This is a genomic window from Saccharopolyspora hordei (assembly GCF_013410345.1).
GTDB classification, from domain to species: Bacteria; Actinomycetota; Actinomycetes; order Mycobacteriales; family Pseudonocardiaceae; genus Saccharopolyspora; species Saccharopolyspora hordei.
The window spans coordinates 5,002,672-5,233,357 of the sequence record NZ_JACCFJ010000001.1; the positions used below are offsets into that span (position 1 = coordinate 5,002,672).

The window sequence follows — 230,686 nt, forward strand, 5'->3', positions numbered from 1 at the left end:
GCGGCTGCTCGCCGAGCTGCGCCTGGCCTTCCACCGGATGTCGAGGCCGCGCGAGCTGCACGAGCCCTACCTGGCGCCGCACCGGGAGATCGCGGACCTGATCAGCGGCGGCCGGCTGGAGGAGGCGGCCGACCGCCTGGAGGGCTACTTCGACGCCGCCGAGGCGCAGCTGGTCGCCGCCTACCGCAGCTACACTCCGGAGTGATCCCGGCGGGGCGGCGTGAGGGTCTACCATCCCCGCGCGTGAAGCTCCCGCTGCAGGCCGTCGTCGACGGTCACCACCGCCTCCGAGACGCCGTCTCCACCCTGACCGACGACCAGGTCGCCGCCCCGTCGCTGCTCCCCGGCTGGACCCGCGGGCACGTGCTGGCGCACCTGGCGGACAACGCGCGCGCGTTCGCCCGGGTCAGCGCGCTCGCGCTGCGGGGCGAACTCGTCGACGCCCACGAAGGCGGCCAGGAGGAGCGCGACGCGATCATCGAAGGGCTCGCCGGGGACAGCGCCGAGCAGCACCGGGCGCGGCTCGCCCGGCACAGCGCGGCGCTGGAAGCGGTCTGGTCGCAGGCGACCGACGCGGACTGGGACCGGCCGGTGCGGTTCCGCAACGGCGACCTCGCCGGGGTCGTCCGGATGCGCTGGCGCGAGGTGTGGATCCACCTGGTGGACCTGGACGTCGGCGTCGGACCGGAGCACTGGAGCCCGGAGTTCTCCGCGCACGCCATCGACTTCCTGCTCCCCCGCCTGCCCGACGGGTTCGCGCTGCGGCAGACCGACGGCGACCGCACGTGGGCGGGCGGACCGGTCGAGATCCGCGGCCGCGCGCACGACCTCGCCGCCTGGCTCGCGGGCCGGCCCCCGCAGCGCACCCCGGAGGGCCCGCTGCCCGAGCTGGGCCCGTGGCCGCCGCACCCGGCCCCGATCCCCGCGCAGCGGTCGGCGGGCTGAGGTCACAGCACCGCGAGCAGGTCCTGGTAGGTCCGCTCGACCGCGTCCGCCTCGCTGGTCAGGACGGTCGCGGTCGGCCGGCGCCGCACGACGTCGACGAGCGCGTCGTAGACGGCCGCGAGGTGGGCGTCGCCGCCCTGCTCCGCGACGTGCCGCCTGATCTGCCGCACCCACGGCAGGTCGTCGTCGCGGCGCGCGAAGCGCTCCAGGCAGCGGTCCCGGGTGTCCATCAGCACCACCTCGCGGAACTCGGCGCCGCTGTCGCGCGCCACCGCCTCGAACCGCTCGATCTCGCGCAACCGCCCCAGGAACTGCGGCAGGACGACGTCGCGCCCGGCGCGCAGGTGGGTGCCGGCCATGCTCACCGCGAGCGGCCGCACGATCGCGCCGGTCTCGGCGAACCGGTCGCGCCAGCCGCCGACCAACGGCCGCAGCTGGTCGATGTCGAGGTCGAGCACGCCGGGGTGGTCGTCGGCGTAGCGTCGCGCGAGCGTGGACTTCCCGATGCCGGGCGGACCGTTGAGGTGGAGGAGCCGGGCCATCCTGCGCAGTCTAGGGACGACGCACCGTTCCCCTGCGCGACCGGATCAGCCCAGTCCCGCGAACAGGTCGTCCTCCCAGCCGTTCGGGCCGCTCCCGGGTCCCCGCTCGCCGCGCACCAGCAGGTAGTGCTCCACGGCGAACTCCGGGCGCTGCACCACGGTCGCGAAGAACCCGCCGTCGTCGAGGTCGACCTGGCTGCGGTACCGGCGCAGCGCGGCGATCTTGGCGGCGTGGAAGTCGCGGCCGTCGAGCACCGCGGTGAGCTCCTCGTCCGGCACCGTGTACGGCTCGAAGCCCTCCACCCCGGCCTCCTCGACCCGCTTGAGGATCGACCGCGGCAGCACCGTCCAGTACACCTTCGGGACCTGCCACGCCGCACCGAGTTCCGGGGCGTGGTCCGGGTCGGCGGCCGGGTCGAGCGCGGACATGACCGCGCGGTGCGCGGCGATGTGGTCGGGGTGCCCGTAGCCGCCGTGCTCGTCGTAGGTGATCACCACGTGCGGCCGTTCGGCACGCAGGACCTCCACCATCGCGCGGGTCACCTCGGCCGGGTCGGCCGCGGCGAACGCACCCGGGGCGCCGTTGCCGTCCGCACCGGCCATCCCGCTGTCCCGGAACCGGCCCGGGCCGCCCAGCCAGCGGTGCCGGACCTCGCCCAGTTCGGCCAGGGCCGCGCGGATCTCGCCGCGCCGGTGCTCACCCAGCGCGTCCGGGTCGCCGCGCAGGTGCGCGAGGTCGTCGGCGACGACCTCGCCGAGCTCCCCGCTGGTGCAGGTCACCAGCGTCACCGAGGCGCCTTCCGCGCAGTAGCGGGCGATCGTGGCGCCGGTGGCGGTGGCTTCGTCATCGGGATGGGCGTGCACCAGCAGGAGACGACGGTCGCTCATGCCGCTGAGCCTAGCCGCGCCGGTCCGGTGGGATGTTCGGGCGATGTTCGTCCGCTGGTCACCCGGCTCCGGGCGCCGGTGCGCGACGATCACCGGCAGGACTCCCGAGACCAGAGGAGGGACCGTGCCGACAGTTCCCCGCCGAGGTGTGCTCGGCATGGCCGGGGCCGCCGCGGTCGCCGGTGCGCTCGGCACCCGCTCTGCCGTGGCCGCACCGGCCGGCGACGCGGTGATCGGGCCGGCGCAGGGCCACCAGGTGCACGTGATGAGCTTCAACATCCGCTTCGACAGCGGCGCGGCACCGCCGGACCCGGACTCCTGGCGCACCCGCCGCCCGGTCCTCGCCGAGCTCCTCGACATCGAGCGGCCGACCGTGCTGGGCGTGCAGGAGGCGTTGTTCTCCCAGGTGAAAGCCCTGCTGCAGGACCTCCCGCGGTCCTACGACTGGGTCGGGCTGGGCCGCGAGGGCGGCGGCCGCGGCGAGTTCATGGCGGTCTTCTACGACGCCCACCGGCTGGAACCGCTGGACTACGACCACTTCTGGCTCTCGGACACCCCGGCGCTGATCGGGTCGACGTCCTGGGGCAACGAGGTGGTCCGGATGGTCACCTGGGTGCGCTTCCGCGATCGGCGCAGCCGCCGCGAGTTCACCCACGTCAACACGCACTTCGACCACCAGTCGGAGCCGTCGCGCCGGCGCAGCGCGCAGCTGGTGCGCGAGCGGATCGCCGGGTTCGACGCGGGGCTGCCGGTGGTGCTCACCGGGGACTTCAACACCCCGGCGGGCAGCTCGGAGCCCTACCGGATCCTCACCGGCGGCGGGCTGGCCGACGCCTGGCGGACCGCGGACCGGCGGCTCACCCCGGCGTGGGGCACCTTCGCCGACTACCAGGAGCCGGTCGAGGGCGGGGAGCGCATCGACTGGGTCCTGCACAACGACCGGGTCGCGGTGCGCGCCGCGGCGATCAACGACTTCCGCCGGAACGGCCGCTTCCCGTCCGACCACCTCCCGGTCCAGGTCCTGGTCGACCTGGTCTGACCCGCCTACGGCGCCGGGACGAGCACGACCCAGACCTGGCCGGGGGCGAACGGGATCGGTTCCCCGGCCGGGTCCAGGTAGCGGGTGCCGAGTTCCGGCGCCGGGCGGTCCCAGCGTCCTTCGAAGGACTGGCCGTCGCGCAGCACCACCGCCCGGCCGGTCCCGACCGTCTCGGCGAACGGCGAGACGTTGCCCGCCACGTCCTGGAACCGCGAGCTGGTCACCGGGACCTCCTGCAGCACGACGGTGCTCGCCGCGAGGCGTCCGCTGTCGGTCGCCGCGTACGGGCGCCCGTCCATCGACACCAGCCACCGCTGCTGCTCGGGCGACCAGGTGAACCCCACCTCGGCCGCCCGGTAGGCCACCTGCTCACCGCTGGTGGGAACGCCTCCACCCGGAGCGGGCCCGAAGGTCAGCGCGGCGTTCGGCGACCACCCCTCCCCGGCGGGCAACCGGGACGGGCGCACGTAGAGGTTGTGCGGGGCCTTGCCCGGACCGCGGTAGAACGCGCCGGGCACCGAGGCCTGCGAGGCGCCGACCACCGGAGCCCGGTCGATCTCCGGCAGCAGTTCCGGCGCCGCACCGGAGAACGCCAGCGCGGGACGGCCGAACTGCGGCAGCAGGCGCAGGTCGGTCTGCCGGGCGCTGCGCACCGGTCCCACCACGGGCGGCTGCCTGGTGCCGAACACCGCGATGAGACGGGTGATCCCGGCTTCCACGGGTTCCACGAACACGACGTCGGCGGTGCCGATCCCGGTCGGCGGGCGAGCCGCGGGGGCGTTGTCCACCTTGACCGCGAGCACCGGGGGACCGGCCGGCGGTGGCGCGGGCGGCGGTTCAGGCGGCGGGGGCGGTGGCGGTGCCGCGACCGGCAGCGTCCGGGTCCCGCTCGGTTGCAGGGCCAGTCCGCCGAGCAGCACCGCCGCGACGGCGGTCAACGTGCCGAGAACGCGCACCCACCACATCGCTCCTCCCCCAGCGGAGCAGCCCCCGCTGCCGGTAGCTTTCCCCCGCCGCACGGGCCGCGACAAGGGGCCGACTGGCGCAGTCCGGCGGGGCGGAAGCCGGAACCGGCACTGGTGCCGCCGCGCGGGAGCGGTCGGGATCGATCACGTCCGCCGTGCTGCGTCTCCCCGAGGTCCACATCACTCCACTGTGGACTCGGCGTGCTCCCGGAAGGCGCGGAGTCACGAAGGGGATGGCCGGTGCCCGTCCTGCGGGGCGAGAGCCTCACCGCCGCCTGACCTCAGACGACCCGCGCCCGCGCCGCCAGGAGTTCCGCGCGCTGAGCGTCTCGGACCGGGACACGGGGCGCCTGCGGCGGGCCTCGGTGTCCGCGCCACCGACCTCGCACGCGGACGACCCGGCACCCCGGCACCGTCCGCTGCGGATCACAGCACCGGGGTCCGTGCGCACTCGGAGGTGCGGATCCCGTTGCGCCGCAACATTCCTCAACCGCTCCGTGACCGCGTGAACACCCGCCGCACCCGCCGGGGGAACGCGCTATGACCTGCCCTACAACAAATTGGAATCGAGGATGCAACTTTTTACGATCGGGGTGCGAGACGGGCGAGAGGGCAGACTCGGCGCTGAGCATCGCGATGTGACCGGCCCGCAACGCCTTCGCCATCGCACGGGACCCGACCGTCATCGACGGACTGGTGGGCGGCCCCCTGCAACGCCGCGCCACCAGCTGAACTCCGGCTGCCACCTGCATCGCTGCGGCACGCCGGAGAACTGGACGAGAACAGCAGAACAGGAGGTCGGCGATGTTGTCCCCGAAGTCGACCGAAACGGTCCGCGCCACCCTGCCTGCCGTGAGCGCCACCATCGGTGAGATCGCCGGGGTGTTCTACGACAGGATGTTCACCGCTCACCCCGAGCTGCTGCGCGACCTGTTCAACCGCGGCAACCAGGCCAACGGGGAGCAGCGGCAGGCACTGGCCGGATCCATCGTCGCGTTCGCCAGGTCACTGGTGGAGCACCCCGCGTTCCCACCGGAGACGATGCTCAACCGGATCGCGCACAAGCACGCCTCGCTCGGTGTGACCAAGGACCAGTACGAGATCGTCCACACCCACTTGTTCGCCGCGATCGCCGAGGTGCTGGGCGATGCGGCCACCGAGGAGGTCGTCGCGGCCTGGGACGAGGTCTACTGGCTGATGGCCGACGCGCTGACCACCATCGAGACCCGTCTCTACGCCGAGGCCAACGCTCCGGACGGCGATGCCTGGCGCGACCACCGCGTCGTGGGCCGCTACCCGGAAGCGACGGACACCATCACGCTGCTGCTCGAACCAGCCGACGGCGCGCCACTGCCGTCGTTCCGGCCCGGCCAGTACGTGTCGGTCCAGGTCGAGCTGCCCGACGGCGCCCACCAGATCCGCCAGTACAGCATCTCCGGCACCTCGGCCAACGCCCTCGCGATCACCGTCAAGCGGATCGACGGTGAGGTGTCCAGCCACCTGCACGAGCACTGCACCGAAGGAGACGTCCTGCGGGGCAGCGCTCCCTTCGGCGATGTCGTCCTCGACGAGGGCACGAACCCGGTGCTGCTGGTCTCGGCCGGCATCGGCTGCACGCCGATGATCAGCATGCTCCGCCACCTGGCGACCACGGCCTCGCCGCGCCAGGTCATCGCCGTGCACGCCGACCGCAGCGAGCACACCCACGCCTTCCGGGCTGACCTGGACCAGCTCGCTGCGAAGCTGCCCGACGCCACCGTGCACGTCTGGTACGAGGAGCCGCAGGAGCCCTGGCCCGCCGAGCGGACGGGCCTGGTCGACCTCTCGGCGCTGGACATCCCGGAGGACGCCACTGCCTACGTGTGCGGACCCTTGCCCTTCATGCGCGCCGTCCGCGCACAGCTGCTGGAGCTGGGTGTCCCCGCTTCGGACATCCACTACGAGGTCTTCGGCCCCGACCTCTGGCTGGCTCAGGAACCGACGTCCGTTCCGGCCTGATCCGCTCCCGCCCCCGGAGGGCCACGGGGTCCCTCCGGGGGCGGCCGTTTCTCGGTGGTCCGACTCGTGGACCGGCACTCGGCCGGCACTTCCTCGTCTCCCCCTCCCGCGGAGCACACCGGGTGTGGGCGGGACTCCCGAGCGCCAGCGCCGGGAACGAAGTCCTCATCACGGTGCGACCGACTGCGGCGACGGTCCGGCCGGGCAGTCCGAAGGCGTTGCGGGTCGGTGCGGCGAGGGCGGACGGGCCCGCCACGCCCCGCGGCTCGAGCCGAGGGGCCACCGATGTGACCGGGAGCTCCCCCTCGGGACCGGGGTCACGAGCGGACCGGACGGCGGTTGCCGTCGCGCTGCCCCAGTGCTGGTCGTCCGCGGCGCCGTGCCCGTGCTCCGGCGGCGCACCCGTCCGTCACGCCTGCACCAAGCACGTGGCCAGGAGCACGACTCCGAGCGAGCCGACGAGAGCCGCCGTGGAGGCCGCCTTGGCCGCCCTCGGCGCCTTCGCGCGATGCAGGGTGCCGTGCATCGACGCGGCCACCATGACCAGGACGAACAGGACGAGCTTCGCCACCAGGACGCGGCCGTACCCCGGCTCCAGCAGCGACTGCCAGGTCACGCCGGCCTGCCACGCCAGCAGCACTCCGGTGGTGCTCTGGAGCGGGACGAAGACGGTCGTGGTGATCCGGGCGAACCGCCTCCCGACGGCTGTCACCACAGCGGCGCGCTGGTGGAGGGCCAGCGACGTGGGCACCACCGGCAGTGCGACGAGGCTGATGGTGATCTGCCCGCCCACCCAGAGCGCCGCACCCAGGACGTGCAGGAAGCGGACGACGACCCAGACGTCGATCACGGCCGCACTCCCACGTAACCGTGCGCGCCGTTCTCGGCGTGGCGGAGGTCGTGATCGACGAACGGGTAGCGACCTGGTTCGGGGAAGGTCAGTTCGACGAAACCGCCTTGCGCTGGTGCGAGGTCCAACGCCTGCGAACCGCCGCTCGCGCCGGGACGCAGCAGCCATGCGCCTTCCGCGTAGACGGTGTCGAACTGACCACCGACGACGTGGAAGCTCACCGGGTCCGACGGACCCGCGTTGATGACCCAGAACCGAACGCGTCGGCCGACCTCGGCGGTCAGCGGCGCGTGGTCGTACTGCCACGGCATCCCGTTGAAGGACCACCCGTCCGGACTGCCTCGCCGGATCTTGTCCAGCAGTTCGTCGTCGTCCGGCGCACCGTCGAAGTGCTGCCCGCTGACGAGCACGTACTCGCGGTCCACCGGCGCCAGGTCGGGAGGGTCGATGATGACGGCCCCGTACATCCCGTTGGCCAGGTGCAGCGACATCGGCGCGGTGGAGCAGTGGTAGAGCCACGCCCCGGAGCGTTCGGCGGTGAAGGCGTACACCAGCCGCTCACCGGGCTCGATCGTGCGCATCGGGCCGTCCGGCGCGAGCGAACCGGCGTGGAAGTCGATGCTGTGCCCCGTGGTCGCGTCGTTGACCAGGGTGATCTCGAACCGGTCCCCGACCTTCCCGCGCAGCGTGGGCCCGGGCACCGTGCCTCCGAAGGTCCACCGTCGCTCCCGTTCGCCCGGCGCGACTTCCAGCAGCTGCTCGGTGACGTGCAGTTCGACCCGGTGCACGGTCGTCGCGTCTGCCGGAGGCAGTGTCGCGTCCCTCGGTCGCCAGTCAGCGCTCGGCACAGGAGCGCGCTCGACGTCGTGCACAGCGGGCTCGCCGCTGCCAGCGGTGCGGACTTCCATGGTCATGCCTGCGGCGCGGTGCCCGGCGACCGTGCACCACCCCGCCAGGGGCTCGCGGACCACCCCGACGTCGAGCAGTTGCGTTTCGCCGGTCGCCAGCCGCTCGGTCGCCGCCTCGTCGGCCAACCGCAGGTCGTGTGCCATGGCGTCCCGGTTCGTCACCCGGAGCACGAGGTGGGTGCCCTCCGCGACGGTGACCACGGCGGGCTCGATCCGCATGTTGGCCAACGTGACGTCCACGGTCTGAGCCGGGCCGGCCGCCTCGGGCTGCTCGCCCCCGCTCACCGCGAAGAACACCGCCACCAGCGTCACCGCGAGTCCCGCTGCGATCCCGGGCACAGCGCCCGTTCCCCGACCGGCGGTTGGCGACGCGCCGCGGTAGGCGACCGGAGCCGCGACCGACAGCGCCACCAGGACGAACGAGCCGACACTGACGATCTCCAGTCCCCACGCGGCTACCGAGACCGGCCTGGGCAGGTCGAACGCGAGCAAGGGGATCGCCGCGTTGGTGGCGACGAGCCGCAACGGCCATCCGCGTTGCAGCACCGCAGCGATGCGGCGGCTCTCGACCGGACCACGACCGAGGGCCACCGGGAGCAGCTGGGTCAGCGCGCCCACCAGGACCTGGGCCGCGAAACCGACCGCCAACAACGGCAACAGCCGGTCGATCACGAGCGACAGGCTGTCCGGCGAGCGCAGCAGCCACCCGGTTTCCACCACCAGCGCGACGAGCAGCCACACCACGGCGCAGACCAGGAACCACGGTGCCGGTCGACGGACGGCTCGGCGGAGCCCACCCGTGCGCAGTGGAACCAGCAGCGCGACGACACCGGCCCCGTAGCAGAGCAGTCCGGTGATCACCAACCACGTGGTGGCCAGGAGGGCACCCACGCTCACCACGACCAGTGCCGTGACGAGCAGCCACCAGGTGCGGCGCGCCCAGACCTCCACGTCCTGTCGCACTCGCACGCCCAGCGCAGTCGGCAGCAGCACGAGCAACGTCCCGAGCACCGACAGGCCGACCCAGCCGAGCAGGTTCAGGTGCACGTGCGCCGCCCACAACCGCGGGTACCACCCCATGCCACCCGCGGTCATGCTCCCGCCGAGCGTCCCCCCGGCGGCCAGCGACATCGACGCGGCGACGTAGTAGGCGGTGAGGTGCCCGAACCGCGTGGCCAGGGCCCGGCGCCTGAGCCGTCGCACGTGGACGCCGTGGATGATCGCGACGAGGGACACCCCGCCGGCTCCGGTCCCGGAGACCCAGTGCCAGTCAGCGACGACTCCCACGAGCACCAGCACGACGGAGAGGTTGAGCACGGACAGCCCGACCTTCACCCGGCGCTCCGGTGGGTCGGGTGCGCGGCACCACGTCGTCACGAAGTGCTCCGACCAGATCACGACGGCGTTCGTGACGGCACCGAGCAGCAGCACGTGCAACGCCAGCCACCACGGCACACCCAGCTCGTCGTGCAGGAGGACCAACAGCGCCGCGATGCCGAGCCATCCCAGCACGAACACGTTCCCCCAGACCAGCAGCGGGCCGCGGAACCGCTTCCCGGACCGGTTCAACTCCTCCACGCCGATCACTCGGCTCATGTCCCTCCTCAGTCCTGAGTCCGTTGCGCGGGCTGGTCCGGACACGCTGACCGGTGCGACCCGGGACACGATGGCCCGACGAGGACGCGGTCCACCAGGACTCGAGGTCCTCATCCGCAGGGACCGAAGCAACCGGAGTCGGTGCCGAACGGGCCTGCCCCCACGAGGGCACACGGCACACCTCGCAGAGGACTTCCGTCACCGATCACGAGTACTGCGGGCTCTTCAGCGGTGGTGTCGCTGGAGAAAAGACTGGGCTGGACCCGAACACTGGAAGAGGAGAGACCGTGACGGCGACAGCCCCAACGCCGATCGCCCCCAGCCCAGTTCCGAAGCGCCAGCACCGCAGCGGGAAGAGCAGCCTGCTGCGGCCACTGCGCACGACCGACCACAAGCAGCTTGGCATCATGTACCTGGTCGCGACCTTCGCCTTCTTCCTGCTGGGCGGGGCCATGGCGATGCTCATGCGCGGTGAGCTGGCGCGACCCGGCTTGCAGTTCCTGTCCAACGAGCAGTACAACCAGCTGTTCACCATGCACGGCACGGTGATGCTGCTGCTGTACGCGACGCCGAGCGTGTACGGCTTCGCCAACTACGTGCTGCCCCTCCAGATCGGGGCGCCAGACGTCGCCTTCCCCCGCTTGAACGCCCTCTCGTTCTGGCTGTTCCTCTTCGGCGGCCTGATCACGGTGTCCGGGTTCGTCACCCCCGGTGGTGCTCCGGACTTCGGCTGGTTCGCCTACGTGCCGTTGTCGGACGCGGTCCACTCGCCGGGTGTCGGTGCCGACCTGTGGATCGTCGGCGTGGCCGTCGGGGGCCTGGGCACGATCTTGGCGGCAGTCAACATGATCACCACAGTGGTGTGCCTGCGGGCCCCCGGGATGACGATGTGGCGGATGCCGATCTTCACCTGGAACATCCTGATCACCAGCATCATGGTGTTGATGGTCTTCCCGGTTCTGACCGCGGCAGGCCTCGGCCTGCTCGCCGACCGGCACCTCGGGGCGCACGTCTTCGACCCCGCCAACGGAGGGGTGGTGCTGTGGCAACACCTCTTCTGGTTCTTCGGTCACCCCGAGGTCTACATCCTGGCACTGCCCTTCTTCGGGATCGTCTCCGAGATCATCCCGGTGTTCTCGCGGAAGCCCCTCTTCGGGTACAAGGGCTTGGTGTGGGCGACCATGGGGATCGCGACGCTGTCGGTCACGGTGTGGGCGCACCACATGTACGCCACCGGCGCCGTTCTCCTGCCCTTCTTCTCCTTCGCGACGTTCTTGGTCGCAGTGCCGACCGGTGTGAAGTTCTTCAACTGGATCGGCACCATGTGGAAGGGGAAGCTGACCTTCGAGTCGCCGATGCTGTTCTCGGTGGGCTTCATGGTCACCTTCCTCTTCGGTGGGCTCAGCGGCGTGCTGCTGGCGGCACCGCCGCTGGACTTCCACGTCTCGGACACCTACTTCGTGGTCGCGCACTTCCACTACGTGCTCTACGGCACGATCGTGTTCGCCACCTTCGCCGGGATCTACTTCTGGTTCCCCAAGATCACCGGACGGATGCTGGACGAACGCCTGGCCAAGCTGCACTTCTGGCTGACGTTCATCGGCTTCCACGGCACCTTCCTGGTGCAGCACTGGCTGGGCAACGAGGGCATGCCGCGCCGCTATGCCGACTACCTGGCCTCCGACGGCTTCACCACGCTCAACGAGATCTCCACGGCCAGCGCCTACTTGCTCGGCGCCTCGACGCTGCCGTTCATCTGGAACGTGTTCAAGAGCTACCGGTTCGGGGACGTGGTCACTGAGGACGATGCGTGGGGATTCGGCAACTCGCTGGAGTGGGCGACCTCCTGCCCGCCGCCACGGCACAACTTCCTCGAACTGCCTCGGATCCGCTCCGAGCGCCCGGCCTTCGACCTGCACTACCCGCACATGAGCGAACGGAGTCGACTGGAATCCCACGTCAGCCTGACCGGCAAGGCGCTGCACCGGGGATCCCTCGAGCGGAGCCGGTGACGGGCGCGGCTCGGCAGACGTGTTCGGCGTCGCCGCGCAGCCGAGCGCTCGTCGGTGGTGGCGCTGGTGGCTGAGCGGGGGTCCTCCTCGTGGCGGGCCCGCGCTGCTGGAGCGATCACCGGGATCTGCGCGTGCGCGGCAGGAGGGGCGGCCGGTGTTCCCGTGCCCTGCCGAGGGACCGCCGGCCGCCACGTCGCCGACCGTCGTCGCTTGCCACGAGTGACTCTGGTCCGCTCCGAGCATGACCTTGGTCCCAGTGAAACCCGGTCGTGCACGCTCCTAGCCTGGGCCCGTGAACACCGAGGCGTACCGAGACCCGCGCGTCATCACGGTCTTCCTCGTCGATGATCACGAGGTGGTGCTGCGCGGTGTGGCTGAGATGCTCGGCGACGAGCCCGACCTGGAGGTCGTCGGACAGGCCTGCTCGGCGTCCGAGGCGTTGGTGCGCATCCCGGCCGTGCGACCGGACGTGGCCGTGCTGGACGTCCGGCTGCCCGACACCAGCGGTGTGGAGCTGTGCCGGAAGTTGCGGTCCACGCTCCCCGAGCTCAAGTGCCTGATGCTGACTTCCTACGCCGACGAGCAGGCCATGGTGGAAGCGATCCTGGCCGGGGCTGCCGGTCACGTGCTCAAGGACATCAAGGGCGCGAACCTCCTCTCGGCGATCCGCACGGTCGGTTCAGGGGGTTCGCTGCTGGACAGCCGGGCCACCGCGGCGGTGCTCGCGCGGTTGCGCGCCGGAGCAGATCGGCAGGGGCCGCTCGCTGAGCTCACCGAGCAGGAACGCGTCTTGCTCAGCCACCTCGGAGAGGGGCTGAGCAACCGGGAGATCGCCGCGCGGATGTTCCTGTCCGAGAAGACGGTGAAGAACTACGTGTCCCGCCTGCTGGGCAAGCTGGGCAAGAACCGCACCCAAGCCGCGGTGATGGCTGCCCGGCTGCAGAGCCAGTTGCACCGCACCGTCGGATGAGCGACCTCGGCTACCACCCGGTGCGTCCACCACGACCACACCGCTCCGAAGCCCGGCGCGGTGCCACGGTACGAGCGAGTCCGGCCGCCCCGGGAGGCGGTCTGCGGCCACCGTCCGCTGCCGACGAGCCCTCGCGGTCGTCCGCGCGTGGCCGGCACCTCGGTGACCGGGGACAGCGGCGGTGCCCACCGTCCGAGTGCGCATGTCACGATGGCGTTCAGGCCGACCAGGGGGAGCCCATCGGGAGGTGCACCGCGGGTGAGGCGGTGGTGAGGGAGTTGCACGTGGGAGGCGAGGAACGGCGCGAGCCGGCGGGGTCGGTCCGGGACCGCTCGGACGAGCTGGTGGAGGCGATGCTCGCCGTGTCGGCCGGGCTGGAGCTGGATGCGACGCTGCGGCGCATCGTGCACGCTGCGGTCAACCTGGTCGACGCCCGCTACGGCGCGCTCGGCGTGCTCGGTCAGGACGCCAGGCTCGGCCGGTTCGTGTACGAAGGCGTGGACGAGACCACCCGAGAACGCATCGGCTCGCCGCCCAGTGGCCTGGGGGTGCTGGGTGCGGTGATCGACGAGGGCAAGCCGCTGCGCATCGACGACGTGACGGCTCATCCGGAGTCGGTGGGCTTTCCGCCGAACCACCCCCACATGCGCACCTTCCTCGGCGTTCCGATCCGGGCGCGCGGCGAGGTGTTCGGAAGGCTCTACCTGGGGGACAAGCGCGGCGGCGGGGGTTTCACCGAGGACGACGAGGCCGTGGTGCAGGCGTTGGCCAGCGCCGCGAGCGTCGCGGTGGAGAACGCCCGGTTGTTCGAGGAGGTCCGTCGGAGGGAACAGCTGCTGGAGGCCAGTGGTGAGGTGACCGCGAAGCTCCTCGCAGGCAGTGATCCGGCTGACGCCTTGGACCTGATCGCCGCACGCGCCCTGGAGCTGACCGACGCGGACTGCGCTGTGATCGCGGTGCCGGAGGATCCCGAGGAGGACCCCTCTGAGGTCACCGAGCTGATCGTGACCGCGTGTGCCGGCCTGGACGCTCGGGCCATGACCGGGCGCAGGATCCCCATCGCGGGTTCCACGGTCGGCCAGGTCTTCCGGGAGCGGATCCCCCGCAACGTCCGCAGCCTGCGCATCGATCCAGGCCGCGACGTCGTGGAGTTCGGCCCGGCGCTCGCAGTGCCGTTGCGCGCGGAGGGGAAGATCTCCGGCGTGCTGGTGGCGATGCGCACGTCCGGGGCGCTCGCCTTCGAGGAGCACCAGCTCCTGGTCGTCTCCTTGTTCGCCGACCAGGCCGCGTTGGCCCTGCAGCAGGCCGAAGGACAGCTCGCGCGGCGGGAACTCGACGTCCTGGCCGACCGCGACCGCATCGCCCGCGAGCTCCATGACCACGTCATCCAGCGGTTGTACGCGACCGGCCTGGCCATGCAGAGCACCCGCCGTCGTACGAAGTCGCCCGACCTCGCCGACCGGTTGGACGAACACATCAACCAAGTGCACGAGGTGATCCAGGACGTGCGCGAGGCGATCTTCGACCTGCACACCGGCACACCGTCCACGGTCCGGCTCCGCCCGAAGCTGCAGGCCATCATCAACGAGCTGACGGCCAGCACGGCGATCCGCACGACGGTGAGCATGTCCGGGCCGCTCGACGTGCCGGTGGCGCTCGCCGAGCACGCCGAGGCGGTGGTCCGCGAAGCGGTCAGCAATGCGGTGCGCCACGCCCAGGCGAGCGAGTTGTCGATCACGGTCACGTTGGACCACGACCTGGTCATCGACGTCACAGACGACGGCGTCGGCATCCCGAGCGCAGTCGAGCGCAGTGGTCTGAGGAACATGGCCGAGCGCGCCGCCGACGCCGCGGGGCGGTGCACGGTGGAAGGGGTCGCGAGTGGCGGGACCCGGGTGCTGTGGTCGGCCCCCGTGTCCTGAAGATCCCCCCGAGGGCCGCTCCCCGGCCGCCCGCTCCGGTCGCTCTCGGGGGACCGGAGCGGCCCGGTCACGGTGACGTGCGGCCGCGCTGCCAGGAGTCCAGGGCGATCAGCGTCTTGGTGCTGGTCACGCGGTGGCTGCGGCGGATCTCGTCGATGGTGCGCTGCAGGTGCGCCATGTCCCGCACCCGCACCCAGACCAGCGCGTCCGGGTCCCCGGCGATGGTGAACACCGCCTGCGCCTCCGGCATCCGCGTGGTGGTCTGCACGATCTCGTCCACCCCGCTGGTGCCCAGGAAGCGCAGCTCGATGAACGCCTCCACCGACGCGCCGAGCTTGGCGTGGTCGAGCTGGACGGTGTAGCCCAGGATCACGCCCAGCTCCTGCAACCGGTCGATCCGCCGCTTGACCGCAGCCGTGGACAGGGTCACCCGCGAGGCGATGTCCGACAGCGTGCGGCGGGCGTCCTCGCGCAGCAGCGCCAGGATCTCGTGGTCGGTCGCATCGAGCGTCGCTTCGGCCATGCGCAGGCATCGTACGCAAAATCCGGCGGCACGGAAGGGCTGGAGCGACCGAAGTTTGCGTGCTCGCGCTCGTGGCGGGGCCCGGTGTTGCGTGCCGCGCGTCCGGTGGGATGGAGTGGCGGCGATCACGAAGCGCACGGCAACGAAGGAGTTCGAGATGGCCGGCTTCACGCTGGACGACCGCTACCTCCGGGACGCGGGCACGGTCTACGTGACCGGAGTGCAGGCGCTGGTGCGGATGCTGTTCGACCGCGTCCGGCTGGACCGTCGCGCGGGCGCGCGCACCTCGGTGTTCGTCTCCGGCTACGAGGGCTCCCCGCTGGCCGGGTTCGACCTGGAGCTGGCCCGGCGCGCGAAGCTCCTGGCCGAGCACGACGTGGTCCACCAGCCCGGCCTGAACGAGGAGCTGGCCGCGACCTCCGTGCTGGGCAGCCAGCTCGCCGACCGCCTCGGCACCCAGCGCCCGGACGGCGTGCTCGGCGTCTGGTACGGCAAGGCGCCCGGCCTGGACCGCGCCGGTGACGCCCTGCGGCACGCCAACATGGCCGGGACGCACCCCCGCGGCGGCGCGGTCGCGCTGGTCGGCGACGACCCGAACGCCAAGTCCTCCACCGTCCCCGCCGCCTCCGAGGCCGCCCTGGCCGACCTGCACATCCCGACGTTCTTCCCCGCGGACTCGCAGGACCTGCTCGACTTCGGGCGGCACGCGGTCGAGCTGTCGCGCGCCAGCGGCCTGTGGTCGGCGCTGAAGGTGGTCGCCAACGTCGCGGACGCGGCCGGGACCGCGACCGTCACCCCGGACTGGGCCCCGCCGGAGATGCGCGCGGAGGCCTACTCGCACCGGCCCAGCGCCCGGCTGCTCGGCGCGGAGCTCGCCGGGCTGGAGAACAGCCTGTACAACGTGCGGATCCCGCTGGCGCTGGAGTACCTGCGGGCCAGCGGCGTCAACCAGGTCGTCCGGTCCGGCCGCGCGGACCGGATCGGCATCGTCACCGCGGGCAAGTCCTACCTGGACCTCCGGCAGGCGCTGCGCGTCCTCGGCCTGGAGGAGGCCGACCTCGAGCGCTACGGCATCCGGCTGCTCAAGCTCGGCGCGATCCACCCGCTGGAGCCCGGCATCGTCCGGGAGTTCGCCGCGGGGCTGACCGAGATCGTGGTGGTCGAGGAGAAGCGGGCGTTCCTGGAACCGGCGATCAAGGAGGTCCTCTACGGCCTCCCGGACGCCCCGCAGGTGCACGGCAAGAAGACCCCCGACGGCCGCACGCTGTTCACCGAGCTCGGCGAGCTGGACCCGGACCGGATCGCCCGCGGCCTGGCCGACCGGCTCACCGCGCACGGCGAGGTCCCGCAGGTCGAGGCCTGGCGCCGGCGGCGCCGGCGCGAGCGGATCTCCGTGCCGCTGCTGGCCCGCACCCCGTACTTCTGCTCGGGGTGCCCGCACAACTCCTCAACCAAGGTGCCGGACGGGACCGTGGTGGGCGCGGGCATCGGCTGCCACACGATGGCGCTGTTCATGGACCCCGAGCAGGTCGGCGACGTCGTCGGCATCACGCAGATGGGCGGCGAGGGCGCGCAGTGGATCGGCATGGCGCCGTTCGTCAGCACCGAGCACTTCGTGCAGAACATCGGGGACGGCACCTTCACCCACTCCGGCAGCCTGGCCATCCGCGCCGCGGTCGCGGCGGGCGTCAACGTCACCTACAAGCTGCTGCACAACTCGGCGGTGGCGATGACCGGCGGCCAGGACGCGGTCGGGGCGCTGCCGGTCGGCAAGATCGCCGAGATGCTGCTGCTGGAAGGGGTGTCGAAGGTCGTCGTCACCAGCGACGCGCCGGAGCGGTTGCGCGGCCGGCTGCCCCGCGGCGTGACCGTCCGGCACCGCGACGAACTCCTGGACGCGCAAGCCGAACTGGCCGCCGTCCCGGGCGTCACGGTGCTCATCCACGACCAGGAGTGCGCGGCGGAGAAGCGCCGCAAGCGCCGTCGCGGCAAGCAGCCGACCCCGGCGACGAAGGTGATGATCAACGAGCGGGTGTGCGAGGGCTGCGGCGACTGCGGCGCGAAGTCCAACTGCCTGTCGGTGCAGCCGGTGGCCACCGAGTTCGGTCGCAAGACCCGCATCCACCAGTCGTCCTGCAACGTCGACTACTCCTGCCTGGCCGGGGACTGCCCGTCGTTCCTGACCGTGGTGCCCAGCGGTCGCCGCCCGCACCGCCAGGTGAGCCCGCTGCCGGCGTCCGCGCTGCCCGAACCGGAGCGCGGCGACGGCGACTTCACCGTCCGCATCACCGGCATCGGCGGCACCGGCGTGGTCACGGTGACGCAGGTGCTGGCCACCGCCGCGGTGATCGACGGCCGCCAGGTGCGCACCCTGGACCAGATCGGGCTGGCGCAGAAGGGCGGCGCGGTGGTCTCCGACCTCAAGATCACCTCGGAGCCGGTGGCGCAGGCGCCGAAGCTGGCCGCCGGTGAGTGCGACGTCTACCTGGGCTGCGACCTGCTGGTGGCCGCCGACCCGACGCACCTGGCCGCGGCCGACCCGGAGCGGACCACCGCGGTGGTGTCCACCACCGAGGTGCCGACCGGCCGGATGGTGGTGGACACCGAGGTCGCGTTCCCGGCCCAGGAGGGCATCCGCTCCGCGCTCGACGAGGCCACCGCGCGCGCCGTCTACCTGGACGCCCGCGGGCTGGCGGAGCAGCTGTTCGACGACGACCAGTTCGCCAACGTCCTCCAGCTCGGCGCCGCCTACCAGGCCGGTGCGCTGCAGCTGTCGGCCGAGGCCATCGAGCAGGCGATCGAGCTCAACGGCGCCGCGGTGGAGGCCAACGTCCAGGCGTTCCGCCGCGGGCGCCAGGCCGTCGCCGACCCGGAGGCGCTGCGCGCCGAGATCACCCCGGCCCCGGCCGAGCCGCCGGCGCCGAGCCCGGCCGCGCAGCGGGTGCGGGCCCTAGTCGCCGCCGAGGAGGGCTCGGAGCTGGCGCGGCTGCTGGACGTCCGCATCCCGGACCTCGTGGACTACCAGGACGAGGCCTACGCCCGCAGCTACGCGGAGTTCGTCGAGCGGGTCCGGCGCCGGAGCTCGGCGGAGGTGGCCGAGGCGGTCGCCCGCAACCTGCACAAGCTGATGGCCTACAAGGACGAGTACGAGGTGGCCCGGCTGTCGCTGGACGAACGCCTGCAGGCCGAGCTGGAGGCCCAGTTCGGCGAGGGCTCCCGGTTCGCGTTCCAGCTGCACCCGCCGGTGCTGCGCGCGCTGGGCATGAAGCGCAAGATCAGCCTGGGTCCGTGGTTCCGCCACGTCTTCCGGCTGCTGCGCGCGATGCGCAAGCTGCGCGGCACCCGCCTGGACCCCTTCGGCCGCGCCCGGGTGCGCCGAGTGGAGCGCGAGCTGGTGCAGCAGTACCGCGAGGTCGTCGAGCAGGCGCTGGAGAGCGACCACCCGGCGCTGCGGGAGCTGGCCGAGCTTCCGGACATGGTCCGCGGCTACGAGGACGTCAAGCTGGCCACCGTCGAGGCCTACCGCGCGAAGCAGCAGGAGCTGCTCGCCTCCCGGGACGCCGCACCGGTCGGCGCGGCCTGAGCCCTGGGGGTGTGCGGCCCCGGCGTGCCCGCCCGGGACGCCGGGGCCGCGCCGTGCGACCGGGATCGGTCAGCTCGGTCGCCGCACCTCGAGCACCTCGACCGCGGCTTCCCCGTCCGGCGTCGGGTAGTGGACGGTCTCGCCCGGTTTGCCGCGCGACAGCGCCATCCCCAGCGGGCTGTCGGAGGTGACCGTGATGTCCTCCTCGCCGGCCCGGGTCTGCTCGGGGATCGCCACGAGCTTGTAGGTCTGCTCCGACCCGTCGGCCTCCCGCACCACGACCTCGGTGCCCGGCGCCAGGCCCTGCACGTCGATGCCCGCCATCAGGTCCTCGAGCGCGGCGATGCGGTCGTCGATCGCGGCGACCTCGTCCCCGCCCTGCAGCTCCTGCGAGGCGTCGGCGCTGTCACCCGGCCCCGAGCTCTGCACCATCTCGTCGACCAGCCGCTTCCGCCGCGCGCGCAGCGAGCGGATCTCCTCCGCCAAGCGCGCCCGGGTGTCCGGGTCCGCACCAGCCATCGCCGCTCCTCCCCCGTGGAGCCGTTCCCGCAGCTGATGCTCGGCTCCGGGACCCGCGGGCACAACTCGACCTTGTCACTGCGCGGCGCCGCCGGTGATCTCGGCCAGCGCCGCGGTGATGTTCTGCTCGGCGGCCCCCTTCTCGACGCCCAGGCCGGAGAGCAGCCCGGTCCCGGCCTCGTGCTCCAGCAGCGCCAGCAGGACGTGCTCGGTGCCGATGTGGTTGTGCCCGAGCCGCAGCGCTTCCCGGAAGGTCAGCTCCAGCACCTTCTTGGCGTCGGCGTCGAACGGGATCAGGTGCGGCACCTCGTCGACGGCGGCGGGCAGCGCCGCCACGGCCGCCTCCCGCACGGCGTCCAGCGAGACGCCCTGCGCGGTGATGGCCTTGGCGCCCAGCCCGTCGGCCTCCCGGAGCAGCCCGAGGACCAGGTGCTCCGTCCCGATCTCGGCGTTCCCCGCCTTCCGGGCCTCCTCCTGGGAGACCACGACGACGTTGCGGGCGCGGGTCGTGAACCTGCTGAAGCCCTGGCTCGGGTCCAGGTCGGGCGTCTTGGGCACGAAGCGCTTCTGCGCCGCCTGCTTGGTCACGCCCATGCTCTTGCCGATCTCGGTCCAGGACGCCCCGGACCGCCGGGCCTGGTCGACGAAGTGGCCGATCAGGTGGTCGGCGACCTCCCCCAGGTGTTCCCCGGCGACGACGGCGCTGGACAACTGCTCCAGCTCGTCGTCGTGCACCTTCTTGATCGCCGCGATCAACTCGTCCAACGACACGTGGTCGGAGATCCTCACCTCGTTCATGGCGTCAACCATAGGTTGACGACGCTTGAGCGTCAACGGCGGGTTGACGGATGTCTGTGGTCGAACTCCGCCGGCTCGACGGAGCACGTGCCTCCTGACCGTGAAGGCGGACGCGAGCACCCCGGTTCGACGCCGTCCAGGCGCGGACCGCTCGCAGCTCGAAACCGCAGGTCAGGACGCTGAGGCGAACAGGTAAGACCATGCGGGGCCCATGCGAGCGATCACAGATCGGACCCGCTCGCGACGATCTGTGAAACCCCAGGTCAGTGCCCTCAGAAAACGCCTGCCCTGTCACCGGCCACCAGCCCCGGTCCCCATTGAGGCCCGATGAGCAGTTCGCTGTAGTCGCGGTAGCGCCTGCCCTGTCACCGGCCACCAGCGCCGGCCCCCATTGAGGCCCGACGGCTCGTCCGGATACGGCGTGCCGCGCTCGATGAACTGTCACCGGCCACCAGCGCCGGTCCCCATCGAGGCTCGTCGCGTCGGAGCGCCTTGAGTGCGGAGTCGAGCTGTCACCGGCCACCAGTGCCGGCTCCCTACGCCTCCCGCCCGGTGCCGAGCCTGCGGCGGAGCTCGCGGGCGAAGGCCAGCGCCGCCGGGTCGAGCCGGTCGGCGCGGGCCGCGGACCGCAGCCACTCGGCCAGTGGCGCGGCCAGGGCCGGTGAGAGCGCGGCGATCCAGCGGGCGGTGCCGGCGCGGGCTTCCGCGACGTGCTCGGTCGCGCCCTCGCCGACGTGCGCGATGACCTCCGGGCGCGTGGCCAGCAGTCCGCCCACGCGCCAGTCGCCGCCCGTCGTCACCGCCGCGAGCCGCGCCAGCTCGTCGGCCGCCGCCTCCACCTCGTACCGCTCCTCGACCACGCGCCCATCATCCCGGAGCCGCCCGGCCGCGGAACCGCACCACCCGGCTCCGCGTCCCGCCCCGCCCGGTCGCCGCGCTGACGATGCGGCGCGCCATGCCGCCGAAGACCAGCCCGTGGAAGGGCGCCACCGCCCACCAGTACAGGTGGCCGAGCAGGCCGCGCGGGATGAACACCGCGCACTGCCGGTAGCGCGTGCCCTGACCGGCGGGCGCCACCGACAGCTCCAGCCACGCCCGCCCCGGCACCTTCATCTCCGCCCGCAGCCGGAGGAACCGGCCCTCCTCCAGGTCCTCCACGCGCCACCAGTCCAGCGCGTCGCCGGTGCGCAGGCGCTCCGGGTCCCGCCGCCCGCGGCGCAAGCCCACACCGCCGAGCAACCGGTCGATCCAGCCGCGCACCGCCCACAGCAGCGGGAACGAGTACCAGCCGTTGCGCCCGCCGATGCGCTCCACCACGCGCCAGACCGCGGCCGGCGACGCGGTGGTGAGGCGTTCGCGCTCGTCGCGGTAGACGGTGCCGCCGGACCAGCCGGGGTCGGACGGCAGCGGGTCCCACGGGGCGTCGACCGGGGAGGCGTCGGACCACCGCGTCTCCACCTCGCCGTGCTGGATCTTGCCCAGTGCCAGCGCCACCGCGTCGGCGAACCGGGTCAGCCCGCCCTCCGGGCGCGGCAGGTGGTCGTCGATGTCGTGCTCGGCGCAGACGGCCTCGTGGATCAAGGACTCGATGAGCGGCGCCCCGATGCTGCGCGGCACCGGGGTCACGATGCCGATCCACAGCGAGCTGAGCTTCGGCGACAGCACCCGGACCGGCATCATCAGCCGGCGCTTCAGCCCGGCCACCGCCGCGTAGGTGCGCATCATGTCCGCGTAGGTCAGCACGTCCGGGCCGCCGATGTCGAAGGACCGGTTGACCTCGGGCGGCAGGTCCGCCGCGGCGACCAGGTAGTGCAGCACGTCCCGGACCGCGATCGGCTGGACCCGGTTGGTGACCCAGCGGGGCGTGACCATCACCGGCAGGTGCTCGGTGAGGTAGCGCAGCATCTCGAAGCTGGCCGAGCCGGAGCCGATGATGACCGCCGCCTGCAGCACCGCGGTGGGCACCCCGCTACGCAGCAGCTGCTCCCCGACCTCGGCCCGCGACCGCAGGTGCTCGGACAGCTGCCCTGGCGGGTGCACGCCGCCGAGGTAGACGATCCGCGACACCCCGGCCTGCTGCGCGGCCCGCCCGGCGATGTCCGCGGCCCGCCGGTCGAGGTCGCCGAAACCCTTCTGCTGCAGGGAGTGCACCAGGAAGTACAGGACGTCCGCGCCCTCGCACGCCGCGCGCACCGCCTCCTCGTCCAGCAGGTCGCCGCGCACCACCTCCACCTGGTCGCGCCACGGGACGTCGCGCAGCTTCTCCGGCGTCCGCACCAGGCACCGCACCCGGTGGCCGCCGGCGAGCAGGCGCGGCACGAGCCTCCCGCCCACGTAGCCGGTGGCCCCGGTGACCAGGCACAACGATCCGCCGCTTCCCATCCGCTCTCGGGTACCCGCGCCCCGCGCGGCCATGCCGGGCGGGCTCGCGCGAACCGGTGACCTCGCTCGGGCGTTGTTAACCTGGCTGGATCCGGTGGGAAGCGAGGTCGAGGCCCATGCGCACCGCGATCTGCCTGTTCACCCGGAACCTGCGGGTGCACGACAACCCGGTCCTGCGGCACGCGGCACGCGCGGACCGCGTCGTCCCGGTGTTCGTGTTCGACGAGGGCGTGATCCGCAGCGACTACATGCGTCCGAACAGGACGGCCTTCCTGCTGGACTGCCTCCGCGACCTCAAGCACGCGCTCAGCGAGCTCGGCGCCGGGCTGGTGGTGCGCACCGGCAACCCCGCGGCCGAGGTGACGCGACTGGCCGACGAGGTCGACGCGAGCGAGGTCCACATCGCCGCCGACGTCACCGGCTTCGCGCACGCCCGCGAGGACTCCCTGCGCAAGGCCCTGGACGCGCGCGACCGCACGCTCGTCGTGCACGACGCGGTGGTGACTGCGCACGCCCCGGGCCACCTCGTGCCGACCGGCAACGACCACTTCGCCGTGTTCAGCCCGTACTTCCGCCGCTGGGCGGAGACGCCGCTGCGGCGCACCGTGGACGTGCCGGAGTCGCTGCGCATGCCCAAGGTGCGGGTGGGCAAGCTGCCGTCCCGCTCGGAGCTGTGCCCCGGCGAGACCTCACCGGACATCGCCAAGGGCGGGGAGTCGAGGGCCCGGGAGCTCGTCGACGAGTGGTTCGACGACGGCATCGCCGGTTACGACTCGGGGAACGACGACCTCGCCGCCGACGCGACGTCCCGCCTGTCCCCGTACCTGCACTTCGGCTGCCTGTCCCCGGTGGAGCTCGTCGAGCGCGCCGGGAACAGCGAGCCCGAGCGCGCGTTCGTCCGGCAGCTCGCCTGGCGGGACTTCCACCACCAGGTGCTGGCCGCCCGTCCCCGGGCCGCCCAGCACGACTACCGCCCGCGGGGCGATCGGTGGCGCGAGGACGAGGAGTCGTTCCGGGCGTGGTGCGAGGGCCGCACCGGCATCCCCATCGTCGACGCCGGCATGCGCCAGCTCGCCCGGGAGGGCTGGATGCACAACCGCACCCGGATGATCACGTCGAGCTTCCTGACCAAGACCCTGGGCATCGACTGGCGCCTCGGCGCCCGGTACTTCCTCGACCTGCTCGTGGACGGCGACATCGCCAACAACAACATGAACTGGCAGTGGACGGCGGGGACCGGCACCGACACCCGCCCCTACCGGGTGCTCAACCCGATCCGCCAGGCCGAGCGGTACGACCCGAACGGCGACTACGTCCGCCGCTACGTGCCGGAGCTCAAGGAGCTCCCGGCGAAGGCGCTGCACGACCCGCGCCGCATCGACCCCGAGGACCTCGAGCGGCTCGGCTACCCGGCCCCGCTCGTCGACGTCGACGCGGCCAACGCGCGGTTCCGCGCGGCCAAGGTCGGCACGTCGCGGGTCAGTTGAGCGCCACGATCGCGCCGTTGAGCGCCGTGGCGTACAGCGACCAGGCCAGGTAGGGCAGCAGCAGCGCGCCCGCCAGCCGGTCGCGCCGCCAGAACAGCACCGTGGTCACCACGACCACGACGTCGAGCAGCACGATCTCGAACAGCGCCGTGGTGCGCTGGCCGAGCGCGAAGAACAGCGGCGTCCACGCGGCGTTGAGCACCAGGTTGGCCGCGAACCAGGCCATCGCCTGGCCGCGCGCCCGTCCCGGACCGGCGCACCAGGCACGCCACCCCGCCGCCGCCATCAGGACGTAGAGGACGGTCCACACCGGACCGAACAGCCACGGCGGCGGCGCCCACGACGGGCGCTGCAGCATCGTGAACTGCTCGGCGGACGTGGTGGCGGACAGCGACCCGACCACCGCGACCAGCGCCACCGCGGCCACGACGACCACCGCGGCGACGACGGCTTCCCGCACCGTGCACCTCATCTGGGCGAACACGTCGCACCTCCTCTGCTCGGGCGGTCGGGGACGTGGGCCGTGGTCGCCTCCCCCCCATCGGCCGTGCCCGTAGGTGTACCAGCGGTGGTGGCCGGTCGCAGTGGCTCGACCAGCGTGGCGGGAGGATCGGGCTAGCGCTTGAAGTCGACCTCCTCCAGGCGCGTCTGCAGGGACCGCCCGCTCTCCCACGGGTTGGCCCCGGGCACCAGGTCCGGCACCGGGATGTCCGCCCGCTTCTGGCGCTTGCGCTCCGCGGAGGTGCCGAGCTCGCGGTCCCGGGCGTCGACCAGGGCCTGGTCGGTCTGCCCGTCCGCGGTGAAGGCCATCATCAGCTGCGGGATCCCGTACGGGAAGTCGTCGCGGTCGTACTGCCAGGTGTGGAAGGTCTTGCCGTAGGTCTTCACCAGGTCGGTGAAGTAGGCGTGCTCGGCCAGCTCGGGCACGCCCGGCGCGACCAGCACCCCGGACTTGACCTCGTAGTGGTGGCTGTGCCAGAGGCGCTTCTCGTCGTCGGGCAGCTCGCGGAAGCGTTCCTCGGTGACGATGTACTCGATCCCGATCAGCCGCGCGTCCGGCGCGTTCCGGTCGAAGATCACGCACTGGTGCAGGTCGGGGCGCAGGTGGATGCAGAAGTGCGTCGCCTCCACCTGGCGGCCCATGTCGTCGGCGTACATGTGGAAGCCGTTGAGGTAGGTGTTCATGGCGTCCAGCGGGTACTTCGGCTGCAGCGCACCGGCCGCCAGGTCGAGCGCCCGGTGCTTGACCGGGTGCCCCGTGCCGACCTTCGCGGCGGTCACCGCCTTGCGACTGGACATGGCGCTCACCGCGGCCGTGGCCCCGGCGACCAGACCGGCGCCGAAGACCCGAGCCAGCTCACCAGTGCGCCGCGGGCGTCGCTTGCCGTGCAGGAACATGACCAACGGCATACCCACCCACCTGGCGAACCAATCACCACCGCAGGGGTCGTGAGTGCAGGAACCGGCTGCAGGCGGCTTGAGCACTCACGACCCCCACGCACGCGCTGCCGCGTCAACAGCGACCGGCGCTGGTGGCCGGTGACAGGGAGTCCCCAGCGAGGAGTGGCACGGCCTGGTGCGGCCTCAACGGTGACCGGCGCTGATGGCCGGTGACAGGGCAGGCGATTGTTGAGGTCGTTGACCTGCAGTTCCAAAGATCGTCGCGAGCGGGTGCTCCTGGTGATCGCTCACGCGGGTCCGATCCGATCTTACGTGTTCGTGACCGGGTCGCCGACCTGCTACTTTCGCGGTGCGAGCGGGTCGTGCCTGGAAGGCGTGGAACCGGGGTGCTCGCACCCGCCCGCAGGACGAAGGACATGCGCCGTCGAGGCAGCGCTCCCGTGATCACGCGACCGTGGCACGCAACACCGTCGCGCTCGTCGAGCTCGGTGCCGTGCGGGTCGTGAGTGCGGAAACCGGCTGGAGGCGGTTCGAGCACTCACGACCCCCACGCACGCACGGGCTCGTCCGCCCGCAGAGATGACGAGGGTGGACCGCGCCCGCGAGTGGCACGACTTTGCCCGAGTGCGCGGACGCCCTCCGGGTGCGCCAGCGGGCACGGGACAGGCGACCCACGTTCGTCGAAGGCCTGTGACCGCCGAGCCGAAGGGTGCGGGCGACCGATCCGCACCGCGTGTGAACCCACGGCACCGCCCCGGCGGTGTGCGGTGATTGCGGGACTGCAGGTCAGAGACGTGGGCGCAGTAGGGTTCGAACCTACGACCCCTTGCTTGTAAGGCAAGTGCTCTTCCGCTGAGCTATGCGCCCTCAGGTGGTGGCCGGACCGGGACCGGTCGGCTGATCACCGCCGACACCTTACCCCCAGGTCGGGGCGTTGCGGGCACCCGGTCGGCCACCCTCGGGCCGTCAGGCCTTGAGCTCGGCCAGGGCCTTCTTCCAGACGTTCTGGTCGCGGGCCTCGCCCGGCTGGTTCACCTCGGCGAAGCGGACCTTGCCCTCGGTGTCGATCAGGAAGGTGCCGCGGTTGGCCATGCCGGCGGTCTCGTTGAACACGCCGTAGGCCTTGGCGACCTCGCCGTGCGGCCAGAAGTCCGACAGCAGCGGGAAGGTGTAGCCCTCCTTGTCCGCCCACGCCTTGAGCGCGAACGGGGAGTCGACCGACACGCCGAGCACCTGGACGTCGTCGTTCTGGAACTCGCTCAGGTCGTCACGCACCTGGCAGAGCTCGCCCTGGCAGATCCCGCTGAACGCGAACGGGTAGAACACCAGCAGCACGTTCTTCTTGCCGCGGAAGTCGGCCAGCGAGACCTTCTCCTTGTTGTAGTCCGGCAGCGTGAAGTCCGGGGCCTGCGCACCGACCTCGACCGTCATGGACGAACCCTCCTGTTCGACGTGTCCTGGTTCCTCGCCGAACCTACACCGCACAGACGAACGTGGGCACCGATGCCGTGACCGGTGCCCACGTGCTGGACGTCCTCGGCCGTCAGCGCTTGGCCTTCGTGGAGCGGTAGGCCAGGCGGGTGCCCTTCCACCCGTCGCTGACGGTGACGGTGGCCGTCTGGGCGAGGTTCGCCGTCGTGGCCGCTTCCGTGATGTCGGCCGGGTCGACCGCACCCTCCCGGCCGGTCTTCGGGGTCAGCACCCAGATGACCCCTTCGTCGGACAGAGGCGTCATGACGTCGAGAAGCGTGTCCGTCAGATCGCCGTCGTCTTCGCGCCACCACAGCAGCACGACATCGACCACTTCGTCGGCATCTTCGTCGAGCAGGTCGCTCCCGCAACGCTCCTCGATCGCGGCCCGGACATCGTCGTCGACATCCTCGTCCCAGCCGATTTCCTGAACAACCATATCGGGCTCGATGTCGAGCCTCTCGGCGACGTCGGCTTCGCCTTTACCGGCGTCTCCCGCGGCGACCACGGTTTGCTCACTCCTCCAATGCACCGGTGCGGCACTCACGGCGCCGCACACCTTCCAGACATGGCCGATAGCGAACACTGCCAACCGCCACCGGCGCAACTGTTCTCTGCACGACACGCCGCAGCAACGGTCAGGGCCATGACTGTAGACCGGGAAACCCCCTACCAACAGCCTGGTCGGCGGCGCGACCGCCGTCGGTGTACACATCCGTTGCGGACATGAGGGACGATGAGAGTGTTCGACATCACTGCCTGAACACCCTGCCACAGCCACGACGCAGTCGAGGAGTTCCCTTGTCCCCGCTCAACAACGACGCCGGTGCAGTCCCCACCCAGCGGGTGCGGGTCATCCGGGACGGACTCGCCTCCCACCTGCCGGACATCGATCCGGAGGAGACCGAGGAGTGGCTGCAGTCCTTCGACGCGGTGCTGTCCGCCAACGGGCAGCAGCGGGCGCGCTACCTGATGCTCCGCCTGCTCCAGCGCGCTCGCGAGAGCGGAGTCGGAGTCCCGTCGCTGACCAGCACCGACTACGTCAACACCATCCCCACCGAGCAGGAGCCGTGGTTCCCCGGCGACGAGGAGACCGAGCGCCGCTACCGCGCCTGGATGCGCTGGAACGCGGCGATGATGGTGCACCGGGCGCAACGACCGGGCATCGGCGTCGGCGGCCACATCTCCTCGTTCGCGTCCTCGGCCAGCCTCTACGAGGTCGGGTTCAACTGGTTCTTCCGGGGCAAGGACCACCCGGGCGGCGGCGACCACCTCTACATCCAGGGCCACGCCTCCCCCGGCATCTACGCCCGCGCGTTCCTGGAGGGCAGGCTGACCGCCGACCAGCTCGACGGGTTCCGCCAGGAGTACTCCCACGCGGGCCCCGGCGGCGGGCTGCCGTCCTACCCGCACCCGCGGCTGATGCCGGACTTCTGGGAGTTCCCCACCGTGTCCATGGGGCTCGGCCCGATGAACGCCATCTTCCAGGCCCGGTTCAACCGCTACCTGCACGACCGCGGCATCAAGGACACCAGCCAGCAGCGGGTGTGGGCGTTCCTCGGCGACGGCGAGATGAACGAGCCGGAGTCCCGCGGGCTGCTGCACGTGGCCGCCAACGAAGGACTGGACAACCTCACCTTCGTGGTCAACTGCAACCTGCAGCAGCTGGACGGGCCGGTGCGCGGCAACGGCAAGATCATCCAGGAGCTGGAGGCGTTCTTCCGCGGCGCCGGCTGGAACGTCATCAAGGTGATCTGGGGCCGGGAGTGGGACGCGCTGCTGCACGCCGACCGCGACGGCGCCCTGGTCAACCTGATGAACACCACCCCGGACGGCGACTACCAGACCTACAAGGCCAACGACGGGGCCTTCGTCCGGGAGCACTTCTTCGGCCGCGACCCGCGCACCAAGGAGATGGTCAAGCACCTCTCCGACGACGAGATCTGGGGACTGCGCCGCGGCGGGCACGACTACCGCAAGGTCTACGCGGCCTACAAGGCGGCGACCGAGCACCACGGCCAGCCCACCGTGATCCTGGCCAAGACGATCAAGGGCTACGGCCTCGGCCCGCACTTCGAGGGGCGCAACGCGACCCACCAGATGAAGAAGCTGACCCTGGAGGACCTGAAGCTGTTCCGGGACAGCCTGCGCATCCCGATCCCGGACGACCAGCTCGACCCCTACCTGCCGCCGTACTACCACCCCGGCCCGGACGCGCCGGAGATCCAGTACCTGCAGGAGCGGCGGCGGCAGCTCGGCGGGCACCTGCCGGAGCGGCGGGTGAAGCCCAAGCCGCTGGTGCTGCCCGGCGACAAGGTCTACGAGGTGGTCAAGCGCGGCTCGGGCAAGCAGGAGGTCGCCACCACGATGGCGTGCGTCCGGCTGCTCAAGGACCTCGCCAAGGACAAGGAGGTCGGCCCGCGGCTCGTGCCGATCATCCCGGACGAGGCGCGGACCTTCGGCATGGACTCGATGTTCCCGTCGCAGAAGATCTACAACCCGCTGGGCCAGCTCTACACGCCGGTGGACTACCAGCTGATGCTGGCCTACCGGGAGAGCGAGCAGGGGCAGATCCTGCACGAGGGCATCAACGAGGCCGGGTCGACCGCGTCGTTCACCGCGGCGGGCACCAGCTACGCCACGCACGGCGAGCCGATGATCCCGATCTACATCTTCTACTCGATGTTCGGGTTCCAGCGCACCGGCGACAGCTTGTGGGCCGCGGCCGACCAGATGGCCCGCGGGTTCGTGCTCGGCGCGACCGCCGGGCGCACCACGCTGACCGGTGAGGGCCTCCAGCACGCCGACGGGCACTCGCAGCTCATCGCCGCGACCAACCCGGCGGTGGTCGCCTACGACCCGGCGTGGGCGTTCGAGATCGCGCACATCGTGCAGGACGGCCTGCGGCGGATGTACGGCGAGGACGCCGAGGACGTCTTCTACTACCTCACCCTCTACAACGAGCCCTACCAGCAGCCGGCCGAGCCGGCGGACCTCGACGTCGACGCGCTGCTGCGCGGCCTGTACCGCTACCAGGCGGCGCCGGGTGGCTCGGGGCCGAGGGCGCAGGTCCTGGCCTCGGGCGTGATCATGCCGCTGGCGCTGCAGGCGCAGCAGATGCTCGCCGAGGAGTGGGGCGTGCAGGCCGACGTGTGGTCGGCGACCTCCTGGTCGCAGCTGCGGCGCGAGGCGGAGGCCGCCGACCGGCACAACCTGCTGCACCCGGAGGAGGAGCCGCGCGTGCCGCACGTGACGCGGGCGCTGTCGCAGGCCGAGGGACCGGTCGTCGCGGTCAGCGACTGGATGCGCGCGGTGCCGGACCTGATCCGGCCGTGGGTGCCGGGCGACATGGTGAGCCTCGGCACCGACGGGTTCGGCTTCTCCGACACCCGCCCGGCGGCGCGGCGGGTGTTCCTGGTCGACGCCGAGTCCACGGTGGTCGCCACGCTGGCCGCGCTGGCGCGTGCCGGGAAGGTGGACCGGTCGAAGGTGGTCGAGGCGACCCGTCGCTACCGCCTGGACGACGTGCAGGCCGCGGGGCCGCAGACCTCGGACCCCGGCGACGCCTGACCGGACGCGAGGGGGTGCCTCCCGGCGGGAGGCACCCCCTCGCTGCGTCCAGGGCGAAGGCGGTCACGGCGCGTCGGAGGGCGTCCCGGTTCCTCCAGCGGAGGTCCTGGTGTGTCCCGACGCGCCGTCTCGGCGCGGTGCGGCGCGATCTCGGTGCGGTGCGAGGCAGTCACGGCGCGCCCAGACGGGGTCTCGAGCGGCGTCCCGCGGTGCTCCTGCGCCCGGTGCGGCGACGTCGGTACGCGACCCCCACCGGAGTTGCGTGCACCGTGGCGCTCGGCACGGTCGGCGGGTGCCGGTGCGCGGATGATCCATACTGGCCGGGTGCTGGTGGCGTGCATCGAGGGCGACGGGATCGGCCCGGAACTGGTGAGCAGCGCGCGGGAGGTCCTCACCGCGGCCGCGGCCGCCGACGGCATCACCATCGAGTTCGCCGCCGAGCCCGGCGGCGCGCGGACCTTCACCGAGACCGGCGCACCGCTGGCCGAGGGCGCCCTGGAGCGCTTCCGGACCACCTACGACGCCGTGCTCAAGGGACCGGTCGGGCTGCCCGAGGTGCGGCACCCGGACGGCACCGAGGCGGGCGTGCTCGGCGGTGTGCTGCGCACCGGCCTGGACACCTACGCCAACGTGCGGCCGGTCCGCTCGCTGCCCGGCGTGCGGGAGACCGGCTCCCCGGTCGACTACGTCATCGTCCGCGAGAACACCGAGGGCCTGTACCTCTCGCGCGGCAGCGGGGTGCGCAACGCCCACGCGGCCAGCGACCAGCTGCTGATGACCCGCGTCGGCGTCGAGCGGATCGTCCGGTACGCCTTCGAGCTGGCCCGCGGGCGCACGGGCGCGCCGAAGGACGGCGTGCGGCGGGTGACCTGCGTGGACAAGAGCAACGTGCTGCGCAGCTTCGCGTTCTTCCGCGCGATCTTCGACGAGGTCGCCGCGGAGTACCCGGACGTCGAGGCCGACCACCGCTACACCGACGCCGCCGCGCACGACCTGGTCGCCGACCCGGGCCACTTCGACGTGCTGGTCACCGAGAACTTCGTCGGCGACATGCTCAGCGACCTGGGCGCGGCGACGGTCGGCGGGCTGGGCACGTGCCCGTCGGGCAACATCGGCGACACCGCGGCGTACTTCGAGCCCGTGCACGGCAGCGCCCCGTCGCTGGCCGGGACCGGTCGGGCCAACCCGACCTCGCAGATCCGCAGCGCGGTGATGCTGCTGGAGCACGTCGGGGCCACCGCCACGGCGCGGCGGATCGACGCGGCGGTGGCGGCCGCCTACGCCGACGGTGCCGTGCGGCTCCGGGCGGACGGCACGCCCGAGTGCGGCACCGACGGCGTGACCCGCGCGGTCATCGACCGCCTCTGAGCGACGACCGCCGCTCGGCTCAGCAGGACAGCGGCTCCGCGTCGGCGACGCGGAACTGGCCGCGGGCGTCGAGCAGCAGGGCCACCAGGGACCGGGCCTCCTGGCGCATCGGCACCACCCGCGACCCGTCCGGGCCCGGGAGGCTCCGCACGCCGTGCAGGTCGAGCTCGTCGCGGACCTCGCGGAACTGCTCGGCGGTCAGCCGGTAGGCGCACGGCGGGTCCTGGTCGACCTGGTCCGCGGTGGGCGGCTCGTTGTCGGCGCCGCCGAAGTAGACCGGGCCCTCGTCACGCAGGCCCGCCAGCCGGGCGCGGGTGGTCTCGGCCAGGATCTCGTCGCGGCGCTCGGACAGCATCCGCAGCGTGGCGCGGACGCCGGCGAGGTGGGAGTCGACGCGGCGGCGGTTGTTCACCGCCGGGTCGTCCCGCTCCTCCTCGGTGAGCGGGTCGATGCGGGTCTCCACCAGCAGGCCGAGGGCGTGCTTGACGCCGACGGTGTTGCGCAGGATCCGCTCCTGGCCGTCACCGGCGACCTGCTTGATCGGCTCGCCGGTCTCCGGGTCGGTCCAGATGCCGTAGGTGCCGGTGGAGAACCCGGCGTCCTCGACCGCCGGCCGGACGTACTCCTCGGACAGCCGCTGCGACTCGCCGTGCACGCCCTCCGCGGTGTTGAGGTTCCGCGGCCACAGGGCGAGGAGGTCCTTGACGTAGTAGGGCGGTTTCGCGCCGTACTCGTGCAGGTCGTGCACGAGCACCGGTCGCTCGTCCCGGATCACCCGCGCGACCGCCCGCGCTTCCGGCGACTGCAGCGCGACGTGGTCGCGGTTGATGTCGAGGCCCTGGGCGTTCTCGCGGGTGTCGGCGACGTTGCCGTCCGGGTTGGCGTTGGGCACGAACAGCACGCTCGTGGTGCGCAGGAACGACCGCACCTCCGGGTCCTCGGACAGGCCGAGGTCGCGGATGCTGGTCAGGCACGCCTCGCGACCGGAGGGCTCGTCGCCGTGCTGGGAGCAGGTGAACAGCACGGTCGTGGGTGCCGACCGGGCACCGACGCGGACCAGCTGCACCGGGCGGTGCTGGGTGGTCTCGCCGATCCGCTCGACGGTGACGTCCTCGCTGGCCGCGTCGACGGCCCGCAGGAACTCGGCTTCCTCCTCGGGTGTCGTCCACCGCTTGCCGTCGGTCTGCTCGAACCCGGTCGTCGGCCCGGTGGTCGGCTCCTGCGCGGACGCCACCGGCGTCCCCAGCAGGGCGCAGGCCGCGACCGGAACCACCGCGCTTCGCGCGAGACGCCCCATGTCGACCCCTTTCGGCGTGTGCGATCACCGACATCCACCACCGCCGAACGCTGGGCGTCAAGTCCGGGCGACGGCCTCCGGGTGAGCGCCCTGCACCCGTGCGGTGCGGTTCCAGCTCCACCAACCGTGGACCACCAGGGCCGCGAAGACCACGTAGATCGCCGCGCTGAAGTACAGCCCGGAGGCGATCTGCAGCGGCACGCCGACCGCGTCCACGGCCAGCCACACCAGCCAGAACTCGACCAGACCGCGGCCCTGCGCCCAGAACGCGACCAGAGTGCCGACGAAGATCCAGGCGTCCGGCCACGGCGCCCAGGAGGCGTCCAACGCGGACAGCACCAGCGCGAACGCGGCCGTGCCGAGGGCCAGCACACCGAGCAGCGCGAGCCGTTCCGGGCCGCTGGCCCTGCGCACCACGACGCCGTAGACGGGGTCGGTGCGGCGGCGCCAGGCCCACCAGCCGTAGAGCGAGATGAGCAGGATCATCACCTGCCGGACGGCCAGTCCGCCGAGGTGCGCCGAGGCGTAGACGGCGAACAGCAGCACCGTCGCGGAGACCTGCACCGGCCAGGTCGCCAGCGTCCGGCGCTGGGCGAGGAAGACCACGGCCAGGGCGCACAGCTGCCCGACCAGCTCCGCCCACGAGATCTGCTGGCCCAGCACGGTGATCCCGTTGCCGAGCAACCATTCCGCGACAGTCCGCACGCCCGCTCCTCCCACCGGCGACGTGCGCGCCGGGGTGAGCGGGCAGCCCGCGGCGACGGCTGCCGACAGCGACAGCCCTGCCCCGGCCACCCGTGCGCTGCCTCTCATCCGGACTGTCACCGTCGGTTCCGGAATTCCACCGGATCGGCCGACACCTCGCTGGGCGAAGCGCCGGTTCGCGGACTGTCACCGCCGGTTCGGACTTGCACCGAGCCCCGGAGCGCACGACTCGTTCGATCTGCGAAACATCCTGCGCCGGGTGATCTGTTCCCGGGGCGGTTCGTGCGTCGGATCACACCGCGGGCGGGGAGACGCGGCGCCGCCGTCGACGCGCGCCTGTGAGCAACGCCCCCGGACGGCCGATCGAACACGCGTGCCCACGCCGGTAGACTCGATCAGCAGCTCGTCGAGGAGGGGGACGCCGGATGAACGACACCGATCGCGCCATCCTCGCCTTCGAACTCGAGCACTGGCAGTACCAGGGCAACAAGGAACGCGTCATCCAGGAGCGCTTCGGGTTCTCCCCGAACCGCTACTACCAGCGGCTGAACCGGCTGCTGGACGAGCCCGAGGCCCTCAAGGCCCAGCCGGCCCTGGTCAAGCGCCTGCTGGACCGTCGCGACCAGCGCGCCCGGCGCCGCGCCGCCCGCGACTCCTGACGCGCCCCGCGGGTCACCGCTGGGTGGCCTGCGCGTACTGCTCCGGGGTCAGCTGACGGCCCTGCTGGATGCGGACCAGCTCGGCCAGCAGCGGCGCCGCCTGGTCCGGCGGCAGCGCCTGGAACGCCGCCTTGATCGCCTCCGGGTCCGCCGCACCGGCCTGCGTCGGCACCGCGGGCGCCTGCCCTCGCGCCACCACGGTGTTCACCAGGTCCACGAGCATCGCGACGATGGTGCGGGGCCCGACCTCGGTGTGCCAGCCCTGGATCTCGCCGTTCGGCCCGCGCGGACCGAGCAGCTCGTGCTCCAAGCGCCGCAGGATCGCGTCCTGTTCCGGGGTCATCTGGTCCTCCTGGTCCTTGTTCCCGAGGTCGGCGCGGAACCGGTCCATGTCGACGTGACCGGGGTCGATCTTGCCTCTGACGCTGGTCTCCTTGTGGCCGCGCGCGGCGTCCACCGGACGGCCCAGGTGCTCGAGCACCGCGCGGGTCGCCGTCACCGCCGCCCGGTACTGCTCGGGGCTCGGCCCCTGGTCCTCGCCCTGGTAGTCCCACTCGAAGCCGACGTAGAGGGTGTTGCCGTCGCCCGCCGGGTTGGGGCCGGACGCCTTCGCCTCGCCCGCGTGGTTGGCGCGGCCGGCGGCGATCATGTGCACCACCCCGTCGAAGCCGATCACCGCGTGGCACAGCGGCCCCTCGAGGTCGGGGCGACCGTCGATGCACAGCTGGACGCTGGGCGCCGGGTCCTCGTAGGACGCCGGGGTCGCGGTGTGGTGCTCCAGCACGCCGACCGGTGCCGGCAGCGGCCCCGAGGTGGCGCTGCGCTCCTGCCACCCGTCGGTCTCGACCACCGTCAGTCCCGCCGCGCGCAGCGTGTCCGCCAACCAGACGAGGGGCAACGCCAACCTGATCACTCTCCCGGCTTGATCCGTTACCCCATGGTGTCCCGCTCGGGTGCGGGCGACCACGGCCAAGTGCGTGAAAATCGCCGAGACCCGTCCAACGGGTGAGCCGCGGTCATCGACCGATCCAGCGATCCGCGGTGCCTGACCAGCGGCGATCAGCCCGCGCGCGCCCGCCTGCGGCCGGCCGTCCCCGGTCAGCGGCGGTCGCGGTGTGAGCGCTCCCCCACGCGCCGACCGGTGCCCGTCGGAGCTGATCAGCGACGTGCGATTCTGGAACCATGAGCACCGAACGCGCAGGTGAGCGGGACACCGGTACGCAGCGGCAGATCTCCGCGGCGACCCTCCGCCGCCTGGAACGCGCTTCGGGCGGGCTGGCCGGGGCCAGCGTCAGCGCGATGGAGCAGCGGCTGCCGTGGTTCCGCCGGTTGCCCGCGGACCAGCGCGCCAGCGTGCTGCTGGTGACCCAGACCGGCGTGTCCAACTTCGTGGCCTGGCTGCAGGACCCCACCGAGGCGATCCGGTTGACCGCCGAGGCGTTCCGCGCCGCCCCGCGCGACCTGTCCCGCTGGGTCAGCCTGCGGCAGACCCTGGAGCTGGTGCGGGTCGCCATCGACGTGTTCGAGCAGCGGCTGCCGGAGCTGGCCGACGAGCAGAACGAGCGCACCCTGCTGACCGAGTCGATCCTGCGCTACACCCGCGAGATCGCCTTCGCCGCGGCGACCTCCTACGCGGCCGCCGCGGAGGCGCGCGGCGCGTGGGACGCGCGGCTGGAGGCGCTGGTGGTCGACGGCATCGTGCGGGGCGACGCCGAGGAGTCGCTGCTGTCCCGCGCCGCGGCGCTGGGCTGGGAGCCCTCGTCGGAGGCCACCGTGCTGGTCGGCGGCGCGCCGTCCGACGACCCGCCGACCATCGTGTACCAGGTGCGCAGCCGCGCGGCGCGGGTCGGCTGCCCGGTGCTGCTCAGCGTGCAGGGCTCGCGGTTGGTGGTGGTCTTCGGCAGCACCGGCGACGAGCGCTCCGACCACGAGGCGGCGGTGCGGCTGACCGAGGCGTTCGACGACGGCCCGGTGGTGGTCGGGCCGACCGCGCCGAGCCTGGCCGAGGCGCACCGGTCGGCCGCGGACGCGATGTCGGCGCTGCGCGCCGTCGTCGCCTGGCCCACCGCGCCCCGCCCGGTCCCCTCCGGCGACCTGCTGCCCGAGCGCGCGCTGGCCGGCGACCCGGAGGCGGAGCGGCAGCTGGTCGAGAAGATCGTGCTGCCGCTGGTGGACGCCGGCGGGTCGCTGATGGACACCGTCGACACCTACCTCGAGGTCGGCGGGGTGCTGGAGAACTGCGCGCGCCAGCTCTACGTGCACCCCAACACCGTCCGGTACCGGCTGCGGCGGGTGGCGGAGCTCACAGGCCGCACGCCCTCCAACGCACGCGACGCGCACGTGCTGCGGGTGGGTCTGGCGGTCGGCAGGCTCGCCAAGGCGCGCGGCCTCTGGTGAGCACAGGCGCCACGCGCGTCACCAGGACCTACCGGGTTTCACCGGCGCGTCACGAACCGGACACCCTCGACAACGAAATCCCCCTCGACGGCCTCCGGCGCGGGAACTGCTTGTAGACACCCCACAACTTTGCGCGCCGGACTTCGTCTGTCTCGACATCACTCCAACGGCGCTGCGACGTGTTCAGTAGCAGGTGTGATCGCGCTTCTAGCCCCCGGACAGGGGTCGCAGACCCCTGGGATGTTCCAACCGTGGCTCGAGCTGGACGGTGTCGCCGAGCGGCTCGGCGCCTGGTCCGAGCTGACCGGCCTGGACCTGGTGCGCCTCGGCACGACCGCCGACGCCGAGGAGATCAAGGACACCGCGGTCACCCAGCCGCTCGTGGTGGCGCTGTCGCTGATCGCCGCCGAGGAGCTGCGCCGCCGCGTGACCGTGCCCGAGGGCACGCCGGTCGCCGGGCACTCCGTCGGTGAGCTGGCCGCCGCCGCGGTCGCTGGGGCGCTGAGCGCCGACGACGCGGTGGCGCTGGCCGCCGTCCGCGGCCGGGAGATGGCCGCGGCGTGCGCGCTGGAGCCCACCGGCATGTCCGCCGTGCTCGGCGGGGACGCCGACACCGTCGTCGCGCACCTGGAGCAGCTCGGCCTGGACCCGGCCAACCGCAACGGCGCCGGTCAGATCGTCGCGGCCGGACGGCGGCCCGCGCTCGAGCAGCTCGCCGACGAACCGCCGGAAGGCACCCGCGTCCGGCCGCTGCCGGTCGCCGGCGCCTTCCACACCCGCTTCATGGCGCCCGCGCAGGACGCGCTGGCCAAGCACGCCGAGCAGGTCGTCGCCACCGACGCGACCCTGCCGTTGCTGTCCAACGCCGACGGCGCGGTGGTGACCGACGCGGCCGAGATCGTGCGCCGCCTCGTCGACCAGGTGACCCGCCCGGTCCGCTGGGACAGCTGCATGGCCACCCTCGCCGACCGCGGTGTCGAGGCGGTCGTGGAGTTCCCGCCCGCGGGCACCCTCAGCGGCCTGGTGCGCCGCGAACTCAAGGGCGTCAAGACCGTCGCTCTGAAGACCCCCGCCGACCTGGACAAGGTGGCCGACCTGCTCGGGAGCGACGAGTGAGCAAGCCCCGCATCGCCCAGAACGCCAGCCCGGCAGGGACCCGCCTGCTCGGCTTCGGCAGCACCCAGGGCAACCGGATCGTCACCAACCACGACCTGGCCAAGGTCGTCGACACCAACGACGAGTGGATCCGGCAGCGCGTCGGCATCATCCACCGCCGGCTCGGCGACGACGACCAGACCGTGGTGAGCATGGCGGTCGAGGCCGGCGCGAAGGCGGTCGCCGACGCGGGCCTGTCGCCGTCGGACATCGACCAGGTCATCGTGGCGACCTGCACCATGCCGGGCGGCATCCCGAACGCCGCGGCCCAGGTCTCCGACCAGATCGGCATCAAGGCCAAGGGCGCCTTCGACCTCAACGCCGCCTGCGCCGGCTTCGTCTACGCGCTGTCCACCGCCTCGGACGCGGTGCGCGCCGGGTCGGCCCGCCACGTGCTGGTGATCGGCTCCGAGCGGTTCCAGGAGTGGCTGGACTGGGAGGACCGGGCGAACTGCATCATCTTCGCCGACGGTGCGGGCGCCGCGGTGGTCGGTCCGGCCGAGCAGCCCGAGATCGGTCCCGGCGTGCTGGGCAGCGCGGGCGACCTGGTCGACACCATCTACCTGCGCGAGGGCAAGTACATCTACCAGGAGGGCCAGTCGGTCTTCCGGTGGGCGACGACCCAGATCGCCCCGGTGGCGGCGCGGGCGGTCGAGGCCGCCGGGCTCCAGCTGTCCGATGTGGACGTCCTGGTCCCGCACCAGGCGAACCTGCGGATCGTGGAGGCCATCGCCAAGAAGCTGCAGTCGCAGGGTGCGCGTGACGACCTCGTGGTCGCCCGTGACATCGTCTACTCCGGCAACACGTCGTCGGCGTCCATCCCGCTGGCCATCGACCACATGCGCAGCGCCGGGGAGATCCCCAGCGGTGCCGTGATGCTGCTCGTGGGCTTCGGGGCCGGGCTGTCGTACTCGGCCCAGGTCGCCGTGTGCCCCTGACCCCAGCTGCCGCGGGCCACGCGCCCGGGGCTGGCAACGCAAGTACCAGGAAGGAAACACCGTGTCCAACGAGGAAATCACCAAGGGTCTGGCCGCCATCGTCGAGGAGGTCGCCGGTGTCGACGCCGCGGACGTGACCGTCGACAAGTCCTTCGTCGACGACCTCGACATCGACTCGCTGTCCATGGTCGAGATCGCCGTGCAGGCCGAGGACAAGTTCGGCGTCAAGATCCCGGACGACGAGCTCGCCAACCTCAAGACCGTCGGTGATGCGGTGGACTACATCACCAAGAACGCATGACGACCGAGGTCGTCATCACCGGGCTGGGCGCGACGACACCGCTCGGCGGGGACGTCGCGTCCACGTGGGACGGTGTGCTGAACGGCGCGACCGGCATCAAGCTCCTCGAGGAGGAGTGGCTCGACCGCTACGAGCTGCCGGCCAAGATCGGCGCGCCGCTGGCGGTCGAGCCCGCTGAGGTGCTGCCCCGCGTGCAGCTGCGGCGGATGGACCGCTGCGAGGCGATCGCCGTCATCGCCGCCCGCGAGGCGTGGGCGGACGCCGGCTTCGAGCTGCCCACCGACGAGTCCGAGCCGGTCGACCCGGACCGCCTCGGGGTGTCGCTGGGCACCGGCATCGGCGGCCCGCTCACCCTGCTCCAGCAGGACGACCTGCTGGAGACCCAGGGGCTGCGGAAGGTCTCGCCGCTGACCGTCCCGATGCTGATGCCCAACGGCCCGGCCGCGATGGTCAGCCTGGACCTGCGGGCCCGCGCCGGGGTGCACTCCCCCGCGTCGGCCTGCGCCTCGGGCGCCGAGGGCCTGGCCAAGGGCTTCGACCTGATCCAGCAGGGGCACGCGGACGTGGTGGTGGCCGGTGGCGCGGAGGCCTGCATCCACCCGATCACCGTCGCCGGGTTCGCCCAGGCCCGGACCCTGAGCACCCGCAACGACGACCCGGACCGGGCGTCGCGCCCGTTCGACGTCGACCGCGACGGGTTCGTCCTGGGGGAAGGCGCCGGCGTGATGGTGCTGGAGAGCGCGGAGCACGCCAAGGCGCGCGGCGCGCGGATCTACGGCCGGCTGGCGGGCGTGGGCATCACCTCCGACGCCTACCACATCACCGGCAGCCCGCCGGACGGTCGCGGCCAGATCGCGGCGATGCGCAAGGCGATGCGCAGCGGCGGCCTGGAGCCGTCGGACATCGGGCACATCAACGCGCACGCGACGTCGACCGTGGTCGGCGACGTCGGGGAGGCCAACTCGGTGCGCAACGCCGTCGGTGAGGGTGCGGTGGTGACCGCGCCCAAGGGCTCGCTCGGCCACCTGGTCGGCGGGGCCGGCGCGGTGGAGAGCATCCTGACGGTCCTCTCGCTGCGCCACGGCGTCATCCCGGCGACGCGCAACCTCGAGAACCTCGACCCGAAGGTCGAGGTCGACGTGGTCGCCGACAAGCCGCGGCACGTGGAGCAGACCGCCGCGCTGAACAACGCCTTCGGCTTCGGCGGGCACAACGTGGCCCTCGCCTTCACCACGGCGTGATCACAGGCGTCGGGGGAGCGGGCTGAGCACGGCTCAGCCCGCTCCCCCGTTCTCGTCCGAGCCCCCGCCGGGGAGGGTCACTCCCGGCACTCCTGGACCAGGGCGCTGTTGGGCAGCTTGCTGGTGTCCAGGCGCAGCGAGCGCCCCGACTCGTCGAGGACCATCGGGTACACCAGGTTCCACTCCAGGCACGTCGACGGCACGTTCGCCGGGGCGTGCTCGACCTCCTGGAAGCTCTTGAAGGTGAGCAGCACCGCGAGCGACCCGTCCGGCCCGGTGTCGATCCGGTGCACGGTCATGTCGAGGTCCTCGGTCGAGCCGTAGTCGCGCATCCACTTGTCCTTGGGCAGCTCGGCCCACTTGCTCGGGACCACAGTGGACTTCCAGAGGTCGTAGTTGCGCGTGTTGATCGACCGGAAGTGGTTGTCCAGCACGACCATGACCGCGCGCTGGTCGGGGTGCTGGGCCGCACCCGCCGTGTACTTCACGCCCCCGGGGCTCTCGACCGCCACCGCGGGTTCAGCGGTCTCCGGCGGGACCTCCGGGACGTTCCCGCGCACCGGCTCGCGGTAGACCTGGTCGGCGAGCACCACACCACCACCGGCACCGGCCAGCAGCACGACGATCGAGACCGGCAGACCCCACTTCACCCAGGAACGCACGGCCCCAAGCTTCGCACACCGCCACTCCGGGCACGGCCGTTTCGCTCGAGTCCGCGTCAGCCGACGCGGTGCAGCCAGGTCACCGGGGCGCCGTCGCCGGCGCGGCGGAAGGGTTCGAGCGCGTCGTCCCACGCCGCGCCCAGCAGCTGGTCCACCCGGTGCGCGAACGCCTCCGGCCCCTTGGCGTTGGCCGCCAGGGTGCGCAGCTGGTCCTCGCTGACCACGATGTCGCCGTTGGCGCTGGTGCAGGCGCGCCACAGGCCCAGGCCGGGGGCGTGGCAGAAGCGCTGCCCGTCCACCCCGGGGCTGGGGTCCTCGGTGACTTCGAAGCGCAGCATCGGCCACGCGCGCAGCGCGCTGACCAGACGTGCTCCGGTGCCCGGCTCGCCCGTCCAGTTGCACTCCGCGCGGAGTTGACCGGGGGCTGCCGGTTGCGCCGTCCAGCGAAGTTCCGTCCGCGTGCCGAGTGCGCCAGAGATCGCCCACTCGACGTGCGGGCAGACCGCAGACGGCGACGAGTGGACGTAGACCACACCAGCGGTGTGGCCACGGTCGCTGCCACGGGTGCTCACTGCTGACCTCCGCTGTTCGACGAGGGACGTCTTCCCCTACGACCTCGCGAACCCGACGATCAACAGATGCGGCGTCATTCTGCATCGGCCTCGTACCGTGCGCCACCAGAACGCTGCATCTCGCCACGCACGCCGCGGCGCCCCGGGTTGCGGACCTCCGATCGGCGCACACTGCTCCGATCAGGCGAAACCGCAGATCCCCGGCTGTTGAGCGGGGTTCTCGCGTCCCTCGCTAGCACCAACGAGGCAAGATCGAACGAGTGGTGGATACCACTCGATCGGAGGAATAGCGGATCGCCGCGACAACCCTCTCGCGCTCCGGCTAACGTCAGGGCCCGGACCGGGGGTGGACCGGGCTGCGGGAAAGGGGAGGTGCCATGCGACTCGTGCGGCTCGACGCGGAGCCGACCAAGGTCGGCGCCGACATCCGCGCGGCCATCTCCGCGTGGGGCGCCGGCGACTCGGTGCTGGGCGGGGTCGCCGTGTTCAGCTGCCGCCCTCCGGGCGCTCCCCGGCCGCTGGACGCGGTGGTCGTGATGCCCCGCGGGGTGGTCGTCGTGCTCGGCGTGGACCTGCCGGAACCGGCGCTGAAGGTGGACGCACCGGTGCACACGCCGTGGACGGTGGACGGTTGGCCGCTGGTGCGCGCCGAGGGCGCGGTCAACCCCGCGCTGGAGGCGCTCGAGTCGGCCGCGGCGCTGGCGCGCAGCCTGCAGTCCCGCGACCTGGAGCCGATGCCGGTGGCCGCCGTCGTGGTCGTCGGCCCCTACGCCGGGCAGGTCACCCAGCCCACGACGGACCTGCACCGCGGCGTCCGGGTCGTCGCGCCGAACACCACCTCGATCCTCTCCGCCGCCCGCGAGCTGGCCACCTACGAGCGCGCCTGCCCGGTGGAGCCCGCGCAGCAGCTGCTGCGGGTGCTCGACGAGTCCTGCGAGTTCAGCGCCGCCGACCTGGTCGAAGAGGGCTTCCCGGAGTCGGGGGTCACCGACCTGGCCTCCGCGGACACGATGCTCATCCCCAAGTTCAGCGAGTCGCTGACCACGAAGTTCACCGAGTCCGCGGTCGGGCGCCGGCTCACCCGTCCCGCCGTGCTCCTCGCGGCCGCGGCGGTGCTGGTCGTGCTGCTCGGTGCGCTGGTCGCGTGGCTGGTGTTCGGCGGCACGGCCGCCGCCCCTCCCCCACCGTCGGCGCCGGTCCAGCGCGTCGACGGCCTGGAGTTCGCGCAGCGGACGACCGGTCGCGAGCAGACCTGCGCCCCGCACGCCTTCGGCGACGTCCAGCGCTGGTTCGAGCAGCACCCCTGCCGGGGCCTGACCCGCGCGGTGTTCGACACCCGGGTGTCCGGCCAGCCGGCCGCGGTGGCGGTCGCGATCGTCGAGCTCCCGGACGAGCAGGCCGCGCGCGAGCTCCGCGAGCTGGCCGAGCGGGCCGGGACCGGCGGGGTGACCGACCTGGTCGCCGAGGGCGGGGGCCGGCCGGACGGCTTCGCCGACGCCGCCCAGGTGGTGCAGCAGAGCGGCGCGGAGGTGCGGATCGTGCAGACGGTGTGGCGGGACCGGGGCTCCTCCCCCGACGACGTGGAGCTCCGCGCGCTGGCCGAGCGCGGTCTGCGCCTCACCCCGCGGCCCTGAGCGCACCGGCTACCGGCGGTCCGGTTCGGCGTCCGGCGCGGCCCTGCGGGGTCCCGGCTGCTCGGGGACGAAGGGGGCGGACGAGGTGCGCCGCGGCCCCTTGACGAGGTACGGCCGGACCACGCGGTCCAGGGCGAACGCCGGCGCGAACAGCGGCACCACGGCGGCGAGCGTCGCCGCGGTGACCCCGGCGCGCACCACGTCGCGCGGCAGCAGCACCGCTCGGCGCTCCGGGAACCGGCCGCTGACCAGGGCGGCCAGCCACAGCACGAGCACGAAGCACACCATCGTCGCCACGGCCAGCAGCACCGCCGGCTGGTAGCCGAGGCGTTCCGCGCCGAGCATCACCGCGATCCAGCCCAGCAGCGCGGGCGCTTGGCCGCGCTCGGTGGTCGCCGCCCACAGCAGGCCGCCGAGCACCGCGAGACCAGCGCCCCCGCTCTGCCACGCCTGCGCCAACCGCTCGTCCCACCCACCGGTGGCCACACCGAGCCGCGCGGCGACGTCGCTGAGCACGTCCAGCGCGCTCGGGCTGTCCGGGTGGGCGGCGAACTGGCCGAGGATCCAGACCAGCGCCCAGGCCGACACCGCGAAGGCCAGCACCTGCTGCCCGCGCGGGCGGTCCAGCGCCACCCGGTACAGCCGCGCCAGCTCCTGTCGTCGCTCTCGCACGTCCACCCCTCTGGTCTGCGTCGACGCGCCCGATGATCGGTCAGCGGCGGCGGCCGGAGCCGGGATTGGTCGCATCAGGGGCGTGCCGCCCGCGTGATCAACTCCAGAACGTGGCCGGGCCGGACGCGCAGACCCCCGGGCGGGTGCAGGCGGGTGGGACCGGGCGCACCTCGGAGCCGTCGACCAGCCACTGTCCGCCACCGCTGGTCGACACCAGGAACCGCCCCAGCGGGTCCGCGGACAGCTCCACCGTGCTCGGGGTCAGCTCCGGGGCCGGGAACGGCACGCCGCCGCCGAGCTTGCGGCCGGTGTCCGCGGCGAAGGTGGCCACCCGCGCCTGCCCGGCAGCGCAGGCCGGCGGTTCCAGCACCGCGAGATCGGGCCCGTTCCAGGTGATCGCCACCGGTCCGCAGCCGTCGGAGACCGCTTCGACGCGCCCGTCCCACGAGGTCGCGTCGGGCGCGAGCACCAGCACCGACGCCTGGTGGCGGCCCGGCTCGGCAGCCAGCAGCGCCAGCCGGCCGTCGTCGGACAGCGCGAGGTCGTCCACCCGCGTCCCGGTGGGCAGCGCGATGTGCTGCGGCTGCCCGTCGCGCAGCACCACCACCGCACCGCCGTCCAGGTAGGCGATCCGCCCGCCACCGGCGGCCAGCAGCCGGGCGTCGCCGACCGGGACCGGCAGCACCCGCTGGGCGCCGTCGGCGGACACCTCGACCAGCCGCTTGCCCTCCGTGGTGGCGGCCACCACCAGCACCCGGCTGCGGTCGGTGGCCAGCGTCTCCGGGTCCGCGCCGGGGACGTCGGAGAGCACGCCGTTCTGCCGCCCGGACAGGACGTCGAAGGAGGCGATCACCCCGGGCTGCGGGGTGGCCAGGTAGCTGTTCGGCTGCGCACTGACCGGGGTGGGCTGCTGCTGGCCCGGGAGCACCACGAACGCCACGACGAGCGCCACCGCCGCCGCGGCCACCGCGCCCAGCGCCGCGAGCAGCGGGCGCTTCGGCGACCGGCGCCGCCGCGCGGCGGCGAGCAGCCGGGGCAGCGCGTCGGGGCTGGGCTCGACGTCGTCCACCGCGCGGTGCAGCAGCGCGCGCACCACCTCGACGTCCCGCGTGCTGTTGACGTCCTTCACACCCGTTCCCCCAGCAGCTCGGACAGCCGCGACACTCCCCGCGAGCAGTACGACTTCACCGCTCCCTGGCTGCATCCCATCACCTCGGCGGTGCGGGACTCACTGAGGTCGGCGTAGTAGCGCAGCACGACGGCCTCCCGCTGCCGGCGCGGCAGCTTGGCCAGCGCCGCGGCCAGCACGGCGCGGTCGACGCCGCGCCCGGTGTCGTCGGGCTGGCTGTCCTCGGTGGCCAGCTTCGGCTGGTACTTCTTGGCGACGAGCCGCCTCCGCAGCACCGACCGGGCCCGGTTGAGCACCGCCTGCCGCAGGAACGCCAGCGCCTTGCCCGGGTCGCGCAGCCGGGTGCGGGAGTCGAAGACCCGCACGTAGGCGTCCTGCACGATGTCCTCGGCGGCAGCCCGGTCGTCCACGAGCAGGACGGCGATGCGCAGCAGTTGCTTGTAGTGCTCCTGGTAGAGGTCGGTGAGCTTGCTCGTCAGTTCATCCATTGCCGCCAGCCCGTCGCCCGGCCGGGCGGCCACGGGCAGTGCGATCGACACCGTCACATCCCTGCACGACGCGCGAGACCCCCTCCGTGGTTGCGACCGGATTCCGCTCGTTGTCGATCGATGCCACCCAGCCGACGGGGGAGTCTACCGACGCCACCGCTGAAGATCATCTCGTTGCGCGGGCACGCCGGCAGCAGCACCCGGACAGATCATGCTGGTTGCGCCGCGCCGCACTACGGTCTACACCAGCTGGTCCAACGCTTCCGCCACCGTCCCGGGAGGGCCCGATGGAGTTCGGCGTCGCCACGTTCATCACCGACGAAGGGATCGGCCCGGCCGACCTCGGCCGCGCGCTGGAGGAGCGGGGCTTCGACGCGCTCTTCGTCGCCGAGCACACGCACATCCCGACCAGCCGGGAGACGCCCTACCCGGGCGGTGGCGACCTGCCGCGCGTCTACTACCGCACGCTGGACCCGTTCGTCGCGCTGACCGCCGCCGCGGCGGTCACCGAGCGCCTGCTGCTGGCCACTGGGATCTGCCTCGTGGTGGAGCGGGACCCGATCACCACCGCCAAGGAGGTGGCCACCCTGGACCTCGTCTCGGGCGGCCGGTTCCTGTTCGGGGTCGGCGCCGGGTGGAACCGCGAGGAGATGCGCAACCACGGCACCGACCCGCGCACGCGCGGCGCGCTGATGGACGAGCGCATCCGGGCGATGCGCGAGATCTGGACCGCGGAGGCCGCCGAGTTCCACGGCGACCACGTCGACTTCGACCCGATCTACTCCTGGCCCAAGCCGGTGCAGCGGCCCCATCCGCCGATCTACGTCGGCGGGGAGAGCGAGCGGGCGATGGCGCGGGTCGCCGAGTACGGGGGCGGCTGGCTGCCGCGCGGCGGCGAGGAAGGCCTCGCCGAGAAGGTGGCGCAGGTCCGCGACCGCGCCGGGTGGCGGGTGCCGGTGTCGGTGTACGCCGCCCCGAAGGACCCGGCGGTGGTCGAGTCCTACGCCGCGGCCGGGGTCGACCGCACCCTGTTCCTGCTGCCCACGCGTGGTCGTGACGAGACCCTGCGCACGCTCGACGAGCTCGCGGGGGTGGCCGCTCGACTCCGCTGAGTGCGCAGGTCACCAGGCGTGTCTTACATCCTGGTCACATCCGTGCCATGCCCTGGACATCTCGCCGTTGCGCACAGATCCTCGTGTCTGCTGCGCACCTGATGTCTCGCGCAGCGGCCGCAACCGCAGGAATGGAGTCCGAGGACGGTGGCAACCAACACGGCGCCGAGCGGTGGGACAGCTCGGAAACGCAAGATGACACCCAAGGAGATCGCCATCTGGGTGCTGGTGGCGGTCGTCGGCGCGGTCGCCTGGGGCGTCATCGCGCTGAGCCGGGGCGAGGAGATCTCCGCGGCCTGGCTGGTCTTCGCGGCCCTTGCCTCCTACGCGATCGGGTACCGCTTCTACGCGCGGTTCATCACCTACAAGGTGCTCAAGGCCGATGACACCCGCGCCACCCCGGCCGAGCGGCTGAACGACGGCACCGACTTCCAGCCCACCGACCGCCGGGTGCTGTTCGGGCACCACTTCGCGGCGATCGCCGGGGCGGGTCCGCTGGTCGGTCCGGTGCTGGCCGCGCAGATGGGCTACCTCCCGGGCACCATCTGGATCATCGTCGGCGTCATCTTCGCCGGTGCGGTGCAGGACATGGTGGTGCTGTTCTTCTCCACCCGCCGCAACGGCCGCAGCCTCGGGCAGATGGCCCGCGAGGAGATCGGACCGGTGGGCGGCATCGCGGCGCTCATCGCCGTGCTGGCCATCATGATCATCCTGCTGGCGGTGCTGGCGCTGGTCGTGGTCGGCGCGCTGAAGGGCTCGCCGTGGGGCACCTTCTCCATCGGCATGACCATCCCGATCGCCCTGTTCATGGGCTTCTACCTGCGCTACCTGCGTCCCGGCAAGATCGTCGAGACCTCGGTGATCGGCGTCGCGCTGCTGCTGCTGAGCATCGTCGCGGGCAGCTGGGTGGCCGACTCGTCGCTGGCCGGGTTCTTCACCCTCTCCGGCAACGAGCTGACCTTCGCGCTGGTCGTCTACGGCTTCATCGCCTCGGTGCTGCCGGTGTGGATGCTGCTGGCGCCGCGCGACTACCTGAGCACCTTCATGAAGGTCGGCGTCGTGGTGATGCTGGCGGTGTCGATCCTCATCGCGCTGCCGGCGATGCAGACCGAGGCGATCACCGAGTTCGCGCTCAACGGCCAGGGCCCGGTGTTCTCCGGGTCGCTGTTCCCGTTCGTGTTCATCACGATCGCCTGCGGGGCGCTCTCCGGCTTCCACGCGCTGGTGTCCTCGGGCACCACGCCGAAGATGCTGGAGAAGGAGTCGCAGGTCCGGGTCATCGGCTACGGCGGCATGCTCACCGAGTCGTTCGTGGCGATCATGGCGCTGGCCGCGGCGTGCATCATCGACCCCGGCCTGTACTTCGCGATGAACATGCCGGCGACCGCGCTGGGCGACACGCTGGAGTCGGCGTCGCAGGCGGTGGCCGGGCTGGGCTTCCAGATCACCCCCGACCAGCTGGCCGCGGCCGCCGCGGCGGTGGACGAGGAGACGCTGGTCGGCCGCAGCGGCGGCGCCCCCACCCTCGCGGTCGGGTTGTCCGACGTGTTTTCGCAGGTCATCGGCGGGGACGCGATGCGGGCGTTCTGGTACCACTTCGCGGTCATGTTCGAGGCGCTGTTCATCCTGACCACGGTGGACGCCGGTACCCGGGTCGGCCGGTTCATGCTGCAGGACACCGTGGGCAACGTCTGGAAGCGCTTCGGTGACGTCACCTGGAAGCCGGGCAACTGGATCGCCAGCGCGGTGATCGTCGGCGCGTGGGGCTACTTCCTGTGGGCCGGCGTCAACGACCCGCTGGGCGGCATCAACCAGCTGTTCCCGCTGTTCGGCATCGCCAACCAGCTGCTGGCGGCGGTGGCGCTGGCGGTGGCCACCACGCTGATCATCAAGTCCGGGCGGGCGAAGTACGCCTGGGTCACCCTGGTCCCGCTGGCCTGGGACGCGGCGGTGACGCTGACCGCGAGCTGGCAGAAGGTGTTCTCGGCGGACCCGCAGATCGGCTTCTTCGCGCAGCGCGCGGCCTACCAGGCGGCCCTGGACGCCGGGGAGACCAGCAAGGGCACCGCGCACACCGTGGAGGAGATGCAGAAGGTCGTGGTCAACTCCACCGTCGACGGCGTGCTGAGCGTGCTGTTCGCGGTGCTGATCGTGATCGTGCTCATCGACGCGGTCCGGGTGTGGGTCAAGGCGCTGCGCGCCACCGAGCCGCTGCCCACCACCGAGGCCCCGTACGTCGAGTCGCAGCTGTGGGCCCCGTCCGGGCTGATCATGACGGCCGAGGAGCGGCGCATCCACGAGGAGCGCCAGGAGCTCGAGACGGCGAAGGCCGGAGCGAGCACGTGACGACGGCGGTGCTGTCCAAGCTGCGCGAGTCGGTCCGCGCGGCCTGGCAGGTCGTGCGCGGGGTGGTCGGGGAGAACGCCTACGAGCGCTACCTGGAGCACCACCGCCGCCACCACCCCGGCGAGGAGCCGATGGGCGAGCGGGAGTTCTGGCGCCGGCACGTCGACCGCCAGGACGCCACCCCCGGCTCCCGCTGCTGCTGACCGAACCAGGAGGGCGTCTCCCGCCGAAGCCGGTGGGAGGCGCCCTCCGTTGCTACCGGAGGTCTTCGGTGGCCAGGCGCAGCGCGAAGCCGCCCCTCCGCCCGGCCGGCGCAGCGGGGAAAACCCGTTTCGTGCCGGTCGGTGCGGCGGGCAAGATCGGGGGCATGGAGTTCAGCGGGTTCGACGCGCGCGGGTACCGGACCGTCGACGTGCGCACCGGGTACGCGGAGTGGGTCGGCAAGTACGAGGACACCGTCGAGGACGTCATGGACCTCGCGCTGCTGGAGCGGCTGGTGGTGCCCGAGTGGACGTCCGTCGTGCGCGCCGCCGACCTCGGGTGCGGCACCGGGCGGACCGGGCAGTGGTTGCGCGACCAGGGCGTGCTCGCGATCGACGGGGTCGACGTGACCCCGGAGATGCTGGCGCGGGCCCGCGAGCGCGGGGTGCACGCCCGGCTCGTCGAGGGCGACGTCACCGCCACCGGGCTGGACGCCGAGGCCTACGACCTGGTGATCTCCTCGTTGGTCGACGAGCACCTCGCCGACCTCGGACCGTTCTACCGGGAGGCGTGGCGCATCGCCGCGCCGCAGGCGACGTTCGTGCTCGTCGCGTTCCACCCGCACTTCATCATGACCTCCGGCATGCCCACCCACTTCACCAACGACGCCGGGGAGTCCGTGGCGATCACCACGAACGTGCACCTGATCAGCGACCACGTCGCCGCCGCGCTGGCGGCCGGGTGGCGGCTGGCCGAGCTGCAGGAAGGGCTGATCGACGACGCCTGGCTCGCGGTGAAGCCGAAGTGGGCGCGGTACCGAGACCACCCGATCTCCGCCGCCTACGTCTGGCGCAAGGGCGCCTGACCGGGAATGCGGGCTCAGCCGGGCGTGTTGGCCGAGGCATGAGCGCTCCACTCGGCAGGATCGGCATCTGGCGCCTCGCTCCGCAGCTGGACGCGGAGTTCGCGGCGGAGGCCGAGCGGTTGGGCTACGGCACGATCTGGGTGGGCGGATCCCCGCCCGCGGACCCGGAGATCGTGGAACGACTGCTCGACGCCACTCGCGGGATCACCGTCGCGACGGGGATCGTGAACATCTGGAACTCCCCCGCCCAGGCCGTCGCCGAGTCGTTCCACCGCGTCGACGCCAAGCACCCGGGCCGCTTCGTGCTGGGCGTCGGCGCCGGTCACCGGGAGGCGAACACCGACTACCGCAAGCCCTACCAGGCGCTGGTGGACCACCTCGACGTGCTGGACGCCGCCGAGGTCCCGCAGTCGCAGCGGGTGCTCGCCGCCCTCGGCCCGAAGGTGCTGCGTCTCGCGCGCGACCGCGCGGCCGGCGCCCACCCGTACCTGACCACGCCGGACCACACCCGCGCGGCCCGGGAGGTCCTCGGCGACGCGCTGCTGGCACCGGAGCAGAAGGTCGTGGTGGACACCGATGTGGAGCGCGCCCGCGCGACCGGCCGCGCGATGGTCACCCGGTACCTGAACCTGGTCAACTACGTCCGCAACCTGCAGCGCCACGGCTTCTCGCCCGACGAGCTCACCCCGCCGGGCAGCGACCGCGTGGTCGACGCCCTGGCCCTGCACGGCACCGCGGAGCAGATCGCCGAGGGCGTCGACGCCCACCTCCGCGCGGACGCCGACCACGTGTCCGTCCAGGTCCTCGGCGACGACCCGCTCGCCGGCTACCGCGCCCTCGCCGAGGCGCTCGAGCTCCGCTGAGCGGCGCCTGCGCACGAGGGCGTGTCGCAGGGCCGACCGGAGCCAGGAGACCGCCACGGCGCCCGCCGACCGGACGCCCCGCCTCCGACCGGTGTGCCGCGCCCCGCCACGGGGGTGGATCCGGCAGGATGGATGCGTGGCTCGTCGCCGGAGTCACGCGTCAGCTGGGGGTCGGTGCGGTTGCCGCTGCTGTTCTTCGTCGTGGTCTTCGGGCTCAGCGTGCCGTTCTGGCTGCTCGGTGCGGTCACCGACGTCCCGTTGCCCGCGGGCCTGCCGATCAGCGCGCTGCAGGTCGTCGTCCCGCTCGTGGCGGCCGCGCTGCTGGTCCGGGCGACCGGCGGCAGCGTGGTCCGCTTCGTGCGCGGGACGTTCGACGCGGCGGAGGTCCGCCCGCTGTGGTACCTGCCCGCGCTGCTGCTGATGCCCGCGATCACGGTGGTGTCGCTCGGGTTGGCGGGACAGCCGCTCCCCCGGCCGTCGATCTCCTCGGTCGTGGTCTACGCAGCGCTCTACGTCGTCGCCGCCCACGCCGAGGAAACCGGCTGGACCGCCTACGCGACCGGCCCGCTCCAACGGCGGTGGGGCGCGTTGGGCGCGGGTGTGGTCATCGGCGTGGTGTGGGCGGCGTGGCACGTGGTGCCCTACTCCCAGCTCCACGGGCCGCTGTGGGTGCTCGGGCAGTGCGTGTTCACCGTCGCCGCGCGCGTCCTCATCGTCTGGCTGCACAACGGCAGCGGGCGCAGCACGTCGGTCGCCGTGCTGTTCCACGCGGCGATCAACGTCTGCTACTCGGTGTCGGCGGACGGCGGCGTGTACGACCCGGTCGTCGTCGGCGCGGTCACGCTCGGCGCAGCCGTCCTCGTCGTGGCGCTGTGGGAACCGACGACCTTCGCCGCACCCCGGGTCCGCCATCGGCGACCTCGGCCGCGTGGCTCCGGGTGGTCGCGAGCGAGGTCAACACCCCGACGCTGACCACGCGAGCGCCCGTGGGAACTGTCGCGGCACCGACGCAGTTCTCACCGTTTCGACCAGTGGGCGCATTCCGCTCCGTCACAATTCCGCACGGCGATGACGGAATGGGGCGGGCCTGCCGAAAAGTGCGGGAACGGTGTCGGACGACGAGACCGGGACTCCTCCACCGGCTGTTCCACCAGGAGTTCTGTGGGGCAGGTGGGACTTGAACCCACGACCTGACGGATTATGAGTCCGCTGCTCTGACCTGCTGAGCTACTGCCCCCGTGGCGTCGGCAACAGTGGCGATCGTAGCGAGGTGCCGGGGAGTTGCGGCCTTCGGGTGGACCCGCCGAGCGGCGTAGTGGCCGACTGGTCGGAGCGGTTGAACCGCTGCCCGCAGATCGTGCGCCGACCGGCCCAATCAACCGTTCTCGGGCACGAAAGAGGGCGGCGCACCGCGGTGCGCCGCCCGTCGGTCGCCTCCTTCAGCCGATGAAGCTGAAGACGTCGAACGCGCCGGTGATCTGGCCGATGATGACCATGGTCGCCATCAGCGCGGCGATGCCGGCCACCGTCAGCACCGACAGCATGACCAGGTAGACGAGAGCCTTGATCGGCTTCGGCAGCTTGGTCACAGCCGAGAAGTCGGGCAGCGAGAGGTGCGAGTTCTTGCCGATCCCTGGTGCGGACATCTGACTTCCCCCGTCCTGTAGTCAGTCCCTCGGGCGAACCACCACTGCTCAAGAGACGAAGCGCAACGAGTCCCCGTTGCGCGGAAACGCATCACGAGTTCGTTTCGGTCAGCGATCAGGCGGATCAACCAGCGTGGTCGGTGGCCAACCGGGCCACGCGGCCCGCACCCATCATCTGCGTCGGTGCCGTTGACCGCGAGCTGGGCAAGGACGTGATCGCGCACTGATCCGGGATCGTTATCCACCCCGATCCCGAGTCGCCCGGACAGGTGATGTGGAGCCACCCTCGACCTCGACCCCCGAGGGCTCCCGCCCGAGTGCCGCGATCACGAAAACCGCCGCAGCGCACCGCTTCTCGAACTCGCGCGCCGTTGGTCACCCTGATCGCGGTACCGAAGTACCCACCACCGATCTTAGCGAACGCCGGTGCGACGCGGAGCGCGGCACGTGTCGCCGTGATCACCTGCCGACGTCCGCACCGGAGGGTCCACTGTGCTCGGAGCTCGGCGACGCCGGCTCCGCCAGGTGGTCGCGCAGGGGCCGCCTGAGCCCCTTCGGCGGGTGCCGGTCCGGCCAGAGCGCTCCGTCGAACGCCGCCCCGTCCAGCAACACGCACGTGCTGCGGACCGCGCTGTCGATCGAGCGCCCTGCGCCGAGGCCGCCCGCGCGGCGCAGGGCCTCCACCGCCTGCCGGACCGGGTCGGCGAGCTCCTCGTGCCCGCGACGCAGCCCGGGGCGAGCCCGGCACTGGCCGTGCTGGGCGCCTGCTCCTCGCCGTGCGGCACCGGAGCCGCACCCGACGACCCGAGCGCACCTCCCGCTCGCCCGCGTTGCGAACGCTGCCGAGATCTTGTCAGGAGGGGGACCGCCGCTGACCTCCTGCTGTACGTTGGGGGTGATCTCGGGGCCTGCGCGGAGGAGGGGACGGCACCGTGACGGAATCGCCGCGACCGCTGGAACGGCTGGTCAACTCCGACGCCGGGAGCGACCACGTGCCCCTGGAGATCAACACCGACGAGGTCTCCATCGCCCGCATCTACGACTTCGCGCTCGGCGGCAAGGACAACTTCGCGGTGGACCGGGCCGCGGCCGAGGCGATGATGGCGGTGGTGCCGGAGACCATGCTGCTGGCCAAGGCGAACCGGCACTTCCTGCGGCAGGCCGTGCGCTACCTGGTGGGCGAAGCGGGCATCCGGCAGCTCCTCGACATCGGGTCCGGCCTGCCCACCGCCGGCAACGTGCACGAGATCGCGCAGGAGATCGCCCCCGAGACGCGCGTCGTCTACGTGGACAACGACCCGATCGTGCTCGCCCACGGCCGCGCCCTGCTGGCGACCAACGACCGGACCGCCTTCCTGCACGCCGACCTGCGCGACCCGGACGCGATCTTCTCGCACCCGGACACCGTGCGGCTGATCGACCAGTCGCAGCCCTTCGCCGTGCTGCTGGGCGGCGTCCTGATGCACCTGGAGGACGAGGAGGACCCCTGGGCCGTGGCGGCCGGCATCCGCGACCGGCTGCCCTCGGGCGGATACCTGCTGGTGTCCAACACCTGCGACGACGGTGAGCCGCGCGCCCAGGCCCTGAACCAGGTGTTCGCCGAGAAGGGCATGGGCAGCCGGTGCTTCCGCACCTGGGACGAGCAGGTCCGCTTCTTCGACGGCCTCGAGCTGGTCGAGCCCGGGCTGGTGCCGCACAACCAGTGGCGGGCGGGGCCGGACATGCCGGAGCCGGACAACCCGGTGCACTCCATGCACATCGGCGGCGTCGGCCGCAAGCCCTGAACCGTCGCCCAAGCGGGCGATCTTCGCGAAACCGGCCCTGCTGTGTGATCCGCGTGACACGATGTGCTCAGTCGATCACAACCGCACAGCACAGGAGTCGGATGGAGAGGAAGAGGAAGGTCGCGGCCGGGACGATCCTCGCTGCGGCAGCCGCGATCGTCGGGTTCCTGGCCGACGGACTGGACGTCCTGGACCGCTTCACCGGCGGCGCTGATCAGACGACCAGTCCCGCCGCACCGTCCCCCGAGCCCACGCCGTCCGAGGACCCCGCGCTGATCGCGCAGCCCTCGGCCTCCACCGCTCCTCCCGCGCGGCTCGAGTTCGGCGAACCGGAGCGAGTCCCGTGGAGCGTCAGCGACACGTCGTGCGGCCAGAGCCACGAGATCGACTGGGACGCCCCCGGCACCTCCCCCGCCGCGGACCCCGGCGAGACCGACTTCTCGTACGGCACGAGCGACTGCTCTCCCCCGTCGTTCCACGCGACGCACGGCGGCCTCGTCCCACCGGGGACCGCCCTGGACGCGCTGGCCTGCCGCAGCGCGGCGATGGCCGGGGCGCTGCCCATCTGGGTCGAGAACGGCGACGTCGAGGAGCTCGGCCTCGTCCCGGGAGCGGCGATCTGCATCGTGACCGACCGGGACCGCGTGGTGCGGGCGCAGATCGACGAGGTGATCGCGCTCGACACCATCGGCTCCCCGTCGTTCCGCGGCACGGCCACGGTCTGGGTCCCGAAGTGATGCTGCGACGTCGAGCGGCCGCAGCCTGCTTCCTCGTCGCCGCCGCAGTCGTCAGCGGGTGCTCCGGTCGCCCCGAGGACTCCACCCCGGTGCAGCTGCGCGCGCCGGCCGCCGCCTACCACCCGCCGGAGCTCGTGCCGTGGGGCGTCAACGCGATCAGCTGCGCAGCGCACGAGATCGACTGGGACAACACCGGCAGGCACCCGCGTACCGCGCCGGGCCTGCCGGACCTCGCCTACCACGGGAACCGCTGCGCGTCTGGCTGGTTCAGCAGCTCCGAGGGGAGCGCCGTGGCGATCGTGGAACCCGGCGCGTTCCTCACCCCGACCGAGTGCCACCACGCGGCGACGCACCCCGAGACACCGGGCGTGCTGCACGAGGAGGTCGGTGCGGACCTCGTCGAGGTCCTCAAGCCGGGCACCGCGCTGTGCGTCGTCACCGACCTGGGCCGGGTCGTCCGCGCCCGCGTCGACGACGTCGACCCGCCTGACCACGCGCCGACCTTCCGCGGCGAGGCCACCGTCTGGACGCCGAGACCCGTGGACTGACCCCCTTGGCAGGGTGAGCCGGACCACGTAGCCTCCTCTCACCCGAAAAACATGAAACTGGTTCGCGTTCATCGAGGGGGCCGGACATGCGTGTTGCCCGGAGGCAGGTGCTGGCGGCGGCGGCCGCGGCGCCGGTGGTCGCGTCGACGCTCGGCGGCACCAGCGCCGCGGCCGAGGCCCGGCACGCCGGGACGTTCCTGGTCGGTCGGGGGATCGCCGACGTCACCGGACCGGCCGCCGAGAACGGCATGATGGGCTACTCGATGCCCCAGCAGCAGACCGCGGGCATCCACCTGCGCACCCTCGCGCGCGCCTTCGTCGTGGCCGACGGCGAGAAGCGCGTCGTCTTCGTCACCGCCGAGCTGGGCGCGCTGTTCCAGTCGGTGCACCAGGGTGTGCTGCGCAAGCTCCGGGAGGTCTGCGGCGACCTCTACACCGAGCAGAACGTGCTGCTCAACGTCACGCACACGCACGCCGCGTGCGGCGGCGACTCGCACTACGCCGCCTACGACCTGTCGATCCTCGGGTTCCAGGAGCAGACCTACAACGCCGTCGTCGACGGCATCACCGAGGCGATCACGCGGGCGCACGACGACCTCGCACCCGGCACCGTGCGCCTGGGGCGGGCGGTGCTGACCGACGCCAGCGTCAACCGCTCGCGCAGCGCGTTCGACCGCAACCCGGAAGCCGACAAGGCGCACTTCCCGCTGGCCATCGACCCGGCGGTGACCGTGCTGCGCTTCGAGCGGGACGGCCGGGACATCGGCGCGATCACCTGGTTCGCCACCCACGGGACCTCGATGACCAACACGAACCGGCTGATCAGCTCGGACAACAAGGGCTACGCCGCGTTCGCCTGGGAGCAGCTCGACCCGGACTTCGTCGCCTGCTTCGCGCAGACCAACTCCGGCGACATGTCGCCGAACCTCGACCTCTCCCCCGGCTCGGGCCCCACCGACGACGAGTTCGAGAACACCCGGATCATCGGCGAGCGCCAGTTCCGCGCCGCCCAGCGCGCCTTCGACGCCGCCGACGAGCAGGTCACCGGCGCGGTGGACCACCGGATGTGCTACGTGGACATGTCGAAGGTCACTGTGGACGGACGCTTCACGCCGGACGGCCGGCAGCACACCACCTGCACCGCGGCGATCGGCGTGTCGATGCTGGCCGGCAGCCGCGAGGACGGCCCGGGCCTGCCGCTCCCGGAAGGCGTCCGCAACCCGTTCCTGGACTGGCTCGGCGGCGCGGACGCACCGGTCCCCGCCTGGCTGGCCGACGCGCAGGCGCCCAAGGTGGTGGCGGTGCCCTTCGGGGCGATGGAGCCGCACCCGTGGTGCCCGGAGGTGCTGCCGCTGCAGCTGGTCCGCATCGGCCAGCTGTACCTGGCGGCCGGGCCCGCCGAGTTCACCATCGTGGCCGGGCTGCGGATCCGCCGCGCGGTCGCCGAGGAGCTGGGCGTGCCGCTGGAGAACGTGCTGGTGCAGGGCTACGCCAACGCCTACAGCCAGTACGTGACCACGCCGGAGGAGTACGACGCCCAGCAGTACGAGGGCGCCTCGACGCTGTTCGGCCGGTACACGCTGCCCGCCTACCAGCAGGAGTTCACCCGGCTGGCCGCCGCGATGCGGTCCGGCCGCGAGGTGCCGCCCGGGCCGACCCCGCGCGACCTGCGCGGCGAGCTGGTCAACTTCCAGCCGGGCGTCGTCTTCGACGCCGCGCCGCCGGGGCGCGACTTCGGCGACGTGCTCACCGAACCGGCCCGTCGCTACCGCCGCGGGGAGCAGGCCGCGGCGGTGTTCGTGACCGGGCACCCGAAGAACGACCTGCGCCGCGGCGGCACCTTCGCCGAGGTGCAGCGCGAGGTGGACGGCCGGTGGCAGCGGGTGGCCGACGACCGGCACTGGTCGACGAAGTACCACTGGGCCCGCAGCGGCCTGGCGACCTCCACCGCCACCATCACCTGGGACATCCCGCCGAACGCCCCCGCGGGCCGCTACCGCATCGTCCACCACGGTGACTGGAAGGACGGCCGGACCGGTGAGGTCAGCGCCTTCACCGGCACCAGCCGCACCTTCGTGGTCACCTGAGGTCTAGAGCCAGTGGGTGCCGGTGCGCTCGATCCGCCGGTGGATCTCCGCGGGCCAGTCGACCTGGCCCACCGTCGCGTAGTCGACGTGCAGGACGTTCGTCACGTCCCGGTCCCCGGTGAGCAAGCCTCGCCGGCGGTCGGCCTCCAGGACCACGTCCATGCCGTCCGGACCGGCGAAGAAGGACACCTCGAGCTCCCGGATCCGCGGGTACCGCGGTGATCCGCTGAACTCGATCTCCTGGTGGAACCCCAGCTGCTGCCGGGTGCCGCGGAAGCGGCCGTACTCGACGTCGGCGTGGTGCAGCCGGAACCCGAGCTGCTCCACCGCGTTCAGCAGCACGTGCTGCGCGGGCAGCGCGCCGATCCCGATCGGGTCGGTGTCGGTCGCGTCGAACGCGCCCTTGATCTCCAGCTGGGTGCGCAGCGCGACGAGCATGCCCGGCAGCGGGCGGTCCTCGTAGTGCGTGATGGGCGTCTCCAGCGGCGCCTGGACCTGGAACGGCAGCTCGACGACCTGCCCGGGCTGCAGCACCACACCGCGCTGGACAGTCACCCGCCCGAAGGCGCTCATCGTCTCCCGCGTCCGCCTCCGGCGGTCGTGGTGGTGGCCCCGGTAGCCGTCGCCGTCCGGGCCGTGGCCGGGGATCTCGTGCTTGACCCGCGCGACGAACTCGACGAAGACGTCGTCCAGGGGCTGCTGCACCTCCCCGCCGCGCAACCGCACGGTCCCGTGCACGGTCCCGCCGGGCTGCACCCCGGGCGTGTGCAGCACGGTGTCCACCTCTGCGCCACCGGCACCGACGGCGGCCAGCAACTTCTTGAACATGCCGCCCAGTCTTCCGCCCCGGTCCGCTCGGTGCGGCCGCATCGGCGGAATCCGCCCGATACGTCGCGATCGGTGCCGGGCGGCGACGGTCGGCCCCGCTGAACCGGCCGGTGAGGATGCCCATCCCCTGCGGCTCTCGACCACCGCCTCCGGCGTGGTGCCCGCAGCGCGGGCCGGGACGTGTGCGAACCGTCCAGAGTGGAGCGCGGACCGGGCCGGGAGAGATCGCGCTGCCGCGGAACCCGTGCGGGGCCAGCTCGATCGCCATCGACCCGGTGAGGTTCGCCAGCGCCGCCTTGGCCGCGCTGTGGTGGCGATGGCCGGGTCCGCAGCCTTGGCGTCGGTGGAACGGATGTCCACGATCGCGCCGTCGCCGCGGGAGACCGGCGACGGGACCGCCGCCCGGGACGCGCGCACCGAGACTCGCGGGCTGTCACCTCGAGAGCGGGGCTGACGTGCGGGAGCCCCAGGCCGTGTGGCCTGGGGCTCCCGCTGTGTGCTCCTCCGACTGGACTCGAACCAGTAACCCTTCGGTTAACAGCCGAATGCTCTGCCAATTGAGCTACGGAGGAATGTTCTCTTGTGCCGTCAGCTCTCTCGCTGACGGCACCTACTCTAGCGCATCCCCCGGGGGGCTCTCACAGGGGGTCCCCCCTTGTGATCGACGGAGCGTCTCCGCTGTTCAGACGCGGTGTGCGACGACGAAGAGGCGACGGAACGGGAACCAGGTCACACCGTCGGGGCGCTGTGGGTAGGCCTCGGCGAGGCGGGGTGCCAGCTCGGCGCGGAACTCCGCCCACTCCGCGTCGTCCAGCGCCGCGCGCACCGGGCGCAGCGCGGTGCCCGTCACCCACTCCAGGACCGGGTCCGGACCGCGCAGGGCGTGGACGTAGGTGGTCTCCCAGGCGTCGACCGCGACACCGAGGTCGGCGAGGACGTCGGCGTAGCCGACCGGGTCGAGCACCGGGTCGGTGCGCAGGACGATCCCGTGGTCGCGCCAGCGCGGTTCGGCGAGCAGCCGCCGGACCGCCACGTGCGACGGCGAGTCGAAGTTGCCGGGGACCTGGAAGGCGAACCAGGCGCCCGCCGGCAGCTCGGGCAGCCAGCGCCGCAGCAGGTCCACGTGCTCGGGCACCCACTGCAGCACCGCGTTGCACAGCACCACGTCGGTGTCCGGCAACGGTGTCCAGTCGCGGACGTCCTCCACGCGCGCGGGAACCCCGCGGGCCCGCGCCGCCTCGACCATCTCCGGGGACGAGTCGGTCGCCTCGACCTCGGCCTCTGGCCAGCGGTCGGTGAGCAGCGACGTGAGGTTGCCCGCACCGCAGCCGAGGTCGACCACCCGCCGCGCGCGCTCGGCGCCGACCCGGGCCAGCAGGTCGTGCGCCGGGCGGTCCCGGTAGTCGCTGAAGGCCAGGTACGCCTGCGGGTCCCACATGCCACGCCTCCTCACAGTACGCTCGTACTGTATTTCGGGCGGCGGGAGAAGTCGAGCTCTCAGCGTTCCTTCGCCTGGCGCAGCTGCTCGACGACGGTCGCGGCGAACTCCGCGACCGCCTGCTCGTCGGCGCCCCGGTCCGGCCGCACCTGGAGCACGATCCCGTCCCGGCCGGGCACCTTGCGCTGCACGAACCACGCTCCCCCACCGGGCAGGTCGCGGTGGTGCCGGGAGCGGATCGACCCGTTCACGCGCTCGTGCACGACGTCGGGCAGGCGCCGCGGCTCGGTCAGCGGCAGCCGGCGGCCCGGTCGGTCGCGCAGCAGCACCGCGCCGCCCGCCTCCCCGGACTCCTCCGCCTCGACCACCACGAGCACGCCGTCCCGCCAGGTGACCTTGCTCAGCAGGTGCCAACCGACGCGGCGCCCCTCGGGCAGCCACAGGCCGAGGTGCGTGGCGACCAGCGGTCCCTCCGAGGACCGCGCCACCGCCAGGACGTTCTCCTCCGCGGCGAGCTCACCGGCGAAGTCGGCGGGCAGCTCGGCCGTCCCGCTCAACCGGGCCACCAACTGTCGCAGCCAGCCGATCACATCGACCCCATGAGCTGCTCGAGCAGGGCCTTGCGGTAGCCCTCCAGCGCGATCATGTCGCCGAACAGCGCGTTGTACTCCTCGGCGTCCTCCAGCGGCGACATCCGCTGCACCTTCGACTTGATGTCCGCGATCTGCCTGCTCACCAGGCGCTCCTGCAACCGGACCACCAGGCCGGAGATGTAGCGCGGGCCCTCCTCGGTCCGCGACTCCAGCTGCTCCACCGCCAGCTCGGTGAGCAGCCCCCGGGTGACCTGGTTCTCGCAGTGCTGCGACACCGCGTCCACCAGTGCCGCCCCGCTCAGGCCCGAGGCCGAACCGCCCGCGGCCAGCAGCGCGCGGTGCAGCTCGGCGTAGACGGGTTCGGTGAAGGCCTCCTCGGGCAGCGCGTCGTACATCGGCCCGGCCAGCGCGGGTTCCTGCAGCGCCGCCTTGAGCAGCTCGCGCTCCACCCACCGCGGGTCGTGCCGCGGCGGGCGCTTGGGCAGGTCGACGTCCATGCCGAGCGGCTGCTGGGCCGTGTTCCGCTGCGGACGGCGCTTGGTGCGCGTCGGGGCGCCCGAGCTCTGCCGCACCCGGCGCACGACCTGGTTCTCGTCGTTCCAGCCCGCCCACCAGGCGAGCTTGGCCGCGTAGCCGTCCCGGCTCGCCGGGTCCTTGATCTGCGCGACCAGCGGCACGGTCCGCTTCAGCGCCGCGACCCGGCCGTCCACCGAGTCCAGGTCGTACTCGGTCAGCAGGCTGCGGATGGCGAACTCGAACAGCGGCCGGCGCCGGGCCACCAGGTCCCGCACCGCCGCGTCACCCTTGGCCTGGCGCAGCTCGCACGGGTCCATGCCGTCCGGGGTGATCGCCACGTAGGTCTGCCCGGCGAACTGCTGCTCGCCCTCGAAGGCCTTCAGCGCGGCCTTCTTGCCCGCCTCGTCGCCGTCGAAGGTGAAGATGACCTCGCCGCGGAACGCGTCGTCGTCCATCATCAGCCGGCGCAGCACCGAGATGTGGTCGTCGCCGAACGCCGTGCCGCAGGAGGCCACCGCCGTCGGCACCCCGGCCAGGTGCATCGCCATCACGTCGGTGTAGCCCTCGACCACCACCGCCTGGCGGCGCTTGGCGATCTCCCGCTTGGCCAGGTCGATGCCGAACAGCACCTGCGCCTTGTTGAAGATCGGCGTGGCGGAGGTGTTGACGTACTTGGCCTGGATCGGGTCGTCGTCGAACAGCCGGCGCGCGCCGAAGCCGACCACGTCGCCGCCGAGGTCCTTCAGCGGCCACAGCAGGCGCCGGTGGAACCGGTCGATCGGGCCGCGGCGACCCTCCTTGGTCAGCCCGCACTTGACCAGCTCGTCGACCTCGAAGCCCTTGCTCAGCAGCAGCTTCGTCAGCTTGTCCCAGCCCGAGGGCGCGAAGCCGCAGCCGAAGCGCTGGGCCGCCGCCTCGTCGAAACCGCGCTCCGCCAGGTACTCGCGGGCCTTCAGCGCCTCCGGCGAGCGCAGCTGCTCGGCGTAGAACTCGGCGGCGATGCGGTGCGCCTCGACCATCCGCGCCCGCGTGCCGCGGTCGCGCTTGGGTCCCGGGGTGCCGCCCTCGTACTGCAGCTGGATGCCGACCCGGTCGGCCAGCCGCTCGACCGCCTCGACGAAGCCGAGGTGCTCGATCTTCATCAGGAAGGCGATGACGTCGCCGCCCTCACCGCAGCCGAAGCAGTGGAAGGTGCCGTGGCTGGGGCGCACGTTGAACGACGGCGTCTTCTCGTCGTGGAACGGGCACAGGCCCTTCTGCGCGCCGCCCCCGGCGCTGCGCAGTGCGACGTAATCGCCGACGACCTCGTCGATCCGGTTGCGCTCGCGCACCTCGGCGATGTCGCTCTCCCGGATCCTGCCTGCCACGTCGCCCAGTCTAGGGGCAACGTGATCGTCGCCGACCGGGTGGCTCGCGGGCCGGACCCGCCGCGCTCGATCTCGCCCGGACGGGGTGCCGCGTGCGGCAGAATCAGCGGCGTGACCGCCACCAGCGCCGCCCTCGCCGCCGAGTTCGACCAGCACCGCAGCCGACTGATCGGCCTCGGCTACCGGCTCACCGGCCGGATCGCGGACGCCGAGGACGCCGTCCAGGACGCCTGGCTGCGGCTGGCCTCCACCGACCGCGAAGACATCCGCGACCTCGGGGCGTGGCTGACCACCGTGGTCAGCCGGTTGTGCCTGGACCGGATGCGCTCGGCGGCGGTGCAGCGCGAGCAGTACGTCGGCCCGTGGCTGCCGGAACCGCTGGTGACCTCGCTCGACGACGACCCCGGCGACATCGTCGCCGACCAGGACGACCTGCGGATGGCCGCGCTGCGCGTGCTGCACGAGCTGCCGCCCGACCAGCGGCTGGCGTTCGTGCTGCACGACGGCTTCGGCGTGCCGTTCGCCGAGATCGCCGACGTGCTCGGGTGCAGCGTCGCCGCGGCCCGGCAGCACGCCTCGCGGGCGCGGCGCGCGATGGCCGAGGCCGACCCGCCGCCGCAGGTGCCGCTGCCCGAGCAGCAGCGGATCGTGGAGGAGTTCCTCGCCGCGGTGGCGTCGAAGGACGTCGACGCGGTCGCCCGCGCGCTGCACCCGACGGCCGCGGTGATCGCCGACAGCGGCGGCAAGGCGCGCACCGCCCGGCGTCCGGTCGTCGGGGTCGACAAGGTGGCCCGGCTCCTGGTCGGTCTCGTGCGGAAGTACGACGAGCTGCTGGGCGGCATCCGCCTGGTGCGGGTCAACGGCGACCTGGGCGTCCTGCTCCCCGGCTCGCCCGAACTCGCGCCGCGCGTGTTCACCCTGGCCGTCCGCGACGGCCGGCTGGCGACCGTCTTCGAGGTGGCCAACCCGGACAAGCTCACCCGCGTGCCCTGGTGAGCCCCGCGGGTCAGCTCGGGTCGGTGATCCGGGCGAGGAAGTAGAGGGCCCCGGTGGCCTGGTGGCGGACCAGGAAGAGGAACGGGCGGTCCACCTGGACGCGGATCGGGTCCGGTTCGCGGACGATCGCCGTCAACCGCATCATCGCCGCGGTCGCCGCCGCGCCCTCCAGCCCCTTCTCGTCCACCTCCAGCACCGACTGGTGCAGCACCGCGTCGACCCGCAGCGGGCGGTCGGTCAACGGCGAGAAGTCCGCGGCCGGGGTGAACAGCTCGCGCACCCCGAGCGCACCCAGCGGACTGGTCAGCTCGGCGTCGCCGGTGGCGGTGAACTTCGGCAGGAACAGCTCCACGCGCTGCTGCTCCACCGCGCCCAGCAGCCGACCCAGGCGGGCCGCGTCGAGGTCAGGTTCCGCCTGGTCCAGGCCGTGGTCGGGCAGCAGCACCACGGCGTCGACCCCGCCGGCGGCGGGCAGGGTGACCACGGTCCAGCCGTCCACCGCGGCGTGGCCGAGGCGGCGGGTGACGTGCATCGTCGGCACGTCGCGCGACCCGGCGGGGGTGTGGAAGGGGCGGGCGGTGGTGGCCTTCTGGTCGAACGCCTCGCGCCAGGAGACCTTCAGGTACAGGGCGTTGACCAGCGCGGCGACCGTGTCCTCGCGCACCGCACCGGCGGGCAGCAGTTCCGGGATGAGCTCCCGGGTGGTCTCCGCGACGTCGGAGTTGATCAGCTGCCGGGCCTTCTCCGGGTCGGTGCGGAACGGCGCGTTGCGCAGCTCGCTGCCCGGCCAGTCGCGCAGCGCGCGCAGGTAGGACTCCTCGACGTGCAGCTCCTCGTGCGCCCACAGCGTGTTGGCCACCGCCAGCACCGGCGGTTCGGCCGACCCGCTCGCGGACAGCTCGGCCGCGCCACCGAGCACGTCGAGCAGCGCGGACGGCTCGTCGCGCAGCGCCGCGACCAGCTCGTCGCGGGTCCGGCCGCCGGTGGCGGCGGCAGCCAGGCCGAGGGCGCTGGCCACCGAGTACGGCGACCAGCAGAACTGCTGGTCCGGCTGGGGGGCGAGCTGCCGGTGCAGGGACAGGCTGAAGTCGAGGTGTTCGCTCACGGCCGCTGGGCTCCGTTCCGCGTCGGCTGGCTCCGGGATGGTCCCGAGTCTGCCAGCCGACCGGCCCCGGTGGCCGCCTCCAGCACGCGGATGGCGGTATCCGCCACCCGCGCGCCGCACGGGTCACCGTCGAGGGCGACCCGTGCGGCTGGTCCGCGTTCCGGTGAACCGGGCCGGTCGGGGGACGACGGCCCGAGTCAGCGGATCGACTCCTCGATGTCGGACAGGCCCATCAGGCGCAGCTCCTGGGCGATGTAGCTGGCCGCGCGCTGCGCCGCGGGGTCCTGCCAGTTCAGGTCGTTGACCCAGTCGGCCAGGTCGTCGGTGTTGACGTAGGGCTCGCCGCTGACCACGAGCTTCTGGATGTAGTGCCGGTTGCGCATCGGGGTCTCTCCTCGCGACCCGGCGGGTTCCGGGGGGCCGGGTCACTGCCGTGTTTCGGGGGACGGGTGTGCCCGGCGGTCAGGCCCGCCGGGCAACACACTGCGTAAGCATCGCGGAGAATCCCAGATCAACTCGCCCCTTTCGGATGAACGTCACACGATTTCGGCCACGTTCCGTACATGCTTTCGGTGCCACCGCACCGCCTGCGCATCGGTCAGGGACGCCACCTGGTCCAGCACCACGCGCAACCGCGCGGCGTCGTCCTCGGCCCGCGACCACGCAGCCGCCATCGCCGGGTCCAGCGACTCCGGGGCGCGCGCGGCCAGCGCCTCCACCAGCTCCGCCAGCACCGCGCGCTGCCGCTCCTGCATCCGCAACCGCTGCGGATCGCTCATCACGTACCGGAGCGCGACCGCCTTGAGCACCGCGACCTCGGCCACCACGGGTTCGGGGACCACCAGGTCGGCGCGGTACCGGGTGAGCGGCCCCGGCCCGAAGCGCTCCACCGTGCCGGTCACCGCGGCGGCCACGAACCGCCCCACCAGCTCGCTGGTGAGCCGCTTGAGCGCCACCTGGGCGGTGTAGGTGCCGTCGTGGTCCAGCACCGCCGCCACCACCGGCCACCGCACCAGCTCCGTCGCGGCGTGCTCCAGCAGCCCCTGCACATCGCCCGTCCCGCCGTCGAGGAAGTGCTCGGCGGCCATCCGCACGATCTCCGCGCGCTCGTCGCCGCTGGTCAGCGAGCGCAGCGAGATCCGGCCGGACAGCACCCCGTCCTCGACGTCGTGCACCGAGTACGCCACGTCGTCGGCCCAGTCCATGACCTGGGCCTCCAGGCAGCGGTGCTGCGGCGGCGCGCCCTGCCGGAACCAGTCGAAGACCGCCCGGTCGTCCGGGTACACCCCGAACTTGTCCACGCCCGGCCGCTTCGGCCACGGGTACTTCGTCGCGGCGTCCAGGCACGCCCGGGTGAGGTTCAGCCCGCGGCCGACGTCACCGGGGTCGGCCAGCTTCGGTTCCAGCCGGGTGAGGATCCGGAGGGTCTGCGCGTTGCCCTCGAAGCCACCGCAGGCCCCGGCCAGGTCGTTGAGCGCGCGCTCGCCGTTGTGCCCGAAGGGCGGGTGGCCGATGTCGTGCGCGAGCCCCGCCGTGTCGACGAGGTCCGGGTCGGCGCCCAGCGCCGTCGCGATACCCCGCCCGATCTGCGCGACCTCCAGCGAGTGCGTCAACCGGGTGCGCGGGACGTCGCCCTCCTCCGGGCCGACCACCTGCGTCTTGCCCGCCAGGCGGCGCAGCGCCGCGGAGTGCAGCACGCGCGCGCGGTCGCGGGCGAACGGCGAGCGGTCGTCCGAGCGCGCACCCTCGGGCACGGCGAGCTTCGGCGGCTCGGGCAGCAGCCGCTCCACGTCGCGCTCGTCGTAGCCGGGTGTGGTGTCCATCGCGCTTCAGACTACGGCGGGGAGCCTGCGCGACGAGGGAGCCCGCGAGCGTTTCGCGGCGGTGCCCACCGGGCGGGGTCAGCCCAGGCCGGCGCCCCTGAGCTCGGCCGGGGCGTGCGTCAGCCGGTAGTACAGCAGCGCGCCGGTCTCCCGGACGATGTACCGGAACTGGACCTCGCGGGTCTGCACGATCGGCCCGGAGCGGGCGGGCGAGGCCCACGCCCGCAGCCCGAAGTCGTTGGCCATCGTCCGGGCCCGCAGCGAGTGCCACGGGTCGCTCACGATGAGCGCGCTGTCCCAGCCCCGCTGCGCGGCGAGCTGGGCCACCGCGCGCATGCTGCCCAGGGTGTCCTCGCCCTCGCTGACCTCGACGACCCGGTCGGCGGGCACGCCCTTCGCGCTCAGCCACTTCCCGCCCGCCTGGGCTTCGGTGTAGGCGTCGCCGGTCTGCCGCCCGCCGACGGTCACCACGTGGTCGGCCAGCCCGGCGCGGTACAGCTTCAGCGCCTGGTTGAGGCGCGCCTCCAGCACGTCGGAGGGCTTGCCGTGGTACTGCGCGGCGCCGAGCACCACGACGATGTCGACCGGTCGCCGGTCGTCGACGCGCGCCACCTGCCACACCCGGAAGGCGGTGCCGCCGATGACCAGCAGGACCAGCAGCAACGCGCCGACCACCACCCTGGTCAACGTCCGCCCAGGGCGGCGTCGGTGCGCGGCTCGGTGGTGACTCAAACTGGGTGAACCTCGCAGACCACGGGTCCGGGCCCGCCCCGAGGGCGAGCCCGGACTCCGCGCGTTCGTCGTCTCCCGTGCAGGGGGATCAGCAGCCGACCAGGCGGACCGCCAGGTACTCCTCCAGCTTGTCGATCGCGACCCGCTCCTGCGCCATGGTGTCGCGCTCGCGGACCGTGACCGCGTGGTCGGAGAGGGTGTCGAAGTCGACCGTCACGCAGAACGGCGTGCCGATCTCGTCCTGGCGGCGGTAGCGGCGGCCGATGGCACCGGCGTCGTCGAAGTCGACGTTCCAGTTGCGGCGCAGCTGGGCGGCGATGTCGCGGGCCTTCGGCGACAGCTCGGCGTTGCGGGACAGCGGCAGCACCGCGACCTTCACCGGCGCCAGCCGGCGGTCCAGCTTCAGCACCACGCGCTTGTCGACGCCGCCCTTGGCGTTGGGCGCCTCGTCCTCGTGGTAGGCGTCGATCAGGAACGCCATCATCGGACGGCCCACGCCGGCCGCCGGTTCGATCACGTACGGCCGGTAGCGGGAGTTGCTGGCCTGGTCGAAGTAGGACAGGTCCACCCCGGAGTGGTTGGAGTGGGTGGTCAGGTCGAAGTCGGTGCGGTTGGCGATGCCCTCGAGCTCACCCCACTCCTGACCGCCGAAGCGGAACCGGTACTCGATGTCGACCGTGCGCTTGGAGTAGTGCGACAGCTTCTCCTTCGGGTGCTCGTACTCCCGCAGGTTGTCGCGGTCGATGCCCAGGTCGGTGTACCAGGCCATGCGCTGGTCGACCCAGTACTGGTGCCACTGCTCGTCCTCGCCCGGCTCGACGAAGAACTCCATCTCCATCTGCTCGAACTCGCGGGTCCGGAAGATGAAGTTGCCGGGCGTGATCTCGTTGCGGAACGACTTGCCGATCTGGCCGATGCCGAACGGCGGCTTCTTGCGCGCCGTCGTCATCACGTTCGCGAAGTTGATGAAGATGCCCTGCGCGGTCTCGGGGCGCAGGTAGGTCATCCCCTCCTCGCTCTCGACCGGACCGAGGAAGGTCTTGAGCATCATGTTGAACTCGCGCGGCTCGGTGTACTGGCCACGCGTACCGCAGTTCGGGCACGGGACGTCGGACAGGTCGTCCTCCGCGACCTCCTTGCCGGTGCGCTCGGAGTGCTCCTCGGCGAGCTGGTCGGCGCGGAAGCGGTGGTGGCAGGAGGTGCACTCCACCAGCGGGTCGTGGAACGCGGTGACGTGCCCGGAGGCCTCCCAGACCTGGCGCGGCAGGATCACCGAGGAGTCCAGGCCCACGACGTCGTCGCGACCCTGCACCATCGACTTCCACCACTGGCGCTTGATGTTGTCCTTCAGCTCGACGCCGAGCGGACCGTAGTCCCAGGCCGACCGCGTACCGCCGTAGATCTCACCGGACGGGTAGACGAAACCACGGCGCTTGCAGAGATTGACGATCGTGTCGATCTGGTCGGCGGGCACGTTGACTCCGGAATTTCTCTTCGGTGGTGGAACCAGCTGGTCGGGCTGGAGTTTCCCAGCGTACCGACCCCGTCGCGGCAGGCGTGCGCCCGGGCCGCGGTGTCGATCCGGTCGTCCGTCCGGGCGCTACCCGTAGGATGGTGCGTGGAGCGTCACTGCGCGACGGCCCCGCAGTCAGACGGCCCCGCGCCCCGACGCGTCGGAGAGGAAGCGATGCCCACGATCAGTCCGGATGCCGAGCCGGCCCAGCCGACTGCGGGGCCCGGCCTGGGTCGTCCTGAGGACCACGAGCACTGCGCCGACCGGGCGGTGCGCCCAGTGCCGCTGCGGGACCAGCAGGTCCTGGTGGAGGCCGGTGAGCTGCTGCGCGCCCTCGCGGCGCCGGTGCGGATCGCGATCGTGTTGCAGCTGCGGGAGTCCGAGCGCTGCGTGCACGAGCTGGTCGACGCGCTCGGCGTCGCCCAGCCGCTGATCAGCCAGCACCTGCGGGTGCTGAAGTCGGCCGGGGTCGTGCACGGCGAGCGGCGCGGGCGGGAGGTCGTCTACCGGCTCGTCGACGAGCACCTGGCGCACATCGTGGTGGACGCCGCCGCGCACGCGGAGGAGTACTCCGGTGCCCGGCCGCGCGGCCTCGCGACGCGCTCCACCGAACCCGGAGTCGGACAGGAGACGGAGACAGCGTGACCACCGGCGAGGGCCCCTCGGTCGGGGTACCGGGACTGCGGGCCACCAGGCAGCGAGCAGCGGTGTCGAACCTGCTCGACCAGGTCGACGACTTCCGCTCGGCGCAGGAGCTGCACGAGGAGCTGCGGCGGCAGGGCGAGGGCATCGGCCTGACCACGGTCTACCGGACCCTGCAGACCCTGGCCGAGGCGGGCGAGGTCGACGTGCTGCGCAACCCGTCGGGCGAAGCGGTGTACCGGCGGTGCTCCAGCCACCACCACCATCACCTGGTGTGCCGCCACTGCGGCCGGACCGTGGAGGTGGCCGACCCGCCCGTGGAGAACTGGGCGGAGCGCATCGGCCAGGAGCACGGCTTCACCAACGTCAGCCACACCGTGGAGATCATCGGCACCTGCCCGAACTGCACGGACTGACCCGCCCGGTCAGTGCTCGTAGGTGTCCGGCGGGGGCGGGACGGTGCGCAGCGCGAGCACGTCCACGGTGGGCACGTGGTCGTTGGCCTCGGTCGCGGTGCCCGGGCGGAGCCGGGCCGCCACCTCGATCCAGGTGTCCGCCGGGAGGTCGGCCGCCTGCGGCGCACCGGCCAGGTCGATCTTCACCGGGGCGGCGTCGGCGGCGCAGCAGGTGATGCGCATGCGCGCGAGCTGCGTGGCCCCCGGCGCCGGGTGCACGACGAAGCCCTGGAGGCGGACCGTCCGGCCGCGGAGGGCGCCGCTGTCGTCCCAGACCGCGCGGGTGACGAGCTCCGAGGCGCTCAACAGCGGAGCCGGGCCCGGCGGCAGGTCCGGGAACAGCGGTTCCGCCGGCGCCTGCGGAGCGGCGGCGCGCTCCCGGGTCACCGAGTCCGAGCCCAGCGCGGGCGGGGCGACCAGGAAGATCGCGAAGACCGGCAGCAGCAACAGCCACGGGCTGCGCGAGGCGTGCTCGTGCTGCTCGGCGCCGTGCGCCCGGACGTCGCGGACGATGGCGACGGCGGCGAGCCCGACCACGACCAGCCCCGCCCCCACCAGCCAGGGGAACAGCGACGGCTTGACGTAGCGCAGGTAGCTGCCGCCCAGCGCGATCTTGAGCAGCGCGCCGCCGAGCAGCAGCAACAGCAGGTTCTGGGTCTCCCGGCGCATCACGCACCTCCCAGCAGCAGCGTGCCGACCACGACGGCGCAGGCGACGGCGACCGCGAACGTCGCCGGGGCGAACCGAGCCGCGAAGGCGCGCCCGAAGGCCCCGGACTGCAGCGCGACCAGCTTGAGGTCCACCACCGGCCCCACGACCAGGAACACCAGCTTGGGGACCAGCGGCAGCCCCGGCATCGAGGCCACCACGAACGCGTCGGCCTCGCTGCACAGCGCCAGCACCACCGCCAGCACGGCCATGACCAGCACCCCGAGCACGAGCTGACCGCCCAGCGACTCCAGCCACGCGGTGGGCACGAGGACGTTGAACACCGCGGACGTCAGGCCGCCCAGCACCAGGAAGCCGCCGGCCTCCACCAGGTCGTGCCGCGCGGACTCGGCGAAGACCACCCACCGGCTCCCGTCGTGCCGCGCCCCGCCCCGGCGCAGCGCGCGCTCGGCCAGCCACTCGGCCCTGCCCCACCGAGCCCACAGCCAGCCCATCGCGCAGGCGGTCAGCAGGGAGCCGAGGAACCGGGCCAGCACCATCCCGGGCTCCCCGGGGAACGCGACCGCGGTGGAGACCAGGACGATCGGGTTGATCGCCGGTGCGGCCAGCAGGAACGCCAGCGCTGCGGCGGGGGCGACGCCCTGCTGCACCAACCGGCGGGCCACCGGCACCGACGCGCACTCGCACCCCGGCAGCGCCACCCCCGCGACACCGGCGACCGGCACCGCGGCACCGGCCCGGGCCGGCAGCACCCGGCGCAGCGCGTCCGGCGGGACGAACGCCGCGACCGCCCCGCTGACCAGCACGCCGAGCACCAGGAACGGCATGGCCTGCACGCAGACCGCCACGAAGACGGTGGAGCCGGTGCGCAGCGCGGGGACGTCCAGCAGGGCGGTCAGCTGCGACTGGAACACCGCGGCGAGCACCAGCAGGACGCAGAGCACCTCCAGCGAGGTGATCACGGGACGCCGCGTGCGCGGCGGGTCGGCGGTCTCGGTCACCGGGACATCGTGCCAGGGCGAACTGACAACCATTCCCAGGAGCGCCCCCACACCCCGTCACCCACACCGGTCACACCCGTGTTCCGCCCTGGTCAACCGGCATCCCACTCACGCCCGACCCCGGGACCGACACACCGCCACACCACCCACCCGAGTGACGACGGCGCGACGTCACCGGGAGTCGGCACCGGGCTCGCCCGCAGGTGCGGATGCCGGTCCCGGGGTTCGGGTGGGCACTGAGGTCGGAGGACCTCCGCGGGATCGCCGCACCGCGGTCCAGGCCTGGTCAGGACGTGGAGCCCTCGGGTTCGGCGAGGAGTTCGGTGCGGAGCTGGGACGCCGTGGCCACGACGAGCATCATCAGCGTGCCCAGCGGCGCCGGGTCCATGCCCTCCGCCGGGAAGGCGTACCGCAGCGTCACGTCCATGCCCCGCTCGGTGCGGACCACGCCCAGCGTGCCGAACAGCCCCTGGCCCGCCCGTTCCGCGACCGACTGGGCCAGCTCGTCGGACGTCGCCAGGTCCCACGCCACCACGCAGGTCAGGCTCAGCACCGTCAGCCCCTCAGCGAGCTGCATGGCCTGCACCGCGCAAGGCACGTCGGAGTGCCGGAAGGTCAGCGCGCCGTCATCGTCGACGTGCACGTCGTGGTAGGTCTCCAGCGCTTCCTTCGCCGCGGTCATCAACCGCGCCGTGGTCGCGGCCTCCTGCGTCATCGATCGCCCTCCTCGGCTCCCGCAGTCGCCGCAGCCCGGTCCACGGCCCCGCCGAACCGCCGGTCACGGCGCGCGAACTCCTCGCACGCACGCCACAGGTGCCGTCGGTCGACGTCGGGGAACAGGGTGTCCTGGAAGACGAACTCGGCGTAGGCGGACTGCCAGAGCATGAAGTTCGACGTCCGACGCTCCCCGGAAGGCCGGATGAACAGGTCCACGTCCGGCATCTCTGGCTGGTACAGGTACTTCGCGATGGTGCGCTCGTCGACCCGGTCCGGGTTGATCTTGCCGGCTGCCGCCAGCCGGGCGATCTCCCGCGCCGCGTCGCCGATCTCGGCACGACCACCGTAGTTCACGCACATGGTCAAGTTCAGGACCCCGTTGTCCTTGGTGCGCACCTCGGCGGACTGCAGCTCGTTGACCACGCTCCGCCAGAGCTTCGGCTTGCGCCCCGCCCAACGCACCCGCACGCCCATCTCGTCGAGCTCGTCGACCCGGCGCCGGATCACGTCGCGGTTGAAGCCCATCAGGAACCGCACCTCTTCGGGGCTGCGCTTCCAGTTCTCGGTGGAGAAGGCGTACAGCGACAGCCACTTCACCCCGATCTCGATCGCGCCGCGGGCCAGTTCCAGCACGACGGCTTCGCCGCGCTTGTGCCCCTCGATGCGGGGCAGGCCGCGCTCGTTGGCCCACCGGCCGTTGCCGTCCATCACGACCGCGACGTGGTGGGGCACGAACTCGGGCGGTAGCGCCGGCGGCTTCTCCCCCGAGGCGTGCGGCTCGGGCGCCCGAACGGTCGGGTCGTCCTTGTCCCGCCCACGGCGTCGCAACATGCGGTTTCTCCCCTTCGAACTGCTGGGCATGAGGTCATCATTGTCCCCACCCGGGTCGGTGGGCGGTTCAGCGCCCGTCCTCGGCCGTGCCGACCAGCGCCGCGTCCGCCGCACGCTCCTTGATCAGCTCCGGCACGGTCCGCTCGACGAGCGGCAACGACCGCAACTGCCGCTCCATGTGCCACTGCAGGTGCGCGGCGATCAGCCCGCTGGCCTCCCGGCGGACCGGGGGCTCCGCCCGCTCCGCGCTGGTCCAGTCGCCGTGCAGCAGCGCCTCCATCAGCGGCAGCGTGTGCGCGGACGGCCGCACCGACCCCGCCGGGCGGCACCGCGCGCACACCGAGCCCCCGGCCTGCACGTGGAACGCCGCGTGCGGGCCGGCGGCACCGCACCGGGCGCACTCGGACAGCGCCGGGGCCCAGCCCGCGAACGACATCGCGCGCAGCAGGAACGCGTCGAGCACCTGCGAGGAGTCGCGCTCCCGACCGGCCAGCGCCCGCAGCGCCCCGACGGCCAGCAGGTACAGCCGCAGCACCGGCTCGCCCTCCTCGGCGGCCAACCGGTCCACGGTCTCCAGCACCGCGCAGGCCGCGGTGTAGCGCTGGTAGTCGTCGACGATGTGCAGGCCGAAGGCGTCCACGGTCTGCACCTGGGTGATCACGTCGAGCGTGCGGCCGGTGTAGAGCTGCACGTCGACGTGGCAGAACGGCTCGACGCGGGCGCCGAACCGCGATGTGGTCCGCCGCACCCCCTTGGCGACCGCGCGGACTTTGCCGTAGCGGCGGGTCAGCAGGGTTATGATCCGATCCGCCTCACCCAGCTTCTGCACCCGCAGCACGACAGCGGTGTCCCGGTAGAGGCTCACCCCCACATCGTCGCACCTCGCGCGTGGCGCCTCGCGGGTGCGGCGCAGATCCGGTCCCCCGGGACGTCCCGGCGCGGACCGGTTCGGCTGAGAGGAACCGATGACCTACCCCTACGACCCGAACCACCCTCCGGTCCTCGGCTACCCGCCGCGGAACAACGGCCTGGCGATCGCGTCCCTGTGCGTCTCGCTGGCGGCCATCATGACCTGCTACGGCGCGCTGCTCGTCGGCCCGGTCGGCGCCGTCCTCGGGCACGTGTCGCTGCGCGAGATCAAGCGCGCCCCGCACCTCTACCACAACCGCAGCATGGCGTTGGCCGGCATCATCATCGGCTGGTCGGTGTTCGCGCTGTGGGCCCTGCTCATCACGTTCGTGATCATGGCCGCCACCGGCGTGCTGGGGCCCGACCTCGAGTCGGCGTTCAACGACTAGACGTAGAGCGCGGAGAAGGGCGGGAAGGGCAGGTTCCTGATCACCGACCACACGGCGATCAGGGCCAGCCCCACGTGCGGCGCCCAGCGCCACTGCTCCCAGGTGCGCACCGGCTGCCCGCGCCAGCGGCCCAGCACCCAGGCTCCCCAGGTCCACAGGAAGAACGGCAGGAACAGCAGCGCCGCCGCGTTGTAGTGCAGCGCCGCCGGCACGTCGCCGTGCAGCAGGCTGTACACCATGCGGGTCGTCCCGCACCCGGGGCAGTCCAGCCCGGTCAGGAGCTTGACCGGGCACGGCGGCAGCGGGAACCCGGCGTCGGAGGTCGGGTCCGCGGCCAGCACGACCGCCGCCCCGGCGCAGGCGAGGAGGACCGTGGCGGCCGGCCACACCAGGGCGCGCAGCCGGCCCGCGGTCGAGGCACCGCTCGTCATCGGATCGTCGAGATGCTCGCGCCGATGAGCACGAACACGAGGACGAAGTAGAGGAGCAGGAACAGGACCAACGCCCCGTAGCAGCAGGCCCCGACGATGACGCCGATCTTGCCCCACTTCTTGGCCTCGTCGGCCGCGACCTGCGCCTGGGTGTGCTGGCCCTGGTACCACAGCGAGCTGACCTGCAGCGCCTTGATCAGCGACGGGATCCCGAACGGCCAGCAGATCAGCAGCGACGCGATGGCCCAGCCGAGGTTGTTGTTCAGCGGCATGGGCGCGACCCCGAACTGCGCCGCGTAGCCCGGCACCGGCACCGGCGGGGGCGCTTGCTGCGGTGGCTGGTCCTGCTGCGGCTGCTGGTCCTGCTCGGGCTGCTCGCTCATCACATCCCCCACGTTCCGGGCCGTTGCGGGCGCGAGGTCCGCGCCCGCAACGGCGTGCCGGGATCAGTAGCTGCTGTAGCTGGTCGCCGCGATGCCTGCGATGACGAAGAGCGCGATGTAGAGCAGGATCAGCAGACCCCAGCCGCACGCCCCGACGATGATCCCGATCTTGCCCCACTTCTTGGCCTCAGCAGCTGCCTCCTGCGCCTGCTGGTACTGCCCCTGCAGCCACAGGTTCTGCACCGAGGTGGCCTTGATCAGCGAGGGGATCGCGAACGGCCAGCACAGGAAGATCGAGCCGATGCCCCACCCGATGTTGTTGTTCGGCGGTGCGGCACCGTAGCCAGGTTGCCCGTAGGGAGCGGGCTGGCCGTACGGCTGCTGGGGCATCGGCCCCGAAGACGGCCCGTACCCACCTGGCTGCTGGCCGTACGGCTGCTGCGGATTGGGCCCTGAAGGCGGCCCGCCATAGGGATTCGTCACGGTGATTCCTCTGCACGATCATCGAAGGACCGAGGTGCTCTGATCACTGAGAGCACGTGTCGGCGGCAACGTACCTGAGACGCGGGCGCCACACGCCGCGTTCCCGCAAAACCGAAGCGCAGATGTGATCAGAAGCCCAGTTTGCGCAACTGCCGCGGGTCGCGCTGCCAGTCCTTGGCCACCTTGACGTGCAGGTCGAGGTAGATCTTGCTGCCGAGCAGCGCCTGGATGTGCTTGCGGGCCTGGGTGCCGACCGCGCGCAACCGCTCCCCGCCCTTGCCGATGACGATCGACTTCTGGCTGGGGCGCTCGACGTAGACCACCGCGTGCACGTCGACCAGGTCGTCGCGGCCCTCGCGCGGGACCATCTCCTCGATGGTCACCGCCAGCGAGTGCGGCAGCTCGTCGCGCACGCCCTCCAGCGCGGCCTCGCGGATCAGCTCGGCGATGAGGGTGGTCTCCGGCTCGTCGGTCAGCTCGCCGTCCGGGTACAGCTGCGGCCCCTCCGGGAGCTGCTGCACGAGCAGGTCGGAGAGCACGTCGACCTGGAAGGACTCCACGGCGGACACCGGCACCAGCTCGGCGAAGTCCATGACCTCCTGCAGGGCGAGCAGCTGCTGGGCCACCCGTTCCCTGGGCACCAGGTCGGTCTTGGTGACGATGCCCAGCACCGGGGTGCGGCGGGCCACCTTCTTGAGCTGCTCGGCGATGAACCGGTCCCCCGGGCCGATCTTCTGGTCGGCCGGCACGCAGAACCCGACCACGTCCACTTCGGACCAGGTCTCGTAGACCAGGTCGTTGAGCCGTCGGCCGAGGAGGGTGCGCGGCCGGTGCAGGCCGGGGGTGTCCACGATGATCAGCTGCGCGTCCGGCCGGTGCACGATGCCGCGGATGGCGTGCCTGGTGGTCTGCGGTTTGCTGGAGGTGATCGCCACCTTGGAGCCGACCAGGCTGTTCGTCAGCGTCGACTTCCCGGCGTTGGGGCGGCCGACGAAGCAGGCGAATCCGGAGCGGTGCACATCAGAGCTGGTCACCGGCCCATTGTGACGGTCCCGCCCGTGCATCCGCGCACGGGGTGCACGGGCGCGGAGCCCCCGGCCGGTCCGGCCGGGGGCTCCGCGTGGTCGGGTCAGGAGTTGAGCACTCCGGCGACCTCGCCGCGGGCGTCGGCGCGCAGGATCGGCGCCGAGCCCGTCAGGTCGCGGACCGCGGCCGCGGACGCGGCGTCGATGGAGCGGGCGTCGGTGACCACCGCCGCGGCCTCCAGCCCCTCCGCGCCGCTGGCCACCGCGGCGGCCACCGCGGCCTGCAGCGCGGTGAGGCGCAGCGACGGCAGGGAGACGGTGCAGGCCGCGTAGGTGCGCCCGTCGGTGTCGCGGACCGCCGCGCCCTCGGCGGCGCCGGTGCGGGCGCGCGCCGACCTCGCCAGCGTGACGATCTTGGCGTCCTCCGGTTCGAGCTGCTCCGGCGCCGCCGCTTCCACGTGCTCAGCCACGGGTGTTGCTTCCTTCCTGGTCAGCACCGCGCAGCGGTGCGTGGTCTGCGTTCACCGGCCGGACCAGCAGCGCGTTGATGCGGATCCGGCCGCGGTGGTCCTTGCCGCCCTCGGCGCGCAGCTTCAGCCCGGCGATCTCGGCCTCCGCGCCCGGCAGCGGGACCCGGCCGAGGCGCTGCGCGAGCAGGCCGCCGACGGTCTCCACGTCGGAGTCGTCGAGGTCGACGTCGAACAGCTCGCCGAGGTCCTCCACCGGCAGCCGGGAGCTGACCCGGACGGTGCCGTCGTCGAGCTTCTCGATCGGCCGGTGCTCTTCGAGGTCCGACTCGTCGGTGATCTCGCCGACGATCTCCTCGATGATGTCCTCGATGGTCAGCAGCCCGGCGGTGCCACCGTACTCGTCGACGGCGATGGCCAGGTGGCTGCGGGACAGCTGCATCTCGCGGAGCAGCTCGTCGACCCGCTTGGTGTCGGGCACGAAGCTGGCCGGGCGCATCAGCTCGGACACCGGCGGGCCGTCCTCATCGCGCGCGGTGAGCACCGCGCGGGTGAGGTCCTTGACCGTCACCACCCCGACGACGTCGTCGACGCTCTCCCCGATCACCGGGATCCGGGAGAAGCCCGAGCGCAGGCACAGCGCCAGCGCCTGCCGGGCGGTCTTGGTCTGCTCGATCCAGATGATCTCGGTGCGCGGCACCATGACCTCGCGGGCCAGCGTGTCGCCGAGCTCGAAGACCGAGTGGATCATCTCCCGCTCCCCGGCGGCCACCACGCCGCGCTCGCCGGCCAGGTCCACCAGCTCGCGCAGCTCCACCTCGGTGGAGAACGGGCCCTCGCGGAACCCCTTGCCGGGAGTGAGCATGTTGCCGATGAGGATCAGCAGCCGGGTCAGCGGGTTGAGCAGCCGGGCCAGCACCCGCACCGGCGCGGCCACCTTCAGCCCGATGCCGTAGGGGTGCTGCCGACCGACCGTGCGCGGTCCGACGCCGACCAGCACGTACGAGGCCACCAGCATGATCAGCCCGGCGATGACCACGGCCCAGGCCTCGGAGTCGGCCAGCCGCAGCGCGACCACCGTGACCAGCACCGTGGCGCCCAGCTCGCAGGCCAGCCGCAGCAGCAGGAGCAGGTTGACGTGCCGGGGCCGGTCGGCGAGCAGCAGCGCGAACTGCTTGGCCCCGCTCCGGCCCTCGCGCACCAGTTCGTCCACGCGGGCGCGGGAGGCCACCGTGACCGCGGATTCCGAGGCGGCGAACACCCCGGCAGCGAGCACCAGCAGCACCGCCGTGACGAGGAACGCGGTGGAATCGCTCGGTTCCAACGCGGCCCCCTCAGTTGGCGGGCGCCGGCCCGCCCCGCGGCGGCTCCGGCTCGTCCAACCCGACCGCGCCGAGGACCTTGTCGTCCGCGCTGCGCTGCGCCTCCGCGCGCTCAGCCGCAGCGCGGGCCTCGCGGAACTCCGCGAGGATGCGGTTCTGCAGCCCGAACATCTCCCGCTCCTCCTCCGGCTCGGCGTGGTCGTAGCCGAGGAGGTGCAGCACGCCGTGCACGGTGAGCAGGTGCAGCTCGTCGAGCAGGCTGTGCCCGGCCTTGCGGGCCTGGTCGCGGGCGAAGGCGGGGCAGAGCACGATGTCGCCCAGCAGCGCCGGGCCGGCCCCCGCCGAGTCCGGGCGGCGGGCCGAGTCGTACTCGTCCATCGGGAAGGACATCACGTCGGTGGGGCCCGGCAGGTCCATCCACCGCTCGTGCAGGTCGGCCATCACGTCGAGCTCGACGAGCACGATGGACAGCTCGGCGAGCTGGTTGACGCTCATCTTGTCGAGGGCGAACCGGGCGACCGAGACGATGCTCGCCTCGGGCACGGCGACGCCGGATTCGTTGGCGATCTCGATGCTCATGCTCGTCCTCGTCGGTGCCCGTTGCCTCGCCGCTCGTGCTGCTCGGCCTCTTCCCGCGCGTGCCAGCGGTCGTAGGCGTTCACGATGTCGGTGACCAGGCGGTGCCGCACCACGTCGTGGCTGTCCAGCTGCGCGAAGTGCACGTCGTCCACCTCGCCCAGGATCTGCTGCACCACCTTCAGCCCGCTGCGCTGGCCACCGGGCAGGTCGATCTGGGTGACGTCCCCGGTGACCACGATCTTGGAGCCGAAGCCCAGCCGGGTCAGGAACATCTTCATCTGCTCCGGCGTGGTGTTCTGCGCCTCGTCCAGGATGATGAACGCGTCGTTGAGGGTCCGGCCGCGCATGTAGGCCAGCGGGGCGATCTCGATGGTGCCCGCCTGCGTCAGCCGCGGCACCGACTCCGGGTCGACCATGTCGTGCAGCGCGTCGTACAGCGGCCGCAGGTAGGGGTCGATCTTCTCGTAGAGCGTGCCCGGCAGGAAGCCGAGCCGCTCCCCGGCCTCGACCGCGGGCCGGGTCAGGATGATCCGGTTGACCTGCTTCGCCTGCAGCGCCTGCACGGCCTTGGCCATCGCCAGGTAGGTCTTGCCCGTCCCGGCCGGGCCGATGCCGAACACCACGGTGTGGTTGTCGATGGCGTCGACGTAGCGCTTCTGGTTCAGCGTCTTGGGGCGGATGGTGCGGCCGCGCCGGGACACGATGTCCAGGCTCAGGACGTCGGCCGGCGACTCGTCGTGGTCCGCGGAGAGCATGCCGACGCTGCGGCGGACGATGTCCGGGGTCAGCGGGCTGCCCTTGCCGATCAGGGCGATGAGCTCGGCGAACACCCGTTCGCCGAAGGCCACCTCAGCGGGGTCGCCGGACAGCGTCACCTCGTTGCCCCGGACGTGGACGTCGGCGGTGAGCAGGTCTTCCACGACCCGCAGGTTCTCGTCACGGGACCCGACCAGGGTCAGCACGACGTCGTCGGGAACGGTCACCTTGGACTGCGCCCGTTCGGCCTGCGCTGCCGCTGTCTGGGAAGGTTCTCCGGAGTGGGCGGCAGCGCCGCCCGCTGCAATACCGGCCACGTGTGTTCGGGCCTGCTTTCTGCGCGTTCCGCGCCGGTCGTTCGGTCAGTTCTTCCTGGCACCGATGGTAGTCCACACGGCAATCCGATCGCCGCCGTCACCGCTCGCGCGCGACGTGGACCACGGCGCTCGCGGTGGCGGCGCGGCCGGCCGGTCGCACCGCCACCGGGCCCGCCCGGTCAGCCCTTGAGCGGACCACCGGTCAGGCCGCCGAGCGGCTCGCCGCCCAGCAGGTGCAGGTGCACGTGGAAGATCGTCTGCCCGGCGTCGGCACCGGTGTTGAACAGCAGCCGGTAGCCGGACTCCTCGATGCCCTCCTGCGCGGCGATCTCGCGGGCCACGGTGAACAGCTCGGCGAGCAGCTCCGGGTCGGCCGCGGCGAGCTCGGCGGCGTTGCGGTAGCGCTTCTTCGGCACCACCAGCACGTGCGTGGGCGCCTGCGGGTTGATGTCGCGGATGGCGATGACCCGGTCGTTCTCCCGCACGATGTCGGCGGGCACCTCGCGCGCGATGATGCGCAGGAACAGGGAATCCATGTCGCTCATGCCAGCAGGCTAAGGGGTGCGGGCCCCGTGGCGAGGGGCACCTCGGCGGAGCACCCGGCACGCTGCGCCGCAACCGGGTCTGGGGGTAGGTCCCGCTTGCGGCGCAGCTCTCGCCGGACCGAGGGGGGAGGCGTCCGGCGAGTGCTGGGGTCCGATGCCCCGTGCGGCACCGGTCGCGGACGAACCGCGATCATCCAGATCTCGCGGCAGAGCGTAGCGCTGTGTCGATCGATCGCGCTACGACAACGGCGCAAGTTTGTGATCTTCTTCGCGGACCGTGACCGTCATCAGCTCCAGCGGTCGGTGCGGACGCCGAGCGCGCCGAGGGCGACCGCGGCGGCGGTGGAGGCGCGCAGCACCGTCGGGCCCAGGCGCACCACCTGCGCGCCCGCCTCGGTCAGCGCCGCGAGCTCCTCGCGAGTGATGCCGCCCTCCGGGCCGACCACCAGCAGCAGCTCGCCCGACTCCGGCAGCTCCACGGACGCCATCGGCTCGGTCGCCGACTCGTGCAGCACGAGGGTCGCGTCCGCCTGGCCGACCAGCGCGGCGAGCTGCTTGGTGCTCACCGGCTCGGCCACCTCCGGCGTCCACGCCCGGCGCGCCTGCTTCGCCGCCTGCTGCGCGGTGCTGCGCCACCGCGCCAGCGCCTTGGCGCCGCGCGGGCCGTCGTCCCACTTCGCCACGCAGCGGGACGCCCGCCACGGCACGACCGCGTCGACCCCGGCCTCGGTGGCCAGCTCCACCGCGAGCTCGCCGCGGTCGCCCTTCACCAGGGCCTGCGCGAGCCGCACCCGCAGCGCCGGCTGCGGTTCCCGCCAGGTCTCGAGCACGGCCAGCTGCAGCTCGTCCTTGGCCGCCGCCGTCACCTCGCAGCGGGCCAGACCGCCGCGGCGGTCGGAGAGCAGCAGGTGCTCGCCCGGCCGGAGCCGGCGCACGGTCGCCGCGTGCTTGCCCTCCGGCCCGTCCAACGTGGTCGCCCCGGCAGCGGGCAGCTGGTCGACGGTGAACACCGGCAACGACGATTCCGACACGTTCCTGCCTCAGTCCTCACAGCGGCGAGGCGCCCCCGCCCCGCCCACGGGTGGCCGTCCCGCCCGTGAGCGGGCGGCCACGGGCGCACGGGTCCTCAGCGGTGCCCGAAGGAGCGGAACCGGGAGAACAGCCCCTGCTTGCTGCCGTTGCCGTTCGCCGTCACGGTCGGCTCCGGCTGGTCCTCGCCGCGCAGCGCGGCCAGCTGCCGCAGCAGCTCCGCCTGGGCCTCGTCGAGCTTGGTCGGCACCACGACGTCCAGGTGCACGTGCAGGTCGCCGTGCCCGCTGACCTTGCCGTTGGAGCGCAGCTTCGGCAGGCCGCGCCCGCTGAGCACGTGCTCGGTGCCGGGCTGGGTGCCGGGTTCGACGGTGATCTCCTCGTACCCGCCGTCGAGGGTCTGCAGCGTCAGCACCGTGCCGAGCGCGGCCGCGGTCATCGGCACCTCGACGGTGCAGTGCAGGTCCGCGCCGTCCCGGGTGAACCGTTCGTGCGGCAGCTCCTCGACCTCGACGAACAGGTCGCCCGCGGGCCCGCCGCCGGGCCCGACCTCGCCCTCACCGGCCAGCCGGACGCGCATGCCGTCGCCGACGCCGGCCGGGATCTTGACCGTGATGGTGCGCCGCGCGCGGACCCGGCCGTCGCCGCCGCACTGCTGGCACGGGTCGGTGATGACCTCGCCGAAGCCGCGGCACACCGGGCACGGGCGGGAGGTCATGACCTGACCCAGGAACGAGCGCTGCACCGACTGCACCTCGCCGCGCCCACCGCAGGTGTCGCAGGTCGAGGGCGCGCTGCCGGCCTTCGAGCCGCCGCCGTCGCAGGCGTCGCAGAGCACCGCCGTGTCCACGGCGATGTCCCGGTTGACGCCGCTGGCGCACTCCTCGAGCGTGAGCTCCAGGCGCAGCAGGGCGTCCGAGCCCGGCTGGACCCGGCTGCGCGGGCCGCGCCCGCCGCCACCGGCCCCGCCGCCGAAGAAGGCGTCCATGATGTCGCCGAGGCCGCCGAAACCGGCGAACGGGTCGCCCATCCCGCCGGCGCCGCCGCCGCTGCTGCTCAGCGGGTCACCGCCGAGGTCGACGACCTGACGCTTCTTCGGGTCCGACAGCACCTCGTAGGCGGTGGTCACCTCGCGGAACCGCTCCTGCGCGGCCTCGTCCGGGTTGACGTCCGGGTGCAATTCCCTCGCGAGCTTGCGGTAAGCCCGCTTGATCTGCTCGGGCGTCGCGTCCCTGGACACGCCGAGGATCGCGTAGTAGTCCCTGGCCACCTTCTCCGTACTTCCCTCTGCTCGATCAACGAGTACAAGCCTGTCCTGCTGGTGACGACATCACCGACCGGCCAGGATCTCACCCACGTACCGGGCCACCGCCCGCACCGCCGCCATGGTGCCCGGGTAGTCCATCCGGGTGGGCCCGACGACGCCGAGCCCTCCCAGCACCATGCCATCTGAACCGTAACCGGTCGAAATCACCGAGGTGGTCTGCATCTCCTTGGCCTCGTTCTCCGACCCGATGCTGACCCGCACGGTGTTGGAGTCGCGCGAGGCGGCGAGCAGCTTGAGCACCACCACCTGCTCCTCCAGCGCCTCCAGCACCTGGCGCAACGAGTTGGGGAAGTCGGCCACGTTGGCGGTCAGGTTCGGTGTGCCGCCGAGCACCATCCGCTCCTCCGGGTGCTCCACCAGCGTGTCGATGAGCACGCTGCACACCCGGACCAGCACGTCGCGCAGTTCCGAGGGGGCCTGGTCCGGCAGCTCGGCGACCGCGGCGGAGGCGTCGGCCAGCCGCTTCTCCGCCATCGCGGAGTTCAGCACGGTGCGCAGCCGGGCCACGTCGTCGTCGGTGATGACGTCGCCCAGGTCGACCATCCGCTGGTCGACCCGCCCGGTGTTGGTGATCACGACGAGCATCAACCGGGCCGGCGTGATGGTGACGACCTCGACGTGCCGGACCGTGGACCGGGTCAGCGTCGGGTACTGCACCACGGCGACGTGGTGGGTGAGCTGCGCCAGCAGCCGCACGCTGCGCCGCATGACGTCGTCGAGGTCCAGCGCGCCCTCCAGGAAGGTGTGGATCGCGCGCCGCTCCGCGCTGGTCAGCGGCTTGATCTCGTGCAGCCGGTCGACGAACAAGCGGTAGCCCTTGTCGGTGGGCACCCGCCCGGCGCTGGTGTGTGGTTGGACGATGAACCCCTCCTCCTCCAGCGCCGCCATGTCGTTGCGGACGGTGGCGCTGGACACGCCCAGGTTGTGGCGATCGACGAGAGCTTTCGACCCCACCGGCTCCTTCGTCGCGACGTAGTCCGCGACGATCGCCCGCAGGACCTCGAACCGGCGTTCATCCGCGTTCACCCGCGCCACCTCCCATTCTCACCCAGCGGCACCTGCCCAGCATCGTGCGCCCAGGCGGAGCCCGGGTACCACCACCGAGTTTACGGTGTGCTCCGCCCGGGACCGAGCTTCGCAGGTCGGCACCGGCACCTCCCGATGGCCGGTCGGCCCCGGTCGGCGCTCCGCGCGGCGGACGGTCGCGGACGGGCCCGCGGTGAGAGGTACCACAGGGGCGGACGGCCACCACCCGCCAGCCGCCGGCGCCCCCGCGCTCAGGCGATGAGGCGCTGGACCACCCCGTCGGCCAGCAGGCGGCCCCGGTCGGTCAGCACGCAGCGACCGGCCGCGAGCGCGGCCCGGTCGAGCAGGCCGTCGGCCACCGCCTCCTCCGCCGCGAGCGCACCGGAGTCGTCGAGCGCGTCCACCGGCAGCCCCTCCGCCAGGCGCAGCTCGAGCATGACCCGCTCGATGCGCTGGTCCTCGCTGCTCAGCCGCTCGCGCCCGGCCGCGGGGGAGGTCCCCGACGCGAGCAGGGCCGCGTAGCGGGCCGGGTGCTTGACGTTCCACCAGCGGACCCCGCCGACGTGGCTGTGCGCGCCCGGTCCGGCGCCCCACCAGTCACCGCCCCGCCAGTAGCCGAGGTTGTGCCGGCAGGCTGCCGCGTCGTCGCGGGCCCAGTTGGACACCTCGTACCAGCCGAGCCCGGCGTCGGCGAGCGTGCGGTCGACGATCTCGTAGCGGTCGGCGAGCACGTCGTCGTCGGGCATCGGCAGCTCGCCGCGGCGGACCTTGCGGGCCATCGCGGTGCCGTCCTCCACGATCAGCGCGTACGCCGAGACGTGGTCCACCCCGGCGCCGAGCACCGCGTCCAGCGAGCGGCGCAGGTCGTCGTCGGTCTCCCCCGGGGTGCCGTAGATGAGGTCCAGGTTGACGTGCTCGAAGCCGGCCGCGCGCGCCTCGCGGGCCGCCGCCACCGCGCGGCCCGGGGTGTGCCGCCGCTCCAGCACCCGCAGCACGTGCTCGGCCGCCGACTGCATGCCGAGCGACACCCGGGTGTAGCCCGCGTCACGGATCGCGGCGAAGAACTCCGGGGAGGTCGACTCCGGGTTGGACTCGGTGGTGACTTCCGCCGCGTCCGCCAGCCCGAAGGTGCCGCGGACCACCGCCAGGACCTCGCCCAGGCGGTCCGCGCCGAGCAGCGACGGCGTGCCGCCGCCGACGAACACCGTCTCCGCCGCGGGCACCGGCGCACCGCCCGCCGACAGCACCCGCGCACCCAGCTCCAGCTCGGCCCGCAGACCGTCCAGCCAGCTGTCGAAGGACGCCGAAGGTCCCAGCTCGTCGGCGGTGTAGGTGTTGAAGTCGCAGTACCCGCAGCGGGTGGCGCAGAAGGGCACGTGGACGTACACGCCGAAGGGCCGCGAACCGAGCCCGGTCAGGGCCTCGGGAGGCAGCGTCCCGTCGGCCGGAGCGGGTTCACCGGTGGGCAGCTGAGCAGGCACACCACCACTGTCTCACCATGCGGATCGGCCTGGACCGAGTGGTGGGCGCGTGGCACGCTCCTTCACATGCGCGCAACATCCTCGACGTTGCTGCTGGTCGCTCGCCGCTACGTGGACCTGCGGCGAGTCTCCAGCGCGCTCTGCCGCGCCACCGTGTGATCCCGCGCTGCTGCACCAGTCCAGTCGGCGCCGGGGCGCCGGGCAGTGCACCGTCCACGACGGGGAGGCCGCGGCGCCGCCGCGCCCGAATCCCGGAGGTCGGACATGGTACCCCCGACGGAAACCGCCACCCGTCCCGCGCGCAAGCGCAAGACCCGCGGTGAGGGTCAGTGGGCGCTCGGCTACCGCGAACCGCTGAACGCCAACGAGCGCTCCAAGAAGGACGACAACCCGCTCAACGTCCGGCAGCGCATCGAGACGATCTACGCCCACCGCGGGTTCGACTCCATCGACCCGGCGGACCTGCGCGGCCGCTTCCGGTGGTGGGGCCTGTACACCCAGCGCGCGCCGGGGATCCCGGGCGCCCGCACCGGCACGATCGAGCCCGAGGAGCTCGACGACCGCTACTTCATGATGCGGGTGCGCATCGACGGCGGCGCGCTGACCACCGAGCAGCTGCGCACGATCGGTGAGGTCTCGCAGACCTACGCGCGCGACACCGCCGACATCACCGACCGGCAGAACGTCCAGCTGCACTGGGTGCGCGTCGAGGACGTGCCGACGATCTGGCAGAAGCTGGAGGGCGTCGGACTGTCCACCACGGAGGCCTGCGGCGACTGCCCGCGCGTGGTGCTGGGTTCGCCGGTGGCGGGCATCGCCGCCGACGAGATCATCGACGCCACCCCGGCGATCGAGCAGATCCGCGAGAAGTTCATCGGGGACCGCTCGCTGTCGAACCTGCCGCGGAAGTTCAAGTCCGCGATCAGCGGTTCGCCGCGCTGGGACACCGTCCCGGAGATCAACGACATCGCGCTGGTCGGCGTGGTGCACCCCGAGCACGGCCCCGGTTTCGACCTGTGGGTCGGCGGTGGCCTGTCCACCAACCCGAAGCTGGCCGTGCGGCTGGGCGCCTGGGTGCCGCTGGACGAGGTCGCCGAGGTGTGGCACGCGGTGGTGCAGATCTTCCGCGACTACGGCTACCGGCGGCTGCGGCACCGGGCCCGGTTGAAGTTCCTGGTCAACGACTGGGGTCCGGAGAAGTTCCGGCAGGTGCTGGAGGACGAGTACCTGGGCCGCGAGCTCGTCGACGGCCCCGCGCCGGAGACGCCGACCGAGGCGCGCGACCACATCGGCGTGCACCCGCAGAAGGACGGCAACTTCTACGTGGGCGTGAAGTCCCCGGCCGGGCGCGTCAGCGGTTCGACGCTGGTGGAGGTGGCCAAGGCCGCCGAGCGCGCCGGGTCGCGGCGGGTGCGCACCACCGTGGAGCAGAACCTGCTCGTCCTGGACGTGCCGGAGTCCGAAGTGGACACCCTGGTCGCCGACCTGGCGGGGCTGGGCCTGCAGGCCGACCCGTCGCCGTGGCGGCGCAGCGTGATGGCCTGCACCGGCATCGAGTTCTGCAAGCTGGCCATCGTGGAGACCAAGGAGCGGGCGATCGCCCTGGTCCACGACCTGGAGGAGCGGCTGGCCGACATCCAGGGCGACATCGACAACCCGGTGACCATCAACCTCAACGGGTGCCCGAACGCCTGCGCCCGCACCCAGGTCGCCGACATCGGCCTGAAGGGCCAGATGGTGCCGGACGGCAACGGCAACCAGGTCGAGGGCTTCCAGGTGCACCTGGGCGGCGGGCTCGGCCTGGACGCCGGGTTCGGCCGGAAGATCCGCGGCCACAAGGTCACCTCCGCCGAGCTCGGCGACTACGTGGAGCGCCTGGTCCGGCGCTACCTGGAGCAGCGCACCGAGGGCGAGCGCTTCGCGCAGTGGGTCGCCCGCGCCGACGAGGACGACCTCAAGTGAGCCAGGCAGGTGGGCGGGCGGCGCCGTTCTACTGCCCGTACTGCGGTGACGAGGACCTGACGCCCGAGGCCGAACCGGCCGGGGCGTGGAAGTGCGAGTCGTGCCTGCGGGTCTTCGCCGTTCGGCTCGTCGGGCTGGCCTTGGGAGGGGATTGACGGAGATGACTGCCGACACCACCACGCAGATCGGCACCCGCCGCAGCGACGAGGAGCTGCGCGCCCTCGTCGAGGAGGCCGCGCCGCGCCTGGCCGAGGCCACCGCGGAGGAAGCGCTGCGCTGGGCCGTGGACACCTTCGGCGACGGGCTGATCGTCGCCTCGAACATGCAGGACGCCGTGCTGGTCGACCTGGCCGCCAAGGCCAAGCCGGGCGTGGACGTGCTGTTCCTGGAGACCGGCTACCACTTCGCCGAGACCCTCGGCACCCGCGACGCGGTGGCGCAGGTCTACGACGTCACCATCGTCAACGCGCGGGCGGAGCAGAGCGTCGCCGAGCAGGACGCCGCCGAGGGGCCGCGGTTGTACGAGCGGGACCCGAACCGGTGCTGCTTCCTGCGCAAGGTGGTGCCGCTGCGCCGCACCCTGGCCCGCTACGAGGCGTGGGTGACGGGCGTGCGCCGGGTGGAGGCGCCGACCCGCGCGAACACCCCGATCGCCACCTGGGACGAGCGCAACGGGCTGGTCAAGGTCAACCCGCTGGCGGCCTGGTCGGACGACGACGTGCAGCGCTACGTCGTGGAGCACGGCGTGCTGGTCAACCCGCTGGTGCCTGCCGGTTACCCGTCGATCGGGTGCCAGCCCTGCACCAGCAAGCCGGCCCCGGGCGCCGACCCGCGCAGCGGCCGCTGGGCGGGCACCAGCAAGACCGAGTGCGGACTGCACGGCTGACATCCTTGGGAGGGGACATGACCGCTATCGATGCCGAGGTCGAGCTGCCGGGCGATCCGCAGACCGACGCGCCGCCGCAGGTGGACAACCTGGACGCGCTGGAGTCCGAGGCGATCCACGTCTTCCGGGAGGTCGCCGGGGAGTTCGACCGCCCGGTGATCCTGTTCTCCGGCGGCAAGGACTCCACGGTGCTGGTGCACCTGGCGCTCAAGGCGTTCCGGCCGGCGCCCGTGCCGTTCCCGCTGCTGCACGTCGACACCGGGCACAACTTCCCGGAGGTGCTGGCGTTCCGCGACGAGCTCGCCTCCCGGCACGGGCTGCGGCTGGTGGTGGCGTCGGTGCAGGAGTACATCGACGACGGGCGGCTGCAGGAGCGCCCGGACGGCACCCGCAACCCGCTGCAGACCACGCCGCTGCTGGACGCGATCTCGGAGAACAGGTTCGACGCGGTCTTCGGCGGTGGCCGCCGCGACGAGGAGCGGGCCCGCGCCAAGGAGCGGATCTTCAGCCTGCGCAACGCGTTCGGCCAGTGGGACCCGCGGCGCCAGCGGCCCGAGCTGTGGAACCTGTACAACGGCCGGCACCGTCCGGGCGAGCACGTGCGGGTGTTCCCGCTGTCCAACTGGACCGAGCTGGACATCTGGCGCTACATCCAGCGGGAGAAGATCGAGCTGCCGGAGATCTACTACGCGCACCGCCGGGAGGTGTTCCAGCGGGACGGCATGTGGCTGACCTCCGGACCGTGGGGCGGCCCGCGTGACGGCGAGGTGCCGGTGGTCAAGACGGTCCGCTACCGCACGGTCGGCGACGGGTCGTGCACCGGCGCGGTGGAGTCCGAGGCCTACACGGTGGACGACGTGATCGCCGAGGTCGCCGCCAGCCGGTTGACCGAGCGCGGCGCCACCCGCGCCGACGACCGCCTCTCCGAAGCCGCGATGGAAGACCGCAAGCGCGAGGGCTACTTCTGACCCCACCGGCCGGGGGTGCCAGGTCCGGTGACCGGCACTCCGTCCGATGTGGACGGCCAGGTCCCGACAGGACCGCCGCCCGAGCACTCTCCGACGTCCGCTCCTCAGCCAGGATTGGGTTCCCCGCATGACCGAGACCACCACCCGCACCGCTCCCGACAGCGGCACCGAGGTGACCTTGCCGGTGCAGACCGACCAGCTGCGGTTGGCCACCGCGGGGTCCGTCGACGACGGCAAGAGCACCCTGGTCGGGCGGTTGCTGCACGACACCAAGTCGGTCCTGGCCGACCAGCTGGACGCCGTGCACCGCGCCAGCGCTGACCGCGGCCTGGCCACCCCGGACCTGTCGCTGCTGGTCGACGGGCTCCGCGCGGAGCGCGAGCAGGGCATCACCATCGACGTGGCCTACCGCTACTTCGCCACGCCGAAGCGCTCGTTCGTGCTGGCCGACACCCCGGGGCACGTGCAGTACACCCGCAACACGGTCACCGGTGCCTCGACGGCGCAGCTGGCGGTGCTGCTGGTCGACGCCCGCAACGGCGTCGTCGAGCAGACCCGGCGGCACGCCGCGGTGCTGGCGCTGCTGGGTGTGCCGCAGCTGGTGCTGGCGGTCAACAAGATCGACATGGTGGACTTCGACGAGGCGGTGTTCACCCGCATCGCCACCGAGTTCACCGAGCACGCCCGCGCGCTGGGCTACCGGTACGGCACCGTGGTGACCATCCCGGTCTCCGCGCTGCACGGCGACAACGTGGTGGAGCGCTCGGCGAACACCCCGTGGTACGAGGGCCCGTCGCTGCTGGAGCACCTGGAGCAGGTCCCGGTGGCGCCGGACCCGCACGACGCGCCGTTCCGGCTGCCGGTGCAGTACGTGATCCGCCCGCGCACCGCGGAGCACCCGGACTACCGGGGCTACGCGGGCCAGGTCGCGGCCGGGGTCGTCGCCGAGGGCGACGAGGTCGTGGTGCTCCCCGCCGGGGTGCGCACCCGCGTGTCCAAGGTGGACACCCCGAACGGCCCGCAGCCGAAGGCCGCCGCCGGGCACTCGATCACGCTGCTGCTCGAGGACGACGTGGACGTCTCGCGCGGTGACCTCATCGCCGCCGCGGACTCCGCCCCGGAGCTGACCGACGAGCTCGACGCCACGGTGTGCTGGCTGGCTGAGAAGCCGCTCAAGCCGGGCGCCAAGGTGCTGGTGAAGCACGGCACGCGCACCGTGCAGGCCCTCGTCACCGAGCTGTCGGCCCGCTTCGACGAGCAGGAGCTGTCCAGTGTGGACAGCCCGGACGCGTTGCAGCTCAACGAGATCGGCCGGGTGCAGGTGCGCACCGCGGAGCCGCTGCCGGTGGACGCCTACGCGGACAGCCGCCGCACCGGTTCGTTCCTGGTGATCGACCCCGCCGACGGGACCACGCTGGCCGCGGGCCTGATCGGGGTCCCGCTGGCGCCGTTCGCAGCGGGATGACCATGACACCTCCCCTGGTGGCCGTCGCCCACGGCAGCCGCGACCCGCGCTCGGCCGCGACCGTCCACGCCCTGCTGGACGTGGTGCGCGCCAAGCGGCCGGACCTCGACGTGCGCGCGGCCTTCCTGGACCTGTCGGCACCGCGCGTGGGCGACGTGCTCAGCGCGGTGCACGGCGACGGCCACGACACGGCGGTGGTCGTCCCGCTGCTGCTGGGCCGCGCGTTCCACGCCCGCGTGGACGTCCCGGCGGCGGTGGCCGAGGCGCACCGCCGCTCCCCGCGCTTCCAGGTGCACGTCTCCGACGTCCTGGGCCCGGACCCGCGCCTGGACGCCGCGGCCTGGCGGCGCTTGCTCGACGCCGGGGCCGATCCCCGCGACCCGGAGCTCGGCGTCCTGGTGGCCGCGGCGGGTTCCTCGCACGCCCCGGCGAACCAGCTGGTCGCCGACGTCGCGGAGCGCTGGCGGGCGGCGACGGCCTGGTCCGGCGCGGTGGCGACCTTCGCGGCGGCGGCCGAGCCCACCGTGCCGGCGGCGATCGAGGAGCTGCGCGCCCGGGGCGCCCGCCGCATCGCCGTCGCCTCCTGGTTCCTGGCGCCCGGCCTGCTGCCGGACCGGATCACCGCCCAGGCCCGCGACCACGCCGAGGACCCGCTCATCGCGGAGCCGATGGCCGACGACGACAACCTCGCGGACCTGGTCCTGGCCCGCCACGCGGAAGCCCTCGCCGACGCCCAGGCGCACCTGCCGGCCGCCCTGTGACCGGTTCGCCACGACCGATCACCCGGTCGCGGGAGCGCGCTGGTCTGAAGGGGTGGGTTGCTGAGCAAATCTCGTCAATCCGCGCCGCCCGCACAACGCGCGCGGCATCATGACGCACGTGTCCACCAGCTGGGTGCACGATGACCGGCAGCGACCCGGAACACCCCGACATCCCAGGTCGCTGCCGGACCCGCACTCCCCGCGTCCGCGGGACGCGGCATGATCTCGCAGCCCCACTTCATCGCGCGGGTGCGCGTCGAGCACGCCCGCGGCGAGCGCGACCGGTCGTGCCACTTCTTCCCACTGCCGACCGGAGGCACCACGCCGCCCGTGCTGCGGGCCTACTGCGGGTTCACCATCCAGCCCGGTCAGGCCGAGTCCCTCGACGCGCCCACCGGCATGCCCTGCCTCGGCTGCCTGATGGCCGCCGCCCTGTCCTCCTGACCCCGCCGTGGGCCGGGTGGCCTGCTGATCCCCGACAACAGTGAGTTGTTCTTGCGAAGACTAAACTTCACCCCATGTGGCCATGAGAGAGTGTGCAGTCAGCGTCTAGGCGGGGAACCGGCCGCTCTTCGTGTTCGTCGGACTCGCCAGACCCGCGCTATCGAGTGACCGCCGGGGTGTGGGGGCGTTCAATGCAAGGCTGGAAGAGGAGTCGGGGACAACAGCGCGAGATGAACACGACGCAGCAGCCGAATCGACCGGTCATCACGCCGGCGATGCGGGAACAGGCCCTCAAGCAGCCCAACACCTGGCTGTACGTGGTCGACCCGATCTTCACCGACCCGAACGCCGAAGTGCCGCCGTGGGGGTTCATCGGCGGCTACCGCGTCGACGAGAACGGCGAGATCACCGACGACTTCTCCCCCAACCCGAACTACCGGCCGTCCCCGGTCGCGCTGCGGCTGCCCGCGCCGACCAACGACGTCGAGCGCGCCCTCCAGCTGACCACCACCGGCTACGCGCAGGGCCACACGCTGCTGACGGCCATGCTGGACGCCGAGCTGATCCTGTTCGCGCAGCCGCAGGGCAGCGGCCTGTTCACGATGGAGCACGAGTCGGGGCGCAGACAGCTCCAGGTCTTCACCTCCGAGAGCTTCCTCCCGCCGAACTGGACGACCTGGCAGCGGATGACCGGTCGCCAGCTGGCCGCGCTCAACCCGACGGGCATCGACATCCAGGTCAACCCGACCAGCCCGGTCAAGGCGCGAGTGCCCGCCGAGGACCTGGTCAAGGCCGCCGCCGCGGTACCGCCGAAGGCCCCCGGCACGCCGCTGCAGTCCCCGCCCACCGGCACCCCGACGCCCGCACCGACCTCTCCGCCCAACGGCACCCCGGCAGCCGCCGCGCCCCAGACCACGCCCGCCGTCACGCCGGCGCCCGCTCCCCCGTCCCCGCCGAACGGCACCCCGGTGCCGAGCGGGGGCGCGCCGGTCGAGCAGCCCGCGCCCGCGCAGGCCGATCCGACCGAGACCGAGTTCGGCCGCCGCTTCCTGGGCTCGGTGCTGGCCGGCGCCATCGGGGACGCGCTGGGCGCGCCGGTGGAGTTCTACCCGGTGGACCAGATCCGCAGCCGCTTCGGCGCGATGGGGGTCACCGAGTACGACCGCACCGGTGACCAGCCGGGCGAGTTCACCGACGACACCCAGATGACGCTGTTCACCCTGGAAGGCCTGATCCGCGGGCACATCGCGGTCCGGGCCGGGGCGAACAGCCCGCTGCCCGCTGTCCAGCTGGCCTACCAGCGCTGGCTGCACACCCAGGGCTACGCGTGGATGCGGGCGGCCGGTCCGTTCGCCATCAGCCACCCCAAGCCGAACGGCTGGCTGGTCGAGCAGCGGGACCTGTTCGCGGTGCGCTCGCCGAACAGCAGCTGCATCACCGCGCTGCGCGAGTTCGCCTCGGTCGGCGCGCCCGGCACCTTCGACCGGCCGATCAACGACTCGCCCGACTGCGGCGGCGTGGTGCGCGCGGCCCCGGTGGCGCTGTGGTCCGAGGACCCCGAGGAGGTCTTCGAGCTCGCCGCCGCCACCGCGGCGCTGACCTACTCGCAGCCCAACGGCTACCTGCCCGCCGGGGTGCTGGCGGTGATCGTGCACCGGTTGCTGCGCGAGGCGACCATCGAGGACGCCGTGCGGCAGGCCCGCGAACTGCTGGTGCGGTACGCCGACCACGAGGACACCGACCGCGCGCTGCAGGCCGCCGTGGACCTCGCCCAGCGGGGCAAACCGACGCCCGAGCAGCTCAAGGACACCCTCGGCGGCGGCTGGGCCGGGCACGAGGCGCTGGCGATCGCGGTGTGCGCGGCGCTGAGCACCGACAGCGTCGCCGCCGCCCTCATGGTCGCGGTCAACCACTCCGGCGACAGCGACTCGACCGCGTCGATCTGCGGCAACATCGTCGGTGCCCGCTACGGCGCCCCGGCGCTGCCCGGCGTCTGGCTGCGCGACCTCAAGCAGCGGGAGGTCGTCGAGGCCCTCGTCAAGGACGCGTTGCTGGAGTTCGGCCCCACCCCGCCGAGCGGGGAGGCCTGGGCCGCGCGGTACCCGGCCGCCAAGGACGTCTCCGACCTCGACTTCACCTCCACCCTCCCGCTCGCCGGGGAGGAGCCCGCCAGGCCGGCGGAACCGGCCGCCGAGGAGCCGGGAGGAGCCGCGGACGACAGCGGAGAAGGGGCTCCGGAGTCCAGCGAGAGCACGGACCCCACCGAGGAACCGGCCACCGACGACGCCGCGGAGGAACCGGCGGACGAGGAACCCGCTGCGGCGACCACGGACCCCGAGCCCACCGCCGAGGTCCCGGCCCCGCAACCCGCCGCCGCGGCGGACGACCCGCGCGCGCAGCGGATCCTGGGCTTCCTGCTCGGCGGGGCGGCCGGGGACGCCCTCGGCTACCCGATCGAGGACGACTCGCTGCAGGAGATCCGCCGCAAGTACGGCCCGGCCGGGCTGACCGACTACGTCGACGCGCACCGCCCCGGCGGTTCGGTCAGCGACGAGACCCAGATGACGCTGTTCACCCTGGAAGGGCTCATCCGGGCGAGCATCCGGCGTCGGCTGTTCGGCGAGAACGAACCGGCCACCCAGGTGCAGCACGCCTACCAGCGGTGGCTGCACACCCAGGGCTTCGACTGGCGGGACGCCGGCGGCCCGCTGGCCGCCACCCCGCCGGACGGCTGGCTGATCCAGCAGAAGGGCCTGTTCGTCCGCCGCGCCCCGGGCACCACCTGCATCCAGGCGCTGCACGGCTACGCCCACGGCGCACCGCAGGGCTCGTTCAGCAACCGGCTCAACGACGCCAAGGGCTGCGGCGGCGTGATGCGCGCGGCCCCGGCCGGGCTGTGGTCGTCCGACCCCGCCGAGGTGTTCCGGGTCGGCGCGATGACCGCGGTGCTCACGCACGGCGACCCGACCGGCTACCTGCCGGCCGGTGCGCTGGCGGTGGTCGTCCAGCAGCTGCTGGAGGGCCGTTCGCTGCCGGAGTCGGTGGACCGCGCGCTCACCGAACTGTCCACGTGGGACGGGCACGAGGAGACCTCCGCTGCGCTGCGGGCGGCCATCGAGCTCGCCGCCGCGGGTGCCCCGACCCCGGAGCAGATCGAGGAGGCCATCGGCGAAGGCACCTCGGGCGGGCAGGCGCTGGCGATCGCGGTGTGCGCGGCGCTGGTCCACCCGCAGTCGTTCGCCGACGCGGTGGTGCTGGCCGCCAACCACTCCGGCGACAGCGACTCCACCGCGGCGATCTGCGGCAACGTCATGGGCGCCGCGCTGACCGCGGAGGCGGTCCCGCAGACCTGGCGCGACAAGCTGGAGCTGCGGGAGGTCATCGAGCAGATCGCCGCCGACGCGATCCGCGAGTTCGGCCCGAACCCGCCGAGCGGGGACGAGTGGCTGGAGCGCTACCCGATCGGCGAGGCCGAGCAGGGCGCCGCCGAGCCGGGGGCCGAGGACGCTGCCGAGGAGGAGGCCGAGCCCCAGGAGGAGGACGTCGAGCACGCCGCGCCCGAGGCCGCCCCCGAGCAGGCGGCGGAACCGGAGCCGGCGACCGACCCCGAGCCCGCCAGGGGACCGGAGGCGGTCGCCGAGCCGGAGGCCCCGGTCGCCGAGCAGCCGTCCGAGCCGGCCGCTGCCACCGAGCAGCCGCCCGCCCCCGCCGAACCGGCGGCCGCTGCCGAGGAGCCCGAGGACGCCGACGACGACGGGCTGTCCGAGGAAGAGCTGCGACTGCTCGCCGCCTGGCGCAAGTTCCGCGACAACGAGGACGGCAACTCCGCGGACCTCACCCAGGACCTGCACAAGCTGCTCGTCGAGGCCTTCGGTCCGGAGCGCGCGGCGCAGCTCATCGGCGAGGCCACCGAGGAGGAGGCGGCGGAGGGCGAACTGGTCACCGAGGACCAGGTGATGATCAGCCGCGAGCAGCGGGTCGCCGGGTGCGTGCTGGGCACCGCGGTCGGCGACGCGCTCGGCGCGCCCTGGATGTTCGCCGACCTGAGCACGATCCTGCGCGAGAACCCGGAAGGCGTCCGCACCATGGCCGAAGCGTTCGGCAAGCGGGCGGCCGCCACCGCGCACGGGCAGCAGACCGCGTTCGTCCTCGACGGGCTCATCCGCTCCCGGATCCGCTCGGTGCTGCGCGGGGTCAGCGCGCACCGGCCGTCGATGGTGCGCGGTTCGCTGCTGCACTGGATGCACACCCAGGGCGTGAAGCTGCGCAGCGGTGTCTTCCAGCTCGGGGTGCTCGCCGAGACCGAGGTCCTGCACGCGCAGCGGTTCCCGGACGAGGCGACGCTGACCGCGCTGGCCCGCTTCTCCGACCGCCGCGAGGTCCCGACCCCGAGCAACCCGCCGAACTCCGCGCGCACCACCGCGGCCGTCGTGCGCGGCGCCGCGGTCGGCTTCGAGTTCACCTCCCCGCAGGACGCGATCATCCAGGGCGCGGAGATCGCCGCGGTGACCCACGGCCACCCCGACGGCTACCTGTCCGCCGGGGCGCTGGCCGGGCTGGTGTGCTCGCTGCACAACGGGCAGACGCTCATCGACGCCGTGCACGCGGTGCTCGCCGAGCTGGACCAGATGGAGGTCGCCGAGGGCATCACGCAGGGCCTGCGCTCGGCGGTCGAGATCGTCGGCAGCGGCCGGGTCTCCCCCACCCGCTTCGAGGAGCTGGGCCTGGGCTGGAACGCGCCGGAAGCGCTGGCGATCGGTGTCGCGGCCGCCCTGGCGCACCCGAACTCCTTCGCCGACGCGGTCTCGCTGGCGGCCACCCACTCCGGCAACACCGCGGCCACCGCGGCGATCTGCGGCAGTCTGCTCGGCGCGGCCCGCGGCACCGAGCAGATCCCCGCCGAGTGGCTCGAGGAGCTGGAGCTGCGGGAGGTCCTCACCCAGCTGGTCACCGACCACCACCGGGCGCACACCGAGATCGCCACCGACCAGGCGGTGCCCGACTGGGCACAGCGCTACCTCGGATAGCCGCGTGGGCGGATCCCGGTTGGACGACTCGGAGCGGGCGCTGCTGGCCGCGTGGCGCGCGGCCCGCACGGCGGACCGCCGCGACCCGGTGGAGCAGCGGCTGCTGGAGACCTGGCGGCGGTGGCGGGAACGCCCCGCCACCCAGCCGCTGTGGGCCACCGCGCTGCGGCACCGGCTCAGCGGTGGATCACCGCCGGTGCCCGCCACGGGGTTGGCCGACCGCAGCGGTCCGATCCCGGACGCGCCCGGACGGGTGCTGGGCATGCTGCTGGGCGGCGCGGTGGGCGAGTTCGTCGCCCTCGGCGAGGTCGGGCAGCGCACCAGCGCCCTGCTCTTCGCGCTGGAGGGCCTGATCCGCGCGCACACCCGGGCGCGCGCGTCGGGCGACGGCGACCCGGTCGCCTTCGCGCTCGGCGGCCTGCGGCGCTGGATGCACACCCGGGGCGTCCCGTGGGCGGACTGCGGCACCGAGATCGCCCACCCGAACGGCTGGCTGGTCCGGGAACGGGCGCTGCACTCCTCGCGCGTCGACGAGCCGACGATGCTCTCCGCGCTGTCCCGCGTCGCCGCCGGGCAGCCGGCCGGGACGCGGAAGCACCCGATCACCAGCTCCGACTCCGCCACCGCCGTGCCGCTGGGCGCGCTCGCGGCCCTGTGGTCGGGCGACCCGGGCACGGTGTTCGCGCTGGGCGGTGACTTCGCCGCCCTCACCCACGGGCACGTCCACGGCCACACCCCGGCCAGCGTGCTCGGCACCTCGGTGCTGTGGCTGCTGCGCGGGCACCCGCTGGAGGCGTCGCTGCGCCAGGGGATCGCCAGTTGGCAGTCGGCCCGCGCCACCCTCGGGCACGCGCTGCGGCTCGGCCGCATCAGCCCCGCCGGTGCCCACCCCGGTCCGGATCACCTCGACGCGATGCAACCCGGCCGCAGCGGGCTGGCCGCGCTGGCGGTCGCGGTGCGGGTGGCCGTGGCGTGCGAGGACGACTTCGGCACGGCCGTGCGCGCGGCGAGCGACCACAGCGGGGACACCGCGAGCGCCGCGGTGCTGTGCGGGCAGCTGCTCGGCGCGCGGCACGGCCCGACCGCCATCCCGGCCGAGCTGCGCGACGCGCTGCCGATCACGCCGCTGGTGGAGCGGATCGCCACCGACGCGGCGACCGAGTTCGGGCCCTACCCGGACGAGTCCGACGACTGGGAGCGCCGCTACCCGACCACCGAGGCCACCGGGACGACACCGTCCACTGCGGACTACCGGACCGGGCTGACCGCGGTCCCCCGGCTGGCGGCCTCGCGCGACCGGTTCCTGGGCGCGGTGCTGGGCTGCGCGATCGGCGAGGCCCTCGGCATCCCGGTGGCCGGCGACAGCTGGGAGGAGATCCGCGCCCGGCACGGGGCCGACGGCCTGACCGACTACGTCCCCGCCGGCCACCCCTCCGGGCGCCTCGGCAGCGACACCCAGCTGCTGCTGTTCACGCTCGAGGGCACGATCCGCGCCAGCGTCAGCCGCCGCACCGCAGGCACCACCGACCCGACGCGGCACGTCCAGCACGCCTACCAGCGCTGGCTGCACACCCAGCACCTGAGCTGGCCGCGCGCGGCGGGCGAGTTCCTGGGCACCGCCCCGGAACCGGACGGGTGGCTGGTCCAGCAGCGGGCGCTGTTCCAGACCCGCAACCCGGGCCGGACGATGATGCGCACGCTGATCGCCTTCGCCAAGGGCCAGCAGCCGATGGGCACCCCGGAGCGACCGGCCAGCGACTCGGCGGGCAGCAGCGCGCTCGTCCGGGCGGTGCCGGTGGCCCTGTGGAGCAGCGACCCGGCCGAGGTGTTCGACATCGGGATGCGCACCGCAGTGCTCACCCACGGCCACCCGACGGCCCGGCTGAGCACGGGGGCGCTGGCGTTCCTGGTGTCGCGGCTGCTCGCCGGGGAAGCCCTGGCCGGCGCCGTGGAGGAGGTGCTGGACCAGCTCTCCGGGCGCTCCGGGCACGAGGAGGTCACCCGGCGGATCGGTGCGGCGGTGCGGCTGGCCCGCGCCGGCCGGGTGGCACCGACGGACCTCGAACGCGCCCTCGGCACCGGGGCGACCGCGGCGGAGTCGCTGGCCATCGGACTGCACGCGGCGCTGGTCGGCGACGGCGACCTCGACACCGCGCTGCCGGTGGCGGTGAACCACTCCGGCGGCAGCGCGACGACCGGCGCGGTCTGCGGCAGCCTCGTCGGCGCGGTCGCCGGGGCGCGGCGCATCCCGGAGCGCTGGACGGACGACCTGGAGCTGCACGACGTGATCGAACGCCTCGCGCACGACGCGGTCCTGGAGTTCGGTCCCCGCCCACCGGCCTGGGGCGACCGCTACCCGCCCACCTGACGGCCGGCCGCGCGAGACCTGGATCACTGGCCCGGCCGTGGCCGGCGCGGTTAACGTGCCTGCCATGGAAGAACTCGTGCACCTCGGCGTGGCCGACGGCGTCGCCACGCTCACCCTGGACTCACCGCACAACCGCAACGCGCTCTCCGCCCAGCTGCGCGAGGAGCTGCGCGAGCACCTGGCGACCGCGGTCGCCGACGACGCGGTGCGCGTGGTCGTCCTGGACCACACCGGGCCGGTGTTCTGCGCCGGGATGGACCTCAAGGAGTCGCGCTCGGCTGACGCCGAGAGCCAGGGCGTGCAGGAGTTCCCGGCGATCCTGGAGCAGATCTGGACCAGCCCGAAGCCGGTCGTGGCCAAGCTGGCCGGCCCGGCCCGCGCCGGCGGGGTGGGCATCGTCGCGGCCTGCGACATCGCCGTCGCGGTGGACACCGCCACGTTCGCCTTCTCCGAGGTCCGCATCGGCGTGGTGCCCGCGGTGATCTCGGTGACCGTGCTGCCCCGGCTGGCCGCCCGCCAGGCGCACGAGCTGTTCCTCACCGGCGAGACCTTCGACGCCCGGCGCGCCGCCGAGATCGGCCTGGTCAACTCGGCGGTGCCCGCCGAGCAGCTGGACGCGGAGGTCAAGCGCTACACCGACATGCTCGCCCTGGGCGGCCCGAAGGCCCTGGCGGCGACCAAGGAGATGCTCACCGCCCGACGCCCGGCGGCGATGGACGAGGCGTTCGGGCAGATGCTCGAGCTGTCCGCCGAGCACTTCGCGGGCGAGGAGGGCCAGGAGGGCATGCGGGCCTTCGCCGAGAAGCGCAAGCCGTCCTGGGTCCCGGACGCCCTGAAGTGACTCAGGGGCCCGCCCGCCGTGGCAGCTGGCAGCGGCGGGCGCGGCCCGGTCAGTCCTTGGTCAGGACCGAGGTGAAGGTGCGCCCGCAGACCGGGCGCTCCGCCGCGTCGCGCAGCACGGCGTTGATCTTGTTGAAGGCCTTGGGGTCGTGCTCGGCCAGGGCCTGCGACCCGGACCAGACCAGCACGTGCTCGCCCTCGTCGAGCCAGGACAGGTCGGTCAGGCAGTCGTAGAGGGCGTCGAGGTTGCGCCCGGCCCACTCCGGGAAGTTCAGCACGGCCGCGATGCCGTCCAGCGTCGTGCGCTTGTTGACCAGCTCATGACCGTCGAGGACGTGCACGGTCGCACCGCGCTGCTCAGCTTCCCGGACGGCCTCGCGAGCCGTGATGTCGGCGGAGTGGCGTTCCACCTCGCTCACCGGCTGCTCCTTCCGCACCCTGCTGGCCCATCTCGTAGCAAACATGGCACTCAACCCGTGGTGTCGACAACCACGAACGTCTCGTAGTGATCGCTGGTGTAGTAAAGCTCAGACCGGTCGCCGGTGACCAGCCGTCGGGCCCCGCGATCGCGGGAACCCGGGGTCGGAACGGTGTACTCGTGGTAGTAGCCCGGGTCCGCCTCGGGCAGGACGCCCTCGCGGTTGCCGAAGACCGAGCCGTCCTTGTCCGGGTACGGGAACGGACCACCGCGCTGGATCAGCTCCCACGTCCGGCCGACCTCCGGCGGGAGCGTGGAGAGCCGCTCGATCGGCAGACCGGACTCGGCGCCGGGCACCGCAGCGGCCGGCCGGCTGCCGGTCGGCAGGGTGTCGGGGGTGGCGTAGTCGCGGACGAACCAGCCGATGACGACGAGAGCGATGAGCCCGACCAGCGCCGTCGAGATGCGCTTGCGCGAGCTCACGCCGTCTCCTTCCGGCGCCGGGCGGGTCCGCCGTCGCGGCGGCCGACCGGGGGCTCGGCGTCACGCACCCGGGTCAGCTTCGCTCCGAGACCGTCGATCCCCCGGTCGATCACGCGGGCCAGGCCCCAGCACAGCGGCAGCAACACGGCGAACACGAGCGTCACCTGCAGTGGGTAGGGCAACTGCACGAGCCACAGCTCGACGCCGTCGTACCACTCGACAAGCCACTCCAACACAAGGCGCCAGGGTACGCCCGGTCCGGTGGCGCGTTGCGCCGCCCCGCCCCTGCCGAGCGGCGCTGCGCGCCCGCTCGGGGCCCCGGCACGCACCACCCCGCGCCGCGCGCCAGCCCACCCGACCGGGGGACGGCGTCGACGGGGGTCAGTACGCGGCAGACCCCCGGTGGCGCCAGGCCACCGGGGGTCGTCGTGCGCGGCCGTGCGCTCAGGCGCCGGAGTGCTCGCGGATGGACTTGATGATCGCGCCGAAGTCGAGGTCGCCGCCGCCCTCCTCGGTGAACCGGCGGTAGAGCTCGGTGGCCAGCCGGCCGATCTGGATGTCGGTGCCGCTCTGCTCGGCCGCCGAGCTGGCCAGCCGCAGGTCCTTGAGCATGAGCGAGGCGGCGAACCCGGGCTCGTAGTCGTGGTTGGCGCGGCTGGTCTCCACCAGGTCCGGCACCGGGCAGTTCGTGGTCAGCGCCCAGCACTGGCCGGTGGAGATCGACGCGACGTCGTACAGCGCCTGGTGCGACAGGCCGAGCCGCTCGCCGAGCACGAAGGCCTCGCTCACCGCCACCATGGAGGCCCCCAGGATGAGGTTGTTGCACATCTTGGTGACCTGCCCGTTGCCGGGCCCGCCGCAGTGGACCACCTTGCGCGCCATCGGTTCCAGCAGCGGTTCGGCGCGGCGGAAGTCCTCCTCCGAGCCGCCCACCATGAACGTCAGCGTGCCCGCCTCGGCGCCGGCCGTGCCGCCGGACACCGGAGCGTCGATGGACCCGAAGCCGGCCTTCTCCGCCCGCTCGTGCGCCTCCCGCGCGTCCGCCACGTCCACAGTGGACGAATCGATCAGCAGGGCGCCGGGTTCGGCCGCGGCCAGCACCTCGTCGTAGCACTCCAGCACGTGCTTGCCGCTGGGCAGCATGGTGATCACCGCCTCGGCGCCGGTGACCGCCTCGGCCACCGACCCCACGGTGGTCACGCCACGCCGGGCGGCGGCCTCCAGCGCAGCCGGGATCAGGTCGTAGCCCTGCACGGTGTGCCCGGCCCCGACGAGGTTCGCCGACATCGGACCGCCCATGTGGCCCAGCCCGATGAAACCGATGACAGCCATTGTCACAACCTTTCTGCGCTGGATGATCCCGTCCGCGGCCGACTCGGGGTCAGCCGAAGAGCTCCGGCTCGTCCGCGGTCGGCGCGAAGAACTCCGCCACCCGCGCGTCGTCCACCTCGGACAGCGTCGCGGGCGACCACCGCGGGTTGCGGTCCTTGTCGACGAGGGTCGCCCGCACCCCCTCGACGAAGTCCCCGATCCGCACGCACGCCATGGCCAGCCGGTACTCCTGCGCCAGCGCCTCCTCCAGGGAGGAGTAGCCGCTGCGCAGCGCCTTGAGCGTGACCTTCAGCGAGGTCGGCGACTTCTGCTCGATCGTCTCGGCGGCCTGGCGGGCCGCGTCCTCCGGCCGCTCGCGCAGGCGCCGCAGGACCTCCTCGACGGTGTCCGCCGAGTAGGCCGCGTCGATCCACTCCCGCTCCGCGGCCAGCGGCGCCTCCGGGGCGGGCTCGGCGTACTTGCGCAGCACCTCGTCGACCGCTCCGCTGGAGAGCGCGTCGACCAGCTCGGGCAGGTTCGCGCTCGGCACGTAGTGGTCCGCCATGCCGCAGAGCACCGCGTCGGCCCCGCCGACCGGGGCGCCGGTCAGCGCCAGGTGCGTGCCGAGCTCGCCGGGCGCGCGGGAGAGCAGGTAGGTGCCGCCGACGTCCGGGATGAACCCGATGCCGACCTCCGGCATGCCGACCTTGGAGCGCTCGGTGACCACCCGGTGCGACCCGTGCGCGGTGATGCCGACGCCGCCGCCCATGCAGATGCCGTCCATGACCCCCACCACCGGCTTCGGGTAGCGGGAGAGCGCGGAGTTGAGCCGGTACTCCTCGGTCCAGAAGGCGGCGGGCAGCGACTCGTCACCGGCCTTGGCCGCGTCGTGCAGCGCGCGGACGTCACCGCCCGCGCACAGCCCGCGCTCCCCCGCCCCGTCGATCAGGACCGCGGTGATGTGCTCCGCGGTGCGCCACTGCTCGATGGCCTCGGACATCGCCCGCACCATCCCCAGCGTCAGCGAGTTGAGCGCCTTGGGGCGGTTGAGCGTGATCCGTCCGAGCGAGCCCTGTTCGCGGACCAGGACCTCGGGTTCCGTCATGAAGCAACTCCAGGTGTCTCGTGCGCGCGGCCCTCCGCGCCCCCACCGGGGCCTCGCGGACCACCGGACCGCGCCGGTGCACCGGACCGTGTCCCGGGCCTCGCGGCTCAGCCGTCCAGCAGGCTCCGGGAGACGATCAGGCGCATGATCTCGTTGGTGCCTTCCAGGATCTGATGCACCCGCAGGTCGCGGACGATCTTCTCCAAGCCGTACTCGGCAAGGTAGCCGTAACCACCGTGGATCTGAAGTGCCTCGTTGGCCACCGCGAACCCGGTGTCGGTGGCCAGCCGCTTGGCCATCGCGCAGAACCGGGTGGCCATCGGGTCGCCGGCGTCCAGCGCGCAGGCCGCCCGCCACAGCAGCAGCCGGGCGGCCTCCAGCTCGGTGGCCATGTCGGCGAGCTTGAACCGCAGCGCCTGGAAGTCGCTGATCTTGGCGCCGAACTGGGTGCGTTCCCGCACGTAGCCGAGGCTCTTGTCGAGCGCGGTCTGCGCCCCGCCCAACGAGCACGCGCCGATGCTGAGCCGTCCCCCGTCCAGACCGGTCATCGCGATGCGGAAGCCGATGCCCTCCTCGCCGAGCCGCTGGTCGGCGGGCACCCGGACGCCGTCGAAGACCACCTGCCGGGTGGGCTGGGCGTTCCAGCCCATCTTCTTCTCGTTCGCCCCGAACGACAGCCCCGGCGAATCGCGCTCGACCACGAACGTGGAGACGCCCTTCGGCCCCTCCTCGCCGGTGCGGGCCATCACCACGTAGACGTCCGAGGAGCCCCCGCCGGAGATGAACTGCTTGACGCCGGTGAGCACGTAGTCGTCACCGTCGCGGACCGCGCGGGTCTGCAACCCGGCCGCGTCCGAACCGGCACCCGGCTCGGTGAGGCAGTAGCTGGCCAGGTGCTCCATCGAGCACAGCCGCGGCAGCCAGCGGGCGCGCTGCTCGTCGGTGCCGAAGCGGTCGATCATGCCCGCGCACATGTTGTGGATGGAGATGTAGGCGGCGATCGACGGGTCGCCGCTGGCCAGCGCCTCGAAGATGAGCACCGAGTCGAAGCGGCTGAGACCGCTGCCGCCGACGGACTCGTCGACGTAGACCCCGCCCATGCCGAGCTCCCCGGCCAGCCGCAACGTCTCCACCGGGAAGTGCTTGGCCTGGTCCCACTCGACGGCGTGCGGGGCGAGCTGCTCGGCGGCGAACTCCCGCGCGGTGTCCCGGATCGCGCGCTGGTCGTCGGTGAGCTCGAACGGCGACACCGGGCCGGCTACCGCTGCAACGGACACGTCCTCTCCTTCGCGTTCGGCGGTCTCCCCCGAGACCGCCACCTGCGGCGCTGGCGGCGCCCCGCACGGGGCGCCGCCGACCGCCCGGTGTCAGTGCATGGTCGGGATGGTGAAGCTGGCGCCCTCCTTCAGCCCGGAGGGCCAGCGCGAGGTGACCGTCTTGGTCTTGGTGTAGAAGCGGATCGAGTCCGGGCCGTGCTGGTTGAGGTCGCCGAAGCCGGAGCGCTTCCAGCCACCGAAGGTGTGGTAGGCGATGGGCACCGGGATCGGCACGTTCACGCCGACCATGCCGGTGTTGACGCGGGAGACGAACTCACGGGCCGCGTCGCCGTCCCGGGTGAAGATCGCCACGCCGTTGCCGTACTCGTGCTCGCTGGGCAGCCGCACCGCCTCGTCGTAGTCGGCGGCGCGCACCACCGACAGCACCGGCCCGAAGATCTCCTCGCGGTAGATCCGCATCTCCGGGGTGACGTGGTCGAACAGCGAGGCACCGAGGAAGAAGCCGTCCTCGTGCCCGGCGAGCGTGAAGTCGCGCCCGTCGACCAGCAGCTGCGCGCCCTCCTCGACACCCGTGCCGATGAGGTCCAGGACCCGCTGCCGGGCCTGCGCGGTGACCAGCGGGCCGAAGTCGGCGTCCTCGTCGAAGCTGGTGCCGATCTTGAGCCGGTTCACCCGCTCGACCAGCTTCTCGACCAGCGCGTTCGCGGTGGCCTCACCGACCGGCACGGCCACCGAGATGGCCATGCACCGCTCCCCCGCCGAGCCGTAGCCGGCGCCGACGAGCGCGTCGGCGGCCTGGTCGAGGTCCGCGTCGGGCATCACGATCAGGTGGTTCTTGGCGCCGCCGAAGCACTGCGCGCGCTTCCCGTGGGCGGCCGCGGTCGCGTAGATGTACTCCGCGATCGCCGAGGAGCCGACGAACCCGACCGCCTGGATGCGCGGCTCGGTGAGGATGGCGTCCACCGCGGTCTTGTCGCCGTTGACCACGTTGAAGATCCCCGGCGGCAGCCCCGCCTCGATGAACAGCTCGGCCAGCCGCAGCGGCACGGAGGGGTCCCGCTCGGAGGGCTTGAGCACGAAGGCGTTGCCGCAGGCGATGGCCGGTGCGGCCTTCCACAGCGGGATCATCGCCGGGAAGTTGAACGGCGTGATGCCGGCGACCACGCCCAGCGGCTGGCGCAGCGAGTACACGTCGATGCCGGTGCCGACGCTCTCGCTGTACTCGCCCTTGAGCAGGTGCGGGATGCCGACGGCGAACTCGACGACCTCGAGGCCGCGCTGGATGTCGCCCTTGGCGTCGGCGACGGTCTTGCCGTGCTCGGAGGCCAGCAGCCGGGCGAGCGAGTCCATCTCGTCGTTGACCAGCTGCAGGAACCGCATGAGCACCCGCGCCCGCTTCTGCGGGTTCTGCGCGGCCCAGGCCGGTTGCTCCTCGGCGGCGTTGTCGACCGCCGCCGCGACCTCCTCCGCCGAGGCCAGCGGGACCCGGGCCTGCACCTGCCCGGTGTTGGGGTCGAACACGTCACCGAAGGAGCCTGACGTCCCCGCGACGCGCTTGCCGCCGATGAAGTGCTCCAGCTCGTTGGTCATCTCGCTCCGCACCTTCCGCCGAACCGGCCGGTCATTACTCGGAAGTCAAACCTTTGGTACACCAATCTTTCCTGGAAGTCGACCGCGCGCAACAGGGTGGCGAGCATCACACTTTGGCCCGAAGGTGGTAGGACGCCGCCACCTGCAGCCGGCGGACCAGGCAGGATCGGTCCAGTGGGGCTGGAGAACGGAGGGCACACCGTGCCGGAAGACGCCGCGCCGCTCGCAGCCTTCGGGTACGAGCTCGGGGTGCTCAAGCGCATCCGCCGCGCCGGCTGGTGGCACGCGGGCGTGCGCGACCCCGAGTCGGTGGCCGAGCACAGCACGCGGGTCGCGCAGCTGGCCGCGGTCCTCGCCGCCGAGGAGGGCGCGGACCCGGCCCGGGCTGCGCTGCTCGGGCTGTGGCACGACAGCCAGGAGACCCGCACCGGGGACCTCCCGCACACCACCAACGGCTACCTGACCAAGCCCGATCCGCGGCAGATCACCGCGGACCAGACCGCGGAGCTGCCGGAGCGGTCGCGGGAGATGATCCGTGGCGCGGTCGACGAGTACGAGACGCGGGAGACCACCGAGGCGCTGTGCGCCAAGGACGCCGACCGGCTGGAGATGCTGCTGCAGGCGGTGGAGTACCGCGACATCGGCGTCCAGCGGGTCGACGCCTGGATCGACTCCGCCCGCGCCGAGCTCAAGACCGCGACCGCGCAGCGCATCGCCGAGGCGGCCATCAACGCGTCCCCGCTGACCTGGCGCGGGGCCTGAAGCCGGGCCTCAGCGGGCGGTGAGGTAGGTGTCGAGGATCGGCGCGAGCTCGGGGCCGAGCCGGACCTCGTCGGCGGTCGTGACCCAGGCGTGCGCGTCGTGCTCGGTCAGGTGCACCTCACCGGCCGGCTCGACGACCACCGTGAAGGTGTGCTGGCGGTGGTAGCGGCCGCTCCGGGTGGTGTAGTCGAAGGAGCCCAGGTACCGGCCGACCCGGGTGACGCGCAGGCCGGTCTCCTCCCGCACCTCCCGGGTGAGCGCGGTGCGCAGGTCCTCACCGGGGTCGACCTTGCCGCCGGGGAACTCCCACTCGCCGCCGCGGGAGTCACCCGCGCACCGGCGCACCAGCAGGACCCGCCCGCCGACGTCGATGAGCGCTGCGACGATCTGCTGTTCCACGCCGTCGGCGGTGTCCTGGCGGGCCAGGGCGGCCATGTCGGCCACGTGCATGCGGAGTCCTCCCGAGCTTTCGCCCACGGTACCGCAGCGGACTGAACCGTTCCGCCGCAGCGCGACCCGCCCCACCGCAGCGCGGCGAACCCCGTCGCCACGAGAGCAGGCACGACCAGCCCCGCCACAGCGCACCAAACCTCGCCGCCACCAGAGCAGGCACGACCAGCTCTTCCTGGAGGACGCCTCGACGCGACATCGGCACCGCAGCACAGGCCCCGCCACGGCCCCCACCCGATCTCCCACAGCAGCCGTAGGCAGGCCGATCGGCGAACCGGGTTCGCGGCGTCGCGATTCCGCGAGCCGCGGTCGAGCCCTGCCACCCCCGCCGGGGTCGTGAGTGCGTGAACCGCCTCCAACCGGCTCACGCACTCACGACCCCTCGCCACGACGCAACCCGACCGCGATAGCCCCGCCGACGCGCACCGAGTGGCCAACCCCCGCATCCGAGGAGGCCACCACGAGACGGCGGGCGAAGCCCGGGCGAGCGTCCGAGTCCCCCAGTGCCTTGATCAGCAGCTCCCACTCGGGGCACGGGGGTCGTGAGTGCTCAAGCCGCCTCCAACCGGCTTGCGCACTCACGACCCCTCGCCACGGCGCACCGCGACCGCGGTGGGCCTAGCCTGGCCCGGCCCGCCGCCCGGCCGAGGCCGTGCCTCTCGCCGTGTCGCCCGTCGTGGTCAGTCACCGGATGCGAGACCGTCGCCGAGCCGGGGCAAGCCACGACCCGGGCCAGCGCTCGAGCACATCCGGTGCCGTGATCAGCGACTCCTGACTGGGGCACGGGGGTCGTGAGTGCTCAAGCCGCCTGCAACCGGCTTGCGCACTCACGACCCCTCGCGCGCCTCGGTCGCCGACACCGTCGAGAGCGTGGCGCCGCTGGGGCGTGGGCAGGTCAGCCGTCGCACACGGGGGTCGTCGGGACCGCCTTCGCGATCAGCCAGGACGACCTTCCGGGATCAGCCAGGACGACTCGGTGCCCTGATCAGCGGGAGCTCCCGTTCCGGGCCGGGTCGTGAGTGCCTAGGCCGCCTGCAGCCGGTCTGTGCACTCACGACCTCGTGTCGCGGCGCGGTTCGGCCGGGTCGAGGTGGTGGTGCGCGGTGGGTGCGGGGCGCGGGGCCGGCCTCGGTGACCGGATCGGACCGGGGTGGGGGCTCGGAGCCCACGAGCGGGGTGGAGGCTCGGAGTCCACAAAGCACAGCTGTTGTGGCGCGCTGATTGGGCGTGGCGGGCTTACCCTGCAACGCATGGCCTCCGAGTCACCGGACATCTGGGCGATGGCCGACCTGGCCACCCCGTTCGCGGTTCGGACCGCGGCCACCTTGCGAGTGCCCGACGTGGTGAAGGACGGCCCCGTCCCGCTCGCCGAGATCGCGCACCGCTGCCGGGCCGTGCCCGATCCGCTGGGGCGGGTGCTGCGGTTCCTGGTGCACCACGGCATGTTCACCGAACCGGAACCCGACGTCTTCGGCCCCAACGAGGCCTCCAACGCCCTGCGCAGCGACGTGCTCGACGGGCCGCGCCCCTGGCTGGACCTCGACGGCGCGATCGGCCGCGCCGACCTCGCGTTCGTCGAGCTCATCGAGCAGGTGCGCGGGCACCATCCCGCCTACCCGGCCGCGTTCGGCCGGTCCTTCTGGGAGGACCTGGCGCACAACCCGCAGCTGTCGGACTCCTACGAGACCGTGATGGAGACCAAGACGCACGGCATCGCCCCGCTGGTCGCGACCGCGCACGACTGGACCGGCTACCGCCGGATCGCCGACGTCGAAGGCGGCAAGGGCGTGCTGCTCGCGACCATCCTCCGCCAGCAGCCGGGGCTGCGCGGCGTCCTGGTCGACCTGGTCGGTCCGGCCCGCAACGCCACCGCGTACCTGCAGGAGCAGGGGGTGCTGGACCGCGCCGGGGTGGTGACGGCGAGCCTGTTCGAACCACTGCCCGTCACGGCCGACGCGATCATCCTCTGCGACGTGCTCGGCGACTGGGACGACGAGGACGCCGCCCGGATCCTGCGGCACTGCGGCCGGGCGCTGGAACCCGGTGGGCGGGTGCTGATCGTCGAACTGCTGCCCGACGTCGACCAGATGGCCACGTTCACCGAGATGGACCTGCGGATGATGGTCTACGTCGGCGGCCGGATGCGCGACCTCGACCGGACCCAGCAGGTCGCGGCCACCGCCGGGCTGTCCGTCGAGGACTTCACCCCCCTGGACAACGGCTACGCCATCATCGAGTGCCGCTCCGCGCACTAGCCAGCTTGGCGGCCAGCGACGCGCGCCACTCCTCCGGCAGGTCGGCCAGCCCGCGCTCGACGTGCTCGAGCAGTCCGTCACCCCGGTTCATCGACACCGCGAACACCTCAGCCACCTGCACCCCGTGCTCGGGCCGGGACAGCACCTCGACGGTGTCCCCCGCCGCGATCTCGCCCGGCTCCTCCACCGCGAGGTAGGCGCCGGTGCGGCCGTGCGCGCTGAACTGCTTCACCAAGGAGGGAACGTCCCAGAACCCGGCGAAGACCCGGCACGGCGTGCGCGGTCCGGTCACCCGGAGCACCGCCCCGCCGATCCGCCAGCGCTCACCGATGACCGCCGAGCTGCTGTCGACGCCGACCAGCGTGAGGTTCTCCCCCGCGTTGCCCGGCACCAGCTCCCGCCCCAGCACCTGCGACCAGTGCTCGAGCTCTTCCCGGTCGAAGGCGTACGCCGCCTGGTACCACGCGCCGTGGTGCTCGCGGTCGCACACCGTGTCCCCGCGCACCCCGGACCGCTCGAACAGCACCGGGTGCTGCACCGGCCGCTTGTCGATCCCGCTGCGGCCGACCCGCCCGGTCCACTCCTCGGTGCGCACGACCGCAACGTTCACCGACTGGACGATCCCCATGGTCGGAGAACCTACGTGGCGCCGTGCGCGCCACACCAACCCGTTTTCCGCGCACTCCGTCCGCGCGAGCGGCCGACCTGCGACGACGCAGCGACCTGTGCCCGAGACCACCTCCACGCGCCGAGGACCGGACGCTCCTCCCGACAGCGTGACCGGCCGGGTCGAGCTCCGGCGGCGGCGCAGGCCCCGGTCACCCGTCGCACGCGGTCGACCACGCTCGGAGGCGAACTCGCCTCGCGCTCAACGACTTCCGCTCCTCCGCGGCGCGCGGCGGCCGCGGTCCAGCCCGGCGGCAGCGAGCGGGGCGCCGAGGAGCCCCGTCCGCGCCGGGGACCGGACGCACGAGACGCCGCGCCCACGGCCCACTGTCTCCGCGACGGTCCCGAGACGCGTCCGGCGTCCGCCCGACGAGCCGACTCCCCCCGCCTCCACCCACACCGTCCACTGTGGAGCTCTGTGTCGACGAGCGCGTCGTCCCGGGGCGCCAACGGCGGGTGACCCGGCACGCTTTGCATTCCTCCTCTCCCTCCGGCATAACGGAATCGAGGTGCTGATCAGGGGGAGGACAACAATGCAGACCACCACGCACGACGACCTCGTGCTCCACCCCGCTGGTGACGGGGACTTCTCGACGCTCGCCGGCCTGCTCGGGACCGCCTACCACGACGAGCCCCGCATGGCCGCGCTGCTGCCCGACCGGACGCGCCGGGAACCCCGGCTGCGCAAGCTGTTCTCCCTCCTGCTGACCCGGGACCAGACCGCCGACATCGCGGTTCTGGGCGAGCAGCCGCGTGCTGCCGCGGTGTGGGACCGGCCCGGTGCGCAGGAACCCCCGCTCGGTCGCCGCATCGCGCACCTGCCCGCGCTGCTCTCCCTGTTCCGGTGGCGGATCCCCGACACGGCGCGGGCGATCGAGGCGTTCACCGCCAGCGAGAACCACCGCCCGGACGAACCGCACTGGCACCTGTTCGCCCTCGGCACCGATCCCCGGGCGCGCGGGCGCGGACTCGCCCGCGCGCTGCTGACGAACGGGCTCGCCCGCGCCGACGCCCACGACACACCCGTGTACCTGGAGACCGCCACGCACGCCGGGGTCGCGCACTTCGAGCGGTTCGGCTTCCGCGTGATCCACGAGTTCCCGGTCTCCGGCGGGCTGACCGTCTACGGCATGTGGCGTCCCGCCCGCCCCTGAGGCGGGCGCGTCAGGGGCGCAGCCCGGCCACCAGGTCCGCCGGGGCGAAGCGGACCGGGAATGGTCGCTGCGGCTCGAACAGCTCGTCACCGACCACCCGCGCCACCCGCTGGTAGTCGCTGCCCCCGACCAGTTCCCACGCCGTCACCGACGGGACCTCCAGGTCCGGGTCCACCAGCCAGAAGTGCCGGCTGCCCAACCTGGCGTGGGCGGCCTTGCGCAGGCTGGTGTCGTTCAACCGGCTGCTCGGCGAGGCCACCTCGACCGCGAGCACCGGTGCCGCCGGCAGGTCCTTCAGCGTCAGGTCGGTGTAGCGGGCGACCACGAGGTCCGGCCGCAACTCGGTGTAGAGGTCCTGGCGCACCGCGAACGGTGCGGTGAGCACCCGGTACTCGGGCGGGCTCGCCCGGTGCAGGCGCACGAACAGCGCCCCGAGCGCTTCCTGGTGCGGCCACCCCACCGCCGGGCTCACCAGCAGTTCGCCGTCGACGAGCTCGTAGCGGCGTCCGTCCTCCGGGAACGCCTCCAGGTCCTGGACCGTGAACCGACGGCTGCCCAGGTCGATCGACATCGCGTGCTCCCTCCACTCGTGCACCGCCCCGGTCTTCCGGGGCCCGCTCATGAAGAGGAGCGAGGCCGCCGCACAGATGCAGCCGACGTCGATGATCACTCGAACGGGACGTGAAGAGCCCCCGAACGCGAGAAGTGGGCGGGACCCGACGCCAGGGTTCCCGCCCACTCGCACCATCGCGATCTTTCCGACACCCCGCCACAGGGCCGCTGGTGCGTCTCGGGTGGCCGGCCCCGGAGGGCCGGCCACGGTCTCACACTGTCAGTGGAACTGCGCGGTCTCGGTCGAGCCGGCCAGCGCCGTGGTCGACGAGTCCGGGTTCACCGCGGTGCTGATGAGGTCGAAGTACCCGGTGCCCGCCTCGCGCTGGTGGCGGGTCGCGGTGTAGCCGTCGGCCTCGGCGGCGAACTCGCGCTCCTGCAGGTCCACGTAGGAGGTCATGCCGTCCGCCGCGTAGCCCTTGGCCAGGTCGAACATGCTGTAGTTCAGCGCGTGGAAGCCGGCCAGCGTGATGAACTGGAACTTGTAGCCCATGTGGCCCAGCTCGCGCTGGAACTTGGCGATGGTCGCGTCGTCCAGGTTCTTCTTCCAGTTGAACGACGGCGAGCAGTTGTAGGCCAGCATCTGGTCCGGGTACTTGGCCTTGACCGCCTCGGCGAACTTGCGGGCCACCTCCAGGTCCGGCGTGGAGGTCTCCATCCAGATCAGGTCCGCGTGCGGCGCGTAGGCCAGCGCACGGGTGATGCACGGCTCGATGCCGTTGCGGACCTTGTAGAAGCCCTCCGGCGTGCGCTCACCGGTGGTGTACTGCTGGTCGCGCTCGTCGACGTCGCTGGTCAGCAGGGTCGCGGCCTGCGCGTCGGTGCGGGCGATGACCAGGGACGGCACGCCGGCGACGTCCGCGGCCAGGCGCGCGGCGTTGAGCGTCTTGACGTGCTGGCTGGTCGGGATGAGAACCTTGCCGCCCAGGTGGCCGCACTTCTTCTCGGAGGCCAGCTGGTCCTCCCAGTGCACGCCCGCCGCACCGGCGGCGATCATGGCCTTCATCAGCTCGTAGGCGTTGAGGACACCACCGAAGCCGGCCTCGGCGTCAGCGACGATCGGCGCCATCCAGTGGATGTCCTGGCTCTCGCCCTCCGGCGCCTCCGGGTCCAGGGCCTCGGACCAGTTGATCTGGTCGGCGCGCTTGAGGGCGTTGTTGATGCGGCGCACGACCGCGGGAACCGAGTTGGCCGGGTAGAGGCTCTGGTCCGGGTAGGTCTCGCCCGCCAGGTTGGCGTCGGCGGCGACCTGCCAGCCGGACAGGTAGATGGCCTGCAGGCCGGCGCGGACCTGCTGGACGGCCTGGTTGCCGGTCAGCGCGCCCAGGGCGTTGATGTAGTCGGTCTCGTGCAGCAGCTTCCAGAGCCGCTCGGCGCCCTGCCGGGCGAGGGTGTGCTCCTCACGAACCGAGCCGCGGAGGCGGATCACGGTCTCGGCGGAGTGGGTGCGCTCGATGCCCTTCCACCGCGGGTTGGTGTCCCAGTCGCGCTGCAGTTCCTCAGCGGCCTGCTTCGCCTGCTCGCGGATGCTCATCTTGTTCCCCTTCCGGGCTCTCCTGCGGCCTGTTGGTTCCAAGCTTCACCCGACGTCCAGCGAAACACGACCGGATTTCCCAGTTAATTTTCGCGATTTTTCTGCTAAGCTCAACGGCATGACGGAGTTCGCCTCGGAAGAAGACCGCAACTTTTCGACGGAACACGACCTCCTGGTGTTCGGTCAGCGGCTGCGCCACTTGCGTCGCGCCGCCGGGCTCACCCTCGTCGAGCTGGGCGAACGTGTCGGTCGCGCCCCCTCGCAGCTGTCGCTGCTGGAGAACGGCCACCGCGAGCCGAAGCTGTCCCTGCTGCGCGCCCTGGCCGAGGCGCTGGGCACCTCCGTCGACGAGCTGCTGTCCAAGAAGCCGCCGAACCGGCGCGCCGAGCTGGAGATCGCGGTGGAGCGGGCGCAGCTCGACCCGATCTACCAGCGGCTGGGCCTGCCACCGCTCAAGGTCGGCAAGCGGGTCCCCACCGAGGCGCTGGAGCACGTGCTCGGGCTCTACGAGGAGCTCAAGCGCCGGGAGACCAAGCAGGTCGCCACGCCCGAGGAGGCACGCAAGGCCAACGCCGAGCTGCGCCGGATGATGCGCGAGCACGGCAACTACTTCCCCGAGATCGAGAAGGCGGCCGCGGGCATCCTCAACGACATCGGCTACCACGGCGGGCCGCTGTCGGAGGGGCAGATCCAGGCGATCGCCACCCACCTCGGCTACGCGCTGCGGTTCGTCAACGACCTCCCCCGCTCGGTCCGCTCCGTCACCGACCTGAAGAACCGCCGCATCTTCCTGCGCCGCGAGTCACTGGGCATGCACAGCCCGCGCACCATCCTGCTGCAGACCCTCGGCCACCTCACCCTCGGCCACAGCCAGCCCCGCGACTTCGCGGACTTCCTGCGGCAGCGCGTCGAGGCGAACTACTTCGCCGCGGCCGTCCTGGTGCCCGAGCAGGCGGCGGTGCCGTTCCTGCAGGAGGCCAAGGCCGAGCGCGACATCGCGGTGGAGGACCTGCGGGACGTCTTCTCGGTGTCCTACGAGATGGCCGCGCACCGCTTCACCAACCTGGCCACCCAGTACCTGGACCTGGTCTGCCACTTCGTGCGCAACGACGAGACCGGGATCATCTACAAGGCCTACGAGAACGACGGCCTGGTGTTCCCCAGCGACCCGACCGGCGCGATCGAGGGGCAGCGGATGTGCCGGTACTGGGCGGGGCGCCAGGTCTTCGCCTCCCCGGACCGCTACTCGACCTACTACCAGTACACCGACAAGCCCGGGGCGACCCACTGGTGCGTCGCGCACGTCGACCCCAGCCGCGGGCGCGACTTCGCGATCACCCTCGGCGTCCCCTACGCCGAGTCGCGCTGGTTCCGCGGGCGCGACACCAACAACCACTCGAAGTCCCGGTGCCCCAACGGCGAGTGCTGCCAGCGCCCGCCGGCGGACCTGGCCAGCCGGTGGGAGGGCATGGTGTGGCCGTCGGCGCGGGCGCACTCGCACGTGCTCGCCGCGCTGCCCGCGGACACCTTCCCCGGTGTCGACGAGGCCGACGTGTACGCGTTCGTGGAGGCGCACCAGGACTGACCCCGACCGCGGCACGCCCCCACGACCGGTGGGGGCGTGCGCGGGGCGCGGTGGCGCTACTTCTTGCCCTTGGCCTTGTCGTCCTTGGACTCGTCGGTGGACAGCGCCGCGACGAAGGCCTCCTGCGGGACCTCGACCCGGCCGATGGTCTTCATCCGCTTCTTGCCTTCCTTCTGCTTCTCCAGCAGCTTGCGCTTCCGGCTGATGTCACCGCCGTAGCACTTGGCGAGCACGTCCTTGCGGATCGCGCGGATGGTCTCGCGGGCGATGACCCGCGAACCGATCGCCGCCTGGATCGGCACCTCGAACTGCTGGCGCGGGATGAGCTCGCGCAGCTTCGAGGCCATCTTCGTGCCGTAGGCGTAGGCGGCGTCGCGGTGCACGATCGCGCTGAAGGCGTCCACCGGCTCACCCTGCAACAGGATGTCGACCTTGACCAGGTTCGACGACTGCAGGCCCGACTCCTCGTAGTCCATCGAGGCGTAGCCGCGGGTGCGCGACTTGAGCTGGTCGAAGAAGTCGAACACGATCTCCGCCAGCGGCAGGGTGTAGCGCAGCTCGACGCGGGTCTCCGACAGGTAGTCCATCCCGGACAGCTGCCCGCGGCGGCTCTGGCACAGCTCCATGATCGCGCCGACGAACTCCGACGGCGCGATGACGGTGCACTTCGCGACCGGCTCGCGGACGTCCTTGATCTTGCCCTCCGGCCAGTCCGAGGGGTTGGTGACGGTCAGCTCGCTGCCGTCCTCCATCTCCACCTGGTAGACGACGTTCGGCGCGGTGGAGATCAGGTTCAGGCCGAACTCGCGCTCCAGCCGGTCGCGGGTGATCTCCAGGTGCAGCAGGCCGAGGAACCCGCAGCGGAACCCGAAGCCCAGCGCCCCGGAGGTCTCCGGTTCGTAGGTCAGCGCGGCGTCGTTGAGCTGCAGCTTGTCCAGCGCCTCGCGCAGCAGCGGGTAGTCGGAGCCGTCCACCGGGTACAGCCCGGAGTACACCATCGGCTTGGGCTCGCGGTAGCCGCTCAGCGGCTCCTCCGCGCCCTTGCGCTCGGCGGTGATGGTGTCACCGACCTTGGACTGGCGGACGTCCTTCACCCCGGTGATCAGGTAGCCGACCTCGCCGACCCCGAGGCCCTCCGAGGGCTTCGGCTCCGGCGAGATGATGCCCACCTCGAGCAGCTCGTGGGTGGCGCCGGTGGACATCATCCGGATCCGCTGCCGCGGGGTGATCTTGCCGTCCACCACCCGGATGTAGGTGACCACGCCGCGGTAGGTGTCGTAGACCGAGTCGAAGATCATGGCGCGCGGCGGGGCGTCGGCGTCGCCCTCCGGTGCCGGGACCTGCTGCACGACCGCGTCGAGCACCGCGTCGACGCCCTCACCGGTCTTGGCCGACACGCGCAGCACGTCCTCCGGCTCGCAGCCGATGATGTGCGCCAGCTCCGCGGCGTACCTCTCCGGCTCCGCCGCGGGCAGGTCGATCTTGTTGAGCACGGGGATGATCTGCAGGTCGTGCTCCATCGCCAGGTACAGGTTGGCGAGCGTCTGCGCCTCGATCCCCTGCGCGGCGTCGACCAGCAGGATCGCGCCCTCGCACGCGGCCAGCGACCGGCTCACCTCGTAGGTGAAGTCGACGTGGCCCGGGGTGTCGATCATGTGGAGCACGTGCTCGACACCGTCGACGGTCCACGGCAGGCGCACGTTCTGCGCCTTGATCGTGATGCCGCGCTCCCGCTCGATGTCCATCCGGTCGAGGTACTGGGCCCGGTAGGCGCGTTCCTCCAGCACACCGGTGAGCTGCAGCATCCGGTCGGCCAGCGTCGACTTGCCGTGGTCGATGTGCGCGATGATGCAGAAGTTCCGGATCCGCTCCGGGGGCGTGAACGTGGTGTCGGCGAAACTGCTCACTCAGTGTTCCTCGCGGATGTCGGCTGGTGCGGGGTTCACCCCATGGTCCCATGACACGCCGAGTGCCCGATGCCCAACTCCGGGTCAACGCTCCCGACCGGTCGCACCGGGCGCCTGCGCGGGCGAGGAACCGGTGGTTACGGTTGACGCCTGATCACCAGCACCACCCGGGAGGACGTCGCGATGTCGTCGGGCCTGACGCTGCCCAAGGCCGAGCTGCACCTGCACATCGAAGGCACCCTGGAGCCGGAGCTGGTGTTCGACCTCGCCCGCCGCAACGGCGTGGCACTGCCCTTCGAGACCGTCGAGGACCTGCGCCGCCGGTACGTCTTCGACGACCTGCAGTCCTTCCTCGACCTCTACTACCTGGCGATGGCCGTGCTGCGCACCGCCCAGGACTTCACCGACCTCACCGACGCCTACCTGGCCAAGGCCCGCGAGCAGGGCGTGCGGCACGCGGAGATCTTCTTCGACCCGCAGGCCCACACCTCCCGCGGCGTCGCGCTGTCGGAGGTGGTGGCCGGACTCACCGCCGCGCTGCGGACCAGCCGGGAGCGCTTCGGCATCTCCACCCGGCTCATCGCGTGCTTCCTGCGCGACCGCGGACCGGAGGAGGCGCTGGCGACCTGGGAGGCCCTGCAGCCGCACCTGGAGCAGATCGACGGCGTCGGCCTGGACTCCGCCGAGGTGGGGCACCCGCCGCAGCTGTTCGAGCCGGTGTTCGCCCGGGCCCGCGACGCGGGGCTGCACGTGGTCGCGCACGCCGGCGAGGAAGGGCCGCCGGAGTACGTCTGGCAGGCCATCGACGTGCTCGGCGTGGAGCGCGTGGACCACGGGATCCGGTCGGTGGAGGACCGCGCGCTGCTCCACCGCCTGGCCACCGACCGCACCCCGCTGACCGTGTGCCCGCTGTCCAACGTCCGGCTGCGCTGCGTGCCGGAGCTGTCCCGGCACCCGCTGCCGAAGCTGCTCGACGCCGGGCTGCTGGTGACGGTCAACTCCGACGACCCGTCCTACTTCGGCGGCTACGTCGGGGACAACTTCGTGGCGCTGCGGGACGCGCTGGGGCTCGACGACGCGACGCTGCGGCAGCTCGCCGCCGACTCGTTCCGGGCGTCCTTCCTGCCCGAGGGGGACCGCGACGCCCTGATCGCCGAGGTCCGGTAGCGCCTCACGTCCGCTCGCCCAGCCTCCTCGCAGGCGCGCAGGGCGGCGACGCGCTCGGCGGGGGACAGCCCGAGCACCACGGTCCGCCACGCCCGAGGCGCTCCCAGCGAGCCACGCCCGGAACGGTCCGGCGTGCGCTCGAGCGCCCCGGCCGCTGCCGGCTCGCTGACCGCGGTGGGTGCGATCTCCAGCCGCACGGCCAGCTCGTTGGTCATCCTCGGCCCGTTCTCGAACACGAAGGACGTCACCATGCCCCGCCTGACCGGGACTCACGGCTGTCCGGCCACGAGCGGGAACTCGTCGCCGCCCTGACCGGTGCGGTCGTCTGCGGGGACTGGGCGCGGGACCTGGTGCACGTCCGGCGGGAAGGCCTACCGAGCGGGCACTGGGGAGTGGGCGGGACCACCGACTCCGCGGTCGGGGTGCGCGAGGGCGTCTTCGACCGGCCCGACGCGCAGCAGACCACCGCCCGGCCCGGCGAGGGGATCACCAACGCCGGCTCGCGACGGTCGAGCCGACCGCCTCACCCGCGGAACGCACCTTCACCGGGGGCCAGCGCGCGCGGTGACCTCAGCGGTGGCGGACGTCGACGCGCAGCGGGTGGTCCTCCGGGATCTGCACCAGCACGATCCGCATGCCGTCCGGGTCGGCGATCCAGGCCTCGTCCAGGCCCCACGGCTTGCGCTCGGGCTCGGCCAGCACCGTGACGCCCCGCTCGCGCAGCTGGTCGAACTCGGCGCGGACGTCGCGCACCTGCACCCAGAGCACCTGGTCGGGGCTCGGCCCCGGGCCACCGGTGCCGGAGACCTCCAGCAGCCCCTGCCCCAGGAAGAACACCGTGCCACCGGGGAACTCCCGGGCGATCGCCAACCCGAGCACGTCCCGGTAGAACCGCACCGACCGGTCCCGGTCCCGCGGCCGGAGGATCAAGCGGCTGGCCAAGACATCCATGCCCCATTCCTACCCGGCCGCACCCCGGACCGCCGGGGCGGCTCGGCCCGCGGGGCTCAGGCGAGGCCCAGCAGCACCACGCCGGTGAGCACGACGACCGCCCCGGTCATCCGGCGGCCGGGCTGGGACTCACCCAGGAAGCGCCAGGCCAGCAGGCCCGCGATGACGATGCTCAGCTCCCGCGCCGGGGCCACCAGGCTCACCGGGGCGAGCTGCATCGCGCACAGGACGAGGACGTAGGCCAGCGGCGACAGCAGTGCCACCGCCAGCACGGCCGCACGGTGCCGGGACCAGACCGCGGCGAGGTGCGCGCGGCGGCGGGCCGCGTACGGGGCGAGCAGTCCCGAGCGCGTGAGGTTGTTCGCCCAGTCGTACAGCAGCGGCGACAGCGCCAGGCCGGTCACCGCGTAGGCGTCCCACACCGTGTAGACCGCGATGAGCGCACCGGTCAGCACGCCGAAGCCGATCCCGGCCAGGCCCGCGCCGGAGCGCGGCACGCCGTCGGACAGCCCGATCACGAGCACGCCCGCGATCACCAGCAGCCCGCCGGCCACGCCGAGCCACCCGGGCCGCTCGCCGAGCACCAGCACCGCGATGACCATCGCCAGCATCGGCCCGGTGCCGCGGGCCAGCGGGTACACCACCGACATGTCGCCGACCGCGTAGCCGCGCTGCAGCAGCAGGAAGTAGCCGAGGTGCACGAGCGCGCTGACCAGCACCCCGAGCGCCCAGTCGCCCAGCGGCGGGACGCCCTGCCAGAGCAGCACCCCGGCGGCCACCGGCAGGTACAGGGCCGCGGAGCAGGTCGCGGTCAGCCAGACGAACCCGGCGCCCGCCGACCCGGCGCGCTTGGCGAAGAAGTTCCAGCCCGCGTGGGCGAACGCGGCGGCGACGACGAGGAGCACGGCGACCAGACCCATCGGAACCCTCTCCGTGCCGCGCGGGCGCGCGACATCGGGGTTCCTCCAGGTTTTTGCGCGGTCGCTCCCGTTCCGCGACCGCCGGTGCCGCTCGGACCAGTCCCCCCGCGCTCCTGGTCGTGGTGGTCCGCGGCGGAGCGGGGGCGGAACCCCAGTCACAACCGGTGGTGATGCTACGCCCCGGCCGCAACCTTCCAGCCGAGGCTCAGGACGAGGCCGACGACCACGGTCAGGAAGACGCGGCGGACGAAACCGGAGCCGCGCCGAGCGGCCAGCGCCGCGCCGAGCACGCTGCCCGCGACGTTGCCGGCCGCCATCACCAGCCCCAGTCCCCACAGGACCTTGCCCGCGGGCACGAAGAAGACCAGCGCGCCGATGTTGGTCGCGACGTTGACCACCTTCGCCGTGGCCGACGCCGTCACGAACGCGAACCCGACCAGGCCGACCAGCAGGAACACCAGGAACGACCCGGTGCCGGGCCCGGCGATGCCGTCCCAGAACCCGATCAGCGCGCCGCCGGCGAGCATCACGAGCAGCTGGACGCGGCGCTGGAAGCGCGGCGCGTCCACCGACCCGAGGTCGGGCTTGCGCCAGGTGTGGACGCCCACGGCCACCAGGGCGGCGAGCACGACGACGTTGAGCACGGCGGACGGCAGCGCGTTGGCGAGCGCCGCGCCGCCCAGCGAGCCCAGCAGCGCCACCAGCGCCATCGGCAGGGCCGCGCGCCAGTCGATCGGGGTGCGCTTGGCGTAGGTCCGGGCGGCCGCGGCGGTCCCGGCGATCGCGGCGACCTTGTTGGTGGCCAGCGAGTGGATCACTTCACCGCCGGGCATGAGCAGCAGCATCGCGGGCAGCTGGATCAGCCCGCCACCGCCCACGATCGCGTCGACCGCCCCGGCGAGGAACGCCGCCGCGCACAGCAGGAGCACTCCGGCGAGCGAGAGGTCGGCGAAACCGGGCCAGTCCAGGGCGTCGAGCACGACGACCGACCCTATGGTCTGCCGCGGCCGGATCCGAGCCGATGTGATCGCTCTCGCGCAGTCGGCCCGGCCGACGTCTGTCCAGGTCGTCGCTGTAGCATGGTCGACCGTGCCGTGCGGCGTTCCGCCAGGGAGGAAACCTGCCTGCGGGCAGGGCCGTTGAAGCGCGGCACGACCGTTCGGAAGAGACTGAGAGAAGGCGGTACCAGTGGCCAACATCAAGTCCCAGATCAAGCGGATCCGGACCAACGAGAAGAACCGGCAGCGCAACAAGGCCGTGAAGTCCTCGCTGAAGACCGCGATCCGCAAGTTCCGCGAGGCCGCTGCCGCCGGCGACAAGGAGAAGGCGATCGAGCTGCAGCGGGCCGCGAGCCGCGCGCTGGACAAGGCCGCCAGCAAGGGTGTCATCCACCGCAACCAGGCCGCCAACAAGAAGTCCGCTCTCGCGCGCCGCGTCAACCAGCTCTGACGTCAGCTGGACCCACGGCCCCTTCCCGCGCTGCGGGGAGGGGCCGTTCGCGTGTCACGGGCGCTGGCCGCGCAGCTCGACCAGGCGCAGGACGGTGCGCTCCAGGGCGTAGGTGGCGTCCGCGGCCATGCCCTTGACGTCGGCGTTGACCTCGGCGACGGCCTGCAGCGCGGCCGCGAGGCTGGTGGGGCTCCAGCCCCGGGACTGGGCCAGCGCCTTCTTCACCTTCCACGCGGGCATGCCGAGCTCGCCGGCGAGGCGGAACGGGTCGTTGCGGCCGCCGGCCGCCGCGACCCGGCCGATGGTGCGCACCGAGTCCGCCAGCGCGTCGGCGATCAGCACGTGCGGCACGCCGAGCTGCACCGCCCAGCGCAGCGCCTCCAGCGCGGCCGCGCGGTCGCCGGTCACCGCCTTCTCGGCGACCGCGAAGCCGGTGACCTCCGCCCGGCCCCGGTGGTAGCGGCGCACCGCGGTCTCGTCGACCTTCCCGCCGGTGTCGGCGACCAGCTGCGTCGCGGCCGCGGAGAGCTCGCGGAGGTCCGAGCCGACCGTCTCGATGAGCGCCGACACGGCGGCCGCGTTCGCCTTGCCGCCGGCCCTGCGGATCTCGTCCTTGACGAAGGCCTCCCGCTCGGCGGGCTTGGTGACCTTGGCGCACTCGGTGACGCGCGCACCCAGCTTGCGCAGTTCCTTGGGCAGCTCCTTGGCGTGCTTCGAGCGCCCGCCACCGGAGTGCACGACGACGAGCGTCACACCGTCGACCGGGTCCTTGGCGTGGGAGAGCAGCGCTTCGGCGATCTCCTTGCCCGCGTCCTGCGCGGCCTCCAGCACCAGCACCCGGGCCTCCGCGAACAGCGACGGACTGAGCATCTCGGCCAGCTCGGGAGGGGTGAGTTCACTCACCTTGACCCGGCGCAGCTCGGCCTCCGGGTCCGCCGCGCGGGCCGCGCCGACCGCAGCCCACATCGCGCGTTCCACCAGCAGTTCCTCGTCTCCGAGGACCAGGTGCAGCGGTTCGGTGACCACGGACGGTGAGCTCATGCAGGCATCGTCGCACGCGCCCGCGACGATCCCGCCATCTGGATCGGCCTGGCCAGGACCTGGCGCGATCCACTAGCGTTGCGAGCACAACCGAAGAGCTCATCCAGAGGGGCAGAGGGAACGGCCCGATGAAGCCCCGGCAACCGTTCGTCCGGCGAATCGTGGTTCTCAGCGCGAGGTCACCGGCGAAAGCGGTGCCAATTCCGACCCGTCCGCGGGACAGATGAGGAGAGGACCTCGCGATGACCGTTGCTGCCCAGCGCACGACCAAGACCATCGACCTCGGCAACGCTGTCGAACTGGTGTCCAAGGAAGAGGGGCACCGCCAGCCGCTGGCTCCCGAGTTCGTCTCGCTGGAAGACTTCTCGCCGCTGGAAGTCGCCTACGACTTCCCGAAGCTGCGCCGCGAGGACATCGAGGCCGGTCCCCGGTCGATCTGGCGCTACAAGCAGCTGCTCCCGGTGCCCTCCAACGTGGAGGAGCACCCGAACACCGACCCCGGCTGTACCCGCTTGATCCGGGCCGACAACCTCGCCAAGGCACTGGGCGTGAAGCGGATCTGGGTCAAGGACGACACCGGTAACCCGACGCACTCGTTCAAGGACCGCGTGGTCGCCGTCGCGCTGGCCGCCGCGCGCGAGTTCGGGTTCAAGGTGCTCGCGTGCCCGTCGACGGGCAACCTCGCCAACGCGGTGGCCGCGGCCGCCGCCCGCGCCGGCTGGGACTCGGTGGTGCTGGTGCCGAAGTCCCTCGAGCGCGCCAAGATCTTGATGAGCGCCGTCTACGACGGCTCGCTGCTCGCCGTCGACGGCAACTACGACGACGTCAACCGCCTGGCCACCGAGCTGGCCGGGGAGCACGAGGACTGGGCGTTCGTCAACGTCAACGTCCGTCCCTACTACTCGGAGGGCTCCAAGACCCTCGCCTTCGAGGTCGCCGAGCAGCTCGGCTGGCGCATCCCCGAGCAGATCGTGGTGCCGATCGCCTCCGGCTCCCAGCTGACCAAGGTCTACAAGGGCTTCAACGAGCTCGGTGAGACCGGCCTGGTGGAGCCGAGCCCGGTGCGGATCTTCGGTGCGCAGGCCACCGGCTGCTCCCCGGTGTCGACCGCGTTCAAGAACGGCCACGACGTGGTGCAGCCGGTCCGGCCGGACACCATCGCGCGCTCGCTGGCGATCGGGGCGCCCGCCGACGGGCCGTACGTGCTGGACATCGTGCGCAAGACCAACGGCGCCATCGAGGACGTCACCGACGACGAGGTCCGCGAGGGCATCAAGCTGCTGGCCAAGACCGAGGGCATCTTCGCCGAGACCGCCGGTGGGGTCACCGTGGCCACCGCGAAGAAGCTCATCGAGGCAGGCAAGATCGACCCGGACGCCGAGACCGTCCTGCTCATCACCGGTGACGGGCTGAAGACGCTGGACGCCGTCCAGGACCAGATCGGCCCGAAGGCCACCGTGGCCCCGACGACCGAGGCGGTCAACGCGGCCCTCGGCCTGTGACCCACGACCTGGACTGCGGACGCGGCGCCATCGCACAGCGGTGGCGCCGCGTCCTTCGTGGACTGCCTCCGTCTGCTCGGTGGGGAATTCGCGCGCGGTGAGCGCGGTTCCGGGCGTAGCCTGTGCTGACCCTGCCCGACGGGACCGGTGGGTCGCGCGCGACCACGGTGCCCCGGTCGGCGTGGAACGCCCGAGGAGAGCTCATGACGCCCACCGCCGTGGTCGAGCAGTGCACCGTCGCCGACGAGGCCAGCGGCCCGTACGCGATCACCGCCGGACCGGACGGCGCGCTCTGGTTCACCCTGGTCCGCGGCAGCGGCATCGGCCGTCTGGTGCCCGGCTCCGAGCCCACCCGCTTCCCGCTCGGCCCGGACCGCGGGCCGACGATCATCGTCCCCGGTCCGGACGGTGCCCTGTGGTTCACCGAGTACCAGGCCCACCGGATCGGCCGGATCACCACCGACGGCGCGGTCGACGAGCACCCACTGCCCACTTCGGACTCGGGGCCGTACGGCATCGCCGCCGGACCGGACGGCGCGCTGTGGTTCACCGAGACCGCCGCCGACCGGATCGGCCGCATCACCCCGGACGGGCAGGTGCGCGAGTTCACCCTCCCGATCACCGGCGGCTTCCCGTCCGCGATCACCGCGGGCGCCGACGGCGGGATGTGGTTCACCCTCAACCAGGCCAGCGCCATCGGCCGGATCGGCGCCGAGGGCGAGGTCACCGTGCACCCGCTGCCCACGGACGCGGCCGGGCCGGTCGGGATCACGGCCGGGCCGGACGGCGCGCTCTGGTTCGTCGAGATCGCCGCGGGCCAGGTCGGGAGTATCACCCCGGACGGCGCGATCGACGAGTTCCCGCTGCCCGACCGCACTGCCCGGCCGCACGCCATCACCTCCGGCGCTGACGGCAGGCTGTGGTTCACCGAGTGGGCCGGCAACCGGATCGGCTCGATCACCACCGAGGGCGTCGTCGAGACGCACGACCTGCCCACTCCCGGGTCCGAACCGCACGGCATCACGCTCGGGCCCGACGGTGCGCTGTGGGCGGCGCTGGAGTTCGGTGCGCTCGCTCGGATCACCTCCTCGTCCTCGGTCGACGCCCACCGCTGATCCTCCGGCGGGCGTTCACCGGTCCACCGCGCGCAGCGGGTCGCCCCGTGACACGTGCCGGGGGCCGTGCGGTCCCGGCAGGATCGCGATGTCGCCTTCGTGGTCGGTGCGCAGCACCGCCGTGCCCGCGCGGGCGAGCGTGTCCACCACGAACGGGCTGGGGTGGCCGTAGCTGTTGCCGTCACCGACGCTGATCACCGCCGTCCTCGGTCGCACCGCGCTGAGGAACCTCGGCGTGGTGTACCGGGACCCGTGGTGCGGCACCTTGAGCACGTCCGCCCGCAGGTCCACCCCGGACGAGAGCAGGCGCCCCTGGGCCGGGAGCTCGACGTCCCCGGTGAGCAGCAACCGCCCCGCCGGTGTGGTGGCCAGCAGCACGATCGAGGCGTCGTTGGCGTCCTCGGCCGTCTGCGTCCGCGCGAGCGCCGGGTCCGGCGCCAGCACGTCGAGCACCAGGCCCGGCCAGCTCGCCCGCTGCCCGGACTGCATCGGCACGACCGGCACCCGGTGCGCACGGGCGTTCCGCACCACCTCCCGCATCGCCCACGCCGGTTCCCGCAGCGGCCCGACCGCCACCGCGCCGACCGCGAACTCGCCCAGCAGACCGGCGAGCCCGCCGATGTGGTCGGCGTGCAGGTGCGTCAGCACCGCCAGCGGCACCCGGCGCACCCCGAGCCGCTGCAGGCAGGCCGTGGCCCGCTCCACGTCCGGACCGGTGTCGACCACCACCGCCTCCTCCGGCCGCCCGGTGGCGAGCACGAGCCCGTCGCCCTGCCCGACGTCGCAGGCCACCATGCTCCAGCCCGGGACCGGCCACCCCGAGACCGCGTTGCGCACCGGCACCAGGACGAGCACCACGAGCAGCAGCGCCACCGACACCAGGACGCGGATCCGCTTGCCGCGCAACGCGATCAGCACCACGAGCAGCAGTCCCGCCAGCAGCAGCCCACCGGCCGTGCCGGGCAGCCAGTCGACGGCCCCACCGGGCACGGCGGCTGCGCGGTCGGCGACCAGCACCAGCCACTCCAGCTCCGGCGCGGCGAGCCAGGTGAACGTGCCCGCCAGCCACGCGGACAGCGGGGCGACCACCGTGGCCAGCACCCCGAACACGGTCGCCGGGGCGACGACCGGCCCGGCGAGCAGGTTCGCCGGGACCGCGACGAGGCTGACCGTCCCGGACAGCGCGGCGACCAGCGGAGCCGTGACGACGTGCGCCGCCAGCGGCACCGCGACGGCCTCGGCCGCACCGATCGGGACACCGCGGTCCCGCAGCCCCGCCGCCCACGCCGGGGCGAGCAGGACCAACCCGGCCGTCGCCGCGACGGACAGGGCGAACCCCGGTGAGGTCGCCAGCTCCGGCAACAGCAGGAGCAGGCCGATCACGCTCGCGGACAGCACCGGCAGCGCCGACCGGCGTCTGCCCAGGGCCAGCGCCAGCAGGGAGATCGCCCCCATCGCGGCCGCGCGCAGCACGCTCGGTTCCGGGCCCGCCAGGACGACGAACCCGACGAGCGCCGCGCCCGCGCCCAGCACCGACAGCACCGGCCCCGCGCCGACCAGGTGCAGCAGCAGGAGCACGGCACCGCACACGATCGCCAGGTTGGCGCCCGAGACGGCCATGAGGTGGGTGAGACCCGCGGCGTCGAAGTCCTGCGCCACCTCGGGCGGCAGCCCACTGGTGTCGCCGATGACCAGCCCCGGGAGCAGCCCGGCCGCAGCGGGGCCCAGCTCGGCGGCCGCCGTGCTGCGCAGCCCCTCACGCAGGTCCGCCGCCGCACGTTGCCACCCCGGTGCCGGCGCCACCTCGGCGGGTGCGTCGAAGACCTGCACCGCGGCGATCGTGAGCTCACCCGGTCTCGGTGGCGCGGCCTTGCCGTGGACGGTCACCCGCTGCCCGGCGATGAGCTCCCGCCACTGCGCGGTCGGCACCAGCAGCACCACCGGCCCCCCGGCCCGCACGTGCCGGCCCCGGACCTCGGCCGTCTCCAGCTCGGCCCGGACCAGTGCGCGGTCCTGCGCCCGCCGCGCCCCGAAGGACGGGCCGTGGAGCGGGACCGGTGCGCTGGTCAGGGTCACCCGCGCCGTCAGCCGCTCGCCGTGGTGGGCGGCCTGGCGCACCGGGTGGTGCTCGGCGCGGTGCGCCCGGACGGCCATGCCGGCCGCGGTCACCCCGGCCAGCAGCAGGACGACCAGAGCTCCCCTCGCCCACGCCCGGTGCCGCGCCGCCGGGACCACCAGCGGGACCACCAGCAGCGCGAGCGCCGCCAGCGCCGCCGCGGCGGTCCAGCCCACCAGCAGGCCGACCAGCGTCACCGCCCACACCGCGGCCGCGGCCGGTGCCAGGCGCAGGTCGAGCCCGGGGCTCACACCCGCACCAGGTCCCGCAGCCGGGCGAAGCGCGAGCTGCCGATGCCCTCGATCTCCCGCAGCTGCTCCACCGAGTCGAACCGGCCGTGCTCGGTCCGCCACTGCACGATGCGCTTGGCGGTGACCTCGCCGATACCTGGCAGTTCATCGAGCTGCTCCTCCGTGGCGGTGTTCAGGTCGACCTTCCCGTCACCGCTCTGTCCCGCCTGGGCTTGCGGCGGCACGGGCACGGCGACGTAGAGCTGCTCACCGTCGGACAGGCGGCGAGCGAGGTTGAGCCCGGTCAGGTCGGTGTCCGGCAGCGCTCCACCGGCGGCTTCGACCGCGTCGGCGACGCGGCTGCCGGGCTCGACCGTGACCAGCCCCGGGCGCGCGACCCGGCCGACGACGCTGACCACCAGGTCCGGTTCGGACGCGGTGGTCACGGGCGGCGGTGGCGCGGGCAGGACCGGTGGTGGCGCGGGTTCGGCGTCGGACCGAGAAGTCCACGCCATCGCGGCGACGCCGAGCAGCAGCACCCCGGCCACGAGGGCGAGCGCCAGCACACCCGCCCGGCCGGGGTCCACTCTGGACCTCAGCAGGGACTCGGGCAGCCAGCGTTCGGCGAGCCGGCGCAGGCGCGTGCGCGGCACGGGTTCCGGCGGGGCCACCGAGTAGCCCGGCCCGGCGCGCTCCGCGGCGTCATCGCGAGCGGCGTGCCGGCCCAAGGTCTGCAGCCTGCTGCGCGGGTCGAGGTCTTCGTCGGGTTCAGCGGTCGTGCGGAATGCGTGTGCGTGCACCATGGCGACGACGGTAGAGCACACGAAAACCGCTGCGCGACAACATTTTTCGATGAACTCGTTGGGGCCCAACGAGATTCAGCACGATGGTGTGGAATCCGCCCATCGAAAGGGTTTTCAGACGCGGGAACACCACCCGTTCGGGAGAACCACGACGCCCACCGCACCGGGTCCGATGTGCGCCCCGATCACGGCACCGACCTCCGACACCACGCAGTCCGCCGACTCCCCGAGCTGGGCGCGGATCCGGCTCGCGAGCTCCTCCGCGCGCTCCGGCGCGGCCAGGTGGTGGACGGCGATGGCCGCCGGCCCGGAACCGGCCGCGGACGAGGAGATCTCCAGCAACCGGGACATGGCCCGCGTCGTGGTCCGCACCTTCTCCAAGGCGGAGATCCGGCCGTCGTGGACGTGCAGCAACGGCTTGATCGCCAACGCCGTGCCCAGCACCGCGGCCGCGGTGCCGATCCGGCCGCCGCGCCGCAGGTACTCGAGGGTCTGCACGGAGAACACGGTGGTGGTGCGCTCGGCGGTGGCCGTCGCGGCGCGCTCCACCTCGTCCAGGTCAGCGCCCGCGCTCGCCGCTTCCGCCGCGGCCAGCACCGAGAACCCCAACCCCATCGCGGCGGACCGCGAGTCGACCACGCGGACCCGCTCGGGGGCGACCTCGCGCGCGGCCAGCCGCGCCGCGTCCCACGTGCCCGACAGCTGCCGGGACAGGTGCACGGCCACCACGCCGTCAGCGCCCTCGTCCAGGGCGGCGCGGAAGGTGCGCGCCAGCTCCTCCGGTGTCGCGCCCGCCGTGGTCACCCGGTGCTTGCGCGCGAAGGCGCGCGCCAGGTCGTCCGGCCCGAAGCCGGACTCGTCGACCGCGGCCGACCCGTCGACGCTGACGTGCAGGGGAACGGTCCGCACCGCGTACCGCTCGGCGTATCCGGCCGGCAAGTACGCCGTCGAATCGGTGACGACTGCGATGGGCACACCGCAACCCTACGACGTCACGGAGCGAGGCCGATCACAGCTCGACCGCGGCACGGCACCAGCCCTGGCGGAGCGGGGCACGCCGCCGAGATCAGTCCTCGGCGTGCGGGCCGGAGTTGTAGGCCATGAGCCGCCAGTGGGTGGGGCTGCGGCGCTTGAGCACCACCCAGTGGCAGTTGCTGACGCCGCCCAGGCCGGGCCACAGCTCCGCCGGGAGGCCGAGGAGCTTGGCCGTCAGCGCGGTGATCAGCCCGCCGTGCGCGCAGAGCAGCGCCGTCCCGTCGTGCTGGTGGTCGAGCTCCTCGACCACCTCGGCGGCGCGCTCGGCCACCTCGAGGCGGGACTCCCCACCCGGCGGCGCCCAGGTCGGGCTCGATCGCCAGGCGTCCATCCCGCCCGGCCAGCGGTGCTCGACCTCGGCTCCGCTGAGGCCCTGCCACTCGCCGAGGTGCGTCTCGCGCAGGCGCTTGTCCAACCGGACCGCCGCGCCGCTGACCTCGACGAAGGCCTGTGCGGTGTTGCGTGCCCGGGACAGGTCGGAGCTGACCGTGACGTCCGGCTCGAAGCGGGCGATCAGCGGCGCCGCCCGCCGGGCCTGCTGCCGCCCGGTCTCGGTGAGCGCGCTGTCCAGGTGCCCCTGCATCCGGCCGGCGGCGTTGAAGTCGGTCTCGCCGTGCCGCCAGAGCACCAGCCGGTCGAGGCTCACGCCTCGGCGTCCGAGTCGTCGTCCGCGGGCGCGTTGCGGTCCTCGAACTCGATGCGCGGGCAGTCCTTCCACAGCTTCTCCAGCTGGTAGAAGGAGCGCTCCTCGTCGTGCTGGACGTGCACCACCAGGTCGACGAAGTCCAGCAGCACCCAGCGGCCCTGGCGCGTCCCCTCGCGACGCACCGGCTTGGTGCCGGCCTCGCGCAGCTTCTCCTCGACCTCGTCGACGATCGCCTCGACCTGCCGCTCGTTCGGCGCCGAGGCGATCATGAAGCAGTCGGTGATGACCAGGTGCTCCGAGACATCGAGCAGGACCACGTCGGTGGCCTTCTTGTCCGCCGCGGCCTGCGCCGCGACCTGGGCCAGTCGGCGAGCGTTCTCAGTGGCTGCCACGTCACTCCTCTCGGGTGGGCTCGGTGTGCGACCCACGCCGGGTAGAAGGATAGGCCAGCGCGCGTCGCGGCAGGACGGACCACCTCGCTCCCACCACGTGCATCACATCCCGCCCCGCCTCGAGGACTACCCAGCGAGCAGCCTGGCCGTGTAGCCGGCGTCGACGAGGCGGCGGTAGGCCGCGTCGACCTCCGGTGGGACGTCCTGCGGGACGGCGAAGCCGCGCTCGGCGTAGGCGGTGATCCGCTGGGTGTCGCCGACGAGCATGGTGATGACCCGGTCGACGTCCCCGATCGCCCGGACGTAGTCGTCGAGCGGCACCCGCTGCGCGCTGCACACGAACTCGACCTCCGGCCAGACCTTCGTGGCCGTGGCGAAGGCCCGGCGCTGCTGGTACGGGCGGGACACCAGCAGCGCGGAGCGGACCCGGACCCCGGCCTCGTCGAGCAGGGCCCGGGTGAACTCGATGTTCTCCGCGGTGTTGGTCGCGCGCGGCTCGAGGAGGATCGCCGAGTCCGGCATCCCGCGTTCGAGCGCGCGCTCCCGGAAGTGCACGGCTTCACCGCGCGGGAACAGCTCGACGGTGGTCGGAGCGTTCGCGCCGGTGAACACCGCCAGCGGGGCGTACCCGGCCCGGTGCAGGTCCGCGACGTGGTCGGCCACGCCGAGGTCGTGCCCGCCCAGCCCGATGACCACGTCGCAGGCGCGGAGCGGGTGCCCGAGGCAGTGGTAGCGCCACAACCGCTCCACGTCCGCACGGAGCTCCGCGGGAACACCACCCACCACTGCGACCTCCTGGGGATCCGGGCACCGACGGCACCATCGTCCCCGTCCACCCCGGGCACCTGCCCAGCTACGGGCCCCACTCGGGGGTGACTTCGCGGTAGAGGCCGCGCTTGGAGATGTACTGGACGATCCCGTCCGGGACGAGGTACCAGACCGGCAGTCCCGCTCGGACGCGGTCGCGGCAGCCGGTCGAGGAGATCGCCATCGCCGGGATCTCCACCAGGGACACCGCGCCCGCCGGCAGGTGGGCTCCGTTGAGCGAGTAACCCGGCCGGGTCACGCCGATGAAGTGCGCCAGGTCGAACAGCTCGTCGACCCGGTGCCAGGACAGGATCTGCTCCAGCGCGTCGGCGCCGGTGATGAAGTACAGGTCCGCGTCCGGGTACTCGGCGCGCAGGTCGGTCAGGGTGTCCGCCGTGTAGGTCGGTCCCGCTCGGTCGATGTCGACACGGCTGACCAGGAAGCGCGGGTTGGACGCGGTGGCGATCACCGTCATCAGGTAGCGGTCTTCCGCCGGGCTGACCTCCTCGTGGCTCTTCTGCCACGGCTGCCCGGTGGGCACGAAGACGACCTGTTCCAGGCCGAACTGGGCTTGCACCTCGCTGGCGGCCACCAGGTGGCCGTGGTGAATGGGATCGAAGGTGCCACCCATGACCCCGATCCGGCGACGAGACATAGCTGCCAAGCCTAGAAAGGCGTCGCCGTGGGGCGCTCGGCGGGGCGCCGGGGAAGTGTCGCGGATCGCACTGCGGCGCGAGGCCCGACCCCGCCCCTCGCCGAGCCGGGCCACACTCCCTCACCAACCGCGGGGTCCGGCCTGGGATCCCCCAGGGCGGGCCGCGCGGCCCGTCGACCGCGGGACCCGGCCCGAGCTCCCCCCTCGGCCGGGCCCCGCGGCCCTGCGCGGCCCTCGGCGGCTGGGGGCCCACCTCGGGTCGCGGGCGCTGCCGTTCCGGCGCGCACAGGTGCGACCCCGCAGGTGGCGGGCCATGACGCGACCGCGCCCGTGACCTGGATCACTCCTCGGGGGCGATCACGCGGTCCGTCTCGACGTCCTTGACCAGGATGGCCTCGACCGGGCAGGACTCGGCCGCGTCGACGACCGCGTCGGCGGGCTCCACGCGGTCCTCCTTCGCGCTGGCGTAGCCGTCCACGAGCTCGAAGTGGTCCGGCGCCACCCCGGCGCACATGCCGCTGCCGATGCAGGTGTTCGCATCGATCTCGATCGACCAGCTCATTCGCCACCTCTTCCGAACTTGAGGGAGATCACACGTCACCTTGCCACGAGACCAGCATCTTCTGGGGCCCCCGGACGAGCATCCCCCGCTTCCACTCCACGTCCTCGGCCGAGGTCGCGAAGTCCAGGCCCGGCAGGCGCGTGAGCAGCGTGGTGAGCGCGATCTGCAGCTCCATCCGCGCCAGCTGGGCACCGAGGCAGTGGTGCGGCCCGTGGCCGAAGCCGACGTGCGAGGCCTCCTGGCGGGTCAGGTCCAGCACCTCCGGGTCGGTGAACACCGACCCGTCGCGGTTGGCGGCGGCGAGGCTGACCAGGACCGGCTCACCCGCGCGCACCAGCACCCCGCCCACCTCGACGTCCTCGGTGGCGTAGCGGGGGAACCCGGCGCCGCTGCCGAGCGGCACGAAGCGCATCAGCTCCTCGACCGCCTGCGGGACCAGGTCGAGGTCCGCGCGGAGCTGGGCGAGCTGACCGGGGTGCGTGAGCAGGACGTAGACGAAGTTCGGGATCTGCGTGGCGGTGGTCTCGTGACCGGCCACCAGGATCCCGGAGGCCAGCCGCACCATCTCCTCCTCGGTGAGCTTGTCCTCCTCGTCACGGGCCGCGATCAGCGCGCTGAGCAGGTCGTCGGCCGGTGCCACGCGCCGCTCGGCGATGAGCCGCGCCATGTAGTCGAGCATCTTCTCCGTGTAGTCGGTGACCTGCTCGGGGCTGAGCTTGGTGGTGGACAGGAAGGCGTCCGACCACACGCGGAAGTCCGCGCGGTCGGCGTAGGGCACACCGAGCAGCTCGCAGATGACCGTGATGGGCAGCGGCAGCGCGAACTCCTCGACCAGGTCGGCCGGGGCGCCGCGTTCGAGCATGCCGTCGACCAGGCTGTTGGCGATCTCCTCGGTGCGGGGCCGCAGCCGCTCCACGCGACGCGCGGTGAAGGCCTTCGCGACGAGCTTGCGCAGGCGCGTGTGGTCGGGCGGGTCCATGGTCAGCAGGCCGCCGTTGGCGGTGTTCGGCCGCATCCTCGGCTCGTCGCGGCGCAGCACCTCGGCCCGGCTGAACCGCGGGTCGCCCAGCACCGTCTTGGCGTCCTCGTAGCGGGTCGCCAGCCAGGCGGTGTCGCCGTAGGGCAGCTGGACCCGGCTGAGCGGTTCCTGCTCGCGCAGCTGGGCGTAGAGCGGGTCGAGGTCGAGCTTCTCGGCCTCGCTGAACGGGTAGGACCGCGGCTCCGTGGTGGTCATGCACAGCTCCCGGTGGACTCGCTGCGAGCGCTCACACGCTCACCCTACGCAGTCGACCGGTCACCCGCACGCCTTGTTGATCTTCTCGTCCGAGTCGTCCGCGCGCTCCCGCACCCAGGGCAGGACGACACCCGGGCGGCGGCCGCACCCCGTTCGCGGTGCGGCCGCCGGGTGGCTCAGCTCGCCGGGCAGGAGGTCGGGCCCGCCGGGGCACTGCCCGGCCGCACGTGGCCGTCGCCGAAGGCCAGCCACTTCGTCGAGGTCAGCTCCGGCAGCCCCATCGGGCCCCGGGCGTGCAGCTTCTGCGTGGAGATGCCGATCTCCGCGCCCATCCCGAACTCGCCGCCGTCGGTGAACGCGGTGGAGGCGTTGACCATCACCGCCGCGGCGTCGACCTGCGCGGTGAACTGGCGCGCCGCCCGGACGTCGGTGGTCACGATGGCCTCGGTGTGCCCGGACCCGTGCTCGCGGATGTGCTCGACGGCGGCGGGCAGCGAGTCGACCACGGCCGCGGCGATGTCCGCCGACAGGTACTCGGTGTCCCAGTCCTCGTCGGTCGCGGGCACCACGTTCGAGCCGCCCACGGCCACGACCCGCTCGTCGCCGTGCACGGTCACCCCGGCGCCGGCCAGCTCGGCGATCGCGCGGGGCAGGAACTCCTCCGCGATGGCCTCGTGCACCAGCACGGTCTCCGCGGCGTTGCACACGCTGGTGCGCCGCGCCTTGGAGTTCAGCAGGATGCGCAGCGCGGTGTCGACGTCCGCGCTGGCGTCGACGTAGACGTGGCAGTTGCCCACCCCGGTCTCGATCGCGGGCACCGTCGCGTTCTCCACCACCGCGGAGATCAGCCCGGCGCCCCCGCGCGGGATCACCACGTCCACCAGGCCGCGCGCGGTGATCAGGTGCTGCACCGACGCCCGGTCGTGGCACGGCAGCAGCTGCACGGAGTCCGCGGGCAGCCCGTGCTCGGCGACCACGTCGGCCAGGACCTCGACCAGCGCGGTGTTGGAGCTCTCCGCCGACGAGGACCCGCGCAGCAGCACGGCGTTGCCGGCCTTGAGGGCGAGCCCGGCCGCGTCCACCGTGACGTTCGGCCGGCCTTCGTAGACGATGCCGACGACACCCAGCGGCACCCGCACCTGCTGCAGCTGCAGGCCGTTGGGCAGCACGTTGCCGCGCACCACCTCACCCACCGGGTCCGGCAGCCCGGCCACGGTGCGCAGGCCGTCGGCCATCGCCTCGATGCGCTCGGTGCTCAGGCTCAGCCGGTCGATCAAGCCCTCGGCCATGCCGGACTCGCGGCCGCGGGCGACGTCGCGCTCGTTCGCGGCGAGGATCTCCGGGGCCCGCTTGACCAGCGCGTCCGCCATCGCGTGCAGCAGCGCGTCCTTGGTGCTGCGGGTGGCCTGCGCCAGGCCGGCGGACGCCCGCTTGGCCCGCCGCGCCGCGTCGCGCACCTGCTCCCGCAGCTGCTCGCCGGATGCCTTCTCTGTGGTCGTCGACTCCGTGGTGGTCACGGGCCCAGACTAGTCCGTTCGGACAACCGCGAGGCACCGAGTTTCGCCACGTGGCGGCCCCCGGACGACGCACGTCGGCGGAGTCCGGTAGGAATCGGGGCGTGGACGAACAGGCGCTTCGCGAATTCGCCGACGAACGGCTCCGCGCCCTGGCCGGGCCCGGTGCGACGCTGCGCGAGGACCAGTGGAGCGCGATCCGCGCCCTGGTGCTGGAGCGCCGCCGCGCCCTGGTCGTGCAGCGGACCGGTTGGGGCAAGTCGGCCGTCTACTTCATCGCCACCGCGCTGCTGCGCGAGCTCGGCGAGGGCCCGACGGTCATCGTCTCCCCGCTGCTGGCGCTGATGCGCAACCAGGTCGAGGCCGCCGCCGGGGCCGGGGTGCACGCCGCCACGATCAACTCGGCCAACCCGGAGGAGTGGGCCGACATCGAGGAGCGGGTCGCCGCGGGCGAGGTGGACGTGCTGCTGGTCAGCCCCGAGCGGCTGAACAACCCCGACTTCCGGGAGACCGTCCTGCCCGCGCTCACCCAGGACGCCGGGCTGCTCGTGGTCGACGAAGCGCACTGCATCTCCGACTGGGGTCACGACTTCCGCCCGGACTACCGGCGGCTGCGCACCCTGCTGACCGAGCTGCCCGAGGGCGTGCCGGTGCTGGCCACCACGGCCACCGCCAACGACCGGGTCGTGCAGGACGTCGCCGACCAGCTCGGCGTCGGCGGGGAGCACACCGGCCCGCAGGAGGCGCTGGTGCTGCGGGGCAGCCTGGACCGCGAGAGCCTGCGGCTCGGCGTGGTGCAGCTGCCGAGCGCGCAGGCCCGGCTGGGCTGGCTGGCCCGCCACCTCGCGGAGCTGCCGGGCTCCGGCATCGTCTACACGCTGACCGTGGCCGCCGCCGAGGAGGTCGCCGCGCACCTGCGCGACCAGGGCTACGAGGTCGCCGCGTACTCGGGCCGCACCGACCCGGCCGAGCGGCAGCAGGCGGAGGCGGACCTGCTGCACAACCGGGTCAAGGCGCTGGTGGCGACCTCCGCGCTGGGCATGGGCTTCGACAAGCCCGACCTCGGCTTCGTCGTCCACCTCGGGGCGCCCTCCTCCCCCATCGCCTACTACCAGCAGATCGGCCGCGCCGGGCGCGGTGTGCAGCGCGCCGAGGTGCTGCTGCTGCCCGGTGCGGAGGACCGGGACATCTGGAGCTACTTCGCCTCGCTGGCGTTCCCGCCCGAGGCCACCGTGCGCGCGGTGCTGGACGCGCTGGCGCAGCACGGGAAGCTGTCGACGGCCGCGCTGGAACCGCACGTCGAGCTCGGGCGCAGCCGGCTGGAGATGGTGCTCAAGGTGCTCGACGTCGACGGCGCGGTGCGCCGGGTCAAGGGCGGCTGGGAGGCGACCGGCGAGCCCTGGCACTACGACGCGGAGCGCTACCAGCGCATCGCGGCCGAGCGCAGGGCCGAGCAGCAGGCGATGTTGGACTACCTCAGCACGTCCTCGTGCCGCATGGAGTTCCTGCGCCGCCAGCTCGACGACCCGTACGCCGAGCCGTGCGGGCGCTGCGACAACTGCACCGGCTCCCGCTGGTCCAGCGACGTCGACGAGCAGGCGGTGCAGCAGGCGGAGCAGCGGCTGCGCCGCCCCGGTGTCGAGGTCTCGCCGCGCAAGATGTGGCCGAGCGGCATGGACGCGCTGGGCGTCCCGGTGTCCGGCAAGCTGCCCGCCGACGAGCAGGCGAGCACCGGTCGGGCGATCGGGCGGCTCACCGACATCGGGTGGGGCAACCGGCTCCGCGAGCTGCTCGGCAGCGGTGCCCCCGACCAGGAGCTGCCGGAGGACCTGTTCCAGGCCGCGATCCAGGTGCTGGCCGCGTGGGACTGGGCGCAGCGTCCGGTCGGCGTGGTCGCGCTCGGGTCGCGCACGCGTCCGCGGCTGGTGCGGAGCCTGGCCGCGCGGATCGCCCACATCGGGCGGCTGCCGCTGCTCGGCGAGGTGCTGACCGACCCGGGCACCACGCCGCGCCGCGCCACCAACAGCGCGCAGCGCGTCGCCGCGCTGTGGTCGCAGTTCCGGGTCCCGGAGGAGCTCGCCGCGAAGCTGTCCGCAGTGGACGGTCCGGTGCTGCTCGTGGACGACTGCGCCGACACCGGGTGGACGATCACGGTGGTCAGCCGCCTGCTCCGGAAGGCGGGCGCGCCCGAGGTGCTGCCCTTCGCGCTCGCCAGCACGAGCTAGGGCACCGCGGTCGTCAGCCGTCGAACCGGCCGGCGCGGACCCCGGCGACGAAGGACCGCCACTGCGCCCCGGAGACGGTGAGGTACCCGCCCTCCCGGTGCTTGGAGTCGCGGACCGCCGCACCGTCGCCGCAACGACCGACCTCGACGCAGTCGGTCTCCTGCGCCGACCGGCTCGACTTCCGCCACCCCACCGGCTGTGCCGTCATCACGCGAGAGCCTCCATCTCGTCCGCGCACTTCGTGATGAACGCGATCGACTCGGCGTCGTCCATCGCGAACGAGAGCAGGGTAGTGATCGCGTCCAGGTATTCCCGCGCGACTCCGGGGTTGTGGAGGAAAGCAGCCGAACGGTAGTGCTCCAGGTGCACGATCGGCTGAGCTTTGGGGAACTCGAACACCACGAACGGGCCGACGTGCCCGGGGTGCCAGCGGGTGCAGCCGGCGGGCACCACCCGCACGTCGATGTTCGGCCACTCCGCCAGTTCCGCCACCTTGTGCAGCTGCTCGGCCATCACGGCGTACCCGCCGATCGGCTCGCGGAGGGCGTTCTCGCTGATGATCGCGGTCAGGTGCGGCGCGTCACGGGAGGCCAGCACCTCCCGGCGGCCGAGCCGCATCAGCACCAGCTTCTCCGCCTCGCCCACGGGTTTGCCGCGCATCACCGCCCGCGCGTAGTCGGAGGTCTGCAGCAGGCCCGGCACCAACCCGGTGGCGACGTTGGTGATGCGGGTGGCGGTGCGCTCGAACTCGATGAGCGCGGTCAGCTCCTGCCGCACCCCGGCCCGGTCCGCGGTGAGCCAGTTCGGCGCGTCGGCGTCCCGCGCCATCTCCACGAGGCGGTCACGTTCAGCAGCGGGGAGGCCCAACGCGGTCACGAAGGCGGCCACCACGTCCGGGGACGGGACGGACCGCCCGGTCTCGTACCGCATCAGCTTGACGTGGTTGGTGTCGAGCTCCTGTGCCAGCGCACGCAGGCTCCGCCCGACCGCTTGCCGGGCTTCGCGCAGCTCCGCGCCGAGCGCGCGGGCCTTCGGCGTACCGCCAGTGGTCCGGGTCATGGACGTCAGCGAAACAGAATCCCGCGGCGGTAACCACTACCTGTTCAGGTAATTGGCCCCCTGTTTCCGTACCAGCAGAATGGTACGTCCGACAACGACCCACCAGGAGCACGAGATGCGGACCCCGGACGACGCCGCGACGACCTGCGACCCGACCGCGCGGGCCGCCGCGTCCGCGGTCCCGCGCTCGCCCCGCCACCCTGCTGCCAGGACGCGACGCACTCCCGGGGCGCGCCTCGGGTCGACCCGTGACAGGCGGTGATCGCTCATGCCACACCCGTTCCGCTGGCAACCGGGCGAAGGTCAGCGGCACGCCACGACAGACCCGCGACCGAAGGGTGGTTTCCCCGACGACACCCGGATCGCGACGTTGTGCGGTGCGCAGATCACTGTGGACAACTCCGACGTGGCGTGGCTGTGGACGACCTGCCCGGAGTGCAACCGCGGCGCGCACGAACTGGCCGGCACCCCGATCGTCCCCGGCTGAGCGGCGCGGTCACGGACCGCGGTCCCTGCTCACTCGCTGGATCCGGACCTTCCGAACGAGCGACGCAGACCGTACTGTGTCGTCACCCGTTCGAGGTCCGGAGTGCATCGACATGCCTCCTGGACGCGGGCGTCTTGCCACGACACCGGAGGATGCGATGTCCCAAGGCACGGCGACGACCGGGGAATCCCGGCTGCCCCTGCGCACCCTGGTCGCAGCGAGCATCGGCAACGCCATCGAGTGGTACGACTGGACCGTCTACACGGCCTTCAGCGTCTACTTCGCGAGCGCGTTCTTCCCCGGCGAGCTCGCGCTGATCAACACCCTGGCCACGTTCGCGCTCGCGTTCTTCTTCCGCCCGCTCGGCGGCTGGCTGCTCGGCCGGTTCGCCGACCTGCGCGGACGCAAGACCGCGATGCTGCTGACCATCTCGCTGATGGCCGGCGGGTCACTGGTGATCGGCGTGCTGCCGACCTACGGGACGATCGGCTGGGCGGCGGCGGTGCTGCTGGTGCTGGCCCGCGTCAGCCAGGGCCTCTCGCTGGGCGGCGAGGTGTCCAACGCCTCCGCCTACCTCGCCGAGATCGCGCCCGCCGCCAAGCGCGGCCGGTACTCGGCGTTCTTCTACATCTCCACCGGGACCGCGCTGCTCGTCGCGTCGCTGCTGGGCTACCTGCTGACCGCGGTGCTCGACGAGCAGCAGCTCACCGAGTTCGGCTGGCGCATCCCGTTCCTCATCGGCGGCGTGCTCGGCCTGCTGGGCATCTGGCTGCGCCGGACCCTGGAGGAGACCGAGCAGTTCGAGGAGAACCAGTCCAAGGCCAAGGCCCTGAAGAACCCGCTGTGGACCACGCTGACGCGGCACCCGAAGGCGGTCGGGCAGCTGGTGGGCTTCAGCATGCTCTCCACGCTGTGCTACTACACGTTCTTCAGCGCGCTGACGCCGTTCGCGGTGAACAACCGGAACGCCGACGCCACCGACGTCTTCCTGGCGCTGTCCATCGCCACCGCGCTGTTCGTCGCCCTGCAGTACCCGGTCGGTGCGCTGTCGGACCGCTTCGGCCGCAAGCCGCAGCTGCTGGTGTGGTCGGCGGCCACGGCGGTGCTCATCGTGCCGATGTCCAGCCTGGTGCGTCCCGGCCTGGGCAACCTGTTGGTGGTCTTCTGCGTCGGGATCGCGCTCTACACCGCGATGACCTCGATCGCCCCGGCGATCATGTCCGAGCTGTTCCCCACCGAGCTGCGCGGCCTGGGCATCGGCGCCTGGTACAACCTCACCGTCGCGGTCTTCGGCGGCACGGCGCCGCTGGTCATCCAGACCCTGGCCCGCTACGAGCTGTCGACGGTGTTCTTCTGGTACATCGCCATCGCTTCCGCGATCGCGTTCTTCGTGATCCGCACCCTCCCGGAGACCCGGGGCACCGAGCTCCGCTGACGCACGGCCGCTGGCCCCCGGGGCGCCTCGGGGGTCAGCGGAGGGGCACCAGGTCGTCGGCGTGGACCACCTCGCGGCGCTGCTCCGGCGGGAGCTCGTGGGTGGAGCGGCCGATGAGCTCCGGCAGCTCCGAGGCGTCGTAGGCGACCACGCCGCGGGCCACCACCACGCCCGACGGGTCGACCAGTTCCACCACGTCACCGCCGTCGAAGGCGCCCTCCACCGAGGTGATGCCCGCGGCCAGCAGGGAGCGGCGGCGCTCCACCACGGCCGTGACCGCGCCGTCGTCCAGCCACAGCCGCCCGTTGGAGTCGGCGGCGTGCGCGAGCCAGAAGCGGCGCGCCGACAACCGGCTGCCCGTGGCGGCGAAGGCGGTGCCCACGTCCGCCGGGCCCAGCGCCCGCTCGGCCAGCGCGGCCGAGGTCAGCAGCACCGGGATGCCCGAGGAGCAGGCGACCCGGGCCGCCCCCACCTTCGAGGCCATGCCGCCGGTGCCGAGGCCGGACGCACCGGTGCTGCCCGCCTGCACGCCGACCATGTCCGCGTCGCCGTTGACCTCGCGGACCACCGAAGCCCCGCCGTGGCGCGGGTCCCCGTCGTACAGGGCGTCCACATCGGACAGCAGGATCAGCGCGTCGGCGCCCACCAGGTGCGAGACGAGCGCGGCGAGCCGGTCGTTGTCACCGAAGCGGATCTCGGTGGTGGCCACCGTGTCGTTCTCGTTGACCACCGGCACCGCGCCCAGCCCCAGCAGCCGGTGCAGGGTGCGCTGGGCGTTGCGGTAGTGGCCCCGCCGCATCACGTCCTCGGCGGTCAGCAGCACCTGCCCCACGGTCAGCTGGTAGCGGGAGAAGGACTCGGCGTAGGCGTGCGCGAGGGCCTGCTGGCCGACGCTCGCGGCCGCCTGCTGGGTGGCCAGGTCCCGCGGCCGGCGCCGCAGCCCCAGCGGCGCGAGGCCCGCCGCGATCGCGCCCGACGACACCAGCACGACCTGGCACCCCGACGCCACGCGCCGGGCCACCGAGTCGACCAGCGCGGACAGCCGCTCCGGGTCGAGACCGCCCTCGGTCGTGGTGAGCGACGAGGAGCCGACCTTCACCACGATCCGCTGCGCGGCCGCCACCGCCTTCCTGGTCGCCGAGAGCTCCTCGGTCACCGACCGTCCTCCTCACCACCTCGCAGGCGACGACCGCGGCTGACGCCGCTCACTCGTCCTCCTGCGGCTTCTCCACGTACTGGCCGTACTCGTCCAGCGAGCTGCGGCGGGCCTTCTTCGCGGCCTTGCGCTCGCTGGCGGTGACCCGGTCGTCGTGCTCGAGGCGCAGGTCCGTACCGCGGCGGCCGAGCACACCGGCGACACCGGCCGGGGTGGACGGCTCCCAGTCGAAGGTCACGCCGCCGATGGTCACCTGGCTGCCCGGCTGTGCGCCCTGCTTGGCGAGCTCCTCCTCGACACCGAGCTTGGCCAGCCGGTCGGCCAGGTAGCCGACCGCCTCGCTGTTGTTGAAGTCCGTCTGCCGCACCCAGCGCTCGGGCTTCTCGCCGCGCACCACGTAGGCGTCCTCGTCCTCCGGGTCGGGCTCGACGGTGAACCCGCCGTCGTCGACCGCGGTGGGCCGGACCACCACGCGGGCCGGTTCCGGCGGCGGCAGCTGCTCCCGGTAGCGCTCCACCTCGGCGGCCATCGCGAAGCTCAGCTCGCGCAGGCCCTCGCGGGAGGCGGTGGACACCTCGAACACCGGCCAGCCGCGGTCCTCGAAGTCGGGGCGCACCAGCTCGGCCAGCTCGCGGGCCTCCGGCACGTCCACCTTGTTGAGCACGACCAGGCGCGGGCGCTCCGCGAGGTCCGCTCCGCCGTGCTCCGCCTGCAGCGCCGGCGTGTACTGCGCGAGCTCGTTCTCCAGCGCCTCCACATCGGACACCGGGTCGCGGCCAGGCTCCAGGGTGGCGCAGTCGACGACGTGCACCAGCACGGCGCAGCGCTCGATGTGCCGCAGGAAGTCGAGGCCGAGGCCGCGGCCCTCGCTGGCGCCCGGGATGAGACCGGGCACGTCGGCCACGGTGAACACGGTGTCGCCCGCGGTGACCACGCCCAGGTTCGGCACCAGCGTGGTGAACGGGTAGTCCGCGATCTTCGGGCGGGCGGCGGACAGCACCGAGATGAGCGAGGACTTGCCCGCCGACGGGAAGCCGACCAGGCCGACGTCGGCGACCGACTTCAGCTCCAGCACCAGGTCGCACCGCTCGCCCGGCTCGCCGAGCAGGGCGAAACCGGGGGCCTTGCGCGCCTTGGAGGCCAGCGCCGCGTTGCCCAGGCCACCGCGGCCGCCCGCGGCGGCCACGAACGTGGTGCCGGCGCCGACCAGGTCGGCCAGCACCTCGCCGTCCTCGGTGAGCACCACGGTGCCGTCCGGCACCGGCAGCACCAGGTCCTCGCCCTGGGCGCCGTTGCGCATCGCGCCCCTGCCCGGCTTGCCGTTGGCCGCGCGCGCGTTGGGCCGGTAGTGGAAGTCCAGCAGGGTGTGCACGTTCGGGTCGACGACGAGCCGCACGTCGCCGCCCTTGCCCCCGTTGCCGCCGTCCGGACCGCCCAGCGGCTTGAACTTCTCCCGGTGCACCGAGGCGCAGCCATTCCCACCATCGCCTGCCGCGACGTGGATGGTCACGCGGTCAACGAACCGCGACACGAATGCCTCCAGGACGATCGGCCGGGGCGGGCCCGGCGGGAGAACGCGGGACCAGGTCCGCGGGAGCGGGGCCACCCCGCGTCCCGGCAGCCGGAACGCGGCGGGCCCGGCACCGGCGGACCGGGTCCGGAAAACAGCGACGAGGGGCGGGCCGGACTAGCCGGACCCGCCCCTCGTCGGGAAGTGCAAGCGTCGAGAGCCGGATCAGGCCTCGACCGGCTTCACGCTGACGGCCTTGCGGCCACGGTAACGTCCGAACTCGACGGTGCCGGCGGACAGCGCGAACAGGGTGTCGTCGCCGCCGCGGCCCACGTTCAGACCCGGGTGGAACTTGGTCCCCCGCTGCCGGACCAGGATCTCACCGGCCTTGACGACCTGGCCGCCGTAGCGCTTCACCCCGAGGTACTTCGGGTTCGAGTCGCGGCCGTTCCGAGAGCTGGATGCGCCCTTCTTGTGTGCCATGACTACTCAGGTCCTCACTTGTTGATGCCGGTGACCTCGACGCGGGTCAGCTTCTGGCGGTGACCCTGCCGCTTGTGGTAGCCGGTCTTGTTCTTGAACTTGTGGATGCGGATCTTGGGGCCCTTGGTCTGCTCGACCAGCTTGCCGGTCACCGACACCTTGGCCAGCGCGTCGGCGTCGGTCGTGACCTCGTTGCCATCGACGACCATCAGTGCCGGGAGGCTGACCTCGGAGCCCAGCTCGCCTTCGAGCTTCTCGACCTCGACGACGTCTCCGACAGCCACCTTGTACTGCTTGCCGCCGGTCTTGACGATCGCGTACATGAGTCGGAAGTCTCCTGCTGCTCGGTTTCGCTACTTTCACCAGGTCTGTGGCGGACGTCCACCTCGACCCAGGAGAGTCGAGGATTCCTACCACGCCGCCGGTGCAGCGTCTCGGTGGGGTTCCCGTCCCGGCAGCGCGGAGCACCACCCGGAACAAGCGTTTATTCTCTCCGCCCGTCCGGCGGCGAGAAGTTCTCACTCATCATACAGACCGCACCCCAGGACCCGGTCAGCCGGGGGGCGGCGCGCTGCGAGGCGCGCAGCCGCTGGCAGTCACGACGGGCGAGCCGCGCCAGGCTAGGCCGTCCCGCCGAACGCGGTCAAGCACACATCTTGCCGGAAGGAGGTCCCCGGCACCCCGGTCGCTTGCTACGGTGAGTCGCCGTTCTACTCGATCTGGGGACCACCTCGTGACTGACATCGCACCGGGGACCGAGCGGGACGAGCGCACCACCTCCGGGGATCCCCCGCGCCCGAGTCCGCTGCACCGCTACGGACCGCTGCTGCTCGGGCTGTCGGCGATCGTGCCGCCGCTGATGATGCTCCGCGAAGTGCTGCGCTACCCGCAGATGCACTTCTACGACTACTGGTGGGTGCTGCTCGACATCACCAACGACGACGGCACGCTGCGGCCGGAAGCGCTCCTCGGGTTCCGCAACGAGCACCCGTTCGTGCTGCCCAGCCTGCTGTTCTGGCTCAGCGCCCGCTACGGCAACGGCCTCAACCAACCGCTGGGCCTGCTGATCATCGCCTTCGGCGTGGTCAGCGTGCTGCTGGTCTGGGCGATGCTGCCCCGGTCGCTGAACCGCTGGCAGCGGGCCGGCCTGGTGGCGGCCAGCTCGACGCTGGTGTTCAACCCGCACGGCATCCACAACTACGTCCGCTCGATGAGCGGGGCGTCCTGGCTGCTGGCGCTGGCGCTGGTGCTCGCGGCCCTGCTGGCGGTGCAGCGCGGGCACCGGCTGTGGGCGGTCGCCTTCGGCCTGCTGGCGTCGATCAGCTACGGCACCTCGTTCGCGGTGTGGCCGGCGCTGGCCCTGGTGGCGTGGCTGCGCGGCGACCGGCGCCGGTGGGTGGCGACGCCGCTGGTGGTCGGGGCCGTCGTGGTGCTGACCTGGCTGGTGCTGCGCGGTCCGCAGGGCGGCGGGGGCTCCTCACCCACCGACGACCCGGCGCAGGCCCTGCTGGCCGGGCTGAGCATGCTCGGCATGGTGTGGACCGGGACCGAACCCGCGATCGCGCTCATCGCGGGGGTGGCCGGGCTGGCGGCGCTGGTGGCGCACGCGCAGCAGACGCCGGAGCAGCGGCGCAGCGCGGCGCCCTGGTGGGGCCTGGCGCTCTACGCCGTCGGGTGCGCGGTGATGATCTCCGGTTCGCGCGCCGCGTTCGGCGAGTCGGCCGGGCTGCAGAGCCGGTACAACAGCATGACCGCGGCGCTGTGGATCGCACTGCTGGTGATCGTGGTCGCCTGGCCGAAGCTGCCGAAGCTGCGCACCGTCATCGTCGGCGGCACCGTGCTGGCCACCGTCGCGCTCGGCGCGCCGATGGCGCAGAGCGTCCGCGCCGACGCCCCGAACCAGGAGCTGCTGGCCATCGCGGCGCGCATCGAGCACCCGGACGCCTTCGCCGACCGGTTCCCGGAACCGGAGCGCCTGCTGCCGCGGCTGAAGGCGCTGGGCCACTACCCGTTCTCGCCCGAGTTCAGCCTCGGCTGCCCGGACGGCCTGGAGATCGGCGACCGGGTCAGCACCGCGACCTGGCGCACGCCCAGCGACGGCGTGTTCCGTGAACCCCGCCCGGACGGTCGGGACGTGATCCTCAACGTGGAGACCGACCAGGTGCACGGCGGGGCGCGGATGCTCGAGGGCTGGGCCATCTCGGGCATCGAGCGCGCCCGCTGCGTCGCCGTGCTCGACCAGAGCGGCACGGTCGTCGGCGGCGGTGTCGTGGACATCCCGCGCTCGGACGCCGAAGCGCAGACGCCGGGCATCGAGATCGGTCTCGGCTTCGAAGCGGTCGCCCCGGCCCAGCCGGGCCCGCTGCGCGTCGCCTTCCACTTCCCCGACGGCTGGTGGATCCGGCCCCTCACCGAAAGCCCGCAGGTCGTGTCATGACGTCACCCGAAGTGTCGCTGCTGACCCCGGCGAAGAACGAGCGGGACAACTTGCCCCGGCTGTTCGCCGAGATCAGCGAGGCCATGGAGCAGCAGGAACGCAGCTGGGAGCTGCTGGTCGTCGACGACGGCAGCACCGACGACAGCTGGCAGGTGATCACCGAGCACGCCGCCCGGGACCCGCGGATCCGCGGCATCCGCCTGCGCCGCAACTTCGGCAAGGCGGCGGCGCTGGCCGCCGGGGTCGCCGAGGCCCGCGGCGAGCTGCTGGTCACGCTGGACGCCGACCTGCAGGACGACCCCGCCGAGATCCCCCGGCTGCTGGCCGAGCTGGACTCCGGGGCCGACCTGGTCAGCGGGCACAAGGCGAACCGGCAGGACCCGCTGGGCAAGCGGCTGCCGTCGAAGGTGTTCAACTGGTTCACCGGGCTGATCACCGGCCTGAAGCTGTCCGACCACAACTGCGGGCTCAAGGCCGCGCGGACCGAGATCTACCGGCGGGTCCCGCTGTACGGGGAGCTGCACCGCTACATCCCGGCGCTGGCGCACCAGCTGGGCTACCGGGTCTCCGAGCTGGCCGTGCACCACCGGCCGCGCCTGCACGGCACGTCCAAGTACGGCCTGGAGCGCTACCTGCGCGGAGCGCTGGACCTGCTCACGGTGGTCACGCTGACCCGCTACGGGCGGCGCCCGGCGCACCTGTTCGGCGGGCTGGGGATGCTGGCCGGGACGATCGGCACGCTCATCCTGCTGTACCTGACCGGCGTGTGGGTGTTCACCGACCAGCCGATCGGGACCCGGCCGCTGCTGACCCTCGGCATCCTGCTGGAGGTCTTCGCGGTGCAGATGGTCTCGGTGGGGCTGCTCGCCGAGCTCGTGCTGCACCGCACCGGCCGGGAGCGCGACGTCGAGGTCCTGGTGTCCGACCAGACCCCGGTCACCCGCTCCGCCGCCTAGCGCCGGACGGCCGCGCGGCCCGTCGTCGCCCCCTCACCCGATCTTCGAGTGAAGATCAACTACTGCGGGGTCACAGCCCGGCGACCAGGCGGTAACGGCGCGCCCGCGCCCGGGGGTGCGCTCATCCGCGGGCCACCGCACCCCCGTAAGGTGCAGCGCGTGCACTCGGCGAAGCGACTTCGGCTGTCTGCCGCGATCCTCGGAACCGTGGGAACGGTGCTCGCCCTGCTGATCCCGTTCCTGCCGGTCGAACACGACGTCAGCACGTTGAAGTGGCCGACCGCGGAGGGGACCAGATCGGTCTCCGCGCCGCTGGTCGCCTACTCCCCGGTGTGGCTGGACGCGGAGGTGCCCTGCGCGTCCGTGCGGAGCCTCGACGAGCGCACCGACGGACCGGGCATGCTGCTGAGCACCAACCCGCCGTCCTCGGACTTCGGCAAGCTGACCGGCCTCGTGCTGCAGGTCGACAACGGCCAGGTCTCGCTGTTCACCAAGGGTCAGCAGGTCAGCACGGTCGACCTGCCGCCCGGCGACTGCACCATCGCGCTGCGCGCCGACGGCGCGGGCACCACCGCCACCATCGGCGGCGAGCGGTGGGCGCACGTCACCGGTGACCAGCGGCCCCAGCTCACCGGCATCTACTCCGACCTCGACAACGCGGTCGACGACGTCCGCGGGTTGTCCTTCGAGGCCCGCGTGGACAACCGGTTCAGCACCGAGCCCACGGTGCTCAAGGTCGTCGTGATCGCGCTGACCGTCGCGGCGTTCGTCGGCTCCGTGGTGTGCCTGCGGCGGCTGGACGTGCGCGCCGGGCGGCGACCGCCGCGCCTGGCCCCGGCCGGCTGGTGGAAGCCGACGCTGCGCGACGGCGCGGTGTACCTGACGCTGGGCGTCTGGTGGCTGATCGGGGCGATGACCTCCGACGACGGCTACGTCCTCAGCATGGTGCGCTCGGAGGAGAGCGCCGGGTACGTCAGCAACTACTACCGCTGGTTCGCCAACCCCGAGTCGCCGTTCGGCTGGTTCTACGAGGTGTACGCGCTGTGGGTGCAGGTGTCCACGGCGACGCCGTGGGTGCGGCTGCCCGCGCTGCTCATGGGCGTGGTGTCCTGGCTGCTGATCAGCCGCGAGGTGCTGCCCCGGCTCGGCCAGCAGGTGCGGCGCTCCCACGCCGCCGGCTGGGCCGCGGCCGCGGTGTTCCTGGCCTTCTGGCTGCCCTACGACAACGGGCTGCGCGCCGAACCGGTCGTGGTGCTGTTCTCCCTGCTGGCGCTGTGCGCGGTGGAGCGCGCCGTCGGGACCGGGCGGCTGATGCCCGCGGCCCTGGGCCTGGTCGGCGCGGCGCTGTCGGTGGGCGTCAACCCGCACGGCCTGGTCGCCGTGCTGCCCTACGTCGCCTCGTTCAAGCCGCTGTACCGGCTGGTGCGCAAGCGCGCCCACGAGTTCGGCTGGCTGCCGGTGCTGGCCCCGATCTCGGCGTCCGGGTTCGTCATCCTCACGCTGGTCTTCTCCGACCAGACCTTCCGGTCGGTGCTGGACTCGATGGAGCTCAAGACCACCTTCGGCCCCAACGGCCGGTGGTACGAGGAGCTCAGCCGCTACAGCCTGCTGTTCAGCCAGAGCCCGGACGGGTCGCTGACCCGGCGGTTCCCGGTGCTGCTGGTGGTCCTGTGCCTGGTGACCTGCGCGGTCGTGCTGCTGCGCCGCAACCGCATCCGCGGCGCGGCGCTGGGTCCGAGCCGGCGGCTGCTGGCGGTCGTCGCGATGTGCTTCGGCGTGCTGGCGCTGACGCCCACCAAGCACACCCACCACTTCGGCATCTTCGCCGCCTTCGGCGGTGCGCTGGCCGCGCTGACCGCGCTGGCCACCAGCACCACGGTGCTGCGCTCGCGGCGCAACCGGGCGGCGTTCGTGGCCGGGCTGATGGTGATCCTGGCGTTCGCCGCCACCGGCCCCAACGCCTGGTGGTACGTCTCCGGCTGGGGCATCCCGTGGTTCGACAAGCCACCGTCGTTCCGCGGGTACAACTTCAGCACCCTGATCCTGGTCTTCGCCGCGGTCGCGGGCGTCATCGCGCTCATCGAGCACCTGCGCATCGACGAGAACAACCCGAAGGTCGTCGACGAGAGCTGGAACACGGAGAAGCGGAGCCGGGCGCTGCGGCTGGGCACCGCGCCGCTGTCGGTGCTGTGCGCCCTGCTGGTGCTCGGCGAGCTGGCGGCCTTCGGCAAGGCCATCCACAAGCAGGAGGGCACCTACAACCTGGGCGTGGACAACATCAAGCAGCTGTCCGGGTCCAGCTGCGGGCTGTCCGACTACATCGACGTGGAGACCGATCCGCGGGCGAGCGTGCTGCCGGTCTCGGCCGAGCAGCCGACGGTGGCCGCGCCGGCGCGGGACGAGTCGCTGCCCGTCCCGCCGAAGCGGCTGGACGGTCACGAGACCGCCGACCAGTACCTGCAGCCGAAGGAGACCGGTTTCTCCCGGCCCGGCGTCCCGTCCAACAACGGCCTCACCCCGGAGGAGCCGAACTGGAAGCCGCCGCACCAGTTCGGCGGGGACGACGCCCCGGCGTGGGGCAGCTACGACGAGGCCGGGCTCGGCACCGGCGAGCTGCGCACCCCCTGGTACGACCTGCCGGAGGAGGCGCTGCGCGGCGAGGTGCCGGTGGTGGTGAGCCTGGCCGGCGCGGAGACCGGGGCGAACTCGGTGGTGCTGGAGTTCGGCCGGGACACCGCCCGGGGCTTCCAGATCACCGGCCGCTACGCCGTCGAGCAGGGCCCACCGCCGGGCTGGCGCGACCACCGGTACACGCTGGGCGCCGAGGCCGAGGGCGCCACGAAGATGCGCGTGGTCGTGGTCGACCAGTCGCTCGGCGCGGAGGGCTGGGTGGCGGTGACCGCGCCGCGCGTGCCGAAGCTGACCAGCATGACCGAGCTCGTCGGCGACGCCCCGACGTTCGTGGAGTGGCCCGCCGCGCTGGTGCACCCGTGCCTGCGGATCTCCGGGCTCTACAACGGCATCGCCGAGATGCCGCGCTTCCGGGTGTCCGCCGGTGAGCTGGTGCGGGACATCGGCGAGGGCTGGTCGTCGCCGGACGCGGGCGGCCCGTTCGGCTGGCTCAAGGTGGCGTCGAGCGTCCGGGTCCTGCCGACCTACCTGCGCGGCGACCCGCAGCAGGACTGGGGTTCGCTCTACGTGGTGGACCCCTACGGCGTGGACGCGCTCCCCGCGGAGGCGGCGTTGGAGGTCCACCGGGAGACCCACTGGGGCACCTGGTCGCCAGGCCCGCTGACCCAGGCGGTGCAGCTGCCGAACGACGTGCCCAGCTCTGACGACCGCACCGACATCCCCACCTTCGACACGCCGGAGCAGAACTGACCGAGCGGGGCGCGTCCCACCCCCTGGCGGGACGCGCCCCTCAGCTCCGGCCGGTGCCGTCGACCACCGCGCGGACCGCGGGTCGGCGCAGGTAGAGCTGGGTGACCACCTGCAGCAGGACCAGCACCACGAGCCACTGCACCGTCGACAGCACCGGCACCAGGTCGATCGGCAGCGTGAACGCCAGCAGCACCTTCACGCCGGCCTCGGCGAGCAGCACCACGCCCCAGAGCACGGTCAGCACCCGCCACACGCGGCGGAACGCCGCCGACTCCGCCCACTGCCGGTCCCAGTCGTCGTGCCACCCGGACCGGACCGCGAGCACCCGGCCGAGGGTGAACACGACCGGTCTGCCCAGCAGCGTGAGCAGCGCCCCCACCCCGCAGGCCGCCACCAGCCACGCGTCCTTGGCCAGCAGCACGCGCGGGCTGCCGGTGACGAACGACGTCGCGACGCTCAGCGCGACGACGACCAGCACGAACGCCGCGAACGGCTCGACCCGGCGGCGCACCAGCAGCCCGTGCAGCAGCCGCACCGCCGGGACGACCGCACTGACCAGCAGCGCCGCCAGCGGGTCGCACCCCAGCAGGCGCAGCCCGTAGTACAGCGCGATCGGCAGGCCGGCGTCGACGAGCACCAGCTGGACCTGCTGCCTCATCTCCCGGCCCAGAACTCCAGGCGGTGCTCGGCGGCGAAGTCGACCCGCCCGATCCGCTCCGGGCGCAGCGACTGGACGTGCGGGTCGTCGGCCGTGAAGCGCGGCCAGTCCACGAGCCCGGGCCCGCCGGGCTCGCCGTCGCGCGCGAAGGCGGCCCAGCAGCGGTTCATCGTGGCCGCCAGCCGCCACTGCTCCGCGGACAGCGGCCCTGGCGCGCCCATGTCGAACTGGTACGGCAGTTCGGCCGCGTGGTGGGCGCCCGGCGGGAACCCCTCCGGGAACGGCACGACCGCGGGGGCGTCGCGGTCGGCGAACTCGTAGACGTAGGTCGGGGTGTGCGCGGCCAGGGCGTGCCCGAGGTCCCACACCGACCGCGCCCAGGCCGCGTCGTCGAGCACCGTCGACCACGCCACGCTCGGCGACGGGTGGGCGCCCACCGGGTACTCGCGCGCGATCTCGTCGGCCGCGTCGCCGAAGCTCTCGGCCAGCAGCGCGCCGTAGCGCTCCTCGGTGACCGGCTGACCGACGCCGTCGAAGAACATGCCGGTGAACAGCCGGGCCTCGTCCCGGGTGCCGCCGACGAGCACCGGGACGCGGTGGAAGCGCCCGGCCCGCAGCGCCTCGGCCGGGGACTCGGGCAGCACGTCGTTGCCGAACGCCGGCCGGGCGAAGACCGAGGTCAGGGTGAGCAGCTCGTCGACCGGGAGGGCGCGCAGCTGGTCGACCGCGCTGCCCGCACCCGCGCGCACCCAGCCGCGCTCGGCGACCAGGTGCTCCGCCAGTCCCTCGAGCTCCGCGGCGGACAGCCACATCGACGGCATGGCCGGCGAGCCGGGCACGAAGGTGTTGGCCGGGGCGCGCATCAGCGGGAACCCGCTCTGCACGATCGCCCGGTGGAACAGGCCCGCCGACCCCGGGGCCACCAGGTGCGCGCTGACGCTGAGCCCGCCGTAGGACTCGCCGAACAGGGTCACGTTGTCCGGGTCGCCGCCGAAGGCCGCGATGTTGCGCTGCACCCAGCGCAGCACCGCCTGCTGGTCGGCGATCCCGAACGCCCCGCCCGGCAGACCCGGGTAGCCGAAGCCGCCGAAGATGCCCAGCCGGTAGTTCGCGGTCACCACCACGACGTCCTCGGCGACCACCAGGCGACGCGGGTTGAAGACCGCGCCCTCGCCGTTGGTGCCGCCACCGCCGTGCAGCCACACCATGACCGGCTTGGGCCCGCCGGCCCGCGGCGCGGTGACGTTGAGGGAGAGGCAGTCCTCGTCGCCGCTGGCCATTGCCGCGAAGGGCTGCGGCAGCTGCGGGCACGGGCTGCCCGGCTCGGTCGCGTCCCGCACCCCCGCCCACGGCTCGACCGGCTGCGGCGCGCGCCAGCGCAGCTCGCCGACGGGTGGCGCGGCGTAGGGGATGCCCTGGAAGAGCCGGTGCTCGTCGAAGACCAGGCCGCGCACGCGGCCCGTGTCGAGTTCGACGACCTCTTCGGTCCCGCGTCCTGCGGTACCTCGCGGCGTGGTCTCCGGGGTGTTCGTCATGGCTGCTCCTGGGAGGCTCGGGTGGCGAGGTCGAACGTGGTCACGAGTTCACGGGCGTAGAGCTCCGTGTCGGTGTCGGTCTCCGCGCCGAGCCGCAGGGCGACGCCGTCCAGCGCGTGGCGCAGCGCCACCGCCATGACGTGCGGGTCGAAGTCCCGGAACTCCCCCGCTCGCTGCCCGGCGCGGAACAGCTCGGCGAGGGCTTCGACGTCACGCCGGTGCGGCAGCACCGGGTCGTCGCCGCGCTCGTTGATGAGGATCTCCGTGAGCGCGCGGAGCTGGTGGTGGTGGGTGCGGTAGAAGTCGATGCTCGCTTCGATGAACGCGCGGAGCCGGCCGCGCGCCGTGTCGGCGGCGTCGATGCGCGGCCCCACCAGCGCCTCGGCCGCCGCGTGGACGTCGGTGACGACCTGCCGCATCAGCTCGGCCTTGTTCGTGAAGTGGTAGGAGATCATGCCCGTGCTGCTCAGCCCGGCGCGCTGGGCGATCTGCCCGAAGGACGCGCGCGGGTAGCCGAGCTCGACGATCGTGTCGATGGCCGCCGCGACGATCTGCGCCCGCCTGCCCCGTTCGGTGAACGACCTGCCTTGCTCACCCGAGCTGGTATTTGCTCGCATGAGCAAAACCTAGCACGGTTGAGCAAACCCGGCGACGACCTGCCGTCCTGCTCTGCTCGGGGACGGGCCGGAAAACGCCGAGGGCCGGTCCGTTCGGGAACGGACCGGCCCTCGGTGGGGAGCTGCTGGGTCAGCTCTCGACGGGCGGACCAGCGGGGCGCGACGCGGCCCGGCGGCCCGCCCGGCGGACCGGAGCGGCCGGGGCGACGTCGGGCAGCGAGGTGTCGTTCACCTGCGCCGGAGCGGCGGGCTTCTCGATCACCAGGGGCGCGACCGGGGCCCCGGCGCTGCCCGCGGCGCGGGTCGCCTTCCGCCGCCGACCGTTCGCGCTCGGCGCCACCTCCACCGCGTTCCGCGGCTCCGGCGCGGCCGCCGGCTGCGGGGTCGCGACGACCTCCGGCCGCTCGGCCTGCGTCGCCGCCTCGGGCTTCGCCTCCTCCGGCTTCGGCTGCTGGGGCTGCTCGGCCTTCGGCTGCTCGGTCTCGGTCTGCTCGGCCTTCGGCTCCGCGGCCTTCGGCTGCTCGGTCTTCGCGGCTTCGGCCTTCGGCTGCTCGGCCTCGACCTTCGCCTGCTCGGGCTCCGTGGCCTTCGGCTTCTCCGCCTCGGCCTTCGGCTTCTCCGACTCAGGCTGCGCGGCCTTCGCCCGCTCCGGCTTCTGCTGCGCGGCCTTCGCCCGCTCGGGCTTGGCGGCCTTGGCCGACTGCGCCTCGGACTCCCCAGCGGCCGCCTTCGCCTCGGCCGCCTTCGCCGCCTCCGCGACCTTGGCCACCTCGGCCTTCGCCGACTCGGTCTTCTCCGCGGCCTTCGCCGACTCCGCCTTGGCCTCGCCGGCCTGCTCGGTGTCGTGCTGCTTGCCGCGGTTGCGGTTGCGGCGGGAGCCGTTGCCCCCACCGTGGCCGCCGTTCGGGTGGTGGATCGGCTCGGTGGACACGAGCAGACCACGGCCGCGGCAGTGCTCGCAGGTGGTGCTGTAGGCCTCGAGCAGGCCGGTGCCGACCCGCTTGCGGGTCATCTGCACCAGGCCCAGCGAGGTCACCTCGGCGACCTGGTGGCGGGTGCGGTCCCGGCCCAGGCACTCGGTGAGGCGACGCAGCACCAGGTCGCGGTTGGACTCCAGCACCATGTCGATGAAGTCGATGACGATGATGCCGCCGATGTCCCGCAACCGGAGCTGGCGGACGATCTCCTCCGCCGCTTCCAGGTTGTTCCGGGTGACCGTCTCCTCGAGGTTGCCGCCCGAGCCGGTGAACTTGCCGGTGTTGACGTCGATGACCGTCATGGCCTCGGTGCGGTCGATCACCAGGTAGCCACCGGAGGGCAGCCAGACCTTGCGGTCCAGCGCCTTGGCGATCTGCTCGTTGATCCGCTGCTCGGTGAACACGTCGTTCTTGCCGACGTGCTTGACCAGCCGCGGGGCCAGGTCGGGCGCGACGTGCTGGACGTAGGCCTCGATGGTGTCCCAGGCCTCGTCGCCCTGGACCGTCAGCTGCGAGAAGTCCTCGGTGAACAGGTCGCGCACGACCTTGATCAGCAGGTCCGGCTCCTCGTAGAGCAGCTGCGGGGCCTGGGCGCCGGGAGCCTCGGCCTTCTCCTTGATGACCTCCCACTGCGCCTGGAGCCGCCGCACGTCGCGGTCCAGCGCCTCTTCGCTGGTGCCCTCCGACGCGGTGCGGATGATCACCCCGGCGTTGTCCGGGACGATCCGCTTGAGGATCTCCTTGAGCCGCTTGCGCTCGGTGTCCGGCAGCTTGCGGCTGATGCCGGTGGCGCCGCCGCCCGGCACGTACACCAGGAAGCGACCCGGCAGGCTGATCTGGGTGGTCAGCCGCGCGCCCTTGTGACCGACCGGGTCCTTGGTGACCTGCACCAGCACGCTGTCACCGGTCTGCAGCGCCTGCTCGATGCGGCGGGCCTTGCCGGCCAGCCCGGCGGCGTCCCAGTCGACCTCACCGGCGTAGAGCACCGCGTTGCGGCCGCGGCCGATGTCGACGAAGGCGGCCTCCATGCTGGGCAGCACGTTCTGCACGCGGCCCAGGTAGACGTTGCCGACCAGCGAGCCGGAGCCGGACGAGGTCACGAAGTTCTCGACGAGGACGTTGTCCTCGAGCACGGCGATCTGCGTCTGGTCGCCGTTCTGCCGGACCACCATCTTGCGGTCGACCGACTCGCGGCGGGCCAGGAACTCCGACTCCGACAGCACCGGGGCGCGGCGGCGGCCGGCCTCGCGGCCGTCCCGGCGGCGCTGCCGCTTGGCCTCCAGGCGGGTCGAGCCCTTGACCGCGCGGACCTCGTCGTCGCTGCTGTCCTGCCGGGTCTCGGGGGCCGGCTCGCGGACGTGCACGACGGTGTTCGGCGGATCGTCCTCGCGGGTGGCCGAGTCGTCGTCGGCGGAACCCTTGCGACGACGACGGCGGCGACGACGCCGGGTGGACGTGGTCGCGCCCTCACCGCTGGAGGACTCGGCGGCCGGCTGTTCCTGCTGCTCGGCGGCCTCCTCGGCGGGCTGCTCGGTGGCCTCGGTCGTCCCGGTGGCCTCGGTGGTGGTGGCGGTGTCGGTGGTCTCCGACTCACCACCCTCGTTGCTGGACTCGGCGTCCGCGCCGCGCCCGCGGCCACGTCCCCGGCGCCCGCGCCGACGGCGACGGCGACCGGAGCCCGAGCTCCCGGACTCCTCCTCGCTCCCGGTCGCCTCGGCCGGGGCCTCGGACTCGGTCTCGGTCGGCTCCTCCGCCGCAGCGGGCTCCGGCTCGGGCTTGGGCTCCTGCGGCGTCGGGGCCAGGAACATGGCCTCCGGCGCGGCGAAGACCGGCGTCAGCCCGGCCTGCGCGCCGCTCGTCGGCGTCGTCGGTTCCGGCTCGGGGCTCGGGCTGGCCGGCGCGAACTGCGGCGTGGGCACGGCCGGGGTCGGCTTCTCGGCCGCGGCCTCCGGCTGCGCCGACCCGGTCTGCTCCGGCTGGGCGGACTCGGCCTGCTCCCCCTCGGCCTGCTCACCGTCGGCCGAGGCCTCCGACTCGGCCAGCAGGTCCGGGTTCATGGCCTGCACGACCCGCAGCGCCACCTCCCGGGTGATGTTCGACTGGGCGCTGCGAACCGATTCGCCGATCGACTCCAGCGTGTTGATGACCTCCCGGCTGCTGGAGCCCAGCAGCTTGGCCAACGCGTGCACGCGGAGCTTGGCGGGCAGCTCGATGGTGCCCTGCTCTGCTCCGGTAGGTGTGGGCGATTGCCCGCTGGCGCTCCCAGCGGGCGTGTCCGTGTTCAACATCCAGCTCCTCCGCCCCCGGGCGCGTCCGGTGGACGCGGCCGCACAGAGGCATGTGCGTTCTTCGGTCTCCGTCGCCCGCGGGCGGCGGCAATTCTGGTGGTCCCTCCGCCCCGGGCCCTTGAGGCCGGGGAGTCACACGGCGGGTCGGCGACGTCCGCGCCGATCGTCACCCGGCTGCGGTCTCCCCCGCCGGACTCCGGTCGGCGCCTGAGTCCTGGGCCAACGGGTCGGCGATGCCGCCACCGTCGTCGAGCCGACCTTGTTCCAGCCGGGTCGCGCTCGCGGCGGCCGACGGTGCCAGACCGGCGACGACACGCAGGGCGCTCAGTACGTCGTCGGGTCGTACGACCGGTGTTGTCTGCCGCACGACCGTTACAAGTATCCCATACGGTCCAGAGGCCTTCGGCCAATCGTCCACCCGGGCGGTCAGAGCACTTTTTTGATCACTCTGCGCGACCAGCTGGTGGGCGTCGTGCACTTCTGCGCTGAGCAGCGCCGCACGCGCGTCGAGGGTGCGCCGACCGTCCTTGGTCATCCGCTCCACCGGCACGCTGTCCGCCGCCATGAGCTTCTCCACGGCGGAGCGCAGCTCGTCCACGTCGGTGCCGGGCAGGTCGATCCGCCACCGGCTCACCTCGAGCCGGTCCGCGAGCGCGCCCGGCCGCGCCTCGACCGCTGCGAGCACGTCGAGCCCGTCGGGCAGCGCGGCGTCGAGCTCGGCGCGCAGCACGTCGGGGTCGACGCGCTCCACGAGCTGGAGCTCCACGTACTCGGCCTCGCTGGACACCCCGGTGGGCACCGCGCCCGCCCAGGACACCTTCGGGTGCGGGCTGAAGCCCTGGGAATACGCCATCGGTACCCCGGCCCGCCGCAGGGCGCGCTCGAAGGCGCGCGCGACGTCCCGGTGCGAGGTGAACCGCAGCCGCCCGCGCTTGGCGTAGCGGAGCCGCAGCTTCTGCACCGGTGCAGCCGAGGGATTCGGGTGATCTCGCCGACTCAGGATGCCCTCCCGACCATGATCGTCATCGGCGGTCCGCCGACCGCCCCGATGCCGATGCTTGCTCGCTCAACCGCAGCGTGACAACACCTGCGGGCCAAAATTCCGTGCCGGGGCAGTGCCGCGGCGAACGTCTCCCACCGAGCCCCGACCCGGGTGCCCGCCGGTCCGGCGGAACCGCCGGGCACCCCGAGCCGGGGGCTCTGACCAGCGCTGTCAGGGCTGGTGGAAGGCCGGGTTGCGGACCGGGGAACCCTGTCCGACCGGCGAGATGGGCAGCAGCGTGCGCCCCGACGGACCGACCTCGATGTCGGTGCCCATGGTCGGGCACACCCCGCAGTCGAAGCACGGGGTCCACCGGCAGTCGTCCTGCTCGCGGGCGTCCAGCGCGTCCTGCCAGTCCGCCCACAGCCACTCCTTGTCCAGACCGGAGTCGAGGTGGTCCCAGGGCAGCACCTCGTGCTCGGTCCGCTCCCGGGTGGTGAACCAGTCCATGTCCACCCCCAGCGGCTCCAGCTCGGCCGCCGCGCAGGACACCCACCGCTCGTAGGAGAAGTGCTCGTTCCAGCCGTCGAACCGGCCGCCCTCGCGCCACACCCGCTCGATGACCCGGCCGACCCGGCGGTCACCGCGGGACAGCAGGCCCTCGATCATGGACGGCTTGCCGTCGTGGTAGCGCATGCCGATGTTGCGGCCGAGGCTGCGGTCGGAGTTGACCGCCTCGCGCAGCTTGCGCAGCCGCGAGTCGATGGTGTCCGGGTCGGCCTGGGACACCCACTGGAACGGGGTGTGCGGCTTGGGCACGAACCCGCCGATGGAGATCGTGCAGCGGATGTCCTTGCGCCCGGAGACCTCGCGGCCGACGCGGATGACCTCCTTGGCCATGTCGGCGATCTGCAGCACGTCCTCGTCGGTCTCGGTGGGCAGACCGCACATGAAGTACAGCTTGACCTGCCGCCAGCCGTTGGCGAAGGCCGCCGAGACGGTGCGGATGAGGTCCTCCTCCGACACCATCTTGTTGATCACCCGGCGGATCCGCTCGCTGCCGCCCTCCGGCGCGAAGGTCAGCCCGGAGCGGCGGCCGTTGCGGGACAGCTCGTTGGCCAGGTCGATGTTGAACGCGTCCACCCGGGTGGACGGCAGCGACAGGCCGGTGTTGGTGCCCTCGTAGCGGTCGGCCAGCCCCTTGGTGATCTCGGCGATCTCGGAGTGGTCGGCCGAGCTCAGCGACAGCAGGCCGACCTCCTCGAACCCGGTGGCCTCCAGGCCGCGCTGCACCATCTCGCCGATGCCCTCGATGGACCGCTCGCGCACCGGGCGGGTGATCATCCCGGCCTGGCAGAACCGGCAGCCGCGGGTGCAGCCGCGGAAGATCTCCACGCTCATCCGCTCGTGCACGCTCTCGGCCAGCGGCACCAGCGGCTTCTTCGGGTACGGCCAGTCGTCGAGCTCCATCGTGGTGCGCTTGAACACCCGGTACGGCACGCGCTCGTGGTTGGGCACCACCTGGTCGATCGTGCCGTCCTCGCGGTAGCTGACGTCGTAGAACTTCGGCACGTACACACCGCCCGACTCGGCCAGCCGCAGCAGCAGCTCGTCGCGGCCGCCCGGCTGCCCCTCCGCCTTCCAGCGGCGGATCGCGTCGGTGATCTCCAGGACGGCTTCCTCGCCGTCGCCGAGCACGGCCGCGTCCAGGAAGTCGGCGATCGGCTCGGGGTTGAACGCCGCGTGCCCACCGGCGAGCACGATCGGGTGGTCGTCGGTGCGGTCAGTGGCGTGCAGCGGGATCCCGGCCAGGTCGAGCGCGCTGAGCAGGTTCGTGTAGCCCAGCTCGGTGGCGAAGCTGACGCCGAGCACGTCGAAGGCACCGACCGGGCGGTGCGCGTCCACGGTGAACTGCGGGATGCCGTGCTCGCGCATCAGCTCTTCGAGGTCCGGCCACACCGAGTAGGTGCGCTCGGCCAGCACGTCCGGCTGCTCGTTGAGGATCTCGTAGAGGATCTGGACGCCTTGGTTGGGCAGCCCGACCTCGTAGGCGTCGGGGTACATCAAGCACCACCGGACGGCGGTGTCGTCCCACTCCTTCAGCGTCGCGTTGAGTTCCCCACCCACGTACTGCACGGGCTTGGACACGCGCGACAGCAGCGGTTCCAACCTGTCGAAAACGGACTCCACACGCACCCAACCAGGGTAGATGCCCCGACCCGGTCGACGGGCCGGGGGCGCTTCACCGATGTGTCAGACGTCCCGGGTGAGCCAGACCTCGTCCCGCACGTCCTCGGGCCCCACGCGGACGGCGCCGGGCCAGCGGCCCCGCTCGACCCAGCCGAGGCGCTCGAAGAAGCGCTCCACGCCGTGGCCGCTGCGGGTGACCAGGTCCACCTTCTCGAGGCCGAGCGCCTGCGCCTGCACCAGGACCGCGTCGTGCAGCTGCGTGCCCCAGCCGCGGCCCTGCAGCACCGGGTCGACCGCGAGCAGGGCGAGCTCCCCGGTGTGCTTGCGGACCGGCAGCTCGCGCCGGCGCAGCACCGCGATCCCGGCCAGCACGTGCTGCTGGCCGATGGTGAGCAGGTGCGCCTTCTTGCTGCGCACGTCCTCCACCAGCCGCTCGGCCGCGGCGCGCAGCTCCTCCAGCGGGTCGGTCGGGCTGAACCCGACCGCCCCACCGGCCACGGTGACCCGGCCCCACAGGTCGGCCAACGCCCCGACCAGGTCCGGGTGGGGCGTGTCCACCCGGTGCGGTCCGGTGACGAAGCCGTCCGGATCGATGTCGGTCACGACAGTCAGAGCTCCGGGAACCAGAGCTTGAGCTCGCGCTCGGCGGACTCCGGCGAGTCGGACCCGTGCACGAGGTTGTACTGGACCTCCAGGCCGTAGTCGCCGCGGATGCTGCCCGGCGCGGCCTTGTCCACCGGGTCGGTGCCGCCGGCCAGCTGGCGGAACGCGCTGATGGCGCGCGGGCCCTCGACGCAGGCCGCCACGACCGGGCCGGAGGTGATGAACTCGATCAGCGAGCCGAAGAACGGCTTGCCGTCGTGCTCGGCGTAGTGCTGCTCGGCCAGCTCGCGGTCGACGTGCTTCAGCTCCAGCGCGACCAGCTTGAGGCCCTTGCGCTCGATCCGGCTGATCACCTCGCCGACCAGGCCGCGCTCGACCCCGTCGGGCTTGACCAGCACCAGGGTGCGCTCGCTCACGGTTGTCCTCCTTCGTGACCTCGGGGCGCCGGGTGCTCGCCGCGCACCGCGCCCGTTCCGCCCGCCAGCGTATCGATGCAGGTGAGACGCCCGCCGCCGGGGCAGCGTCACTCCGGCGCGACCAGGTCCACGGTGGGGAAGCACGTGCGGTAGCGCCGCGCGTCTCGCGTGAGCACGCGCGGCCGACTCACTGCCGCGTGGGCGCCGATGCCGAAGTCGGGCGGGGGGGCGATCGCCCCTCGCCTCCCTTCTTGCGGTGGTTCAGGGAGCACTGGGCAGCCGCGAAGGCAGCCGACCACGGCAGTGGCGTGCGAGCGACGAAGTGACGACGGTCCGCTCGGATCACCCCACCGATCTGCGCCGAGGTGTCGGTGCGCTTTCCGACCATCGAAGAGGTCGACGAGGCGTTCCCGGCTGACGCATCTCCCTCCCTCCTACTTCCACCTCCACCGAGGCACTCGATCGGTGCTGCTCACGGGCAGGTGGTGCCTCAGCGATCGCCCCCTCTGGTGCCCACGCACGGCGGGCACAGCCCCCGGCTCGACCCTGGCGCGCGGCGGTGCGGCGCGATAGCTTCACCGCCAAACCGACTGGCCGGTCTGACGAGGAGGCCCGTATGCGCGCTGCCGTGCACATCGCCGCGAACCAGCCGATGCGGATCGAGGAGCTCGCCGACCCGACGCCGAAGGCCGGCGAGGTCGCCATCGACGTGCGCTCCTGCGGCGCCTGCCACACCGACCTGCACGTGCTCAAGGGCGAGCTGCCGTTCCCGGCCCCGGCGGTGCTGGGGCACGAGGTCGCCGGCGTGGTCTCCGAGGTCGGTCCCGGCGTCGACGGGCTCGCGGTGGGCGACCCCGTGGTCACCAGCTTCATCATGCCGTGCGGCCAGTGCGCGCAGTGCGCGCGCGGCAACGAGGAGATCTGCCAGCGGTTCTTCGAGTTCAACCGGGGCAAGGGGCGGCTCTACGACGACGAGACCCGGCTGTTCCGGCCGGACGGCGAACCGGTGTGGATGTACTCCATGGGCGGGCTCGCCGAGCGGTGCGTCACCCCGGCGACCTCGGTCTACCGGGTGCCCGAGGGCGTGGCGCTCAGCGACGTCGCCTCGGTGGGCTGCTCGACCATGACCGCCTACGGCGCGCTGCGGCACGCCGCGGACCTGCACGTCGGCGACACCGTGGCGGTGGTCGCGGCGGGCGGTGTCGGTTCGGCGCTCATCCAGCTGGCGTCGGTGTTCGGCGCGTCGATGGTCATCGCGGTGGACATCAGCGACGAGAAGCTGGCCGGGGCTCGCGAGCTCGGCGCCACGCACGTGGTCAACTCGGCGGAGGTGGACGCCCCGGCGGCCATCCGCGAGCTCACCGGCGGGCGCGGGGTGGACGTCGCCTTCGAGGCGCTGGGCGCGGTCCCGACGTTCAACGTCGCGCGCGACTCGGTGGTCGAGGGCGGGCAGGTCGTGGTGGTCGGCATCGCCGCCCGCGGCACCACCGGCGAGTTCGACCTGGCCACCATCGCCCGCCGCAAGCTGCAGATCAAGGGCTCCTACGGCGCCAAGCCGCGCCGCGACATGCCCATCCTGCTCGACCTGGTGGCGCGCGGCCTGCTCCGCCCGCAGGACGCCATCAGCCGCCGCTACTCCTTCGACCAGGTCCAGGAGGCCTACGACGCGCTCAACCGCGGCGAGACCGTCGGCCGCGCCGTCGTCGACATCAGCGCGTGAGCGTCACTCGGCCTGCCCCTCCGGCGGGTAGCCGGGCGGGTGGCCGAGCTGGTCGTAGAGCTGGCCCTCGCGCATGCGGCGCGCGACGTCGTTGCGCAGGTGCAGGATGTAGCCCCAGACCGCGGCGAAGATCGCGCCCATGATCCCCACCGAGGGGTGCACGAAGAAGCACAGGACCATCGCGCCCTGCAGGACGAGCGCCACGGTGAGGCCCCACGGGCGGCGCTGCACGAACGCGGCGACCAGCATGAGCACGGCCAGCGCGGTGACGATGGCGAACCCGGCGCTGGACACCCCGCCGCCGAACCGCCAGACCACCGGCAGCGCCAGCATGAAGGTGACGAACTCCAGCACCAGCGTGCCGGCCATGACCCCGCGCAGGCCCTTCCACGGGTCGCGCACGCCGGGCGGCGCCTCCGGCAGGCCCCTCGCCTGCTCGGGCTCCTTCTCGTCGCTCACAGTTCCGCCTCTCCGAGGACCCCCGCGCGGGGCTGTGTCGTGCGTTCCGTGGTTCCCCGCGGCCGGGGTGCTCATGCCGGGTCCTTGCCGAAGAGGGCGCGGGCCTCGCCCGCGGTGACGACCGAGCCGGTGATCACCACGCCGCCGCCGGACACCGATTCGCCGGGGTCGTCGGTCTCCTCGGCGAGCTGGACCGCGGTCTCCACCGCGTCGTCCAGTCGCGGCTCGACCACGATGCGCTCCGGACCGAAGACGTCCTTGGCCAGGCCCGCCAGCGCGTCGGGGTCGAGCGCGCGCGGCGAGGAGTTGCGGGTCAGCACGACCTCCTCGACCACGGGCTCCAGCTCGGACAGGATGCCGCGCGCGTCCTTGTCGCCGAGCACGCCGACCACGGCGACCAGCCGCCGGAAGGAGAACTCCGAGCTGAGCGCGTCGGCCAGCGCGCGGGCGCCGTGCGGGTTGTGCGCGGCGTCCACCAGCACGGTCGGCGCGGAGCGCACCCGCTCCAGGCGACCCGGCGTGACGACGCCGGCGAAGGCCTCGCGGACCCGCTCGACGTCGAGCTGCCGGTCGGCGCCGGCGCCGAAGAACGCCTCGGTCGCGGCGAGCGCGAGCGCCGCGTTGCGCGCCTGGTGCTCGCCGTGCAGCGGCAGGAAGATCTCGTCGTAGACGCCGCCGAGGCCCTGCAGCCGCAGCACCTGGCCACCGACGGCGACGGTCCGGGACAGCACGCCGAACTCCTGCCCCTCGCGGGCCACGGTGGCGTCCACCTCCGCGACGCGGGCGAGGATCGCCTCCTGCGCCGCCGGGGACTGGGCGGCGACCACGGCGATGGACCCGGGCTTGATGATGCCGGCCTTCTCCGCGGCGATCTGGGCGAGGTCGTCGCCGAGGTAGTCGGCGTGGTCCAGCGCGACCGGGCAGACCACCGCGATCTTGGCGTCGGCGACGTTGGTGGCGTCCCAGCTGCCGCCGAGGCCGACCTCGACCACCGCCGCCTCCACCGGGGCGTCGGCGAAGGCCGCGTAGGCCATCCCGGTGAGCACCTCGAACTTGCTCATCTTCACGTCGCTGCGGTCGTCCACGATGGACACGTACGGCGCGACGTCCCGGAACGCCTCCACGTAGGCCTGCGGGCTGATCGGCTTGCCGTCGATGCTGATCCGCTCGGTGGCCAGCTGCAGGTGCGGGCTGGTGTAGCGGCCGGTGCGCAGGCCGAGCTCGGACAGCAGCGCGTCGGTCATCCGCGAGGTGGACGACTTGCCGTTGGTGCCGGCGATCTGCACCACCGGGTAGCTGCGCTGCGGCTCGGCGAGCAGGTCGGTGAGCGCCCGGATCCGGTCCAGCGACGGCTCGATCTTGGTCTCCGGCCAGCGTTCGTTGAGCTCGGACTCCACGGCGCGCAGTTCCTGCAGCGCGGCGGGATCGATGCCGGACACGTGCCCACTCCCCTGCGAAACGACGGGTTCGTCGAGGTCAGTCTACGTCTCCGCTCCCGGCCACCCGGCGAAGACCCGTCCCGCCCCGGAGGCCCCGCGCCCGACGCGACGAGGGGCGCCTCCCACCGGGGGACCGGCGGGAAGCGCCCCTGGCGCGCTCGGAGTCGATCAGGCCTGCGGCAGGGCCTCCAGGCGGGCGGTGATGCGCTCGATCTCGGCCTGGGCCGCCTCGCGGCGGGCCTTGATCTTGTCCACCACCTCGGCCGGGGCCTTGTCCAGGAAGGCCGGGTTGGACAGCTTCTTGTCGGTGCCTGCCAGCTCCTTCTCCGCCGCCGCCAGGTCCTTCTGCAGGCGCTTGCGCTCGGCGGCGATGTCCACCGCCCCGGAGAGGTCCAGCTCCACCGTGACGTTGCCACCGGTCAGCCCGACCTCGAGGGACGCCGAGGAGGTGAAGCCCTCGCCGGGCTCGGTGACCCGGGCCAGCGACCGCACCGCGGGCACGTGGTCGGCCAGCCCGAGCTCGGCGACGCCACTGAGGTTGGCGGCCACCCGCTGGCCCGGCTTGAGGCCCTGGTCGGACCGGAACCGGCGGATCTCGGTGATCAGCTTCTGCACCGCGGCGATCCGCTGCGCGGCCGCCTCGTCGGCCACCGCCCCGGACGGCTTCGGCCACTCCGCGACCACCACCGACTCGCGGCCGGTCAGCGCCGTCCACAGCATCTCGGTGATGAACGGGATCGTCGGGTGCAGCAGGCGCAGCAGCACGTCGAGCACGTGGCCGAGCACCTCGCGAGTGCGCTCCGCCCGGTCGCCGCCGGCGTCCAGCTGGACCTTGGACAGCTCCAGGTACCAGTCGCAGAACTCGTCCCAGGTGAAGTGGTAGAGCGCCTCGGTGGACTTGGCGAACTGGAAGTCCTCCAGCAGGGCGTCCACATCGGACACCAGCTGGTCGACGCGGTCCAGGATCCACCGGTCGGCGTCGGTGAGCTCCGCGCGGTCGGCCAGCCGCTCCGGCACCCGCGCACCGTTCATGAGCGCGAACTTGGTGGCGTTGAACAGCTTCGTGCAGAAGCTGCGGGACGCCGCCACCCAGTCCTCGCTGATCGGCGAGTCGGTGCCCGGGTTGGCGCCGCGGGCCAGCGTGAAGCGCAGCGCGTCGGTGCCGTAGGTGTCCATCCACTCCAGCGGGTCCACCGTGTTGCCCGCGGACTTGGACATCTTCTTGCCGTGCGCGTCGCGGACCATGCCGTGCAGCACGATCGTCTTGAACGGCTCGACGCCGTCCATCGCGTACAGGCCCAGCATCATCATCCGGGCGACCCAGAAGAAGAGGATGTCGTAGCCGGTGACGAGCACGCTGGTCGGGTAGAACGTGCGCAGGTCCTCGGTGTCCTCCGGCCAGCCCATCGTGGAGAACGGCCACAGGCCCGAGGAGAACCAGGTGTCCAGCACGTCCTCGTCCTGGTGCCAGCCCTCGCCCGACGGCGGCTCCTCGTCCGGACCGACGCAGACGACCTCGCCGTTGGGGCCGTACCAGATCGGGATCCGGTGGCCCCACCACAGCTGCCGGGAGATGGCCCAGTCGTGCAGGTTGTCGACCCAGTCGAAGTAGCGCTTGGCCATCTCCGGCGGGTGGATCTTGACCCGGCCGTCGCGGACCGCGTCCCCGGCCGCCTTGGCCAGCGGGCCGACCTTGACGAACCACTGCAACGACAGCCGCGGCTCGATCGGCTCCTTGGAGCGGGAGCTGTGCCCGACGCTGTGCCGGTACGGGCGCTTCTCGTCGACGATCCGGCCCTGCTCCCGCAGCGCCTCGCGCACCGCGACCCGTGCCTCGAAGCGGTCCATGCCGTCGAACTGGGTGCCGGTGTGGGCGATGCGGCCCTGCTCGTCCATGATCGTCAGCATCGGCAGGTCGTGCCGCTTGCCGATCTCGAAGTCGTTCGGGTCGTGCGCCGGGGTGACCTTGACCGCGCCGGTGCCGAACTCCGGGTCGACGTGCTCGTCGGCGACGACCGGGATCGTGCGGCCGGTCAGCGGCAGCTCGATCTCCTTGCCGACGAGGTGCTTGTAGCGGTTGTCGTCGGGGTGCACCGCGACCGCGGTGTCCCCGAGCATGGTCTCGACCCGGGTGGTGGCCACGACGATCGAGTTCTCCCCGTCGCCGTAGCGCATGGAGACGAGCTCGCCGTCGACCTCCTTGTGCTCCACCTCGATGTCGCTGATCGCCGAGCGCATCTCCGGCGACCAGTTGACCAGCCGCTCGGCCCGGTAGATGAGGCCGTCGTCGTAGAGCTTCTTGAAGATCGTCTGCACCGCGCGGGAGAGCCCGGCGTCCATGGTGAAGCGCTCGCGCGTCCAGTCGACGCTGTCGCCGAGGCGCTTCATCTGGTCCAGGATCGCCCCGCCGTGCTTCTCCTTCCACTGCCACACCCGGTCCAGGAAGCCCTCCCGGCCGAGCTCGCGGTGGTCGATGCCCTCGTCGCGGAGCTGCCGCTCGACGAGCGCCTGCACCGCGATGCTGGCGTGGTCCATGCCGGGCAACCACAGCGCCTCGTAGCCCTGCATCCGCCGACGCCGGGTGAGGATGTCCATCTGGGTGTGCTCGTAGGCGTGCCCGATGTGCAGGCTGCCGGTGACGTTCGGCGGCGGGATGACGATGGAGAACGGCGGCTTGCCGCTCTTGGGGTCAGCGACGAAGTACTCGGCGTCTACCCAGCGCTGGTACAACTCGGCCTCGACGTCGGCCGGATTCCAGGTCGACGGAAGTTCACGTTGCTGAGCGGCATGGGTCTGAGTCACAGGCCGAATTCTACGAGTGCCTGTTCAGCGGCCCTCCTGGGCATCACCGTCGCGGCCACCAGCGCGGATGTGACGGTGGTCACCCCTGTCGTGCCGCGCCGCGCACGGTGTCGCACGCTAGACGCATGTCGCGCGGAGCCCCTGAGCAGGACATCGACGAGAACGCCCTCCGGGTCGGCGAGCCCGGCCAGGCCGCGGCCGGGGTCAAGGGCGTGCTGGTCTCGCTGCAGCGCAGCTGGGAGCAGATGGGCCTGGCCCGCACCGCGCGGACGCTGCCGCTGCTGAACCAGCGCGACGGCTTCGACTGCCCCGGGTGCGCGTGGCCGGACCCGCGGGAGGCCGAGGGCGACAAGCGCAAGATCGCCGAGTTCTGCGAGAACGGGGCGAAGGCGGTCGCGGAGGAGGCCACCACCCGGCGGGTCGGGCCGGAGTTCTTCGCCCGCCACTCGGTGGCCGAGCTGGCCGAGCGGACCGACTACTGGTTGGGGCAGCAGGGCCGGCTCACCCACCCGGTGGTCCTGCGCGAGGGAGACACCCACTACCGCCCCATCGCGTGGGCCGAGGCGTTCCAGCTGATCGCCGAGCGGCTGCGCGGGCTCGGCTCGCCGGACGAGGCCGCGTTCTACACCTCCGGCCGCACCAGCAACGAGGCTGCGTTCCTGTACCAGCTGCTGGTGCGCAGCTTCGGCACGAACAACCTGCCGGACTGCTCGAACATGTGCCACGAGTCCTCCGGGGCGGCGCTGTCCGAGACCATCGGCGTCGGCAAGGGCTCGGTGTCGCTGTCCGATGTGGAGCGCGCGGACCTGGTGCTGGTGGTGGGTCAGAACCCGGGCACCAACCACCCGCGGATGCTGTCCTCGCTGGAGGCGGTCAAGCGGCGGGGCGGGCGGATCGTGGCGGTCAACCCGCTGCCGGAGACCGGGCTGATGCGCTTCAAGAACCCGCAGCACGCGCGCGGCGTGATCGGGCCGGGCACCCGGCTGGCCGACGAGTTCGCCCAGATCCGCATCGGTGGCGACCTGGCGCTGTTCAAGGCGCTCAACGCGCTGGTGCTCCAGGCGGGCGCGGTGGACCGGGACTTCATCGACCGCTCGACGCACGGCTTCGCCGAGTTCGCCGCGCAGGCCGCCCACGTCGACTGGGAGGCCACCGACCGGGCCACCGGGCTGCCGCAGGAGCAGGTCGAGCGGATCGCCGAGATGGTGATCTCCTCGGAGCGCACGGTGGTCTGCTGGGCGATGGGGCTCACCCAGCACAAGCAGGCCGTGCCGACGATCCGGGAGGTGGTCAACCTCCTGCTGCTGCGCGGCATGATCGGCAAGCCGGGCGCCGGGGTCTGCCCGGTGCGCGGCCACTCCAACGTGCAGGGCGACCGCACCATGGGCATCTGGGAGAAGATGCCGGAGCCGTTCCTGGCCGCGCTGGAGGCCGAGTTCGGCGTGCCGGTGCCCCGCCACCACGGCCTGGACACCGTGGACACCATCCGCGCCATGCGCGACGGCCGGGTCAAGGCGTTCGTGGGGATGGGCGGCAACTTCGTCTCCGCGACCCCGGACACCGAGGCCACGGTGCGCGCCCTGCGCAGCTGCGAGCTGACGGTGCAGGTGTCGACCAAGCTGAACCGCTCGCACGTGACGCCCGGCCGCACCGCGCTGATCCTGCCCACGCTGGGCCGCACCGAGCGCGACGTGCAGGCCACCGGCGAGCAGTTCGTGACCGTCGAGGACTCGATGTCGGTGGTGCACCGCTCGCGCGGCCGGCTCCAGCCCGCATCGGAGCACCTGCTGTCGGAGGTGGCGATCATCTGCCGGCTGGCGCGCGCCCTGCTCGGCCCGGACCACCCGGTCCGCTGGGAGGACTTCGAGCGCGACTACGACCTGGTCCGCGAGCACATCGCGAACGTGGTCCCGGGCTGCGCGGACTACAACCGCAAGGTCCGCGAGCCGGACGGGTTCGTCCTGCCGCACCCGCCGCGCGACAGCCGCACCTTCCCCACGGCCACGGGCAAGGCCAACTTCACGGTCAACGTCCCGGAGCCCATCGAGGTCCCGCCCGGGCGCCTGCTGCTGCAGACGCTGCGCAGCCACGACCAGTACAACACCACGATCTACGGCCTCTCCGACCGCTACCGCGGGGTCGAGGACGGCCGCCGCGTGGTCCTGGTGCACCCGGACGACCTCGCCGACCTCGGGTTCGCGGCGGGCGACCTGGTCGACGTGGTCTCCGAGTGGCGGGGCGAGCACGGTGTCGAGGAGCGCCGCGCGGAGCGCTTCCGCCTCGTCGCCTACCCGACCGCCCGCGGCTGCGCCGCGGCCTACTACCCGGAGGCCAACCCCCTGGTCCCGCTGGACTCGGTGGCGGAACGCTCCAACACCCCGGTCTCCAAGGCCATCGTCGTCCGCCTGGAACGGCGCTAGCCCCGGGTCTGCGCGACGAAGGCCGGGTGCGGGTCCTCGACGATCACGCTCCCGCCGTCGTCGGAGGTCCGGGCGCGGGTGATGCGCGGCAGCGACCCCGCGACGAACGGTACGACCGAGGCCAGCGCGACGATGAACCCGCCGAACGCCAGGACACCGAGGAACGTGGCCTGCACACCGCCGATCAGCCGGACCAGCAGCGCCGCGGCGATCGACGCCAGACCGCCCCAGAACAACAGCTGCGAGAGTCCGAACAGGACTGACCGCCGCCGGGCGCAACCGCGGCACAGCGGCCAACCGCGCACCCGCGCCACCTTGACCCGGCGCGCCCGTTCCCCGATCCTGTCCGCCACGCCGAGCAGGCTGGAGCTGAGCACCCGGTTGCCGTCCACCTGCACACGCGACTGCAGGGCGAAGTCGACCTGCCGCACCGCGACCCTCCCGTGCGCCGCGCAGCACTGCGGAAGACCACCCGGCGTGGTCGCGGTGTCCACCGGGATGCGGATCTCCCCCATTGCCACGTGACCTCCGCGTCCGGCACCGGACCGGCCCCACTCGACCTTCTCGCTGTTCGGATCGTACCGACTCTGCACCGTCCGGGTTGGTCCGGCGATCCGCGACCGACGCCTGGGGGCCTTCCGAGCTCCAGAGCCGATCCGAAGGGCTCGGCGACTTCGGCCAGGAGCTGACGACCGGCGCGGCGCAGCGGGACGGGCGCACCCCGTCCTGTCGTGCGCGCCTCAGCAGCGCTGCATCGTCACAGAGGGCACCGACAGTTCGAACCGTCCCTGAGGAGCACGAGCGGGAGCCTGCGCGGGCTTCCGGGGGACGGCTGGCGAGATCGCGGAGGACCGAGGTGCCCGGTCAGCCGGTGAAGAGCTGGGCGACCTTCTGCACCAGCTCGTACACGCCGTAGGCGAAGGGCAGGCCCACCCACGCCCAGGACACCACGAGGACGGCTCGGCGGTTCATCGCTCCTCCGGTTCGTGGAACTTCGCATTGACCGGCCGGACCAGCTCGTTGGCCGCGAAACCGACCACCAGCAGGCCGATCATGATCACCAGGGAGGTGGTGTAGAGGTCCGGGCCGCTGGCGCCGGCCGCTTCGCGGGCGTCGGCGACGGCGTTGACGATGAGCGGTCCCAGCACGCCGGCCGCCGACCAGGCGGTGAGCAGCCGGCCGTGGATCGCACCCACCTGCGCGGTGCCGAACAGATCCTTCAAGTAGGCCGGGGCGGTCGCGAAACCGCCGCCGTAGAACGACAGGATGAGCATCGCGCAGAGCACGAACACCGGGACGCCGACCGAGCCCACCAGCAGGATGCCGAGGTAGAGCAGCACGCCGCCGCCCAGGTAGAGGCGGTAGACGTTCTTGCGCCCCACGAGGTCCGATGTGGACGACCAGACGAACCGGCCGGCCATGTTGGTCAGCGACAGCAGCGCGACGAACCCGGCCGCCGCACCGGCCGCCACCGGCGTGGAGCTGCCGGCGAAGAACCCGGTGATCATCGGCGAGGCCTTCTCCAGGATGCCGATGCCCGCGGTGACGTTGCAGCACAGCACGACCCACAGCAGCCAGAACTGCGGGGTGCGCACCGCGTTGCGCGCAGTCACGTTCGCGGTGGTGATCATGGGCCGGGACGCCGCCTGGCGCGCCGGGCCCGGGTTCCAGCCCGGCGGTGGCGTCCGGACCAGCACCACGCCCAGCGACATGAACACCGCGTAGACCACCCCGTGGACCAGGAAGGTCAGCGCGATGCCGGAGGAGTCGCTGCCGAAGGACTCCAGCATCTGCGACGACCACGGCGAGGCGATGAGCGCGCCACCGCCGAAGCCCATGATCGCGATGCCGGTGGCCATGCCCGGCCGGTCGGGGAACCACTTGATCAGCGTGGACACCGGGGAGATGTACCCGATGCCCAGGCCGATGCCGCCGACGAAGCCGTACCCGAGCACCACCAGCCAGTACTGGCCCAGCGCGACGCCCAGCGAGGAGATCAGGAAGCCCAGCGAGAAGCAGGTGGTGGCCACCGCCATCGCCCAGCGCGGCCCGCGGCGCTCCACCACCGTCCCGCCGAGCGCGGCGGAGAGCCCCAGCATGACGATCCCGAGCTGGAACGGCAGGGCGCTGAGCGTGCCGCTGAGGCCGAGCGCGTCCTCCAGCGGGGACTTGAACACGCTCCAGGCGTAGACCTGGCCGATCGCCAGGTGCACCGCCAGCGCGGTCGGCGGGACCAACCAGCGGTTCCAGCCCTCGGGCGCGACAGTGCGGGTCGGAGAGAGCAGGTCTGCGACCATCGGGCCTCCCTGCCACGTGCTGGTGATCACGGATCCGCTGAGGATACTGGTGCGACGGCGGCCCGACGAGAGCCGTCTTCCGCAGAGCGAACGTGCGAGGAGGGCCCGATGGGACGCGTCACGGTGCGACGACCGGTGCTGCGGGTCACCGCCGACGGGAGCGTGCGGCGGCCCGACACGCTCGCCGCCGAGGAGCCGCTGGAGGTCCGCGTCAACGGCCGACCGCTCTCGGTGACCATGCGCACGCCCGGTCACGACGTCGAGCTCGCCCACGGGTTCCTGCTCACCGAGGGCGTCATCCACGACCGCGAGCAACTGGCCACGGCGCGCTACTGCGACAGCCCCGGCCCGGACGGCCGCAACACCTACAACGTGCTGGACGTGCTGCTCGCCCCCGGCGTGCAGCCTCCCGACGCCTCGGTGACCCGCAACTTCTACACCACGTCCTCGTGCGGCGTGTGCGGCAAGGCCGCGCTCGACTCGGTCCGGCTGAGCACCCGCCACTCCCCCGCCGCCGACCCGGTCACCGTCAGCGCGGACACCCTCGTGGGCGTCCCGGCCCGGCTGCGCGCCGCCCAGCGCGTCTTCGACACGACCGGCGGCCTGCACGCCGCCGGGCTGTTCCGCGCCACCGGTGAGGTGCTCGTGGTGCGGGAGGACGTGGGGCGGCACAACGCCGTGGACAAGGTGCTCGGGTGGGCGCTGCTGGAGCGGCGCGTCCCGCTGACCGGGTGCGTGCTCATGGTCTCCGGGCGGGCGTCGTTCGAGCTGGTGCAGAAGGCGGCGATGGCGGGCGTGCCGGTGCTCGCCGCGGTGTCGGCGCCGTCGTCGTTGGCCGTCGACCTCGCCGCGGAACAGGGCATGACCCTCGTCGGGTTCCTGCGCGGGCCGTCCATGAACGTCTACACGGGTGCCGAGCGCATCGTGACCAAGGCCATCACCGGTTAGCGGCTGCCCCGGTTGGTGGCCCCGCGCCGCGTTGGCACGATGGGGGGCAGGAGCCGCCGACAGGAGGGATGCATGCGCGATTCGCGGGGTCGCCACCTGCTGCCGCGCCGGAGCGTCCTCGCCGCCGGGCTCACCGGTGCCGCTGCCCTCGGTCTCGGTCTGGGCGGCCAGGTCGGCTCAGCGCCGCGCGAGACCGCGGTGCCGCTGGCGAACCAGCCGAACGTGTCCGTGGAGCGGCTCTACTCGCGCGCCCGGAACCGCTCCGTCAACTTCGTGCTCATGTTCCCGGAGGGCGTGCCGCGCCGGGACCTCCCGGTGTGCCTGATGCTGCACGGCCGGTTCGGCGACGCGCGCAAGTCGGCGGCCGGCCTGCCGGACTGGTTGTCGCAGTCCGTGGCCGCGGGCCGGATCCCGCCGTTCGCGTTCCTCGCGGTGGACGGCGGCGGCAACAACTACTGGCACCGCCGCCCGAACGACGATCCGCTGTGGATGCTGCTCGGGGAGGTCCCGCGCTGGCTGGCAGAGCGGAACCTCGGCGGGAGGCGGCACCGGCCCTTCGCGGCCGCGGGCATCTCGATGGGCGGGTTCGGCGCGCTGCTCTACGCGCGGCGCCGGCGTGAGATGGGCCACCCGCTGACCGCGGCGGCGGTGGTGTCCCCGGCGCTCATCACCAGCTGGCCGGAGATGCGCAAGCGCAAGGCGTTCGCCAACGAGGCGGAGTGGGCGGCGATCGACCCGCTCCGCCACATCAAGGCGCTCGGGGACCTGCCGCTGGGGGTGTGGTGCGGCACCGAGGACCGCTTCATCGAGGGCACCCGCCGCTTCATCCGCCTCGCGGACCCGGAGTACGCCTCCACCACCCCGGGCGGCCACAACAGCCGCTACTACCGCAAGGCGCTCCCCGAGCTGGTGGACTTCATCGGCACGCAGCTGGCCGAGTCGGGCGAGCACCGGTAGCGCGGGACTACCCGCACCGCTTCGCCAGGCGTGTCGGCTCCACTGTGTACAGGTCCGCCTCGAAGCGGTCGTGCAGCGGCACGGTGCCGTAGAGGGTCCAGCGCAGCAGCGCCGGCCACGGGCCGTACCCGGCGTCGGTGTTCAGGTGCTCCCCGTCGAGGATCACGTCCATCTCCACCTGGAGCTCCTCGGCCAGCGCGTGCGCCCGGTACATGGAGAGGTACGGGTCGCCGGTCCCGACCACGAGCCGGGTGATGCCCGCTGCGCGGCGCAGCGCCGCCGCGTCCGTCGGGTAGGGCGTGATGCCCTGGGCGGCCGGGTGCTGCCAGTCCGGGGCGGGCGGGGCCACCAGGAGCACCCGGTCCGCGCGGCGGTCGCTGCCGCCGATGGTCGCCGCGTGGTGCAGCCACAGCGCCGCCCCGCAGGCGTGCGCCGCCACCACGAGCTCGGCCTCCTGCGGCACCGCGGCCAGCCGCTCCCGCAGCACCTGCAGCCAGTCGGCCAGCACCGGCCGGTCCGGGTCCGGCAGCGTCGGGAGGTCCACGTCCACGCCTGCCTCGCGGAGCTGAGCGGCGAGCCAGTGCTGCCAGTGCCAGGGACCGGAACCGGTCATCCCGTGAACCAGCAGGACGTGCATCTCGCTCATGGCAGGCGCTCCCCGAGACGATGATCTGGTCGTACCAGGATCATCCAACACGGTTCGGTCCGCAGCGGACGCGCCCGGGTCGGGTGAGCGAACAGCCCGCGACGCGAGAGGCGTAGCGGGCTGGGCGGTTTCAGCGTTCCGCGCTCGAAAGCCGTTGGCACACCGGTTGTTCCGGCGTCGGGCGCGGGGAACGGGCAGAACTAGGCGGACTTCTCGCGGCGCTCGCGGCGCGTCGCCTGGCGGGCCACGATCGTCGGGTTGACGTTCTCGCGCACGGTCTGCTCGGTGATCACGACCTTGGCCACGTCCGACCGGCTCGGGATGTCGTACATGACCGGCAGCAGGACCTCTTCCAGGATCGCGCGCAGGCCGCGGGCGCCGGTGCCGCGCAGGATCGCCTGGTCGGCGATCGCCTCCAGCGCGGTCTTGGTGAACTCCAGCTCCACGTTGTCCATCTCGAACAAGCGCTTGTACTGCTTCACCAGCGCGTTGCGCGGCTCGGTCAGGATCCGCACCAGCGACGCCTTGTCCAGGTTCGTCACGCTGGCCACCGTGGGGAGCCGGCCGATGAACTCCGGGATCAGCCCGTACTTGATCAGGTCTTCGGGCATGACGTCGGCGAAGTGGTCGGTGGTGTCGATCTGGGTCTTGGACCGCAGCTCCGCGCCGAAGCCGACGCTGTGCTTGCCGACCCGCTCCTCGACGATCTTCTCCAGCCCGGCGAACGCGCCCGCCACGATGAACAGCACGTTCGTGGTGTCGATCTGGATGAACTCCTGGTGCGGGTGCTTGCGGCCGCCCTGCGGCGGCACGCTGGCCGTGGTGCCCTCCAGGATCTTCAGCAGCGCCTGCTGCACGCCCTCGCCGGAGACGTCGCGGGTGATCGACGGGTTCTCGCTCTTGCGGGCGATCTTGTCGACCTCGTCGATGTAGATGATGCCGGTCTCGGCCCGCTTGACGTCGTAGTCGGCCGCCTGGATGAGCTTGAGCAGGATGTTCTCGACGTCCTCGCCCACGTAGCCGGCCTCGGTCAGCGCCGTGGCGTCGGCGATCGCGAACGGCACGTTCAGCATCTTGGCCAGGGTCTGCGCCAGGTAGGTCTTGCCGCACCCGGTGGGGCCGAGCATCAGGATGTTCGACTTGGCCAGCTCGACGGGCTCCTCACCACGGCTCTCCCGGCGCTCGCTGGCCTGGATGCGCTTGTAGTGGTTGTAGACCGCGACCGAGAGGTTGCGCTTGGCCGGGTCCTGCCCGATGACGTACTGGTCGAGGAACTCGTGGATCTCCGCCGGCTTGGGCAGCTCGTCGAGCTTGACCTCGCCGGCCTCCGCCAGCTCCTCCTCGATGATCTCGTTGCAGAGATCGATGCACTCATCGCAGATGTACACGCCGGGGCCGGCGATGAGTTTCTTCACCTGCTTCTGGCTCTTCCCGCAGAAGGAGCACTTCAGCAGGTCGCCGCCGTCACCGATACGTGCCATGACCGCTGACCCCGTCCCCTCCGGCGCGCCGTCCGGTGGCGCGCCTGACCGTGTGTGCTTCCGACGGTACCTGGCGCTCCCCGCGTTCGGGGAGACTCACAGTGTCCGCCATGGCCAAGCGTGACGGTGACCAGCACCGCGCTCGGCGTGTCGTGATCCCGCTCCCGGGCGTGCCGCGCCACCGCATGACGGGAAGGCTACGCGTTCCCCCCGCCCGCAGCAGCTGCTTTCCCGGCGCGTGGTCGGCGCGAGCGACCGGCCCGCCCCCATGGTTGATACCTGCGCCGAACGCACGGCCACCACCTGCGAGGACGTGACATGACCCACGACTGGGGAGCACGGTCGGCAACGGCACCGCTGCCGTCCCGGGGACTGCCGCCTCACCCGGTCGGCTGCCACCGTCACCGCCGGTCACGGCCCCGCCACGCGTGGCCCGGCGGCGCAGGGGGCCGGAGGGCACCTGGCGAGCACGGCCCACCACGCGCGGGCCGCGCACCGCCAGGCATCCCCCGCAGCACCTGCGCAGCAGCTCCCAGAGCCGTCAGGCGTGCTGCTGGGAGAGCTTCCGGTACGGCACCACCTCGTCGATGAGGCCGTAGTCCACGGCCTGCTCCGCGGTCAGGATCTTGTCGCGGTCGACGTCCTGGCGCACCTGCTCCTTCGAGCGGCTGGTGTGCTTGGCCAGCGTCGACTCCATCAGGTCCCGCATGCGCTGGACCTCGGCCGCCTGGATCTCCAGGTCGGAGACCTGGCCGTAGATGCCCTCGACCGACGGCTGGTGGATGAGCACCCGCGAGTTGGGCAGCGCCTGGCGCTTGCCCTTGGTGCCCGCCGCCAGCAGCACGGCCGCCGCCGACGCCGCCTGCCCGAGGCAGATGGTGCGCACGTCAGGACGCACGTACTGGATGGTGTCGTAGATGGCCATCATCGCGGTGAACGAGCCACCCGGGGAGTTGATGTACATCTGGATCTCCCGGTCCGGGTCGTCGGACTCGAGGAAGAGCAGCTGCGCCATCACGTCGTTGGCGGAGGCGTCGTCGACCTGGACGCCGAGGAACACGATGCGTTCCTCGAACAGCTTGTTGTACGGGTTCGACTCCTTGACGCCGTACGCGGTGCGCTCGACGAACGAGGGCAGCACGTACCGGGACTGCAGGGACTGGTAAGGGTTCACGGCGGGTGACTCCTCGTTGCTAGGTCCGGGGGATGATCAGCTGCGCGGCAGGTTCGCGGCGGTCGCCACGTGGTCCACGAACCCGTACTCGCGGGCCTCCTCCGCGGTGAACCACCGGTCGCGGTCGGAGTCCTGGATGATGCGTTCCACCGTCTGCCCGGTCTGCTCGGCGATCAGCTCGGCCATCTCCTGCTTGTGCCGGGAGAACATCCGGGCCTGGATCTCGATGTCCGAGGCCGTGCCGCCGAGGCCGGCCGAGGGCTGGTGCATCATGATCCGCGCGTGCGGCAGCGCGAACCGCTTGCCCTTCGCGCCGGCGGACAGCAGGAACTGCCCCATCGAGGCCGCCATGCCCATCGCCACGGTGACCACGTCCGGCTTGACCAGCTGCATGGTGTCGTAGATCGCCATGCCCGCGGTCACCGAACCACCCGGCGAGTTGATGTAGAGCGAGATGTCGCGGTCCGGGTCCTCGGCCGCCAGCAGCAGCAGCTGCGAGCAGATCTGGTTCGAGATCGAGTCCTCGACCTGGGAGCCGAGGACGATGATGCGCTCCCGCAGCAGCCGCTCGTAAACCGAGTCGTTGAGCGAGAGTCCGTTGGTGCCCGTCCGCATGGACGGCGCCTGCGCGTCGGACGCCGGAGTCAGGTGCTGCGTCACGTCTCCCCTGCCTTCTCCCACTTTGGGCTCATTCCACGCAGGCCACTCGGGTCACTCGCGCCGCTCCCGGCCCTTCTCCACAATGGACCGGCCGGGTCCGCGGGCGGGCGCCGACGGCCTGCTTCCCTCTCGGGTGATCCGCTACCACCGACCCTAACGAAAGTGGGCGGCACCAGCTTCCCAGTACCGCCCACGTTCGCTCAGAGCATGTTCGATTCGTCGAGCCGTCACTCCGCCTTCGCGGTCTCGGTCGACTCCTCGCCCTCGCTCTCGCCCTGCTGGGGGCCGAACAGCTCGTCCATGTCCAGCTCGTTGCCCTCGGAGTCCGTGACCTTGGCCTGCCGGACCACCGAGAACAGCGCCTTGCTGCGGCGGACGTCGGCGTACAGCGCGCCGAGCTGGCCCGCCTGCTGGGCCTGCTGGACGAACTGGTCCGGGCTCATGCCGAACCGCTGCGCCTGGTAGATGATCCGCTGGGTCAGCTCGTCGTCGGAGACCGAGACGTCCTCGGCGTCGGCGATGGTGTCCAGCACCAGCTGGGTGCGGACCGCCTTCTCCGCCTCCTCGCGGGTCTCCTGGTCGAACTGCTCGCGGGTCTTGCCCTGCTGCTCAAGCCACTCTTCGAAGCGCTTCTCGTCGTGGTCGAACGGGTGCACCGCGTCGTGCTTGCGCACCTCGATCTCGGACTCGACGACCTTCTCCGGCAGCGGGACCTCGACGGTCTCCAGCAGCGCGTCCAGGACCTTGTCCCGGGCCTGCATGCCCTGCTGCATCTTCTTGACCCGGCCCAGCCGCTCACGCAGGTCGGCGACGAGCTCCTCGACGGTGTCGAACTCGCTGGCCATCTGCGCGAACTCGTCGTCGGCCTCGGGCAGCTGGCGCTCCTTGACGGAGTTCAGCTTGACCGTCACCTCGGCCTCCTTGCCGGCGTGCTCGCCGGCCACCAGGGTGGTGGTGAAGGTCTTGGTGTCGCCCTCGCTCGCGCCGATCAGCGCCTCGTCGATGCCCTCGATCAACTGGCCGGAGCCGATCTCGTAGGACATGCCGCTGGTCTTGGCGTCCTCGACCTCTTCGCCGTCGACGGTGGCCGACAGGTCGATGCTGACGAAGTCGCCCTCCTGCGCGGGCCGCTCAACGCCGACGAGGGTGCCGAAGCGGGCGCGCAGCGAGTCCAGCTGCTCGTTCACCTCGTCCTCGGTCACCTCGACGTCGTCCACGCTCACCGAGAGCTCGCCGAAGGCGGGCACGGTGATCTCCGGGCGGACGTCGACCTCGGCGGTGAACGCGATCTCCGCGCCGTCCTCGATCTTGGTCACCTCGATGTCCGGGCGACCGAGGGTGCGCACCTCGCTGCTGTTGACCGCCTCCAGGTACTTGGCCGGAACCGCCTCGTTGACGACCTCGTCGAGCACGGGACCCCGACCGATGCGGCTCTCCAGCACCCGCGCCGGGGCCTTGCCCGGCCGGAAACCGGGGATGCGGACCTGCTGGGCCAGTGCCTTGTACGCGCGGTCGAAGTTCGGCTTGAGCTCGTCGAACGGCACCTCGACGTTGATCCGGACGCGCGTCGGGCTCAGGTGCTCGACGGTGCTCTTCACGTGGTCTCCTAGTGCGAACGTGCTTTGATCCCCCGGCGCTGCCAGCGGGCGCGGCACAACACCACCCCCGAATGCCGGGCTGACCTCCGAGTCTATTGCTTCCCGCCCGGAGCCACGGGCCGGGGTTGCGACAAGCGCGCCGAGCAGGCTCGCCCCACGGCGGCGGGCCGGTCGTGCTTGAGTGGGACCGTGCAGCACACACCAGCCGCCCCCGCCACCTGCTCCGCCCAGTCGACCGCGCTCGCCGAGCCGCTCGCCGGGACCGCGGCGGTCGCGCGCGCCTGGCTGTGCCTGGAGCAGCGCGGCCCGTGGGGGCACACGGCGCTCACGCAGAGCCACCTGGACCCGGACCTGGGGCGCGCGCTGGACGCGAAGGCCGGTGAGCACGGGGTGCGGGTGCAGCTGATCAGGCGCCCCGGGCACCACGCCGACACGCCGGGTGACACCGAGCGCCGCGTCCTGCTCGCGCACACCGCGCCCGGCACCGGCTGGCTGCGCGAGCACACCCTCGCCGACCCCGCCGAGCTGCTCGACCTCGACTTCGAGCGCATCGCCGCCGGGCACCACGACGGCTGGGGGCGGCCGGTCACCGACCCGGTCCTGCTGGTGTGCACCAACGGCCGCCGCGACCGGTGCTGCGCCCTGCTGGGCCGCGAGCTCATCACCGAGCTGGCCGGCCGCCACGACGAGGCCGTCTGGGAGACCTCGCACACCGGCGGGCACCGCTTCGCGCCCGCCGCGGTGCTGCTGCCCAGCGGCTACACCTACGGGCGGCTCACCGCGCCGGCCGTGGAGGCGGTCCTGTCGGCGGCGGCCTCGGGCAAGGTCGCGCTGGAGCACTGCCGCGGGCGGTCGACCTGGGACCGCGCCGGTCAGGCCGCCGAGCTGGCGGTCCGCGAGCACCTCGGCGAACACCTCGTCGACGCGCTGCGCGTCGCCGGCGGCCGCGACGACGTGGTCGAGGTGGCCCACCAGGACGGTCGCCGCTGGCAGGTGACCGTGCGGGCCCGCGAGCTCGACCCGCCGCGGCCCAGCAGCTGCGGAGCGGCGGCGGTGCGGCCCACCGCCCTCGCCGCGGTGGCCGTCACCGAGCGTTGAGCACCGACCCGACCGCCGCGCTCAGCTCCGTCGGGGTGACCGCCGTCACGATCCCGTCCGACGGTGCCAGCTCGGCGGCCCCGTCCGGTCCGGGAACGACGAACGACACCACGACCAGCAGCACCAGCGCGGCACCCAGCACCGCGCACACCACCACCGCGGGGAGGTGCACGCGCAACCCCGGATTCCCATCGCGCACGAACGAGGAATCGGCACCCCGCGCCCGGCCGTTACCAACCGTCACGCCTGCCTGCGACTCACATCACCGGAAGCGTTCGCAGCCGATCACCGTGGTGTTCCGGGTGGTCACCGGGCGAGGCCGCACGCCCCGGAGAGGGAGAACCGGCCGCCCGCGAAGGAGCGAGCGACCGGCCGCGACGTCGGGGTGGCGGGATTTGAACCCACGACCCCTCGCACCCAAAGCGAGTGCGCTACCAAACTGCGCCACACCCCGTCCGACGTGCGGCGCACCCGGGAACCCCGGGTGCGTTGCGATGAGCCTATCGCGACCCGCTAAGCTGTGGCACGCAAGGTCGCCGAACCGCGCGGACCACCGCGTGACCAGGCAGGACCTTCGTGCGCGGGCGTAGCTCAATGGTAGAGCCCCAGTCTTCCAAACTGGTGACGCGGGTTCGATTCCCGTCGCCCGCTCAGCGCACAGCGGGGGCCGACGGACGCCGTCGGCCCCCGTTCGCTTCCCCGCCCCTCCCGCGGGCGGGAGCTCGCTTCCCCGGGAGTGGTAGCCCGGTACGGCGAGGACCGGCCTGCCGGGGGCGTGGCGACTTCACGACGACCTGACGTGCCCGCGACCCCACCGACGAGCGGCACCCGGGTCCGCACCCCCGCGTGATCAGTCCGCCGCCCTGGACTGACCGGGGGTCCGCCGGGGGCGTTCCTGGCCTCTGCGGGGTTCGTGGTGCTGGGTATCCTCCTGGCCCTGCGGGTGCGCGACGCCGATGCCGCAGCCAGCTCCGACCGCCCGAGCGACTCGGCCCGCCCCGGCGATCGCGGACCGGACGGGACCGTGGGACGGGTCTCGCGCACCCCACCGCCGGACTGCTCCGGGGCAGTATGTGAGGGGTGACCGATATGCCGCACGTCGACCAGGTCCGCAACCACGCCCGCTGGCGCTCGGACTGGCGCGCCGGACGCACCGGCTACGCCTGGCTGCTGCCGCTCGCCGACCAGCCGGGCCTGCGCAAGCTGGTCAACGACTACCAGTACGCGCTGCGCGACCTGCCCGGCTTCGACCTGGTGCCGCTGGAGTGGATGCACATCCTGGTCCAGGAGGTCGGGTTCACCGACGAGGTCGACGAGTCGCAGATCGAGCCGCTGGTCGCCGCCACCCGCAAGCGGCTGGATTCGGTGCTGCCGCTCACCCTGGCCTTCCACCGCGCGGTGGTGCAGCCGGAGTCGCTGTCGCTGCCGGCCGAACCCCAGTCGACCGTCATGGAGCTGCGCGCCGCGGTGCGCGAGGCGCTGGTCGACGTGCTCGGCGAGTCGGCGGTGCCCCCGGAACCCGACGACGTCGACAAGCACGTCAGCCTCGCCCACTCCACCACCGACGGACCGGCGATCTTCGCCGTGGCCACGCTCAGCGGCACCCACGTCGAGCCGACCACGGCCAAGCTCCCGGCGTTGTCGCTGGTCAAGCTCAACCGCGACCACTCGTGCCCGGAGTGGGAGACGGTCACCGAGATCCCCCTCGGCGGCTGACGCCCGTCCGGCGGGTCGCGGCGTCCTGCCGGGCTGGGTATCAAGGCCGTATGGGGCAGCTCAGCACGCGGACCCTGCGGTCCGACGAGTACGGGGCCTTCTTCGACGTCTTCGCCGCCGCCTTCCTCGACGACGCGCTGGACACCGCGCGCGACGCCTACCGCGGCGCGTTCGACCCGGAGCTCACGCACGGCGTCTTCGACGGCGACGAGCTGATCGGCGTGGCCGGGCGGCTCGAACTGGAGATCACCGTGCCCGGGCCCGTCCCGTGCCCGGTCGCCGCGGTCACCGCGGTCGGCGTCAAGCCCGGGCACCGCCGGCGCGGCGTGCTGACCGCGCTCATGCGCGACCAGCTGGACGCGATGCACGACGACAGCACCCCGATCGCGGCGCTGTACTCCTCGGAAGCGGGCATCTACGGGCGGTTCGGGTACGGCCTGGCCACCCTCGAGAGCCACCTGGTGCTGCCGCGCGGTGCTCCCTTCCTGTCCACTGTGGAGATCGACGACCGGCCGGTCCGCGAGCTCGACCGCGAGCAGGCGCTGGAGGTGGTCCGCGCCCGCTACCCCGCGGTCGCGAGGACCCGCACCGGCTGGCTGTCGCGCACCGACGGCTCGTGGCAGGCCCGCGTGCTGGACGGCCCCAACGCGCGCGGCGGCCTCGGCGCACCCCGGTTCGCGGTGCACCCCGACGGCTACGCCATCTACCGGCCCAAGCAGGAGTGGACCGACCGCGGACCCGAGCACCAGCTGGACGTGGCCGAGCTCGTGGCCGCGACCCCGCAGGCCTACGCCGCCCTGTGGCGGTACCTGCTGGACCTCGACCTGGTCGGCTCGGTGCGCTGGCGCAAGGCCGCCGTCGACGAACCGGTGCTCGACATGCTGGTCGACCCGCGCGCCGTCGACCGGCGAGTGCTCGACGGGTTGTGGCTGCGGCTGGTCGACGTGGACCGGGCGCTGATGTCCCGGCGCTACGCCTCGTCGGTCGACGTGGTGCTCGAGGTCACCGACCGCTTCTGCCCGTGGAACGCGGGCCGCTGGCGGTTGCGCACCGACGGGGACGGGTCCGCCACCGTCACCCGGACCCAGCACGCCGGGCACCTCGCCTTGGACGTCACCGACCTGGCGGCCGCCTTCCTCGGCGGCAGCACGCTGACCGGGCTGGCACGCTCGGGCCGGGTCGTCGAGCACGAGCCGGGGACGCTGCTGGCGACCTCCCGGGCGTTCGCCACCGACTGCGCCCCGCACTGCCCGGAGCCCTTCTGATCGTCCGGACGCGGGACATCCGGGTACCGTCGAGGAGGACGGGTCCGTCCGGTCCGAGGAGGCTCGGGTGTCCACCGCAGTCCTGGTCATCGTGGTCGCGCTGCTGGTGGTCGTCGCGGCCGTCTGGTGGTCCCGGCGCAAGGCCGTGGAGCACGAACGCACCCAGCTCGAGGACGCCAAGGCCGAAGCGCGGCGCTGGGTGGAGCGGCTCGGCGGCCAGGTGCTCAACCTGGTCGGCACCAACGACGCCGCCAAGCAGGCGCTGGCCGACGCCGCCGAGCGGCACGGCGCCGCGGTGTCCCAGCTGGAGCGCGCCACCACGCCGCAGCAGGCCCGGTTGACCACCGAGTCCGCCCTGGAGGGGCTGTACTACGTGCGGGCCGCGCGGATCGCCATGGACCTGGACCCCGGGCCCGAGCTGCCCGACCTGTCCGGCCAGCGCAGCGCCGGGGCGGTCACCGAGCACCGCGAGGTCGAGGTGGACGGCCGCCGGCAGGTGGCCTCACCGGAGCCGAGCGAGCGGACGCCGCACTACTACCCCGGCGGCACGGTGGCCGGGCGCCCGGTGCCGCAGGGCTGGTACAGCGAGCCGTGGTGGAAGCCCGCCCTCCTCGCCGGCGCCTGGGGGGCCGGGTCGCTGGTGCTGGCGAGCACGCTGCTCGGCGGGATGGCCGGGATCCCGGCGGAGGCCGCCCACGGCTTCCCGGAGGGCGCCGACACGGGCGCGGACGCGGGGGACGTCGGGGACCCCGGCTTCGAGGACTTCGGCGGGTTCGGCGACGTCGACTTCTGAGTCACCCCGGCTGGCAGGTGGGGCACCAGTACAGCTTCCGGCCGGCGAGGTCCGCCGTGGCCACCGGTGTGCCGCAGACCAGGCAGGGCATGCCCGCGCGGCGGTAGACGTAGACCTCGCCGCCGTGCCGGTCCTGGCGCGGGGGCCGACCGGTCGCCTCGGGCGTGTGCTCCGGCCGCACGGTGTCGATGCGCCCCACCCGGACCCCGTCGGCCATCAGCTCGACCAGGTCCGCCCAGATCAGCTCCCACTGCTCGCGGGCGAGCTCCCGGCCGGGCGTGCGAGGCGGGATGCCGTGCCGGAACAGCACCTCCGCGCGGTAGACGTTGCCGACCCCGGCCAGCACCTCCTGGTCCATCAGCAGCGCCGCGATGCTGGAGCGGGACCGGGAGATGCGCGCCCAGGCGCGCTCCGGGTCGGCGTCCGCGCGCAGCGGGTCGGGCCCGAGCCGCGCGCGCAGCGCCGCCACCTCCTCACCGGTGAGCAGCTCGCAGGCGGTCGGGCCGCGCAGGTCGGCCCAGTGCGTCTCGCCGACGATGCGCATGCGCACCTGGCCGCGCGGTTCGGTCACCGGCAGCTCGGACTGGCTGAACGTGCCGTACAGCCCGAGGTGGACGTGCACGACCCGGTCCGGGCCGTAGTGGTGGAACAGGTGCTTGCCGTGCGCCTCGGCGCGCTCCAGCACCGAGCCGTCGAGCAGCGAGGCGCTGGTGGCGAAGCGCCCCTGCGGGCTGGCCACCCGGACCCGCCTGCCGGCGAACAGCTCGTGGTGCAGCCCGGCGAGCCGGTGCAGGGTGTGGCCTTCGGGCATGTCCGTTCCTCGTGGTCTGCGGTACCGCGCGGGCCTGCGGACGGCTCAGGCGGCGGCCCACAGCACGATCGACTCGACGAGGTAGGCCGCCACGCAGCACAGCGCGACGAGCAGGCCGCGGCGGACCGGCCGGTCGCCGTGCCGCAGGGCGACACCGACGACCAGGGCGGCGAGCGGCGCGAGGACCGCGCCGACGATCAACCACAGCCCGACGCCGAGCGCGCAGTCCGGCTCGGCGCAGAACGCGCGCACCAGGCTGGGCGAGAGCGCCCGCTGCGCGGAGAAGAGCACCAGCACGCCGACCGCCGTCGCGGCCACCGCCACGAGCGGTGCTGTCAGGGCGGAGCGTGCTGGTGCCATCGCGGTCAGTTGCCGGGCAGCGCCGGGGGCGTGCCGGTCTTCTCGTACTCGGTCAGCAGGTCGATGCGCCGCTGGTGGCGGCCGCCCTCGAACTCGGTGGTCAGGAACGCCTCGACGATCTGCTCGGCCTCCTCGACGGTGTGCATCCGCGCACCGATGCCGGCCAGCAGCGCGTTGTTGTGCTGGCGGGCGAGCTTGGCGGTCTCGACGTTCCAGGTCAGCGCGGCACGGGCACCGGGGACCTTGTTCGCGGCGATCTGCTCGCCGTTGCCGGAGCCGCCGAGGACCAGCCCGAGGCTGCCCTCGTCGGCGACGACGCGGCGAGCGGTCTCGACGCAGAACGGCGGGTAGTCGTCCTGGGCGTCGTATTCCGCGGGACCGACGTCGGTCACGTCGTGACCCTTGTCGGTCAGCCACTTGACGAGGTGGTTCTTGAGTTCGTATCCGGCGTGGTCGGAGCCGATGTAGACGCGCACGCCCGCAGTGTGCCAAACGCGCTCCTCCGCGTCGTGAGCCCCCTCGTGCGCGGTCAGGGGCCGCTATCCTCAGCGGCCATGACCGGGGCGGAGCTGCGGGAGGTCGGGCCGGGCGTGTTCGTCCGGCGCCACGCCGAGCTGGACCTGTCCGTCGGCCTGGTGGTCGGCGCCGAGTCCGCGCTGGTCATCGACACCTGCGGCGACCGGGTGCAGGGCGCCGAGCTGGCCGCCGCGGTCCGCCGCACCACGGCACTGCCCTGGCAGGTGGTGATCACCCACGGTCACTTCGACCACTGCTTCGGCACCAGCGCCTTCCTGCCCGCCCCGGTCTGGGCGCACGAGCGTTGCCCCGGCTTCCTCGCCGAGACCGCCGACCGGCAGCGCGCCGAGTGGGTCGAGCACTACCGCCGCGCCGGCTCCGACGACGTCGCCGACGCACTGGCCGGGTCGGCGCCGGACCGGCCGGACCACCTCGTGACCGACCGGGTCGAGGTCGACCTGGGCGGCCGGACCGTCGAGCTCCGGCACCTCGGCCGCGGCCACACCGACCACGACCTCGTCGTCGCCGTCCCCGACGCCGGGGTCGTGTTCGCCGGCGACCTCGTCGAGCAGGGCGCGCCGCCAGACTTCGAAGACGCCCACCCGGAGCACTGGCCGTCCACTCTGGACGCCCTGCTGGCACTGGGCCCCGGCACCGTGGTGCCCGGGCACGGCGCCCCCGTCGACCCGGACTTCGTCCGCACCCAGCGCGCGGAGATCGCCGAGGTGGCCGAGCTCTGCCGCGCGGTCCGGCTCGGCGCGCTGTCCCGGGAGCAGGCGGTCCACCGCTCGCCCTACCCGGCGGAGACCACGCGCGCCGCGCTGAGCCGACCCTGACGCTCGCTGCTCCGAAAAGCCCAGTCCCCCAAGCCGTTCGGAGTCTTTTCGCTTCCCGTCGGCACCGATCGGACAACGCGATCGTCATCCTTTCCGGGGGGGGCGTCGTTGATCGGTCCCCACCGAGGTTGAGGACGGCGGAGGACGGTGCGGGACATGGTCGGACGGGACGAGGACTTGGCTGCGCGCAACGCCGCACTGCGGGACCAGATCGACAGCATGCTCGCCGACCTGCGGCGCCGCACGGCCGACATCCAGGAGAAGCAGGCCGCGGCCGCGCAGCAGACCCACGAGATCTCCTCGGACGACGGGATGGTGACCGTCCGGGTGGACGCGACCGGCACCGTGCAGGAGCTGTCGCTGTCGCCGAAGGCCTTCGAGCGCACCACCCCGGAGAAGCTGTCGCGCACCATCACCAGCGTCATCCGGGAGGCCGCGGGCACCGCTCAACGCCACCTGCAGGCCGAGTTCGCGCCGCTGGCCGACGTGTCCGACGTGCCCGAGGTCCCGGGCGTGCCGTCGCTGGCCGGGCTGCTGCGCCAGGGCCCGCTGGTCGAACCGCCCGATCCCGAGGCGGAGCGCCGGAAGCGCCGCGAGGAGGAGTCCGCCGCCTCGGCGAAGAACCAGTCGCAGCCGCAGCAGGTGGGCGCCCGCTCCGACGACGAGTGGGACGACTGGGACTGGGACGCCAACCGGCGAGGGGGCCGCCGATGAGCGACCAGCTGCGCATGCAGCCCGAGGAGATCCGTGCGGGCGGCAAGAAGATCGGCGACGCCGGGGAGGACCTCGAGCAGGTCATGACCAAGCTGAAGGCCGCGCTGGACGCCGAGGGCGAGTGCTGGGGCAACGACGAGGCGGGCCAGACCTTCGGCAAGGACTACACGCAGGGCCGCGACAGCGTCTTCGACGGCCTGAAGAAGGTCGTCAAGGCCCTCGGTGACATCGACGACAACCTCAAGGCCACCGCCGACGACACCGAGTCCAGCGACGCCAGGTCGGCCGCGGACATCGGCAAGTCCGGGTCGGACATGCCTGCCTAGGGGGTTCCATGAGCATCGAGATCCCCGACGAGGTCAAGTGGCTGCTGCCGATCGTCGTCGGCGAGTCCTGGCCCGAGGGCGACGAGGACGCCATGCGACGGATGGCCGACGCGTGGCGCACGGCCGCGAACGACATCGAGAACGTCAAGGCGGCCGCCAACCGCGGCGCCGAGCAGGCCAAGGGCGCGATGGAGGGGCAGACCTCCGAGGCGTTCGCCAAGCTGTGGAAGGACATTGGCGACGGCGACGAGGCCGCGCTGACGAAGCTGAAGGAGTCCTGCGAGAAGCTCGCGAAGGCCTGTGACGACGCCGCCCTCGACGTCGAGCACACCAAGCTGACGATCATCGCGTCGCTCATCGCGCTGGCCGCCCAGATCGCGGCGATGGTCGCGGCCGCCCCGTTCACCTTCGGTGCCTCCACCGCGGGCGTCGCGGCCGCGCAAGCGGTCACCCGCACCGTGGTGATGCAGTTCTTCCGGCAGCTCGTCATGAGCATCCTGAAGAACGTCGCCGTCGAGATCGCCACCTCGCTGGCGATCGAGTTCGCGGTGCAGGGCGTGCAGATCGCGTCCGGTGAGCGCGACGGCTTCGACGCCGGGAAGTTCAAGGACGCCGCCATCTCCGGCGCCATCGGGGGTGTCGTGGGCGGCGCGTTCGAGGGCGTCGGCAAGGGGCTCGGCAGGCAGGCCGGGGACGCCGTCGGCGACGCGGCGGGCGGAGCGGCCACCACCGCGGGCCGCGCCGCGGGCGACGCGGCGGGCGACGCCGCCGGCGAGGCGGCGGAGAACGCGGCGGCGGCGCTCGGCAAGACGGCGCTGAAGGAGGGCGCGCTCGGCGCGGCCGAAGGCGCCATCGGCAGCGCGGCGTAGCAGCTGATCACCGAGGGCGAGATCGACTGGGGCGACGTCGGCAAGGGCGCCCTCTCCGGCGGCGTGACCGGCGCCGGGATGGGCGTGGGCGGCGAAGCGCTCAGCCGCGTGGGCAACGTCGACGTCCCCGACACCGACGTCGGCGGGAACGGCACGAGGTCCGGCAGCGACGGCGGGACCGGCTCCGGGAGCGACAGCGGCGGTTCCGGCAACGACAGCGGGTCCGGGACGAGCCCCTCCGGCACGGACTCGTCAAGCACGAGCTCCGACGGGTCCGACGGCCCCACGCGGACCACCTCGACGACCGACGGCGACCCGGGCGTGCGCCCCAGCACGTCGAGCACGACCGGCGGCGACGGCCCGAGCTCCAGCAGCACAGCGCACGACGGCGGGGACACCTCGTCCAGCACCTCGCACAGCGGTAGCGACACGTCGGGCAGCGGGACGAGCACCTCGCACGGGGACTCCTCGCGCCCGGACACGATGTCGTCGAGCTCGTCCGGTAGCCCGCACCAGTCCTCGGTGGACTCCCACAGCACCCAGAGCCACGGTGACGCGGGCCCGACCTCGCGCGCCTCGGACACCGGTCCGACCCACACGTCCGGCGACTCGCCGAGCAGCAGCGGCGGACGACCGGACCACGCGCCCAGCGGCCCCTCGCACACCACGACCGACCCCGGCTCGACTCCGAGCGGAGCCCAGCACCACAGCGGCAGCGCCCCGTCCGGCAGCGACGGAGGCACGAGCACCGGCTCCGGCGGCAGCGCCCCGCACAGCGGCGCCAGCCCCAGCGGCGGTGCACCGTCTGGCGGCGGAGTCCCGCACAGCGGCGGCCCGGGCGGCGGAGCCCCACACAGCGGCGCCAGCCCCGGCGGCGGCGCGCCGTCCGGTGGCGGAGTCCCGCACAGCGGCGGCCCCGCTGGGGGCGCACCGACCGGGGCTGTCCCCAGCGGTGGAGCCCCGCACGGCGGCGGAACGCAGACCGCCCCGAACTCCCCGGCCAGCACCACGTCGTCCAACGTGGACGCTCCTGCGGCGGCGACCGCCGGCCCGGCCGGTCCGGTACCGACCGGCGGCGCCCCGCGCGGCGACCAGACCACGGCTGCCGGCGGCGGGCCAGTGGGCGGCGCGATGGGCGGCATGGCCGGCGGAGGTGCTCCGGGCGCCGGAGGCGGCACCTCGACGGGCGGCGGCAGCGCCCGCCCGGGCGCCGGAGGCGGCTGGACCGGCACGCCAGGCTCGCCCGGCGCCGCCGCGCGGCCGACAGGCGGCGACGCGGGCCCACGGCCCGACACCGGTCGCCCGGGCGGCCCGGCCCGCCCGGACACCGGACGCCCGGGTGGGCCGTCGCGCCCGGACGGCGGTCGCCCCGCCGGACCCCCGGCAGGCGCCGCCCCGCGCGGCGCCGAACCGACGAGCGCACCACCCCGCCCGAACCCGGCTCCGCAGGGGCCGGGAGGCCCGGGAGTGCCACCCCAGCGCACCCCGAGCGGCGGTCCGGTGCCCCCACAGCACGGCCCCCACGGTCCGACCACCAGGCCGGACGGCGCGCCACCACGCCCGGACGGGACCGCACCGCGTCCGAACGGCGACCCAACGCGCCCCGACGCGACTGCGCCTCGACCCGACAGCGGCCCACGACCCGACGGGTCGGCACCACGCCCCGACAGCGGACCGGCACGTCCCGACGGGACCACACCACGTCCTGACCATGGCCCCACGCGGCCCGACGGCACCACGCCCCGACCGGACAACGGGCCGGCACGCCCGGACAGCACCACACCCCGGCCCGACACCGGGCCGACGCGGCCGGACACGACGACGCGCCCGGGCAGCGGGCCGACGCGGCCTGACGCGACCGCGCCTCGGCCCGACGGCACCACTCCGCGACCTGACGGTCCGGCGCGCCCGGACGCCAGCGCCCCCTCGCGACCGGCCGGGACGACTCCCGACGGCACCGGTCCGCGCCCGGACGGCCCGACCAGGCCGGACGGGACGACTCCCGACGGCTCCCGCCCGGACACGACCGCACCGCGTCCCGACGGGCCGCGACCAGAGGGCAGCGCTCCGAAGCCGGACACGCCCACCCGCGACGGATCACCGCGACCGGACCAGCCGAGCGGGCAGCGCACACCGGACCCACAGGGCACCCGCCCGACCGGCACCCGTCCGGACCCCGCGGGCACTCATGACCCGAAGGCAGCGCACCCGGACGGCACGGACCCGTCGCGCCCGAAGGACTCCACCCCGGACGGCCCCGAGCACCGCCCGGACGGCACGGACCCGCACCGGGACGGCGACGCGGACCCGGGCACCCCGGAGCGCCAGCAGCAGATCGCCGAGGCCGAAGCCCACCGCGACACGACACCGAGCGGCTCGTCGTTCCACACCGACCCGCACCTGCGCGACCTCGCGCAGCGGGTGCCCGACGACGGCGTCCACCACACGGTCGACGTGCACGCCCTGCCGGACGGCCGCGTCCGCATCGGCGACCGCACGTTCAGCCCGCAGGAGTTCGCGGACATGATCCGCCGCGACCCGAACTGGGACGGCAAGCCGATCCGCCTGCTCTCCTGCGACGCCGGCACCAGCGGCCTGGCCCGGGACCTGTCCCGCGAGCTCGGCGTCCCGGTGACGGCCCCCCCGAGGCCTCGCCTGGACCGACAGCAACGGCCGCGTCTTCGCCTCCGACATGGGCCCCGACGGCCGCCCCGGCTGGCCCCCGAACGGCGGCTGGGACACCCACCACCCGGACGGCACCCAGACCCCGGCCAGCAACGACGGCTTCCACCCCACCCGAGACGGCGAAGACCCCGGCCAACGCCCCGACGACGCCGAAGCGCGCATCTACGACCCTCCGTACGACCCACCACCAGCGCGGACAGAGATCAAGTTCGAAGACGAACCAGACTTCGACAATTGGCCTGAAGGCGCCCCTGGCGTGAGGGTCGAGCCGTCGAACGAACCGTTCGTGCGCTGGAACCGACCGGACGACAGCGAGTTCAGTTCTCCGGCCCCTGACGACCCAGCAAACCCTGAAACGAACCCGCTCAGGAATGGCGAAACTTTCAGCAGCCGTGACAACCCGCCTGAGAGTGAACTCCGACCGAAAACGAAGTACACGACACCGAGGGCGACCTTCTACACGAACAGCGAGGGGCGGATTGAGTGGGTTGAGGCTCATCCGGGAAGGCAAGGAGACCCCAATCCGGAACTGAACAACCCTGCGCCGAATGCCAAGTACCGAGTTGCGGACAACTGGACGTTCCAGACGAACTCCAAGGGTGAGACATCCGCCATGACGGGTACGCCTCACTACAAGAACAACCCCAACGACCCTGTGTCCCAAAGCACGCACTACTACCGCGACGAAAACGCCCAGGACCGCGTAGGCCAGCGCGGCTACGACGCCTACAGGGGCACGGAATGGGAGCACGTGAACTGGGACGGCGGCCACATGGCCGCACACGAGTCGGGAGGCCCCGGAGAGGAGATCAACCAGTTCCCGCAGATTCGGGGGAGCAACCAGGGGCACTACGAGGACGGTTACACCTACAAGGCGTCCTGGCGAGCGCTCGAAGCGTATCTCTCCAGGACCGCGAAGACGCCCGGCTGTTCAGTGGACCAGATTCAGGTAAAACTCCATCCGGACAACAGCACGGTCCCAGAAACGGCGACGTACCGGTGGACGGAGACGCGCAACGGCGTCACGAAGACCTACGAGATGGTCTTCCCGAACGACCCTGCGAAGGTGAACTTTGGCAGACCAAGACGTTGACACCGCCCCCGACGCACTGGCCCGTGAAGCGGTCGAACTCGTGGCGGATGCAGCACCGATTACCTGGCAGCGCTTGATCCTCCGTTACCGCGCCACGGTCTCGCTTTACCAGTGCGAAGTAACCGCCCACCTTGCTGACGGCACGACTGCCGCTGTCGACATACCGTACGAGGTCCACGGGACCATCGCGGAACTGCGGTCGCTCACAGCGGTGCCAGGCCAGGGCGCGTGGTTTTCCGCAGAGATTTCGGCAGACCGCGCCGGACAGGTGTCGACTTCGTTCAACTACACTGAGGATCCCGACTGGCCAGAGGGAATACCCGCGACCATCTTCTCGCGGGACCTTGACTTCTACCCGCGAACTGACGACGCGATTCCGGATTGGCTGCGCGAAAAACTCCGGGAGGCCAAGTCGATCATTGCAGAGCTACGCGGCAGGCCAGCCGAAGAAACATGAGAGAACACGCGGCCGAACCAGCCATCTACCCACCAGAAGCTACTTGGTGTACTCTTGACAGACTCCCTGATCACGCCGACTAGGAACACGGGTATCCACAGATGAATTCTCCCACTCCACTGGGCCCGGTCGAACAGAACGAGTTGCTGTCCCAGCTCACGACGATCGCGTTGGACAACGCACCCGAGGGCTGGTTGCGCATCTTCGCCGAGTATCGCGCTGTCGGGAACTACGTGGAGTCCGGAGCCGGCATCAAGTGGCCCGACGGACGCGTGACGCAGTTCGCACTTCCAGAGAGTTTTTGGAACCTGTTCTGGACGCTGCGCGCCGGTATGGCCGGACCTGAAACGGGAACCTGGGTCTCCAGTCTGTTCCGGATCCAGCAACCTGACACCTACGAGGTGAAGTTCAATCGCGAAGTGGAGCCCCGCTGGGCGGCGGAGCCGCCGACTGCCGAGTTCGCGCGGGAGCTCGAGATGTTCCCACGCACGCAAGAGAACATCCCCGACTGGTTCCGCGCACGCCTCGCAGGATCCTGAACGACGAGAGTAGCCCGCTCGTCAGGTTGCACAGGCGGAAAGGAACTGCGAGCGGTACGCCGGGCGGGCAGACCACCGCAGTGGCCGCCTGGCCCGGGCCGCCTTGGACCAGGCGGAGCAAAGGCAGGAGAAGCGATGACCCGATGTCCAGTCCCGATCAGCGTGGCGACAGGCCGCACAGCGACGAGCTGCCCAACCCCACGATCGAAACCGTCGCTCGGGACGATCTGATCACCGAGTGGATCGGCTGGAGCCTGATCCAGTCGGCTCCGGCGGACTGGCAACGCATCGACCTCATGGCGACGATGACCGTCGAGGTGGTCGACATCAAGTTCACCGTGATCATGGAAGACGGTTCGAAGCCGGATGTCGAACTGCCGGAAGGCGTCCACCAAGCATTGGCAGACCTGCGGCAGGAGATGTACCAGAAGGACCGCGGAACTTGGTTCTCCGCCCGCATCACCATCGATCCTCCTGGTGAGTACAAGGCCGACTTCAACTTCGACCTCGAACCGGTCTGCACCCCACCGATCCCGGACAAGGCACTCATCAGGGACTTGGACACGTTCCCGCGGGACCGGGAATTCATCCCCCCGTGGTTGCAAGCCAAGATCGATGATTACCACAAGTCGCTCTACGAGCAGTACACCAAAACTGCCCGCGAGAAGCACGGCCACTGAGGACCAATCGCGATGCCAGCAGCAAGCAACGACCTCCAGGCCAAGTACCAGGAATGGCAGATCAGCTCACCCAGGTGCTTCCGCCGGGCTGGGAGTACGCCCAAACCTCTACCGTGCGCTGGGCGACCACCGGGAATGCGCGGCCATAGTCCAGTTGGCGAATGGCGCGCTCGCCAAGTGGTCCGTCCCCGATCAGATCGTGGCCCGCTTCCACGACATCCGCAAAGCGATGGTTCGGCCCGATACCATAGCCTGGTTCACCGCCAAGTACGAGATCAAGTATCCCGGCAAGAGCAGGTTCCAGTTCAATTCGACTGACGAACCGAAGTGGACGAACCCACCATCCGACGACGATTACACGACCGAGCTCGAGCGCCATCCTCGGGACCCGGAGAAGATCCCGGACTGGTTCCCTACACGCTCCGCTTGAGCGGATCACAAGATACGCGACGACGAACTCTTCCACGGACAACTGCATGATCGTCTGCTACCGCGGAACACCGTTGATCGGCGAGGTCGTCGACTCGACTCAGTCGGGAAGCTGACCGGGGTCAGCACCGCTCTGAGGCGAGTGATCAAGGCGTCTCCCGAGTTCACGGAACCTCCTGAAGTGCAGGCGCGGACAACGCATCCGGCCCCGAGGATTGCGTCGCGTCGGGGCCGTGGGCACTGAGGTGCATCGCGTACGCGAACGAGATCGACTCGGAATACCTCCCCGGGAAGCACTGGCTGGCGACCTGCGACCGTAGTCGGTGGTCCCGGGCTCACGGAGTCGTGGCCACGTCGAGCGGTGCCTGAACCCGGTCCGGAGAGTCGGGGTCAGATAGACCGAAGCAGAAAGACCGGAGCGTCTCGCTCTTGTGCTCGCCGCCGGGAACGTGCGGTGGGAGGACGCGGTGAGCCCCTCCCGGGAGGAAGTAGCATCCGGGTTCGTGATCTTGGTCGGCGCGAGGGGTCTGGCGGCGCGCCAGGTGGTCCGCCGTCCACGTCGTCTCCAGCAGGACCGGGGGCCGCGCGGAGGACCGGGCCCCAGACCACGCCGGCCAGTGCAGCGGTGGCCCCGATGGAACGCGAGGGAGACGGAGATCCTGTGTCGACCTTCCAGCCGTACTTCGGTCTCCTCGAGCACTTCGGACAGCGGCTCGGCCCCGTGCAGCGGGTCGAGTCCGGCCGGTCCGCCCAGGGGAACCGCGGTTACGACCTGGCGTTCTACGGTTCGGACGAGCCGCCCATCAGCACGGTGATCACCAACGGCCTCCGCTTCCAGTCGATCACCTCGATGCTGCCCGAGGAGCTCGTCTGCTCACTGCGGGCGGACCAGGAGCACATCGCGCACTACCTGGTCGACTCGATCGCGTCGATGATCATCCAGAACGGGACCGGCATGGAGTATGGTTCGGTGTTCCACAACGACCAGCCCATCATCGACGGCACCGCGATCACCGCCGTCCTCGCGCACACCAGCCCGCTGTTCGACGAGGCCTTCAACCTCTTCCCGGACCAGGACGCCCCGACCTTGCAGATCATCTCGCTCGTGCCGATCACCGACGCCGAGGTCGAGTTCATCGGGGAGGAAGGCGCCGACATGCTCTTCGAGGTCTTCCACCTCAACCAGACCGAACTCGTCGACGTCCGCCGCCGCTCCGCGGTCTGAACGGACGCGCCGCCCCGCCCCTCAGGGGGTCCTCGCGACATGACCACCCCGCTCCTGCTGGCCCCGGAGCAGCAGGACTTGCTCAACGCCCTCCCGCTCCGGCGACGGATCGGCGATCGCCCGCACCACGCACTGAGCAGGCCGAACGAGGAAGCACCAGCGCTGCTCGACGGGCGTGTGAGACCGTGTCCGCGATCGACTGGACGAGGGAGGGGCTGCGCGATGACCGGTCGGACCGTTCCCGGAGACCTGGGTCCGGAGGGGCAGAAGGCGCTGCTGGACGAGCTGGCCGAGGTGGTGACGTCCGCCGCGCCGCAGGACTGGGCACGCCTCGCTGTCGAGTACAAGTGCCTCGGGCGCCACGTGGAGCTCGGCGTCGGGGTCCACGACGCGACGGAGCAGCCGATCTCCTGGGAACCGCCCGCCGAGGTCGACGCGCTCTTCTGGCGACTGCGCGTCGGCATGTACGAGGAAGGACGCGGGACGTGGTTCTCCGCCTTCTTCCGGACCAGGACGACCGGCCCCCACGAGATCTTCTACAACTGGGACAACGAGCCGCCGTGGCAGCCGCCCGCGGAGAGCTTCGCCCACGAGCAACGGCTGTTCCCGCGCGACGGGGCCCACCAGCCCGCCTGGTTCCGCCGGCGCCTCGAGCAGACCTGAGCGGTCGTCAGTCCAGCACCCGGCCCAGGTGGTCGGCGGTGCGAGTGGTCTCCGGGAGGCGGTACTGCGGGGCCAGGCGGAGGACCAGGTCGCAGGCCGCGTCGAGGGTGAAGCGGTGCCCGATGGAGACGAACACCGGCTTCACGCCGCGCTGGGTGCGCAACGCCCGGCCGACGACGTCGCCGTCCAGGGACAACGGGGACCAGTCGCCGCGCTCCTCGCCGGGTGGTTCGTAGCGGCCCATCGCGGTCTTGCCGACGCCGATGCTCGGCAGGTCGGTCAGCACACCCAGGTGGCAGGCCAGGCCGAAGCGGCGCGGGTGCGCCAGGCCCTGGCCGTCGCACACCAGCGCGTCCGGTCGCACCGACAACCGGTCGAGCGCGTCCAGCAGCGGTGGTGCCTCGCGGAACGCGAACAGGCCCGGCACGTAGGGGAACCCGGCCTTGCCCCGCACCACGGCACTGTCCACCACGGACAGCGTCGCCACGTCCAGGACGGTCACCACCGCGACCAGGTCGTCCCCGTCGCGGTACGCCACGTCCAAACCCGCCGCCGTGCGGACCTGCGGTGGTTCCTCGACGCGGACCTCCGCGCGCAGGCGCTCCTGGACCGCGACGGCGTCGGCCTCCGTCGTCGGCCACGGGTGCAGGTCGCGGGCCACGCCGCCGATCGTAGTCGTGAGTGCGAAAACCGCCTGGAACCGGCTTCCGCACTCACGACCCGCTCGCTTCCGCGCTGGATCGACGTGGTCCCGCGGAACTCCGCGATGCCGGGGCCCGCCCGTTGCCGGACCGCTCGTCGCCGCCGAACGAGGCGACCGGGTCGAACCGGCCACCGTTGACGTCGACCTGGCCGGCGGCTGAGCGCGTTGCAGCTCTGGCCGCCACGGACCCCCGGTCCGACACAGCTGACGTCACACCGAGCCCGTCACGTCCCCGGTGATCACCGCACTGGAGGATCGAGCCGCGGACTGGGAACACCGGGAGGAACTCGTCCGACCCGGGCTCAGTCGAAGCGGGGCGCCTCGGTGCGGGTGCGCTTGAGCTCGAAGAAGTACGGGTAGCTGGCCATCAGCACCGCCCCGTCGAAGATCTTCGCCGCCTCCTCACCGCGCGGGATGCGGGTGATCACCGGGCCGAAGAACGCCACCCCGTCGACGTGGATCGTCGGGGTGCCCACCTCGTCACCGACCGGGTCCATGCCCGCGTGGTGGCTGGCGCGCAGCTCCTCGTCGTACTCGGTGCTGGTGGCCGCCTCGGCCAGCGACGCGGGCAGCCCGACCTCGGCCAGCGACTCGCGGATGACCTTCTCGAAGTCCTTCTCGCCCTGGTTGTGCAACCGGGTGCCCATCGCCGTGTACAGCGGCGACAGCACCTCGTCACCGTGGTGCTTGGCCGCGGCGATGGCCACCCGCACCGGGCCCCACGCCTTGTCCAGCAGCGCCCGGTAGTCCTCCGGCAGGTCACGGCCCTCGTTGAGCACCGCCAGGCTCATCACCCGGAAGTGCAAGTCGATGTCGCGCACCTTCTCCACCTCGAGGATCCAGCGCGAGGACACCCAGGCGAACGGGCACGCCGGGTCGAAGTAGAAGTCGACGCGGGGACGGGCGGCGGACGTCATGCTGCCTCCAGAGTTCGTGGGTCGTTCGCGGGCACGTTCGGACGCGGCCCGCCGTGGGTACGAACCCCGATGAGGGCGAATATCTTTCCGACACGCCGAACCCGCGCCGCAGCACTCCCGGGCGCGCGTCGGGGCGCGGACGTGATTTGATCCCTACGCCAGGCCGCCCACCGGCGAGCCTGCCTGACCCAGTCCCGACGAGCAACGAGGTGAACCGTGGCCCCGCCGAACCTCACCCGCGAACAGGCCGAGCAGCGTGCGGCGCTGCTGGAGGTCCAGTCCTACGAGATCGAACTGGACTTGTCCGCGGGCGCGGGTGGTCCGGACGTGACGACGTTCGGGTCCACCACCACGGTGCGGTTCCGCACCACCCAGGCGGGGGTCGACAGCTGGATCGACCTGGTCGCCGACCGGGTGCGCAGCGCCGTGCTCAACGGTGTCGAGCTCGACGTCTCCGACTACGACGAGTCCACCGGCATCCGGCTGCCGAACCTGGCCGCCGAGAACGAGCTCGTGGTGCGCGCCGACTGCGCCTACACCAACACCGGCGAGGGCCTGCACCGCTTCATCGACCCGGTCGACGGCGGCGTCTACCTCTACAGCCAGTTCGAGACCGCCGACGCCAAGCGGATGTTCGCCTGCTTCGACCAGCCGGACCTCAAGGCCACCTACCAGATCACGGTGGACGCCCCGGCCTCGTGGAAGGTCATCTCCAACGCCGCCGCGGAGGTCACCGACGCGGGCGACGGCGTGAAGCGGCACACCTTCGCCACCACCGAGCGGATGTCGACCTACCTGGTCGCGCTGGTCGCCGGCCCCTACGCCGAGTGGCGCGACGTCTTCCCCGGCGAGAACGGCCAGGACGAGATCCCGCTGGGCATCTACTGCCGAGCCTCGCTGGCCGAGCACCTCGACGCCGAGCGGCTGTTCCGCGAGACCAAGCAGGGCTTCAGCTTCTACCACAAGGCCTTCGGGGTGCCCTACCCGTTCGGCAAGTACGACCAGTGCTTCGTGCCGGAGTTCAACGCGGGCGCGATGGAGAACGCCGGCTGCGTGACGTTCCTGGAGGACTACGTCTTCCGGTCGAGGGTCACCGGCTACCTCTACGAGCGGCGCTGCGAGACGGTGCTGCACGAGATGGCGCACATGTGGTTCGGCGACCTGGTGACCATGCGCTGGTGGAACGACCTGTGGCTCAACGAGTCGTTCGCCACCTGGGCCAGCGTGCTCGCGCAGGTCGGCGCCACCGAGTACGACCACGCGTGGACGACGTTCGCCAGCGTGGAGAAGTCCTGGGCCTACCGCCAGGACCAGCTGCCCTCCACCCACCCGGTGGCCGCCGACATCCCGGACCTGCAGGCCGTGGAGGTCAACTTCGACGGCATCACCTACGCCAAGGGCGCGTCGGTGCTCAAGCAGCTGGTGGCCTACGTCGGGCTGGAGAACTTCCTGGCCGGCCTGCGGGTCTACTTCGACCGGCACGCCTGGGGCAACGCCACCCTCGACGACCTGCTGCGCGCGCTGGAGGAGGCCTCCGGCCGCGACCTGTCGTGGTGGAGCGCGCAGTGGCTGGAGACCACCGGCCTGAACATGCTGCGCCCGCGGTTCACCCTGGACGACGACGGCCGGTTCAGCTCGTTCGAGGTGGTGCAGAGCCGCGCCCGGCCCGGTGCCGGTGAGCTGCGCACGCACCGGCTGGCCATCGGCGTCTACGACGACGAGGGCGGCAAGCTGGTGCGCAAGCACCGCGTGGAGCTCGACGTGACCGGCGAGGTCACCGAGGTGCCGGACCTGGTCGGCGTGCACCGCGGCCAGCTGGTGCTGGTCAACGACGACGACCTGACCTACTGCTCGCTGCGCCTCGACGCCGACTCGCTGGCGACGCTGGTCGACCGCATCGGTGACATCGACGAGTCGCTGCCGCGCGCGCTGTGCTGGTCGACCGCGTGGGAGATGACCCGCGAGGCCGAGCTGAAGGCCCGGGACTTCGTGACCCTGGTGCTGGGCGCCTCCGCCGACGCCGGCATCGGTGCGGAGAGCCAGATCGGCGTGGTGCAGCGGGTCCTGCTGCAGACCCAGACCGCGCTGGGGTCCTACGTGGACCCGTCGTGGCAGGAGGAGGGCTGGCGCCGGTTCAGCTCCCGGCTCTTCGAGCTGGCCCGCGCCGCCGAGCCCGGCTCGGACCACCAGCTGGCGTTCGTCAACTCGCTGACCGGGTCGGTGCTGTCCGAGGACCAGCTGGCCGAGCTGCGCGGCTGGCTGGACGGCTCGGCCGCGCTGCCCGGCCTGACCGTGGACACCGACCTGCGCTGGGGGCTGCTGCAGGCGCTGGTCGCGCACGGCGCCGCCGGCGAGGCCGAGATCGACGCGGAGCTGGAGAAGGACCAGACCGCGACCGGGCGTCGCCGCGCGGAGCGGGCGCGAGCGCTCATCCCGACGCCGGAGTCCAAGGAGAAGGCGTGGCAGCGCGCGGTGCACGACGACCAGCTGCCGAACGCGATCAGCGACGCGATCATCGCGGGCTTCCAGCACCCGGCCCAGCGCGAGCTGCTGGCGCCGTACGTCCAGCGCTACTTCGAGGAGATCGACGAGGTCTGGCAGCGCCGCTCCAGCGAGCGCGCGCAGCCGACGGTGATCGGCCTGTTCCCGTCGTGGGCGGTGGACGACCAGACCGTCTCGGCCTCGGACGCCTGGCTGGCCGGTGACCACGCCCCAGCGCTGCGCCGGCTGGTCTCGGAAGGCCGCGCGGGCATCGTCCGCGCCCTGGCCGCCCGGGAGTTCGACCGCTCGTGACCCGTCCGGCGACGGCCCGGACCTCCCCGCTGCCGACCACCCGGCCGGGCGAGGTTCGGGCCGTTGCCCTTTGCACGGCGGCCCGTGACCACGCATCGTCAACAAGCAGGTGCAACGCGTTGGGCGGGTGTGACCCGCGGGGCGTGGGGGATGGGAGCGGCGATGCCCGAGTTGATCTCCGCGATCGCCGAGCTGATGTGGCCGCTGATCGCGGTGTTGGCGATCTTCGTGTTCCGGCGCGCCATCGGGCGCGTGCTGCGCACCGCCGAGCGGCGGGAGCTGGAGTTCGAGATCGGTGGGCAGAAGCTCACCATGCACCAGCTCAACGACCAGCAGAACGAGATGATCCTCGACCTGCAGCGCCAGCTCAGCGCGCTGACCAGGGAACTGGCCGAGCGCGACCGCACCGGCGCGGCGAGCGGACCGGTGGTGCCCGCCGTGCCGGTCCCCGCGGTGCCGGACACGGCGAACTTCCCCGACGATCCCGACGACTTCCCCGGTGAGCTCTGCGGCAACGGCCACGGGGAGCGGCCGGTGGAGCCGTCCGGCATCGGCCACGGCGAGCTCCGCCGGTCGGCGCTGCCGGTGCGGGAGCCGGTGGGCCCGGAACCGTTCGCCGTGCTGTGGGTCGCGGAGAAGCCGCAGGCGCACGCGATCCTCGCCGAGCAGCTCCGGGACAACGGGGTGCGGGTCACGATGGTCACGACCACCGACGCGGCGCTGGCCGAGCTCTCGCAGCGGCCCTACCGGCTGGTCGTGCAGGACATGGGCCGGCGGGAGAACGGCCGGTGGCGGCCGGACGCGGGGCTGGCCCTGCTGCGCGAGCTGCGCGACCTCGGCGTGGACACCCCGGTGATCGTGTTCAGCAGCCAGCAGCTCCAGCAGCAGTACGGCGAGCAGGCCCGCCGCTCCGGCGCGGTGGCCACCACGTCCTCGACCTACGAGATGTTCCAGAACTTCCAGAGCTTCGGGCTGCTCTGACGACGAACGGCCCGTCCCCCTCGACGGCGGACGGGCCGTTCGCCAGTGCTGCGGGCTGTCAGTGGTGGGCTCGGGCCGCCTGCGGCGCGGTGCCCGCCGTGTCGGAGAGCATGCGCAGCGCGCTGATCAGGCCGTCGACGTACTCGCCCTCCTTGAAGGAGGCCACCATGCTCATCGCGGCCAGCTGGCAGCTGCGGTCCGGGATCCGCCGGTGCGCTTCCTCGCCGGTGACGATCTCGAACACGCGCTGGCCGGGCGAGACCGCGATCAGCACGCCTTCGGAGGCGCGCGGCCCGAGGCTGGCGTGCAGCTCCTCGGCCTGCTTGCGGGTGTCCTCGCCGAGGCCGCCGAGGTAGATGGCGAACTCCAGGCCCGTGCTGCGGCTGGACAGGGTCAGGGCTTCGTCGAGCCGTGCGAGCTGGCTGGGGCTGAAGGGCAGCGCGGGACGGTCGGGTTCCACCCGGCGCGCGATCGACAGCCGACCGGTGTCCGTGACGGCCTCGCCGAGGCCGAGGTCCCGCTCGTCCGCAGCCTGCCTCGCGATCTCACCAGTTGCCACGTGCGCCTCCCCGAGCAGTGCTGGACCGCGTGCCGTCCGACGCGGCCCCGGAATCCTCGTCCGCCACCGGAGCGGCGTTGTTCACGCCCGCCGGATTGGCCACCCACAACACCGGCGCGAAGTCCCAGTCCTGCCCGGCGCGATAACGGGGGCGGGTGAGCCTCGGCCACATCGTGATGAGCACGATCAGGCCGTAGATGGCCGCTGGGATCACCGCCAGAGCGAGCACAGTCTCCACGACAGTCACGTCAGTACGGTATCCGATGACCACCGCCGGATGCGCCACGACCTGGCAGCGTGCATGATCGGAGCAGTCGATCACCGCCCGGCGCCCTCCCGCATCGTCGCAGGCCGGACCGCCGCGACGCCCTGCGCAGCACGGACGACCTCCGAGACGGCTGCGCGGACGGGCCGCGGAGGAACTACGTTCAGTCACTGGTCACGCGTGGCGTACCTCACTTAAGGTAACTCGATCAGAGTAATCAAGGCGACCGAATGGAGCCCAACCAGACGGTTGCACCGCGCGGCGACTTGGCGGCTTGTTCCAGACGATCTCGACTCATAGTTTTTCACCTGTATGGCCCTTGCATATTTGGCCAGTCGCGCTCAAAACCTCGTCCGAATGCGGGAGGCACACGATGTCGATCTCCGGAACCGCCACTCAGCGCAACACCCTCACCCTTCTGATCGCCCACCAGCCACTGCGCGAACACGGCGTCCACACCTGCAGTGAGCACCGCGGCGTCCGGATCAGCGGCCGGCGAGGCGTGCGGATCAGCGGTCAGCGCGGAGTGCGGATCAGCGGTCGGCACAGCGGTGCCCGCACCACCGGCGAGCACCGGGGTGTGCGGATCAGCGCCCAGCACGGGGTCCGGATCAGCGCGCGCAGCGGCGTCCGCCCCACCGGCCGGCGGGGCGTGCGGATCAGCGGTCAGCGGGGCGTGCGGATATCAGCCGGCGTGCGCATCTCGAACGACGCGGGGACGTCCCGGGGCGTGCGGATCTCGAACGGTGTGCGCATCTCCCGCGGTGTGCGGATCAGCCGGGGGGTGCGCGCCGGTGGTCGGCAGGGCGTCCGGACCAGCAGCCGGAGCGGGGTCCGGATCAGTTGACCGGTCGTGGCGCAGCGGGCACCGCGCCACGACCGGACGTCAGGCCGCCGGCTCGCCCAGGTACGGCAACCACAGCGGGTCCGCCTCGGACAGCCCGGCCAGCAGCCGCCAGTGCCGCCCGCGCGGGGCGCGCGGCACGACCGGCAACCGCCAGCCCAGCTCGTTGAGCGTCTTGTCCGCCTTCCGGTGGTTGCACTTGGTGCAGCAGGCGACGCAGTTCTCCCACGTGTGGGGGCCGCCTCGGCTGCGCGGCACGACGTGATCTATCGTTTCGGCGCGAGCACCGCAGTACACGCACCGGTGGTTGTCCCGCAGCATCAGCGCGGCGCGGGTCAGCGGGGTCCGGCTGCGGTACGGGACTCGCACGAAGTTGCTCAACCGGATCACGGACGGGACCTCGATGGCGGCGTTGGCCGAGTGCAGGACCATGCCCGCCGAGTCGCCGTGCACCACCTCGGCCTTGCCGCAGACGAGCAGCACGATCGCGCGCCGCAGCGGGAGTGCCGTCAGCGGTTCGAAGGTGGCGTTGAGCAGCAGGACCCGTCTCTTGCGCCAGGAGGGCGCGTGACCGGGCGGGCGGTCCGTCTGCGGCGCGGAGCCGCGGCTCGACGGGCACAGCGGGGCCCGCGGCGCGGAGCTCGTCGCGTTCCGCGCCGGTTGTCGGGTCGGTTGTCGGTCGGGCACGCGACCACCTCCACCGGTTTCGGGCAAAGTTCAGCACAGAACCCCGTCCGAACGCACGTGTGATTCGCCACGCCGCGCCGCTGCGGCTGCGAACCCAGGTCAATCATTCTTGATCACGGCACGATCCGGCAACGACGACCGCCGGGCGAGTGGTCATCACCGGTGAACCACGCGCCGAGACCGGCTCGCGGCCGCCCGGAGCACGTATCTTGGCGGACGTGACCGACGCTCGAGCACAGCTGCGCTACCCCACCGCCCACCGCGACGACATCGTCGAGGACCTGCACGGCCGCCAGGTGGCCGACCCCTACCGCTGGCTGGAGGACCCGGCCGACCCGCGCACCGTGGCGTGGTCGGCGACGCAGGACCAGCTGGCCCGCACCTGGCTGGACGCCCTGCCCGGGCGGGAGACCGTCGCGGAGCGGATGCGCGAGCTGATGTCGGCCGGTTCGGTGTCCGCGCCGACCTGGCGCGCCGGTCGCGCGTTCTTCACCCGCCGCGAGCCCGACCAGGAGTTCCCGGTGCTCTGGGTGCGCGAGCGCGACGGCAGCGAGCGGGTGCTGCTGGACGTCTCCGCGCTCGACCCGTCCGGGCTGACCACCCTGGACAGCTGGTCGCCGAGCCTGGAGGGCGACCGGCTCGCCTACCAGATCTCGGTCGGCGGTGACGAGGAGTCGCTGCTGCACGTGCTGGACGTGGCCACCGGCGAGCTCGTCGAGGGACCGATCGACCGCTGCCGCTACTCGACGATCTCCTGGCTGCCCGGCGGCGAGGAGTTCTTCTACGTCCGGCGGCTGGCCCCCGAGCTGGTGCCCGAGGGCGAGGAGCAGTTCCACCGGCGGGTGTGGCGGCACCGCGTGGGCTCCGACCCGGACGCCGATGACGTGCTGGTGCTCGGTGAGGGCCTGGACCCGACCTACTACTACGGCACCCGGGTGTCCCGCGACGGCCGCTGGCTGGTCGTCGAGGGCAGCCCCGGCACCGCACGCCGGGACTCGGTGTGGATCGCCGACCTGAGCGCCGGCGGTGCCGTGCCCGACCTGCGGCAGGTCGTGGACACCTCGGACGGCTACCGGGTCGGCGCCTGGGTCGAGCGCGACGGCCGGTTGTACGTGATGACCACGCGGGACGCCCCGCGCTGGCGGCTGTGCGTGGCCGACCCGCAGCGGCCGGAGCCGGAGCACTGGACCGAGCTCATCGCCGAGCAGCCGGACTCGGTGCTGGAAGCGGTGCGCTGGTTCGACAGCGGGGACGGCGACCCGCAGCTGGTGGTGCTGCGCACCCGGCACGCGGTGTCGGAGGTGACGCTGCACGACCCGGCCACCGGCCACCAGACCGGCGAGGTGCCGCTGCCCGGCACCGGCCAGGTCACCGCGCTGACCACCGTCGACGAGCACACCGACCACGACCGGGACCGGCTGTGGATCGGCTGGACCGACTTCGCCACCCCGCCCTGCGTGCACGCCTACTCGCACCGCACCGGCCAGGTCGCGCTGGAGCAGCGCGCGCCGGGCACCGTCGAGCTGCCCGCGGTGCACACCCAGCAGGTCACCTACCGGTCGCTGGACGGCACCCCGGTGCGGATGTTCCTGCTGAGCCCGGTGGCCGCGCCGGACCGGCCGCGCCCGGCGCTGATGACCGGCTACGGCGGGTTCTCGCTGTCCCGCGAGCCCGGCTACACGCCGTCCGCGCTGACCTGGGTGGCGGCCGGTGGCGTGTGGGCGCTGCCGTCGCTGCGCGGCGGCGGCGAAGAGGGCGAGGAGTGGCACGAGGCCGGCATGCGCGCCCGAAAGCAGAACACCTTCGACGACTTCCACGCCGCCGCCCAGCACCTCATCGACGAGGGCTGGACGACCTCGGACCAGCTGGGCATCTCCGGCGGCTCCAACGGCGGCCTGCTGGTCGGTGCGGCGCTCACCCAGCGCCCGGACCTCTACCGCGCGGTGGTGTGCTCGGCACCGCTGCTGGACATGGTCCGCTACGAGCGGTTCCTGCTCGGCCGCACCTGGAACGACGAGTACGGCACCGCCGAGGACCCGGAGGAGCTGGGTTGGCTGCTGTCCTACTCGCCGTACCACAACGTGGTGGAGCAGACCGACTACCCGTCGGTGCTGTTCACGGTGTTCGAGTCGGACACCCGGGTCGACCCGAACCACGCGCGCAAGATGTGCGCGGCGCTGCAGCACGCCACCAGCTCTGACCCGGCGAAACGCCCGGTCCTGCTGCGCCGGGAGACCGAGGTGGGGCACGCCGCGCGCTCGGTCTCCCGTACGGTGGGGCTGGCGACCGACCAGCTCGCCTTCCTCGCGGAGGCCACCGGACTGGGCCTGGACTGAGCCCGGCTCCCGTCCGGCCGTCCCGACTGTCGGGACTCGTGCGCAGCGGGGTGCGCACGATGCTCGACGCTGGTGCGGTGCGCGTGCAGCGACGGCGCGACCCGCCGTCGCGGGACATGGATCGACAGCATGGAGACCCCCGAACCCATGGAACTGCCGCTGCTGACCCAACCCGAGTGCGCCGGCGAAGCGGGCTGGTGCGACACGATCTACCAGTGGACCGGCAACAGCTGGTTGGCGTCCTACTCCGAACTGCTCATCGCCACCCCCCTGCACATCCTGTTCATCCTGGTCGTCGCGTTCGTGTGCCGCTGGCTGGTGCACCGCACGATCAACCGGCTGACCCGCGGCAACGGCAAGCCCCCGAAGCTGCTGAGCCCGCTGCGGGAGCGCAAGGTGGACGCGCTGACCGCGGAGCTGCTGTCGGAGCGCCGCGTCCAGCGCGCCCGCACCATCGGCTCGGTGCTGAAGTCGATGGCGTCGTTCGTCATCTTCGGCCTGGCCGCGATCTACGTGCTCCAGGAGCTCAACATCCAGGTCGCGCCGGTGCTGGCCTCGGCCGGTGTGCTCGGTGTCGCGGTCGCCTTCGGCGCCCAGAACCTGGTCCGCGACTTCCTGTCCGGCATGTTCATGCTGGTCGAGGACCAGTACGGGGTCGGTGACGTGGTCGACCTCGGCGAGGCCACCGGCACCGTGGAGAGCGTCGGCCTGCGGGTCACCACGCTGCGGGACATCAACGGCACCGTCTGGTACGTCCGCAACGGCGAGATCCTGCGGGTCGGCAACTCCAGCCAGGGCTTCGCCTACGCCGTGGTGGACTTCCCGATCTCGCACACCAGCGACGTGGAGAAGGCGATCACGGTCGCCACCAAGGTGGCCACCGACGCCACCGGGCGCGAGCCGCTGTCCAAGGACGTCCTGGAGCCGCCGGAGATGCTGGGCGTCGACATGATCACCGCCGACACCATCACGCTGCGGCTGACGGTCAAGGTCCGGCCCGGCCGCCAGTGGTCGGTGCAGCGACGCCTGCGGGCGGAGATCAAGCGCGCCTACGACGAAGAGGACATCAACCCGCCGTACCCCTACGGCCGGCCGCTCCCGCCGAGCAGTCCGGTGCAGCAGCCGTGACAGCGCGGCGGTCGTCCCTGAGAGGATGGGCTGCGTGACTTCCGTGGAGAGCTTCTACGAGCAGGTCGGCGGCGAACCGACCTTCCACCGCATCGTGGCGCGGTTCTACGAGGAGGTGGCCAAGGACGAGCTGCTTCGTCCGCTCTACCCCGAGGAGGACCTGGGCCCGGCCGAGGAGCGGCTGCGGCTGTTCCTGATGCAGTACTGGGGCGGGCCGCACACCTACTCGGAGCGTCGCGGGCACCCGCGCTTGCGGATGCGGCACGCCCCGTTCAAGATCGGCCCGGCCGAGCGGGACGCCTGGCTGCGCTGCATGCGGATCGCGGTCGACGAGGCCGACCTGTCCCCGCAGCACCGCGACCAGCTCTGGCAGTACCTGGAGATGGCCGCGGAGAGCATGGTCAACTCCTGGTTCTGACGCGGAGCAGTCCCGGCCCCGCCAGCCTGGCGGTGCGGGTGGTGGAGATCAGCGAGCGGAGGACCCCGTGATGCGGGCGGCGGACGCGCGGGCGGGCCACGGCGAACGGCCGTGGTGGTGGGACGCGGTGTGCTACCAGGTCGACGTCGGTGCGTTCGCCGACGTCGACGGGGACGGCGTCGGCGACCTGGACGGGGTGCGCGACCGGTTCGGCTACCTGGAGCTGCTCGGTGTGGACGCGGTCGTGCTGGCCGGCACGGCGGGGCTGGACCCGAGCGCCCCGGACTTCGCCGAGCTGCTGGCCGAGGCGCACGCTGCCGGGGTGCGGGTCATGGTGGCGCTCGACGTGGACCCGGCGCGCACCGACCCGGCACGGGTGCTCGAACCCTGGCTCGAGCACGGCGCCGACGGCGTCCACCTGGCGCCGCGCGAGGACCCGACCGGGGCGGTCCGGTCGGTGCTGGCCCGGTACCCGGACCGCGTGGTGATCGGGACCGGGGACTGGCACCTGTCGTTCAACCTCGACCTGGCGATCGCCGGGTTCGCCGCCGGACCGCTGCGCGCGGCCATCACCGGAGCACTGGCGGGCCCCGGGCCGCGCACGGCGTGGGCGATGGCCAGCCGGGACACCAGCCGCAGCCGGGACGACGCCGCGCTGACCCCGGTCCGCTCGATGGCCCTGGTGCAGCTGGCGCTGCCCGGCGCGGTGTGCCTGCGCCACGGCGAGGAGCTGGGCCTGCCGGGCACCGAGCGGATCCCGATGCCGTGGGAGGGCGACCGGCCGCCGTTCGGGTTCTCGCAGGCCGCCGGCGACTGGTCGTCGATCCCGGCGGAGTGGGCCGCGTTCACCGTCGAAGCGCAGCTCGAGGACGAGTCGTCCACGCTCTCGCTGTACCGGCAGGCGCTGGAGGTGCGCAGCAGCCACCCGGCGTTCACCGGTGACGAGGTCGAGTGGTTCGGCGCCCCGGAGGACTGCTTCGCCTTCCGGCGCGTCGGCAGCAGGTTGACGTGCGCGTTGAACACCTCGTCGGCCTCGGTGCCGCTGCCACCCGGGGAACTCTTGCTGTCCTCGCGTCCGCTCGACGGCGAGGACCTGCCGCCGGGGACCGCGGCGTGGCTGGTGTGAGCCCGGACTCTCCGGCAGAACCGTCCGCGCATGCGCTCGTTCCACCCCCGGTAACGTTTGTCCGCGAGAGACCTTCGAGACCCCGCTGGATGCCATGACTGCGACTGCCACCGCGCCCGCGACGAGCGCAGCTCGGACGCAACCACGCACCGGTCGGCTGGTCGGGGTCGATGTCGCGCGGTTCGTCGCCGTGTTCGGCATGTTCTGCATCCACTTCGGGGTGCCGTTCTTCAACGGCATGCCGGAGGTGTGGATCGCGCAGTTCTCCAGCGGCCGGTCGACGGCGCTGTTCACGCTGCTGGCCGGGGTCTCGTTGGCGCTGCTGTCCGGGCGCACCACGCCCCCGACCGGTGAGGCGCTGCGCAACGCGCGGCTGCGGATCACGCTGCGCGCGCTGTTGCTGCTGGTGATCGGTCTCGCGCTGGCCAAGGCCACCGACGCGACCGGCTTCCTGCTCACCGTGATCATCCCGTACTACGGGCTGTACTTCCTGCTCGCCGTGCCGTTCATCCGGTTGCGCACCCGCGGCCTGCTCATCGCGGCGGCGGTCACCGCGGCGGTGGGGCCGCAGCTGTCGTTCGTGCTGCGCAGCTGGATGGCCGGCGACACCCCGATGGCGTGGCTGGTGTCCGCGGTGAACGCGGTCGACCCCGGCCACCTGATCGCGGACGCGGGGATCTTCGACCTGCTGCTGCTCGGCTTCTACCCGGCCGTGTCCTACCTGCCGCTGGTGCTGCTCGGCATGGCCGTCGGGCGCCTGGACCTGCGGTCGACCAAGGTGCGGTGCTGGCTGGCGGTGGCCGGCCTGGCGGTGGCGCTGGTCGCGTGGCGGGTCTCGGAGTGGCTGCTGGACCTGGTCGGCGGCACGCGGCCGGAACCCACCCAGGGCACCGTGCCGATCGAGCACCCGCACTGGCTGCTCGGCACCGGCTCGCACAGCGGCACCACGTTCGAACTGCTCAACTCCGGCGGCATCGCGCTGGTGATCCTGGCGGTGTGCCTGGTGCTGGCCGACCGGGCGGGACGCGCCATCAAGCCGCTCGCGGCCGCCGGGTCGATGGCGCTGACCCTCTACGCGTTGCACGCGGTCGCGATGGCCTGGGTCATCGTCGTCGGCGGCTACTCGCTGAGCGGGGTCCCGGAGCCGCTGGCTGAGCTGTCGACCATGGGACCCGACCTGCCCGACCTGCCGGGCATGCCGGCGTTCCCGCGTGACGGGCACGTGCCCGAGGGCGTGGTGGCGTTCGTCTGCACCTTCATGCCCGAGCTCTTCCTGGTCTTCGCCGTGGTGTTCCCGGTGGTCTGGCGGCGGGTGTTCCGCCGGGGCCCGCTGGAGGCGGCGGTCAGCGAGTCGGTCCGCTGGCTCTCCGGCCACCTCTCCCGCCGCTCCTGACCGGGGCTCCCCCGCGTCCCGAACTTTCGCCCCTGCCCGAGTGGGGTCATCCTGGGGGCGCGTGCACGGGTGTCACGTGCCTCTGGGGGGTGGCTTCATGACTTTCCGGCATCGGACCGGGAGCGCCGACGCGGTGGACATCCCGCCGGCGCTCGGCAAGGCGATGGCGGACTACCGGGCTCTGCTCGACGAGCTGGAGAAGGGCACCATCGACGAGCCCACGTTCCGGCACCGCGCGCTGCGCGTGGGCCTGGTGCTGCGCGAGCGGGACGCCTGGATCCTCGACCTGTCGACCGAGCGGTGGTGGCGCTACGACGGTGTCGCGCTGTCCAGTCTCCGCTTCGGCGACGCCGAGGGGTGAGGCCATGTCCGCCCCGACCGACCCGGTGCTCCTCCAGGAGCGCCTGAGCAGCGTCGTCCGCGACGTCGAGTCCACCGAGACCGCTCGCGTGCGCGCACCGCTGTCCGCGCACCCGCTGCCGGTCGCGACGCTGCACGAGCGCCTGCAGCACGCCACGACCTGGCTGGGCCGGGTGTGGGAGGCCCACGCGCGCGGCGGTCCGGCGGTGCGGCGCTGGCTGACCGACGACCCGCTCGGCTCACCGGTGCCGCCGTCCGACCAGCGGCTGCCGCTGCGCAAGCAGTTCCGCGTCGCGCTGGCCACGGCGTTCCTCGGCGCGTCGGTGGCGGCGGGGTGCTACGTGCTCACCGCGCCGCTGGCCGACCCGTTCCTCGGGCTGATCCCGCCGGACATCTTCAGCCGGCTGCCCCCGTTCTCGGAGCGCCCGGCCGAGGGCGAGCAGGGCGAGGCGATCACGCCGCAAGTGGGGACCGCCCCGGGCGCCCCCGTGGTGGCGCACCTCCCCGCCTCTCCGGCGCCCGAACCTCCCCCGCCCGCCGCGGGCACCCCCGGCTCGAGCGAGGCGGTGCCCCGGTCGGGTGGTCCGGCGACCGGGGAGACCGGCGGTGGCACCTCGCCGCAGCCGCCCGCGGAGTCCCCGCCACCTCCGACCGCGCCACCGGGTACCGGCACCACGGAGCCGACGGCGCCGCCGACGAGCGCGGACCCACCGACCACGGACCCGCCGACGACCACGACGACGGTGCCGCCCACCGAGCCACCGACCACGACGAACCCGCCCACCACGACGAACCTGCCCACGACGACCAACCCACCGACGACGACCACGAACCCGACCACGACCACGACGACCGTGCCGACCACGACCGGGGAGCCGACCCGGACGACGGCGCCGACGACGACCGGGGAGCCGACCGGGACGGCACCGCCGACCACGACCGGGACGGTCCCCACCGCGACGGACCTGCCGACCGGGACGGTCCCCACCGCGACGGACCTGCCGACCGGGACGTCGTAGCCGCCCCGGGGGCGTCGGCCCGGCGCGGACCGCGCCCAGCGGCGGGTAGGACGTCGGAGCCCCGTGCGCCCGGAGCGCAGCGGCGTCCCCTGGGCGGCGCCGGTGCCGGCGCTCGCGCGGGCCGGGTTGCCCGACCGGTCCCGGCTCCCCCGTGGGCTCCGTGGGTGAGGGTCCGACCGGGCCCGAACGGCCCGTGGAGGCAGACCGTGCAGCACGTGCTGATCATGCGGGCCACCGACGAGCCGTACGAGGCGTTCCAGAACATCGACCTCGACGAACTGGTCGCCGGCGGCGCGCTGGCGCGGTCGCACCTGCTGCCGGACGGCTCAGGCCAGGTTGTCCGCGCAGGTGGTGAGCAGGGCCGCCAGCTTCCGGACGTCGTCGGGGTCGATGCCGGACGTCATGCGGTCGTCGACGTCGAGCACGACGCCGTTCGCCTCCTCCAGCACGGCCCGGCCGCGGTCGGTGAGGCTGACGGGCCGCGCCCGGCCCGTCGCGGGCCGGTCCGCGACGGTGACCAGCCCGGCCGCCTGGAGGCCGTGGAGCACGTCCCGCAGGGACTGGCGGGTGACGAAGGTGCGGCGGGCGAGCTCGGCCGCCGGGGCTCCCGGGGCGTCGGCGAGCGCACGCAGCACCGCGTACTGGGACATGGACAGGCCGAGCGGGCGGAGGCGTTCCTCGCACGCCCGGTGGAACGACTGCTGCACCTGCTTGACCAGGTAACCGACCCGATGCCGGACGTCCTCTTGACTCATGACAGGAACCTTACACATACTGGCTCATGTAAGGAACCTGACAAAGGAGCTCGCGATGACCACCATCTCGACCGACGCCCCGATCGCCACGCTGATCAACGTCTTCACCGTCCAGCCCGACCGGCAGCGCGAACTCACCGACCTGCTGACGCGCGCCACCGAGGAGGTCATGCAGCACCTGCCGGGCTTCATCTCGGCCAACATCCACGCCAGCACCGACGGCGGCAAGGTGGTCAACTACGCCCAGTGGCGCTCCGCGGACGACTTCCACGCGATGCTCGAGAACCCCGAGGCGCAGAAGCACGTGCGGCAGGCGGCCGAGGTCGCGGAGCGCTACGAACCGCACCTGTACACAGTGGAGTCCACGCACCAGCGGTGAGCTCCACACCGGTTGTCGGGCACGGACACCACAACGGCGCCCGGAACCCGTGACACCGACCGGGTTCCGGGCCGCCGCTCATCACAACCTTCCCGCTCCGATGGCGTCCGACGTGGACCCGAGGCCGACCCCGTGCGCTGGTGCGGGCGCCGCCCCACCCACCGTCGCCCGACCGAACGCGGTCGACCACGGGGACGCCCTCGCCGCCGATGAGCGGGACCGACGCACTTCCCCCAGAACACCGTACATCGTACAGTGTACGCTGTACGGTGTTTCTTCTCCTGGAGGTGCGTCATCGACGGGGAACCGGAGCTGCCCGCGGTCCTCGCTCGGATGTGGGGTCGGGAACCCGCACCCCGCCGCGGACCACGACGCGGCCTGAGCCTCGCGCAGATCACCGCGGCCGCCATCGAGATCGCCGACGCCGAGGGCCTGGGCGGCGTGCGGATGAGCAGTGTCGCCGCCCGGATCGGCGTGTCGCCGATGACGCTGTACGGCTACGTCGGCAGCAAGGACGACCTGCTGACCGCGATGGCCGACGCCGCCGTGCCGGAACCGCCCGAGCCCGGTGGCGCGCCGTGGCGCGAGTACCTCACCACCTGGACCCGCGCCCAGCGCGACGCCCTCCTCACCCACCCCTGGCTGCTCAGCGCCGCGCCGACCGTCCCGCCGGCCGGACCGCGCGCGCTGCGCTGGCTCGACCGGGCGCTCGCCGCGCTGGACGGCACCGGTCTCGACGCCGGGGAGGGCGTCACCATCGCCACTGCCCTGTCCGGCTACGCCCGGAGCAGCGCCACCCTCGCCCTCGGCCTGGACGGCGCCGTCGGCGGTGCCGGGCCCCGCGGCTACGCCGACGTCCTCGCCCGCGTCCTCGACGAGCACGGCCACCCGGCGCTGCACGCCGCCGTGCACGCGGGCGCGTTCGGCCGCGCCGAGCAGTGGGCCGAGGACGCCGACTTCGCCTTCGGGCTGGACCTCCTGCTGGACGGCGTGCACGCGCTCATCACCCGACGAGCCGGAGGAACCCCGTGACGATCGAGGTCGCACGAGCCGCGGACCTGGGCGAGAGCTACCGGCGGCCGATCACCGAGGTCTTCGTCGACGGCTTCGGCCCCGACTTCTCCTTCTTCAGCAACGACCCGCGCACCCTCACCGACGCCCTCGCGCACGCGCTGGTCCTCGACGTGTTCCACGTGGCGCTGGTCGACGGGGAACCCGGGGTTATCGCCGCCTGCACCGACGGGCGACAGCGGTCGCTGCGCTGCGACCCGGCGGAACTGCGCAGGCACCTGGGCCCGGTCAAGGGGACCGTGGCGGGCGCGGTCTTCCGACGCACGTTCACCGAGGCCCTGCCCCACCCGGTGGAGGGCACCGCGTCCCTCGAGTTCGTCGCTTCCGCGACGCGGTTCCGCGGCCAGGGCGTCGCGAAGGCGCTCCTGCAGCACCTCCTCGCCCTGCCGCAGTACCGCGAGTACCTGCTGGTCGAGGTCGCCGGCACCAACGAACCCGCTCTGCGGCTGTACGAGAAGCTCGGCTTCCGCGAGTACGCGCGCACGAAGGTCCGCCACACCCGGTGGACCGGCATCCACCACTACGTCTCGCTCCGCCTCGTGCAGAGCTGAACCGGTCAGACCAACAGCGGCAGCAACGCGTGTCGGCGGCGGACCACCGCGCCGTAGCGAGAGTCCAGGCGCAGCCAGGAATCCGTGGCGCTCACCCGGACCACTTCGGACTCCGGCGGGTCGGTGACCAGGAAACCCATGCCGGACAGCACGAACAGGCAGCGCAGCGGCACCTTCACCTCGAAGCCCGCCCCGGAGACCGTGAAGACCTCCTGGTCCAGCAGCGACGCCGGCGGCGTGCCCTTCGGGCCGACGTTCTCCTTGGCCACGTCGATGCCGCGCTCGGCGACCTCCCCCACGACCTTCGCCGGGAGGTCGTCCACACGCCGCCACCCCGAGGACGGCGGCAGCTCCGAGCGCCACATCAGGTCGCGCGGCGGCCCCGGGTCCATCGCCGGGCCACCCGCGACGGTCAACGTCGCCAGCAGCTCGTTTCCGGACACCGTCAGGTCCGCCGGGTCGACCTCGCCCTCCACGGACCGGGTGCACAGCGCGTCGAACGGCGTGGCCGCCCACACGTCCAGCCGGCCCGTGCCCTCGCGGTTGCGCAACCGCACCAGCGCCTGCCCGTCCAGGCGCACCGCACGGGCCACGAACGCCCCCAGGTCCTCGCGTTCGACCGCGTCGGGCATCCGCAGCTCAGGCACGGGAGGACTCCGCCGCCGGGTCCAGCTGCCACTCCGCGAGGAAGTCCCGCTCCTCGGCGGTCAGGCGCCGCGGCCGCCCGGCACGCAGGTCGTACGGCACCATCAGGGTCTCCGCGGTGGCCACCGCTTCCTGCGCGAACGCGGTGTAGTCGACGACGAACGACGCCGCCTTCAGGTCGCGCACCGACATCTGCACCTGCAGCGACTTCGCCTTGTAGACCAGCGGGCTGTGGTAGTCGACCACGACCCGCGCCACCACCATGCCCTCGGCCATGCCGAGCAGGCCCCGCCGCTCGGCCTCGGTGAACAGCAGCTCGGCGCGCGCCTCCTCCAGCAGCGTGATCGTCCGGGCGTGGTTGACGTGCCCGAACGCGTCCATGTCGGACCAGCGCAGGGCCACCTCTGCTACGAACGCGCCCACGGGCGCCAGCTCCCTTCCTGCTGCCCGGGTGGCCCGCGGTCGCCCGCGAGCCACCCGGCACACTTCACCGGACCATGCTGCGCAGCTGACGCGCGGCCACCGACAGCGTGGCCAGGTCGAGCCGCCCGGACCTCTTGATCTGCTCCAGCGCCGACGCGGCCCGCGCCAAGCGCGACTCGTTCGCCGACGCCCAGTGGGCGATCTTCCGCTCCGAGTCGTCCCCCGGGTCGCTGGTCCGCAGGACGTCGATGGTGATCGCGCGCAGCGATGCGTAGAAATCATCTCGCAACGCCAACCGGGACAGCGAGTGCCACCGGTCCCCGCGCTCCAGCTCGTTGACCGCCAGCAGCATCCGCTCCACGTCGAGGTGCTCGGCGAGCGTGTAGTACAGGTCCGCGCTCTCCCGCGGGCTCCGCTCGGCGCTCACCCCGGCGTCGCGCTCGGCCAGCTCGGCGATCTCGCGGATGTCCAGCAGCGCGAAGGAGTCCAGCAGGGTGCCGACCCGCTCGGCCAGCTCCAGCGGGACCCCGGCCGCCGTCCACCGCTCGATCATCCGGGTGGCGCCCTCGGCGGCCCGGCCGCGCAGCAGCCCGCGGACCGAACCGGACAGCTCCTCGACCACCGGCCGGAAGCGCGCGATCTCGGCGCCGGTGGCCAGCGGCTGCGGCCGGTTGTTCAGCATCCACCGCGCCGCCCGGTCCAGCAGCCGGCGGCTCTCCAGCACCAGCTCGTCGGCCACCGAGCTCGGCACCGAACCGCCCAGGTCGTCGATCTGCTGCCACAGCGAGTGCAGGTCGTAGACGTTGGTGACCACCGCGAAGGCGCGCACCGCGTCGGTGCTCGAGGCGCTGATCTCCTCGGCCAGCCGGTAGGCGAAGGAGATGCCGCCGCCGTCCACCATCTCGTTGACCAGCAGCGTCGTGATGATCTCGCGGCGCAGCGGGTGCGCGGCGATCGCGTCGCCGTAGCGCTCCCGCAGCGGCTTCGGGAAGTACTCCGGCAGCCGGCTGCTGAACGCCTCGGTGTCCGGCAGCCCGCTGGCCAGCACGTCCCGCTTCAGCGACAGCTTGACGTGCGCCATGAGCGTGGCCAGCTCGGGCGAGCTGAGGCCCTCGCCGTTCTTCTCCCGCTCGCGGAACTCCTTGGCGGTGGGCAGCGCCTCCAGCTCGCGGTCCAGCCCGGTGTTCTTCTCCAGCGCGCTCACCTGGCGGGCGTGCACCGACACCATCGCCGCGGCATGCGCCCGCGAGATGCCCAGCACCGCGTTCTGCCGGTGGTTGTCGGCCAGCACCAGCTCGCCGACCTCGTCGGTCATCTCCGCCAGCAGCTGGTTGCGCTGCTCGCCGGTCAGCTTGCCGTCGGCGACCAGGCTGTCCAGCAGGATCTTGATGTTGACCTCGTGGTCGGAGCAGTCCACGCCCGCCGAGTTGTCCAGCGCGTCGGTGTTGACCTTGCCGCCCGCGCGGGCGAACTCGATGCGGCCCAGCTGGGTCAGACCGAGGTTGCCGCCCTCGCCGACGACCTTGACCCTCAGGTCCGCGCCGTTGACCCGGACCGCGTCGTTGGCCTTGTCACCGACGTCGGCGTGCGTCTCGGTGGAGGCCTTGACGTAGGTGCCGATGCCGCCGTTCCAGAGCAGGTCGACCGGGGCCAGCAAGATCTTCTTGATCAGCTCGGCCGGGGACAGCTGCTGCACCGACTCCTCGATGCCCAGCGCCTGCCGGATGTGCGGGTTCAGCGGGATCGACTTCAGCGAGCGCGACCACACGCCACCACCCGCGCTGATCTTGCTGCGGTCGTAGTCGTCCCAGGTCGACCGCGGCAGCTCGAACAGCCTGCGGCGCTCGGCGAAGGACACCGCGGGGTCCGGGTCGGGATCGATGAACACGTGCATGTGGTTGAACGCGGCGACCAGCTTGATGTGCTCGGAGAGCAGCATCCCGTTGCCGAACACGTCACCGGCCATGTCACCGATGCCGACCACGGTGAAGTCCTGGGTCTGGGTGTCCACGTCCAGCTCGCGGAAGTGCCGCTTCACGCTCTCCCACGCGCCGCGGGCCGTGATGCCCATCGCCTTGTGGTCGTAGCCGACCGAGCCGCCCGAGGCGAACGCGTCGCCCAGCCAGAAGCCGTAGGACTTCGCGACGTCGTTGGCGATGTCGGAGAACGTCGCGGTGCCCTTGTCCGCGGCGACCACCAGGTAGGTGTCGTCCCCGTCGTGGCGCACCACGTCACGTGGCGGGGCGACCTCGCCGCCGACCAGGTTGTCGGTCAGGTCCAGCAGACCGGAGATGAACATCCGGTAGCAGGCGATGCCCTCCTCCTGGGCCGCCTTGCGGTCGACGGCCGGGTCCCCGGTGGGCGCCGGCGGCCGCTTGACCACGAACCCGCCCTTCGCGCCGACCGGCACGATGACCGCGTTCTTCACCGCCTGCGCCTTGACCAGGCCCAAGATCTCGGTGCGGAAGTCCTCGCGGCGGTCCGACCAGCGCAGGCCACCGCGGGCCACCGAGCCGAACCGCAGGTGCACGCCCTCCACCCACGGCGAGTACACGAAGATCTCGTACTGCGGGCGCGGCTCGGGCAGCCCCGGGATCGCCTTGGGCTCCAGCTTGAACGCCAGGTAGGGGCGCTCCTGGCCGGGCGCGGCGGCGAAGTAGTTGGTGCGCAGCGTGGCCCGGACCAGGTTCAGGTAGGTGCGCAGGATCCGGTCCGCGTCGAGGCTGGTGACGTCGTCGATCAGCTTGGTGACCTCGTCCACCAGGTCCGCTTCCCGGGTCGCGCGTTCGGCGTCCTCCAGCGCCGGGTCGAACCGCGCCTCGAACAGCCGCACCAGCGTGGTCGTGGTGGTGCGGTGCGCCAGGATCGCGTCCTCGATGTAGTCCTGGCTGTAGGCGGTGCCGACCTGCCGCATGTACTTCGCGTAGGCGCGCAGCACCGAGGCCTGGCGCCAGGTCAGCCCGGCGCGCAGCACCAGCGCGTTGAACCGGTCGACCTCGGCGGCACCGAGCCAGGCGGCGCGGAACGCGTCCTCGAAGCGCTCCCGCAGCGTGTCCAGCAGCTCCGTGCCGCCGGAGTCCAGCACCTCCGGCTCCAGCCGCAGGCCGAAGTCGTAGATCCAGTACGGGTGGTCGGCGCCGTCCAGCGAGATCTCGTACGGGCGCTCGTCGACGACCTCCACGCCCATGCTCTGCAGCACCGGCAGCACCCGGGACAGGGTGACCCGGCCGCCGACGTAGATCTTGAACCGGCGCTGCCCGCCGCTGGAGTCGCGCGGCGCGTAGAACGACATCTTCAGGTCGTCGGGGCCGGTCAGCGACTGCAGTCGCCGCAGGTCGGCGAGGCCCTCGGCCGCGGTGAAGTCCTCCTTGTAGGCCTCCGGGAAGCTGCCCGCGTAGCTGTGGCCCAGCTGGCTCATCGCCTCGGACAGGCTGCGCAGCACGTGCCCGTCGCGCCGGCCGCCGGTCTGCTCGGCGTTGACCTCCTCCACCATCTGGTCGTCCCAGGTGTGGATGGCCTCCTCCAGCCGCCGCTGGATGCGCCCGAGGTCCGGCTCGACCCGCGCCTCCGGGTCGGTGTGCACCACGAACGCCACCCGGGCGAGCGCGGATTCGCCGACCCGCGTGCTGTACTCCACGCTGGTGCCGCCCAGCTCGGCCAGCAGCACCTCCTGCATGGCCAGCCGCGAGCTCGTCGTGTAGCGGTCGCGCGGCAGGTACACCAGCACCGAGAAGAAGCGGCCGTAGGGGTCGCGGCGCAGGAACGGCTTGAGCCTGCGGCGCTCGGCCAGCGCCAGCACGCCGGTGATGGTCTCCTGCAGCGTCTCCGTGTCGGTGGAGAACAGCTCGGTGCGCGGGTAGTTCTGGATCTCCTCCAGCATCCGCTGGCCGGAGTAGGACTCCATCGGGAACCCGGCGTTGTGGATGACGGTGCGGACCCGCCGTTCGATGAACGGGATGTCCAGCACGTCCTCGTGCAGCGCCGTGGTGGTGAACAGGCCGAGGAAGCGGTGCTCCCCGGTGACGTTCCCCGACTCGTCGAAGGTCTTGACGCCCACGTAGAACGGGTGCACCGGTCGGTGCACAGTGGACGGTTCGCTGGCCTGGGTCAGCACCAGCAGGTCCTTCGACCGCACGGTGCGCGCGTCCGGCCAGGTGGCCAGGCTGCGGGACGCCACGCTGTCGCCGCGCAGCACGCCGAGACCGGAGGCGAGCACGGCCTGCAGCGCGGGTTCGGCGCCGGACTCCACCAGCTCGTAGTGCCGGTAGCCGAGGAAGGTGAAGTGCCCGTCGGCCAACCAGCGCAGCAGCCCGGCGCCGTCGCGGACCTCCTCCTCCGGCAGCGGCGGCGGGTCCTGCTCCAGCTCGTCGGCCAGCGCGCGGGCGGTGGCGTGCATCCGCTCGGTGTCTTCGACGACCTCGCGCACGTCGTTGAGCACGTCGGCCAGCCCGTGCCGGAGCGCTTCCAGCCGCTCCTCGTCGGCGACCCGGTCGACCTCCAGGAACATCCAGCTCTCGGGGATCGAGTCGGCGGGCGGCGCGGTCGGGCTGGCTCCGGGCAGCACCTCCTGCAACCCACCGGCGACGTCGCGGCGCACCGCGATGATCGGGTGGATGACGCGCTGCACCTCGGCGCCGTCGCGGCCGAGCTCAGCGATCACGGAGTCGACCAGGTACGGGCTGTCGTCCGTCACGATCTGCACCACCGTGGCCTGGCTCTGCCAGCCGTGGCGGGCGCGGTCCGGGTTGAAGACCTGCACCAGCGGTCTGCCGGCGACGCGCGTCGCAGCCAGCTCGAGGTGCGACCGCAGCGCGCCGACCAGGTCCGCGGGCTCGTCCACGACGAGCTCCTCAGCGGGGACGTGCCGGTAGTAGGCGCGCAACAGCTCGGCCAGGTCCGGAGCGTTGTCGGCCGCCCGGTCCAGCAGGCGGCTCTTGACGAGTTCGGGGTTCTCGGACCGCTCCCCGCTCGGGGCGTCCCCATCGGTCTGCGGTCGTCCGGGCTTCAACTGTCCGGGATCAGAGGTCATCTTCAAGGCAGCTCCACGCTTGACGGCACCTCTTTGTGCCAACAGCTTCCACCATAAGACTGCCACTCGCGGGCCCAGTCCGAGGGAGGCTCAGCTGTTCCGCAGGAGGTTCTCACGCGGTGAGCGGCCACCGCACCGCGTCAGACCAACGGGTCCGTCGCCGCGGCGTCCATCCCCGACCGCCGGTGCCGCGCAGCGGCACCGGACCCTCGATCGTCCGATGTGGACGACACCGCGACCCGAGAGGAGCGGTGGGAGCTCGTGATCCCGGACACGCGCACGTCGCCGTGCCGGCTGGTGCTGGCCGCCTGGTCACGGCGACCGGTCTCGTAGGCCAGCAGGGCCTCGGTGAGCAGCTCGGCGAGGCTGGCGTTCTCCAGCGAGTCCTGCTCGGCCGGTGCCTGCTGCTCCGCGACCACGAGGGTCGGGCGGGTGTCCTCGTCGTCCGGCTCGACCTGCGCGGACTCGGAGCGTGGAGCGGGCAGGTCGGACTCCGCGGGGCCGTCCTGGTCGGGCTGGCGGTGCCGCGCGATCAGCTCCGCCGCGGGGCGGGGCCCGGCCGACGCCTCCTGCTCCACGACCACGAGGGTCGGCCGGGTGTCCTCGTCGTCCGGTTCGACCTCCGACGACGCCGGGTCGGGGTCCGCGGCTCCGAGGTCCTGGTCGGGTTCGCGGTGCCGCGCGGCCAGCTCCGACGCCGGTTCGGCGGGTGCCTCCGGCTCCGGGTCCGCGAGGTCCGGCTGGGGGTCCTGCTCGGGCTGCTCACCCAGCGCGGACGAGGGAGCGAGCAGGCCGGACTCGGCGGTCTCCGGCTGCCGGTGCCGGGCCTCCGCGGCTCGACCGGACCCGGCCGCGTCCAGCCCGCCCAGTTCGAGTCCCGGCGGTGCCTCCGACTCCGCGACCGGGAGGTTCGGCTGGGTGTCCTCGTCACCCCGCTCGGCCTGCGCAGACGCCGAGACCGACGACCCGAGACCCGACCCCGCAGTCCCGACATCCTGCGACTGCCGATCCCGGGCGTCCACCGCCCGCGCGGACTCAGCCGGATCCAGCCCGGTCGGCTCGAGTTCGGACGACACCCCCGACCCCGCGACCGGCAGGTCCGGCTCGATGTCCTCCACACCCCACTCGGCCTGCGCAGACGCCGAGGACGACGCCTCAAGATCTGACCCCGCAGTCCCGACAGGCTCCGGTTGCCGATGCCAGGCACTTGCCGACCCCGCAGACCCAGCCGAGCCCAGCCCAGTCGACCCGACTTCGGACGACACCCCCGACCCCGCGACCGGCAGGTCCGGCTCGATGTCCTCCACACCCCACTCGGCCTGCGCGAACTCCGAGGACGACGCCACCGGGTCGGACTCCGCGGTCCCGAGAGGCTCCGGCTGCCGATGCCGGGTCTCCTCCGCCTGCTCGGACCCGACCGAGCCCAGCCCAGTCGACCCGACTTCGGACGACACCCCCGACCCGGCCACCGGCAGGTCCGGCTCGATGTCCTCCACACCCCACTCGGCCTGCGCAGACGCCGAGACCGACGCCACCGGGTCGGACTCCGCGGTCCCGAGAGGCTCCGGCTGCCGATGCCGGGTCTCCTCCGCCTGCTCGGACCCGACCGAGCCCAGCCCAGTCGACCCGACTTCGGACGACACCCCCGACCCCGCGACCGGCAGGTCCGGCTCGATGTCCTCCACACCCCACTCGGCCTGCGCAGACGCCGAGACCGACGCCACCGGGTCGGACACCGTGATCCCGACAGGCTCCGGCTGCCGATGCCGGGCACTTGCCGACCCCGCAGACTCAGCCGAGCCGAGCCCAGTCGACCCGACTTCGGACGACACCCCCGACCCGGCCACCGGCAGGTCCGGCTCGATGTCCTCCTCACCGCGCTCGACCTGCGCGAACTCCGAGGACGACGCCACCGGGTCGGACCCCGCCGCTTCCGCTGCCTCGACCGGGTGGTTCGGCTGGGTGTCCTCGTCCGCCTGCTCGAACTGCGTGGCCTCCCAGGACGACGCGGCCGGCTCCTCCGCCGGTCCGGCATCGACCGACGCCTCCCACCCGGTGACCAGGGAGTTCGGCTGGGTGTCGTGATCGGCTCGCTGGTCCGACACGGGCTCCGGAGCCGGGTCGGACGGCGCAGCCTCCGCCCGCTCCGGCTGCCTGTGCCGGGCGAGCAGCTCCGCTGCTGGTTCCGGCTCGGCCGCGCCCTCCGGCTCCGCGCGGCGCCTCCGGCGCGTGCTCCGTTCGGCCCGGTCACCCTGCGTGGACTGCGAGACGGCAGCGAGCAGGTCGGACAGCGCGGTCCTGACGTCCTGGTCCGGATGGCGATGCCGGGAACCCGCCGATCCGGGTTCGGCCGGTGCCTCCGACTCCACGGCCGGGAGGCTGCGACCGGTGGCTCGGTCGTCCTGCCCCTCCAGCGCAGGCTCCGAGGGGGCGAGCGGGTCCGACTGCGCGCTCTCGTCCTGGTCCGGATGGCGGTGCCGCGCGACGGCGCTCACCACCGGTGCGGAACCTGTCGGTTCGGAGGCATCCGCATCAGCCTGCTCGTTCAGCTCGAACGCCGAAGACGGACCGAGCAGGTCAGGCCACGAGGTCCCGGGCTGGTCGGGCTCACGGTGCCGCGCGCCCGGCTCCACCGCCGAGTCGGTGCCGACCGGCGCGCGCTCGACCGGCTCCTCCGGACCACCGCCCACGAGCCCCTGGCCAGCGTCGTCCTGCTCCGAGGACAGACCGAGCGGGTACGCCTGCGCGGTCCCGTCCCGGTCCGGCTCACGGTGCCGCGCCGAACCGGCTGCTGGCGCGGAGGCAGCCGGTCCGACCGGACCAGCGGGGACGTCCGCGTGGGTGCCCTGGTCATCGCCCAGCTCGGCTTCCGAGGACGGCGCGTCAGGCCACGTCGCCCCGGCGGCCTCGTCCGGCTGCCGATGCCGGGCAGTCGTGTCGGCAGCCGGCTCGGGATCGTCCGGTGCCTCCAGGCCCGCGACCAGCGAAGTCGCGTCCCGGCCCTCGCCCTCGCCCGGCGCTGGGTCCCCGGACGCAGCGAGCAGCTCAGACGTCACGGCGCCGACGGGCCGGACCGGTCGACGGTGCCGGGCGACCTGCTCGGCCGACGGCTCGCGGTCGGTCACTCCCGCCCGCTCCGGATCCTCCGGCTCCGTCACCGGGAGGTTCGGGTGGGTGTCCTGCTCGGAGTCCGCGGACGGAGGGGGCGGGGCCGACCGCGCGGTCCCGTCCTGGTCCGGCTCACGGTGCCGTGCGACGGTCTCCGCGGCCGGTTCGGGGTCCGCGGGCTCGGGCTCCTCCGGTTCGGCGTGGCGGGCCCGGCGACGTCCGCTGCGGGGCTGTTCGGGCAGCTGGAGGCTCGCCCTGATCTCGGCCAACGACCGGCCCCGCGACCGCCGACCACCGCGCTCCGCCTCGGCACCGTCCGACGAATGCTGGGCGGCCTCGCGGTCCGGGTCTTCGGTGTCGGCTTGCTCAGACGCGCCGTGCCGCGGTGGTGCGACCGCATCGTCCGGACGTGGAGCCTCGCCGAGCTCGGAGCCGACCGCCGGCAGGACCGCGGTGGTCTCGACAGCGGGCAGGTCCTCGCTCGCCGACGACTCCGGGGCTGCGGGGGCCGAGTCGACCGGATCGGCCGTGTCCTGCCACGCGGAAGGGGCGTCAGATGACGCGACGGGCAGCTCGGGGACGGTGTCCTCCGAGCTGCCCGACTGCTCCCAGAGCTCCGTGGGCCACCGCTCGGACTGCCCGGAGCTCTCCTCCGCAGGTTCTGACCGGTCCGAACCGCTTCCCCCCGAGGCACCGGCCTGGCGCACGCCGACCGTCGACTCGGACGGCTCCGCGCCGGCCACCTGGCTCTCGCGGTGCGCGGGCTCCGGCTCGTCCGGGGTGCTCGCTCCGCTCGCTCGGTCGGCCCGTCGGCGGCGCTCCCCGCGCAGTTCCGCGGCCCGACTGGTGAGCTGCTCCATCAACCGCCGAGCCGCGTCCGCGGCCTCGGCGTAGCTCGACACCGTCCCACGGGCTGGCGCGTCCGGGGACCGGGCCCCGGCGGCGGCGTCTTCGTGATCAGCGGCTCCGTGCGCTCCTCGGTCCCGAGCGGTGGTCTCGTGCGCCGCGGATCTGCGCTCTGCGGATCCGTGTGCCGCGGGCTCAGGCTCTGCAGGCCCGTGCGTGGCACGCTCCCGAGCGCCGACCTCGTGCGCACTGACCTCCCGCGCTGCGGATCCGTGGGTCGCGGTCTCGTGAGCTGTGGCGTCATGGGCTCCGTACGCCGCCGCGTCGCGGGCTGCGGGCTCCTCAGCGGCGACTCCGTCCGCGGCCCCTTCGCGCGCCGCGAGATCGTGCGCCGCGGCCTCGCCACCGGCAGTCCCGTGAGCCGCGACCTCATGCGGCTCCGCTCCGCCACCGGCGGTCTCACGCGCCGCGACTTCGTGCGCCGCGCCTCCGTGGGGTGAGGCGTCGTGCGTGTCACCGTCGCGAGCTGCGTGAGCCACGAGCTCATGCGCCGTGGCCTCCTCCTGCGGCGGGACCGCGGTGCGCCAGGCCTCGGCGCTCGCGCTCCGCGCAACGCTCTCAGCGCCGTCGTCCGTGGAGGGAGTCCGCGCCTCGCTGGCAGCTGCCGCTTCGCCGGGAACTGACCCGATGGCTCGGACCGCCACGACCTCGGTATCGGACGACGGCTCGCGGTCGGCGTCGACCTTCGGGAAGACCGCCGTGTCCTGGTGCTCGTTCCGAGGACCGGACGGCACCACGTCCGCGGGCTCCGCCTGCGCTCTTCGCCTCCGCCGCGGCCGCTCGGTGCCCGCGCCCAGCTCCGGGTACTCGGCGAGCAGCCGGACCCGCGCGTGGTGCACCGCGGCGCGCCACCGCCGGTCGGCCGCGTACGCACCGCGCAGGGCCCGCAGGGCCTCGGCGAACTCCGTGCCGCGCTCGTGCACCTGGGACAGGGTGCTGAGCGCCTCCGCGAGCAGGCCGTCGAGCTTGTGCCGCTCGGAGATGGCGGCCGTGTCGGCCAACACCCGCAGCGCCGCGGCGTGGTCGCCGTTGGGCAGGTGCACCCGCGTGGCCAGCGCCAGCCCCAACCAGCCGACCGGGCCGGCCGCCGCAGCGCGCACCGGCTCGGCCAGCACCCGCTCCGCGGCCTGGATCGCCTCGGAGCGGTGGCCGAGTTCCAGCAGGGACTGCACCCGCTCCAGCACCAGCCGGGTCCGGACCTCGCCGCTGTCGGCCGCGGGGTCACCGAGCTGGTGGAGCAGCTCCAGCCCGGCGTCGGCGACCGCCGTCGCCTCGTCGAACTGACCAAGCCGCCGGTGGTGTCCGGCCCGGGCCGCGCAGACGCGCGCCCGGTGCATCCGAGCCGTGTCGGGGTTGCTCTCCCCCGAGCCGTACAACCGCTCAGCCTCGTCCAGTGCGTCAGCACGCACGCCGCCCTGCTCGCGCACCGGCATCGAGGCGGCCAGCGCCAGCAGCGCGTGCGCCCGCAGGCCCGAGTCGATCCGCTCCTGCTCCAGCACCGGCTGCAGGATGCGGGCCGCGACCTCCGGGCTGCCCGCGGCGCACGCGCACCACGCCAGCTCGACCCGCAGTTCCGCCGTCACCTCGGCGTCGCCCGCCGACTCCGCGTCGCGGACCGCGGCGAGGGCCCGGCCGGTGACCGGAACTCCCCACCCCAACCGGTTCGAGGCGAACACGGCGAGCGCTTCGGCGCGGAGCCGCGCCGAAGCGTCACCGGTGCGCCTGGCGAGCGCGACAGCGCGATCGCTGAGCACCAGAGCCAGCTCGGGGACCCTCCACCGCATCTGGTGCGCGGGTTCGAGGAGTCCTAGCGCCGAGCCTGGCTGTGGTGGACCGGACACGCTCGCCAAGGCGCCTCCGTTTCAGCCCCGGGTCAGTTTGCGGTGTGTCACTCGGTGCGGACGGGCCGCCTCCGCGCCCAGCCTATCGATCTTGTTCTGCTCGTAGCCCTCGAAGTTGCCCTCGAACCAGAACCACTTCGCCGGGTTCTCGTCGTCGCCCTCCCACGCGAGGATGTGGGTGGCGACGCGGTCCAGGAACCAGCGGTCGTGGGAGATGACCACGGCGCAGCCGGGGAACTGCTCGAGCGCGTTCTCCAGCGAGCTCAGGGTCTCCACGTCGAGGTCGTTGGTCGGCTCGTCCAGCAGGATCAGGTTGCCGCCCTCCTTGAGGGTCAGCGCCAGGTTGAGCCGGTTGCGCTCACCACCGGAGAGCACGCCGGCCGGCTTCTGCTGGTCCGGGCCCTTGAAGCCGAACGCGCTCACGTAGGCGCGCGACGGCATCTCGACCTGACCGACCTGGATGTAGTCCAGTCCGTCGGAGACGACCTCCCAGACGGTCTTCTCCGGGTCGATGTTCTCGCGGTTCTGGTCGACGTAGGACAGCTTGACGGTGTCGCCGATCTTGACCGTCCCGGCGTCCGGCTCCTCCAGCCCCACGATGGTCTTGAACAGCGTCGTCTTGCCGACGCCGTTCGGGCCGATGACGCCCACGATGCCGTTGCGCGGGAGGCTGAACGACAGGTCGTCGATGAGCAGGTTGTCGCCGAAGCCCTTCTTGAGGTGTTCCACCTCGACCACGACGTTGCCCAGGCGCGGCCCCGGCGGGATCTGGATCTCCTCGAAGTCGAGCTTGCGGGTCTTCTCCGCCTCGGCGGCCATCTCCTCGTAGCGGTTCAGACGGGACCGCGACTTGGTCTGGCGCGCCTTGGCGTTGGAGCGCACCCACTCCAGCTCGTCCTTGAGGCGCTTCTGGAGCTTGGCGTCCCGCTTGCCCTGGACCGCCAGGCGCTCGGCCTTCTTCTCCAGGTAGGTGGAGTAGTTGCCCTCGTACGGGTAGGTCCGGCCTCGGTCCAGCTCGAGGATCCAACCCGCGACGTTGTCCAGGAAGTACCGGTCGTGGGTCACGGCGAGGACAGCGCCCGGGTAGTTCGCCAGGTACTGCTCCAGCCACAGCACGCTCTCGGCGTCGAGGTGGTTGGTCGGCTCGTCCAGCAGCAGCAGGTCCGGCTTGCTCAGCAGCAGCTTGCAGAGGGCGACCCGACGCCGTTCACCACCGGAGAGGTGCTTGACCTCCGCGTCCGGCGGCGGGCACCGCAGCGCGTCCATGGCTTGCTCCAGCTGGGAGTCCAGTTCCCACGCGTCGGCGTGGTCCAGGTCCTCCTGGAGCTTGCCCATCTCCTCCATCAGCTCGTCGGAGTAGTCGGTCGCGAGCTGCTCGGCGATCTCGTTGAAGCGGTTCAGCTTCTGCTTGATCTCGCCGACGCCCTCCTCGACGTTGCCGAGGACCGTCTTCTCCTCGTTGAGCGGAGGTTCCTGCTGCATGATGCCGACCGTGTAGCCCGGCGACAGGAACGCCTCACCGTTGTTCGGCTGGTCGAGTCCCGCCATGATGCGCAGCACGGTCGACTTGCCAGCCCCGTTGGGCCCGACGACGCCGATCTTGGCGCCCGGGTAGAACTGGATCGTCGCGTTGTCGAGGATGACCTTGTCACCATGCGTCTTGCGCACGTTCTTCATGGTGTAGATGAACTCGGCCATACTGGAATCGTAGTTGCGTCCCGTGCCGGGCCGCGCACGCGGTCCCCCAGCGCACCCCTGCCGATCTCCGCGCCCGACGCACCAGTCCCGCACCACCTCCTTCCCGCTGGCGCTCGTCGTGTGCGGCGACGATCAGCGAGCAGGCGGCGAGGGACCGACCGGCACCAGCGCCCGCACCCCTCGACGCGGCGGCGACGCGCACGTGCGCGGGGCGTGGTGACCGCTCAGCGCGGGGCGCACGACTCCCGCGGGGACGTGGCCGGCAGCGTTCGTCTTCCCAGGCATCTCCGTCGCCTCCCCTTCCTCGGGAAACCTCGCGGCCGATCTCCGGCGCGCACCCCCAGGTTGCCGGATCATCGCCACGCAGCGCGACGGATTTACCACGCTCTGTGCGAACTCTGGCCGATCGGCCGAGTCAGCTGCCCCGCTGGTCGTCCTGCCGGGCGAGCCGCTTGAGCATCTCGTTGTAGGCGGCCAGCTCCGCATCACCGTCCGCATCGGCCTTCCGGTCCATCCTGCGGGCCGCCCGGTTGTCCGCCCGGGACCACTGCACCAGCAGCGCGAGCATGACGACCACCAGCGGGATCTCACCGGAGGCCCACGCCAGCCCGCCGCCGAGCCGCTGGTCGGCGAGCAGGTCGGTGAGCCACGGCAGGCCGAGCCCGCGGTAGAAGTCCCCGCCGATCACGGTCGCGGACATCATCAGCGCGATGCCGAAGAAGGCGTGGAACGGCATGGACGCGAAGACCAGCCCGACCTTGCCCATCGGCGGCAGCGGCCGCGGCGCGGGGTCGATCCCGATCACCGGCCAGTAGAAGACGTAGCCGACCAGCAGGAAGTGCGCGTTCATCGCCAGGTGCGCCCAGTGCTCGGTGAGCGCCACGTCGAACAGCCCGGTGAAGTACAGGGCGTAGAACGACCCCACGAACAGCACCAGCGCGACGATCGGGTTGGTGAGCCACCGCGTCACCGGGGAGTGCACGAACGCCAGCAGCCACTCCCGCGGCCCCGGGGGCCGCCCCTTGCCCGCGGGCTTGAACACCCGCAGCGCCAGCGAGGTCGGCCCGGCCAGCACCAGCAGCACCGGGGCCAGCATGGACAGCAGCATGTGCTGCCCCATGTGCACGCTGAACACCGCGGGGGCGTACTTGCCGATGCCCGACGAGGTGGCCACCAGCAGCGTCGCGCAGCCGCACAGCCAGGCGACGGTGCGCCCGACCGGCCACTGGTCGCCGCGCTGCCGCAGCCGGCGCACGCCCACCAGGTAGAGCGCGGCCATGACCAGCGCGAGAGTGCCGTAGACCAGGTCGAACCGCCAGTCGAACAGCAGGCGGGAGGCGTCCGGCGGCTCCGGCAGCGGGTAGCCGACCAGCAGCTCGACCCGGTCCGGGACCGCTCGCGCCACCTCGTCCGGCGGAGGGGTGCGCCCGAGCGCGACGGCGATGCCGAGGGTGGCGAACATGACCAGCGCCTCGACCGCCCCGAGCCGCAGCAGCGCCGCCGCGCCACTCCGCTCCTCGATGCGCCGCACCACGCTGCGCCGCTGCACGTACCCGAACACGCCGAGCACCACCAGCGCGACGATCTTGAGCAGCAGGAGCAGGCCGTAGGTGGTGGTGAACAGCTGCCCCGGGGTCATCCGCACCAGCGCGTTGATCACCCCGGACAGCGCCATCGCCGCCCAGCACACCAGCGCGACCAGCGAGAACCGCCGCGCGACCAGCGGCAGGTGCGCACCGCCGCGGGCGGCGTGCGCCACCAGCGCCACTAGGCCGCCGACCCACAGCGCCGCGCCGAAGAGGTGGAACAGCAGGCTGTTGGTGGCGACGTCGTGCGCACCGCCCGAGGCGGAGTGACCGGTGGCGATCACCGGGAACAGGCCGAGCAGGCCCAGGCCGAAGGCGACGACCGTCCAGCCCCACGACAGCACGGCGCGGCAGACCAGCACCACCACGAAGGCGATCACCGCGGTGATGACCCACGCCTTCGCCTGCTCCAGCGCGTCCACCAGCCCGAACAGGACCTCGGTGTCGAGCACGTCCCCCACCGGCCGCCCGGTGGCGTCGGCGGCGAGGAACGGCACCACCAGGACCGCGCCCACGCACCACACCGCACCGGCCCAGCTGGCCGCGCGGACCGCGGCGTAGCCGTCCGCGGCCAGCGCACCCGAGCGCTGCGCGGGGATGCCGAACGCGGCGAGCAGCAGCGACCCGATGCACACGACCGCACCGACTTCCGCGA

The 230,686-nt window shown here is 72.6% G+C and carries 206 protein-coding genes, 5 tRNA genes, 1 pseudogene and 2 riboswitches (2 of these 214 running past the window's edge); of the genes and pseudogenes, 90 read left to right on the plus strand and 122 right to left on the minus strand.

Going from position 1 to position 230,686, the window contains the following annotated elements:
- Together HNR68_RS22900 and HNR68_RS22905 are read left to right on the plus strand one after the other, a co-directional pair.
- Positions 1 to 205: the end of an FCD domain-containing protein gene (locus HNR68_RS22900; RefSeq protein ID WP_179723808.1), read on the plus strand. Its footprint begins 494 nt before the window's first position; 205 of the gene's 699 nt are visible here — the last part of the coding sequence; its start codon lies beyond the left edge, outside the window; it ends in the stop codon at positions 203 to 205.
- A 38-nt stretch (positions 206 to 243) separates the two neighbouring features.
- The gene (locus tag HNR68_RS22905; protein ID WP_179723809.1) at positions 244 to 945 is read left to right on the plus strand and encodes a maleylpyruvate isomerase family mycothiol-dependent enzyme; all 702 of its coding nucleotides are present in this window, start codon (positions 244 to 246) and stop codon (positions 943 to 945) included.
- 2 nt (positions 946 to 947) lie between these two features.
- Here the strand turns inward: HNR68_RS22905 and HNR68_RS22910 are convergent, their stop codons facing one another.
- A complete protein-coding gene (locus HNR68_RS22910) occupies positions 948 to 1,487 on the minus strand; it encodes an AAA family ATPase (RefSeq protein ID WP_179723810.1) in 540 nt (179 codons plus the stop codon).
- Between the two features lie 45 nt (positions 1,488 to 1,532).
- The gene (mshB, locus tag HNR68_RS22915) at positions 1,533 to 2,357 is read right to left on the minus strand and encodes an N-acetyl-1-D-myo-inositol-2-amino-2-deoxy-alpha-D-glucopyranoside deacetylase (protein ID WP_179725394.1); all 825 of its coding nucleotides are present in this window, start codon (positions 2,355 to 2,357) and stop codon (positions 1,533 to 1,535) included.
- Between the two features lie 142 nt (positions 2,358 to 2,499).
- On the opposite strand from mshB, the gene HNR68_RS22920 reads away from it, so the two are divergent.
- Positions 2,500 to 3,414 carry an endonuclease/exonuclease/phosphatase family protein gene (locus HNR68_RS22920; protein ID WP_343050342.1) on the plus strand — a complete coding sequence of 305 codons (915 nt, stop codon included), beginning with the start codon at positions 2,500 to 2,502 and terminating at the stop codon, positions 3,412 to 3,414.
- A 5-nt stretch (positions 3,415 to 3,419) separates the two neighbouring features.
- Here HNR68_RS22920 and HNR68_RS22925 read toward each other — a convergent pair whose 3' ends face one another.
- Positions 3,420 to 4,379, minus strand: coding sequence for a DUF3048 domain-containing protein (locus HNR68_RS22925; protein ID WP_179723811.1), 960 nt, complete (start codon positions 4,377 to 4,379; stop codon positions 3,420 to 3,422).
- Positions 4,380 to 5,231: 852 nt separating this feature from the next.
- On the opposite strand from HNR68_RS22925, the gene HNR68_RS22930 reads away from it, so the two are divergent.
- Positions 5,232 to 6,377 carry a globin domain-containing protein gene (locus HNR68_RS22930; protein WP_343050343.1) on the plus strand — a complete coding sequence of 382 codons (1,146 nt, stop codon included), beginning with the start codon at positions 5,232 to 5,234 and terminating at the stop codon, positions 6,375 to 6,377.
- A 409-nt stretch (positions 6,378 to 6,786) separates the two neighbouring features.
- Here the strand turns inward: HNR68_RS22930 and HNR68_RS22935 are convergent, their stop codons facing one another.
- The gene (locus tag HNR68_RS22935; protein WP_218888400.1) at positions 6,787 to 7,227 is read right to left on the minus strand and encodes a CopD family protein; all 441 of its coding nucleotides are present in this window, start codon (positions 7,225 to 7,227) and stop codon (positions 6,787 to 6,789) included.
- Positions 7,224 to 9,731, minus strand: coding sequence for a multicopper oxidase domain-containing protein (locus tag HNR68_RS22940; protein ID WP_179723813.1), 2,508 nt, complete (start codon positions 9,729 to 9,731; stop codon positions 7,224 to 7,226). Before HNR68_RS22940 ends, HNR68_RS22935 begins: the two co-directional genes overlap by 4 nt.
- Positions 9,732 to 10,018: 287 nt before the next feature.
- On the opposite strand from HNR68_RS22940, the gene ctaD reads away from it, so the two are divergent.
- The 3 genes from ctaD to HNR68_RS22955 all read left to right on the plus strand — a co-directional run bounded on the left by ctaD (position 10,019) and on the right by HNR68_RS22955 (position 14,635).
- Positions 10,019 to 11,743: an aa3-type cytochrome oxidase subunit I gene (ctaD, locus tag HNR68_RS22945; protein WP_179723814.1), complete on the plus strand. Its 1,725-nt coding sequence runs from the start codon at positions 10,019 to 10,021 to the stop codon at positions 11,741 to 11,743.
- Between the two features lie 379 nt (positions 11,744 to 12,122).
- Positions 12,123 to 12,713 carry a response regulator gene (locus HNR68_RS22950; RefSeq protein ID WP_246331337.1) on the plus strand — a complete coding sequence of 197 codons (591 nt, stop codon included), beginning with the start codon at positions 12,123 to 12,125 and terminating at the stop codon, positions 12,711 to 12,713.
- A gap of 284 nt (positions 12,714 to 12,997) precedes the next feature.
- Positions 12,998 to 14,635: a sensor histidine kinase gene (locus HNR68_RS22955; protein WP_343050345.1), complete on the plus strand. Its 1,638-nt coding sequence runs from the start codon at positions 12,998 to 13,000 to the stop codon at positions 14,633 to 14,635.
- 67 nt (positions 14,636 to 14,702) lie between these two features.
- Here the strand turns inward: HNR68_RS22955 and HNR68_RS22960 are convergent, their stop codons facing one another.
- On the minus strand, positions 14,703 to 15,158 hold the full coding sequence (locus tag HNR68_RS22960; RefSeq protein WP_179723815.1) for an Lrp/AsnC family transcriptional regulator: 456 nt from the start codon (positions 15,156 to 15,158) through the stop codon (positions 14,703 to 14,705).
- Here HNR68_RS22960 and HNR68_RS22965 point away from each other — a divergent pair.
- Positions 15,157 to 18,741 carry an indolepyruvate ferredoxin oxidoreductase family protein gene (locus HNR68_RS22965; protein WP_179723816.1) on the plus strand — a complete coding sequence of 1,195 codons (3,585 nt, stop codon included), beginning with the start codon at positions 15,157 to 15,159 and terminating at the stop codon, positions 18,739 to 18,741. The genes HNR68_RS22960 and HNR68_RS22965 overlap by 2 nt on opposite strands.
- A gap of 69 nt (positions 18,742 to 18,810) precedes the next feature.
- On the opposite strand, the gene HNR68_RS22970 is transcribed toward HNR68_RS22965, so the two are convergent.
- The 4 genes from HNR68_RS22970 to HNR68_RS22985 all read right to left on the minus strand — a co-directional run bounded on the left by HNR68_RS22970 (position 18,811) and on the right by HNR68_RS22985 (position 22,440).
- A complete protein-coding gene (locus HNR68_RS22970; RefSeq protein WP_179723817.1) occupies positions 18,811 to 19,260 on the minus strand; it encodes a GreA/GreB family elongation factor in 450 nt (149 codons plus the stop codon).
- 75 nt (positions 19,261 to 19,335) lie between these two features.
- Complete coding sequence (locus HNR68_RS22975) at positions 19,336 to 20,058, minus strand: Clp protease N-terminal domain-containing protein (RefSeq protein ID WP_179723818.1); 723 nt, start codon at positions 20,056 to 20,058, stop codon at positions 19,336 to 19,338.
- A 536-nt stretch (positions 20,059 to 20,594) separates the two neighbouring features.
- Entirely contained in the window at positions 20,595 to 20,918 is a 324-nt protein-coding gene (locus tag HNR68_RS22980) for a hypothetical protein (protein ID WP_179723819.1), read from the minus strand.
- Between the two features lie 7 nt (positions 20,919 to 20,925).
- Positions 20,926 to 22,440 carry an SDR family oxidoreductase gene (locus HNR68_RS22985; RefSeq protein ID WP_179723820.1) on the minus strand — a complete coding sequence of 505 codons (1,515 nt, stop codon included), beginning with the start codon at positions 22,438 to 22,440 and terminating at the stop codon, positions 20,926 to 20,928.
- Positions 22,441 to 22,556: 116 nt separating this feature from the next.
- Here HNR68_RS22985 and HNR68_RS22990 point away from each other — a divergent pair, with 116 nt between their 5' ends.
- The gene (locus tag HNR68_RS22990; protein ID WP_179723821.1) at positions 22,557 to 23,927 is read left to right on the plus strand and encodes a cryptochrome/photolyase family protein; all 1,371 of its coding nucleotides are present in this window, start codon (positions 22,557 to 22,559) and stop codon (positions 23,925 to 23,927) included.
- Here HNR68_RS22990 and HNR68_RS22995 read toward each other — a convergent pair.
- From HNR68_RS22995 to HNR68_RS23015, 5 genes are all read right to left on the minus strand, one after another.
- Positions 23,920 to 24,399, minus strand: coding sequence for a TspO/MBR family protein (locus HNR68_RS22995; RefSeq protein ID WP_179725403.1), 480 nt, complete (start codon positions 24,397 to 24,399; stop codon positions 23,920 to 23,922). The two genes, HNR68_RS22990 and HNR68_RS22995, sit on opposite strands and share 8 nt — an antisense overlap.
- A 143-nt stretch (positions 24,400 to 24,542) precedes the next feature.
- Positions 24,543 to 25,337, minus strand: coding sequence for an OBAP family protein (locus HNR68_RS23000; RefSeq protein ID WP_246330519.1), 795 nt, complete (start codon positions 25,335 to 25,337; stop codon positions 24,543 to 24,545).
- Between the two features lie 786 nt (positions 25,338 to 26,123).
- Positions 26,124 to 26,195 (minus strand) — tRNA-Val (locus tag HNR68_RS23005).
- 99 nt (positions 26,196 to 26,294) lie between these two features.
- Positions 26,295 to 26,759: a peroxiredoxin gene (locus HNR68_RS23010; protein WP_179723822.1), complete on the minus strand. Its 465-nt coding sequence runs from the start codon at positions 26,757 to 26,759 to the stop codon at positions 26,295 to 26,297.
- A gap of 112 nt (positions 26,760 to 26,871) precedes the next feature.
- A complete protein-coding gene (locus tag HNR68_RS23015; RefSeq protein WP_179725407.1) occupies positions 26,872 to 27,306 on the minus strand; it encodes a DUF3052 family protein in 435 nt (144 codons plus the stop codon).
- A gap of 293 nt (positions 27,307 to 27,599) precedes the next feature.
- On the opposite strand from HNR68_RS23015, the gene aceE reads away from it, so the two are divergent.
- Entirely contained in the window at positions 27,600 to 30,368 is a 2,769-nt protein-coding gene (gene aceE / locus HNR68_RS23020) for a pyruvate dehydrogenase (acetyl-transferring), homodimeric type (protein ID WP_179723823.1), read from the plus strand.
- 306 nt (positions 30,369 to 30,674) lie between these two features.
- On the plus strand, positions 30,675 to 31,736 hold the full coding sequence (locus tag HNR68_RS23025; RefSeq protein ID WP_179723824.1) for an isocitrate/isopropylmalate dehydrogenase family protein: 1,062 nt from the start codon (positions 30,675 to 30,677) through the stop codon (positions 31,734 to 31,736).
- A gap of 19 nt (positions 31,737 to 31,755) precedes the next feature.
- On the opposite strand, the gene HNR68_RS23030 is transcribed toward HNR68_RS23025, so the two are convergent.
- Entirely contained in the window at positions 31,756 to 33,009 is a 1,254-nt protein-coding gene (locus HNR68_RS23030) for a M14 family metallopeptidase (RefSeq protein WP_343050346.1), read from the minus strand.
- A gap of 81 nt (positions 33,010 to 33,090) precedes the next feature.
- On the minus strand, positions 33,091 to 33,738 hold the full coding sequence (gene pnuC, locus HNR68_RS23035; RefSeq protein ID WP_343050347.1) for a nicotinamide riboside transporter PnuC: 648 nt from the start codon (positions 33,736 to 33,738) through the stop codon (positions 33,091 to 33,093).
- 92 nt (positions 33,739 to 33,830) lie between these two features.
- Positions 33,831 to 33,964: riboswitch (FMN riboswitch) on the minus strand.
- A 199-nt stretch (positions 33,965 to 34,163) separates the two neighbouring features.
- Between pnuC and HNR68_RS23040 the strand changes: the two genes are divergently transcribed.
- The gene (locus HNR68_RS23040) at positions 34,164 to 34,397 is read left to right on the plus strand and encodes a DUF3263 domain-containing protein (protein WP_179723827.1); all 234 of its coding nucleotides are present in this window, start codon (positions 34,164 to 34,166) and stop codon (positions 34,395 to 34,397) included.
- Positions 34,398 to 34,410: 13 nt separating this feature from the next.
- Here the strand turns inward: HNR68_RS23040 and HNR68_RS23045 are convergent, their stop codons facing one another.
- The gene (locus HNR68_RS23045) at positions 34,411 to 35,301 is read right to left on the minus strand and encodes a peptidoglycan recognition protein family protein (RefSeq protein WP_179723828.1); all 891 of its coding nucleotides are present in this window, start codon (positions 35,299 to 35,301) and stop codon (positions 34,411 to 34,413) included.
- Between the two features lie 278 nt (positions 35,302 to 35,579).
- Here HNR68_RS23045 and HNR68_RS23050 point away from each other — a divergent pair, with 278 nt between their 5' ends.
- The 5 genes from HNR68_RS23050 to HNR68_RS23070 all read left to right on the plus strand — a co-directional run bounded on the left by HNR68_RS23050 (position 35,580) and on the right by HNR68_RS23070 (position 40,429).
- Positions 35,580 to 36,794, plus strand: coding sequence for a PucR family transcriptional regulator (locus HNR68_RS23050; protein WP_179723829.1), 1,215 nt, complete (start codon positions 35,580 to 35,582; stop codon positions 36,792 to 36,794).
- Between the two features lie 195 nt (positions 36,795 to 36,989).
- A complete protein-coding gene (locus tag HNR68_RS23055) occupies positions 36,990 to 37,910 on the plus strand; it encodes an acyltransferase domain-containing protein (protein WP_179723830.1) in 921 nt (306 codons plus the stop codon).
- The gene (locus HNR68_RS23060) at positions 37,907 to 38,887 is read left to right on the plus strand and encodes a beta-ketoacyl-ACP synthase 3 (protein WP_179723831.1); all 981 of its coding nucleotides are present in this window, start codon (positions 37,907 to 37,909) and stop codon (positions 38,885 to 38,887) included. Before HNR68_RS23055 ends, HNR68_RS23060 begins: the two co-directional genes overlap by 4 nt.
- A 61-nt stretch (positions 38,888 to 38,948) precedes the next feature.
- Positions 38,949 to 39,188, plus strand: a complete 240-nt coding sequence (locus tag HNR68_RS23065; RefSeq protein ID WP_179723832.1) for an acyl carrier protein — start codon at positions 38,949 to 38,951, stop codon at positions 39,186 to 39,188.
- Positions 39,185 to 40,429, plus strand: a complete 1,245-nt coding sequence (locus tag HNR68_RS23070; protein WP_179723833.1) for a beta-ketoacyl-[acyl-carrier-protein] synthase family protein — start codon at positions 39,185 to 39,187, stop codon at positions 40,427 to 40,429. Before HNR68_RS23065 ends, HNR68_RS23070 begins: the two co-directional genes overlap by 4 nt.
- Before the next feature lie 77 nt (positions 40,430 to 40,506).
- Here the strand turns inward: HNR68_RS23070 and HNR68_RS23075 are convergent, their stop codons facing one another.
- Complete coding sequence (locus HNR68_RS23075; RefSeq protein WP_179723834.1) at positions 40,507 to 41,091, minus strand: hypothetical protein; 585 nt, start codon at positions 41,089 to 41,091, stop codon at positions 40,507 to 40,509.
- A 56-nt stretch (positions 41,092 to 41,147) separates the two neighbouring features.
- Positions 41,148 to 41,624 carry a DUF3145 domain-containing protein gene (locus tag HNR68_RS23080; protein ID WP_380574145.1) on the minus strand — a complete coding sequence of 159 codons (477 nt, stop codon included), beginning with the start codon at positions 41,622 to 41,624 and terminating at the stop codon, positions 41,148 to 41,150.
- Between the two features lie 416 nt (positions 41,625 to 42,040).
- On the opposite strand from HNR68_RS23080, the gene HNR68_RS23085 reads away from it, so the two are divergent.
- Positions 42,041 to 43,297: a hypothetical protein gene (locus HNR68_RS23085; protein ID WP_179723836.1), complete on the plus strand. Its 1,257-nt coding sequence runs from the start codon at positions 42,041 to 42,043 to the stop codon at positions 43,295 to 43,297.
- 9 nt (positions 43,298 to 43,306) lie between these two features.
- On the opposite strand, the gene HNR68_RS23090 is transcribed toward HNR68_RS23085, so the two are convergent.
- From HNR68_RS23090 to HNR68_RS23100, 3 genes are all read right to left on the minus strand, one after another.
- Positions 43,307 to 43,969: a hypothetical protein gene (locus HNR68_RS23090; RefSeq protein ID WP_179723837.1), complete on the minus strand. Its 663-nt coding sequence runs from the start codon at positions 43,967 to 43,969 to the stop codon at positions 43,307 to 43,309.
- Positions 43,970 to 44,066: 97 nt separating this feature from the next.
- On the minus strand, positions 44,067 to 45,098 hold the full coding sequence (locus HNR68_RS23095; RefSeq protein ID WP_179723838.1) for a hypothetical protein: 1,032 nt from the start codon (positions 45,096 to 45,098) through the stop codon (positions 44,067 to 44,069).
- Positions 45,095 to 45,586 (minus strand): SigE family RNA polymerase sigma factor, encoded by a 492-nt coding sequence (locus HNR68_RS23100; protein WP_179723839.1) that lies wholly within the window; start codon positions 45,584 to 45,586, stop codon positions 45,095 to 45,097. Before HNR68_RS23100 ends, HNR68_RS23095 begins: the two co-directional genes overlap by 4 nt.
- Positions 45,587 to 45,873: 287 nt before the next feature.
- Here HNR68_RS23100 and HNR68_RS23105 point away from each other — a divergent pair, with 287 nt between their 5' ends.
- From HNR68_RS23105 to HNR68_RS23130, 6 genes are all read left to right on the plus strand, one after another.
- Positions 45,874 to 46,698: an LLM class F420-dependent oxidoreductase gene (locus tag HNR68_RS23105; RefSeq protein ID WP_179723840.1), complete on the plus strand. Its 825-nt coding sequence runs from the start codon at positions 45,874 to 45,876 to the stop codon at positions 46,696 to 46,698.
- Between the two features lie 195 nt (positions 46,699 to 46,893).
- Entirely contained in the window at positions 46,894 to 49,044 is a 2,151-nt protein-coding gene (locus tag HNR68_RS23110; RefSeq protein ID WP_179723841.1) for a carbon starvation CstA family protein, read from the plus strand.
- The gene (locus HNR68_RS23115; RefSeq protein ID WP_179723842.1) at positions 49,041 to 49,247 is read left to right on the plus strand and encodes a CstA-like transporter-associated (seleno)protein; all 207 of its coding nucleotides are present in this window, start codon (positions 49,041 to 49,043) and stop codon (positions 49,245 to 49,247) included. The genes HNR68_RS23110 and HNR68_RS23115 overlap by 4 nt, the downstream gene beginning before the upstream one ends.
- Before the next feature lie 131 nt (positions 49,248 to 49,378).
- Complete coding sequence (locus HNR68_RS23120) at positions 49,379 to 50,110, plus strand: class I SAM-dependent DNA methyltransferase (protein ID WP_343050348.1); 732 nt, start codon at positions 49,379 to 49,381, stop codon at positions 50,108 to 50,110.
- 38 nt (positions 50,111 to 50,148) lie between these two features.
- On the plus strand, positions 50,149 to 50,973 hold the full coding sequence (locus HNR68_RS23125; protein WP_179723843.1) for an LLM class F420-dependent oxidoreductase: 825 nt from the start codon (positions 50,149 to 50,151) through the stop codon (positions 50,971 to 50,973).
- Positions 50,974 to 51,105: 132 nt separating this feature from the next.
- Positions 51,106 to 51,945, plus strand: coding sequence for a CPBP family glutamic-type intramembrane protease (locus HNR68_RS23130; RefSeq protein ID WP_179723844.1), 840 nt, complete (start codon positions 51,106 to 51,108; stop codon positions 51,943 to 51,945).
- A gap of 190 nt (positions 51,946 to 52,135) precedes the next feature.
- Here the strand turns inward: HNR68_RS23130 and HNR68_RS23135 are convergent.
- Together HNR68_RS23135 and HNR68_RS23140 are read right to left on the minus strand one after the other, a co-directional pair.
- A tRNA-Ile gene (locus HNR68_RS23135) sits at positions 52,136 to 52,210 on the minus strand.
- A gap of 202 nt (positions 52,211 to 52,412) precedes the next feature.
- Entirely contained in the window at positions 52,413 to 52,619 is a 207-nt protein-coding gene (locus HNR68_RS23140) for a hypothetical protein (RefSeq protein WP_179723845.1), read from the minus strand.
- Positions 52,620 to 53,551: 932 nt separating this feature from the next.
- Here HNR68_RS23140 and HNR68_RS23145 point away from each other — a divergent pair.
- The 4 genes from HNR68_RS23145 (at position 53,552) to HNR68_RS23160 (ending at position 57,775) form a co-directional block, all read left to right on the plus strand.
- The gene (locus HNR68_RS23145) at positions 53,552 to 54,403 is read left to right on the plus strand and encodes an SAM-dependent methyltransferase (RefSeq protein ID WP_343050349.1); all 852 of its coding nucleotides are present in this window, start codon (positions 53,552 to 53,554) and stop codon (positions 54,401 to 54,403) included.
- A gap of 101 nt (positions 54,404 to 54,504) precedes the next feature.
- Complete coding sequence (locus HNR68_RS23150) at positions 54,505 to 55,140, plus strand: hypothetical protein (protein ID WP_179723846.1); 636 nt, start codon at positions 54,505 to 54,507, stop codon at positions 55,138 to 55,140.
- Positions 55,140 to 55,688, plus strand: a complete 549-nt coding sequence (locus tag HNR68_RS23155; RefSeq protein WP_179723847.1) for a hypothetical protein — start codon at positions 55,140 to 55,142, stop codon at positions 55,686 to 55,688. The genes HNR68_RS23150 and HNR68_RS23155 overlap by 1 nt, the downstream gene beginning before the upstream one ends.
- 86 nt (positions 55,689 to 55,774) lie before the next feature.
- Positions 55,775 to 57,775, plus strand: a complete 2,001-nt coding sequence (locus tag HNR68_RS23160) for a neutral/alkaline ceramidase (protein ID WP_179723848.1) — start codon at positions 55,775 to 55,777, stop codon at positions 57,773 to 57,775.
- 3 nt (positions 57,776 to 57,778) lie between these two features.
- Here the strand turns inward: HNR68_RS23160 and HNR68_RS23165 are convergent, their stop codons facing one another.
- The 6 genes and pseudogenes from HNR68_RS23165 to dnaG all read right to left on the minus strand — a co-directional run bounded on the left by HNR68_RS23165 (position 57,779) and on the right by dnaG (position 62,517).
- Entirely contained in the window at positions 57,779 to 58,603 is an 825-nt protein-coding gene (locus HNR68_RS23165; protein ID WP_179723849.1) for a sporulation protein, read from the minus strand.
- Positions 58,604 to 58,808: 205 nt separating this feature from the next.
- Positions 58,809 to 58,922, minus strand: a pseudogene (locus HNR68_RS27695) (SDR family oxidoreductase); the annotation flags it as partial.
- A 180-nt stretch (positions 58,923 to 59,102) separates the two neighbouring features.
- A tRNA-Asn gene (locus HNR68_RS23175) sits at positions 59,103 to 59,175 on the minus strand.
- Between the two features lie 110 nt (positions 59,176 to 59,285).
- Entirely contained in the window at positions 59,286 to 60,041 is a 756-nt protein-coding gene (locus HNR68_RS23180) for a trans-aconitate 2-methyltransferase (protein WP_179723850.1), read from the minus strand.
- A gap of 59 nt (positions 60,042 to 60,100) precedes the next feature.
- A complete protein-coding gene (locus HNR68_RS23185; protein ID WP_343050481.1) occupies positions 60,101 to 60,607 on the minus strand; it encodes a hypothetical protein in 507 nt (168 codons plus the stop codon).
- Between the two features lie 20 nt (positions 60,608 to 60,627).
- A complete protein-coding gene (gene dnaG / locus HNR68_RS23190; protein WP_179723852.1) occupies positions 60,628 to 62,517 on the minus strand; it encodes a DNA primase in 1,890 nt (629 codons plus the stop codon).
- A gap of 111 nt (positions 62,518 to 62,628) precedes the next feature.
- Between dnaG and HNR68_RS23195 the strand changes: the two genes are divergently transcribed.
- Positions 62,629 to 63,513 (plus strand): RNA polymerase sigma factor SigJ, encoded by an 885-nt coding sequence (locus HNR68_RS23195; RefSeq protein ID WP_179723853.1) that lies wholly within the window; start codon positions 62,629 to 62,631, stop codon positions 63,511 to 63,513.
- Positions 63,514 to 63,523: 10 nt separating this feature from the next.
- Here HNR68_RS23195 and HNR68_RS23200 read toward each other — a convergent pair whose 3' ends face one another.
- The 5 genes from HNR68_RS23200 to HNR68_RS23220 all read right to left on the minus strand — a co-directional run bounded on the left by HNR68_RS23200 (position 63,524) and on the right by HNR68_RS23220 (position 68,647).
- On the minus strand, positions 63,524 to 64,618 hold the full coding sequence (locus HNR68_RS23200; protein WP_179723854.1) for a serpin family protein: 1,095 nt from the start codon (positions 64,616 to 64,618) through the stop codon (positions 63,524 to 63,526).
- A gap of 197 nt (positions 64,619 to 64,815) precedes the next feature.
- Positions 64,816 to 65,001 carry a hypothetical protein gene (locus tag HNR68_RS23205; RefSeq protein WP_179723855.1) on the minus strand — a complete coding sequence of 62 codons (186 nt, stop codon included), beginning with the start codon at positions 64,999 to 65,001 and terminating at the stop codon, positions 64,816 to 64,818.
- Between the two features lie 153 nt (positions 65,002 to 65,154).
- On the minus strand, positions 65,155 to 66,441 hold the full coding sequence (locus HNR68_RS23210) for a deoxyguanosinetriphosphate triphosphohydrolase (RefSeq protein ID WP_179723856.1): 1,287 nt from the start codon (positions 66,439 to 66,441) through the stop codon (positions 65,155 to 65,157).
- Between the two features lie 78 nt (positions 66,442 to 66,519).
- Positions 66,520 to 67,128, minus strand: a complete 609-nt coding sequence (locus tag HNR68_RS23215; protein WP_218888404.1) for a YdcF family protein — start codon at positions 67,126 to 67,128, stop codon at positions 66,520 to 66,522.
- A gap of 133 nt (positions 67,129 to 67,261) precedes the next feature.
- Positions 67,262 to 68,647 carry a glycine--tRNA ligase gene (locus HNR68_RS23220; RefSeq protein ID WP_179723857.1) on the minus strand — a complete coding sequence of 462 codons (1,386 nt, stop codon included), beginning with the start codon at positions 68,645 to 68,647 and terminating at the stop codon, positions 67,262 to 67,264.
- Positions 68,648 to 68,860: 213 nt separating this feature from the next.
- Here HNR68_RS23220 and HNR68_RS23225 point away from each other — a divergent pair, with 213 nt between their 5' ends.
- Positions 68,861 to 69,331 carry an ArsR/SmtB family transcription factor gene (locus HNR68_RS23225; protein WP_179723858.1) on the plus strand — a complete coding sequence of 157 codons (471 nt, stop codon included), beginning with the start codon at positions 68,861 to 68,863 and terminating at the stop codon, positions 69,329 to 69,331.
- On the plus strand, positions 69,328 to 69,744 hold the full coding sequence (locus tag HNR68_RS23230) for a transcriptional repressor (protein ID WP_179723859.1): 417 nt from the start codon (positions 69,328 to 69,330) through the stop codon (positions 69,742 to 69,744). Before HNR68_RS23225 ends, HNR68_RS23230 begins: the two co-directional genes overlap by 4 nt.
- A gap of 9 nt (positions 69,745 to 69,753) precedes the next feature.
- Here the strand turns inward: HNR68_RS23230 and HNR68_RS23235 are convergent, their stop codons facing one another.
- The 5 genes from HNR68_RS23235 to recO form a co-directional block, all read right to left on the minus strand.
- Positions 69,754 to 70,452, minus strand: coding sequence for a TIGR03943 family putative permease subunit (locus HNR68_RS23235; RefSeq protein WP_179723860.1), 699 nt, complete (start codon positions 70,450 to 70,452; stop codon positions 69,754 to 69,756).
- Positions 70,452 to 71,486, minus strand: coding sequence for a permease (locus HNR68_RS23240; protein WP_179723861.1), 1,035 nt, complete (start codon positions 71,484 to 71,486; stop codon positions 70,452 to 70,454). The genes HNR68_RS23235 and HNR68_RS23240 overlap by 1 nt, the downstream gene beginning before the upstream one ends.
- Positions 71,487 to 71,739: 253 nt before the next feature.
- A complete protein-coding gene (locus HNR68_RS23245; protein ID WP_179723862.1) occupies positions 71,740 to 72,168 on the minus strand; it encodes a hypothetical protein in 429 nt (142 codons plus the stop codon).
- Positions 72,165 to 73,001 (minus strand): isoprenyl transferase, encoded by an 837-nt coding sequence (locus HNR68_RS23250; protein ID WP_179723863.1) that lies wholly within the window; start codon positions 72,999 to 73,001, stop codon positions 72,165 to 72,167. Before HNR68_RS23250 ends, HNR68_RS23245 begins: the two co-directional genes overlap by 4 nt.
- Positions 73,002 to 73,068: 67 nt before the next feature.
- A complete protein-coding gene (gene recO / locus HNR68_RS23255; RefSeq protein ID WP_179723864.1) occupies positions 73,069 to 73,866 on the minus strand; it encodes a DNA repair protein RecO in 798 nt (265 codons plus the stop codon).
- Between the two features lie 100 nt (positions 73,867 to 73,966).
- On the opposite strand from recO, the gene HNR68_RS23260 reads away from it, so the two are divergent.
- Positions 73,967 to 74,299, plus strand: a complete 333-nt coding sequence (locus tag HNR68_RS23260) for a DUF4190 domain-containing protein (RefSeq protein WP_179723865.1) — start codon at positions 73,967 to 73,969, stop codon at positions 74,297 to 74,299.
- On the opposite strand, the gene HNR68_RS23265 is transcribed toward HNR68_RS23260, so the two are convergent.
- The 13 genes from HNR68_RS23265 to hemW form a co-directional block, all read right to left on the minus strand.
- Positions 74,296 to 74,730, minus strand: coding sequence for a DUF2752 domain-containing protein (locus HNR68_RS23265; RefSeq protein ID WP_179723866.1), 435 nt, complete (start codon positions 74,728 to 74,730; stop codon positions 74,296 to 74,298). The two genes, HNR68_RS23260 and HNR68_RS23265, sit on opposite strands and share 4 nt — an antisense overlap.
- On the minus strand, positions 74,727 to 75,113 hold the full coding sequence (locus tag HNR68_RS23270; RefSeq protein ID WP_179723867.1) for a CD225/dispanin family protein: 387 nt from the start codon (positions 75,111 to 75,113) through the stop codon (positions 74,727 to 74,729). The genes HNR68_RS23265 and HNR68_RS23270 overlap by 4 nt, the downstream gene beginning before the upstream one ends.
- Before the next feature lie 63 nt (positions 75,114 to 75,176).
- Positions 75,177 to 75,596, minus strand: a complete 420-nt coding sequence (locus HNR68_RS23275; protein ID WP_179723868.1) for a CD225/dispanin family protein — start codon at positions 75,594 to 75,596, stop codon at positions 75,177 to 75,179.
- Between the two features lie 128 nt (positions 75,597 to 75,724).
- The gene (era, locus tag HNR68_RS23280; RefSeq protein WP_343050351.1) at positions 75,725 to 76,630 is read right to left on the minus strand and encodes a GTPase Era; all 906 of its coding nucleotides are present in this window, start codon (positions 76,628 to 76,630) and stop codon (positions 75,725 to 75,727) included.
- 95 nt (positions 76,631 to 76,725) lie between these two features.
- Complete coding sequence (locus tag HNR68_RS23285; protein ID WP_179723870.1) at positions 76,726 to 77,091, minus strand: cytidine deaminase; 366 nt, start codon at positions 77,089 to 77,091, stop codon at positions 76,726 to 76,728.
- Positions 77,084 to 78,412: a hemolysin family protein gene (locus HNR68_RS23290; RefSeq protein WP_179723871.1), complete on the minus strand. Its 1,329-nt coding sequence runs from the start codon at positions 78,410 to 78,412 to the stop codon at positions 77,084 to 77,086. The genes HNR68_RS23285 and HNR68_RS23290 overlap by 8 nt, the downstream gene beginning before the upstream one ends.
- Before the next feature lie 10 nt (positions 78,413 to 78,422).
- Positions 78,423 to 78,989: an rRNA maturation RNase YbeY gene (gene ybeY / locus HNR68_RS23295; RefSeq protein ID WP_179723872.1), complete on the minus strand. Its 567-nt coding sequence runs from the start codon at positions 78,987 to 78,989 to the stop codon at positions 78,423 to 78,425.
- Positions 78,986 to 80,062: a PhoH family protein gene (locus tag HNR68_RS23300; RefSeq protein ID WP_179723873.1), complete on the minus strand. Its 1,077-nt coding sequence runs from the start codon at positions 80,060 to 80,062 to the stop codon at positions 78,986 to 78,988. The genes ybeY and HNR68_RS23300 overlap by 4 nt, the downstream gene beginning before the upstream one ends.
- Before the next feature lie 179 nt (positions 80,063 to 80,241).
- Positions 80,242 to 80,607: a histidine triad nucleotide-binding protein gene (locus HNR68_RS23305; protein ID WP_179723874.1), complete on the minus strand. Its 366-nt coding sequence runs from the start codon at positions 80,605 to 80,607 to the stop codon at positions 80,242 to 80,244.
- 287 nt (positions 80,608 to 80,894) lie between these two features.
- Positions 80,895 to 81,638: a 16S rRNA (uracil(1498)-N(3))-methyltransferase gene (locus HNR68_RS23310; protein ID WP_179723875.1), complete on the minus strand. Its 744-nt coding sequence runs from the start codon at positions 81,636 to 81,638 to the stop codon at positions 80,895 to 80,897.
- 95 nt (positions 81,639 to 81,733) lie between these two features.
- Complete coding sequence (dnaJ, locus tag HNR68_RS23315) at positions 81,734 to 82,906, minus strand: molecular chaperone DnaJ (protein ID WP_179723876.1); 1,173 nt, start codon at positions 82,904 to 82,906, stop codon at positions 81,734 to 81,736.
- Between the two features lie 60 nt (positions 82,907 to 82,966).
- Positions 82,967 to 83,989, minus strand: coding sequence for a heat-inducible transcriptional repressor HrcA (gene hrcA, locus HNR68_RS23320; protein ID WP_343050352.1), 1,023 nt, complete (start codon positions 83,987 to 83,989; stop codon positions 82,967 to 82,969).
- 251 nt (positions 83,990 to 84,240) lie between these two features.
- Positions 84,241 to 85,470, minus strand: a complete 1,230-nt coding sequence (gene hemW / locus HNR68_RS23325; RefSeq protein ID WP_179723878.1) for a radical SAM family heme chaperone HemW — start codon at positions 85,468 to 85,470, stop codon at positions 84,241 to 84,243.
- A gap of 66 nt (positions 85,471 to 85,536) precedes the next feature.
- Between hemW and HNR68_RS27500 the strand changes: the two genes are divergently transcribed.
- The 11 genes from HNR68_RS27500 to HNR68_RS23375 all read left to right on the plus strand — a co-directional run bounded on the left by HNR68_RS27500 (position 85,537) and on the right by HNR68_RS23375 (position 100,192).
- Entirely contained in the window at positions 85,537 to 85,629 is a 93-nt protein-coding gene (locus HNR68_RS27500) for a putative leader peptide (RefSeq protein ID WP_343050353.1), read from the plus strand.
- A gap of 105 nt (positions 85,630 to 85,734) precedes the next feature.
- Positions 85,735 to 87,432, plus strand: a complete 1,698-nt coding sequence (locus tag HNR68_RS23330; RefSeq protein WP_179723879.1) for a nitrite/sulfite reductase — start codon at positions 85,735 to 85,737, stop codon at positions 87,430 to 87,432.
- Entirely contained in the window at positions 87,429 to 87,587 is a 159-nt protein-coding gene (locus tag HNR68_RS23335) for a hypothetical protein (protein WP_179723880.1), read from the plus strand. Before HNR68_RS23330 ends, HNR68_RS23335 begins: the two co-directional genes overlap by 4 nt.
- Positions 87,588 to 87,592: 5 nt before the next feature.
- Positions 87,593 to 88,318 (plus strand): phosphoadenylyl-sulfate reductase, encoded by a 726-nt coding sequence (locus HNR68_RS23340; protein WP_179723881.1) that lies wholly within the window; start codon positions 87,593 to 87,595, stop codon positions 88,316 to 88,318.
- 17 nt (positions 88,319 to 88,335) lie between these two features.
- Entirely contained in the window at positions 88,336 to 89,286 is a 951-nt protein-coding gene (cysD, locus tag HNR68_RS23345; RefSeq protein WP_246330521.1) for a sulfate adenylyltransferase subunit CysD, read from the plus strand.
- Positions 89,287 to 89,413: 127 nt separating this feature from the next.
- A complete protein-coding gene (locus tag HNR68_RS23350) occupies positions 89,414 to 90,751 on the plus strand; it encodes a sulfate adenylyltransferase subunit 1 (RefSeq protein WP_179723882.1) in 1,338 nt (445 codons plus the stop codon).
- Positions 90,752 to 90,753: 2 nt separating this feature from the next.
- Positions 90,754 to 91,512 carry a sirohydrochlorin chelatase gene (locus HNR68_RS23355; RefSeq protein WP_179723883.1) on the plus strand — a complete coding sequence of 253 codons (759 nt, stop codon included), beginning with the start codon at positions 90,754 to 90,756 and terminating at the stop codon, positions 91,510 to 91,512.
- Between the two features lie 219 nt (positions 91,513 to 91,731).
- Complete coding sequence (locus HNR68_RS23360; RefSeq protein ID WP_179723884.1) at positions 91,732 to 91,956, plus strand: hypothetical protein; 225 nt, start codon at positions 91,732 to 91,734, stop codon at positions 91,954 to 91,956.
- A gap of 230 nt (positions 91,957 to 92,186) precedes the next feature.
- Positions 92,187 to 96,983, plus strand: coding sequence for a type VII secretion system-associated protein (locus tag HNR68_RS23365; protein WP_179723885.1), 4,797 nt, complete (start codon positions 92,187 to 92,189; stop codon positions 96,981 to 96,983).
- Between the two features lie 19 nt (positions 96,984 to 97,002).
- A complete protein-coding gene (locus HNR68_RS23370) occupies positions 97,003 to 99,351 on the plus strand; it encodes an ADP-ribosylglycohydrolase family protein (RefSeq protein ID WP_218888405.1) in 2,349 nt (782 codons plus the stop codon).
- Positions 99,352 to 99,415: 64 nt separating this feature from the next.
- On the plus strand, positions 99,416 to 100,192 hold the full coding sequence (locus tag HNR68_RS23375; RefSeq protein ID WP_179723887.1) for an enoyl-CoA hydratase family protein: 777 nt from the start codon (positions 99,416 to 99,418) through the stop codon (positions 100,190 to 100,192).
- Positions 100,193 to 100,241: 49 nt separating this feature from the next.
- Here HNR68_RS23375 and HNR68_RS23380 read toward each other — a convergent pair whose 3' ends face one another.
- From HNR68_RS23380 to HNR68_RS23410, 7 genes are all read right to left on the minus strand, one after another.
- Positions 100,242 to 100,610: a barstar family protein gene (locus HNR68_RS23380; RefSeq protein ID WP_343050356.1), complete on the minus strand. Its 369-nt coding sequence runs from the start codon at positions 100,608 to 100,610 to the stop codon at positions 100,242 to 100,244.
- 50 nt (positions 100,611 to 100,660) lie between these two features.
- Positions 100,661 to 101,092, minus strand: a complete 432-nt coding sequence (locus tag HNR68_RS23385) for a ribonuclease domain-containing protein (RefSeq protein ID WP_179723889.1) — start codon at positions 101,090 to 101,092, stop codon at positions 100,661 to 100,663.
- On the minus strand, positions 101,089 to 101,328 hold the full coding sequence (locus HNR68_RS23390) for a hypothetical protein (protein WP_179723890.1): 240 nt from the start codon (positions 101,326 to 101,328) through the stop codon (positions 101,089 to 101,091). The genes HNR68_RS23385 and HNR68_RS23390 overlap by 4 nt, the downstream gene beginning before the upstream one ends.
- 208 nt (positions 101,329 to 101,536) lie before the next feature.
- Positions 101,537 to 102,424 (minus strand): 3-hydroxyisobutyrate dehydrogenase, encoded by an 888-nt coding sequence (gene mmsB, locus HNR68_RS23395; protein ID WP_179723891.1) that lies wholly within the window; start codon positions 102,422 to 102,424, stop codon positions 101,537 to 101,539.
- Positions 102,425 to 102,473: 49 nt separating this feature from the next.
- Entirely contained in the window at positions 102,474 to 103,508 is a 1,035-nt protein-coding gene (locus HNR68_RS23400; protein WP_179723892.1) for an enoyl-CoA hydratase/isomerase family protein, read from the minus strand.
- A gap of 107 nt (positions 103,509 to 103,615) precedes the next feature.
- Complete coding sequence (locus HNR68_RS23405; protein WP_179723893.1) at positions 103,616 to 104,785, minus strand: acyl-CoA dehydrogenase family protein; 1,170 nt, start codon at positions 104,783 to 104,785, stop codon at positions 103,616 to 103,618.
- Positions 104,786 to 104,875: 90 nt separating this feature from the next.
- Positions 104,876 to 106,375: a CoA-acylating methylmalonate-semialdehyde dehydrogenase gene (locus HNR68_RS23410; RefSeq protein ID WP_179723894.1), complete on the minus strand. Its 1,500-nt coding sequence runs from the start codon at positions 106,373 to 106,375 to the stop codon at positions 104,876 to 104,878.
- Between the two features lie 174 nt (positions 106,376 to 106,549).
- On the opposite strand from HNR68_RS23410, the gene HNR68_RS23415 reads away from it, so the two are divergent.
- Positions 106,550 to 107,137 carry an HD domain-containing protein gene (locus HNR68_RS23415; protein WP_380573572.1) on the plus strand — a complete coding sequence of 196 codons (588 nt, stop codon included), beginning with the start codon at positions 106,550 to 106,552 and terminating at the stop codon, positions 107,135 to 107,137.
- A 9-nt stretch (positions 107,138 to 107,146) separates the two neighbouring features.
- Here HNR68_RS23415 and HNR68_RS23420 read toward each other — a convergent pair whose 3' ends face one another.
- On the minus strand, positions 107,147 to 107,587 hold the full coding sequence (locus HNR68_RS23420; protein ID WP_179723895.1) for an NUDIX domain-containing protein: 441 nt from the start codon (positions 107,585 to 107,587) through the stop codon (positions 107,147 to 107,149).
- Between the two features lie 1,250 nt (positions 107,588 to 108,837).
- On the opposite strand from HNR68_RS23420, the gene HNR68_RS23425 reads away from it, so the two are divergent.
- Positions 108,838 to 109,842, plus strand: coding sequence for a methyltransferase (locus tag HNR68_RS23425; RefSeq protein ID WP_246330522.1), 1,005 nt, complete (start codon positions 108,838 to 108,840; stop codon positions 109,840 to 109,842).
- On the opposite strand, the gene HNR68_RS23430 is transcribed toward HNR68_RS23425, so the two are convergent.
- Positions 109,817 to 110,452, minus strand: coding sequence for an MOSC domain-containing protein (locus HNR68_RS23430; protein ID WP_343050357.1), 636 nt, complete (start codon positions 110,450 to 110,452; stop codon positions 109,817 to 109,819). The two genes, HNR68_RS23425 and HNR68_RS23430, sit on opposite strands and share 26 nt — an antisense overlap.
- Positions 110,453 to 111,041: 589 nt before the next feature.
- On the opposite strand from HNR68_RS23430, the gene HNR68_RS23435 reads away from it, so the two are divergent.
- Positions 111,042 to 111,662 (plus strand): GNAT family N-acetyltransferase, encoded by a 621-nt coding sequence (locus HNR68_RS23435; protein WP_179723897.1) that lies wholly within the window; start codon positions 111,042 to 111,044, stop codon positions 111,660 to 111,662.
- A 10-nt stretch (positions 111,663 to 111,672) separates the two neighbouring features.
- Here the strand turns inward: HNR68_RS23435 and HNR68_RS23440 are convergent, their stop codons facing one another.
- Positions 111,673 to 112,233, minus strand: a complete 561-nt coding sequence (locus tag HNR68_RS23440) for a Uma2 family endonuclease (protein WP_179723898.1) — start codon at positions 112,231 to 112,233, stop codon at positions 111,673 to 111,675.
- Between the two features lie 261 nt (positions 112,234 to 112,494).
- On the minus strand, positions 112,495 to 113,808 hold the full coding sequence (aceA, locus tag HNR68_RS23445; RefSeq protein ID WP_179723899.1) for an isocitrate lyase: 1,314 nt from the start codon (positions 113,806 to 113,808) through the stop codon (positions 112,495 to 112,497).
- Positions 113,809 to 113,926: 118 nt separating this feature from the next.
- Here aceA and HNR68_RS23450 point away from each other — a divergent pair, with 118 nt between their 5' ends.
- Positions 113,927 to 115,393 carry a helix-turn-helix transcriptional regulator gene (locus tag HNR68_RS23450; RefSeq protein WP_179723900.1) on the plus strand — a complete coding sequence of 489 codons (1,467 nt, stop codon included), beginning with the start codon at positions 113,927 to 113,929 and terminating at the stop codon, positions 115,391 to 115,393.
- A 56-nt stretch (positions 115,394 to 115,449) separates the two neighbouring features.
- Here HNR68_RS23450 and lepA read toward each other — a convergent pair whose 3' ends face one another.
- Entirely contained in the window at positions 115,450 to 117,300 is a 1,851-nt protein-coding gene (gene lepA / locus HNR68_RS23455; RefSeq protein WP_179723901.1) for a translation elongation factor 4, read from the minus strand.
- A 183-nt stretch (positions 117,301 to 117,483) separates the two neighbouring features.
- Here lepA and HNR68_RS23460 point away from each other — a divergent pair, with 183 nt between their 5' ends.
- On the plus strand, positions 117,484 to 118,467 hold the full coding sequence (locus HNR68_RS23460) for an adenosine deaminase (protein WP_179723902.1): 984 nt from the start codon (positions 117,484 to 117,486) through the stop codon (positions 118,465 to 118,467).
- 570 nt (positions 118,468 to 119,037) lie between these two features.
- On the opposite strand, the gene HNR68_RS23465 is transcribed toward HNR68_RS23460, so the two are convergent.
- The 3 genes from HNR68_RS23465 to HNR68_RS23475 all read right to left on the minus strand — a co-directional run bounded on the left by HNR68_RS23465 (position 119,038) and on the right by HNR68_RS23475 (position 121,318).
- Positions 119,038 to 119,418 carry a VOC family protein gene (locus tag HNR68_RS23465; protein WP_179723903.1) on the minus strand — a complete coding sequence of 127 codons (381 nt, stop codon included), beginning with the start codon at positions 119,416 to 119,418 and terminating at the stop codon, positions 119,038 to 119,040.
- A gap of 56 nt (positions 119,419 to 119,474) precedes the next feature.
- Positions 119,475 to 120,338 carry an EamA family transporter gene (locus HNR68_RS23470; protein ID WP_179723904.1) on the minus strand — a complete coding sequence of 288 codons (864 nt, stop codon included), beginning with the start codon at positions 120,336 to 120,338 and terminating at the stop codon, positions 119,475 to 119,477.
- Positions 120,339 to 120,511: 173 nt separating this feature from the next.
- Positions 120,512 to 121,318: a TSUP family transporter gene (locus HNR68_RS23475; RefSeq protein ID WP_179723905.1), complete on the minus strand. Its 807-nt coding sequence runs from the start codon at positions 121,316 to 121,318 to the stop codon at positions 120,512 to 120,514.
- A gap of 208 nt (positions 121,319 to 121,526) precedes the next feature.
- Between HNR68_RS23475 and rpsT the strand changes: the two genes are divergently transcribed.
- A complete protein-coding gene (rpsT, locus tag HNR68_RS23480; protein ID WP_179723906.1) occupies positions 121,527 to 121,787 on the plus strand; it encodes a 30S ribosomal protein S20 in 261 nt (86 codons plus the stop codon).
- 54 nt (positions 121,788 to 121,841) lie between these two features.
- Here the strand turns inward: rpsT and holA are convergent, their stop codons facing one another.
- On the minus strand, positions 121,842 to 122,828 hold the full coding sequence (gene holA / locus HNR68_RS23485) for a DNA polymerase III subunit delta (protein WP_179723907.1): 987 nt from the start codon (positions 122,826 to 122,828) through the stop codon (positions 121,842 to 121,844).
- Positions 122,829 to 122,924: 96 nt separating this feature from the next.
- A riboswitch (SAM riboswitch) is annotated at positions 122,925 to 123,058 on the plus strand.
- A 12-nt stretch (positions 123,059 to 123,070) separates the two neighbouring features.
- On the opposite strand from holA, the gene thrC reads away from it, so the two are divergent.
- Together thrC and HNR68_RS23495 are read left to right on the plus strand one after the other, a co-directional pair.
- Positions 123,071 to 124,330, plus strand: coding sequence for a threonine synthase (gene thrC, locus HNR68_RS23490; protein WP_179723908.1), 1,260 nt, complete (start codon positions 123,071 to 123,073; stop codon positions 124,328 to 124,330).
- A 203-nt stretch (positions 124,331 to 124,533) separates the two neighbouring features.
- Positions 124,534 to 125,445, plus strand: coding sequence for a Vgb family protein (locus HNR68_RS23495; protein ID WP_179723909.1), 912 nt, complete (start codon positions 124,534 to 124,536; stop codon positions 125,443 to 125,445).
- 15 nt (positions 125,446 to 125,460) lie between these two features.
- On the opposite strand, the gene HNR68_RS23500 is transcribed toward HNR68_RS23495, so the two are convergent.
- From HNR68_RS23500 to HNR68_RS23545, 10 genes are all read right to left on the minus strand, one after another.
- Complete coding sequence (locus HNR68_RS23500) at positions 125,461 to 127,812, minus strand: DNA internalization-related competence protein ComEC/Rec2 (protein WP_179723910.1); 2,352 nt, start codon at positions 127,810 to 127,812, stop codon at positions 125,461 to 125,463.
- Positions 127,809 to 128,594 carry a ComEA family DNA-binding protein gene (locus tag HNR68_RS23505; protein WP_179723911.1) on the minus strand — a complete coding sequence of 262 codons (786 nt, stop codon included), beginning with the start codon at positions 128,592 to 128,594 and terminating at the stop codon, positions 127,809 to 127,811. The genes HNR68_RS23500 and HNR68_RS23505 overlap by 4 nt, the downstream gene beginning before the upstream one ends.
- Before the next feature lie 114 nt (positions 128,595 to 128,708).
- Positions 128,709 to 129,569 carry a DegV family protein gene (locus tag HNR68_RS23510; protein WP_179723912.1) on the minus strand — a complete coding sequence of 287 codons (861 nt, stop codon included), beginning with the start codon at positions 129,567 to 129,569 and terminating at the stop codon, positions 128,709 to 128,711.
- A gap of 91 nt (positions 129,570 to 129,660) precedes the next feature.
- Entirely contained in the window at positions 129,661 to 130,275 is a 615-nt protein-coding gene (locus HNR68_RS23515; RefSeq protein ID WP_179723913.1) for a histidine phosphatase family protein, read from the minus strand.
- Entirely contained in the window at positions 130,272 to 130,667 is a 396-nt protein-coding gene (gene rsfS / locus HNR68_RS23520; RefSeq protein WP_179723914.1) for a ribosome silencing factor, read from the minus strand. The genes HNR68_RS23515 and rsfS overlap by 4 nt, the downstream gene beginning before the upstream one ends.
- 126 nt (positions 130,668 to 130,793) lie before the next feature.
- Entirely contained in the window at positions 130,794 to 131,450 is a 657-nt protein-coding gene (locus tag HNR68_RS23525; RefSeq protein ID WP_343050358.1) for a YdcF family protein, read from the minus strand.
- Positions 131,451 to 131,520: 70 nt separating this feature from the next.
- A complete protein-coding gene (gene nadD / locus HNR68_RS23530; RefSeq protein WP_179723916.1) occupies positions 131,521 to 132,129 on the minus strand; it encodes a nicotinate-nucleotide adenylyltransferase in 609 nt (202 codons plus the stop codon).
- 340 nt (positions 132,130 to 132,469) lie between these two features.
- On the minus strand, positions 132,470 to 132,691 hold the full coding sequence (locus tag HNR68_RS23535) for a ferredoxin (RefSeq protein ID WP_179723917.1): 222 nt from the start codon (positions 132,689 to 132,691) through the stop codon (positions 132,470 to 132,472).
- A gap of 28 nt (positions 132,692 to 132,719) precedes the next feature.
- Entirely contained in the window at positions 132,720 to 133,925 is a 1,206-nt protein-coding gene (locus HNR68_RS23540; RefSeq protein ID WP_179723918.1) for a cytochrome P450, read from the minus strand.
- A 176-nt stretch (positions 133,926 to 134,101) separates the two neighbouring features.
- Entirely contained in the window at positions 134,102 to 135,442 is a 1,341-nt protein-coding gene (locus HNR68_RS23545; RefSeq protein WP_179723919.1) for a glutamate-5-semialdehyde dehydrogenase, read from the minus strand.
- A gap of 101 nt (positions 135,443 to 135,543) precedes the next feature.
- Here HNR68_RS23545 and HNR68_RS23550 point away from each other — a divergent pair, with 101 nt between their 5' ends.
- Positions 135,544 to 137,664: a RecQ family ATP-dependent DNA helicase gene (locus HNR68_RS23550; protein ID WP_179723920.1), complete on the plus strand. Its 2,121-nt coding sequence runs from the start codon at positions 135,544 to 135,546 to the stop codon at positions 137,662 to 137,664.
- Positions 137,665 to 137,677: 13 nt separating this feature from the next.
- On the opposite strand, the gene HNR68_RS23555 is transcribed toward HNR68_RS23550, so the two are convergent.
- Positions 137,678 to 137,872 carry a DUF397 domain-containing protein gene (locus HNR68_RS23555; protein WP_179723921.1) on the minus strand — a complete coding sequence of 65 codons (195 nt, stop codon included), beginning with the start codon at positions 137,870 to 137,872 and terminating at the stop codon, positions 137,678 to 137,680.
- Complete coding sequence (locus tag HNR68_RS23560; RefSeq protein WP_179723922.1) at positions 137,872 to 138,723, minus strand: helix-turn-helix domain-containing protein; 852 nt, start codon at positions 138,721 to 138,723, stop codon at positions 137,872 to 137,874. Before HNR68_RS23560 ends, HNR68_RS23555 begins: the two co-directional genes overlap by 1 nt.
- Positions 138,724 to 138,991: 268 nt before the next feature.
- Here HNR68_RS23560 and HNR68_RS23565 point away from each other — a divergent pair, with 268 nt between their 5' ends.
- Positions 138,992 to 139,210, plus strand: coding sequence for an HC3 family zinc finger protein (locus tag HNR68_RS23565; protein ID WP_179723923.1), 219 nt, complete (start codon positions 138,992 to 138,994; stop codon positions 139,208 to 139,210).
- Between the two features lie 157 nt (positions 139,211 to 139,367).
- Positions 139,368 to 140,645 (plus strand): MFS transporter, encoded by a 1,278-nt coding sequence (locus tag HNR68_RS23570; RefSeq protein ID WP_179723924.1) that lies wholly within the window; start codon positions 139,368 to 139,370, stop codon positions 140,643 to 140,645.
- A gap of 34 nt (positions 140,646 to 140,679) precedes the next feature.
- Here the strand turns inward: HNR68_RS23570 and proB are convergent, their stop codons facing one another.
- The 4 genes from proB to rplU all read right to left on the minus strand — a co-directional run bounded on the left by proB (position 140,680) and on the right by rplU (position 144,117).
- The gene (gene proB / locus HNR68_RS23575) at positions 140,680 to 141,801 is read right to left on the minus strand and encodes a glutamate 5-kinase (protein WP_179723925.1); all 1,122 of its coding nucleotides are present in this window, start codon (positions 141,799 to 141,801) and stop codon (positions 140,680 to 140,682) included.
- A gap of 49 nt (positions 141,802 to 141,850) precedes the next feature.
- Complete coding sequence (gene obgE / locus HNR68_RS23580; RefSeq protein ID WP_179725421.1) at positions 141,851 to 143,344, minus strand: GTPase ObgE; 1,494 nt, start codon at positions 143,342 to 143,344, stop codon at positions 141,851 to 141,853.
- A 192-nt stretch (positions 143,345 to 143,536) separates the two neighbouring features.
- Positions 143,537 to 143,794, minus strand: a complete 258-nt coding sequence (gene rpmA, locus HNR68_RS23585) for a 50S ribosomal protein L27 (protein ID WP_179723926.1) — start codon at positions 143,792 to 143,794, stop codon at positions 143,537 to 143,539.
- 14 nt (positions 143,795 to 143,808) lie between these two features.
- Positions 143,809 to 144,117, minus strand: coding sequence for a 50S ribosomal protein L21 (rplU, locus tag HNR68_RS23590; RefSeq protein WP_179723927.1), 309 nt, complete (start codon positions 144,115 to 144,117; stop codon positions 143,809 to 143,811).
- A gap of 410 nt (positions 144,118 to 144,527) precedes the next feature.
- Here rplU and HNR68_RS23595 point away from each other — a divergent pair, with 410 nt between their 5' ends.
- The 3 genes from HNR68_RS23595 (at position 144,528) to HNR68_RS23605 (ending at position 150,568) form a co-directional block, all read left to right on the plus strand.
- Positions 144,528 to 146,231: a hypothetical protein gene (locus HNR68_RS23595; RefSeq protein ID WP_179723928.1), complete on the plus strand. Its 1,704-nt coding sequence runs from the start codon at positions 144,528 to 144,530 to the stop codon at positions 146,229 to 146,231.
- Positions 146,228 to 147,187, plus strand: a complete 960-nt coding sequence (locus tag HNR68_RS23600) for a glycosyltransferase family 2 protein (protein ID WP_179723929.1) — start codon at positions 146,228 to 146,230, stop codon at positions 147,185 to 147,187. The genes HNR68_RS23595 and HNR68_RS23600 overlap by 4 nt, the downstream gene beginning before the upstream one ends.
- Positions 147,188 to 147,394: 207 nt before the next feature.
- Positions 147,395 to 150,568, plus strand: coding sequence for an arabinosyltransferase domain-containing protein (locus HNR68_RS23605; protein ID WP_343050360.1), 3,174 nt, complete (start codon positions 147,395 to 147,397; stop codon positions 150,566 to 150,568).
- Positions 150,569 to 150,608: 40 nt separating this feature from the next.
- Here HNR68_RS23605 and HNR68_RS23610 read toward each other — a convergent pair whose 3' ends face one another.
- The 8 genes from HNR68_RS23610 to ndk form a co-directional block, all read right to left on the minus strand.
- Positions 150,609 to 151,226, minus strand: coding sequence for a VC0807 family protein (locus HNR68_RS23610; protein WP_179723930.1), 618 nt, complete (start codon positions 151,224 to 151,226; stop codon positions 150,609 to 150,611).
- A complete protein-coding gene (locus tag HNR68_RS23615; RefSeq protein WP_179723931.1) occupies positions 151,223 to 152,761 on the minus strand; it encodes a carboxylesterase/lipase family protein in 1,539 nt (512 codons plus the stop codon). The genes HNR68_RS23610 and HNR68_RS23615 overlap by 4 nt, the downstream gene beginning before the upstream one ends.
- Entirely contained in the window at positions 152,758 to 153,378 is a 621-nt protein-coding gene (locus HNR68_RS23620; protein WP_179723932.1) for a TetR/AcrR family transcriptional regulator, read from the minus strand. The genes HNR68_RS23615 and HNR68_RS23620 overlap by 4 nt, the downstream gene beginning before the upstream one ends.
- Before the next feature lie 130 nt (positions 153,379 to 153,508).
- On the minus strand, positions 153,509 to 156,643 hold the full coding sequence (locus HNR68_RS23625) for a translation initiation factor IF-2 N-terminal domain-containing protein (RefSeq protein WP_179723933.1): 3,135 nt from the start codon (positions 156,641 to 156,643) through the stop codon (positions 153,509 to 153,511).
- Between the two features lie 166 nt (positions 156,644 to 156,809).
- A complete protein-coding gene (locus HNR68_RS23630; RefSeq protein WP_179723934.1) occupies positions 156,810 to 157,604 on the minus strand; it encodes a TIGR03936 family radical SAM-associated protein in 795 nt (264 codons plus the stop codon).
- Positions 157,605 to 157,856: 252 nt separating this feature from the next.
- The gene (locus HNR68_RS23635) at positions 157,857 to 159,821 is read right to left on the minus strand and encodes a TIGR03960 family B12-binding radical SAM protein (protein ID WP_179723935.1); all 1,965 of its coding nucleotides are present in this window, start codon (positions 159,819 to 159,821) and stop codon (positions 157,857 to 157,859) included.
- 57 nt (positions 159,822 to 159,878) lie between these two features.
- A complete protein-coding gene (locus HNR68_RS23640) occupies positions 159,879 to 160,418 on the minus strand; it encodes a GNAT family N-acetyltransferase (protein ID WP_343050361.1) in 540 nt (179 codons plus the stop codon).
- Positions 160,419 to 160,423: 5 nt separating this feature from the next.
- Positions 160,424 to 160,834 (minus strand): nucleoside-diphosphate kinase, encoded by a 411-nt coding sequence (gene ndk, locus HNR68_RS23645; RefSeq protein ID WP_179723936.1) that lies wholly within the window; start codon positions 160,832 to 160,834, stop codon positions 160,424 to 160,426.
- 616 nt (positions 160,835 to 161,450) lie between these two features.
- On the opposite strand from ndk, the gene HNR68_RS23650 reads away from it, so the two are divergent.
- A complete protein-coding gene (locus HNR68_RS23650; protein ID WP_179723937.1) occupies positions 161,451 to 162,554 on the plus strand; it encodes a zinc-binding dehydrogenase in 1,104 nt (367 codons plus the stop codon).
- A 3-nt stretch (positions 162,555 to 162,557) separates the two neighbouring features.
- On the opposite strand, the gene HNR68_RS23655 is transcribed toward HNR68_RS23650, so the two are convergent.
- The 3 genes from HNR68_RS23655 to HNR68_RS23665 form a co-directional block, all read right to left on the minus strand.
- A complete protein-coding gene (locus tag HNR68_RS23655) occupies positions 162,558 to 163,013 on the minus strand; it encodes a DUF4233 domain-containing protein (protein WP_343050362.1) in 456 nt (151 codons plus the stop codon).
- Positions 163,014 to 163,084: 71 nt separating this feature from the next.
- Positions 163,085 to 164,452 carry a bifunctional tetrahydrofolate synthase/dihydrofolate synthase gene (folC, locus tag HNR68_RS23660; protein ID WP_179723939.1) on the minus strand — a complete coding sequence of 456 codons (1,368 nt, stop codon included), beginning with the start codon at positions 164,450 to 164,452 and terminating at the stop codon, positions 163,085 to 163,087.
- A gap of 168 nt (positions 164,453 to 164,620) precedes the next feature.
- Positions 164,621 to 167,254 (minus strand): valine--tRNA ligase, encoded by a 2,634-nt coding sequence (locus HNR68_RS23665; RefSeq protein ID WP_179723940.1) that lies wholly within the window; start codon positions 167,252 to 167,254, stop codon positions 164,621 to 164,623.
- A 125-nt stretch (positions 167,255 to 167,379) separates the two neighbouring features.
- On the opposite strand from HNR68_RS23665, the gene HNR68_RS23670 reads away from it, so the two are divergent.
- Positions 167,380 to 169,674, plus strand: coding sequence for an FdhF/YdeP family oxidoreductase (locus HNR68_RS23670; protein WP_179723941.1), 2,295 nt, complete (start codon positions 167,380 to 167,382; stop codon positions 169,672 to 169,674).
- Here the strand turns inward: HNR68_RS23670 and HNR68_RS23675 are convergent.
- From HNR68_RS23675 to HNR68_RS23680, 3 genes are all read right to left on the minus strand, one after another.
- Entirely contained in the window at positions 169,671 to 170,195 is a 525-nt protein-coding gene (locus HNR68_RS23675; RefSeq protein ID WP_179723942.1) for a hypothetical protein, read from the minus strand. The genes HNR68_RS23670 and HNR68_RS23675 overlap by 4 nt on opposite strands.
- Positions 170,196 to 170,538: 343 nt before the next feature.
- Positions 170,539 to 170,646, minus strand: coding sequence for an MFS transporter small subunit (locus HNR68_RS27700; RefSeq protein WP_425502904.1), 108 nt, complete (start codon positions 170,644 to 170,646; stop codon positions 170,539 to 170,541).
- Positions 170,643 to 171,971: an OFA family MFS transporter gene (locus HNR68_RS23680; protein ID WP_179723943.1), complete on the minus strand. Its 1,329-nt coding sequence runs from the start codon at positions 171,969 to 171,971 to the stop codon at positions 170,643 to 170,645. The genes HNR68_RS27700 and HNR68_RS23680 overlap by 4 nt, the downstream gene beginning before the upstream one ends.
- Positions 171,972 to 172,079: 108 nt before the next feature.
- On the opposite strand from HNR68_RS23680, the gene fdhD reads away from it, so the two are divergent.
- Positions 172,080 to 172,919 carry a formate dehydrogenase accessory sulfurtransferase FdhD gene (gene fdhD / locus HNR68_RS23685; RefSeq protein ID WP_179723944.1) on the plus strand — a complete coding sequence of 280 codons (840 nt, stop codon included), beginning with the start codon at positions 172,080 to 172,082 and terminating at the stop codon, positions 172,917 to 172,919.
- Between the two features lie 72 nt (positions 172,920 to 172,991).
- Positions 172,992 to 173,876, plus strand: coding sequence for an alpha/beta hydrolase (locus HNR68_RS23690; protein WP_179723945.1), 885 nt, complete (start codon positions 172,992 to 172,994; stop codon positions 173,874 to 173,876).
- A gap of 7 nt (positions 173,877 to 173,883) precedes the next feature.
- On the opposite strand, the gene HNR68_RS23695 is transcribed toward HNR68_RS23690, so the two are convergent.
- The 5 genes from HNR68_RS23695 to tig all read right to left on the minus strand — a co-directional run bounded on the left by HNR68_RS23695 (position 173,884) and on the right by tig (position 179,435).
- A complete protein-coding gene (locus tag HNR68_RS23695) occupies positions 173,884 to 174,522 on the minus strand; it encodes an RBBP9/YdeN family alpha/beta hydrolase (protein ID WP_179723946.1) in 639 nt (212 codons plus the stop codon).
- Between the two features lie 200 nt (positions 174,523 to 174,722).
- Positions 174,723 to 176,003 carry an ATP-dependent Clp protease ATP-binding subunit ClpX gene (gene clpX / locus HNR68_RS23700; protein ID WP_179723947.1) on the minus strand — a complete coding sequence of 427 codons (1,281 nt, stop codon included), beginning with the start codon at positions 176,001 to 176,003 and terminating at the stop codon, positions 174,723 to 174,725.
- A 541-nt stretch (positions 176,004 to 176,544) separates the two neighbouring features.
- Positions 176,545 to 177,177 (minus strand): ATP-dependent Clp protease proteolytic subunit, encoded by a 633-nt coding sequence (locus tag HNR68_RS23705; protein ID WP_179723948.1) that lies wholly within the window; start codon positions 177,175 to 177,177, stop codon positions 176,545 to 176,547.
- Positions 177,178 to 177,213: 36 nt separating this feature from the next.
- Positions 177,214 to 177,837 (minus strand): ATP-dependent Clp protease proteolytic subunit, encoded by a 624-nt coding sequence (locus tag HNR68_RS23710; RefSeq protein WP_343050363.1) that lies wholly within the window; start codon positions 177,835 to 177,837, stop codon positions 177,214 to 177,216.
- A gap of 227 nt (positions 177,838 to 178,064) precedes the next feature.
- The gene (gene tig / locus HNR68_RS23715; RefSeq protein ID WP_179723949.1) at positions 178,065 to 179,435 is read right to left on the minus strand and encodes a trigger factor; all 1,371 of its coding nucleotides are present in this window, start codon (positions 179,433 to 179,435) and stop codon (positions 178,065 to 178,067) included.
- A gap of 189 nt (positions 179,436 to 179,624) precedes the next feature.
- Here tig and HNR68_RS23720 point away from each other — a divergent pair, with 189 nt between their 5' ends.
- Positions 179,625 to 180,533: a sucrase ferredoxin gene (locus tag HNR68_RS23720; protein ID WP_179723950.1), complete on the plus strand. Its 909-nt coding sequence runs from the start codon at positions 179,625 to 179,627 to the stop codon at positions 180,531 to 180,533.
- On the opposite strand, the gene HNR68_RS23725 is transcribed toward HNR68_RS23720, so the two are convergent.
- Positions 180,520 to 180,711 (minus strand): hypothetical protein, encoded by a 192-nt coding sequence (locus HNR68_RS23725; RefSeq protein WP_179723951.1) that lies wholly within the window; start codon positions 180,709 to 180,711, stop codon positions 180,520 to 180,522. The two genes, HNR68_RS23720 and HNR68_RS23725, sit on opposite strands and share 14 nt — an antisense overlap.
- A gap of 202 nt (positions 180,712 to 180,913) precedes the next feature.
- Positions 180,914 to 180,987: transfer RNA gene (locus HNR68_RS23730), tRNA-Pro, on the minus strand.
- Between the two features lie 126 nt (positions 180,988 to 181,113).
- Here HNR68_RS23730 and HNR68_RS23735 point away from each other — a divergent pair.
- The 4 genes from HNR68_RS23735 to HNR68_RS23750 all read left to right on the plus strand — a co-directional run bounded on the left by HNR68_RS23735 (position 181,114) and on the right by HNR68_RS23750 (position 184,307).
- A tRNA-Gly gene (locus HNR68_RS23735) sits at positions 181,114 to 181,184 on the plus strand.
- A gap of 438 nt (positions 181,185 to 181,622) precedes the next feature.
- On the plus strand, positions 181,623 to 182,249 hold the full coding sequence (locus HNR68_RS23740; protein ID WP_179725429.1) for a 2'-5' RNA ligase family protein: 627 nt from the start codon (positions 181,623 to 181,625) through the stop codon (positions 182,247 to 182,249).
- 50 nt (positions 182,250 to 182,299) lie between these two features.
- A complete protein-coding gene (locus tag HNR68_RS23745; protein WP_179723952.1) occupies positions 182,300 to 183,514 on the plus strand; it encodes a GNAT family N-acetyltransferase in 1,215 nt (404 codons plus the stop codon).
- A 67-nt stretch (positions 183,515 to 183,581) separates the two neighbouring features.
- On the plus strand, positions 183,582 to 184,307 hold the full coding sequence (locus HNR68_RS23750; RefSeq protein WP_179723953.1) for a hypothetical protein: 726 nt from the start codon (positions 183,582 to 183,584) through the stop codon (positions 184,305 to 184,307).
- A gap of 1 nt (position 184,308) precedes the next feature.
- On the opposite strand, the gene HNR68_RS23755 is transcribed toward HNR68_RS23750, so the two are convergent.
- Genes HNR68_RS23755 through HNR68_RS23765 form a run of 3 tightly spaced genes read right to left on the minus strand, consistent with a single transcriptional unit; the run spans position 184,309 to position 185,954 of the window.
- Positions 184,309 to 185,118: an Fpg/Nei family DNA glycosylase gene (locus HNR68_RS23755; protein WP_179723954.1), complete on the minus strand. Its 810-nt coding sequence runs from the start codon at positions 185,116 to 185,118 to the stop codon at positions 184,309 to 184,311.
- Positions 185,119 to 185,163: 45 nt separating this feature from the next.
- Positions 185,164 to 185,478, minus strand: a complete 315-nt coding sequence (locus tag HNR68_RS23760; protein ID WP_179723955.1) for a hypothetical protein — start codon at positions 185,476 to 185,478, stop codon at positions 185,164 to 185,166.
- 5 nt (positions 185,479 to 185,483) lie between these two features.
- Positions 185,484 to 185,954, minus strand: coding sequence for a ribose-5-phosphate isomerase (locus tag HNR68_RS23765; protein ID WP_179723956.1), 471 nt, complete (start codon positions 185,952 to 185,954; stop codon positions 185,484 to 185,486).
- A 78-nt stretch (positions 185,955 to 186,032) separates the two neighbouring features.
- Here HNR68_RS23765 and HNR68_RS23770 point away from each other — a divergent pair, with 78 nt between their 5' ends.
- From HNR68_RS23770 to HNR68_RS23820, 11 genes are all read left to right on the plus strand, one after another.
- Positions 186,033 to 186,830, plus strand: a complete 798-nt coding sequence (locus HNR68_RS23770) for an MBL fold metallo-hydrolase (protein WP_179723957.1) — start codon at positions 186,033 to 186,035, stop codon at positions 186,828 to 186,830.
- A 156-nt stretch (positions 186,831 to 186,986) separates the two neighbouring features.
- Positions 186,987 to 187,544, plus strand: a complete 558-nt coding sequence (locus HNR68_RS23775) for a YbaB/EbfC family nucleoid-associated protein (RefSeq protein WP_179723958.1) — start codon at positions 186,987 to 186,989, stop codon at positions 187,542 to 187,544.
- Positions 187,541 to 187,870, plus strand: coding sequence for a WXG100 family type VII secretion target (locus HNR68_RS23780; protein ID WP_246330523.1), 330 nt, complete (start codon positions 187,541 to 187,543; stop codon positions 187,868 to 187,870). Before HNR68_RS23775 ends, HNR68_RS23780 begins: the two co-directional genes overlap by 4 nt.
- Before the next feature lie 8 nt (positions 187,871 to 187,878).
- Entirely contained in the window at positions 187,879 to 188,739 is an 861-nt protein-coding gene (locus HNR68_RS23785; protein ID WP_179723959.1) for a WXG100 family type VII secretion target, read from the plus strand.
- Positions 188,740 to 191,431: 2,692 nt separating this feature from the next.
- Positions 191,432 to 192,517: a DNA/RNA non-specific endonuclease gene (locus HNR68_RS23790; RefSeq protein WP_179723960.1), complete on the plus strand. Its 1,086-nt coding sequence runs from the start codon at positions 191,432 to 191,434 to the stop codon at positions 192,515 to 192,517.
- Entirely contained in the window at positions 192,498 to 192,974 is a 477-nt protein-coding gene (locus tag HNR68_RS23795; protein WP_179723961.1) for a hypothetical protein, read from the plus strand. The genes HNR68_RS23790 and HNR68_RS23795 overlap by 20 nt, the downstream gene beginning before the upstream one ends.
- Before the next feature lie 101 nt (positions 192,975 to 193,075).
- Positions 193,076 to 193,513 carry a hypothetical protein gene (locus tag HNR68_RS23800; protein WP_179723962.1) on the plus strand — a complete coding sequence of 146 codons (438 nt, stop codon included), beginning with the start codon at positions 193,076 to 193,078 and terminating at the stop codon, positions 193,511 to 193,513.
- Positions 193,514 to 193,656: 143 nt separating this feature from the next.
- Positions 193,657 to 194,193: a hypothetical protein gene (locus HNR68_RS23805; RefSeq protein ID WP_179723963.1), complete on the plus strand. Its 537-nt coding sequence runs from the start codon at positions 193,657 to 193,659 to the stop codon at positions 194,191 to 194,193.
- A gap of 154 nt (positions 194,194 to 194,347) precedes the next feature.
- The gene (locus HNR68_RS23810; protein WP_179723964.1) at positions 194,348 to 194,623 is read left to right on the plus strand and encodes a hypothetical protein; all 276 of its coding nucleotides are present in this window, start codon (positions 194,348 to 194,350) and stop codon (positions 194,621 to 194,623) included.
- A 660-nt stretch (positions 194,624 to 195,283) separates the two neighbouring features.
- Complete coding sequence (locus HNR68_RS27295) at positions 195,284 to 195,847, plus strand: suppressor of fused domain protein (protein WP_179723965.1); 564 nt, start codon at positions 195,284 to 195,286, stop codon at positions 195,845 to 195,847.
- A 222-nt stretch (positions 195,848 to 196,069) separates the two neighbouring features.
- The gene (locus tag HNR68_RS23820) at positions 196,070 to 196,510 is read left to right on the plus strand and encodes a hypothetical protein (RefSeq protein WP_179723966.1); all 441 of its coding nucleotides are present in this window, start codon (positions 196,070 to 196,072) and stop codon (positions 196,508 to 196,510) included.
- A 7-nt stretch (positions 196,511 to 196,517) separates the two neighbouring features.
- Here the strand turns inward: HNR68_RS23820 and HNR68_RS23825 are convergent, their stop codons facing one another.
- Together HNR68_RS23825 and HNR68_RS23830 are read right to left on the minus strand one after the other, a co-directional pair.
- Positions 196,518 to 197,171, minus strand: a complete 654-nt coding sequence (locus HNR68_RS23825; protein ID WP_343050365.1) for an endonuclease V — start codon at positions 197,169 to 197,171, stop codon at positions 196,518 to 196,520.
- Positions 197,172 to 197,515: 344 nt separating this feature from the next.
- Entirely contained in the window at positions 197,516 to 198,130 is a 615-nt protein-coding gene (locus tag HNR68_RS23830; protein ID WP_179723967.1) for a mycothiol-dependent nitroreductase Rv2466c family protein, read from the minus strand.
- Between the two features lie 216 nt (positions 198,131 to 198,346).
- On the opposite strand from HNR68_RS23830, the gene pepN reads away from it, so the two are divergent.
- Positions 198,347 to 200,923 (plus strand): aminopeptidase N, encoded by a 2,577-nt coding sequence (pepN, locus tag HNR68_RS23835; protein ID WP_179723968.1) that lies wholly within the window; start codon positions 198,347 to 198,349, stop codon positions 200,921 to 200,923.
- Positions 200,924 to 201,085: 162 nt separating this feature from the next.
- Entirely contained in the window at positions 201,086 to 201,904 is an 819-nt protein-coding gene (locus HNR68_RS23840; RefSeq protein ID WP_179723969.1) for a response regulator, read from the plus strand.
- A 58-nt stretch (positions 201,905 to 201,962) separates the two neighbouring features.
- On the opposite strand, the gene HNR68_RS23845 is transcribed toward HNR68_RS23840, so the two are convergent.
- Both HNR68_RS23845 and ctaJ read right to left on the minus strand, forming a co-directional pair.
- Positions 201,963 to 202,463, minus strand: a complete 501-nt coding sequence (locus HNR68_RS23845) for a DUF5130 family protein (protein ID WP_179723970.1) — start codon at positions 202,461 to 202,463, stop codon at positions 201,963 to 201,965.
- The gene (gene ctaJ / locus HNR68_RS23850; protein ID WP_179723971.1) at positions 202,450 to 202,710 is read right to left on the minus strand and encodes an aa3-type cytochrome oxidase subunit CtaJ; all 261 of its coding nucleotides are present in this window, start codon (positions 202,708 to 202,710) and stop codon (positions 202,450 to 202,452) included. Before ctaJ ends, HNR68_RS23845 begins: the two co-directional genes overlap by 14 nt.
- Before the next feature lie 292 nt (positions 202,711 to 203,002).
- Between ctaJ and HNR68_RS23855 the strand changes: the two genes are divergently transcribed.
- Positions 203,003 to 203,575, plus strand: coding sequence for a hypothetical protein (locus HNR68_RS23855; RefSeq protein ID WP_179723972.1), 573 nt, complete (start codon positions 203,003 to 203,005; stop codon positions 203,573 to 203,575).
- Positions 203,576 to 203,614: 39 nt separating this feature from the next.
- Here the strand turns inward: HNR68_RS23855 and HNR68_RS23860 are convergent, their stop codons facing one another.
- On the minus strand, positions 203,615 to 204,259 hold the full coding sequence (locus HNR68_RS23860; protein WP_343050366.1) for an HNH endonuclease: 645 nt from the start codon (positions 204,257 to 204,259) through the stop codon (positions 203,615 to 203,617).
- Positions 204,260 to 204,477: 218 nt separating this feature from the next.
- Here HNR68_RS23860 and HNR68_RS23865 point away from each other — a divergent pair, with 218 nt between their 5' ends.
- The 7 genes from HNR68_RS23865 (at position 204,478) to HNR68_RS27300 (ending at position 212,039) form a co-directional block, all read left to right on the plus strand.
- Positions 204,478 to 206,595: a prolyl oligopeptidase family serine peptidase gene (locus HNR68_RS23865; RefSeq protein WP_179723973.1), complete on the plus strand. Its 2,118-nt coding sequence runs from the start codon at positions 204,478 to 204,480 to the stop codon at positions 206,593 to 206,595.
- A 129-nt stretch (positions 206,596 to 206,724) separates the two neighbouring features.
- On the plus strand, positions 206,725 to 207,723 hold the full coding sequence (locus HNR68_RS23870; protein WP_380574287.1) for a mechanosensitive ion channel family protein: 999 nt from the start codon (positions 206,725 to 206,727) through the stop codon (positions 207,721 to 207,723).
- A gap of 25 nt (positions 207,724 to 207,748) precedes the next feature.
- Positions 207,749 to 208,141, plus strand: coding sequence for a globin (locus HNR68_RS23875; RefSeq protein ID WP_179723974.1), 393 nt, complete (start codon positions 207,749 to 207,751; stop codon positions 208,139 to 208,141).
- A 70-nt stretch (positions 208,142 to 208,211) separates the two neighbouring features.
- Entirely contained in the window at positions 208,212 to 209,267 is a 1,056-nt protein-coding gene (locus HNR68_RS23880; RefSeq protein WP_179723975.1) for an alpha-amylase family glycosyl hydrolase, read from the plus strand.
- 94 nt (positions 209,268 to 209,361) lie between these two features.
- Positions 209,362 to 210,660, plus strand: coding sequence for a heparan-alpha-glucosaminide N-acetyltransferase domain-containing protein (locus HNR68_RS23885; RefSeq protein WP_179723976.1), 1,299 nt, complete (start codon positions 209,362 to 209,364; stop codon positions 210,658 to 210,660).
- Positions 210,661 to 210,757: 97 nt separating this feature from the next.
- On the plus strand, positions 210,758 to 211,021 hold the full coding sequence (locus HNR68_RS23890; RefSeq protein WP_179723977.1) for a hypothetical protein: 264 nt from the start codon (positions 210,758 to 210,760) through the stop codon (positions 211,019 to 211,021).
- Positions 211,022 to 211,025: 4 nt separating this feature from the next.
- Complete coding sequence (locus HNR68_RS27300; protein ID WP_179723978.1) at positions 211,026 to 212,039, plus strand: hypothetical protein; 1,014 nt, start codon at positions 211,026 to 211,028, stop codon at positions 212,037 to 212,039.
- A 326-nt stretch (positions 212,040 to 212,365) separates the two neighbouring features.
- Here the strand turns inward: HNR68_RS27300 and HNR68_RS23900 are convergent, their stop codons facing one another.
- Positions 212,366 to 212,794: a MarR family winged helix-turn-helix transcriptional regulator gene (locus HNR68_RS23900; protein ID WP_179723979.1), complete on the minus strand. Its 429-nt coding sequence runs from the start codon at positions 212,792 to 212,794 to the stop codon at positions 212,366 to 212,368.
- 55 nt (positions 212,795 to 212,849) lie between these two features.
- Here HNR68_RS23900 and HNR68_RS23905 point away from each other — a divergent pair, with 55 nt between their 5' ends.
- From HNR68_RS23905 to HNR68_RS27505, 3 genes are all read left to right on the plus strand, one after another.
- Positions 212,850 to 213,173, plus strand: coding sequence for an antibiotic biosynthesis monooxygenase family protein (locus HNR68_RS23905; RefSeq protein WP_179723980.1), 324 nt, complete (start codon positions 212,850 to 212,852; stop codon positions 213,171 to 213,173).
- 333 nt (positions 213,174 to 213,506) lie between these two features.
- Positions 213,507 to 214,205: a TetR/AcrR family transcriptional regulator C-terminal domain-containing protein gene (locus tag HNR68_RS26525; RefSeq protein WP_218888409.1), complete on the plus strand. Its 699-nt coding sequence runs from the start codon at positions 213,507 to 213,509 to the stop codon at positions 214,203 to 214,205.
- Complete coding sequence (locus HNR68_RS27505; protein ID WP_218888410.1) at positions 214,202 to 214,795, plus strand: GNAT family N-acetyltransferase; 594 nt, start codon at positions 214,202 to 214,204, stop codon at positions 214,793 to 214,795. The genes HNR68_RS26525 and HNR68_RS27505 overlap by 4 nt, the downstream gene beginning before the upstream one ends.
- A 5-nt stretch (positions 214,796 to 214,800) precedes the next feature.
- Here HNR68_RS27505 and HNR68_RS23915 read toward each other — a convergent pair whose 3' ends face one another.
- From HNR68_RS23915 to HNR68_RS23940, 6 genes are all read right to left on the minus strand, one after another.
- Positions 214,801 to 215,442 (minus strand): DUF8010 domain-containing protein, encoded by a 642-nt coding sequence (locus HNR68_RS23915; RefSeq protein WP_179723981.1) that lies wholly within the window; start codon positions 215,440 to 215,442, stop codon positions 214,801 to 214,803.
- Positions 215,435 to 215,863, minus strand: coding sequence for an acyl-CoA thioesterase (locus HNR68_RS23920; protein ID WP_179723982.1), 429 nt, complete (start codon positions 215,861 to 215,863; stop codon positions 215,435 to 215,437). Before HNR68_RS23920 ends, HNR68_RS23915 begins: the two co-directional genes overlap by 8 nt.
- Positions 215,864 to 215,927: 64 nt before the next feature.
- The gene (locus tag HNR68_RS23925) at positions 215,928 to 220,892 is read right to left on the minus strand and encodes an NAD-glutamate dehydrogenase (protein WP_179723983.1); all 4,965 of its coding nucleotides are present in this window, start codon (positions 220,890 to 220,892) and stop codon (positions 215,928 to 215,930) included.
- Between the two features lie 140 nt (positions 220,893 to 221,032).
- Positions 221,033 to 226,660 (minus strand): hypothetical protein, encoded by a 5,628-nt coding sequence (locus tag HNR68_RS23930; protein ID WP_179723984.1) that lies wholly within the window; start codon positions 226,658 to 226,660, stop codon positions 221,033 to 221,035.
- Positions 226,661 to 226,768: 108 nt separating this feature from the next.
- Positions 226,769 to 228,445: an energy-dependent translational throttle protein EttA gene (ettA, locus tag HNR68_RS23935; RefSeq protein WP_179723985.1), complete on the minus strand. Its 1,677-nt coding sequence runs from the start codon at positions 228,443 to 228,445 to the stop codon at positions 226,769 to 226,771.
- A 415-nt stretch (positions 228,446 to 228,860) separates the two neighbouring features.
- Positions 228,861 to 230,686, minus strand: partial view of a bifunctional copper resistance protein CopD/cytochrome c oxidase assembly protein gene (locus HNR68_RS23940; protein ID WP_343050482.1) — the 3' portion only. 142 nt of this gene lie beyond the right edge of the window; only the last 1,826 of its 1,968 coding nucleotides appear in the window; the start codon falls outside the window, past its right edge; the stop codon is at positions 228,861 to 228,863.

Coding starts and splice junctions, on each gene's coding strand:
- HNR68_RS22910 (WP_179723810.1), bottom strand. CDS start 1,487: ATGGCCCGGCTCCTCCACCTCAACGGTCCGCCCGGCATCGGGAAGTCC.
- HNR68_RS22925 (WP_179723811.1), bottom strand. CDS start 4,379: ATGTGGTGGGTGCGCGTTCTCGGCACGTTGACCGCCGTCGCGGCGGTG.
- HNR68_RS22940 (WP_179723813.1), bottom strand. CDS start 9,731: ATGAGCCGAGTGATCGGCGTGGAGGAGTTGAACCGGTCCGGGAAGCGG.
- HNR68_RS22950 (WP_246331337.1), top strand. CDS start 12,123: ATGCTCGGCGACGAGCCCGACCTGGAGGTCGTCGGACAGGCCTGCTCG.
- HNR68_RS22965 (WP_179723816.1), top strand. CDS start 15,157: ATGCGCAGGCATCGTACGCAAAATCCGGCGGCACGGAAGGGCTGGAGC.
- HNR68_RS22960 (WP_179723815.1), bottom strand. CDS start 15,158: ATGGCCGAAGCGACGCTCGATGCGACCGACCACGAGATCCTGGCGCTG.
- HNR68_RS22970 (WP_179723817.1), bottom strand. CDS start 19,260: ATGGCTGGTGCGGACCCGGACACCCGGGCGCGCTTGGCGGAGGAGATC.
- HNR68_RS22975 (WP_179723818.1), bottom strand. CDS start 20,058: ATGAACGAGGTGAGGATCTCCGACCACGTGTCGTTGGACGAGTTGATC.
- HNR68_RS22985 (WP_179723820.1), bottom strand. CDS start 22,440: ATGGGAAGCGGCGGATCGTTGTGCCTGGTCACCGGGGCCACCGGCTAC.
- HNR68_RS22990 (WP_179723821.1), top strand. CDS start 22,557: ATGCGCACCGCGATCTGCCTGTTCACCCGGAACCTGCGGGTGCACGAC.
- HNR68_RS22995 (WP_179725403.1), bottom strand. CDS start 24,399: ATGAGGTGCACGGTGCGGGAAGCCGTCGTCGCCGCGGTGGTCGTCGTG.
- HNR68_RS23000 (WP_246330519.1), bottom strand. CDS start 25,337: ATGCCGTTGGTCATGTTCCTGCACGGCAAGCGACGCCCGCGGCGCACT.
- HNR68_RS23010 (WP_179723822.1), bottom strand. CDS start 26,759: ATGACGGTCGAGGTCGGTGCGCAGGCCCCGGACTTCACGCTGCCGGAC.
- HNR68_RS23025 (WP_179723824.1), top strand. CDS start 30,675: ATGATCCATACTGGCCGGGTGCTGGTGGCGTGCATCGAGGGCGACGGG.
- HNR68_RS23040 (WP_179723827.1), top strand. CDS start 34,164: ATGAACGACACCGATCGCGCCATCCTCGCCTTCGAACTCGAGCACTGG.
- HNR68_RS23050 (WP_179723829.1), top strand. CDS start 35,580: ATGAGCACCGAACGCGCAGGTGAGCGGGACACCGGTACGCAGCGGCAG.
- HNR68_RS23070 (WP_179723833.1), top strand. CDS start 39,185: ATGACGACCGAGGTCGTCATCACCGGGCTGGGCGCGACGACACCGCTC.
- HNR68_RS23085 (WP_179723836.1), top strand. CDS start 42,041: ATGCGACTCGTGCGGCTCGACGCGGAGCCGACCAAGGTCGGCGCCGAC.
- HNR68_RS23100 (WP_179723839.1), bottom strand. CDS start 45,586: ATGGATGAACTGACGAGCAAGCTCACCGACCTCTACCAGGAGCACTAC.
- HNR68_RS23105 (WP_179723840.1), top strand. CDS start 45,874: ATGGAGTTCGGCGTCGCCACGTTCATCACCGACGAAGGGATCGGCCCG.
- HNR68_RS23110 (WP_179723841.1), top strand. CDS start 46,894: ATGACACCCAAGGAGATCGCCATCTGGGTGCTGGTGGCGGTCGTCGGC.
- HNR68_RS23125 (WP_179723843.1), top strand. CDS start 50,149: ATGAGCGCTCCACTCGGCAGGATCGGCATCTGGCGCCTCGCTCCGCAG.
- HNR68_RS23130 (WP_179723844.1), top strand. CDS start 51,106: ATGCGTGGCTCGTCGCCGGAGTCACGCGTCAGCTGGGGGTCGGTGCGG.
- HNR68_RS23140 (WP_179723845.1), bottom strand. CDS start 52,619: ATGTCCGCACCAGGGATCGGCAAGAACTCGCACCTCTCGCTGCCCGAC.
- HNR68_RS23150 (WP_179723846.1), top strand. CDS start 54,505: ATGGAGAGGAAGAGGAAGGTCGCGGCCGGGACGATCCTCGCTGCGGCA.
- HNR68_RS23155 (WP_179723847.1), top strand. CDS start 55,140: ATGCTGCGACGTCGAGCGGCCGCAGCCTGCTTCCTCGTCGCCGCCGCA.
- HNR68_RS23160 (WP_179723848.1), top strand. CDS start 55,775: ATGCGTGTTGCCCGGAGGCAGGTGCTGGCGGCGGCGGCCGCGGCGCCG.
- HNR68_RS23165 (WP_179723849.1), bottom strand. CDS start 58,603: ATGTTCAAGAAGTTGCTGGCCGCCGTCGGTGCCGGTGGCGCAGAGGTG.
- HNR68_RS23180 (WP_179723850.1), bottom strand. CDS start 60,041: ATGTGGGACCCGCAGGCGTACCTGGCCTTCAGCGACTACCGGGACCGC.
- HNR68_RS23205 (WP_179723855.1), bottom strand. CDS start 65,001: ATGCGCAACCGGCACTACATCCAGAAGCTCGTGGTCAGCGGCGAGCCC.
- HNR68_RS23210 (WP_179723856.1), bottom strand. CDS start 66,441: ATGGACACCACACCCGGCTACGACGAGCGCGACGTGGAGCGGCTGCTG.
- HNR68_RS23225 (WP_179723858.1), top strand. CDS start 68,861: ATGCCCACGATCAGTCCGGATGCCGAGCCGGCCCAGCCGACTGCGGGG.
- HNR68_RS23235 (WP_179723860.1), bottom strand. CDS start 70,452: ATGCGCCGGGAGACCCAGAACCTGCTGTTGCTGCTGCTCGGCGGCGCG.
- HNR68_RS23240 (WP_179723861.1), bottom strand. CDS start 71,486: ATGGTTGTCAGTTCGCCCTGGCACGATGTCCCGGTGACCGAGACCGCC.
- HNR68_RS23245 (WP_179723862.1), bottom strand. CDS start 72,168: ATGACGCAGGAGGCCGCGACCACGGCGCGGTTGATGACCGCGGCGAAG.
- HNR68_RS23250 (WP_179723863.1), bottom strand. CDS start 73,001: ATGTTGCGACGCCGTGGGCGGGACAAGGACGACCCGACCGTTCGGGCG.
- HNR68_RS23260 (WP_179723865.1), top strand. CDS start 73,967: ATGACCTACCCCTACGACCCGAACCACCCTCCGGTCCTCGGCTACCCG.
- HNR68_RS23265 (WP_179723866.1), bottom strand. CDS start 74,730: ATGACGAGCGGTGCCTCGACCGCGGGCCGGCTGCGCGCCCTGGTGTGG.
- HNR68_RS23270 (WP_179723867.1), bottom strand. CDS start 75,113: ATGAGCGAGCAGCCCGAGCAGGACCAGCAGCCGCAGCAGGACCAGCCA.
- ybeY (WP_179723872.1), bottom strand. CDS start 78,989: ATGAGCATCGAGATCGCCAACGAATCCGGCGTCGCCGTGCCCGAGGCG.
- HNR68_RS23305 (WP_179723874.1), bottom strand. CDS start 80,607: ATGAGCGACATGGATTCCCTGTTCCTGCGCATCATCGCGCGCGAGGTG.
- HNR68_RS27500 (WP_343050353.1), top strand. CDS start 85,537: ATGCGCGCAACATCCTCGACGTTGCTGCTGGTCGCTCGCCGCTACGTG.
- HNR68_RS23330 (WP_179723879.1), top strand. CDS start 85,735: ATGGTACCCCCGACGGAAACCGCCACCCGTCCCGCGCGCAAGCGCAAG.
- HNR68_RS23340 (WP_179723881.1), top strand. CDS start 87,593: ATGACTGCCGACACCACCACGCAGATCGGCACCCGCCGCAGCGACGAG.
- cysD (WP_246330521.1), top strand. CDS start 88,336: ATGACCGCTATCGATGCCGAGGTCGAGCTGCCGGGCGATCCGCAGACC.
- HNR68_RS23350 (WP_179723882.1), top strand. CDS start 89,414: ATGACCGAGACCACCACCCGCACCGCTCCCGACAGCGGCACCGAGGTG.
- HNR68_RS23355 (WP_179723883.1), top strand. CDS start 90,754: ATGACACCTCCCCTGGTGGCCGTCGCCCACGGCAGCCGCGACCCGCGC.
- HNR68_RS23360 (WP_179723884.1), top strand. CDS start 91,732: ATGATCTCGCAGCCCCACTTCATCGCGCGGGTGCGCGTCGAGCACGCC.
- HNR68_RS23365 (WP_179723885.1), top strand. CDS start 92,187: ATGAACACGACGCAGCAGCCGAATCGACCGGTCATCACGCCGGCGATG.
- HNR68_RS23375 (WP_179723887.1), top strand. CDS start 99,416: ATGGAAGAACTCGTGCACCTCGGCGTGGCCGACGGCGTCGCCACGCTC.
- mmsB (WP_179723891.1), bottom strand. CDS start 102,424: ATGGCTGTCATCGGTTTCATCGGGCTGGGCCACATGGGCGGTCCGATG.
- HNR68_RS23400 (WP_179723892.1), bottom strand. CDS start 103,508: ATGACGGAACCCGAGGTCCTGGTCCGCGAACAGGGCTCGCTCGGACGG.
- HNR68_RS23410 (WP_179723894.1), bottom strand. CDS start 106,375: ATGACCAACGAGCTGGAGCACTTCATCGGCGGCAAGCGCGTCGCGGGG.
- HNR68_RS23420 (WP_179723895.1), bottom strand. CDS start 107,587: ATGCACGTGGCCGACATGGCCGCCCTGGCCCGCCAGGACACCGCCGAC.
- HNR68_RS23425 (WP_246330522.1), top strand. CDS start 108,838: ATGGCCTCCGAGTCACCGGACATCTGGGCGATGGCCGACCTGGCCACC.
- HNR68_RS23435 (WP_179723897.1), top strand. CDS start 111,042: ATGCAGACCACCACGCACGACGACCTCGTGCTCCACCCCGCTGGTGAC.
- HNR68_RS23440 (WP_179723898.1), bottom strand. CDS start 112,233: ATGTCGATCGACCTGGGCAGCCGTCGGTTCACGGTCCAGGACCTGGAG.
- aceA (WP_179723899.1), bottom strand. CDS start 113,808: ATGAGCATCCGCGAGCAGGCGAAGCAGGCCGCTGAGGAACTGCAGCGC.
- HNR68_RS23450 (WP_179723900.1), top strand. CDS start 113,927: ATGACGGAGTTCGCCTCGGAAGAAGACCGCAACTTTTCGACGGAACAC.
- HNR68_RS23460 (WP_179723902.1), top strand. CDS start 117,484: ATGTCGTCGGGCCTGACGCTGCCCAAGGCCGAGCTGCACCTGCACATC.
- HNR68_RS23465 (WP_179723903.1), bottom strand. CDS start 119,418: ATGGATGTCTTGGCCAGCCGCTTGATCCTCCGGCCGCGGGACCGGGAC.
- HNR68_RS23470 (WP_179723904.1), bottom strand. CDS start 120,338: ATGGGTCTGGTCGCCGTGCTCCTCGTCGTCGCCGCCGCGTTCGCCCAC.
- holA (WP_179723907.1), bottom strand. CDS start 122,828: ATGAGCTCACCGTCCGTGGTCACCGAACCGCTGCACCTGGTCCTCGGA.
- thrC (WP_179723908.1), top strand. CDS start 123,071: ATGACCGTTGCTGCCCAGCGCACGACCAAGACCATCGACCTCGGCAAC.
- HNR68_RS23495 (WP_179723909.1), top strand. CDS start 124,534: ATGACGCCCACCGCCGTGGTCGAGCAGTGCACCGTCGCCGACGAGGCC.
- HNR68_RS23505 (WP_179723911.1), bottom strand. CDS start 128,594: ATGGTGCACGCACACGCATTCCGCACGACCGCTGAACCCGACGAAGAC.
- nadD (WP_179723916.1), bottom strand. CDS start 132,129: ATGTCTCGTCGCCGGATCGGGGTCATGGGTGGCACCTTCGATCCCATT.
- HNR68_RS23535 (WP_179723917.1), bottom strand. CDS start 132,691: ATGAGCTGGTCGATCGAGATCGATGCGAACACCTGCATCGGCAGCGGC.
- HNR68_RS23540 (WP_179723918.1), bottom strand. CDS start 133,925: ATGACCACCACGGAGCCGCGGTCCTACCCGTTCAGCGAGGCCGAGAAG.
- HNR68_RS23555 (WP_179723921.1), bottom strand. CDS start 137,872: ATGACGGCACAGCCGGTGGGGTGGCGGAAGTCGAGCCGGTCGGCGCAG.
- HNR68_RS23560 (WP_179723922.1), bottom strand. CDS start 138,723: ATGACCCGGACCACTGGCGGTACGCCGAAGGCCCGCGCGCTCGGCGCG.
- HNR68_RS23565 (WP_179723923.1), top strand. CDS start 138,992: ATGCCACACCCGTTCCGCTGGCAACCGGGCGAAGGTCAGCGGCACGCC.
- HNR68_RS23570 (WP_179723924.1), top strand. CDS start 139,368: ATGTCCCAAGGCACGGCGACGACCGGGGAATCCCGGCTGCCCCTGCGC.
- rpmA (WP_179723926.1), bottom strand. CDS start 143,794: ATGGCACACAAGAAGGGCGCATCCAGCTCTCGGAACGGCCGCGACTCG.
- rplU (WP_179723927.1), bottom strand. CDS start 144,117: ATGTACGCGATCGTCAAGACCGGCGGCAAGCAGTACAAGGTGGCTGTC.
- HNR68_RS23600 (WP_179723929.1), top strand. CDS start 146,228: ATGACGTCACCCGAAGTGTCGCTGCTGACCCCGGCGAAGAACGAGCGG.
- HNR68_RS23610 (WP_179723930.1), bottom strand. CDS start 151,226: ATGAGGCAGCAGGTCCAGCTGGTGCTCGTCGACGCCGGCCTGCCGATC.
- HNR68_RS23615 (WP_179723931.1), bottom strand. CDS start 152,761: ATGACGAACACCCCGGAGACCACGCCGCGAGGTACCGCAGGACGCGGG.
- HNR68_RS23620 (WP_179723932.1), bottom strand. CDS start 153,378: ATGCGAGCAAATACCAGCTCGGGTGAGCAAGGCAGGTCGTTCACCGAA.
- HNR68_RS23625 (WP_179723933.1), bottom strand. CDS start 156,643: ATGTTGAACACGGACACGCCCGCTGGGAGCGCCAGCGGGCAATCGCCC.
- HNR68_RS23650 (WP_179723937.1), top strand. CDS start 161,451: ATGCGCGCTGCCGTGCACATCGCCGCGAACCAGCCGATGCGGATCGAG.
- HNR68_RS23670 (WP_179723941.1), top strand. CDS start 167,380: ATGTCGCGCGGAGCCCCTGAGCAGGACATCGACGAGAACGCCCTCCGG.
- HNR68_RS27700 (WP_425502904.1), bottom strand. CDS start 170,646: ATGAACCGCCGAGCCGTCCTCGTGGTGTCCTGGGCGTGGGTGGGCCTG.
- HNR68_RS23680 (WP_179723943.1), bottom strand. CDS start 171,971: ATGGTCGCAGACCTGCTCTCTCCGACCCGCACTGTCGCGCCCGAGGGC.
- fdhD (WP_179723944.1), top strand. CDS start 172,080: ATGGGACGCGTCACGGTGCGACGACCGGTGCTGCGGGTCACCGCCGAC.
- HNR68_RS23690 (WP_179723945.1), top strand. CDS start 172,992: ATGCGCGATTCGCGGGGTCGCCACCTGCTGCCGCGCCGGAGCGTCCTC.
- HNR68_RS23695 (WP_179723946.1), bottom strand. CDS start 174,522: ATGAGCGAGATGCACGTCCTGCTGGTTCACGGGATGACCGGTTCCGGT.
- clpX (WP_179723947.1), bottom strand. CDS start 176,003: ATGGCACGTATCGGTGACGGCGGCGACCTGCTGAAGTGCTCCTTCTGC.
- HNR68_RS23740 (WP_179725429.1), top strand. CDS start 181,623: ATGCCGCACGTCGACCAGGTCCGCAACCACGCCCGCTGGCGCTCGGAC.
- HNR68_RS23745 (WP_179723952.1), top strand. CDS start 182,300: ATGGGGCAGCTCAGCACGCGGACCCTGCGGTCCGACGAGTACGGGGCC.
- HNR68_RS23755 (WP_179723954.1), bottom strand. CDS start 185,118: ATGCCCGAAGGCCACACCCTGCACCGGCTCGCCGGGCTGCACCACGAG.
- HNR68_RS23760 (WP_179723955.1), bottom strand. CDS start 185,478: ATGGCACCAGCACGCTCCGCCCTGACAGCACCGCTCGTGGCGGTGGCC.
- HNR68_RS23770 (WP_179723957.1), top strand. CDS start 186,033: ATGACCGGGGCGGAGCTGCGGGAGGTCGGGCCGGGCGTGTTCGTCCGG.
- HNR68_RS23775 (WP_179723958.1), top strand. CDS start 186,987: ATGGTCGGACGGGACGAGGACTTGGCTGCGCGCAACGCCGCACTGCGG.
- HNR68_RS23780 (WP_246330523.1), top strand. CDS start 187,541: ATGAGCGACCAGCTGCGCATGCAGCCCGAGGAGATCCGTGCGGGCGGC.
- HNR68_RS23785 (WP_179723959.1), top strand. CDS start 187,879: ATGAGCATCGAGATCCCCGACGAGGTCAAGTGGCTGCTGCCGATCGTC.
- HNR68_RS23790 (WP_179723960.1), top strand. CDS start 191,432: ATGGGCCCCGACGGCCGCCCCGGCTGGCCCCCGAACGGCGGCTGGGAC.
- HNR68_RS23800 (WP_179723962.1), top strand. CDS start 193,076: ATGAATTCTCCCACTCCACTGGGCCCGGTCGAACAGAACGAGTTGCTG.
- HNR68_RS23805 (WP_179723963.1), top strand. CDS start 193,657: ATGTCCAGTCCCGATCAGCGTGGCGACAGGCCGCACAGCGACGAGCTG.
- HNR68_RS23820 (WP_179723966.1), top strand. CDS start 196,070: ATGACCGGTCGGACCGTTCCCGGAGACCTGGGTCCGGAGGGGCAGAAG.
- HNR68_RS23830 (WP_179723967.1), bottom strand. CDS start 198,130: ATGACGTCCGCCGCCCGTCCCCGCGTCGACTTCTACTTCGACCCGGCG.
- HNR68_RS23840 (WP_179723969.1), top strand. CDS start 201,086: ATGCCCGAGTTGATCTCCGCGATCGCCGAGCTGATGTGGCCGCTGATC.
- HNR68_RS23870 (WP_380574287.1), top strand. CDS start 206,725: ATGGAGACCCCCGAACCCATGGAACTGCCGCTGCTGACCCAACCCGAG.
- HNR68_RS23875 (WP_179723974.1), top strand. CDS start 207,749: ATGGGCTGCGTGACTTCCGTGGAGAGCTTCTACGAGCAGGTCGGCGGC.
- HNR68_RS23880 (WP_179723975.1), top strand. CDS start 208,212: ATGCGGGCGGCGGACGCGCGGGCGGGCCACGGCGAACGGCCGTGGTGG.
- HNR68_RS23885 (WP_179723976.1), top strand. CDS start 209,362: ATGACTGCGACTGCCACCGCGCCCGCGACGAGCGCAGCTCGGACGCAA.
- HNR68_RS23890 (WP_179723977.1), top strand. CDS start 210,758: ATGACTTTCCGGCATCGGACCGGGAGCGCCGACGCGGTGGACATCCCG.
- HNR68_RS27300 (WP_179723978.1), top strand. CDS start 211,026: ATGTCCGCCCCGACCGACCCGGTGCTCCTCCAGGAGCGCCTGAGCAGC.
- HNR68_RS23900 (WP_179723979.1), bottom strand. CDS start 212,794: ATGAGTCAAGAGGACGTCCGGCATCGGGTCGGTTACCTGGTCAAGCAG.
- HNR68_RS23905 (WP_179723980.1), top strand. CDS start 212,850: ATGACCACCATCTCGACCGACGCCCCGATCGCCACGCTGATCAACGTC.
- HNR68_RS26525 (WP_218888409.1), top strand. CDS start 213,507: ATGTGGGGTCGGGAACCCGCACCCCGCCGCGGACCACGACGCGGCCTG.
- HNR68_RS23925 (WP_179723983.1), bottom strand. CDS start 220,892: ATGACCTCTGATCCCGGACAGTTGAAGCCCGGACGACCGCAGACCGAT.
- ettA (WP_179723985.1), bottom strand. CDS start 228,445: ATGGCCGAGTTCATCTACACCATGAAGAACGTGCGCAAGACGCATGGT.